The 224,182-nt window shown below is 63.9% G+C and carries 214 protein-coding genes, 3 tRNA genes and 4 pseudogenes (2 of these 221 running past the window's edge); 109 read left to right on the top strand and 112 right to left on the bottom strand.

Translation table 11 applies throughout. The annotated features are described in order from the left end of the window. Nucleotides 1–127: the 3' end of a VTT domain-containing protein gene (locus CO656_RS08650; RefSeq protein WP_097525655.1), read on the top strand. The gene continues 218 nt to the left of window position 1, outside the view; the window shows 127 of its 345 coding nt (coding positions 219–345); its start codon lies beyond the left edge, outside the window; its stop codon occupies nt 125–127. Nucleotides 128–419: 292 nt separating this feature from the next. On the opposite strand, the gene CO656_RS08655 is transcribed toward CO656_RS08650, so the two are convergent. Further along, nucleotides 420–1,046 (bottom strand): ribonuclease D, encoded by a 627-nt coding sequence (locus tag CO656_RS08655; RefSeq protein ID WP_097525656.1) that lies wholly within the window; start codon nt 1,044–1,046, stop codon nt 420–422. Nucleotides 1,047–1,250: 204 nt separating this feature from the next. Between CO656_RS08655 and CO656_RS08660 the strand changes: the two genes are divergently transcribed. The 3 genes and pseudogenes from CO656_RS08660 (at nt 1,251) to CO656_RS08670 (ending at nt 4,715) form a co-directional block, all read left to right on the top strand. Next, entirely contained in the window at nt 1,251–1,580 is a 330-nt protein-coding gene (locus CO656_RS08660) for a hypothetical protein (protein ID WP_037422339.1), read from the top strand. Nucleotides 1,581–1,618: 38 nt separating this feature from the next. Next, nucleotides 1,619–2,649, top strand: a pseudogene (locus tag CO656_RS08665) (hydroxyacid dehydrogenase). 107 nt (nt 2,650–2,756) lie between these two features. Beyond that, the gene (locus CO656_RS08670; RefSeq protein WP_097525466.1) at nt 2,757–4,715 is read left to right on the top strand and encodes an adenylate/guanylate cyclase domain-containing protein; all 1,959 of its coding nucleotides are present in this window, start codon (nt 2,757–2,759) and stop codon (nt 4,713–4,715) included. An 85-nt stretch (nt 4,716–4,800) separates the two neighbouring features. Here CO656_RS08670 and CO656_RS08675 read toward each other — a convergent pair. Continuing rightward, a tRNA-Leu gene (locus CO656_RS08675) sits at nt 4,801–4,885 on the bottom strand. A gap of 334 nt (nt 4,886–5,219) precedes the next feature. Between CO656_RS08675 and CO656_RS08680 the strand changes: the two genes are divergently transcribed. Beyond that, the gene (locus tag CO656_RS08680; protein ID WP_037422335.1) at nt 5,220–5,648 is read left to right on the top strand and encodes a hypothetical protein; all 429 of its coding nucleotides are present in this window, start codon (nt 5,220–5,222) and stop codon (nt 5,646–5,648) included. 104 nt (nt 5,649–5,752) lie between these two features. Here CO656_RS08680 and CO656_RS08685 read toward each other — a convergent pair whose 3' ends face one another. After that, entirely contained in the window at nt 5,753–6,082 is a 330-nt protein-coding gene (locus CO656_RS08685; RefSeq protein WP_097525657.1) for a DUF6665 family protein, read from the bottom strand. Nucleotides 6,083–6,392: 310 nt separating this feature from the next. On the opposite strand from CO656_RS08685, the gene CO656_RS08690 reads away from it, so the two are divergent. Next, the gene (locus CO656_RS08690) at nt 6,393–7,961 is read left to right on the top strand and encodes a hypothetical protein (protein ID WP_097525467.1); all 1,569 of its coding nucleotides are present in this window, start codon (nt 6,393–6,395) and stop codon (nt 7,959–7,961) included. Between the two features lie 84 nt (nt 7,962–8,045). Here CO656_RS08690 and rpsA read toward each other — a convergent pair whose 3' ends face one another. The 4 genes from rpsA to aroA form a co-directional block, all read right to left on the bottom strand. After that, nucleotides 8,046–9,752 (bottom strand): 30S ribosomal protein S1, encoded by a 1,707-nt coding sequence (gene rpsA, locus CO656_RS08695; protein WP_097525468.1) that lies wholly within the window; start codon nt 9,750–9,752, stop codon nt 8,046–8,048. A 167-nt stretch (nt 9,753–9,919) separates the two neighbouring features. Further along, complete coding sequence (gene cmk / locus CO656_RS08700; protein WP_064255020.1) at nt 9,920–10,555, bottom strand: (d)CMP kinase; 636 nt, start codon at nt 10,553–10,555, stop codon at nt 9,920–9,922. Between the two features lie 224 nt (nt 10,556–10,779). Then, the gene (locus tag CO656_RS30460) at nt 10,780–11,136 is read right to left on the bottom strand and encodes a hypothetical protein (protein ID WP_210421633.1); all 357 of its coding nucleotides are present in this window, start codon (nt 11,134–11,136) and stop codon (nt 10,780–10,782) included. A 239-nt stretch (nt 11,137–11,375) separates the two neighbouring features. Next, the gene (aroA, locus tag CO656_RS08710; protein WP_037377818.1) at nt 11,376–12,722 is read right to left on the bottom strand and encodes a 3-phosphoshikimate 1-carboxyvinyltransferase; all 1,347 of its coding nucleotides are present in this window, start codon (nt 12,720–12,722) and stop codon (nt 11,376–11,378) included. Nucleotides 12,723–13,006: 284 nt separating this feature from the next. Between aroA and CO656_RS08715 the strand changes: the two genes are divergently transcribed. Both CO656_RS08715 and CO656_RS08720 read left to right on the top strand, forming a co-directional pair. Next, nucleotides 13,007–13,396 carry a TIGR02300 family protein gene (locus CO656_RS08715; RefSeq protein ID WP_037422328.1) on the top strand — a complete coding sequence of 130 codons (390 nt, stop codon included), beginning with the start codon at nt 13,007–13,009 and terminating at the stop codon, nt 13,394–13,396. 198 nt (nt 13,397–13,594) lie between these two features. Next, a tRNA-Ala gene (locus tag CO656_RS08720) sits at nt 13,595–13,670 on the top strand. Between the two features lie 18 nt (nt 13,671–13,688). On the opposite strand, the gene CO656_RS08725 is transcribed toward CO656_RS08720, so the two are convergent. Further along, entirely contained in the window at nt 13,689–14,810 is a 1,122-nt protein-coding gene (locus CO656_RS08725; protein WP_144353211.1) for a PAN domain-containing protein, read from the bottom strand. A gap of 163 nt (nt 14,811–14,973) precedes the next feature. Here CO656_RS08725 and CO656_RS08730 point away from each other — a divergent pair, with 163 nt between their 5' ends. Together CO656_RS08730 and CO656_RS08735 are read left to right on the top strand one after the other, a co-directional pair. Then, the gene (locus tag CO656_RS08730; protein ID WP_097525470.1) at nt 14,974–15,762 is read left to right on the top strand and encodes a YdcF family protein; all 789 of its coding nucleotides are present in this window, start codon (nt 14,974–14,976) and stop codon (nt 15,760–15,762) included. A gap of 114 nt (nt 15,763–15,876) precedes the next feature. After that, complete coding sequence (locus CO656_RS08735) at nt 15,877–16,512, top strand: trimeric intracellular cation channel family protein (protein ID WP_037422322.1); 636 nt, start codon at nt 15,877–15,879, stop codon at nt 16,510–16,512. Between the two features lie 2 nt (nt 16,513–16,514). Here CO656_RS08735 and irrA read toward each other — a convergent pair whose 3' ends face one another. Continuing rightward, on the bottom strand, nt 16,515–16,937 hold the full coding sequence (irrA, locus tag CO656_RS08740) for an iron response transcriptional regulator IrrA (RefSeq protein WP_037422320.1): 423 nt from the start codon (nt 16,935–16,937) through the stop codon (nt 16,515–16,517). A 376-nt stretch (nt 16,938–17,313) separates the two neighbouring features. Between irrA and fabA the strand changes: the two genes are divergently transcribed. The 4 genes from fabA (at nt 17,314) to mbfA (ending at nt 21,053) form a co-directional block, all read left to right on the top strand. Beyond that, on the top strand, nt 17,314–17,829 hold the full coding sequence (gene fabA / locus CO656_RS08745; RefSeq protein ID WP_037422317.1) for a 3-hydroxyacyl-[acyl-carrier-protein] dehydratase FabA: 516 nt from the start codon (nt 17,314–17,316) through the stop codon (nt 17,827–17,829). 50 nt (nt 17,830–17,879) lie between these two features. Further along, nucleotides 17,880–19,100: a beta-ketoacyl-ACP synthase I gene (fabB, locus tag CO656_RS08750; RefSeq protein ID WP_037422315.1), complete on the top strand. Its 1,221-nt coding sequence runs from the start codon at nt 17,880–17,882 to the stop codon at nt 19,098–19,100. Nucleotides 19,101–19,104: 4 nt separating this feature from the next. Then, complete coding sequence (gene fabI / locus CO656_RS08755) at nt 19,105–19,911, top strand: enoyl-ACP reductase FabI (protein ID WP_037422312.1); 807 nt, start codon at nt 19,105–19,107, stop codon at nt 19,909–19,911. Between the two features lie 158 nt (nt 19,912–20,069). Further along, entirely contained in the window at nt 20,070–21,053 is a 984-nt protein-coding gene (gene mbfA, locus CO656_RS08760; protein ID WP_097525471.1) for an iron exporter MbfA, read from the top strand. Between the two features lie 87 nt (nt 21,054–21,140). On the opposite strand, the gene CO656_RS08765 is transcribed toward mbfA, so the two are convergent. Both CO656_RS08765 and CO656_RS08770 read right to left on the bottom strand, forming a co-directional pair. Then, nucleotides 21,141–21,761 (bottom strand): transglutaminase-like cysteine peptidase, encoded by a 621-nt coding sequence (locus CO656_RS08765; protein ID WP_037422307.1) that lies wholly within the window; start codon nt 21,759–21,761, stop codon nt 21,141–21,143. Nucleotides 21,762–22,014: 253 nt separating this feature from the next. Next, entirely contained in the window at nt 22,015–22,821 is an 807-nt protein-coding gene (locus CO656_RS08770; protein WP_037422304.1) for an alpha/beta hydrolase, read from the bottom strand. 218 nt (nt 22,822–23,039) lie between these two features. Between CO656_RS08770 and infC the strand changes: the two genes are divergently transcribed. From infC to pheT, 9 genes are all read left to right on the top strand, one after another. After that, entirely contained in the window at nt 23,040–23,576 is a 537-nt protein-coding gene (infC, locus tag CO656_RS08775; protein ID WP_083854172.1) for a translation initiation factor IF-3, read from the top strand. Between the two features lie 272 nt (nt 23,577–23,848). Beyond that, nucleotides 23,849–24,364 carry a hypothetical protein gene (locus tag CO656_RS08780; protein ID WP_097525472.1) on the top strand — a complete coding sequence of 172 codons (516 nt, stop codon included), beginning with the start codon at nt 23,849–23,851 and terminating at the stop codon, nt 24,362–24,364. A gap of 186 nt (nt 24,365–24,550) precedes the next feature. Further along, a complete protein-coding gene (locus CO656_RS08785; RefSeq protein ID WP_097525473.1) occupies nt 24,551–25,021 on the top strand; it encodes a hypothetical protein in 471 nt (156 codons plus the stop codon). 7 nt (nt 25,022–25,028) lie between these two features. After that, nucleotides 25,029–25,694 carry a response regulator transcription factor gene (locus tag CO656_RS08790; RefSeq protein ID WP_037421100.1) on the top strand — a complete coding sequence of 222 codons (666 nt, stop codon included), beginning with the start codon at nt 25,029–25,031 and terminating at the stop codon, nt 25,692–25,694. Next, nucleotides 25,691–27,061, top strand: a complete 1,371-nt coding sequence (locus tag CO656_RS08795) for a HAMP domain-containing sensor histidine kinase (RefSeq protein WP_095678036.1) — start codon at nt 25,691–25,693, stop codon at nt 27,059–27,061. Before CO656_RS08790 ends, CO656_RS08795 begins: the two co-directional genes overlap by 4 nt. Before the next feature lie 160 nt (nt 27,062–27,221). Continuing rightward, nucleotides 27,222–27,425, top strand: coding sequence for a 50S ribosomal protein L35 (gene rpmI, locus CO656_RS08800; protein ID WP_012710090.1), 204 nt, complete (start codon nt 27,222–27,224; stop codon nt 27,423–27,425). Nucleotides 27,426–27,463: 38 nt separating this feature from the next. Further along, the gene (rplT, locus tag CO656_RS08805) at nt 27,464–27,868 is read left to right on the top strand and encodes a 50S ribosomal protein L20 (RefSeq protein WP_012710091.1); all 405 of its coding nucleotides are present in this window, start codon (nt 27,464–27,466) and stop codon (nt 27,866–27,868) included. Nucleotides 27,869–28,022: 154 nt separating this feature from the next. Further along, the gene (gene pheS, locus CO656_RS08810) at nt 28,023–29,105 is read left to right on the top strand and encodes a phenylalanine--tRNA ligase subunit alpha (RefSeq protein ID WP_037421051.1); all 1,083 of its coding nucleotides are present in this window, start codon (nt 28,023–28,025) and stop codon (nt 29,103–29,105) included. A gap of 33 nt (nt 29,106–29,138) precedes the next feature. Then, nucleotides 29,139–31,565 (top strand): phenylalanine--tRNA ligase subunit beta, encoded by a 2,427-nt coding sequence (pheT, locus tag CO656_RS08815; protein WP_097525474.1) that lies wholly within the window; start codon nt 29,139–29,141, stop codon nt 31,563–31,565. A gap of 59 nt (nt 31,566–31,624) precedes the next feature. On the opposite strand, the gene CO656_RS08820 is transcribed toward pheT, so the two are convergent. Together CO656_RS08820 and CO656_RS08825 are read right to left on the bottom strand one after the other, a co-directional pair. Then, complete coding sequence (locus CO656_RS08820) at nt 31,625–31,984, bottom strand: nuclear transport factor 2 family protein (RefSeq protein ID WP_097525475.1); 360 nt, start codon at nt 31,982–31,984, stop codon at nt 31,625–31,627. 276 nt (nt 31,985–32,260) lie between these two features. Continuing rightward, entirely contained in the window at nt 32,261–32,752 is a 492-nt protein-coding gene (locus tag CO656_RS08825; protein ID WP_037377882.1) for a ferritin-like domain-containing protein, read from the bottom strand. Nucleotides 32,753–32,972: 220 nt separating this feature from the next. Here CO656_RS08825 and CO656_RS08830 point away from each other — a divergent pair, with 220 nt between their 5' ends. Together CO656_RS08830 and CO656_RS08835 are read left to right on the top strand one after the other, a co-directional pair. Next, on the top strand, nt 32,973–33,743 hold the full coding sequence (locus CO656_RS08830; RefSeq protein ID WP_097525476.1) for an SDR family oxidoreductase: 771 nt from the start codon (nt 32,973–32,975) through the stop codon (nt 33,741–33,743). A gap of 20 nt (nt 33,744–33,763) precedes the next feature. Continuing rightward, nucleotides 33,764–34,387, top strand: coding sequence for a hypothetical protein (locus CO656_RS08835; protein WP_037421040.1), 624 nt, complete (start codon nt 33,764–33,766; stop codon nt 34,385–34,387). 60 nt (nt 34,388–34,447) lie between these two features. Here the strand turns inward: CO656_RS08835 and CO656_RS08840 are convergent, their stop codons facing one another. Next, entirely contained in the window at nt 34,448–35,398 is a 951-nt protein-coding gene (locus tag CO656_RS08840; protein WP_097525477.1) for an aldo/keto reductase, read from the bottom strand. Between the two features lie 309 nt (nt 35,399–35,707). On the opposite strand from CO656_RS08840, the gene CO656_RS08845 reads away from it, so the two are divergent. After that, nucleotides 35,708–36,694: a Gfo/Idh/MocA family oxidoreductase gene (locus CO656_RS08845; RefSeq protein WP_097525478.1), complete on the top strand. Its 987-nt coding sequence runs from the start codon at nt 35,708–35,710 to the stop codon at nt 36,692–36,694. A gap of 56 nt (nt 36,695–36,750) precedes the next feature. Here CO656_RS08845 and CO656_RS08850 read toward each other — a convergent pair whose 3' ends face one another. Then, the gene (locus CO656_RS08850) at nt 36,751–37,161 is read right to left on the bottom strand and encodes a hypothetical protein (RefSeq protein WP_037421034.1); all 411 of its coding nucleotides are present in this window, start codon (nt 37,159–37,161) and stop codon (nt 36,751–36,753) included. Between the two features lie 125 nt (nt 37,162–37,286). On the opposite strand from CO656_RS08850, the gene CO656_RS08855 reads away from it, so the two are divergent. The 3 genes from CO656_RS08855 to CO656_RS08865 are packed head-to-tail and all read left to right on the top strand — an operon-like array spanning nt 37,287 to nt 40,318. Beyond that, entirely contained in the window at nt 37,287–38,081 is a 795-nt protein-coding gene (locus CO656_RS08855; RefSeq protein ID WP_037421031.1) for a helix-turn-helix domain-containing protein, read from the top strand. Nucleotides 38,082–38,133: 52 nt separating this feature from the next. Continuing rightward, nucleotides 38,134–39,717, top strand: coding sequence for an exodeoxyribonuclease VII large subunit (gene xseA / locus CO656_RS08860; RefSeq protein ID WP_097525479.1), 1,584 nt, complete (start codon nt 38,134–38,136; stop codon nt 39,715–39,717). A 10-nt stretch (nt 39,718–39,727) separates the two neighbouring features. Then, a complete protein-coding gene (locus CO656_RS08865) occupies nt 39,728–40,318 on the top strand; it encodes an NAD(P)H-dependent oxidoreductase (protein WP_097525480.1) in 591 nt (196 codons plus the stop codon). 5 nt (nt 40,319–40,323) lie between these two features. On the opposite strand, the gene CO656_RS08870 is transcribed toward CO656_RS08865, so the two are convergent. Beyond that, nucleotides 40,324–40,821: a MarR family transcriptional regulator gene (locus tag CO656_RS08870; RefSeq protein WP_097525658.1), complete on the bottom strand. Its 498-nt coding sequence runs from the start codon at nt 40,819–40,821 to the stop codon at nt 40,324–40,326. 124 nt (nt 40,822–40,945) lie between these two features. Here CO656_RS08870 and CO656_RS08875 point away from each other — a divergent pair, with 124 nt between their 5' ends. Next, complete coding sequence (locus CO656_RS08875; protein ID WP_179864738.1) at nt 40,946–41,821, top strand: EamA family transporter; 876 nt, start codon at nt 40,946–40,948, stop codon at nt 41,819–41,821. A 145-nt stretch (nt 41,822–41,966) separates the two neighbouring features. On the opposite strand, the gene CO656_RS08880 is transcribed toward CO656_RS08875, so the two are convergent. Together CO656_RS08880 and CO656_RS08885 are read right to left on the bottom strand one after the other, a co-directional pair. Beyond that, on the bottom strand, nt 41,967–43,223 hold the full coding sequence (locus tag CO656_RS08880) for an aminopeptidase (protein ID WP_097525482.1): 1,257 nt from the start codon (nt 43,221–43,223) through the stop codon (nt 41,967–41,969). An 82-nt stretch (nt 43,224–43,305) separates the two neighbouring features. Beyond that, nucleotides 43,306–43,992 (bottom strand): glutathione S-transferase family protein, encoded by a 687-nt coding sequence (locus CO656_RS08885; protein ID WP_097525483.1) that lies wholly within the window; start codon nt 43,990–43,992, stop codon nt 43,306–43,308. 84 nt (nt 43,993–44,076) lie between these two features. Here CO656_RS08885 and CO656_RS08890 point away from each other — a divergent pair, with 84 nt between their 5' ends. Then, on the top strand, nt 44,077–44,517 hold the full coding sequence (locus CO656_RS08890) for a helix-turn-helix domain-containing protein (RefSeq protein ID WP_179864732.1): 441 nt from the start codon (nt 44,077–44,079) through the stop codon (nt 44,515–44,517). Between the two features lie 5 nt (nt 44,518–44,522). Here CO656_RS08890 and ybaK read toward each other — a convergent pair whose 3' ends face one another. From ybaK to tatA, 4 genes are all read right to left on the bottom strand, one after another. Further along, nucleotides 44,523–44,996 (bottom strand): Cys-tRNA(Pro) deacylase, encoded by a 474-nt coding sequence (gene ybaK / locus CO656_RS08895; RefSeq protein ID WP_097525484.1) that lies wholly within the window; start codon nt 44,994–44,996, stop codon nt 44,523–44,525. Nucleotides 44,997–45,001: 5 nt separating this feature from the next. Beyond that, on the bottom strand, nt 45,002–45,352 hold the full coding sequence (locus tag CO656_RS08900) for an ArsC family reductase (protein WP_037421007.1): 351 nt from the start codon (nt 45,350–45,352) through the stop codon (nt 45,002–45,004). Between the two features lie 79 nt (nt 45,353–45,431). Next, entirely contained in the window at nt 45,432–46,061 is a 630-nt protein-coding gene (locus tag CO656_RS08905; RefSeq protein ID WP_097525485.1) for a YitT family protein, read from the bottom strand. Nucleotides 46,062–46,074: 13 nt separating this feature from the next. Then, nucleotides 46,075–47,244: a tyrosine aminotransferase gene (tatA, locus tag CO656_RS08910; protein ID WP_097525659.1), complete on the bottom strand. Its 1,170-nt coding sequence runs from the start codon at nt 47,242–47,244 to the stop codon at nt 46,075–46,077. A 204-nt stretch (nt 47,245–47,448) separates the two neighbouring features. Here tatA and CO656_RS08915 point away from each other — a divergent pair, with 204 nt between their 5' ends. Next, nucleotides 47,449–47,919, top strand: a complete 471-nt coding sequence (locus CO656_RS08915; protein WP_037421085.1) for an Lrp/AsnC family transcriptional regulator — start codon at nt 47,449–47,451, stop codon at nt 47,917–47,919. A gap of 42 nt (nt 47,920–47,961) precedes the next feature. Here the strand turns inward: CO656_RS08915 and CO656_RS08920 are convergent, their stop codons facing one another. From CO656_RS08920 to CO656_RS08940, 5 genes and pseudogenes are all read right to left on the bottom strand, one after another. Continuing rightward, nucleotides 47,962–49,023, bottom strand: coding sequence for a succinylglutamate desuccinylase/aspartoacylase family protein (locus tag CO656_RS08920; protein ID WP_097525660.1), 1,062 nt, complete (start codon nt 49,021–49,023; stop codon nt 47,962–47,964). An 85-nt stretch (nt 49,024–49,108) separates the two neighbouring features. Then, nucleotides 49,109–49,359 (bottom strand): annotated as a pseudogene (locus CO656_RS08925) (hypothetical protein); the annotation flags it as partial. A gap of 227 nt (nt 49,360–49,586) precedes the next feature. Then, complete coding sequence (guaA, locus tag CO656_RS08930) at nt 49,587–51,149, bottom strand: glutamine-hydrolyzing GMP synthase (RefSeq protein WP_037420999.1); 1,563 nt, start codon at nt 51,147–51,149, stop codon at nt 49,587–49,589. Between the two features lie 106 nt (nt 51,150–51,255). Continuing rightward, nucleotides 51,256–51,894, bottom strand: coding sequence for a 5'-methylthioadenosine/S-adenosylhomocysteine nucleosidase (locus tag CO656_RS08935; protein ID WP_097525486.1), 639 nt, complete (start codon nt 51,892–51,894; stop codon nt 51,256–51,258). After that, nucleotides 51,891–52,277, bottom strand: coding sequence for a PaaI family thioesterase (locus CO656_RS08940; protein WP_234819746.1), 387 nt, complete (start codon nt 52,275–52,277; stop codon nt 51,891–51,893). Before CO656_RS08940 ends, CO656_RS08935 begins: the two co-directional genes overlap by 4 nt. Nucleotides 52,278–52,497: 220 nt before the next feature. Between CO656_RS08940 and CO656_RS08945 the strand changes: the two genes are divergently transcribed. Continuing rightward, a complete protein-coding gene (locus CO656_RS08945) occupies nt 52,498–53,052 on the top strand; it encodes a GNAT family N-acetyltransferase (protein WP_037421078.1) in 555 nt (184 codons plus the stop codon). 12 nt (nt 53,053–53,064) lie between these two features. On the opposite strand, the gene CO656_RS08950 is transcribed toward CO656_RS08945, so the two are convergent. The 10 genes from CO656_RS08950 to CO656_RS09000 form a co-directional block, all read right to left on the bottom strand. Further along, nucleotides 53,065–54,153, bottom strand: a complete 1,089-nt coding sequence (locus CO656_RS08950; RefSeq protein WP_097525487.1) for a DUF1513 domain-containing protein — start codon at nt 54,151–54,153, stop codon at nt 53,065–53,067. 236 nt (nt 54,154–54,389) lie between these two features. Continuing rightward, complete coding sequence (locus CO656_RS08960; RefSeq protein ID WP_037420990.1) at nt 54,390–55,379, bottom strand: magnesium transporter CorA family protein; 990 nt, start codon at nt 55,377–55,379, stop codon at nt 54,390–54,392. A 307-nt stretch (nt 55,380–55,686) separates the two neighbouring features. Further along, nucleotides 55,687–56,811 (bottom strand): imelysin family protein, encoded by a 1,125-nt coding sequence (locus CO656_RS08965; protein ID WP_097525488.1) that lies wholly within the window; start codon nt 56,809–56,811, stop codon nt 55,687–55,689. Then, nucleotides 56,811–58,565 carry a di-heme oxidoredictase family protein gene (locus CO656_RS08970; protein ID WP_097525489.1) on the bottom strand — a complete coding sequence of 585 codons (1,755 nt, stop codon included), beginning with the start codon at nt 58,563–58,565 and terminating at the stop codon, nt 56,811–56,813. Before CO656_RS08970 ends, CO656_RS08965 begins: the two co-directional genes overlap by 1 nt. A 44-nt stretch (nt 58,566–58,609) precedes the next feature. Beyond that, the gene (locus CO656_RS08975) at nt 58,610–59,890 is read right to left on the bottom strand and encodes an imelysin family protein (RefSeq protein ID WP_097525490.1); all 1,281 of its coding nucleotides are present in this window, start codon (nt 59,888–59,890) and stop codon (nt 58,610–58,612) included. A 207-nt stretch (nt 59,891–60,097) separates the two neighbouring features. Continuing rightward, nucleotides 60,098–61,387 carry an RsmB/NOP family class I SAM-dependent RNA methyltransferase gene (locus tag CO656_RS08980; protein ID WP_097525491.1) on the bottom strand — a complete coding sequence of 430 codons (1,290 nt, stop codon included), beginning with the start codon at nt 61,385–61,387 and terminating at the stop codon, nt 60,098–60,100. Nucleotides 61,388–61,519: 132 nt separating this feature from the next. Next, the gene (locus CO656_RS08985; protein ID WP_037420980.1) at nt 61,520–61,894 is read right to left on the bottom strand and encodes a septal ring lytic transglycosylase RlpA family protein; all 375 of its coding nucleotides are present in this window, start codon (nt 61,892–61,894) and stop codon (nt 61,520–61,522) included. A gap of 462 nt (nt 61,895–62,356) precedes the next feature. Beyond that, on the bottom strand, nt 62,357–63,229 hold the full coding sequence (locus CO656_RS08990) for an SDR family oxidoreductase (protein ID WP_097525492.1): 873 nt from the start codon (nt 63,227–63,229) through the stop codon (nt 62,357–62,359). Then, nucleotides 63,217–64,389: a tRNA epoxyqueuosine(34) reductase QueG gene (gene queG, locus CO656_RS08995; protein ID WP_097525493.1), complete on the bottom strand. Its 1,173-nt coding sequence runs from the start codon at nt 64,387–64,389 to the stop codon at nt 63,217–63,219. Before queG ends, CO656_RS08990 begins: the two co-directional genes overlap by 13 nt. Before the next feature lie 10 nt (nt 64,390–64,399). After that, entirely contained in the window at nt 64,400–65,092 is a 693-nt protein-coding gene (locus CO656_RS09000; RefSeq protein ID WP_037420971.1) for a glutathione S-transferase family protein, read from the bottom strand. 257 nt (nt 65,093–65,349) lie between these two features. Here CO656_RS09000 and CO656_RS09005 point away from each other — a divergent pair, with 257 nt between their 5' ends. Then, the gene (locus tag CO656_RS09005; RefSeq protein ID WP_097525494.1) at nt 65,350–66,156 is read left to right on the top strand and encodes an undecaprenyl-diphosphate phosphatase; all 807 of its coding nucleotides are present in this window, start codon (nt 65,350–65,352) and stop codon (nt 66,154–66,156) included. Nucleotides 66,157–66,267: 111 nt separating this feature from the next. Here CO656_RS09005 and CO656_RS09010 read toward each other — a convergent pair whose 3' ends face one another. From CO656_RS09010 to dnaN, 7 genes are all read right to left on the bottom strand, one after another. After that, entirely contained in the window at nt 66,268–66,429 is a 162-nt protein-coding gene (locus CO656_RS09010; protein ID WP_012710132.1) for a hypothetical protein, read from the bottom strand. Between the two features lie 238 nt (nt 66,430–66,667). Then, complete coding sequence (locus tag CO656_RS09015; protein WP_097525495.1) at nt 66,668–67,648, bottom strand: complex I NDUFA9 subunit family protein; 981 nt, start codon at nt 67,646–67,648, stop codon at nt 66,668–66,670. A gap of 135 nt (nt 67,649–67,783) precedes the next feature. Then, entirely contained in the window at nt 67,784–68,071 is a 288-nt protein-coding gene (locus CO656_RS09020; RefSeq protein WP_037420963.1) for a DUF1330 domain-containing protein, read from the bottom strand. 127 nt (nt 68,072–68,198) lie between these two features. Then, nucleotides 68,199–68,903 carry an orotidine-5'-phosphate decarboxylase gene (gene pyrF, locus CO656_RS09025; protein ID WP_097525661.1) on the bottom strand — a complete coding sequence of 235 codons (705 nt, stop codon included), beginning with the start codon at nt 68,901–68,903 and terminating at the stop codon, nt 68,199–68,201. Between the two features lie 5 nt (nt 68,904–68,908). Continuing rightward, nucleotides 68,909–69,490, bottom strand: a complete 582-nt coding sequence (locus CO656_RS09030; protein ID WP_097525496.1) for a histidine phosphatase family protein — start codon at nt 69,488–69,490, stop codon at nt 68,909–68,911. A gap of 15 nt (nt 69,491–69,505) precedes the next feature. Further along, on the bottom strand, nt 69,506–70,108 hold the full coding sequence (gene pmtA / locus CO656_RS09035; RefSeq protein ID WP_097525497.1) for a phospholipid N-methyltransferase PmtA: 603 nt from the start codon (nt 70,106–70,108) through the stop codon (nt 69,506–69,508). Nucleotides 70,109–70,407: 299 nt separating this feature from the next. After that, entirely contained in the window at nt 70,408–71,526 is a 1,119-nt protein-coding gene (gene dnaN / locus CO656_RS09040) for a DNA polymerase III subunit beta (RefSeq protein WP_037377962.1), read from the bottom strand. Between the two features lie 254 nt (nt 71,527–71,780). Between dnaN and rsmI the strand changes: the two genes are divergently transcribed. The 10 genes from rsmI to CO656_RS09090 all read left to right on the top strand — a co-directional run bounded on the left by rsmI (nt 71,781) and on the right by CO656_RS09090 (nt 82,034). Next, the gene (gene rsmI, locus CO656_RS09045) at nt 71,781–72,710 is read left to right on the top strand and encodes a 16S rRNA (cytidine(1402)-2'-O)-methyltransferase (protein ID WP_234819745.1); all 930 of its coding nucleotides are present in this window, start codon (nt 71,781–71,783) and stop codon (nt 72,708–72,710) included. After that, complete coding sequence (locus CO656_RS09050) at nt 72,700–73,068, top strand: YraN family protein (protein ID WP_097525499.1); 369 nt, start codon at nt 72,700–72,702, stop codon at nt 73,066–73,068. Before rsmI ends, CO656_RS09050 begins: the two co-directional genes overlap by 11 nt. A 106-nt stretch (nt 73,069–73,174) precedes the next feature. Continuing rightward, on the top strand, nt 73,175–74,473 hold the full coding sequence (locus tag CO656_RS09055) for an extracellular solute-binding protein (RefSeq protein WP_097525500.1): 1,299 nt from the start codon (nt 73,175–73,177) through the stop codon (nt 74,471–74,473). Between the two features lie 125 nt (nt 74,474–74,598). Continuing rightward, nucleotides 74,599–75,519, top strand: a complete 921-nt coding sequence (locus tag CO656_RS09060) for an ABC transporter permease subunit (RefSeq protein ID WP_179864733.1) — start codon at nt 74,599–74,601, stop codon at nt 75,517–75,519. A 10-nt stretch (nt 75,520–75,529) separates the two neighbouring features. Beyond that, nucleotides 75,530–76,372, top strand: coding sequence for a sn-glycerol-3-phosphate ABC transporter permease UgpE (ugpE, locus tag CO656_RS09065; protein WP_037421067.1), 843 nt, complete (start codon nt 75,530–75,532; stop codon nt 76,370–76,372). Nucleotides 76,373–76,502: 130 nt separating this feature from the next. After that, nucleotides 76,503–77,630 (top strand): sn-glycerol-3-phosphate import ATP-binding protein UgpC, encoded by a 1,128-nt coding sequence (locus tag CO656_RS09070; RefSeq protein ID WP_097525502.1) that lies wholly within the window; start codon nt 76,503–76,505, stop codon nt 77,628–77,630. Next, nucleotides 77,627–78,619, top strand: coding sequence for an endonuclease/exonuclease/phosphatase family protein (locus CO656_RS09075; protein ID WP_179864734.1), 993 nt, complete (start codon nt 77,627–77,629; stop codon nt 78,617–78,619). The genes CO656_RS09070 and CO656_RS09075 overlap by 4 nt, the downstream gene beginning before the upstream one ends. Nucleotides 78,620–78,796: 177 nt before the next feature. Further along, on the top strand, nt 78,797–79,744 hold the full coding sequence (gene gshB, locus CO656_RS09080) for a glutathione synthase (RefSeq protein ID WP_097525504.1): 948 nt from the start codon (nt 78,797–78,799) through the stop codon (nt 79,742–79,744). 166 nt (nt 79,745–79,910) lie between these two features. Then, nucleotides 79,911–81,443 (top strand): YifB family Mg chelatase-like AAA ATPase, encoded by a 1,533-nt coding sequence (locus CO656_RS09085; RefSeq protein ID WP_097525505.1) that lies wholly within the window; start codon nt 79,911–79,913, stop codon nt 81,441–81,443. Nucleotides 81,444–81,497: 54 nt separating this feature from the next. Then, nucleotides 81,498–82,034 (top strand): hypothetical protein, encoded by a 537-nt coding sequence (locus CO656_RS09090; RefSeq protein WP_210421634.1) that lies wholly within the window; start codon nt 81,498–81,500, stop codon nt 82,032–82,034. 286 nt (nt 82,035–82,320) lie between these two features. Here CO656_RS09090 and cysK read toward each other — a convergent pair whose 3' ends face one another. Further along, nucleotides 82,321–83,289 carry a cysteine synthase A gene (cysK, locus tag CO656_RS09100; RefSeq protein WP_037420937.1) on the bottom strand — a complete coding sequence of 323 codons (969 nt, stop codon included), beginning with the start codon at nt 83,287–83,289 and terminating at the stop codon, nt 82,321–82,323. Nucleotides 83,290–83,571: 282 nt separating this feature from the next. Here cysK and CO656_RS09105 point away from each other — a divergent pair, with 282 nt between their 5' ends. Together CO656_RS09105 and CO656_RS09110 are read left to right on the top strand one after the other, a co-directional pair. Beyond that, complete coding sequence (locus tag CO656_RS09105; protein ID WP_097525508.1) at nt 83,572–84,204, top strand: LysE family translocator; 633 nt, start codon at nt 83,572–83,574, stop codon at nt 84,202–84,204. A 212-nt stretch (nt 84,205–84,416) separates the two neighbouring features. Further along, nucleotides 84,417–85,016 (top strand): gamma-glutamylcyclotransferase, encoded by a 600-nt coding sequence (locus CO656_RS09110; RefSeq protein ID WP_348627677.1) that lies wholly within the window; start codon nt 84,417–84,419, stop codon nt 85,014–85,016. On the opposite strand, the gene CO656_RS09115 is transcribed toward CO656_RS09110, so the two are convergent. After that, entirely contained in the window at nt 84,994–85,299 is a 306-nt protein-coding gene (locus CO656_RS09115; protein ID WP_097525510.1) for an NIPSNAP family protein, read from the bottom strand. The two genes, CO656_RS09110 and CO656_RS09115, sit on opposite strands and share 23 nt — an antisense overlap. Further along, a complete protein-coding gene (locus CO656_RS09120; protein ID WP_097525511.1) occupies nt 85,299–86,210 on the bottom strand; it encodes a DMT family transporter in 912 nt (303 codons plus the stop codon). Before CO656_RS09120 ends, CO656_RS09115 begins: the two co-directional genes overlap by 1 nt. 136 nt (nt 86,211–86,346) lie before the next feature. Between CO656_RS09120 and CO656_RS09125 the strand changes: the two genes are divergently transcribed. Further along, nucleotides 86,347–86,781, top strand: coding sequence for an Lrp/AsnC family transcriptional regulator (locus tag CO656_RS09125; RefSeq protein ID WP_097525512.1), 435 nt, complete (start codon nt 86,347–86,349; stop codon nt 86,779–86,781). Nucleotides 86,782–86,839: 58 nt separating this feature from the next. On the opposite strand, the gene dut is transcribed toward CO656_RS09125, so the two are convergent. Beyond that, nucleotides 86,840–87,316 (bottom strand): dUTP diphosphatase, encoded by a 477-nt coding sequence (gene dut / locus CO656_RS09130; protein ID WP_097525513.1) that lies wholly within the window; start codon nt 87,314–87,316, stop codon nt 86,840–86,842. Nucleotides 87,317–87,408: 92 nt separating this feature from the next. On the opposite strand from dut, the gene CO656_RS09135 reads away from it, so the two are divergent. Continuing rightward, nucleotides 87,409–88,992 carry a peptide chain release factor 3 gene (locus CO656_RS09135; protein ID WP_097525514.1) on the top strand — a complete coding sequence of 528 codons (1,584 nt, stop codon included), beginning with the start codon at nt 87,409–87,411 and terminating at the stop codon, nt 88,990–88,992. 171 nt (nt 88,993–89,163) lie between these two features. Here the strand turns inward: CO656_RS09135 and CO656_RS09140 are convergent, their stop codons facing one another. From CO656_RS09140 to CO656_RS09150, 3 genes and pseudogenes are all read right to left on the bottom strand, one after another. Further along, complete coding sequence (locus CO656_RS09140; RefSeq protein WP_097525515.1) at nt 89,164–89,856, bottom strand: phenylalanine--tRNA ligase beta subunit-related protein; 693 nt, start codon at nt 89,854–89,856, stop codon at nt 89,164–89,166. A gap of 14 nt (nt 89,857–89,870) precedes the next feature. After that, nucleotides 89,871–90,775, bottom strand: a pseudogene (locus CO656_RS09145) (DMT family transporter). A 179-nt stretch (nt 90,776–90,954) separates the two neighbouring features. Then, nucleotides 90,955–91,761: pseudogene (locus CO656_RS09150) on the bottom strand (AraC family transcriptional regulator); the annotation flags it as partial. A gap of 102 nt (nt 91,762–91,863) precedes the next feature. Between CO656_RS09150 and CO656_RS09155 the strand changes: the two are divergent. Further along, on the top strand, nt 91,864–92,388 hold the full coding sequence (locus CO656_RS09155) for a helix-turn-helix transcriptional regulator (protein WP_037420913.1): 525 nt from the start codon (nt 91,864–91,866) through the stop codon (nt 92,386–92,388). A gap of 75 nt (nt 92,389–92,463) precedes the next feature. Beyond that, nucleotides 92,464–93,447, top strand: coding sequence for an NAD(P)-dependent oxidoreductase (locus CO656_RS09160; RefSeq protein WP_097525516.1), 984 nt, complete (start codon nt 92,464–92,466; stop codon nt 93,445–93,447). Between the two features lie 261 nt (nt 93,448–93,708). Here CO656_RS09160 and CO656_RS09165 read toward each other — a convergent pair whose 3' ends face one another. The 7 genes from CO656_RS09165 to CO656_RS09195 all read right to left on the bottom strand — a co-directional run bounded on the left by CO656_RS09165 (nt 93,709) and on the right by CO656_RS09195 (nt 102,581). Then, nucleotides 93,709–94,113: a GFA family protein gene (locus tag CO656_RS09165; RefSeq protein ID WP_037420907.1), complete on the bottom strand. Its 405-nt coding sequence runs from the start codon at nt 94,111–94,113 to the stop codon at nt 93,709–93,711. 80 nt (nt 94,114–94,193) lie between these two features. Next, on the bottom strand, nt 94,194–94,994 hold the full coding sequence (gene iolB, locus CO656_RS09170; RefSeq protein WP_097525517.1) for a 5-deoxy-glucuronate isomerase: 801 nt from the start codon (nt 94,992–94,994) through the stop codon (nt 94,194–94,196). A gap of 191 nt (nt 94,995–95,185) precedes the next feature. Beyond that, complete coding sequence (gene iolE / locus CO656_RS09175) at nt 95,186–96,085, bottom strand: myo-inosose-2 dehydratase (RefSeq protein ID WP_097525518.1); 900 nt, start codon at nt 96,083–96,085, stop codon at nt 95,186–95,188. A 222-nt stretch (nt 96,086–96,307) separates the two neighbouring features. Further along, nucleotides 96,308–98,161, bottom strand: a complete 1,854-nt coding sequence (gene iolD, locus CO656_RS09180) for a 3D-(3,5/4)-trihydroxycyclohexane-1,2-dione acylhydrolase (decyclizing) (protein ID WP_097525663.1) — start codon at nt 98,159–98,161, stop codon at nt 96,308–96,310. A gap of 108 nt (nt 98,162–98,269) precedes the next feature. Then, the gene (gene iolC, locus CO656_RS09185; protein WP_097525519.1) at nt 98,270–100,213 is read right to left on the bottom strand and encodes a 5-dehydro-2-deoxygluconokinase; all 1,944 of its coding nucleotides are present in this window, start codon (nt 100,211–100,213) and stop codon (nt 98,270–98,272) included. A gap of 109 nt (nt 100,214–100,322) precedes the next feature. Beyond that, nucleotides 100,323–101,183, bottom strand: a complete 861-nt coding sequence (locus CO656_RS09190) for a MurR/RpiR family transcriptional regulator (RefSeq protein WP_037420896.1) — start codon at nt 101,181–101,183, stop codon at nt 100,323–100,325. 267 nt (nt 101,184–101,450) lie between these two features. Next, entirely contained in the window at nt 101,451–102,581 is a 1,131-nt protein-coding gene (locus CO656_RS09195) for a Gfo/Idh/MocA family oxidoreductase (protein WP_097525520.1), read from the bottom strand. A gap of 259 nt (nt 102,582–102,840) precedes the next feature. Here CO656_RS09195 and CO656_RS09200 point away from each other — a divergent pair, with 259 nt between their 5' ends. Next, complete coding sequence (locus CO656_RS09200; protein ID WP_097525521.1) at nt 102,841–103,683, top strand: class II glutamine amidotransferase; 843 nt, start codon at nt 102,841–102,843, stop codon at nt 103,681–103,683. A 15-nt stretch (nt 103,684–103,698) separates the two neighbouring features. On the opposite strand, the gene coaBC is transcribed toward CO656_RS09200, so the two are convergent. The 6 genes from coaBC to ubiE all read right to left on the bottom strand — a co-directional run bounded on the left by coaBC (nt 103,699) and on the right by ubiE (nt 109,941). After that, a complete protein-coding gene (gene coaBC, locus CO656_RS09205; RefSeq protein ID WP_097525522.1) occupies nt 103,699–104,904 on the bottom strand; it encodes a bifunctional phosphopantothenoylcysteine decarboxylase/phosphopantothenate--cysteine ligase CoaBC in 1,206 nt (401 codons plus the stop codon). A gap of 164 nt (nt 104,905–105,068) precedes the next feature. Continuing rightward, entirely contained in the window at nt 105,069–105,611 is a 543-nt protein-coding gene (locus tag CO656_RS09210; RefSeq protein ID WP_097525523.1) for a YbhB/YbcL family Raf kinase inhibitor-like protein, read from the bottom strand. 135 nt (nt 105,612–105,746) lie between these two features. Beyond that, nucleotides 105,747–106,607: a helix-turn-helix transcriptional regulator gene (locus CO656_RS09215; RefSeq protein ID WP_097525524.1), complete on the bottom strand. Its 861-nt coding sequence runs from the start codon at nt 106,605–106,607 to the stop codon at nt 105,747–105,749. Nucleotides 106,608–106,730: 123 nt separating this feature from the next. After that, nucleotides 106,731–107,234 carry a GNAT family N-acetyltransferase gene (locus tag CO656_RS09220; RefSeq protein ID WP_097525525.1) on the bottom strand — a complete coding sequence of 168 codons (504 nt, stop codon included), beginning with the start codon at nt 107,232–107,234 and terminating at the stop codon, nt 106,731–106,733. A 351-nt stretch (nt 107,235–107,585) separates the two neighbouring features. After that, nucleotides 107,586–109,160 (bottom strand): 2-polyprenylphenol 6-hydroxylase, encoded by a 1,575-nt coding sequence (gene ubiB / locus CO656_RS09225; RefSeq protein WP_037420880.1) that lies wholly within the window; start codon nt 109,158–109,160, stop codon nt 107,586–107,588. A 4-nt stretch (nt 109,161–109,164) separates the two neighbouring features. Continuing rightward, nucleotides 109,165–109,941, bottom strand: coding sequence for a bifunctional demethylmenaquinone methyltransferase/2-methoxy-6-polyprenyl-1,4-benzoquinol methylase UbiE (ubiE, locus tag CO656_RS09230; protein ID WP_097525526.1), 777 nt, complete (start codon nt 109,939–109,941; stop codon nt 109,165–109,167). Between the two features lie 181 nt (nt 109,942–110,122). Between ubiE and mutM the strand changes: the two genes are divergently transcribed. The 8 genes from mutM (at nt 110,123) to CO656_RS09270 (ending at nt 118,073) form a co-directional block, all read left to right on the top strand. Next, a complete protein-coding gene (mutM, locus tag CO656_RS09235) occupies nt 110,123–111,013 on the top strand; it encodes a bifunctional DNA-formamidopyrimidine glycosylase/DNA-(apurinic or apyrimidinic site) lyase (RefSeq protein WP_037420875.1) in 891 nt (296 codons plus the stop codon). A gap of 53 nt (nt 111,014–111,066) precedes the next feature. Beyond that, nucleotides 111,067–111,840: an enoyl-CoA hydratase gene (locus tag CO656_RS09240; protein WP_097525527.1), complete on the top strand. Its 774-nt coding sequence runs from the start codon at nt 111,067–111,069 to the stop codon at nt 111,838–111,840. 190 nt (nt 111,841–112,030) lie between these two features. Further along, the gene (gene rpsT, locus CO656_RS09245) at nt 112,031–112,297 is read left to right on the top strand and encodes a 30S ribosomal protein S20 (protein ID WP_018235071.1); all 267 of its coding nucleotides are present in this window, start codon (nt 112,031–112,033) and stop codon (nt 112,295–112,297) included. Between the two features lie 1,107 nt (nt 112,298–113,404). Continuing rightward, complete coding sequence (dnaA, locus tag CO656_RS09250; RefSeq protein ID WP_234819747.1) at nt 113,405–114,847, top strand: chromosomal replication initiator protein DnaA; 1,443 nt, start codon at nt 113,405–113,407, stop codon at nt 114,845–114,847. Nucleotides 114,848–115,011: 164 nt separating this feature from the next. Next, nucleotides 115,012–115,386 carry a YciI family protein gene (locus CO656_RS09255; RefSeq protein WP_097525528.1) on the top strand — a complete coding sequence of 125 codons (375 nt, stop codon included), beginning with the start codon at nt 115,012–115,014 and terminating at the stop codon, nt 115,384–115,386. After that, nucleotides 115,383–116,651 carry an RNA polymerase sigma factor gene (locus CO656_RS09260; RefSeq protein WP_097525529.1) on the top strand — a complete coding sequence of 423 codons (1,269 nt, stop codon included), beginning with the start codon at nt 115,383–115,385 and terminating at the stop codon, nt 116,649–116,651. The genes CO656_RS09255 and CO656_RS09260 overlap by 4 nt, the downstream gene beginning before the upstream one ends. 73 nt (nt 116,652–116,724) lie before the next feature. Next, nucleotides 116,725–117,201 carry an SRPBCC family protein gene (locus CO656_RS09265; protein ID WP_037420831.1) on the top strand — a complete coding sequence of 159 codons (477 nt, stop codon included), beginning with the start codon at nt 116,725–116,727 and terminating at the stop codon, nt 117,199–117,201. 14 nt (nt 117,202–117,215) lie between these two features. Next, entirely contained in the window at nt 117,216–118,073 is an 858-nt protein-coding gene (locus CO656_RS09270) for a nuclear transport factor 2 family protein (RefSeq protein WP_097525530.1), read from the top strand. A gap of 130 nt (nt 118,074–118,203) precedes the next feature. On the opposite strand, the gene hemW is transcribed toward CO656_RS09270, so the two are convergent. From hemW to rph, 4 genes are read right to left on the bottom strand one after another with little or no spacing between them, the layout of a single operon-like run. Beyond that, complete coding sequence (hemW, locus tag CO656_RS09275) at nt 118,204–119,385, bottom strand: radical SAM family heme chaperone HemW (RefSeq protein ID WP_179864740.1); 1,182 nt, start codon at nt 119,383–119,385, stop codon at nt 118,204–118,206. A gap of 11 nt (nt 119,386–119,396) precedes the next feature. Then, nucleotides 119,397–120,041: an RdgB/HAM1 family non-canonical purine NTP pyrophosphatase gene (rdgB, locus tag CO656_RS09280; protein WP_097525531.1), complete on the bottom strand. Its 645-nt coding sequence runs from the start codon at nt 120,039–120,041 to the stop codon at nt 119,397–119,399. Nucleotides 120,042–120,076: 35 nt separating this feature from the next. After that, nucleotides 120,077–120,493 (bottom strand): VOC family protein, encoded by a 417-nt coding sequence (locus CO656_RS09285; protein WP_037420825.1) that lies wholly within the window; start codon nt 120,491–120,493, stop codon nt 120,077–120,079. Between the two features lie 52 nt (nt 120,494–120,545). After that, entirely contained in the window at nt 120,546–121,265 is a 720-nt protein-coding gene (gene rph / locus CO656_RS09290; RefSeq protein ID WP_037420854.1) for a ribonuclease PH, read from the bottom strand. Nucleotides 121,266–121,421: 156 nt separating this feature from the next. On the opposite strand from rph, the gene hrcA reads away from it, so the two are divergent. The 3 genes from hrcA (at nt 121,422) to CO656_RS09305 (ending at nt 123,647) form a co-directional block, all read left to right on the top strand. Beyond that, nucleotides 121,422–122,492 carry a heat-inducible transcriptional repressor HrcA gene (gene hrcA, locus CO656_RS09295; RefSeq protein WP_097525532.1) on the top strand — a complete coding sequence of 357 codons (1,071 nt, stop codon included), beginning with the start codon at nt 121,422–121,424 and terminating at the stop codon, nt 122,490–122,492. A gap of 159 nt (nt 122,493–122,651) precedes the next feature. Beyond that, nucleotides 122,652–123,278, top strand: a complete 627-nt coding sequence (grpE, locus tag CO656_RS09300; RefSeq protein WP_097525665.1) for a nucleotide exchange factor GrpE — start codon at nt 122,652–122,654, stop codon at nt 123,276–123,278. A gap of 12 nt (nt 123,279–123,290) precedes the next feature. After that, nucleotides 123,291–123,647, top strand: coding sequence for a hypothetical protein (locus CO656_RS09305; protein WP_097525533.1), 357 nt, complete (start codon nt 123,291–123,293; stop codon nt 123,645–123,647). A gap of 124 nt (nt 123,648–123,771) precedes the next feature. Here the strand turns inward: CO656_RS09305 and CO656_RS09310 are convergent, their stop codons facing one another. The 8 genes from CO656_RS09310 to lptC all read right to left on the bottom strand — a co-directional run bounded on the left by CO656_RS09310 (nt 123,772) and on the right by lptC (nt 131,162). Further along, nucleotides 123,772–125,007: a D-arabinono-1,4-lactone oxidase gene (locus CO656_RS09310; protein ID WP_037420817.1), complete on the bottom strand. Its 1,236-nt coding sequence runs from the start codon at nt 125,005–125,007 to the stop codon at nt 123,772–123,774. Between the two features lie 10 nt (nt 125,008–125,017). Then, nucleotides 125,018–125,785, bottom strand: coding sequence for an SDR family NAD(P)-dependent oxidoreductase (locus tag CO656_RS09315; RefSeq protein ID WP_097525534.1), 768 nt, complete (start codon nt 125,783–125,785; stop codon nt 125,018–125,020). Nucleotides 125,786–125,985: 200 nt separating this feature from the next. Next, nucleotides 125,986–126,450, bottom strand: coding sequence for a PTS IIA-like nitrogen regulatory protein PtsN (gene ptsN, locus CO656_RS09320; protein WP_037420810.1), 465 nt, complete (start codon nt 126,448–126,450; stop codon nt 125,986–125,988). Between the two features lie 171 nt (nt 126,451–126,621). Then, the gene (gene raiA, locus CO656_RS09325; RefSeq protein WP_037378109.1) at nt 126,622–127,194 is read right to left on the bottom strand and encodes a ribosome-associated translation inhibitor RaiA; all 573 of its coding nucleotides are present in this window, start codon (nt 127,192–127,194) and stop codon (nt 126,622–126,624) included. A 189-nt stretch (nt 127,195–127,383) separates the two neighbouring features. Then, nucleotides 127,384–128,946: an RNA polymerase factor sigma-54 gene (gene rpoN, locus CO656_RS09330; protein ID WP_097525535.1), complete on the bottom strand. Its 1,563-nt coding sequence runs from the start codon at nt 128,944–128,946 to the stop codon at nt 127,384–127,386. Nucleotides 128,947–129,086: 140 nt separating this feature from the next. Beyond that, complete coding sequence (gene lptB, locus CO656_RS09335; protein ID WP_176536527.1) at nt 129,087–129,899, bottom strand: LPS export ABC transporter ATP-binding protein; 813 nt, start codon at nt 129,897–129,899, stop codon at nt 129,087–129,089. 14 nt (nt 129,900–129,913) lie between these two features. Beyond that, nucleotides 129,914–130,477, bottom strand: a complete 564-nt coding sequence (locus tag CO656_RS09340; protein ID WP_037420804.1) for an LptA/OstA family protein — start codon at nt 130,475–130,477, stop codon at nt 129,914–129,916. Between the two features lie 16 nt (nt 130,478–130,493). Then, complete coding sequence (gene lptC, locus CO656_RS09345) at nt 130,494–131,162, bottom strand: LPS export ABC transporter periplasmic protein LptC (RefSeq protein ID WP_037420801.1); 669 nt, start codon at nt 131,160–131,162, stop codon at nt 130,494–130,496. A gap of 260 nt (nt 131,163–131,422) precedes the next feature. Between lptC and sppA the strand changes: the two genes are divergently transcribed. The 3 genes from sppA (at nt 131,423) to CO656_RS09360 (ending at nt 133,264) form a co-directional block, all read left to right on the top strand. Next, on the top strand, nt 131,423–132,382 hold the full coding sequence (sppA, locus tag CO656_RS09350) for a signal peptide peptidase SppA (protein ID WP_037420798.1): 960 nt from the start codon (nt 131,423–131,425) through the stop codon (nt 132,380–132,382). A gap of 117 nt (nt 132,383–132,499) precedes the next feature. Beyond that, a complete protein-coding gene (locus tag CO656_RS09355) occupies nt 132,500–132,802 on the top strand; it encodes an integration host factor subunit beta (protein WP_037378120.1) in 303 nt (100 codons plus the stop codon). 120 nt (nt 132,803–132,922) lie between these two features. Continuing rightward, nucleotides 132,923–133,264: a LapA family protein gene (locus CO656_RS09360; protein WP_037420795.1), complete on the top strand. Its 342-nt coding sequence runs from the start codon at nt 132,923–132,925 to the stop codon at nt 133,262–133,264. A gap of 22 nt (nt 133,265–133,286) precedes the next feature. Here the strand turns inward: CO656_RS09360 and CO656_RS09365 are convergent, their stop codons facing one another. Then, entirely contained in the window at nt 133,287–133,739 is a 453-nt protein-coding gene (locus CO656_RS09365) for a carbon monoxide dehydrogenase subunit G (RefSeq protein ID WP_097525537.1), read from the bottom strand. 293 nt (nt 133,740–134,032) lie between these two features. Here CO656_RS09365 and CO656_RS09375 point away from each other — a divergent pair, with 293 nt between their 5' ends. From CO656_RS09375 to CO656_RS09395, 5 genes are all read left to right on the top strand, one after another. Continuing rightward, on the top strand, nt 134,033–135,175 hold the full coding sequence (locus tag CO656_RS09375) for a class I SAM-dependent rRNA methyltransferase (RefSeq protein ID WP_097525538.1): 1,143 nt from the start codon (nt 134,033–134,035) through the stop codon (nt 135,173–135,175). Further along, nucleotides 135,172–136,029 carry an RNA methyltransferase gene (locus CO656_RS09380; protein WP_097525539.1) on the top strand — a complete coding sequence of 286 codons (858 nt, stop codon included), beginning with the start codon at nt 135,172–135,174 and terminating at the stop codon, nt 136,027–136,029. The genes CO656_RS09375 and CO656_RS09380 overlap by 4 nt, the downstream gene beginning before the upstream one ends. Continuing rightward, nucleotides 136,029–136,529 carry a signal peptidase II gene (gene lspA, locus CO656_RS09385; protein ID WP_097525540.1) on the top strand — a complete coding sequence of 167 codons (501 nt, stop codon included), beginning with the start codon at nt 136,029–136,031 and terminating at the stop codon, nt 136,527–136,529. Before CO656_RS09380 ends, lspA begins: the two co-directional genes overlap by 1 nt. A 47-nt stretch (nt 136,530–136,576) precedes the next feature. Further along, a complete protein-coding gene (locus CO656_RS09390) occupies nt 136,577–138,829 on the top strand; it encodes an ATP-binding protein (RefSeq protein WP_097525541.1) in 2,253 nt (750 codons plus the stop codon). A gap of 112 nt (nt 138,830–138,941) precedes the next feature. Further along, nucleotides 138,942–139,832, top strand: a complete 891-nt coding sequence (locus CO656_RS09395; protein ID WP_097525542.1) for a GNAT family N-acetyltransferase — start codon at nt 138,942–138,944, stop codon at nt 139,830–139,832. A 394-nt stretch (nt 139,833–140,226) separates the two neighbouring features. Here the strand turns inward: CO656_RS09395 and CO656_RS09400 are convergent, their stop codons facing one another. Further along, entirely contained in the window at nt 140,227–142,512 is a 2,286-nt protein-coding gene (locus tag CO656_RS09400) for an NADP-dependent malic enzyme (protein WP_064252534.1), read from the bottom strand. Between the two features lie 102 nt (nt 142,513–142,614). Here CO656_RS09400 and mutS point away from each other — a divergent pair, with 102 nt between their 5' ends. From mutS to CO656_RS09470, 14 genes are all read left to right on the top strand, one after another. Next, nucleotides 142,615–145,362 carry a DNA mismatch repair protein MutS gene (gene mutS, locus CO656_RS09405; protein ID WP_097525543.1) on the top strand — a complete coding sequence of 916 codons (2,748 nt, stop codon included), beginning with the start codon at nt 142,615–142,617 and terminating at the stop codon, nt 145,360–145,362. 201 nt (nt 145,363–145,563) lie between these two features. Next, nucleotides 145,564–148,413: a [protein-PII] uridylyltransferase gene (locus tag CO656_RS09410; protein WP_037420770.1), complete on the top strand. Its 2,850-nt coding sequence runs from the start codon at nt 145,564–145,566 to the stop codon at nt 148,411–148,413. Further along, complete coding sequence (murJ, locus tag CO656_RS09415; protein ID WP_097525544.1) at nt 148,410–150,017, top strand: murein biosynthesis integral membrane protein MurJ; 1,608 nt, start codon at nt 148,410–148,412, stop codon at nt 150,015–150,017. Before CO656_RS09410 ends, murJ begins: the two co-directional genes overlap by 4 nt. Continuing rightward, entirely contained in the window at nt 150,014–150,406 is a 393-nt protein-coding gene (locus CO656_RS09420) for a VOC family protein (RefSeq protein ID WP_097525545.1), read from the top strand. Before murJ ends, CO656_RS09420 begins: the two co-directional genes overlap by 4 nt. Before the next feature lie 73 nt (nt 150,407–150,479). Next, nucleotides 150,480–151,544, top strand: a complete 1,065-nt coding sequence (gene trpS / locus CO656_RS09425) for a tryptophan--tRNA ligase (RefSeq protein ID WP_097525546.1) — start codon at nt 150,480–150,482, stop codon at nt 151,542–151,544. 52 nt (nt 151,545–151,596) lie between these two features. Further along, on the top strand, nt 151,597–152,088 hold the full coding sequence (locus CO656_RS09430; RefSeq protein ID WP_037378146.1) for a universal stress protein: 492 nt from the start codon (nt 151,597–151,599) through the stop codon (nt 152,086–152,088). A gap of 104 nt (nt 152,089–152,192) precedes the next feature. Next, a complete protein-coding gene (locus CO656_RS09435; RefSeq protein ID WP_037378149.1) occupies nt 152,193–152,759 on the top strand; it encodes a NifU family protein in 567 nt (188 codons plus the stop codon). A gap of 193 nt (nt 152,760–152,952) precedes the next feature. After that, nucleotides 152,953–153,633, top strand: a complete 681-nt coding sequence (gene tsaB, locus CO656_RS09440; RefSeq protein WP_097525547.1) for a tRNA (adenosine(37)-N6)-threonylcarbamoyltransferase complex dimerization subunit type 1 TsaB — start codon at nt 152,953–152,955, stop codon at nt 153,631–153,633. Nucleotides 153,634–153,716: 83 nt separating this feature from the next. Further along, a complete protein-coding gene (locus CO656_RS09445) occupies nt 153,717–154,214 on the top strand; it encodes an N-acetyltransferase (protein ID WP_097525548.1) in 498 nt (165 codons plus the stop codon). A gap of 135 nt (nt 154,215–154,349) precedes the next feature. After that, nucleotides 154,350–155,165: a 1-acyl-sn-glycerol-3-phosphate acyltransferase gene (locus tag CO656_RS09450; protein WP_097525549.1), complete on the top strand. Its 816-nt coding sequence runs from the start codon at nt 154,350–154,352 to the stop codon at nt 155,163–155,165. A 79-nt stretch (nt 155,166–155,244) separates the two neighbouring features. After that, on the top strand, nt 155,245–156,645 hold the full coding sequence (miaB, locus tag CO656_RS09455; protein ID WP_097525550.1) for a tRNA (N6-isopentenyl adenosine(37)-C2)-methylthiotransferase MiaB: 1,401 nt from the start codon (nt 155,245–155,247) through the stop codon (nt 156,643–156,645). Nucleotides 156,646–156,758: 113 nt separating this feature from the next. Then, nucleotides 156,759–157,814 (top strand): PhoH family protein, encoded by a 1,056-nt coding sequence (locus CO656_RS09460; protein ID WP_097525551.1) that lies wholly within the window; start codon nt 156,759–156,761, stop codon nt 157,812–157,814. A gap of 17 nt (nt 157,815–157,831) precedes the next feature. Continuing rightward, on the top strand, nt 157,832–158,338 hold the full coding sequence (gene ybeY, locus CO656_RS09465; protein WP_097525552.1) for an rRNA maturation RNase YbeY: 507 nt from the start codon (nt 157,832–157,834) through the stop codon (nt 158,336–158,338). 12 nt (nt 158,339–158,350) lie between these two features. Continuing rightward, on the top strand, nt 158,351–159,511 hold the full coding sequence (locus tag CO656_RS09470; RefSeq protein WP_097525553.1) for a hemolysin family protein: 1,161 nt from the start codon (nt 158,351–158,353) through the stop codon (nt 159,509–159,511). Nucleotides 159,512–159,517: 6 nt separating this feature from the next. Here CO656_RS09470 and CO656_RS09475 read toward each other — a convergent pair whose 3' ends face one another. Beyond that, on the bottom strand, nt 159,518–160,093 hold the full coding sequence (locus CO656_RS09475) for an NYN domain-containing protein (RefSeq protein WP_037420733.1): 576 nt from the start codon (nt 160,091–160,093) through the stop codon (nt 159,518–159,520). Between the two features lie 497 nt (nt 160,094–160,590). On the opposite strand from CO656_RS09475, the gene lnt reads away from it, so the two are divergent. The 4 genes from lnt to CO656_RS09495 all read left to right on the top strand — a co-directional run bounded on the left by lnt (nt 160,591) and on the right by CO656_RS09495 (nt 165,171). Beyond that, nucleotides 160,591–162,186: an apolipoprotein N-acyltransferase gene (gene lnt, locus CO656_RS09480; RefSeq protein WP_097525554.1), complete on the top strand. Its 1,596-nt coding sequence runs from the start codon at nt 160,591–160,593 to the stop codon at nt 162,184–162,186. Between the two features lie 145 nt (nt 162,187–162,331). Then, nucleotides 162,332–162,748: a helix-turn-helix domain-containing protein gene (locus CO656_RS09485; RefSeq protein ID WP_097525555.1), complete on the top strand. Its 417-nt coding sequence runs from the start codon at nt 162,332–162,334 to the stop codon at nt 162,746–162,748. A 223-nt stretch (nt 162,749–162,971) separates the two neighbouring features. Further along, nucleotides 162,972–164,240, top strand: a complete 1,269-nt coding sequence (gene metK, locus CO656_RS09490; RefSeq protein WP_097525556.1) for a methionine adenosyltransferase — start codon at nt 162,972–162,974, stop codon at nt 164,238–164,240. Nucleotides 164,241–164,472: 232 nt separating this feature from the next. Continuing rightward, nucleotides 164,473–165,171 carry a tRNA (guanosine(46)-N(7))-methyltransferase TrmB gene (locus CO656_RS09495; RefSeq protein ID WP_097525666.1) on the top strand — a complete coding sequence of 233 codons (699 nt, stop codon included), beginning with the start codon at nt 164,473–164,475 and terminating at the stop codon, nt 165,169–165,171. A 144-nt stretch (nt 165,172–165,315) separates the two neighbouring features. Here the strand turns inward: CO656_RS09495 and CO656_RS09500 are convergent, their stop codons facing one another. Both CO656_RS09500 and CO656_RS09505 read right to left on the bottom strand, forming a co-directional pair. Further along, nucleotides 165,316–165,573 carry a DUF1150 family protein gene (locus CO656_RS09500; protein WP_012706639.1) on the bottom strand — a complete coding sequence of 86 codons (258 nt, stop codon included), beginning with the start codon at nt 165,571–165,573 and terminating at the stop codon, nt 165,316–165,318. Between the two features lie 49 nt (nt 165,574–165,622). Continuing rightward, complete coding sequence (locus tag CO656_RS09505) at nt 165,623–166,054, bottom strand: Hsp20 family protein (RefSeq protein ID WP_097525557.1); 432 nt, start codon at nt 166,052–166,054, stop codon at nt 165,623–165,625. Between the two features lie 247 nt (nt 166,055–166,301). On the opposite strand from CO656_RS09505, the gene CO656_RS09510 reads away from it, so the two are divergent. Next, nucleotides 166,302–167,246: a nucleoside hydrolase gene (locus CO656_RS09510; protein WP_097525558.1), complete on the top strand. Its 945-nt coding sequence runs from the start codon at nt 166,302–166,304 to the stop codon at nt 167,244–167,246. 49 nt (nt 167,247–167,295) lie between these two features. Here CO656_RS09510 and CO656_RS09515 read toward each other — a convergent pair whose 3' ends face one another. The 3 genes from CO656_RS09515 to CO656_RS09525 all read right to left on the bottom strand — a co-directional run bounded on the left by CO656_RS09515 (nt 167,296) and on the right by CO656_RS09525 (nt 172,095). After that, nucleotides 167,296–169,656 (bottom strand): methyl-accepting chemotaxis protein, encoded by a 2,361-nt coding sequence (locus CO656_RS09515; RefSeq protein WP_097525667.1) that lies wholly within the window; start codon nt 169,654–169,656, stop codon nt 167,296–167,298. A 282-nt stretch (nt 169,657–169,938) separates the two neighbouring features. After that, a complete protein-coding gene (locus CO656_RS09520) occupies nt 169,939–170,838 on the bottom strand; it encodes a ribokinase (RefSeq protein WP_097525559.1) in 900 nt (299 codons plus the stop codon). Between the two features lie 51 nt (nt 170,839–170,889). Next, on the bottom strand, nt 170,890–172,095 hold the full coding sequence (locus CO656_RS09525) for a DNA recombination protein RmuC (protein ID WP_037420714.1): 1,206 nt from the start codon (nt 172,093–172,095) through the stop codon (nt 170,890–170,892). A gap of 116 nt (nt 172,096–172,211) precedes the next feature. Here CO656_RS09525 and def point away from each other — a divergent pair, with 116 nt between their 5' ends. From def to truA, 3 genes are all read left to right on the top strand, one after another. Continuing rightward, entirely contained in the window at nt 172,212–172,736 is a 525-nt protein-coding gene (gene def, locus CO656_RS09530) for a peptide deformylase (RefSeq protein WP_037420711.1), read from the top strand. 82 nt (nt 172,737–172,818) lie between these two features. Next, entirely contained in the window at nt 172,819–173,754 is a 936-nt protein-coding gene (gene fmt, locus CO656_RS09535; protein WP_097525560.1) for a methionyl-tRNA formyltransferase, read from the top strand. Further along, nucleotides 173,754–174,497: a tRNA pseudouridine(38-40) synthase TruA gene (gene truA, locus CO656_RS09540; RefSeq protein WP_097525561.1), complete on the top strand. Its 744-nt coding sequence runs from the start codon at nt 173,754–173,756 to the stop codon at nt 174,495–174,497. Before fmt ends, truA begins: the two co-directional genes overlap by 1 nt. 19 nt (nt 174,498–174,516) lie before the next feature. Here the strand turns inward: truA and CO656_RS09545 are convergent, their stop codons facing one another. The 5 genes from CO656_RS09545 to CO656_RS09565 all read right to left on the bottom strand — a co-directional run bounded on the left by CO656_RS09545 (nt 174,517) and on the right by CO656_RS09565 (nt 181,831). Beyond that, a complete protein-coding gene (locus tag CO656_RS09545) occupies nt 174,517–175,113 on the bottom strand; it encodes a hypothetical protein (protein ID WP_037420699.1) in 597 nt (198 codons plus the stop codon). Beyond that, nucleotides 175,100–176,293 carry a succinyl-diaminopimelate desuccinylase gene (gene dapE / locus CO656_RS09550; protein WP_097525562.1) on the bottom strand — a complete coding sequence of 398 codons (1,194 nt, stop codon included), beginning with the start codon at nt 176,291–176,293 and terminating at the stop codon, nt 175,100–175,102. Before dapE ends, CO656_RS09545 begins: the two co-directional genes overlap by 14 nt. A gap of 159 nt (nt 176,294–176,452) precedes the next feature. Then, nucleotides 176,453–179,638, bottom strand: coding sequence for a multidrug efflux RND transporter permease subunit (locus CO656_RS09555; protein WP_097525668.1), 3,186 nt, complete (start codon nt 179,636–179,638; stop codon nt 176,453–176,455). A gap of 127 nt (nt 179,639–179,765) precedes the next feature. Beyond that, complete coding sequence (locus tag CO656_RS09560) at nt 179,766–180,971, bottom strand: efflux RND transporter periplasmic adaptor subunit (protein WP_097525563.1); 1,206 nt, start codon at nt 180,969–180,971, stop codon at nt 179,766–179,768. Nucleotides 180,972–181,015: 44 nt separating this feature from the next. Next, nucleotides 181,016–181,831 carry an alpha/beta hydrolase gene (locus CO656_RS09565; protein WP_037420689.1) on the bottom strand — a complete coding sequence of 272 codons (816 nt, stop codon included), beginning with the start codon at nt 181,829–181,831 and terminating at the stop codon, nt 181,016–181,018. 136 nt (nt 181,832–181,967) lie between these two features. On the opposite strand from CO656_RS09565, the gene CO656_RS09570 reads away from it, so the two are divergent. Further along, entirely contained in the window at nt 181,968–182,879 is a 912-nt protein-coding gene (locus CO656_RS09570) for a LysR family transcriptional regulator (protein ID WP_097525564.1), read from the top strand. Nucleotides 182,880–182,894: 15 nt separating this feature from the next. On the opposite strand, the gene CO656_RS09575 is transcribed toward CO656_RS09570, so the two are convergent. The 3 genes from CO656_RS09575 to dapD all read right to left on the bottom strand — a co-directional run bounded on the left by CO656_RS09575 (nt 182,895) and on the right by dapD (nt 186,193). Next, entirely contained in the window at nt 182,895–184,796 is a 1,902-nt protein-coding gene (locus CO656_RS09575) for a DEAD/DEAH box helicase (protein WP_097525565.1), read from the bottom strand. A gap of 153 nt (nt 184,797–184,949) precedes the next feature. Beyond that, nucleotides 184,950–185,333, bottom strand: coding sequence for a DUF805 domain-containing protein (locus tag CO656_RS09580; protein WP_037420680.1), 384 nt, complete (start codon nt 185,331–185,333; stop codon nt 184,950–184,952). A gap of 2 nt (nt 185,334–185,335) precedes the next feature. Further along, complete coding sequence (gene dapD / locus CO656_RS09585) at nt 185,336–186,193, bottom strand: 2,3,4,5-tetrahydropyridine-2,6-dicarboxylate N-succinyltransferase (RefSeq protein ID WP_097525566.1); 858 nt, start codon at nt 186,191–186,193, stop codon at nt 185,336–185,338. A gap of 303 nt (nt 186,194–186,496) precedes the next feature. Between dapD and CO656_RS09590 the strand changes: the two genes are divergently transcribed. Next, entirely contained in the window at nt 186,497–187,396 is a 900-nt protein-coding gene (locus tag CO656_RS09590; RefSeq protein ID WP_037378215.1) for an LOG family protein, read from the top strand. Between the two features lie 15 nt (nt 187,397–187,411). On the opposite strand, the gene CO656_RS09595 is transcribed toward CO656_RS09590, so the two are convergent. Next, nucleotides 187,412–188,125 carry a pyrimidine 5'-nucleotidase gene (locus tag CO656_RS09595; protein ID WP_083854110.1) on the bottom strand — a complete coding sequence of 238 codons (714 nt, stop codon included), beginning with the start codon at nt 188,123–188,125 and terminating at the stop codon, nt 187,412–187,414. Between the two features lie 158 nt (nt 188,126–188,283). Here CO656_RS09595 and CO656_RS09600 point away from each other — a divergent pair, with 158 nt between their 5' ends. The 4 genes from CO656_RS09600 (at nt 188,284) to CO656_RS09615 (ending at nt 191,975) form a co-directional block, all read left to right on the top strand. Further along, nucleotides 188,284–189,084 (top strand): sterol desaturase family protein, encoded by an 801-nt coding sequence (locus CO656_RS09600; RefSeq protein WP_179864736.1) that lies wholly within the window; start codon nt 188,284–188,286, stop codon nt 189,082–189,084. Nucleotides 189,085–189,133: 49 nt separating this feature from the next. Beyond that, a complete protein-coding gene (locus CO656_RS09605; protein WP_097525568.1) occupies nt 189,134–190,048 on the top strand; it encodes a DMT family transporter in 915 nt (304 codons plus the stop codon). 74 nt (nt 190,049–190,122) lie between these two features. After that, nucleotides 190,123–191,202: a trifunctional transcriptional activator/DNA repair protein Ada/methylated-DNA--[protein]-cysteine S-methyltransferase gene (locus CO656_RS09610; RefSeq protein ID WP_097525569.1), complete on the top strand. Its 1,080-nt coding sequence runs from the start codon at nt 190,123–190,125 to the stop codon at nt 191,200–191,202. Further along, nucleotides 191,199–191,975 carry an isocitrate lyase/phosphoenolpyruvate mutase family protein gene (locus CO656_RS09615; RefSeq protein ID WP_097525570.1) on the top strand — a complete coding sequence of 259 codons (777 nt, stop codon included), beginning with the start codon at nt 191,199–191,201 and terminating at the stop codon, nt 191,973–191,975. Before CO656_RS09610 ends, CO656_RS09615 begins: the two co-directional genes overlap by 4 nt. A 164-nt stretch (nt 191,976–192,139) precedes the next feature. Here the strand turns inward: CO656_RS09615 and argB are convergent, their stop codons facing one another. Continuing rightward, complete coding sequence (gene argB, locus CO656_RS09620; protein ID WP_097525571.1) at nt 192,140–193,027, bottom strand: acetylglutamate kinase; 888 nt, start codon at nt 193,025–193,027, stop codon at nt 192,140–192,142. Nucleotides 193,028–193,219: 192 nt separating this feature from the next. Between argB and CO656_RS09625 the strand changes: the two genes are divergently transcribed. Then, nucleotides 193,220–193,933 (top strand): anti-sigma factor, encoded by a 714-nt coding sequence (locus tag CO656_RS09625; RefSeq protein ID WP_037420659.1) that lies wholly within the window; start codon nt 193,220–193,222, stop codon nt 193,931–193,933. Between the two features lie 129 nt (nt 193,934–194,062). Here the strand turns inward: CO656_RS09625 and CO656_RS09630 are convergent, their stop codons facing one another. From CO656_RS09630 to rpmH, 5 genes are all read right to left on the bottom strand, one after another. Further along, entirely contained in the window at nt 194,063–194,602 is a 540-nt protein-coding gene (locus tag CO656_RS09630; RefSeq protein ID WP_037420656.1) for a DUF1269 domain-containing protein, read from the bottom strand. 135 nt (nt 194,603–194,737) lie between these two features. Beyond that, a complete protein-coding gene (yihA, locus tag CO656_RS09635) occupies nt 194,738–195,391 on the bottom strand; it encodes a ribosome biogenesis GTP-binding protein YihA/YsxC (RefSeq protein ID WP_037420653.1) in 654 nt (217 codons plus the stop codon). Between the two features lie 164 nt (nt 195,392–195,555). Further along, nucleotides 195,556–197,334, bottom strand: coding sequence for a membrane protein insertase YidC (yidC, locus tag CO656_RS09640; protein WP_172900160.1), 1,779 nt, complete (start codon nt 197,332–197,334; stop codon nt 195,556–195,558). Next, complete coding sequence (rnpA, locus tag CO656_RS09645; RefSeq protein WP_037420648.1) at nt 197,334–197,732, bottom strand: ribonuclease P protein component; 399 nt, start codon at nt 197,730–197,732, stop codon at nt 197,334–197,336. Before rnpA ends, yidC begins: the two co-directional genes overlap by 1 nt. A 20-nt stretch (nt 197,733–197,752) precedes the next feature. Then, the gene (gene rpmH / locus CO656_RS09650; RefSeq protein WP_012706673.1) at nt 197,753–197,887 is read right to left on the bottom strand and encodes a 50S ribosomal protein L34; all 135 of its coding nucleotides are present in this window, start codon (nt 197,885–197,887) and stop codon (nt 197,753–197,755) included. A 326-nt stretch (nt 197,888–198,213) separates the two neighbouring features. Between rpmH and CO656_RS09655 the strand changes: the two genes are divergently transcribed. The 5 genes from CO656_RS09655 to CO656_RS09675 all read left to right on the top strand — a co-directional run bounded on the left by CO656_RS09655 (nt 198,214) and on the right by CO656_RS09675 (nt 204,459). After that, entirely contained in the window at nt 198,214–200,211 is a 1,998-nt protein-coding gene (locus CO656_RS09655; protein ID WP_097525572.1) for a methyl-accepting chemotaxis protein, read from the top strand. 275 nt (nt 200,212–200,486) lie between these two features. Further along, nucleotides 200,487–201,287, top strand: a complete 801-nt coding sequence (locus tag CO656_RS09660; RefSeq protein ID WP_097525573.1) for a TVP38/TMEM64 family protein — start codon at nt 200,487–200,489, stop codon at nt 201,285–201,287. Nucleotides 201,288–201,306: 19 nt separating this feature from the next. Then, nucleotides 201,307–202,731, top strand: coding sequence for an FAD-dependent oxidoreductase (locus tag CO656_RS09665; protein ID WP_097525574.1), 1,425 nt, complete (start codon nt 201,307–201,309; stop codon nt 202,729–202,731). Nucleotides 202,732–202,753: 22 nt separating this feature from the next. Continuing rightward, complete coding sequence (locus CO656_RS09670; RefSeq protein ID WP_097525575.1) at nt 202,754–204,235, top strand: HAMP domain-containing sensor histidine kinase; 1,482 nt, start codon at nt 202,754–202,756, stop codon at nt 204,233–204,235. A 147-nt stretch (nt 204,236–204,382) separates the two neighbouring features. Beyond that, nucleotides 204,383–204,459: transfer RNA gene (locus CO656_RS09675), tRNA-Arg, on the top strand. A 683-nt stretch (nt 204,460–205,142) separates the two neighbouring features. Here the strand turns inward: CO656_RS09675 and CO656_RS09680 are convergent. The 8 genes from CO656_RS09680 to CO656_RS09715 form a co-directional block, all read right to left on the bottom strand. Further along, nucleotides 205,143–205,613 (bottom strand): aminoacyl-tRNA deacylase, encoded by a 471-nt coding sequence (locus CO656_RS09680; protein WP_037420633.1) that lies wholly within the window; start codon nt 205,611–205,613, stop codon nt 205,143–205,145. A 96-nt stretch (nt 205,614–205,709) separates the two neighbouring features. After that, nucleotides 205,710–206,387 (bottom strand): isoprenylcysteine carboxylmethyltransferase family protein, encoded by a 678-nt coding sequence (locus tag CO656_RS09685; protein WP_037420629.1) that lies wholly within the window; start codon nt 206,385–206,387, stop codon nt 205,710–205,712. Between the two features lie 328 nt (nt 206,388–206,715). After that, complete coding sequence (locus CO656_RS09690; protein WP_097525669.1) at nt 206,716–207,144, bottom strand: DUF1810 domain-containing protein; 429 nt, start codon at nt 207,142–207,144, stop codon at nt 206,716–206,718. A 43-nt stretch (nt 207,145–207,187) separates the two neighbouring features. Next, nucleotides 207,188–208,174 (bottom strand): aldo/keto reductase, encoded by a 987-nt coding sequence (locus tag CO656_RS09695; RefSeq protein ID WP_097525576.1) that lies wholly within the window; start codon nt 208,172–208,174, stop codon nt 207,188–207,190. Between the two features lie 93 nt (nt 208,175–208,267). Continuing rightward, nucleotides 208,268–208,852, bottom strand: coding sequence for a YigZ family protein (locus CO656_RS09700; protein ID WP_037420624.1), 585 nt, complete (start codon nt 208,850–208,852; stop codon nt 208,268–208,270). A gap of 255 nt (nt 208,853–209,107) precedes the next feature. After that, nucleotides 209,108–212,815, bottom strand: a complete 3,708-nt coding sequence (gene putA / locus CO656_RS09705) for a trifunctional transcriptional regulator/proline dehydrogenase/L-glutamate gamma-semialdehyde dehydrogenase (protein WP_097525577.1) — start codon at nt 212,813–212,815, stop codon at nt 209,108–209,110. Between the two features lie 160 nt (nt 212,816–212,975). Then, entirely contained in the window at nt 212,976–213,305 is a 330-nt protein-coding gene (locus tag CO656_RS09710; RefSeq protein ID WP_097525578.1) for a YkgJ family cysteine cluster protein, read from the bottom strand. A 50-nt stretch (nt 213,306–213,355) separates the two neighbouring features. Next, nucleotides 213,356–214,162, bottom strand: a complete 807-nt coding sequence (locus CO656_RS09715) for a phosphodiesterase (protein WP_037420615.1) — start codon at nt 214,160–214,162, stop codon at nt 213,356–213,358. 188 nt (nt 214,163–214,350) lie between these two features. On the opposite strand from CO656_RS09715, the gene CO656_RS09720 reads away from it, so the two are divergent. After that, the gene (locus CO656_RS09720) at nt 214,351–215,385 is read left to right on the top strand and encodes a proline racemase family protein (RefSeq protein WP_097525579.1); all 1,035 of its coding nucleotides are present in this window, start codon (nt 214,351–214,353) and stop codon (nt 215,383–215,385) included. 51 nt (nt 215,386–215,436) lie between these two features. Here CO656_RS09720 and CO656_RS09725 read toward each other — a convergent pair whose 3' ends face one another. Further along, a complete protein-coding gene (locus tag CO656_RS09725; RefSeq protein ID WP_097525580.1) occupies nt 215,437–215,994 on the bottom strand; it encodes a sel1 repeat family protein in 558 nt (185 codons plus the stop codon). A gap of 179 nt (nt 215,995–216,173) precedes the next feature. On the opposite strand from CO656_RS09725, the gene CO656_RS09730 reads away from it, so the two are divergent. Beyond that, the gene (locus tag CO656_RS09730) at nt 216,174–216,794 is read left to right on the top strand and encodes a FecR domain-containing protein (RefSeq protein ID WP_097525581.1); all 621 of its coding nucleotides are present in this window, start codon (nt 216,174–216,176) and stop codon (nt 216,792–216,794) included. 3 nt (nt 216,795–216,797) lie between these two features. Here CO656_RS09730 and CO656_RS09735 read toward each other — a convergent pair whose 3' ends face one another. Further along, a complete protein-coding gene (locus CO656_RS09735) occupies nt 216,798–218,663 on the bottom strand; it encodes a CHASE2 domain-containing protein (RefSeq protein ID WP_097525582.1) in 1,866 nt (621 codons plus the stop codon). Between the two features lie 3 nt (nt 218,664–218,666). Further along, nucleotides 218,667–219,371: a Crp/Fnr family transcriptional regulator gene (locus CO656_RS09740; protein ID WP_037420586.1), complete on the bottom strand. Its 705-nt coding sequence runs from the start codon at nt 219,369–219,371 to the stop codon at nt 218,667–218,669. Nucleotides 219,372–219,591: 220 nt separating this feature from the next. On the opposite strand from CO656_RS09740, the gene CO656_RS09745 reads away from it, so the two are divergent. Then, complete coding sequence (locus CO656_RS09745; RefSeq protein WP_097525670.1) at nt 219,592–220,029, top strand: DoxX family protein; 438 nt, start codon at nt 219,592–219,594, stop codon at nt 220,027–220,029. A 63-nt stretch (nt 220,030–220,092) separates the two neighbouring features. Here the strand turns inward: CO656_RS09745 and CO656_RS09750 are convergent, their stop codons facing one another. Together CO656_RS09750 and CO656_RS09755 are read right to left on the bottom strand one after the other, a co-directional pair. Next, nucleotides 220,093–220,524: an RbsD/FucU family protein gene (locus CO656_RS09750; protein WP_037420585.1), complete on the bottom strand. Its 432-nt coding sequence runs from the start codon at nt 220,522–220,524 to the stop codon at nt 220,093–220,095. After that, on the bottom strand, nt 220,525–221,757 hold the full coding sequence (locus tag CO656_RS09755) for an ROK family transcriptional regulator (protein ID WP_097525583.1): 1,233 nt from the start codon (nt 221,755–221,757) through the stop codon (nt 220,525–220,527). Between the two features lie 263 nt (nt 221,758–222,020). Here CO656_RS09755 and CO656_RS09760 point away from each other — a divergent pair, with 263 nt between their 5' ends. Beyond that, complete coding sequence (locus CO656_RS09760) at nt 222,021–223,046, top strand: sugar ABC transporter substrate-binding protein (protein WP_037420581.1); 1,026 nt, start codon at nt 222,021–222,023, stop codon at nt 223,044–223,046. A 303-nt stretch (nt 223,047–223,349) separates the two neighbouring features. Next, nucleotides 223,350–224,182 carry the 5' portion of an ABC transporter permease gene (locus CO656_RS09765; RefSeq protein WP_037420580.1) on the top strand. Its footprint extends 253 nt past the window's final position, so the window shows 833 of its 1,086 coding nt (coding positions 1–833); its start codon is at nt 223,350–223,352; its stop codon lies beyond the right edge, outside the window.

A 224,182-nucleotide genomic window follows, 5' to 3' on the forward strand; every position in this document is an offset into this window, starting at 1 on the left:
ACCGATCGTCGGCGATCCGCTGACGCTCGCGGCGGGCTTGCTCCGCACGCCGCTCGCCGCCTTCCTCGCTTATGTGACGATCGGCAAGGCGGCCCGCTATGCCGCGCTGCTGTGGATGATGCCTTGAAGAGGTGACTGGGATCGGCCCCCACGTCGCCGCCCCGAATTGTGCGCGGGCTGTATGCCTCGTCTCACTGGCGCACCCCACCAATGGGTCATCCTCGGGCTTGAGCCGAGGATCTAAACACAAACACCGGTGCACGCGCTTTTCAGAACTGGCGTAACCAAGTTTCGACTGTTTGAGGCATGGGCATGGATCCTCCGGTCAAGCCCGAGGATGACGCTGGAGTGGAGAAAATCGGGATTTGGCAAAGGACCGCAGTGCCCGAGACTCACCCCGAGAACCGACAAGCCTGCCCTTAGCTATGGGCGAAAATATCCGTCTCTTCCCAGCCGAGCAGGTCGAGCTTGGCGCGGGTCGGCAGGAAGGCGAAGCAGGCTTCGGCGTGGTCGATGCGGCCGTCGCGCATGAGGCGCGCCGTCAGCTTGTCCTTGAGCGCATGCAGGTGGAGCACATCCGAGGCGGCGTATTCGAGCTGCGCCGGCGAGAGGATTTCGGCGGCCCAGTCGGAGGACTGCTGCTGCTTGGAGATATCGATGTCGAGCAGTTCCTTGAGATTGTCCTTGAGGCCGTGCCGGTCCGTATAGGTGCGGGTCAGACGCGAGGCGATCTTGGTGCAGAAGACCGGAGTGGCGGTAACGCCGAAAGTGTGGAACAGCACGGCGATGTCGAAGCGGCCGAAGTGGAAAATCTTCTGGCGGGCCGGATCGGCAAGCATGGCAACGAGGTTCGGCGCCTCTTTCTGTCCGGCGGCGATGCGGATCACGTCGGCGGTACCGTCGCCCGGCGAAAGCTGCACGACGCAGAGACGGTCGCGGCGGGGAACGAGGCCGAGCGTTTCCGTGTCGATGGCGATCGCGCCGGTGTAGCGGGCCGCGTCGGTTGCGGAAATATCACCTTCGTGGAACCGTATTGTATTCGCCATCGAGAATCCCCAGATCGTGAGCTGCATGGTTCCTTAAAGCGGATTCGATTTAAGGAACCATGCAGTGATTCAAAGTAGCAGCACTTCGCCGCGTCTGATGCGGCGGCGCTGTAGAGTGTAGCTGGCCTATAGCGCAAGTTTGTCGGCCGCGATACCGTGTCCCTGCGTCGGCGTTCCGCCGCCGTGCTCCGAGAGTCCGCCGGCATGAGTTCCTTCCGTTCCGCACTATCGCTTTTCCTGGCCGCCCTGGTGCTGAGCCTCTTCACCAGTGCCGCCCTGGCGGACGGGACGCGTCTCAATTTCGCCCAGAGCTTTCATGACCTTCCCGGCGTGCGGCCAGTGAACCCGTTGCAGGACGGCGAGAGCACCGTCTGCGAGCAGGTCTTCATCGACCGCTACGGGCCGTTCGAACCCTCTCATGGCCGCCCTCGTTTCGATACGATCTACCGATGCCGCAAGGGCGACGGGCCGGTCTTTCAAAGCGGCCGACTGCCGCCGTCGCTCGAACGGCAGAAGCGCGGCCTGAACTATTGAATGCGGCGGCTTTCTCGGCTGGAGAGGGAGGAAAGACAATGCCCGAGACGAAGCGACCGCTTGTCATCAGCGCGCCGGCGCCGCGCACGCTTGAGCTGATCTTCAGCCGGCAAACGCGAGGTGAACTCGATCGACGCTATCGCATCGTCGAGGCCGATCCGGAAAACATTGCCGGGCTCGATGACGCAACGCTTGGCGAGGTTCGCTACATCATCGGCCAGCCGCCGCTGGACGAGCGGACGCTCGAACGCATGCCGCAGCTGCGCGCCATCCTCAATGTCGAAAGCAACCTCCTCAACAACATGCCCTATGAGGTGCTTTTCCAGCGCGGCATTCACGTGGTGACGAGCGGGCAGGTGTTCGCCGAGCCGGTGGCGGAACTGGGGCTCGCCATGGCGCTCAATCTCGCCCGGGGCATCGTCGATGCCGATCTCGCCTTCCGCGAGGGACGCGAGCTCTGGGGCGGCGAAGTCAACGCTTCGGCGCGGCTCCTCTCCGGCTCCGAGATCGGCATCGTCGGCTTCGGCGATCTCGGAAGGGCGTTGAACCGGGTGCTTTCCGGTTTTCGCGCCAGGATCCGCGTCCATGATCCTGGCTGCCCGCCTCCATTCTCACCGACGCCGGGGTTGAGCCGGCCTCGCTCGAGACGGTGCTCTCGATCAGCGATTTCGTCTTCGTCGTCGCCGCCGTCACCAGCGAGAATGAAGGTTTTCTCGCTGCCGAAGCCTTCGCCAAGATGCGGCCCGGAGCGGCCTTCATTCTGCTCAGCCGCGCCGGCGTCGTCGACTTCGATGCGCTGATCGCCGCGGTCGAAAGCGGCCGGATCGTCGCGGCGAGCGACGTCTTCCCGGAAGAACCGCTTCCGCTCGACCATCCGGTCCGCCGGCTTCCCGGCTTCCTGCGCTCGGCGCATCGCGCCGGCGCGCTCGACCAGGCGTTCAAGAAGATGGGCGAGATGGTGCTCGAGGACATGGACTTGATGGACCGCAACCTGCCGCCGATGCGCTGCAAGCGGGCGGAACGGGAGACGGTGGCGCGGATGCGGTCCCGGCCGGTCAGCGTCAATTGACGCCGCCCTGCTGACAACGGCAACAAACGGCCCTATGCAAGCCCGCGCGATAGCGCCAAGATCAATTTTAGGTTCAGGACCTAGCCAATCCGCATAGGGGCACGGACATGCGCGGCTCTAAGGAGAACAAGCGTCTCGATACCTGGACGCTCCGGTCGCTGCTGAGCCTCGTCATGGTCGCCGTGCTCGTCGTCGTGTCCGCCACCCTCGTAGGGCTCGACTACCGCCGCGCCCGCAACGCCGCAATCGAGGATGCCGAGGCCAACATGGGCGCCTTCGTCGATCGCCTCGTGGATCGGCTCGGTATGCTTTCCGGGGACACGTCGGCGCTGGTCAGCCTCGTGGCATCTGTCGCCAACGCCTTTCTGGTACCGCCGCCGCAGCGCATGAACGACAAGGTGGCGCTGCTGCGCGAAGGCATCATCCGCTCGCCGCATATCGACGGCGTCTATGTCGGCTATCCGAGCGGCGCCTTCTTCCACGTGGTCGATCTTCGCTCGTCTGCCTGGCGGATGGCACTCGACGCGCCGCGCGGCGCGACGCTCGCGGTGCGTTCGATGGAGCGCGACGACCAGGGAAGGGGGCTTTATCGGATCCTCTTCCTCGACGAAAGCGGCCTGCAGTTTGCCGAACGCCGCGTGCCCTCGACCGCCTACGATCCGCGGACGCGCCCCTGGTACCGCGCGGCCGTCAATGGCAAGGCGCCGATGTCGGTCGGCCCCTACGAGATGGCAACGACGGGCAAGCTCGGCATGACCATTTCGCAGGCTCATCGCGGCAATCCGCAGATCGTCATCGGCGCCGACGTCGTCGTGGACACGATCACCGATTTCCTGTCTCGCGAACGGCTGACGGCCGACTCCGTGTCGCTGGTTCTCGATGCTGTCGGAAGGCCGATCATCCATTCGGATCCGATGGCGATGAAGCGCATTCTGGCTACGAAGGACAGCACCACTCCGGTCGCGGTGCCTGAGGCCGATCCGCTCGTCGAAAGCATCCGGCGCAATCCGCCGGCCCCGGGCAAGGCGGTCCTGGTCGATGTCGGCGATCGCACCTATCTCGTCGCGGTGACGCCGATCCAATCGGCGCAGCTTCTAGCGGGCCACCGGATCGTGGTCGCGGCGCCGCTCGACGAGTTGATGGCCGCCGCCAACGAGACTCTCGTCCAGGGCCTCGCCATCTCCGGTTCGGTGGTGGTGCTTGCCGTCCTCTTCTCGCTAGTCCTCGCGCATCTGATCACCAAGTCGCTCAACCAGCTGACCGCCAGTGCCAATCGGCTGCAGGATCTCGATTTCGCAACGCCGATCAAGGTCTCCTCGCACGTGGCGGAAATCTCGACCCTCAACAGCGCGATGAACAGGGCCCGCGATGCGATCTCCACCTTTGCGCTTTACGTGCCGCGCGAACTGGTGCGCAAGGGCATCGAATCCGGGCAGTTCGCCGGTCGCGCCGGCTGGCGCCAGGAGGTGACGGCGCTGTTCACCGACATCTACGATTTCACGACGATCAGCGAACACCACTCGCCGGAGGCGGTGGTGGCGATGCTGTCGGAATATTTCGACATCTTCAGCGAGGTGGTCGCCGCCCATGAAGGCACAATCATCCAGTTTCTCGGCGATTCGGTCTTTGCCATGTGGAACGCGCCAGTCGCCGATCCGCACCATGCCGAACACGCCTGCCGCTGCGCGTTGGCGGTCGAAGAGCGGCTCGCCGCCTTCAACGCCAGCCAGCGGGAGAGGGGGCTGCCGGAGTTCCGTACCCGCTTCGGCCTCCATACCGGTCCGGCCGTCGTCGGCAGCGTCGGCGCCAAGGAGCGCCTGCAATATACCGCCATGGGCGACACGGTGAACGTCGCCTCGCGGCTCGAGGGCATGAACAAGGACTACGGCACCACGATTCTCGCGAGCGGCGCCGTGGTGGCGCAGTGCAGCGAGGTGATCGCCTTCCGCCCGCTCGGCCTTGCCCAGGCGAAGGGGCGAGCCACTGCTCTGGAAATCTACGAGGTGCTGCCGACCGCCGCGAACGCCGGACAGCCACCCGGCGAAGAGGCGGGCACGGCGGCGTAGGGCGTCAGCATGCCCGCTTTTGCCTTGATCGCAAAAATGCAAAAAGCCCGGGAATCCGGGCTTTTTCTGCATTTCTAAAGGGAAATGGTGCCCAGAAGAGGACTCGAACCTCCACGCCTCGCGGCACAGGTACCTGAAACCTGCGCGTCTACCAATTCCGCCATCTGGGCGACGGACCGGCATGTAAAAGGCCGGGGGCGAAGTGTCAACAGGCATTTTGAAGTTTTCGCGTCAGGATGCGAAAAAGCGCCGGCAAGCGGCCGCTTCGGCGTAATCCGCTTTCCGCCGATCCCGACGAGCGTTCCAACGCGCCACGACAGGCAAGAATTCCAGTGACATGAGCGCCGGAGAGGCGCATGCTTCTGCGGACGACTGGACCGCGCGGAGATCCGGGCCTGAGTACGCGTGTGCGCGCCGAGAGTCATGAAATAGAACCAACCAAACAAATGTCTTCGGAGAAGGGGCAGGAACCAGAAAGCACGTCTTTCGGAAAGTGAGGAGAAAATGACGGGATTTCGGAATTTCGTTATGAGCTGCGCTTTGGCGGCCGCCTCCATGATCCCCCCCGCAGCGCCCGTCCAGGCCATGCCGCGTCCGGCGCTCGACATAGAGATCAAGGCGCCCGCAGGCGTCCAAACTGTCACCCACCGCGGATACTATGGTCGGGGCTATTACCCGCGCTGGCGCGGCGGCTATTACGGCGGCTGGCCGGGCTACCATCACGGCTATCGGCGAGCCGGAATCACCTTCTATTTCGGGACGGGCGGATACTATCCGCGTCACCATTACTATGGGAACCGCTATTATTACGGCACCCGCTATTACGGCCCAGGCTACTACCCCGGCTATTATCCATACCGGTATTACGGCGCTCCGTACCGCTATTATCGTCCCGGTTACTACGGCCATCGGTACTACAGATACGGCTGGTAACGGCTCGCTCAAATGAGGCTCGGCGGCGGCTTTCGCCGGGCCTGCCTGATGCCTGAAGCTGCGACGCGAGCAGACTGCCGCGTCCCGCCCCTGGGACGTGCGGCCTATCTTCTCCTGACGATCCCGAGCCGCGCCATGACTTCCCCCGGAATGCCGTAGCGGCGCACCGCGTCGCGGCTGTCGCGCAATCCGCAGATTTCCCGCTGGATGAGAAAGGCCCAGACGGCGTCAGCCGCCTCGTCGAGCAGCCGCTGGCGTTCCTCCGGCCGGCCCCGATCCCGGTCGAAGCCGGTAAGGGCGGCGAGCGCTTTCTCGACCTTGAGGCCATGGCGCCCCAGGGCGTCGGCGCGCTCGGCCATCAATTCGTATTCGAGGACGTTCACGCCGCTTCCGGCATCGAAACGGCTGAGCGCTTGCGGCGGACGGAATGTCATCGGCAGCTCCATCGGGACTGGCCCTCATAGGATGGACCGGCGGGAGCCCTCCGGCAAGAGCGAAGCCTTGGACGCATGATCCGGTTGGCGAGGCCATCGGAAAAAGCGCCCCCTGCCGCAGCCATGGTTAACACTTCCTAAACTTCTTCGCTCTTTATTCAGTCATCATGCCAAGTCCCATGCCAGCGGCTAGCCCGCCGCGGGGCCGGCCCATCGGCCGATATGCGCATGAGGCGCCCTCTAGCAGCAAGGACGTTCGATGGCGAGCGCGGCTCCGCGATGGCGCCGCCGCACGCAATTGGAGATGAGGATGCCGATACCTATTGGCACGATCAGGAACGCAACCACGCTCGGCGACGATCTCGTCCAGGCCGTCCGGCGGGTCCTGCCGCCTGCCGGCCAGCGCGCCGAGGCGATCCAGAAGTTGCTCGACATCCTTGGACGTCACCTCTCGGGCAAGGAGATTCTTCCCCGCGAGGCGCTGGTGCGACTCGTTGAGGACCTCGCCCGTGTTCTGAAGTTTCCGCCGCTGCCGCAGGAAGGCGGCCGCGGCTTTGTCCGGCGTCTCGTCGAGGTAGTGGAATCCTTGCCGCTGCCGGAGCGTCAGGCGATAGAGAGGCAGCTTGGCGGCGGCAGCCTTGCGCGACGCCTAGCTGCCCTGACGCAAAGCGGGCCATCGACAGGATTTGCGAACCCCACGACGCCGTTGCCGGCCGGCCACACGGGAATCAGGAATCTGCCGCTGCCGCTGTCGGCAGCCCTGCACCTTGCCTCCGCACCGACGCCGCAGCCACACGACCTGGCGCTGCTGCAGGCGATGTTGCGGAAGACCTACGGTGCCGATGACGGTGCATCTGCCGAGCCGGTTCTGGAAGAAATGCCGCAAGCGGCAGAGACCGGCGCACCGGCCCGGGCAGAGGAACCGCCGGCCCCGGCCCCAACGCCGCGATCGACGAGCAATGGCGATAGTGCTGCGCCTGCGCCTTCTGCCGTGGCCACGGAGGACGGCCGCGAGCCGGCCGAGGCGATAGAGCCGGCTTTGGCTGAGGCTTCGGAAAATGCCGCGGCTTCGACGGACGACGTCTTGCCGGCTCGTTCTGAAGGCGATGACGTGGCCGCCCAGCATCGGGCCGCCGAGTTGGCGGACGGCGGGGCGGAGCAGATTTTTGGCGAAGCGGAACCGGCCGGCGCGCAAGCGCCGACCAGGGAGTCGGAAGGATTCGAGGCGGACGGAACCTATGGGCCGACGCGCGCCAAAGGAAGCGACGCACGGGCACCGGTCCAGGCCGCGGCGCCTCGGAAAATCGTGCCGGAGTCCGCACTCGCCGACGCCGCCGATGCGCTGCTGCAAGTGAGTCTCGGTCTGCCGGAAGGCGTGGCGGAGGACCGGCGGGCGCCGGCATCGGGGGAAGGCGAACGACAAGCTGTGCGGACGCGGCCGGCGCCTGATTTGCCCGAGCGGCTGCCGGAGGCTCCGCCCCCCGGCAGCGCCGCCGAGGACGGGCAGCCCATCTCCGAACCGGTCGCTGCGGAAAAGCCGGACGCCGCCCTGCGCGGTTCGGCTGCCGTTCAAGGGCAAGCGCCGGCGGGCGAAGACGTCGCCATGCAACAGGCCGTCGCTCTCCTCGTCGAGAGCGGTCTGCCGGAGATCATCCCCTTCGCAATGGTGCCCTATCTGCCGGCAAAGGAGGAGGCGGAAGACGAAGCCGACCGGACCGACCGCCATCCAGCCGATGAGGGCGAGGACGACGGCACCGGCAAAGACGACCGGGAAGAGGCGAGGCGAGGGCAAGATCCCGAAGGCGACGGCGACGATGCGGTCGATGCAGAGGCAAGCGACGCCTATGACCTCTACAGGAAACTCGGCGATCTCGGTTGAACGCCGAACCAAGAGCAATCGCAGCCTAAAAAAAGCCCGCGGAGATCGCTCTCCGCGGGCTTATCATTTCCAGCCTGACAACGATTACTCGTTGCTCTGACGGTTCTTCAGAGCAGCACCCAGGATGTCGCCGAGCGAGGCGCCCGAGTCGGAGGAACCGAACTGGGCGACGGCTTCCTTCTCTTCCGCGATTTCCAGAGCCTTGATCGACAGCTGGATCTTGCGGTCCTTCTTGGAGAAGTTGGTGACGCGGGCGTCGACAACCTGACCAACCGAGAAGCGCTCCGGACGCTGTTCGTCGCGGTCGCGCGACAGGTCGGCGCGACGGATGAACGAGGTGATGTCTTCGTGGTTGACGAGCTTCACTTCGATGCCGCCATCGTTGACGCCGATGACTTCTGCCGAAACGACGGCGTTCTTGCGCAGTTCGCCGGAAGCAGCCGCTTCACCGACGGCGTCCTTGCCGAGCTGCTTGATGCCGAGCGAGATCCGCTCCTTTTCGACGTCGACATCGAGAACGACAGCACGGACGACATCGCCCTTGTTGAATTCCTCGATGACCTGCTCGCCCGGACGGTTCCAGTCGAGGTCGGAAAGGTGGACCATGCCGTCGACATCGCCGTCGAGGCCGATGAACAGGCCGAATTCGGTCTTGTTCTTGACTTCGCCTTCGACTTCGGTGCCGGCCGGATGGCTATGCGCGAAGGCCTGCCACGGGTTCTCGAGCGTCTGCTTGAGGCCGAGCGAGATACGGCGCTTGGTCGGATCGACTTCGAGAACGACCACGTCGACTTCCTGGCTGGTGGACAGGATCTTGCCGGGGTGAACGTTCTTCTTGGTCCAGGACATTTCGGAGATGTGGATCAGGCCTTCGATGCCCGGCTCCAGCTCGACGAACGCACCGTAGTCGGTGATGTTCGTGACCGTACCGGTGATCTTCTTGCCGACCGGGTACTTCGCACCGATACCATCCCACGGATCGGACTCGAGCTGCTTCATGCCGAGCGAGATGCGGTGGGTTTCCTGGTTGATGCGGATGATCTGAACCTTGACCTGCTGGCCGATGCTCAGGATCTCCGACGGATGGTTGACGCGGCGCCATGCCATGTCGGTGACGTGCAGCAGGCCGTCGATGCCGCCGAGGTCGACGAACGCACCGTAATCGGTGATGTTCTTGACGACGCCTTCGACAACCTGGCCTTCCTCGAGGTTCTGAACGATTTCAGAACGCTGCTCGGCGCGCGACTCTTCGAGAACCGTGCGGCGCGAAACGACGATGTTGCCGCGGCGCTTGTCCATCTTGAGGATTTCGAAGGGCTGCGGGTTGTGCATCAGCGGCGTGACGTCGCGGATCGGACGGATGTCGACCTGCGAACGCGGCAGGAAGGCTACGGCGCCGTCGAGATCGACGGTGAAGCCGCCCTTGACCTGGTTGAAGATGATGCCTTCGACGCGTTCGCCGGCTTCGAACTTCACTTCCAGGCGCATCCAGCTCTCTTCGCGGCGAGCCTTTTCGCGCGACAGAACGGCTTCGCCGAGCGCGTTTTCGATACGCTCGACATAGACTTCGACTTCGTCGCCGACCTTGAGCGAGCCGTCCTTGGCCTTGGCGCCGAATTCCTTCAACGGAACGCGGCCTTCGACCTTCAGACCGACGTCGACGATGGCGACGTCCTTTTCGATGGCCGTGATGACGCCCTTGGCGACATAGCCTTCGGCGAGGTCCGTCTTGGCGAAGGACTCTTCGAGAAGTGCGGCGAAATCATCACGGGTGGGGGTGGTTGCAGACATGTAATCTCCTGCTGCATCTCCTGCCGGAGACGCATGTGCGCCGGGGGGCTAGCGTTAAAAGGGCCTGAACCCAGTCCGCCCTTCTTAAAGGGCAATCCGGCGCATGGACGGAATTTCAGGCTTTTCGAGAAAGACGGTTCCGGCCGGGACCGGAAACAGGGCTTTCTTCAAATCTTCTCTTTCAGGGCAGCGTCGATCAGCGTCTTCGCCGCCTGGAATGCGGCCTCTATACCCATTTCGGACGTGTCGAGCAAGTGCGCATCCTCGGCGGGCTTCAGCGGGCTGTCGGCCCGGCCCATGTCGCGCTCGTCGCGCTTCTTGACGTCCTCGAAGATCGCCCCGTAATCGGCCGTGCCGCCGCCGGCAATGATCTCGTCATAGCGCCGCTTGGCCCGCACTTCCGGCGAGGCGGTGACATAGAGCTTTACCGCCGCATCCGGGCAGACGACGGTGCCGATGTCGCGCCCGTCGAGCACCGTGCCCGGCTCTTTCCGCGAAAAGCCCCGCTGCGCCTCGACCAACGCCCGGCGCACCGCCGGCATGACGGCGATTTTCGATGCCGCCTCGCCGATCGCATGCGCCGATAGCACGGAACGATCGAGCCCGCCAAGCTCGACCTCGCGCGCCATCGTCTCGGCAACCGCCTCGTCATCGAGTGACAGCCCAGCATCGAGGAGCGCCTTGGCCGTGGCACGATAGGTGAGCCCCGTGTCGAGGTGGTGGAAGCCGTATTCCTCGGCGATGCGGCGCGAAAGCGTGCCCTTGCCGGAGGCAGCGGGTCCGTCGATGGCGATGGTGATCATATTTGGTCCTGCGGTCGTTTCTGCGGGGCCTGTTAGATCAAAATCGTCGGAGAATCCACGATCATTCGATAAATTACGGTTCGCCGGCCTTGTTGCGTATGGGGCCGGGTAGGGCGCTGGTCAGCGGTGGCACTATTCAGAGCGACATCCAACCTGCATGCCGGGCAAACAATAGGGGAATTCTTTCGTCCGACTGATGAAAACCACGATTATTTCGCGTCAAACTATTTAAACGTGATTTCAAATCCGTCCACAGGCTCATTTCGCCCCGCTTTATCGCCCTTCTTCTTGGTGGAACCTAAATCACTCCTGTGAGTTTTGCCACAGCGTGAAGAATAAGGAGAAGTTAAATGGCTGATAGAGGTCCAACAGTTGTGAATACTGGTAGTGGCGGCGGCTGGGCCGTGGCTATAGTGTTGGTTCTGCTTGTCGTCGGTGCCTTGTTCCTCTTTGGCGGCGACCTGTTCGATGGAGCTGGCGGCGGAGGTGACACGGATGTCAATGTCAACGCCCCGACCATCGAAACACCGGCTGGCGGGCAGGGAACGCAACAGGCGCCTGAAGGCGGGCAAACCACGCAACCCGCTCCCACAGGAGGACAGGGTACTCAGCAAGCCCCATCGGGTGGCACGCAGTAACGTATGAGCCGTCGCTTTCGGGCGACGGCTCATAAAGCGAGGCTGCGGGGAAGGTCGGCTACACGGGTGCTCATGACACCACACGGGTGCTCAGGACACCACGTCAGCCGTCCGGTCGCTGCCGATTTCGCTTTGCAGAGATTTGGCTCCACGCGAGCCCGACCGATGTCCTGTTATATCGATCACTCGATCTTCGCACCCAACCCCGTCATCAGATCCATGAATTCCGGGAAGCTGGTGGCAATCATCGTCCCGTCGTCGATGGTCACCGGATGCTCGGAGGCCAATCCCATGACAAGGAAGCTCATGGCGATGCGGTGGTCGAGATGGGTCTTCACCTTCTCGCCCGCTGCATTGCCGAGGCCCTTGCCGTCCGGCCTGCCGCGCACGACCAGCGAGGCTTCGCCCTCGTCGCAGTCGACGCCGTTTAGCTTCAGGCCATCGGCGACGGCCGAAAGGCGGTCGGATTCCTTGACGCGCAGCTCGTCGAGCCCGTTCATCACCGTCGCACCCTCGGCAAAGGCGGCGGCGACCGCGAGCACCGGATATTCGTCGATCATCGACGGGGCGCGCTCTTCCGGAACGGTGACGCCCTTAAGTTCCGAATAGCGGACGCGCAGATCGGCGACGTCCTCGCCGCCGGCGAGGCGCTGGTTCATGACCTCGATATTGGCGCCCATTTCCTGGAGCGTCAGGATCAGGCCGGTGCGGGTCGGGTTCATCAGCACGTTGAGGATCGTGACGTCCGAGCCCGGGACGAGAAGCGCCGCCACCAGCGGGAAGGCGGTGGAGGACGGGTCGCCGGGCACGTCGATCACCTGGCCGGTGAGCTTGCCGCGGCCTTCGAGGCGGATGGTGCGCACGCCTTGCGTATCGGTCTCGACCGTCAGGTTGGCGCCGAAGCCCTGCAGCATCTTTTCCGTATGGTCGCGGGTCATTACCGGTTCGATGACGGTGGTGATGCCGGGCGTGTTGAGGCCGGCAAGCAGCACGGCGGATTTCACCTGGGCAGAGGCCATCGGCACGCGGTAGGTGATCGGGTTCGGCGTCTGCGGCCCGCGCAGCGTCACCGGCAGCCGGTCGCCCTCGGCCGACTTCACCTGCACGCCCATCTGACGCAGCGGGTCGAGCACGCGGCCCATCGGCCGCTTGGTCAGCGAAGCGTCGCCGATGAAGGTGGAATCGAAATCATAGACGCCGACCAAGCCCATGGTCAGCCGGCAGCCGGTGCCGGCATTGCCGAAGTCGAGCGGCGCCTCCGGCGCGAGCAGCGCGCCATTGCCGACGCCGTTGATGATCCAGGTGTCGCCCTCCTTGCGGATATTGGCACCCATCGCCTGCATCGCCTTGCCGGTGTTGATGACGTCCTCGCCCTCGAGCAGGCCGGTGATGCGCGTCTCGCCCGAGGCCAGGCCGCCGAACATGAAGGAGCGGTGCGAGATCGACTTGTCGCCGGGTATGCGGACCGTGCCCTTGAGATCGGCAGACTTCTTGGCGGTGGCGGGCCGCGGGCTCAGGCCATGGGACATGATATTTACCTCTGACAATCCGGCTCGTCGGCGGTCCAGGGATCAAGCGCTGCTTGGGGTTGAACGAGGAACCGCCGGTGTTGCGCGCTCCCTAACATAAAGAGCAATAGGGGTCATCCTCCCCCAAGAAGAAAATCCGGTGCAGCAGGCCCCGGAAGTTTGCCTTTGACAGACGACACCAAGACGATTATGGGGACCGGCTAATCATCATCAGCTTGATACCTTTCTAACCGCCGGCTTTACCGGCAAGAGCCGGCTCGCCGGCCATTCAAGAGGCTTTGACTGTGGCAAAACCGGAACTTGGAACAAAGCGCATCGACCCGGAAACGGGGCGCAAATTCTACGATCTGAACCGTGATCCGATCGTCTCCCCCTATACCGGCAAGTCCTATCCGCTGTCCTTCTTCGAGGAAACCTCTGTCGCCAAGGTGCTCGAGAAGGAAGAAGAGGAAGACGTCACGGAAGTCGATGCAGAGAACACCGAAGTCGAACTCGTTTCGCTCGAGGATGCCGACGACGAGGCATCGGGCGGCGACGACCTGCCGGATCTCGGCGATGACGACGTCGAGATCGACGGCGATGACGACGACACCTTCCTCGAGGCCGACGACGAAGACGATGACGACGACATGAGCGACCTTATCGGCGTCTCCGACGAGGACGAGGACGTCTAAGGCGTTCAAAAGTCGGATAAAAGCTGCTCCGGCCGCGCGATCATGCAGCGGCCGGGCGGCCGGCCGGAAAGGAAGATAAAATTTCTCCGGCCTTTAATTTTCGGCTTGCCATCTGCCAAAAGCAGAAGTAATAAGCCGCCACTCGCCGGGCACGACGCCCGACGAACTTCCCGGAACCGGCACTGCCGGACCCTTGATGGGGCTATAGCTCAGCTGGGAGAGCGCTTGCATGGCATGCAAGAGGTCAGCGGTTCGATCCCGCTTAGCTCCACCAAAATTTCCCAAGCAGCCCTCAGTCCGCATGAACCCCGGCTACTGACGTAAGATTTGCCTTCGTGGGGTTGCGCGCCTCGAACATCAGGCACATTCCGTTTCGATAGAACGAAAAGCCTTGGCAAGATGGAGTGAGGACGCACTGATCCTGACAGGCGGCCAGACTGAAGTTCTTGATCCTGGCGAACGGTTTGCCCACGATTTCGACGTTTCTGCTCGTCCGAAATGCGACCGAAGGGCCAAAATCGTGGCCGACCCTGCTGATGTCCCTCGTCTGACCATAGTAGCCGGAAACGGCGCCCGAAAACTGTAGCGCTTCGGTGGCCATTCCTTTCAGGAAGCAAGCGCTGTGAATTTGATTGAAGGTGAAGGCAGAGCAGCGGTCGGTGGCTTGGCAGGCCGACTGGCACTGCGCGGCGGTCTCGAGCTTCAGCGGCATGCCGGGTAGGTCGTAGCCCGGAAGATCGGTGTAGTCGAAATAGAGCCAGCTTCGCTGCGGGACAGTGGATTCCGGCACGGAGAGATTGGCTTGTTCTTCTGCGGCTCCGCCAAAGGGCACTGGTGCACCTGCGGCGGTGTCACCTAGATGCAAGACCTTCACATCCAGGCCGATCCGCTCCGCATCATCCGCCGTCAGCCACTGCATGGAGGAGGGGCCGGTCGCGGTGACATAGACGATGATATTCGGATTAAGGTTGAGCTGCTGGAGGTATGAGCCGACCAGGGCATTGCCCGCACTGCTTACATCTTGCCGACCCGCCTCGTTGACGAAGGCTGCATGAAATCCGATCTTGGATGTAGGAGAAAGCAGCCGTTTGTGGCCAGCCAGCCAAGCCAACCCACATGACGATGCACACACATGTTGATCCGCAACGGCCGTATAGAAGCCTTTGATCGCAATCGTTCGGCCGATCTCAATACCGACTTGTACAAGGCCACCGGGGCTGTTGAACGCAACGACGGCTCGTTCGGCCGTGATCGCCATATTCTTGAAACGGGTGTCGTCGCCTTCGATAAATTCGCCGTCGACAAGGATCAGATGAATGCTCTCCGAGAGCTTCTCCATTTGAAGCTGTGCGGCGCCGGCATTGAGCGGCATCATCCACAGGAAGCCAAGTACTAAAGCTAAGCGTTTGAACACGAACGCCCCTCAACGCGATCCCAAGGTTGAGTGAAGTCCGCTTTGCATCCGGAGTCAAAACGGACAAATTGATGAGAGACTTAGTCGAGAGTGGCATGTCTGGACGGTGAAGCCGCCTAAGGACTTTGCGAAATCTTAACCGACCGGAACAAGAACGATCATCATGTTCCTCGCCTCCAAAATCTTCTGGCTCATTGCCCAGCCGCTCTCCGTTGCTTTCTTCAGCATCCTCTTCGGCGTGCTGCTGATCTTCTCCCGCTTCCGCCGGAGCGGCGGCATCTTCGCTTCGCTCGGTCTCTTGGTGCTGTTCCTCAGCCTGTTCACCACCGCCGGCCCCTATTTCCTGCAGATCCTCGAAGACCGGTTTCCCCGACCCTTGGCCCCGCCGGCGGAGATCTCCTGCATCATCGTGCTCGGCGGCGCCTTTGAGAATGTGGTGATCGCAAGCCGCGGCGGTATCGAGTTCAACCAGGCGGCCGATCGCTTCATCGAGGCGGTCCGGCTCGCCAAGGCCTATCCGGCGGCGCGCGTTCTGGTTTCGGGCGGCGACGGCTCGATCACAGGCGCCTATGAAGGCGATGCGCGGGCCTCGCAAGGCTTTTTCGGCGCCTTCGGGATCGCGGCCGATCGGGTGATCCGCGAGGAAGCCTCGCGCACGACTTTCGAGAACGCCCGCTATACGAGGGATCTCCTCGGGACGAACGGGCTCGAACGCTGTGCTTTGGTCACTTCGGCCTATCATATGCCACGCTCGATCGGCCTCTTCCGCGCCAACGGCATCGAGGTCGTTCCTTGGCCGGCGGACTACCGGACGAGCGGCAAGGTGCGGCTCGGCTTTGATTTCACTCAGCCCTCGCTCAATGCGCAGCTGGCGACGACGGCCGCCAAGGAATGGACGGGGCTTCTCGCCTATTATCTGCTCGGCCGCACGCAGACGCTGCTGCCAGAGTGATACAGGCGTGGACGGCAATACGGCAGCGAGAGCGCGCGTGCCTCCTGACTTGTCGGCGACGCCGCGTTAATGATCGTGAATTGCCAATTCGGGCGTCGTCCAAGCGGAGCATCCATGCCGATCCTCGAAATTCTCGACTATGCCGGCATCGCCGTGTTCGCCGCGACCGGCGCGCTTTCTGCCTCGCGCAAGCAACTCGACATCGTCGGTTACCTGTTCCTCGCCTCCGTCACCGGCATCGGCGGCGGCACGATGCGTGACGTGATCCTCGGCGCGACGCCGGTTTTCTGGGTGATGAACCCCGCCTATGTCTTGGTCTGCGTCGCGGTCGGGTTCCTGGTGTTCCTGACATCGCACCGTTTCGAGTCGCGTTACCGGCTGCTCGTCTGGCTCGATGCGGTCGGGCTTTCCGCCTATTGCGTCATGGGCGCGGCGAAGGGATTGGCGGCGACCGGCTCGCCGACGGTTGCGATTGTCACCGGCATGCTGACGGCGACCTTCGGCGGCATCCTGCGTGATCTCTTGGCCGGTGAGCCGTCAGTGCTGTTGAGGCCGGAAATCTATGTCACCGCCGCACTCGTCGGCGCCGGCGCCTTCGTGGTGGCGACGCTGATCGGCCTGCCACTTGCCGCGAGTTCAGCGCTCGGCGTTGCGGCTGCCTTTGCGGTCCGCGGGGGGGCACTTCGCTATGGCTGGACGCTGCCGGCCGGCAAGGCCGGGCCAGGCCGTGATCCAGACGAGGTCATGTAGACTCAGCGGTGGGTCTTGCGGCGCAGACGGACGACCACGTCGACATGGGAGATCTCCATGCCTTCCGGCGGCTCCGGGAGGTTGCCGATCTGGATGTTGCTCACCGGAATGTCGAGGACCTCGTTCTGGCCCTCGATAAAGAAATGGTGGTGATCCGAAACATTCGTGTCGAAATAGGTCTTGGCGCTCTCGACGGCGAGAACACGGATCATGCCGGCTTCGGTGAACTGGTGCAGGGTGTTGTAGACGGTTGCGAGCGATACGGGCACGCCCGCCTCGACCGCCTCCTCATGCAGTTCCTCGACGGTCAGGTGACGGTCGCCCTTGGCGAAAATCAGATCCGCGAGCGCGATGCGCTGGCGCGTCGGGCGCAGGCCCGAATTGCGCAGCCTCTCCTGCGAAGAGATTTCCGTTGCTTTCGTCATGCGCAGCCGTTCCGATATTCCTGCCAAGATTATGGAGTATCAGCTTGCGATATAACTTCTGCCGCCGAGGCTTTCAATAGATTCCGCCCCTGGAAGGACCTGCAAAGGCCTGAAAAACGGCCTAAAGGGGGGGAAGGCTGGCATTTAACTCTGGCAGAGGCCACATACATACTGTAAGCGACGGCGGAACGCCATCGCCTAGGGAGCGGCGCTTAGGACAATGCGAGACGGGTTTTTCCACCCGCATGTCGCTCTGCTTGGACGACGGTGACAGACTGCAACCGGCAGCGACCATAACGGGCCGCGCTTCAATTCAGGCCGAACTTGCTCTAAAGCAGGTCGGAGAACTTTTGAGAACTCGGGGAAGCAACCATTCATGACCACCAGGCAATCCAGCTTCAGCTATGAGGAAATCCTTGCCTGCGGCCGAGGCGAACTGTTTGGCCCCGGCAATGCGCAGCTGCCGCTGCCGCCGATGCTGATGGTCCATCGCATCACGGAGATTTCCGAAACGGGCGGCGACTTCGACAAGGGATTTATCCGCGCCGAATACGACGTCAGTCCGGACGACTGGTATTTCCCATGCCATTTCCGGGGCAACCCGATCATGCCCGGCTGCTTGGGCCTCGACGGCATGTGGCAATTGACCGGCTTCTTCCTGGGCTGGCTCGGCGAACCGGGCCGCGGCATGGCGCTGTCGACCGGCGAAGTGAAGTTCAAGGGCATGGTTCGTCCCCATACCAAGCTGCTTCAATACGGAATCGACTTCAAGCGGGTCATGCGCGGGCGCCTCGTCCTCGGCACCGCCGACGGTTGGCTGAAGGCCGATGGCGAGACTATCTATCAGGCGACCGATCTGCGTGTCGGTCTGTCCAAGGACAAGGCCGACTAAGCCGCGGGACGTCTCCCGCATCCAGCGAGATAAAGAAAAGGTCATCTACCATGAGACGGGTTGTTGTAACGGGCCTCGGCATCGTTTCCTCGATCGGTAACAATGCCGACGAAGTCACCGCGTCGCTGCGCGAAGCGAAGTCGGGCATCACCTTTTCCCCGGATTTCGCCGAGCACGGCTTCAAGTGCCAGGTCTGGGGCCAGCCGACGCTCGACCCGGCCGAACTCGTCGACCGGCGTGCCATGCGATTCCTGTCGCAGGCGGGTGCCTGGAACCATGTGGCGATGAAGCAGGCGATTGCCGATGCGGGCCTCGATGCCGCCGACATCACCAATGAGCGCACCGGCATCATCATGGGTTCCGGCGGCGCCTCGACGCGCACCATCGTCGAGGCCGCAGAGATCACCCGCAAGAATGTCAGCCCCAAGCGCATCGGCCCCTTCGCGGTGCCGAAGGCGATGTCCTCGACCGCTTCCGCGACGCTTGCCACCTGGTTCCAGATCCACGGCGTCAACTACTCGATCTCGTCGGCCTGCTCGACCTCGGCGCATTGCATCGGCAATGCCGCGGAAATGATCCAGTGGGGCAAGCAGGACGTGATGTTCGCCGGCGGCCACGAAGATCTCGACTGGACCATGTCGAACCTCTTCGACGCCATGGGCGCCATGTCCTCCAAGTACAACGACACGCCGGCCTCGGCCTCGCGCGCCTATGACGTCGACCGCGACGGTTTCGTGATCGCCGGCGGCGCCGGCGTCCTCGTGCTCGAGGAGCTGGAGCGCGCCAAGGCCCGCGGCGCCAAGATCTATGCCGAGATCGTCGGCTATGGCGCGACCTCGGACGGCTACGACATGGTGGCCCCCTCCGGCGAGGGCGCGGTGCGCTGCATGCGCCAGGCGCTCGCGACCGTGAAGGGCGAGGTCGACTATATCAACACGCACGGAACCTCGACGCCGGTCGGCGACCAGAAGGAGATCGGCGCCATCCGCGAGGTGTTCGGCGAGAAGATGCCGCACATCCAGTCGACAAAATCGTTGACCGGCCATTCGCTCGGGGCTGCCGGCGTGCAGGAATCGATCTACGGCCTGTTGATGATGCAGGCCGGCTTCATCGGCGAAAGCGCCCATATCGACACGCTCGATCCCGAATTCGAGGGCGTGCCGATCGTCCGCAAGCGCATCGACAACGCCAAGATCGACACGGTTCTCTCGAACTCCTTCGGTTTCGGCGGCACCAATGCCACGCTCGTCTTCCAGCGCTATAACGGATAACCAGATGAACGGACTGATGAACGGAAAGCGCGGCCTCATCATGGGGGTGGCCAACAACCATTCTATTGCCTGGGGAATTGCCAAGGCCCTCGCAAGCCAGGGCGCCGAACTCGCCTTCACCTATCAGGGCGAGGCGCTCGGCAAGCGCGTCAAGCCGCTTGCCGCGGAGCTGAATTCCGACTTCCTTCTCCCCTGCGACGTCGAGGACATCGCCTCGGTCGACGCCGTCATAGACGCGATCAAGGAGCGCTGGGGCAAGCTCGACTTCGTCGTCCATGCCATCGGCTTCTCCGACAAGAGCGAGTTGAAAGGTCTCTACGCGGATACGTCGCGGGAGAATTTCAGCCGCACCATGGTGATCTCCTGCTTCTCCTTCACCGAGATCGCCAGGCGCGCCGCCGACCTCATGAGCGATGGCGGCACGATGCTGACGCTGACCTATGGCGGCTCGGTGCGGGTGATGCCGAACTACAATGTCATGGGGGTCGCCAAGGCGGCGCTCGAAGCCTCGGTGCGCTACCTTGCGGCCGACTACGGAACCCGCAGCATCCGCGTCAACGCCATCTCCGCCGGCCCGATCCGCACGCTCGCCGGCGCCGGCATTTCCGACGCCCGCGCCATGCTCTCCTGGCAGCAGAAGAATTCGCCGCTGCGCCGCACGGTCACCATCGAGGACGTCGGCAGTTCGGCGCTCTACTTGCTTTCCGATCTTTCCCGGGGCGTCACCGGTGAAATCCATTACGTGGATTCCGGCTATAACATCACCTCGATGCCGACGCTCGAGACGCTCCGCGTCGCCGACGCGGAATGAAGCGAGGCTCACCGCGCCAAGCCTGAATTGGGAGAAACCTTGCCGGTGGGTCGGAGAATGGCGGCGGCGCTGCGTCGGCTGCCTACCGGCCCACGGCCTTGACGCCTGAGGATGAGCCGCCTATTTCTTTAGAATAATTCTAAAGAAGGCTGCTATCGATGTTTTCCCGTCTCTTCTCCCGCTCGAAGCGTCCGTTTCTGTCGCTGGGCGAACAGGATATTCTGGCACTCGCCATTTCTTCCGAAGAAGACGACGGACGCATTTACCTCGCCTATGCGGATGCGCTGCGCGAAAAATACCCGCATTCCGCCCGCGTGTTCGAAGGCATGGCCGAGGAAGAGAGCCACCACCGACAGGCGCTGATCGACCTGCACGTGGCACGCTTCGGCAGCCGGATTCCGCTCATCCGGCGCGAGCATGTGCGCGATTTCCCGGAGCGGAAGCCCGATTGGCTCATTGCCGAGATGCCGATCGAGAAAGCGCGCGCAGAGGCGGAAGCCATGGAGGAGGCTGCCCACCGCTTCTATCTCGAGGCGGCAGCACGCACGCGGGACGCGGCGACGCGCAAGCTGTTGGGGGATCTGGCGATTGCCGAGAAGGCACATGAGTCTCTCGCCCGCCGGCTCGGCGAAAGTCATGCGCCGGCGCAAGTGCGGGCCGAGGAAGACCGAACGTCGCACCGACAGTTCATCCTTACCTATGTGCAGCCGGGTCTCGCAGGTTTGATGGACGGTTCGGTCTCGACCCTGGCGCCGATCTTCGCTGCCGCTTTTGCAACCCAGGATACTTGGCAGACCTTCTTGGTCGGGCTGTCGGCCTCGGTCGGTGCCGGCATCTCCATGGGTTTTACCGAAGCCGCCCACGACGACGGCAAGCTTTCCGGCCGCGGCTCACCGGTCAAGCGCGGTCTCGCCTCCGGCGTGATGACCGCGCTCGGCGGCCTTGGCCATGCGCTTCCCTATCTGATCCCGCATTTCTGGACGGCGACGGTGACCGCGGTGGCGATCGTCTTCTTCGAGCTCTGGGCCATTGCCTTCATCCAGAACCGGTTTATGGAAACGCCGTTCCTCAGGGCGGCCTTTCAGGTCGTGCTCGGCGGCGGCCTGGTGCTCGCGGCGGGCATCGTCATCGGCAATGCGTGATGCGACGACGGCGCAGCGGAATTGGGAAGAGACGCCATGAAAAAAGGGCCGCTGACCGGCCCTTTCTTGATCGAATTGTCCGGCGGTTCAGTTGCCGACCGAACCGACCAGCACCTCGGCGCTGTTGTCGATCGTCACCCAGCGGCCGCTATTGCTCGAAGCCTGGCGCTTCAGGAAGCGGTAGTGCGTGTTGGTCCAGAGCTTCACGCCGTTGTCGAGATTGTCGAGGATAAAATCGCCCTGGGCGGTGCGCACCGTCAGAACGGCATGACCCTCGCCGTCGGGCTTGCGCACTACCGTCAACAGCAGATTGCCGGCCGCGAAGCCGCGCTGCATCAGGCGCCGGCGCTTTTCAAGCGCGAAATCCTCGCAGTCGCCCCGGCCCTTCGGATAGGACCAGACCTCGTCGCGGCCGAGAAGCTCCTGGTCGGTGACCGGCGAGATCTCGCGGTTGACGGCTGCGTTCACCTGCCGGATGACCGCCCAGCCGCTCGCCGTGACGCGCGGCGGCGCGCCCGCCCGAGACCGGACGCCGCATTCGCTTCTGTTCTTCTGACAGAATTCGAAATGCCCGATTGGCTGCGAGGTTGCAGAGCCGGTCTGCATCCAGGGAGTGGATCCCGACTGAGCGGGAACCGCCATGCTTGCCGAAATGAAAAATGCGCAGAATCCCGCGACGCCTGCCTTTACCCCGGTCCAAAATGCCATACAAATCCCCTGCAGCGCGTGCGTGCACGCGCAATCTCAAGTTGATGACAGCTTTTGTAGGCTTCCCCTAGCGCTGCTCTAATCGTTAATAAAGTGTTAATATGGCGGGGCGGTTTGAGTCAATCTACCGATTCGTCTGATTGACCTTTATGGTTAAGATCATCCACTATAAGTCAGCGGAAGCCTTGCATCCCGGGCTGTCCGGGATGGTTCCGAAAACGGGGCGGTTTGTTGACGAGTGCCGGCCCGGAAGTTAGGCCTTGGCGAGCATGGCGCTGATCGCCTGTTTCAGTTTGAAGACGTCTTCCTCGCGCGACAACCGGTGGTCGCCGTCGCGAATGAGGGTCATGACGACATCGTCCGCCGGCATGTGCTCCATGAGCTTCAGCGCATGCGTATAGGGCACATCGGGATCGCGCATCCCCTGGAGAATATGCACCGGGCAGCCGGTCGCGATCGGCCCTTTAAGGACTCGATTTTCCCGCCCGTCCTCGATCAGGGCGCGGGTGAAGACATTCGGCTCCGGGCTATATTCCGACGGCTCCTCGAAATAGCCGCGTTCGGCGAGCGAAGCCCGTTCGGCCGGCGACAGGTTGGGCTCGATCAGCTCGGCGGTGAAGTCGGGGGCAGGGGCGATCAGCACCAGGCCGGCGATGCGCTTCCCCTCACCGCGTGCTCTCAGCTCTTCGATGAGGCGCAGTGCCACCCATGCGCCCATGGAGGAGCCGATCAGGATCATGCGCCCGGCGACCGCGTGATCGACGACGGCAAGGCTTTCCTCGAGCCAGCGCGAGATCGTGCCTTCCTTGAAGTCGCCGCCGGAAGCGCCGTGGCCGGAATAGTCGAAGCGGACGCAGTCCGTTCCGATCGCTTGCGCATGGCGTTCGACTTCGAGCGCCTTCGTGCCGGTCATGTCGGACCGGTAGCCGCCGAGCCAGACGAGCGCCGGGCGGTTTGAGGGGAGTTCGGCGCGGAAAATCCGCACGGCGATGTTGCGCGCCGAGGCTTCCGCGCCCACCTTTACATGCGTGACTTCGGTTTCGGCCGGCATGGCTGGCATCGCTTAATTCCTCGCAAGCACCCGTTTCGTTCAGATATCCCGCTAAAAACAGATTCGCCAGAGCCTGGAAGAGGTGATTTTCCTTGCGACCCATGCTATTGACTCTGGAGCCGCAATTCACACATTGCCGTCAGTGACTGTTTCAAGCGCTAGTTTGAGATGACGCTGATCGTTTGATCGACCACTATTACCGAAAACAGCTCGAGGAGAGTACGACCATTCGCAGACCGTTCAAAGCGGACGCCCCAGTCAAGGAAGGCCCGCGCGCAAACAAGGAAATCCGGGTTCCCCGGGTTCAGCTCATCGACGCCGAAGGCCAGAACATGGGCAACGTGCCGATCGACCAGGCGCTCCGCATGGCGGAAGAGGCCGGTCTTGATCTGGTGGAGATCGCACCGAATTCCGAACCGCCGGTGTGCAAGATTCTCGATCTTGGCAAGTTGAAATACGCCAACCAGAAGAAGGCGGCCGAGGCGCGCAAGAAGCAGAAGATCGTCGAGATCAAGGAAATCAAGATGCGCCCGAACATCGACACCCATGATTACGAGGTGAAGATGAAGGCGATGAACCGCTTCTTCGAAGAGGGCGACAAGGTCAAGGTGACGCTGAAGTTCCGCGGCCGCGAAATGGCCCACCAGGAGCTCGGCATGAAGCTTCTGCTGCAGGTCAAGGACGATACGCAGGCGATCGCCAAGGTCGAAGCCGAGCCGAAGCTCGAGGGCCGCCAGATGATGATGGTGCTCGCGCCGAAGTAAGCACGAAGGCGTGGGCCGCACGCGAAATCCCAAGTAAAAGCCGCCGTGAGGCGGCTTTTTGCGTTCTACAGCGCCGCGCGTCTTATCAGACGCGCAAAGGTCGCTGTAGCACTTTGAATTGCTGCATGTCTCCTTAAATCGAGGTCGATTTAAGGAGACATGCAGTGGCGCATCGTTGGCGGGCCTGACAGAATGCTGACAACCGCGCTCAGCCGCCTGTCAGTTGCCGGATGCCAGTCTCTGCCCGTTCCAAAACAAGGAAGGGTATAGATATGCACAGCGCATTCAAAAAAGTGCTGCTCGTTTCCACAGTGAGCTTGATCGGCGTCGTTGGAGGACCCGTGACGATGGCTCTTGCGGATACCGGCGCGGCCAGCAGCTTCGAAGCCGGACCTAATGGCGGCTTCGACACGAGCAGCCCCACTACAGGTGGCGAAGGTGGATCCGGCGGCGGACAGGACACCGGCACAGGCGGTGGACAGGATACCGGTACCGGCGGTGGACAAGACACTGGCGGCGGCACTGGCGGTGAAGGCGGCGGCACCGGCGGCGAAGGTGGCGGCACCGGCGGCGAAGGCGGCGGCACCGGCGGCGAAGGTGGCGGCACCGGCGGCGAAGGTGGCGGCAGCGGCGGCGAAGGCGGCGGCGAAGGCGGCGGCAGCGGCGGCGAAGGCGGCGGCAGCGGCGGCGAAGGTGGCGGCACCGGCGGCGAAGGTGGTTCCGGTGGCGGACAGGATACTGGTACCGGCGGTGGACAAGACAGTGGCGGAACGCCGACGGCGAACTGATCCGATTCCGGGCTGAGCCCTGAACTGCGGCGGTGGCTGTCGCCATCGCCGCAGACTTATCATATTCGTGCCTCTTGCATCATCCTGCTGCGAGGGGCACGCCCGTTTCAGCAAGAAAATCGAAGTTCCACCCCTGTTTCCGTCACTTTTCTGGCGGATGCTGCGGCGACCTGTGTTGAGGGGATAATGAGAGACCATATCTGCCTGGAGCGCGCTGCGCCGCCCCGTCCCGCTTCGCTCATGCGCCGGAGTCTGGCCGCATTCGTTTGCTGGTCGGTCGCCTCCTGTGTCCTGCCGTTGTCCGCGAGCGGTGCCGCTTTGGCCGAGGACGGAAAGGACAGCCGCGACACCTCGGATACCGGCGGCAGCGGCGATACCGGCACCCGAGGCGACCGCAGCACGGCGGCCCCGGAGAACGACAGGACCCGGGAAACCAGAAGCCAGGAGGATGCGCGGGACGCGGTCGCCAGGGGAGAGATCCTGCCGCTCAGCAAGCTGCTCGCCCTGGTCGATCGCGATCTTTACGGCATGGTCATCGCAGTCGAGCTGGTCCGATACATGGGCAGCGACGTCTACCGGCTGAGGACGCGCGATGGCACAGGCGTCATCCGCGATCTCGGGATCGATGCGCGCACCGGCAGATTCGTGAATTTCTGAGGCAGACATGCGCATACTTCTGGCAGAAGACGATCCCAATATCGCGGGCCATGTCCGCGGCAAGCTCGAGGCCGAAGGCTACGCGGTCGATACGCTGGCGCACGGTCCCGACATCTGGGAGCGCGGTGAAGACGGCGGCTATGCCGCCATCATCCTCGACCTCGGTCTGCCCGGTCTCGACGGATTGTCGATCCTCAAGCGGTGGCGCCACGACGGTGTGGAAACGCCCGTCGTGGTCCTGACCGCCCGCGGATCCTGGATGGAGCGCGTCGACGGCTTCGAGGCCGGCGCCGACGACTATATTCCCAAGCCGTTTCGGGCCGAGGAATTGCTGGCGCGGCTGAGGGCGCTTCTGCGGCGCGCCGGCCCGCGATTCCAGATCACCAAATCGGCGGGCCGTTTTACGCTCGACGAGGCGACCCGCCGGGTGACGTTCGACGGAGAGGCGCTCGAACTCAGCCCGCTCGAATTCCGCATGGTCGCCTACTTCATCGAGCGCAAGGGCGAAGTGCTGACCTCGCTCGAACTGGCAAGCCATGTCCAGGGACGCGACGACGATTCGGCCAAGAACGCGGTCGAGGCGATGATCGCCCGCCTGCGCCGCAAGACCGAAAGCGGCGCCATCGAGACGCGTCGCGGCTTCGGCTATCTGCTGCGTGACGATCCCTCATGATGCGCTCGCTGCGGCTGCGACTGGCGGTCGGAGCGGTGATCGCGATCGGCCTCGTGCTGCTCGTTGCATGGCTTTCCCTGACGCGACTGTTCACCGACCACGTGGTCGGGCGCTACCGCAGCGAGATGATGACGACCGTCGACACGCTCGCCGCCGAACTCGCCGTGCGGGACGGCAAGCTGATGCTCACCGGAGAGCCGGCCGATCCGCGTTTCGACCTGCCGAACGGCGGCCGCTATTGGCAGATCTCGCCCATCGACGGCAGCGACATCTTGCGGTCGCGCTCGCTTTGGGACGTATCGATCGATGCCGACGCGCCGCCCAGCCCGCACTATGAGGGGTTTACCACCAGCGAGGGTCCCGACGGTCGTCTGATGCTGGTGCACAGCCAAACGCTGTCGCTCGGCGAGGATGCCCGGCCGGTCCGCTTCGTCGCGTCGGCGGCGTTTCCGCAGCGGGAACTGGACGAGGCGCTGGGGGATTTCCAGGCGCCGCTGCGGCTGATGCTGCTTGCCACCGCCGGGGTCCTTGCCGCCGCCGCCTTTTTCCAGAATGCCATAGGGCTCGTACCGCTCCGCCGCCTCAGCGAGCGGGCGGCCGCAGTGCGCGCCGGCCGCGAACGGGATTTCGGGACCTCCGGCCCGAGCGAAGTGCAGCCGCTGGTCAGCGAGATCAATCTCCTCCTCAAGGAACGCGAAGTGGCGGTCGAGCGCGCGCGTGCCCGGGCCAGCGATCTCGCCCATGGCCTTAAGACGCCGCTGACGGTGCTCGCGCAGCTTGCCGACCGGCTTCCGCCCGAGGATCGCGCCCTCGCGCTCAGACAGGTGGAACTCGCCCGTCAGCGGGCCGACCGGCAGCTGCAGGCCGCGCGCATGGGCGTCGAGCGGATGGCGACGACGTCGGTCATGGGCCTTGGCGGCAAGCTCGTCAGCGTCCTTCGTCCGGTCACCGCCGAGCGGAATGTCGCCTGGGAGGTCTCGATCGACAGCTCGCTTTCTCTCGACGTCGATCCGGCCGACCTCGCCGAGTGCCTCGGCAATCTCCTCGATAACGCCGCCAAATGGGCCCGTTCCTTCATCCGCTTCTCGGCACGCCGGGCGAACGACGCGATTACCATCGTGATTGAGGACGACGGGCCCGGCATTGCCGAGCAGGACCGCGAGGCGATCCTCAAACGCGGCGCGCGAATCGACAGCAGCGACGAACGAGAGCCGGAAGGCACCGGGCTGGGTCTGGCGATCAGTGCGGATATCGCCGACGCCTACGGCGCCTCCTTGACCATCGATCAATCTGATCTAGGAGGGCTGAGAGCGCGGCTGACCTTTCCTGTCAGGGTCGTGCGGCGTCCGTGGCGCGATCCCGTCTGACGTCGTGGGCGCAGGATCGACGCGCGGCTTGCGCTTTTGCAGGACTTCGGCTACAAGCCCCCGGTCCGAACGGTCCGGCAGGGCATGCCGTGGCCGTTCTTAACGCTGGAAACCAGCCTCGTCAGCCGGTTTCAGATATCAAGAACAATGGAGTAGCAAAATGCCCAAGATGAAGACGAAGTCGTCTGCCAAGAAGCGGTTCAAGGTAACCGCGACCGGCAAGGTGCGCGCTGCCGCTGCCGGCAAGCGCCACGGCATGATCAAGCGTACCAACAAGTTCATTCGCGACGCGCGCGGGACCATGGTTCTCGCCGAGCCTGATGGCAAGAAGGTCGTCAAGAACTACCTGCCGAACGGTCTCTGAGACTTCAGGCATATTGGACACGTTAAGGAGATCATGACATGGCACGTGTAAAACGCGGCGTTACCGCCCACGCCAAGCACAAGAAGACGCTGAAGGCCGCCAAGGGTTTCTACGGCCGCCGTAAGAACACGATCCGCGCCGCCAAGGCAGCGGTCGACCGTTCCAAGCAGTACGCCTATCGCGACCGCAAGGTTAACAAGCGCAACTTCCGCGCCCTCTGGATCCAGCGCATCAACGCTGCTGTCCGTGAATTCGGTTTGACCTACGGCCGCTTCATCGACGGCCTGAACAAGGCTGGCATCGAAGTAGACCGCAAGGTTCTGTCCGACATGGCGATTCATGAGCCGGCAGCATTCGGCGCGCTCGTCGAGGCTTCCAAGAAGGCGCTCGCCTATCTCAAGGAAGCCGGCACGGCAAACGAGTTTGAGAGCGCTGTCCGTTAAGCCAGCGTTTTCCCAAGACCGTTTCTGAAATTGTTGGGAAACCCGCGCTGGCAGGGCTGGCGCGGGTTTTTCTTGTTCGGCTCGATCGCCGGCGATCACATCGCTGCAGTGTTGAACCGATAAAACAAACCATTTCCGCATCGAGGCAGACAGAATGAGCGAACTGGAAACATTGGAACGGACATTGCTGGCGGAAATCGATGCCGCCGCCGACGAGGGGGCGATCGAGGCGTTGCGCGTCGGTGCCCTCGGCAAGAAGGGTTCGATCTCGGAGCTTCTGAAGACGCTCGGCACGATGAGCCCGGAGGAGCGGCAGACCCGCGGCGCCCGCATCAACGCGCTGAAAAACATCGTCACAGAGGCGATTTCGGCCCGTAAGTCAGCGCTGAAGGATGCGGCGATCGCCGAGCGGCTGGCGCGCGAGACGGTCGATATCAGCCTGCCGGTTCGCTCCTCGCCGGCCGAGCGCGGCCGCATCCATCCGATCAGCCAGATCGTCGACGAGATCACCGCGATTTTCGGCGACATGGGCTTCTCGATCGCCGAGGGGCCCGACATCGAGACGGACTATTACAATTTCACCGCGCTCAATTTCCCCGAGGGCCATCCGGCCCGCGAGATGCACGACACGTTCTTCTTTCAGCCGGACGAGAAGGGAGAACGCAAGGTGCTGCGGACGCACACATCGCCGGTGCAAATTCGCACGATGGAGGCTCAGAAGCCGCCGATCCGCATCATCATTCCGGGCAAGACCTATCGCCAGGATTCCGACGCCACCCATTCGCCGATGTTCCATCAGGTCGAAGGCCTGGTGATCGACAAGGCGGCGAACGTCGCAAACATGCGCTGGGTGCTGGAGGAATTCTGCAAGGCGTTCTTCGAGGTCGATCAGGTGACGATGCGCTTCCGGCCGTCCTTCTTCCCCTTCACCGAGCCGTCCTTCGAGGTCGATATCCAGTGCGATCGCTCCGGCCCGATCGTCAAGTTCGGCGAAGGCAAGGACTGGATGGAGATCCTCGGCTGCGGCATGGTGCACCCGAACGTGCTGCGCGCCGGCGGCCTCGATCCGGACGAGTACCAGGGTTTTGCCTGGGGTATGGGCCTCGATCGTATCGCCATGCTGAAATACGGCATGCCGGACCTGCGCGACTTCTTCAACGCCGATGTCCGCTGGATGACCCATTACGGCTTCCGGCCGCTCGACATGCCGACGCTGTTCGGCGGTCTCTCTGCTTAATTTGGCGTGAAAACTTAGGACACAGGTGAAATCATGAAGTTCACGCTTTCCTGGCTGAAGGACCATCTCGAAACCGACGCCTCGCTCGAGGACATCTGCGCCCGCCTGACGATGATCGGGCTGGAGGTCGAGGACGTCGACGACAAGGCGGCCTTCAAGCCCTTCGTCATCGCCAAGGTCGTCTCCGCCGAGCAGCACCCGAATGCCGACAAGCTCAAGGTATTGAAGGTCGATACCGGCTCCGGCGAGCCGGTGCAGGTCGTCTGCGGCGCGCCGAACGCGCGCACCGGCCTCGTCGGCGCCTTTGCCGGCCCCGGCACCTACGTGCCCGGCATCGACACGACGCTTTCCGTCGGCAATATCCGCGGCGTCGAAAGCCGCGGCATGATGTGCTCGGAAAAGGAGCTGGAGATTTCCGACGACCACACCGGCATCATCGACCTGCCCGAGGATGCGCCGGTCGGCACGAGCTACGCGGCCTATGCGGGCCTCGCCGATCCGGTCATCGAGATCAATCTGACGCCGAACCGGCCGGATTGCACCAGCGTTCACGGCATTGCCCGCGATCTCGCCGCCTCCGGCCTTGGAACTCTCAAGACGCGGCCGGCGCCGTCCTTCCCGGTCGAAGGCTCAACGCCGGTCAAGGTAACACTCGATCTTGGCGAAGACAGGCATCTCTGCCCCGGTTTCGCGCTGCGCCTTGTGCGCGGCGTCAAGAACGGCCCGAGCCCGGCCTGGATGCGCCAGCGGCTGGCGGCGATCGGGCTTCGGCCGATCAACGCGCTCGTCGACATCACCAATTACTTGACCTTCGATCAGGGCCGGCCGCTGCACGTTTTCGACGCGGCCAAGGTCACCGGCAGCCTGACGATCCGCCGCGCCACGGAAGGCGAGAAGGTGCTGGCCCTCGATACGCGCGAATACACGCTGTCGCCGGCCAACGTGGTGATCGCCGACGAGGACGGGATCGAATCGATCGGCGGCATCATGGGCGGCGAGCATTCCGGCTGCGATGAGGCGACCACCGAAGTGCTGATCGAATCGGCGCTCTGGGATCCGATGAACATCGCCAAAAGCGGCCGCACCCTCGGCATCATCACCGATGCGCGCTACCGCTTCGAGCGCGGCGTCGATCCGGAATACATGGTGCCGGGCATCGAACGGGCGACCGAACTGGTGCTGGAGCTCTGCGGCGGCACGGCCGCCAGGCTGGATGTCGTCGGCTATGAGGGCCACGCGCCTAAGGTCGTCGAATTCCCGGTCTCGGAAGTGAAGCGGCTCACCGGCCTCGAGGTCTCTCCCGAGGAGAGCGTGTCGATCCTGCAAAAACTCGGCTTCGGCGTCGAGGGCTCCGGCGAGCGCTTCCGCGTCACCGTGCCCTCCTGGCGGCCGGACGTCGACGGCAAGGCGGACCTCGTCGAGGAAGTGATGCGCATCCATGGCGTCGACAAAATCGTCGCCGCGGCCTTGCCGAGCCACAACGCCGTCAACGGCAAGATCCTCACGACGCTGCAGATCCGCACCCGCCAGGCGAGACGTGCGCTTGCAAGCCGCGGCATGCTCGAAGCCGTCACCTGGTCGTTCATCTCGGAAGAGCAGGCGAAGCTCTTCGGCGGCGGCCGGCCGGCGCTGAAGCTCGCCAATCCGATCGCCGCCGATATGTCCGACATGCGGCCGTCGCTGCTGCCGGGTCTTCTGACCGCGGCGCAGCGCAATGCCGACAAGGGCTATAGCGACGTGGCAATCTTCGAGGTCTCGGGCATCTATGAGGGCGACACGCCCGAGGCGCAGCGCCGCGTCGCCGGCGGCGTCCGCCGTGGCACCGCGTCGCTCAACGGCGCCGGCCGGCTATGGTCGAATGCCGCCAAGGGCGGCGGCAAGCCGGTCGACGTCTTCGACGCCAAGGCCGATGCGATCGCCGTGCTCGAAGCCTGCGGCGTGCCGATGGCCAATGTCCAGCTCGAGGCCGGCGGCCCGGCCTGGTATCATCCGGGCCGTTCCGGCACGATCAAGCTTGGGCCGAAGATCGTGCTCGGCGCCTTCGGCGAGTTCCACCCGAAGACGCTCGACACGCTCGACGTTTCCGGTCCGATCGCCGGCTTCGAGATCTATGTCGACGCCATGCCGGAGCCGAAGAAGAAGGCGACGCGCACCAAGCCGGCGCTCGAGCTCTCGCCCTTCCAGGCGGTCAAGCGCGACTTCGCCTTCGTCGTCGACAAGGCGGTGGAGGCCGCTGCAATCGCGCGGGCGGCATCCGGCGCCGACCGAAAGCTGGTGACAGCGGTCAACGTCTTCGACGTCTTCGAGGGGGCCTCGCTCGGCGAGGGCAAGAAGTCGGTCGCCATCGAGGTGACGATCCAGCCGGTCGAGCGGACGCTCACCGACGAGGATTTCGAGGCGCTGACCTCGCGCATCGTCGCCAACGTCGCCAAGAGTACGGGCGGCGTGCTGCGCGCCTGAGGAATTCGAAGGCCGCCGTTTCACCGCGGCGGCCTTTTCGCTCCGAAGGCATTGCCGGATTATGCGTGGCGATGCCAGACCTTGTTGACGATCAGCCAGCGGCCGTCGACCTTCAGCAGCGACAGGTAGTCCGTATAGCGCGCGCCGCCGAATTCATCGATGACCTTCACGCTCGCGGCGTCGCCGGTGATGTGGATCAACTCCACCTCCATCAGGGGCTGCGTTTCCGGCGGTGCCGAGCCTTCCTTGGAAACGGCGGCAATGAAGGCATCGCGTGTGAGCCATTCGACCGAGTCTTGGTAATTGCCGACGATCGAGGCGCTCGGGTGAAATGCCTTACGCAGCGCCGCCTCATTGGCGAAAGCCATGCCGTCGACATAGAGATGGATGACCGCGCTGATGGCCTGCTCATCGGACATGCCTGATTCCTCCATTCCCGAAGCGGCCAAGACCCGACGCTCTGCGCATGGTCGACATTCTCCCGCCTCCGATGCCGCTCCAACCATTCGAGGCGAACACCTGATAGTTAGGGTATCGCAACGGAATTGCGATACCTCGGGGGCCGGGAGCGGCCTCAGCGGTTGGGTGGGAGATGGAAATAGGTGAACCGCGCGGGGATTGTGCGTCCGGCGCTCAAAGCGCTCATCGACTTCATTGACCGGCGACCGGCCTCTTCGCCGGTCGCCGGTAGCAAGTCAGGCGGCCTTCCTGTTCGCTTTCGCCGTCGCAAGCTTCGTCAGGTCCTGGTCGGTGACGACTTCTTCCTTCAGCGTTGCGTCGAGAAGCGGGACCGCATCCTTGAGGCCGATGGTCTGCGCCCATGTCTTCAGGGTGCCGTAGCGAGCGATCTCGTAGTGCTCGACGGATTGCGCGGCGGAGATCAGGCCGGCGTCAAGTGCCTGCGTGCCCTTGAACTCGTCCATGATTTCCTCGCCCTCGGCAATGATACCTTCGATCGCTTCGCAGGTCTTGCCTGTCGCGCGCTTGCCGATCAGCTCAAAAACCTGCTGCAGCCGCTCGACATGGGTTTCCGTCTGTTCGCGGTGCTTTTCGAAGGCTGCCTTGAGCTCCTGTGCTTGCGCGGCACGCGCCATCTTCGGCAGAGCCTTCAGGATCTTGCGCTCGGCATAGTAGATGTCCTTGAGCGCGTCGTAGAACAGATCGTCCATTGTCTTTTCCTTGGGCATTGTCGAATTCCTTCCTTGTCCGGTGGGGAGCTTGGCTGTGACGCCCAATCAACATCAGACAGAGGCATTTGTTCCTTTCTTCGGGGAAAATGCGTGGACGCCCTTGTCTCCCGTCGATCTCCAATGAGCGCGTCCGCTTCCGCTGCGCTGAAATCGGGTGGCCGCGACCGCTGCCAGCTGGAATCTTCCATGCGTCGATAACAATGGTGAGGAAGATCAAATGCTGAGACTTGCAGGAAAGGTGGCGATCGTGACGGGTGCGAGTTCGGGAATAGGCCGTGCGGCCGCCTCTCTCTTTGCGCGGGAAGGCGCAAAGGTCGTGATCGCCGCAAGGCGCGCCGAGGCCCTCGAGCAGCTCGTTTGCGAGATCGCGCAAGCGGGCGGTGAAGCGGCAATGCTTTCCGGCGACCTGCGCGACGAAGGTTTGAACGAGGCGCTTGTCGATCTGGCGCTGACCCGCTTCGGCGGGTTGGACGTCGCCTTCAACAATGCCGGCGCACTTGGCACTGTGGGTGAGGCCGTGTCGCTCTCGATCGAGGGATGGCGCGAAACGCTCGACACCAACCTGACCAGCGCCTTTCTCGCCGCCAAGCACCAGGCTCCGGCCATGATTGCGCGTGGCGGCGGTTCGCTCGTCTTCACCTCGAGCTTCGTCGGTCACACGGCAGGTTTCCCGGGGATGGCCGCCTACGCGGCCAGCAAGGCGGGGCTGATCGGCCTGGTGCAGTCCTTGGCGGTCGAGTTTGGAGCGCGTGGGGTGCGGGTCAATGCGCTGCTGCCGGGCGGCACCGACACGCCGTCCAATGCCGCGAACCTGCCGGGTGCTCCGCCCGAGACGCGCGGCTTCGTTGAAGGTCTGCATGCGCTGAAGCGCATGGCGCAGCCGGCGGAAATTGCCGAGGCCGCGCTTTACCTCGCCTCCGACGGTGCTAGCTTCGTCACCGGTACCGCGTTGCTGGTGGATGGCGGCGTTTCGATCAGCAGGACATGAACGGGCGGAAGGAAGGAAGAATGAGGAAGCCTGGGTCGATGAAGTCGCTGGAGGATCTCGGCCGGGTGCGCCTGTCCAAAAACTTCTTCCTGCGCGATTTCCTGCATTCTGAGATCGCCGAATTCTATCGCCTCCCGAACATCCCGGACGACCCGGAGCTCGCCATCGCAGCGGGTCGCAGGCTCTGCGAGGAACTTCTCGAGCCTCTGCAGGCGACGTTCGGGCGGCTTCACATTCGCTCCGCCTATCGCAACCGCGTTGTCAACGACTTCGGCAACAGGAACAAGCTCAACTGCTCGACCAATGCGGCGACGGCGGCCGACCATATCTGGGATATGCGCGACGCAGACGGTTGCATGGGGGCGACCGCCTGCATCGTCATTCCCTGGGTATGGGACCGGGAGCGCGGCGAGGGCGGTTGGCAGAGTCTGGCCTGGTGGATCCATGACCACCTGCCCTATGCCTCGCTCTGCTTCTTCCCGAAGCTTTGGGCCTTCAACATCCAATGGCATGAGCGGCCGCAGCGGCGAATCCGGAGCTTCGCCGAGCCGCGCGGCCTCTTGACGAAGCCGGGCATGGCCAACCACGAGGGCAGCCACCAGCATTTCTACGCCGGGTTTCCTACGCTCGTGAGGGCGTCGTAACGATGTCTCCTCCCCAAACCGTGCCACCTTGGATGGGTTGGGGAGGGGCGTTGTTGGACATTACTGGCTCACATCGTTCAGCCGCTGGATCGCCTCCTCCGAGAGCTTGAGATGCGCCGATCTCACGAGGCTTACCAGCTGATCGAGATTCGTGGCGCTGGCGATCGGCGCGGTGACGCCGTCGCGGGCGATGATCCAGGCAAGGGCGATCTCCGCCTGTTTCGCGCCGGTCTCCTCGGCGATCTCGTCGAGCACGCCGAGAATGCGCATGCCGCGCCCGTCCAGATATTTTTCGACCCCGCCACCGCGCGCAGTCCCTTCAAGATCCTTGTGCGAGCGGTACTTGCCGGAAAGAAAGCCCCGGGCGAGGCTGAAATAGGTGATGACGCCGATCTCCTCGGCGATGCAGAGGTCGCGCAGCGGTCCGTCATAGGCGGCCCGATCGTAGAGATTGTATTCCGGCTGCAGAACGTCATAGCGCGGCAGGTCCTTCGCCTTCGCGACGGCGAGAGCGTCGCCGAGTTGCCCTGCATCGAGGTTCGAGGCGCCGATCGCCCGCACCTTGCCCTGGGTGAGGAGCGCGTCATAGGCGGCGAGCGTCTCCTCATTGGGCACTTCCGGATCGGGCCAGTGCGACAAGTAAAGGTCGATATGGTCGGTCTGCAGGCGCTTCAGCGACTCTTCGACCGCCTGCAGGATCCAGCGGCGCGAGAGTCCCTTGCGTCCGGGTCCGAGGTCGGAGCCGACCTTGGTGACGATGACGGCCCGGTCGCGCGGGCGTCTGGATTGCTTCAGCCACTTGCCGATGATCGTCTCGGACTCGCCGCCCCGGTTTCCGGGCACCCAGGAGGAATAGGCATCCGCCGTATCGACGGCATTGAAGCCCGAATCGAAAAAGGTATCGAGGAGGGCGAAGGAGGTTTTCTCGTCCGCCGTCCAGCCGAACACATTGCCGCCGAAGACCAGCGGGGCAATGGAAAGACCGGTACGGCCAAGTCTGCGCATTACCATGGTTTCGCTCCATGTGGTTGGATGAAAACGAGCTGCGATCGGGAGGATTGCTGGGGAAACATAGGACAGCTTCCGGTCCAAGGACACCTGCTGCCGCCGATTTTCCGGTCCGCGCACGGCTTGCTAGGCACGTACCTCGGCGATAGTGTCGGTTCGCTTGATCGCGCGATTTGGAATCGTACCGCGATCGGTCCTCGCCAGGTGCGAGCCGTTTTCCGCCCGCGTCCCGCTCCGACCTGCAGCAATCGAACAGGATGCGGGCTCGTCAACAGCCTCACTCACGTTCCGCTCGAAAAAGGAGACTGCCCCATGTTGCGCTTCGGAATTCTGTCGACGGCCAGGATCGGCCGCGAACTCGTCGTGCCCGCCATTCAGGATGCCGAGAATTGCGTGGTCACGGCAATCGCCAGCCGCGACCAGGCGAAAGCACGGGCGATGGCCGACCGCTTTTCGGTGCCGCATGCCTTCGGCTCCTATGAGGAGATGCTTGCCTGCGACGTGATCGACGCGGTCTACATTCCGCTCCCGACCTCGCAGCACGTCGAGTGGGCGATTAAGGCGGCCGACGCCGGCAAGCATGTGCTTTGCGAAAAGCCGCTGGCGCTCAAGGCCGAGGAGATTGACGCGGTGATCGCGGCGCGTGACCGCAACAAGGTGCTGGTTTCGGAAGCCTATATGGTCACCTACAGCCCCGTCTGGCGGAAGGTGCGCTCGCTCATCGCCGAGGGAGCGGTCGGCAAGCTCCGGCACGTTCAGGGTGCTTTCACCTATTACAACCGCGATCCCGGCAACATGCGCAATGTCCCGGCGCTCGGCGGCGGCGGCCTGCCGGATATCGGCGTCTATCCGGCGATCACCACGCGCTTCACGACCGGCAAGGAGCCGCTGCGCGTCCAGGCCAATACCGACCGCGATCCTGAATTCGGCACCGACATCTATTCGAGCGTGCGTGCCGATTTCGGCGATTTCGAGCTGAGCTTCTACATCTCCACCCAGCTCGCCGCCCGCCAGGTCATGGTGTTCCACGGCGACCAGGGGTTCATCGAGGTGAAATCCCCCTTCAATGCGGATCGCTACGGCCGCGAGGAAGTGGAACTCACCAACCAGAACCACGCCCAATCGCAGCTTTTCCGCTTCCAGGATGCGCGCCAGTACAAGCTCGAGGCGGAAGCCTTCGCGCGTGCGGCGAAGGGAGAGGCGGAAGAGGTGGTGACGCTCGAGAGCTCGCGCCTCAATCAAAAGTTCATCGACGCGATCTACCGCGCCAGCGAGAAAGACGGTTGGGAAACGGTCTGAGGTAAATTGAAAGACGGTCCGCCAAATGGCGAGCCGTCGCATTCGTTGCCTGGACGCTAAGTGGCCGGTCGTATGCCCACCTGGGCGGCACCTTTGAGTTTCAGGAAGAGAAAGTCGGCGACGCCGACCATCGCCGCCACGATCAATCCAACGCCGATTGCCGTCAGCGACGCATAGGCAAGCGCGAGAATGGCGAGACTGGCAACCTGCCAGAGGATGTCGCCGGCGATGCTGATGCGGGCCGCCGGCGCGCTCGGGCCCCCTTTTCTTGCCGAGACAAGATGGAAGGCGCCCCAGAGCAACAGCCCGGTACCGAGAAGCCCGATGACCCCCGGGGCAATGACGGGGCTGACGAGCGATGCCAGCGGTGCGGCGTCGACGATCAAAACCGTGCCGGCGACGAGCGAGACGATGCCGTCGGCAAGGAATGCCTTGTTGAGAAGCGAGCGGTGGGAAAGGGCGAGCATGTCGGTCTCCTTCGGTTGTCGATGGAGCAATGCTGGCCTGATGCGGTCATCAAACCAATTACCTCTGAGGTAATGGATTTCCCGCTGTGTTCGGCCCATTCTTGCCGCGCAACGAGGAGGGCGCCATGGGATTCGGCAGTCAGTTGAAGGAATGGCGTGGTCACCGCCGCATGAGCCAGCTGGATCTTGCGACCGCGGCGGGTATTTCCACCCGGCATCTTTCCTTTCTCGAAACCGGGCGTTCGCGGCCGACCGAGGGCATGATCCTCCGGCTTGCGTCGGTGCTCGATATTCCGGCGCGCGACCAAGGCTCGCTCTTTTCCGCGGCCGGCTATCGGCCGCGCATGGCGACGCGTCCGGCCTCCGGCCTGGACGCGATGCCGGCCGCCATCGCCGGCGCGATCCGTTTGATGCTGGACCGGCACGACCCTTATCCGGGCCTCGTCCTCGATCATCAGTACAGCGTACTAATGGCCAATCCGGCCTTTGCAGCGCTTGCCGCGGTCGCCGATGCGCCGTTCGGGCCGGGGGAGAATTTCCTCGACGCCTTCCTGGGCGCCGAGAGCGTCCGTACCCTCGTCGTGAATTGGGAGGCGGCAGCCGCGGACCTTGTCCAGCGGGTTCGGACGGAGGCCTGGCTGCAGGGGCCGCGCAGTCCGCTGCAGCGCCGGCTCGACCGGCTCACTGCCGATCCGGCGGTCGTCAAGGCGCTCGACAGCTATCCCGCGACGGATCGTTTGCCCGTGCTGCCGATCGAACTGCGTGTCGGCGATACGGAACTGCGCTTCATCACGACGCTGTCGACCTTCGGTTCGACCCAGGATGCGCTGGTGGAGGGCGTGCTGATCGAATCCTTCTTCCCGGCGGACGACGCGACGCGACGCTTTTTCGAGAAGGTCACCTCGCCGGAAAAACAGTAGAAAGGCGCCACGGAGTGCTGATCTTCGTCGCCCGGTCGGCTACAAAGGGCTCATGACGTCGTTCTTCGAATCCGATTCTTCATCCAACGTCGCCGAATATTCGGTGTCGGAACTGTCCGGCTCGATCAAGCGCACGCTCGAGCAGGCCTTCGAGCATGTGCGGGTGCGCGGGGAGATTTCCGGCTATCGCGGGCCGCATTCCTCCGGCCACGCCTATTTCGCGCTGAAGGACGATCGCGCCCGGATGGAGGCGGTGATCTGGAAGGGCACCTTCGCGCGGCTGAAATTCCGGCCGGAGGAGGGGATGGAAGTGATCGCGACCGGCCGGGTCACGACCTTCCCCGGCTCGTCGAAATACCAGATCGTCATCGACTCGCTAGAACCCGCCGGTGCCGGCGCGCTCATGGCGATGATCGAGGAGCGCAAGCGCAAGCTCGCGGCAGAGGGACTGTTCGATGCGGCAAGGAAGCGGCCGCTGCCCTTCATGCCAAAGGTGATCGGCGTCGTCACCTCGCCGACAGGCGCCGTCATCCGCGACATCCTGCACCGGATTGCCGATCGCTTCCCGGTCCATGTCGTCGTCTGGCCGGTGCGCGTCCAGGGTGACGGGGCGTGCGACGAGATCGAGGCGGCGATCCGCGGCTTCAACGCGCTCGAGATTGGCGGCGCCATTCCGCGACCGGACGTGCTGATCGTCGCGCGCGGCGGCGGCAGCCTCGAGGATCTCTGGTGCTTCAACGACGAGGCGGTGGTGCGCGCGGCGGCGGCCTCCGCCATTCCGCTGATCTCAGCCGTCGGTCACGAAACCGATTGGACGCTGATCGACTACGCGGCCGACCAGCGGGCGCCGACGCCGACCGGTGCGGCCGAGATGGCGGTTCCGGTGAAGGCAGATCTCGAGGCGCAGACCGCCAATCTTTCGGCTCGCCTGCAGGCGGCCGCCACACGGCAGATGGATCACCGCCGCCACGCGCTGCGGGCGGTCGCCCGGGCGCTGCCGTCGCTCGATCAGTTGCTCGCCCTGCCAAGGAGACGCTTCGACGAGGCGGCCGCCGGGCTTGGCCGCGGTCTGCAGATGAACACCGCCAACAAGCGCCGCAGCTTCGAGCGCATCGCGGCCCATTTGCGACCCGAACTCCTGACGACGAAGATCCGCGAGCAACGCCGGCATCTTCTGGAGGCAATGAACAAGGCCGAGCGCTGCGTGGAGCGCCAGCTCGACCGTCGGCAGGCGCGCGTTTCCGCCGCCGATGCGTCGCTTCGTGCGCTGCCGTCGCGGCTCGTCAGCCAGATCCACCGCGCGTCGGACCGTGTCTCGGGCTTGAGCGCGCGCGCCGATGGAGCCATGGCCGCGGAAATGCGCCGGCTGAAGGGCGCGCTCGCGGCGCAGGACCGGGTGCTGCAATCGCTGTCCTATCGCAACGTCCTGCAGCGCGGTTTTGCATTGGTGCGTGATGCGGCGGGCGAACCGGTGAAGCAGGCGGCGGCAGTGACGGAGGGCATGACGCTGTCGCTCGAATTCGCCGACGGCCGGGTCTCGGCCGTAGCGGGCGAGGGCGGCTCGCCGGCGGCGCCGGCGCCGAAGAAACGATCGGCCCGGACGGCCGAGCCGACAAAGCAGGGCAGCCTGTTCTGAGAGGGGGGCGATGCGAATTCTGATGGTGCTCGCCCACCCGCTCGAGGACAGCTTTGCGGCGAGCGTCGCGCGCGCCGCCAAGGAGACCCTGGAAAGCCGCGGCAACACCGTCGATCTGCTCGATCTCTATCGCGAAGGTTTCGATCCGTGCCTGAGCGCTGCCGAGCGCGCCAGCTATTTCTCCCAGCGATATGATGCCTCCGAAGTTGCCGGCTGGATCGGGCGGCTGCAGGCGGCCGACGGGCTGATGCTCGTCTTTCCACAATGGTGGTTCAATTTTCCGGCGATCCTGAAAGGCTTCTTCGACCGGGTCTTCGCTCCAGGTGTCGCCTTCGACCATGATCTAGCGGGCGGATGCATCATCCCGCGGCTCACCAACATTAAGCTCTTTTGCGCTCTGACGACCACCGGCTCGCCCTGGTGGGTCGTCCATCTCTATATGGGCAACCCGGTTCGCCGCCTGCTGAAGCGCGGCATCGCCGCCTTCTGCAGCAAGGATGTCAGGTTCCGCATGGTCAGCCTTCACGATATGGATCGGGCGACTGAGGCGAAGCGCAAGCGCCATATCGAGCGCGTCCGCGCCCTGATGAGCCGGATCTGATCAGCTCATTCGAAGGTCGCGAGGAATTTCCGGAGCAGCGCGTCGAGCGCCTCCCGTTCCTCGGGCTCAAGGCCCGCGATCAGGCGCTGCTGGTTGGCGACGTGCGCCGCCGCCGCTGCATCGATGCGCTTCAAGCCGTTCGGCGTCAACGCGATGATCACGCCGCGTCGGTCTTCGGGATTGTCCAGGCGCTCGACGAGGCCTGCTCTTTCGAGTTGGTCGATGCGGTTGGTCATGGTGCCGGAGGTCACCATTGTTGCCGCAAGCAGTTCGCCGGGCGAAAGTTGAAACGGCGGACCGGAACGGCGGAGCGTCGCCAGCACGTCGAAGCTTGCCGAAGTGAGATCGTATTCGGCAAAGACTGCCTCCTGCTCCCGGGCGATATGGGCCCTGAGCCTCCCCAAGCGTCCGAGGAGACCCATGGCGGCGACGTCCAGTTCCGGCCGCTCCCGGCGCCACTGGGCCAGGATCCGATCCACGTGGTCCTTGTCGCTGTGTTTCATATGCACCCCCGGCATGACAGGCGGAGCCGCTCCGCGCCTTCACCATGGCACTACTAAGTGGGTGTCTTGACGTCAAGATAAACTCCGCTACAGTTATCTTGATGTCAAGTTACTTTAGGCAAAGATAATGAAGCAGAACCTCGACCTTGCCTTTACCGCCATAGCCCCGGCGATCTGGGGAAGCACCTATCTGGTTACCACCGAATTTCTGCCGGCCGGCTACCCGCTGACGGTGGCTATGCTGAGAGCGCTGCCGGCCGGCCTGCTGTTGCTGCTCGTCGTTCGGCAGATACCGAAGGGCATCTGGTGGCCGCGCAGCTTTCTGCTCGGCGCGCTGAACTTCTCGTTCTTCTGGGCGATGCTGTTCGTCTCGGCCTACCGCCTTCCGGGCGGCGTCGCCGCGACCGTCGGTGCCATCCAGCCGCTGATCGTCGTCATGCTGTCGCGTGTCGTGCTTGGTTCGCCGGTCAAGGCGCTGAGCGTCATTGCCGGCATCGCCGGCATTGCCGGGGTGGCGCTGCTGGTGCTGACGCCCGGGGCTGCACTCGATCCGCTGGGCGTCGCGGCCGGTCTTGCCGGCGCGGTCTCCATGGCCTTCGGGACGGTGCTGAGCCGGCATTGGGCGCCGCCGGTCTCGCCGCTGACCTTCACCGCCTGGCAACTGGCGGCCGGCGGGCTTCTCCTCGTGCCCGTGGCATTGTTCTTCGAACCCTCGCTGCCACCGCTCACCGCCTCCCATTTGATGGGATTCGCCTATCTCGGCCTGATCGGCGCCGCCTTCACCTATCTTCTATGGTTCCGCGGATTGTCACGACTGGAGCCGTCCCAGGTCTCGCCGCTCGGCTTCCTGAGCCCCGTGGTGGCGATCCTGCTTGGCTGGGGCGTGCTTGGGCAGCAGGTGACGGCGGTGCAAGCGATCGGGATCGCCGTCGTGTTCGCCAGTGTATGGATGAGTCAGCAGGCGCAGATGGCGCGGCGTGCCGAGTCCCTTAGGACATAGCAATCGAATTATGCAGGGGCATCGCCGCGCTCAAATCCATCCTTCGATGGCTGGACATGTGAGCTGAGGCACCCGGCTACACCCCCCTCTGCACGGCAGGGCAGAGGGGGGTGTAGCCGGGTGCCAGCGCAAGACTTACATAGACTCAAGCCCACTCGCCCTGGCGCATGACGGGCACGCGGCCGCCATCGGCGCGCACGCCTTCGATGTCGACCTTGCCGGAGCCGATCATCCAGTCGATATGGATCAGGCTCGAATTGCCGCCTTGGGCGCGGATCTGTTCCTCGCTGAGGCTGGCGCCGCCGAGGAAGCACTTCGAGTAGCACTGGCCGAGCGCGATGTGGCAGGAGGCGTTCTCGTCGAAGAGCGTGTTGTAGAAGAGGATGCCGGAAGCCGAGATCGGCGAGGAATGCGGCACCAGCGCCACTTCGCCGAGCCGGCGGGCGCCGTCATCGGTGTCGAGCACCTTCTTCAGCACTTCCTCGCCCCGGGATGCCTTGGCCTCGACGATGCGGCCGCCCTCGAAGCGGACCTGGATGTTGTCGATCAGCGTGCCCTGATGCGACAGAGGCTTTGTGCTCGACACATGCCCCTCGACGCGCAAGGCATGCGGCGTCGTGAAGACCTCCTCGGTCGGAATGTTCGGGTTGCAGGTGATGCCGTTCTTCGCGCTGGAAGCGCCGCCGTGCCATTCGTGGCCGTCGGCGAGGCCGACCGTCAGGTCGGTGCCTGGGCCGGTGAAATGCAGCGCGGAGAAGCGCTCCTCGTTCAGCCAGGCCGAACGCCGGCGGAGATTGGCGTTGTGCTCCGCCCAGGCGGCGATCGGGTCGTCGGCGTCGACGCGGGAGGCGGCGAAGATGGCGCTTGCCAGCTTCTCGACGGCGATCGCCTCCGGATCGTCCGGAAACACCTGCTTCGCCCAGGAGGGATTCGGATAGGAGACGATATTCCAGTTGATGTCGAAATTGGAAATCTTTTCGAGCGCCGGCTTGTAGGCGATCGAGTTCGCCCTGTTGGCGCGGGCGACCTTTTGCGGGTCCTCGGACGCAAGCAGCATCGGATTGTCGCCGGCGATCGCCAGACGCGCCGCGCCGCCGGCAAAGGCCTTCGCCATGCCCTCGTAGAGCCAGTCGCTGGCCCGGTCGAAGCTCTCGTCCGGCGCATGGGCGTAGCGGGCGAGCGTCGCCTCCTCGTCGGCATAAAAGGTCGTTACCAGCCCGGCGCCGGCCATATAGGCATGCCTGGTGATGAGACGCACCAGCGGCAGCGCGGCGATCGGCGCGGTCATCACCAGGTCCTGCCCGCGCTGCAATTGCAGGCCGACCTTGATGGCGACCTCGGCAAGCTTGTCGAGCTTGGCAGGGTCGACGGGATTTCTGGCCGACTGGAGGGGGGCGTTCATGGCAGCTCCTTCTCGGATGTTATGCGGATACGCCCGTTTTAGACCGCTTCCCGCAAAAACAGAAGGGTCCGTGTTTCACCAATCAGGCGGCGATCCTTGCCGTTTTCAGCAATGCCGCGTCGTGCTTCTCGAGGAACGCCATCAGCCGCTCGGCGTAATCGGCGGTCACTGCCGCCCTGACGCTCGGCCGCTCGGCCAGTGCCTTGCGCCAGGCGCCGACGCGCGGCAGACCATCGAAGATGCCATGCTCCGCAACCAAGTCGAACAGGTCGAAATAGCGGAAAATCGGCGCGAAGACGGCATCGACAAGGCTGAAATCGGCGCCCGCGAAATAGGGGCCGTGGCCGAGCTCCGCTTCGACCGTCTCGAACTTGGCCTTGAGGGCATTGCCCTTTGCGCCGAGCGTGTCGGCGTCCTGCGTGGTCTCGTAGACCCAGAGATCGGAAAGGATGGAGGAGCCGAACTCCATCCAGCCGCGGTGCCGTGCCCTCGCCAGAGGATCTGCCAGGTGGAGTTTCGCGCCCGGCTGAGTTTCTTCGAGATATTCGCAGATGACCGTGCTTTCGAAGAGGACCGCCCCGCCCCTGTCTTGCGGAATGCGCAGCAGAGGCACTTTGCCGAGCGGCGAGATCTTCAGGAACCAATCTGGCTTGTTCGCGAGGTCGATATAGACGCGCTCGAACGGCACGCCTTTTTCGGCAAGCGCAATCGCGGCGCGCTGCACATAGGGGCAGAGATGATGGCTGATCAGGGTCAGTGACGCGGTCATGGGAGCCTCCGCTGGTGAGAGAAGTATATGCAGTTGCATATATCTCGACTTGCCAACTGCGTCAAGATAGATGTAATTGCATGTATGAAAGGAATAGCCGGGCCGACATCAGCGACCACCGACGCATGGATAGGGCTCATGCGGGCGCAGCAGCGCGTTCTTGCGGCCATCGAAAAGGAGTTTAAGGCGGCAGGGCTCCCTCCGCTTTCCTGGTACGACGTGCTTTGGGAACTGGTGAAGGTCGAAGCAGGCAGACTACGCCCATTCGAGATCGAGGCCCGGACGCTGCTTGCCCAATATAATCTTTCCCGTCTGATCGATCGGCTGGAAAAGGAAGGATTGGTGCGCCGCGAATCCTATGACGAGGATGCGCGCGGTTGCTGGGTCACCGTCACCGAAGCGGGGAGGGCGATGCGGGCTCGCATGTGGGAGACCTATTCGCAGTCGATCGAGACGCATGTCGGCACGAAGCTCAGTGAGCCGGAGGCCAAGGCGCTCGCCGCGCTGCTTTCAAGACTCTCCTGACCTCGTCAGGCGATCAGCGGAGCGCCGATCGCCTTGAGCACCGCCTGCGCGTCCTTGGGCGCAAGCCGCACCTGCAGCCCGCGCTGGCCGCCGTTGATATAGACCAGCGCCTCGCCGAATGCCGCTTCCTCGATCGCCGTCGGCACGAGCTTCTTCTGGCCGAAGGGGCTGATGCCGCCGACATGGTAGCCGGTGAACCGCTCGGCGTCGGCCGGTTTCATCATGTTCGCCGACTTGCCGCCGAAGGCGGCGGCGAGCTTTTTCATGCTGACTTCCCGGTCGGAGGGCACGATGCAGCAGACCGGCTTGCCGTCCACCTCCGCCATCAGCGTCTTCAACACGCGCGACGGCTCCTCGCCGAGCGCCTCCGCCGCCTGCAGCCCGACGCGCTCGGCGCCCGGATCGTACTCGTAGCTGTGCACCGTGAAGGAGACGCCGGCCATAGTGAGCGTCTGAGTGGCGCGGGTCGTTTTGGACATCGCTCTTATGCGCCGAATTCCGCTTCGTAGAGCTCGGCCTTGAAGCCGACGACGAGCTTGCCGTCGGCTTCCAGCACCGGCCGCTTGATCATCGACGGCTGCTTGAGCATCAGCGCGATCGCCTTTTCGGCGGTGAGATCCTGCCTCTCCGCCTCAGGCAAATTGCGAAAGGTCATGCCCTGGCGATTGAGAACCGTTTCCCAGCCGAGCTCCGCGCACCAGCGCTCGAGGTGAGCGCGGTCGATGCCCTCGGCCTTGTAGTCGTGGAACCGGTAGGTCGTGCCGCGGCCGTCGAGCCAGCCGCGCGCCTTCTTCATCGTGTCGCAGTTCTTGATGCCGTAGATCGTGACCGTCATTGCTCGAACCTTCTTCCGCCGCATTCGGGATCACACATAGCCGCGCGCGGCGGCGGAGAAAAGTCCGGAAGCGGCGATCTCAGGTCACGCCGACATAGCGCCCGGGCCTGTGATTGATCGCCAGCATCATATTGACGACGGTTGCACCGAGGACCGACAGCATCAGATTGGCGGGCGGCAGCACGAAATAAGCGGCGGCCAGGATCGCGAGGTCGACCGCCAGCTGGAAGTAGCCGGCCCGGATGCCGCTCTTTTCCTGCAGGTAGATCGCCAGGATGTTGATGCCGCCGAGGCCGGTTCGATGGCGGAAGAGCACCAGCAGCCCCATCCCCATCAGCCCGCCGCCGACGACCGCCGCATAGATCGGGTCGAGCCGGGCGAACTCGATCCATTGCGTCGTAAGCCTGGAGAAGAGCGAGACGAGGCTGACCGCGAGGAAAGTCCGCAGCATGAAAAACCAGCCGAGACGTTTCACCGCCAGGATGTAGAAGGGCAGGTTGACGAGCGAGAACACCAGCCAAAAGCTGGTGCCGGTCGCATATTGCAGGAGCAGCGCCAGCCCGGCAGTGCTGCCGGTCAAGAGCACCGCCTTGCTGTAGATCACCACCCCAAGGGAGACGATGAGCGTGCCGGTCAGGATGGCGAGCACGTCCTCGTATAGTTTGTGGCGTTCGACCGGGGCGTCGACCGCTTCGCTGTCGGCTGTCATTCCGGCGATCCGATCAGAGGCTGGTGAATTTCTGGATGACACCGGCGACCTCCGCCGTCTTCAGCCCGGCAATATTGATGCGCCCCGAGCCCGGCATGTAGATGCCGTGCTCGGTCCTGAGCCGCATCACCTCCGCTTCGGTGAGCGGCAGCATCGAGAACATCCCTTCCTGGCCGGCGATCGCGCCCAAGCTCTGCCAGCGGCTCCTGAGGCCTTCCGCGAGCATTCTGCGGATACCGGTCATGCGCAGCCGCATGCCTTCCAATTCCTCGGCCCAGTCGCGGGCAAGTTCGGGATCGGCAAGAATCGTGCGGACGACCGCCGCGCCGTGGTCCGGCGGCATGGAATAGCTGGTGCGGGCAAGGCCGGCGAGATTGGAACGCACCGTATCGGCGGACGAGGACGAGGGGGTGATGGCGAAGATCGCGCCGGTGCGCTCGCGATAGAGTCCGAAGGACTTCGAGCAGGAAACCGCGACGAGCGCTTCCGGAACGACGGTCAAGAGGTGCCTGAGCCCGGCCACGTCCTGTTCAAGGCCGCGCCCAAAACCCTGATAGGCGAGATCGACGAGCGGCAGCAGGCCGCGCTCGGCAACGAGCGCCGCGATCTCCATCCATTGGGGTTCGGTCACGACGCCGCCTGTCGGGTTGTGGCAGCTCGCATGCAAGAGCACCGCGTCGCCGGCGGCAGCACCTTCGAGCGTGCTGACGAGATTGTCGAAGGTCACCGATTGCGCCGGAATATCGAAGAAGTCGTAGGTGGCGATCTCGAGGCCTGCTGCCTTGAAGATCGGCGCGTGGTTCGGCCAGCTCGGCAGGCCGAGCCAGATCTTCCGGCCGCCCATGCGGTAGATCAGGTCAGCCGCAAGCCGCAACGCGCCGGAGCCGCCGGGCGTCTGCACGCCGGCCACATGGCTGCGCTCGACCGTCTCGCCGCCGACGAGGGCCCAGAGGTGGTCGAGGAACACCAGATCTCCCTCGGGGCCGACATAAGCTTTCGTCTCCTGCGTCTCGAGCAGCCGCCTTTCCGCCGCCTTGACGGCGCGGAAGATCGGCGTGCGGCCGGTCTCGTCGCGATAGACGCCGACGCCAAGATCCACCTTACCGGGGCGTTCGTCCTTGCGGAACAGGCCGATCAGGGCCAGCAACGGATCGTCGGGTTGGCGGGCGAGGGCGTCGAACATGCTGGAGATCCTTGGAGCTGTGACCGGTCGATAGTCGTCTTGGGTTTGTTCAAAGGCAAGCCGCATCAGGGCTTTGACGGATCCTCTGTAAGATAAGCATGGCGCAAAATCGACGACATATTTGTCTGATTTCGCTAATGCTGGCGCGTGCTTTTGCGGTATACTGGGCATCAACTGCATCCCATTTGCGAAAACTCGGGAATGATGGAAATCGAACGAACGGAGCTGGATGCGACCGACCGGCGGATCATCAGGCTGCTGATCGAAGATGCGTCGCAGAGCAACAACGAACTCGCCGCCAAGGTGGGGCTGTCGCCGGCGCCGCTGTCGCGGCGGCTGGCGCGTCTCTACGCGACCGGCGTCATCCGCCAGACGGTCGTCGTCGACCCGAAGGCACTCGGCATCGGCTTCCACGCCTTTGTCGAGGTGACGCTGGAACGGACCGCCAGCAAGGTCGGGCAGCGCTTCATCGAGCTGGTGTCACGCATTCCGGAGGTGGTCGAGTGCCATACGGTCGCCGGCGATTTCGATTTCCTGCTGAAGATAGCGGTGCGCGATGTTGCGGATTACAAGCGCCTGCTCTGGAGCGAGTTCGAGCAGATCGCCGAAATCAAGACGCTGCGCTCGACGATCCTGCTCGACAGCCCGAAGCTGCAGGGTGGTTCGACGCCTTAGGAGCGGCCGGATCGTCAGGCTGAGGAAATGCCTGCGTGTGGGTCACGCCTCCAGCGTCCCCGGCCTGCGCCGAGCCCGCGACGGCCCGGGGCAGGCAATCTTCATCAGGTCAGATCGGCAGCGGGCGAAGCGGGTGGAGACGCGGGTGACGATCAAGCCGTCCTGCGGCGCCCGAACCTCGATCGCTCCATCAGCCACGCCGGGCCTGGCGAGGATCGTCGCCAGCAGGTCCCCGGCTTTGACCTGTTCGCCGGGGTCCCGGTGAAAGAGGATCGCCCCGGCTGCTGGCGCGCGAATCATCTCGATATTGTCGAGCGGCGCCACCACGCCGCCAAAGCTCGGGCGAGGATCGTCGTCCGCCGCGACGCCGCCGCGTCCGGCGAGAAACCGATAGACGCCCTCGGCATCCTTGCCGGCCAGGTCAGGATAGACATCGCGCGTGCCGCGCAGTTCCACGGTCACCGAAAGCCGGCCGGGCAGCGAGGTCTTCCTTTCGCCGGCGCTCCCGTATTTCCAGGCATAGGCAACGGCCTCCTCGAAGGCGGAGCTTTCCCCGTCGGAGAGGAGCACCGCCCGCATGTCGAGTGCGGCGGCGAGGTCCGCGGCCTCCGGCCAGAAGGCCTCGTCGATATAGGCGTATTGCAGTCCTTCGTCGTCGCAATGGAGGTCGAGCACTAGGTCGCAGCCGAGTGCCATGTGCAGCAGATGTCGCTTCAGCCGGTCGACCGCCGAATACTGTTCGAGATTCTCGATGAGGCCGCCGCGATCGCCAAGCCGGATCAGCGGAAAGTCGCGGTTGAAATTGGCGCGGGTGCCGAGATCGAAGCGGCCCTGCAGCTCGCCGAAATGCGCTTGCGCAGCGCCGATCGGGTTTGCCTGGGGAAGGACGGTGATGTCGCCGAGGATCATGCCTTCCCTCTCGGCCTGGCGCAGTCGGTCCAGGAGAAAATGAAGCAGTGCCGTGCCCGGCAGTTCGTTGGCGTGGAGGGCGGCCTGAATATAGCTCCGCGGTGCCCCGGCTCTGGTTCCAGTGAACCGGAACACCGGCAGACGCCACTCGACGCCCGGCGTATCACCGGCGATGATGATCTCGGAAACTTCCACTTTGCCGTCCTCAATGGTTCGGGCCATACCCGCGCAAGTCGTTATTTGCATGAGCCTCGCCATGCAAGCCGATTGACTGGCCGGATCAATCCTGATCGACCGTGGGCAGGTCGAGCGCGGAGCGCAGCACTCCCTTTCCCCGCTCATAGAGCATCGCATAGCGTGCCGGCTTCAACAGGTCGGCACGCGGCGTAAATCCCGCGACGACCTTGTTGAAGGGGATTGCGCCGCAGCCTGGCGCAAGGCATCGAATTTGCCTTTGGGACACTGGCTGAACTTGCGGAGGCGCCCGAGATAACGGTTGCTTCCCGGTTCGAACAGGAAGCCATCGACTTTCCATGTCCATCCTTGCCTTGGCATGGTGCTCCCATCGCTGAAGTTTGATGGTGCAAGTAGCCTATATCGGAGTTGCTCTGAAGCAACCGCCGCACCGCCTTATCCTCAGCGAACATTCCTGGTGTTGTCGATTTGAGGACGTGAACATCAGCGCCATGCATCTGAAGAGACGGATGGCGCTGCAGACCCCACAAAACCTTTGCTGGGCGAAGCTGGAGGACTGAGCCTCACTCCCACTCGATCGTGCCCGGCGGCTTCGAGGTCACATCGTAGACGACGCGGTTGATGCCGCGCACCTCGTTGATGATGCGGGTCGCGGCGCGGCCCAAGAATTCCATGTCGTAGTGGTAGAAGTCGGCGGTCATGCCGTCGACCGAGGTGACGGCGCGCAGCGCGCAGACGAATTCGTAGGTGCGCCCGTCGCCCATGACGCCGACCGTCTGCACCGGCAGCAGCACGGCGAAGGCCTGCCAGATGGCATCGTAAAGGCCCGCCTTGCGGATCTCGTCGAGATAGATTGCGTCCGCCTCGCGCAGGATTTCGAGCTTTTCGCGGGTGATGCCGCCCGGGCAGCGGATGGCAAGGCCGGGGCCGGGGAAGGGATGGCGGCCGATGAAGCTGTCGGGCAGTCCGAGTTCGCGGCCGAGCACGCGCACCTCGTCCTTGAAGAGTTCGCGCAGCGGCTCGACGAGCTGCATGTTCATGCGCTCCGGCAGGCCGCCGACATTGTGGTGCGACTTGATCGTCACCGATGGGCCGCCGGTGAAGGAAACGCTTTCGATCACGTCAGGATAAAGCGTGCCCTGGGCGAGGAAATCGGCGCCGCCGAGCTTCTTCGCCTCTTCCTCGAAGACCTCGATGAACAGCCGCCCGATGATCTTGCGCTTGGTTTCCGGATCGCTGACGCCCGTAAGTTCGCCGATGAAGCGGTCGGAGGCATCGATATGGAGGAGGTGCAGGTTGTAATGCTCTTGGAACATGGCGACGACGTTGGCCGCCTCGTCCTTGCGCATCAGACCGTGGTCGACGAGGATGCAGGTGAGCTGGTCGCCGACCGCCTCATGGATGAGGAGGGCCGCAACGGAGGAATCGACGCCGCCCGAAAGCGCGCAGATCACCTTCTTGTCGCCGACCTGCTCACGGATCGCCTCGACCGCCTTGGCGCGATAGGCCGACATCGTCCAGTCGCCCTTGATGCCGGCGATCTTGTGGACGAAGTTGGAGATGAGCTTGGCGCCGTCGGGCGTATGCACCACTTCCGGATGGAATTGCACGGCGTAATATTTGCGCTTCTCGTCGGCGATGAAGGCGAAGGGGGCGTTGGACGAGGTCGCCACCACCTCGAAGCCCTCGGGCAGTGCTGTCACCCGGTCGCCATGCGACATCCATACCTGGTGGCGCGAGCCGAGCGACCAGAGTCCGTCAAAGAGGGCGCAATCCTTCTCGACTTCGAGGAAGGCGCGGCCGAATTCGCGGTGATGGCCGCTTTCCACCTTGCCGCCGAGCTGGGCGCACATGGTCTGCTGGCCGTAGCAGATGCCGAAGACCGGCAGGCCGCTTTCGAAGATCACCGACGGCGCGCGCGGCGAGCCGATCTCGAGCGTCGAGGCCGGGCTGCCGGACAGGATCACCGCCTTCGGGTTCAGGCGCCTGAAGCCCTCTTCGGCCGACTGGAACGGCACGATTTCGCAATAGACGCCGGCCTCGCGTACGCGCCGGGCGATGAGCTGCGTCACCTGGCTGCCGAAATCGACGATCAGGACGGTGTCGGGATGGGCTGTCTGGGTCATGGCGGGCCTTCAGGCAAGCTTGAACATGGCGAGCCTTTAATGAAAGGCCGCCCTTGGCGCAACGATTTCATTGCACCCCGACAATTTAGGACCTGCTGCAGAACCGTCAGAGCCGGATTTGGCCCGTGTCGAGCGCCTTTTCCAGCCGGTCCACCGCGTCTGCCAGCTTCTCGTCGATGACGTGCAGATATTCCGTCCAGTCGTCGACATGCTTCAGCTCCGCCTTGCCGTCCGATATGCCGCGCAGCCCTATCAGCGGCACGTCGAAGGCCTGGCAGGCGCGCAGGACGGCATAGGTCTCCATCTCGACCATGTCGGCGTCGATCTCGTCATAGGCCTTGCCGGAGACGATACCGGCGCCGGTCGAAAGCCGCGCCTCCTTCACGCCCGGGACCCGATGCGGCAGCTTGACGACGGCGGGCAGATCGAGAAAGGGCGTCGCGCCCTTCTCGAAGCCGAGCGGCGAGGCGTCCATGTCGCGATAGCCGACCGAGGCCGCCTGGTAGATTTCCGTCTGTTCGAGCGTGGCGGCACCGGCGGAGCCGAGCGAGACGACGAGATCCGGCAGCCTGCCTGCGGCCTTGAGCTCGCAAAGCGCCTTGGTCAGGCCGACGGCCGCTTCGACCGGGCCGACGCCGGTCATCAGCGGCCTGATCCGGTGCTTGAGGCAGGGGCCGTATTCCAGGTCGACGGCCATCACGTAGAGGATGTTCTTGCCGGCGACCGGCTTCAACTCGAAACTCATCCCTCGATCCCCTCGCGGCCGCGCACCACCATCATCGTTCCGGTCATCGAGGCGATGAGCTTTGCCGGTCCGTCGGATCGGACGGCATAGGCCTTGCCGTCCGAGACAATGATCGTCGTGCCGGGCTTCGTCACCTCGCCGCGGAAGAGAAAACGCTCGCCGCGGCCGGGCGAAAGGAGATTGACCTTGAACTCGATGGTCAGCAGCGATGCGTCGGGATCGATGAGCGAATAGCCCGCATAGGTGCCGGCGGCATCGAGCGCTGCCGAGATCACCCCGGCATGCAGCAGCCCGTGCTGCTGCGTCAGCTTGAGATCGAACGGCAATTCGATCTCCACCGTGCCCTGCTCGACGCGGGTAAGTTCCGCGCCGATCGTGCGCATGGCGGCCTGGCGGTCGAAACTCTCCCGGATGCGGGCGCGGAAATCGTGCGGCTCGCTGTCGTGCCTCAATTCAAAAAGCCCCTTGCTGAAACGGACCGGGATGCCCGATCGCGCCGACAGTTGCATGCGTCGCGACCGAGGACAAGCGCAATCGTCCGCACGGCGCGAACCCGGTGCCGACGGACTTTCGGGACGCAGGCCGCATCCATATATCATCCTGATGAGGAACTTCAGGCGCATAGAGATCCGCCCTGCCGTACCGGACGACGTGATGATGATCGCGTCGGTGCTGGTGAGCACCTGGCGCGCGACCTTCCGCGGGATCATTTCCGATGCCTATCTCGACGCCATGAAGGTCGAGGACCAGGCGATCGGCCATGCGCGGCGAATGCGAATACCGGGCGCCTTCCTCCTGGTCGCCGTCGATCTCTCGGAAGATCGAGTGGTCGGTTTTGCGAATTACGGTCGGGCGCGGTCCATGCCGCCGGCCTTCGACCGGGAACTCTACGAGCTTTATCTTCTGCCGGAGTTCCATGGCGCGGGCATTGGTGCGGCGCTGGTGCGCACGGTCGCGGCCCACTGCCGGGAGCTGCAGGCCTCGTCGCTCTTCGCCTGGGTGCTGAAGGGCAATCCGAACCGGGCCTTCTACGAGCGGCTCGGCGCGCGGGCGGTGGGAGAGGGCCGGGTCAGCGTCGGCCGCGAGAGCCTCGAGCAGATCGCCTATCGCTGGGATGACCTGGTCAAGCTTTCCGGTGCGGGAAATGTCGCGACCTGATTTAGAAGCGTCCTAATCCTTGCCGAGCCCGACGATGTGCTGGTCCCAGGCGACGGCACTCTTCTGACCCTTGAACCGGCCATCATAAGACGAGACGGCGAAGCCGGGTCTCGCAGCGGCAACGCCCGCCGCATCCACGACCCGTTCCTCCTTCAAGACCGCGCCCGTTTTCGCATCGAGCGTCACGGCGACATTGCCCTTCGGCGACGTGAGCGCGACAAGGTCCTCGCGGCGGTTGATGGCAATGGCGCCGACATAATTGGCGAGGGCGGCGGTCGTGCGCTCGGGGAGTGGGATAAAACTCAGCTCCTCCCCCTTTTTGAAATGCCCGACCAGCGGCGGCAGGTCGTCGCGCGCGCCCTCGTACTGGCAGGCAAACCAGATCCTGCCGTCGGCGCCGATGTCGACGTGGCGGGTGGAAAGCTGCTTGAGCTCCGGCGGCAGGCCGTGTTTCTCGATGAGCGCGCCGGTCGCCGTATCGACCAGGGCGAGGCTCGGTTCCATGTGATCGAGATTGAGCTTGGTGCGGCCGAAATCCGGATGGGTCTCGATCCCGCCATTGGCGATTGCGAGCGTCCGGCCGTCGGCGGTCAGCATCATGTCGTGCGGACCGATGCCATAGGTGGGGAATTCGCCTGTGCGGATGAAGCCGCGCGTCCCGTCGTAAACGCCGATCATGCCGCGATTGGCGGAGAAATCGTTCTCCGTGGCGTAGAGCAGCCGCCCGTCGGCGGAGAAGCAGCCGTGGCCGAAGAAGTGGCGGCCTTCGGCGGCGGAGATGACGACCGGCTCGGCGGTGCCGTCGGTCGCGAGGATCATGGCATAGGTTCCGGGCCGGCGCGCAAAGGCGACGGCGCGGCGGGTCGCCGGCGAGAAGGCCATGCCATGCGCCCGCGCCGGCAGTAGCGTCCGTTCGACGATCTCTCCCTCCTCCGTCAGCGTCGCCACGCCATAGCTGCCGTCCGGCGCCATGAAGGCCGAGGCGAAGACGGCATCCGCCCGCTCGAGCGCGAAGGCCCCGCTTGGGGCGAGCGTCGCCATCCAGGCAACGCCGGCCATTTTGGCGAAGCTGCGTCGATCGATGAGGGTTTTGGTGCTCATGCGTTTTTCCGCGTGGCCGACGACAGTGAACGTCTCTCGGCGGAGAGGCGATCCTGCAGCGCAACCCCTCCCCAACCCCTCCCCACAAGGGGGAGGGATTTACAATGCCGCGACCGATTCGGCCGCTTAGAGCGGATCCGCGAGTTCGGATGTCGCAGATGGCGCTCGGCGGGCCGCGGCGGGCAAGCCCCTCCCCCTTGTGGGGAGGGGTTGGGGAGGGGTCTCGACTGCGTCATCTACAACCAGCCCCTGCGCTTGAAATAGAGATACGGCAACAGCGCGGACATGACCATCAGCACCAGTGCATAGGGATAACCCAAGTGCCAGTGCAGTTCCGGTATCGCGTCGAAGTTCATGCCATAGACCGAGGCGACCAGTGTCGGCGGCAGGAACACGACGGAGGCGACCGAGAAGATCTTGATGATCTGGTTCTGCTCAAGATTGATCAGCCCCAGCGTCGCGTCGAGCAGGAAGTTGATCTTGTTCGACAGGAACAGCGCGTGGTCGCCGAGCGAGGCGGCGTCGCGCTGGATCAGCTTGATCCGCTGCCGACTCTCCTTGGCGGCCTTGCGTGCCGCGCTCCCTTCCACCGCGACGTGATAGGCGACGAGCCTGCCGATGCTGACAAGGCTTTCGCGGATGGTCGTCAGCAGGTCGCCCTTCTGGCCGATCTGCTCGATCAGCGACTGCAGGTCGCGCGTCTTCTTGGTGGCGCTGGCATGCGACTTGCGGAAGACCTCGCGAGAAATCGCGTCGACCTCGTTGCCGGCCCGCTCCAGCGCGTCGGCAATCCGGTCGATCATCGCCTCGAGCAGACCCAGCATGACCAGTTCGCCCGTCTCGCAGACGGCACCATTCGGCTTCTGGATGCGCGTTGCATAGAGCTGGAACGGCTTCGGGTCGGCGTGGCGCACCGAGACGAGCGTCGCGCCCTTCAGCACGAAGGTCACCGGCACCTTGGCGGGGTAGTCGCTGTCGAGCTTGGCGGTTGCGGTCATGGTCATGAATTCCGCGCCGTCCTCCTGGTAGAGCCGGTCGGACAGCTCGATTTCCTGCATCTCGTCGCGGGTCGGAATGGCGATGCCGAGATGCTCCTCGACGAAACGCGTCTCATCTGCGGAGGGGTTGAAGAGGTCGAACCAGGTCACCGGCTCCTGGAAGGCAGGACCGGCGGCACGATCGACGAGCACGAGATGGCCGTTCTGGCTTGTGTAGATGCGCAGCATTCTGGGCTCCATGGGCGAGGTCATCGGACCGCCCGGAGCCCTGATCAATCAGGTCCGCACGGCCGCAAGGAAGACTCGACTTCGACTGTCGGGGTTCATCTTGGGTTAGTCCTTCGTGGGTGAAGCATGCCCGCGAGACGGGCATGGAATGCGCTTTGCTCCCATATTCGCGGCTTGTCAACCGGAGGCTTTTTCACGCTACTGCATGTTTCCTTGAAGCGTAGCCCATTCAAGGACAAAAACATGCAGTAATTGAAAGCGCTACCGCGTCCTTTGTGCGTCTGAAAGGACGCACGGCGCTGTAGTGTCAATCGCCGTCCGCGAAGGAAAACCCGGCCCCAAGCCCGATCGCGCCGCCGAAGTCGCGGTTCAGCCGGTCGAGGAGGTCGGCCGTGTTGAGAGTGATGAAGTCGAGCCGGGAACGCTGTTTCTGATCGGCAAGCACCGCGTCGAGCGGGCCGTCGACGCGTTCGGTCATGCCGATCAATGCTTTGAAAAGGAAATTTACCGACCCGGCGATAGAGCGGCTGTCGGCGGGAAGCAGGCTCTCCATTCCCGCAGCATTGAACAGCGTCTGCAGGCCGCTGAGGTTGCCGGCGATCGACCTCATCGTATTGCCCGATCGCCAGTAGATGGCGAGCTTGGGGCGGCCCTCGTCAGCCTTGCCGTCGATCGCGCCGGCATAGAAGGGGCGCAGCCGCTGGTCCTTGATCATTTCGACGCTGTGCACGAGAACGCCGAGCAGTTCGGTTGCCGCTTCCCTGTTGTCGCGGAAGAGGGGATTGTCAGCGCTCGGCGACTTCCAGGCGGACTGGAGGCCCTCGGGCTTCTCCCAGGCGGCGAGCAACTCGTCGGCAATCGTCGTCAGGTTCTGCGCGATCGTCGTTCCGTAAAGGCAGCGAAAGTCACCTTCCGCGCCGGTCAGCGTCTCGGCTCCCGTGCCGTAGAGAACATATTCAAGCGCGCCGAGGCCCTGCACGGCGACGCTTTTCGTTTTCAGGCTTTCCGCCTGCGTCGCGCTCTCGTCGCGCTTGGCGAGAATAGCCTGTACCTGTTTCAGGCCGGTGCTCTTGCGATCCGGATAGAACAGGAAGCGCTCGAACCTGTTCTGTTCGAGGGCCGGTCCGAGGCGGATGATCTCGATCGTCGACCATCTTTGCACGACATCCGAAAAGGCCGCTCGCGTTTCCTCAAGTGCAGCGTCAGACGGCGTCGCACAAAGCGCGGCGCTTTTCTCGCCAAGTTCGCCCGTCGCCCGCCTCAGGTCGCGATAGCCGGGAATGATGAAGCCATCGACCGCCTTCGCCATCACGCCCGGCAGGGCGGCTTCGTCGAGAACGCGCGGCAAAAGCGCGTTGCCCTCCTGGGCCGCCGCGGGTGCGATCGCTGCAAGAAGCAGCAAGCCGAGGATCAGGGGAAGGCGCAGGCGCATCAGAGCGACTCCAGAAAGGAAAGCAGGGCGTTTCGGTCGTCCTTCGACATGGCGGCGAAGGCATCGCGGGCCTTTTCCGCCTCGCCGCCGTGCCAGAGGATGGCCTCGGTGAAATTCCGGGCACGCCCGTCATGCAGCAGGAACGTGTGGCCGCTGACGGTCTTCGTCAAGCCCAGCCCCCAAAGCGGCGGCGTGCGCCATTCGCGTCCGCTGGCAATTCCGACCTGCTGGCCGTCGGCGAGCCCGTCGCCCATGTCGTGCAGCAGGAAGTCGGAATAGGGCCAGATCAGCTGGAAGGCCAGCTCCTTGTGAGGCGCATCGCGCCGGGTCACGTATTTCGGCGTGTGGCAGACCGGACAGCCCGCTTCATAGAAAAGCCGTTTGCCCTCTAGCGTTTGCGGAAAGCTCGCCTTGCGCCGGGCCGGCACCGCGAGATTGGCGGAATAGAAGGTGACGAGGCCGAGCACCGGGTCGGGGGCCTCGACCGGACCGAGCCGCGCCTGGACACCGATCGGAAGCGTCAGGCAAGCGCCCTGCGCCTTGGTGCAGTCGCCATGGCCGCTGTCGAAGGCCGGCGTGGAAATGCCGATATCGACCGCAAAGGCGTCTGCTGCCTGTTGGCGAATGGTCGGATTCTGAGCCTTCCAGCCGAAGCGGCCGAGCGCGATCGTGCCACTGTCCCGATCCCGGGCGATTGCCGCCCGTCCGCTGACGCCGTCACCGTCCCGGTCGTCCGGGTCGGCTTTCGCAAGAATGTCTGCCTCGTGGATCATCTCGATGAGGCCGAGCCCGATCATCGCCGGGGCGACGCGCGGCGACAGGGTCGTCATCGGGTCCATCGGGCCATAGCCGAGATCGGTGACTCTGTAATGCGGCTTTCGGAGATGGACGATCTCGCCATCCGCAAGCGGCACCGCTTCTTCCCGGTAGCTGACCTTGAGACGGCCTTCGGCGGCAAGCCCGGGCACGGCGCTGTCCTGCAGCTGGGCGCCATAGACGGGGTCCGGGAAATTCAGTGCCTGGTGGTCAGCGATGAAGCGCCGTTCGGCTTCGTCGCGCGGCGGACGGGCGAGACGGTAGACCGTCGATGTCGAATCCACCCCCTCCGGCGGGCGGCCCCGCCCATCGCGCGGATGGCAGCTTTCGCAGGCGCGGGCGTTATAGAGAGGGCCGAGTCCATCGGAGGCTTGGGTCGAGGAGGGGGCGGAGACCCAGAGCTTTTCGAACAGCGCCTTGCCGAGCTTGAAATTCTCTTCGTCTTCGAAGGGTAGGTTGGCCGAGAACTGCTGGAAGACCCTCTGGTCGATTGGCGCGATCGTCGTTGTGGCGCCCGCCGACATCGCCTCGAACTGTTCGGCCTTGGAAAAGTCCTGGGTGGGCCGGGTGACGGTTTCGACGCGTTCGAGATCCTGTCCGGAAAGGTCGTCGCGGGCCGGGAGGCACCCCCCTCTGCCCTGCCGGGCATCTCCCCCACAAGGGGGGAGATCGGTAAGCGCCGATGTTCCGCTCAACGAATTAGGCTGCGCGTGTTCGGTTGAATTCGACAGGTTCAGTATTTGCGCGTTGATGGGGCAGGGCTTTGCTTCCGGCCAATCTCCCCCCTTGTGGGGGAGATGCCCGGCAGGGCAGAGGGGGGTATCACCCTTCATTCCGGCGGCAGCGCCGAGGCCATCGCCTGTAGCCCAAGCCGCGGCGGCAACGCCGATAAGCGCGGCGAGCGGCAGCGCGAGGAAGCGGGCGGTCAGGACTTTCATCGGGCAAGAGCCGGGCCGCTGTCGGAACGGCCCGCCTTTTCAGCTTATTGGAAAACCGCGTTAGGATTATCCAGGCTATCCGAACCTTCAAGCTCGATCGTGCCGAGGTCGAGCGCCGCGATGACCCGTTCGACGGTCTTGGCCTGGGCAATCACCCCGTCGATCGCGGCCTGGACGGTAGCGTTACCTTCCGCATTGTTTTCGCCGATCATCTGGTCGTAGGCCTCGACGGTCTCGGCCCGCTTTGCCATCGCCTGCATCTTCTCGACCGTCGTCGCGAGATTGGCCGTCATCTCCTTGTCGAGCGCGGCGTCCTTGGCGGCGACGAGCTTGGAAAGCGACGGGCCGGTGAGCTTCGTGCCGTCGATCCGGGTGTATTCGCCCGTATAGGCGGACTGGATGCCGATCGCGTCATGCAGGTGCGAATTGTGGGTGTTGTCCGAGAAGCAATCATGTTCCTCTTCCGGATCGTGCAGCAGCAGGCCGAGCTTCATGCGCTCGCCCGCAAGTTCGCCATAGGAGAGCGAGCCCATGCCGGTGAGGATCGCCGCGAGGCCGGCCTCGGGTTCGGCTTCCACCGCCTTGGCCGCGGCACCTTCCGGTGCCCAGTTGGCGACCATTTCCTTGAGATCGGAGACGAGCAGGTCGGTCGCCGCCTTCAGGTAGGCAGCGCGGCGGTCGCAATTGCCGTTGGTGCAGGCCTTGGTGTCGAAATCGGTATAGGCGCGCTTGCCAGCGCCCGGGCCGGTGCCGTTCAGGTCCTGGCCCCAGAGCAGGAATTCGATGGCGTGGTAGCCGGTCGCGACATTCGCCTCGATGCCGCCGGCTTCCTGCAGGGTGCCGGCCAGGAATTCCGGCGTGATGTTCGTCGCGTCGACGTCCTTGCCGTCGATCTTGATCGTCTTGTTGGCGATGACATTGGCGGTGAACAGCGCGTTCTCGTCGCTCTCAGTGCCGTAGCTCGGGTCGACATAGTCGATCAGGCCCTCGTCGAGCGGCCAGGCGTTCACCTTGCCTTCCCATTCATCGACAATCGCATTGCCGAAGCGGTAGACCTCTGTCTCCTGGTAGGGGTTGCGCGCCCTGAGCCAGGCCTCGCGCGCCGCCTTCAGCGTCTCCTCGTTGGGGCTGACGATCAGCGCATCGACGGCCTTGTCGAGGGCTTCGGCGGTCGTCAGCGCGTCCTCGTATTTGGCATGCGCGATCGCCGCATAATGCTTTACGACGGCGGCTGCGTCGGTCGCGGCGCTGGCCGGCTGCAGGGCCAGCACGGACGTGGCCGTCATAAGTGCCAGCGCGGCGGCGCGGGTGAAATTCTTGGTCATGACCCTCTCCTTCGCTTCTTGCAGACCGGCCGAGCAAAGCGGCTCGAGGCCGGTAAAGCGCTCATGTCATGACCCAAAAGCAAACTGGTGTCAAAGCGTATAGTTTAGAAGACTTTCAAACTTGCGACTTCCCCTTGCGGCGTTCGTCTCGGTATCTGTCGTTGCCCCAAAACCGCTGCACGCTTGTGGGCGACATGCACTGGGCCGCTAGCTTTTCCTGCCCATCAGGCAAAAGAAAAACCCATCGGTTCCGGTTGAAGCGGGCGTCAGCGTGACGGTCTTCATATCGGCCGACCAGGGCTGTGGCTTGTCGGTACCGAACAGCGTCGCCCATGTTGCGGCGGCCGAGAGGATCTCGAACTCCGGATTGTCCTCACAGAAGCCGTAGACCTGCGCTTCGTTTTCTTCCGGAAGCACGGAGCAGGTCACATAGATCAGGTGCCCGCCGGGGCGCACGAACTGGGCGGCGCCGGCAAGCGCCTCCTCCTGCTGGGCCAGTCGCTCCTCAAGGTTCTTCTGGGTCAGGCGCCACTTCGTGTCGGGCCGGCGCCGCCAGGTTCCGGTCCCCGTGCAGGGCGCGTCGACGAGCACCCGGTCGCAGCGGCCTGCAAGCGGGGTGAGCGCCTCCGCCGACTCGTGCACCTGGACATTGCGGGTGCCGGCGCGCTTCAGTCGCTCGATGATCGGCGCGAGACGCTTGCGGTCGGCGTCATAGGCATGCACCTGACCCTTGTTGTTCATCGCGGCGGAGATGGCGAGCGTCTTGCCGCCGCCGCCGGCGCAATAGTCGAGCACCTGCTCACCCTCGCGCGCAAAGACCAGGTCGGCGACGATCTGCGAGCCCTCGTCCTGAACCTCGAACCAGCCCTTCTGAAACGAGATTTCGGCGGTGACGTGCGGCAGGCGCGCGGCGCCCTCGCCGGCGGGGATGCGTATGCCGTGGCGGGCGATCGCCGACGGTTCGGCACCGCTGCGCTCCAATGCCTTCAAGACCTTGGCGCGGCTTGCCTTCAGCGTGTTGACGCGAAGGTCGAGGGTTGGCCGGCCGGCGAGCGCCCTGGCTTCGTCGAGCCAGTCGTCCGAGAAGTTTTCTTCGAAAGAGGCTTGCGTCCACTCAGGGACATCGCCCTGCACATGGAGCGGCGCGTCTTCGATACGGCGCTCGCGGAACGCCCTCATCATCTCTGCCGAGGGTGCCTGCGGGGCGAACTTGTCGTCGGAGAGTTCCGCCGCCAGCCTATCGGGCGTGAAGCCCCATTGGCGGTACATGACCGCGTGGCCGAGGGCGGCCGGGCTTTCGCTATCCATCAGATAGGCGTGGGAGAGCTTCATCCGGAGCGCGTCATAGACGATGTTGCCGATGGCGGCACGGTCGCCCGAGCCGGCAAAACGATGCGACAGGCCCCAGTCCTTGAGCGCGTCGGCAACCGGGCGCTTGCGCTTCTCGATATCGTCAAGAACGTCTATGGCTCCGGCGAGCCGTCCGCCCAATCGCATCTTCGATCAACTCCTTTTTCGCCGTGGTAGCGGCGATGGCACCGAAGAGCAAGTGAGCGGTCGCATTATGTGCGGGAGCGATCGCCCCGCGGAAGAGAACCGTCCAGCCTCAAGCCGGCGGCCTTCGAACGATCAGGAATTGACGACCTGGTAGCAGATGCTGGCGGTGCCCGAGCGGACCATGCCGATCTGCGAGGCGGCCGCCTTGGAAAGATCGATGACCCGGCCGCGAATGAAGGGACCGCGGTCATTGATGCGCACGACGACGGACTTGCCGTTTCGCTTGTTGGTGACCTGGACCTTGGTGCCGAATTTCAAGCTTCGGTGCGCGGCCGTCAGGCGCGCGGCGTTCATGCGCTCGCCGGAGGCGGTTTTCGAGGTGAGGGCATACCAGGAGGCGCCACCGCAACCCGTTCCCTTTGCCTGGCTGTCGGATGCCGAGACGAGACCCATCCCGACGGCGAATAGCGCTGCGGCGGCAGCAGTCTTGATTTTCGCGGGCTTCAAGCGGTGATCCCTTCGGATTGAATGTTCGACTAGTTCCCTTTGCAGTTCGAGCTAATTAGGGCAAAACATGGCAAAAACGTGCTTCAACCGTTAACCATTCATTAGGATTTATTGAAAAATGCTGTTAATTTAAAACGAGATGCCGTTTTAATTGCTTTAGAAGACCCAAGAAGTTCTTTTGAATCAGCGCCTAAACGTTTCCTGCGGGTTTTGGTTCCTCCCAACTCCCAGGCTGACGTAAAAAATCATTTAAAATTTCGATGCGCGTGAATTTCTACGAATTTCCCTCATCAAAATCCCCGTCTATCGCCCAGGTTGTATCGAGTGGCGAAGTATAGGTCGAAATAGGGCAGTATGAGGCAGTCAAGGTGAGTCGTCCGAATCTATTACTTTCGGATGATCTCGCAACATGCTTTCGGCGGTGGGGGATATTCTGATAAAAGTATCGGAGAGGTGGTTTTACTATCCACGCCAGGTCCCGCTTGCCCATAGCTGTGCAAGCGAAACGCGATAATTCGGATAGGCTAAGTCGAATCCGGTCTCGCGCAGACGCGCATTGGAAACGCGCTTGTTCTCACCATAGAAGGAGCGCGCCATCGGCGACATCTCCGCGCTCTCGAAGGGAATTTCCGGGGGCGGTTCGACGCCCATCAGCCGGGCGGCCTCGGCCACTACGTCCTGCGGCGGTCCCGGCTCGTCGTCGGTCGCGTTGAAGATCCCGCCCACGCCGCGGTCGGCAAGGAACGCGGCCGCCGCGCCGATATCCTCGACGCGGATGCGGTTGAAGACCTGGCTCGCCTTGACGACCCGTCGGGCCGTGCCTTCGGAAAGATTGCGGAAAGCGTTGCGGCCCGGGCCGTAGATGCCGGCAAGTCGAAGCACGGCGACGGGAACGCCTCGCCTGGCGCCATAGTCCAACCAGGCGTTTTCCGCCTCGACCCGTTCCTTCGAGCGCTGCGAAACCGGCTTTATCGGCGTTTCCTCGCTGACCCAGCCGCCGCCATGGTCGCCATAGACGCCGACGGTCGAGAGATAGCCGACCCAACGGAGTCGCGGCATGAGGTCGTCGAGTGGCGGCGTCGCCGAGCGGAACATCGGGTCGCCTTCGCGTCCCGGCGCGATCGATTGGATGAGGTGCGTCGTCTTGCCCATCGCCTCGGCGAGTCCCGGGGAAATGTCGTCGCCGTCGAACAGCAGCGGCTCGATGCCGGCCGCCTGGAGCGCCGTCAGCTTTTCCGGCGAGCGGGTCGTTCCCGCGACCGACTGTGCGGCTGGCGCCAGCGCCTTCGCGATCGCCGTGCCGGAATAGCCGGCACCAAGTATCAGGACATGCATCGGCTCACTCCCGCCATTTGCCATTCCGAAAGCACCTCGTCATCCGTTTCCTGCCCGCACTCCATAGCGAAGGCGGCGAGCTCGTCAGCTGCCATCAGCCGCGAAAGCGCCCAGACGGCCATCGCCCGGACCGTTGGGGAGGCATCACGCGCCAATGCCTTGCAGGCGGGTAGCAACTTCTCTTCACCGGAATTGCCGGCGGCGATCAACACATTTCTGACGAAACGGTCGCGGCCGATGCGTTTCACCGGAGAGCCGGAAAACAGGTTGCGGAAGGCGGCGTCGTCGAGCGTCAGCAGGGCGGCGAGCTCCGGTTCCCTGAGGTCCTCCCTGGCTTTGAGCTTCATCTCCGCGGCCGAGTGCGCGAATTTGTTCCAGGGACAGACGGCCAGGCAATCGTCGCAGCCATAGATGCGATTGCCGATCAGCGGTCTGAGTTCGGGGTCGATCGGCCCCTTGTGCTCGATCGTCAGGTAGGAGATGCAGCGCCGCGCATCGATCTGGTAGGGCGCCGGGAAAGCGCCGGTCGGACAGGCGTCGAGGCAGGCCCGGCAGGAGCCGCAATGGTCCCGCTCGGGATCATCGATGTCGAGATCGGCGGTCGTGAACAGGCTGCCGAGAAACAGCCAGGAGCCGAATTCGCGGCTGACGAGATTGGTGTGCTTGCCCTGCCAGCCGAGTCCGGCCCTTTCCGCCAGTGGCTTCTCCATGACCGGCGCGGTGTCGACGAAGACCTTCACATCCTCGCCGGCGCGCGCCGCAAAGCGCGTGGCGATCTCCTTGAGCCGTCCCTTGACGACGTCGTGATAGTCGCGGTTCCGGGCATAGACGGAGATCGCGCCGCGATCTTGCTTGGCGAGGATCTCCAGCGGATCGGTGTCGGGCCCGTAGTTCATGCCGAAGAGGGCGATCGAGCGGACCTCGCTCCACAGCACACGCGGATCGGCGCGCCGCTCCGCCGTCTCGGACAGCCACTCCATCGTGCCGTGACAGCCGGCGGTCAGGAATTGCCGGAGCCGCTCCGGCGCCTGCGGTATGGCATCCGCCCGGGTGATCCGACAGAGCTCGAAGCCCTTGGCCGCGGCTTCCTCCTTCAGAAAGGCGGTGAGCGTCCGGCGTTTCCTGCCCTGGTTCTCCGCCTTTGCAGCGTCGCCGGGCATTGTCGTGTCCTTAGAAATCGAGGTCCGCATAATGGGAAACGGGGGTAACGCCGCGCACCCGCTCGGCGAGCAGCGGGCGGAAGGACGGCCGGGATTTGAGCCGCTGGTACCATTCCTTGGCGGTCGGGGCGTCGGACCAGTCGATTTCGCCGAGATAGTCGAGGACGGAGACCGCCGCGGCCGCCGCGAGATCGGCGTAGGAAATCCGATCGCCTGCAAGCCAGGGACGCGAGCCGGCGAGCCAGGAGAGATACTTCATATGCTGGCGGATATTGTTGCGCGAGGTCCGGAGGATCTTCGAATCCGGCGCGCCGCCGCCCTGGTCCGGCGTCATCTGCAGCTTGTAGATGCGCTCGCGCACCAGCGGCCGGGTGACGTCGGCCTCCATCTTCTGCAGGAACCATTCGCTGAGCCGGCGGATTTCGGCGCGCTGAAAGGGATCCTCCGCCAAGAGCCGGCGATCACGCTTCATGATGCCGCTGGTCTCGTCGAGATACTCGGAGATGATCGTCGCGCCGCAAAGCGCCCGCATGCTGTCGTCGACATAGACCGGCAGGGTGCCGGCCGGGTTGAGCGCCAGGAAGTCGCGCCGGTTCTCCCAGGGCTGCTCTTCGCTCAATTCCGTCTGATAGCCATATTCTGAGAGAATAAGGCGTACGAACCGCGAGGCGGAGGACATGGGGTGATGATACAGTGTCGGCATCGATATCAGGGTGCAGCTGTTTTCGGGGATCTACAGCGCCGTGCGTCTTTTCAGACGCACAAAGGACGCTGCAGCACTTTGAATCGCTGCATGTTTTGATCCTTAAATCGGCTCGATTTAAGGAAACATGCAGTAGGCATCGCGGCATATGCAACTGGCCACGGCTTCATACAACGAGCTATAGGTAGTTGCGGTGGCAAACACAAGAGAATCGACTTTCTCCTCCCAAATCCAAGAATATCAGGAACCGTTCATATATGGCCGATCAATCGATCATCAGCGCGCTCGTGCTCGGGCTCATCGAAGGCCTGACGGAGTTCGTCCCCGTCTCGTCGACGGCGCATGTGCTCCTTGCCGGACACTTCCTCGGCTTCAAGTCGCCGGGAAATACCTTCGCCGTGCTCATCCAACTCGGCGCCATCCTTGCGATCCTGCTCGTCTATTTCAAGAAGCTGCTGTCGATCGCGCTGGCGCTCCCGACAAGCGTCAAGGCGCGGCGCTTCGTCTTCTCGGTGCTCGTCGCCTTCCTGCCGGCGGCCCTGATCGGCGCCGCGGCGCATGACTTCATCAAGACGGTGCTGTTCGAGACGCCGATGCTGATCTGCGTCGTGCTGATCGTCGGCGGCGTCATCCTCTATGTGATCGATCAGCTGCCCTTGAAACCGCGCTACACTGACGTCTTCGATTACCCGCCTTCGCTGGCGCTGAAGATCGGCCTCTTCCAGTGCCTGGCGATGATCCCGGGGACGTCACGCTCCGGCGCCACGATCGCCGGCGCTTTGCTGATGGGAACCGACAAGCGTTCGGCCGCCGAGTTCTCCTTCTTCCTCGCTATGCCCACCATGGTCGGCGCCTTCACCATCGATCTCTACAAGAACCGCAACGCGCTCTCCTTCGACGACATCAGCCTGATCGCTATCGGTTTCATCGCCGCCTTCGTCGCGGGCATCTTCGTGGTGCGCTCGCTGCTCGATTTCGTCTCGCAGCGCGGCTTCACGCCTTTCGCGATCTGGCGCATTGTTGTCGGCACCGCAGGCCTGATCGGCCTCTGGCTACTGGGGTAGGCGCAGCCCGAAAAACTAAAGCCGCATGCGTCTCTTGCGAAACGCATGCGGCCCCTGGCCCCCGCCAATAAACTCAAAATGTCTGCCTCACGGCCGAGGCAGTTGCCCGGCTTACCAGCCGGATGCGCCGATCGACGCGGTCGTGCACGGATCGACGCCATAGGCAGGCGTGCAGCCCTTGCTGCTGCTCGCCACAGTGCCCGGTGCGATGAATGAGCCAGCCAGAATGATCAGTGCCGCAGACGCAAAAAAGATTGCGATCGACTTGCCCATGGGACGTTGTGCCTTTCGAGTATGAAGTTGTCACCGCCTGCGCTCGCCGCGCCGTGGGTGCGAGCGGTGTTTATTCGCCGGGCGTGTCATGATCAATATCAGGACATGCTGAATCTGCGGTAAACACCATTCCGGTTTTCGACTGCGGCAGAACTGCAACGCTGTTGCGCCAGCGCCACAAGCAAAAGCCGCCGGCGGGACCGGCGGCTGGATCAGACGACAACCCCCGCGGGGATGATCAGGCGGCGCGACCGCCGCGCGTGTACTGCCCCTGCGGGCGAAAACGCACCAGATAGGTCGGCAGGATCGAGTCCAACAACGTCGGCTCGATGCCGATGCCGGGGAGCGTCCGGCCTTCCGCTTCGGCGGCCGGGGAAACGACATTGTCGGATTTCAGCAACACGACCTGGTCGGCGGTGATCGGCGGCGCGATGAAGGGCACGAGCGATGCGACACTGCCGAGAAGCGACGCGATGCCGAAGGGGATCGAGACGAAGGAACGCTTGCGATCGATCGTTTCGAGCATGATCTCGAGACATTCGCGGAACGAAAGGACCTGGGCGCCGCCGAGTTCATAGATCGTCCCGCCCTTGAGCTTGCCGTCGACGGAGCGGGCGACGGCTTCGGCGACATCCGTCACATAGACCGGCTGGAACTTCGTGTGGCCGCCGCCGATCAGCGGCAGGGCCGGCGCGAAACGCGCCATGCTGGCGAATTTGTTGAAGAAATCGTCCTCGGGTCCGAAGATGATCGACGGCCGCAGGATGACCGCCTCTGGCACCGTTTCGAGGATGGCGATCTCGGCCCGGCCCTTGGTGCGGGCATATTGGGATTCGGAATTCGTGTTGGCGCCGATCGCCGAAATATGCGTCAGCTGTGCACCGGCCGCGCGGGCGGCTTCGGCGACGGCCCGGGCGCCGAAGTCCTGGACCGCGTCGAAGGTGTTTCGGCCGCGCTCGAAGAGCACGCCGACGCAATTGATCACGTGATCGGCCCCCTCGACGGCGCGGTCGACGGACCGGCGATAGCGCAGGTTGGCCTGGACGAAGGAAATCTGGCCCATGGTGCCGAGCGGCTGGAGATGGCCCGCGAGGTCCGGCCGCCGCACCGCGACGCGGATGCGATAGCCTCGCTTTGCAAGCGCGCGAACCACATGACGGCCGACAAATCCGGATCCGCCGAAAATCGTCACCAGCGGCGGAAGGTTGGACAAGGTCATGGGAAGCGCACTCCTGAGGTCGTTGGCAAGAATGGATTGCTACATAGCCGAAGCAGCGGGCAAGGTGAAGGCCATTCCACGGCACGGCTTGTTAGCCTTCCGTCCGCTGCCCGCGGCAGGGCTCCCAGCTAATCCTCAGACGCCCTCAACCACCACCATCTCGGCGTCGGCGACCTCCTGGCGGATCGCCGCGGCGATCTGATATTCGGGGGAATTGTAGCAGTCGATCGCGGCCTGCACCGAGGGGAATTCGATCACCACGTTGCGGGCGCGCACGGCCCCCTCCAGCCGGTGGAACTCGCCGCCGCGCGCCAGGAAGGTGGCACCATATTTCACGAAGGCGGGTTTTGCGGCCGCCACATAGTCCTTGTAGCGTTCGGGGTCTCTGATATCGACCCGAGCAATCCAGTATCCCTTGGCCATGATGAGCTCCTCGTCTTTCCGAAAAGTGCAGACGGGATCGTTACTTCCGGCAATTCCTGGTCGAGGTCAAGCGTGCCGGCAGACGAGAAGTCGAAAAGCCGAGTCTGGTTGCTTCCTGGCGACGGAATCAACCGGGGAGGGCGCTTTTCATCTCCGCGAGGATGGCGCGGCTCGCAGCCAGCGGATCGGTCGCCTTGACGATCGGCCGGCCGACGACGAGATGGCTCGAGCCGGCGCGGATCGCCTCGGCCGGCGTCATCACCCGCTTCTGGTCGCCTTTCTCCGCACCGGCGGGACGGATTCCCGGCGTCACCACCGCCATCTCCGCCCCGATGACACGGCGGACGGCTGCGGCTTCTTCCGCCGAGCAGACGATGCCGCCCATGCCGGCGGCGCGCGCCTGTTTGGCACGGCGCAGCACCAGTGTATGCGGATCGGTTACGTAGCCGGCATCGGCGACATCCTGGGCGTCCATTGAGGTCAGCACCGTGACGCCGAGCAGGCAGAGGTCGGATCCCTTCGCGGCGTCGACGGCCGCCTTCATCGCTTTCGGATAGGCGTGCAGCGTCAGCATCGACATGCCCATCCTGGCGATGTTCTCGACGCCCTTCGCCACCGTGTTGTCGATGTCGAGCAGCTTCATGTCGAGAAAGACTTTCTTGCCGCCCGCGGCGAGATCACGGGCGAAATCCAAGCCGCCGGCGAAGACGAGCTGATAACCGATCTTGTAGAAGAGGACCTCGTCGCCAAGCGTCGAAACGATTTTCTCCGCCTCGGCGGTCGTCGGAATATCGAGGCCGACGATCAGCCGGTCACGCGCGCTTGTGCTCATGTCGATCACCCCTGCCAGATTTCCATCGGCGTCCAGTCGCATGTGACGCCGCGATCCGCAAGACGGAAGGCAAAGAGATTGCCGCCGCCCGGCAACTGGTCGGCGCTGCGGGCGATCGCCGTCCCGGTCATCCGGCATTTGAGCAGCGTGCCGACGCCGCCATGGCCGACAAAGGCGATCGGGACGGCCGGATCGTGGCGGTCGAGGATGTAGAATACCGCCTTCACAATCCGCGCCTGCGCGTCGATGGCGCGCTCCCAGCCCCTGAAACTTTTCTCCGGATGGGCGAAGAATCGGTCCGCGGCCTTCTCGAAATCCTCTGGCGGCAGAAATCCGGTCGCGGAGCGGTCGTTCTCGCCGGTTTCCTCATCCGTTTCGACCGGAACGCCCGCGGCCTCGGCGAGGATCGCTGCGGTTTCCAGCGCCTTCCGTTCTCCGCTTGAGATGACGCGGCCAAGCAGCCGGACCCACGGCTGATTGGAGGTCAGGCGCGCCCGTTCCCGCCCGAGATCGGACAGGCCCCACTCCGGCACCGGGACAGCAGGATCGATCTGGATCTGCGGGTGCGTGATATAGACGCCGAACACGGGCGAGCCGTCCGTCTAATGGGCTTTGCTGTAAATCCAGAGCTGTGCCGGCGGGATGTTGCGCACGACGAAATCATAATGCTGGATGCGATAGCGATCCGGCATGGCGACGACCGGCGACATCGGCCCATAGGAGATCTGAACGACCGGGCGGCCGAAGGGGATGCGCGAGAGCAGATCGTCGATCAGCTCGACACGACGGTGCATCGGAAAATTAAGGAGCGGTACGGCGGAGACGACGCTGTCGAACTGCTGACAGTTCAGCGCGCCGAGCGTGCTCGAAAGGTCGAAGGCGTCGCCGTTGATGAAGTTCACACCGGCGAAATCCTGCTTCAACTGGTTGAAGAATTCGGTGGAGTATTCGATCGATACCAGCTTTTCAGGGGAGATGCCGCGCTCGAGGATCGCCTTGGTGATCACGCCCGTCCCCGGTCCGAGCTCAAGCACCGGCAAGCCGGAACGCGGATTGACGACGCTCGCCATCCGCCGCGCCGTCACCGCGGAGGTCGGCAGGATCGCGCCGACCGCGCGGGTGTTGCTCATCCAGCCCTTAAAGAAGCGAATCTCTTCGTCGAACTTCTGACCGAACTTTTCCTTCACCTTCAGGCGCAGACTCATCGAATCCCCTCGGCTTCATTGTTCCCATGGCTTTGCGCGCGGTACCGCGATTCGGCGGCCGCGCGTAAGCGTCTGCTCATAATGTGCTCCCATCTGCGGCGAAAACAAGTCGGCCTGCGTCTGAAAGCGACACTTTATCAACAACCAGCGACAGTCCCGCCAATGAAAAACCCGCCAGGCGGCAGCATGGCGGGTTCTATCCGATTTCGCGCCGCTGCCCGCCTCTTTAAATCGCAGTCGATTTCGGACCGGAAACGTGCTGCAGCGACCTCTGTGCGTCTGATCGAGACGTATTGTCCTCAGACGCGCATCGGCATCAGCACGTAGAGCGCGTCGTCCGCGGCAAGATCGCGCACCAAGGTCGGCGAGCCGGGATCCGCCAGCATGAAGACCGCCTCATTGCCGGTAAGCTGGGCAGTGATGTCGAGAAGATATTTGGCGTTGAAGCCGATTTCGAGCGGATCGCTCTCATAACCGACCGGCAATTCTTCCGTTGCGCTGCCGGAATCCGGATTGTTGACGGTCAGCGTCATCTGGCCGTCGGAGAGCGCCAGTTTGACGGCCCGGCCGCGTTCGGAGGAGATCGTCGAAACGCGGTCGACGGCCTGTGCGAAGGACTGGCAGTCGACGCGCAGTTCCTTGTCATTGCCGGCCGGAATCACCCGCTGATAGTCCGGGAACGTCCCGTCGATCAGCTTCGACGTCATGACGATCGAGCCGATCGTCAGGCGGATCTTCGCGTCCGAGACCTCGACCGTGACCACCACGTCAGGAGTGTCGAGCAGTTTTTGCAATTCGCTGACGGTCTTGCGCGGAATGATGATGCCGGGCATGCCCTCGGAGCCGGCCGGCGCCTCGATGTCGGCGCGGGCGAGGCGATGGCCGTCGGTAGCCACCGCCCGCAGCTTGAGCTCGCCCTTGTTCTCAACCGTGTGGAAGAAGATGCCGTTGAGGTAGTAGCGCGTTTCCTCCGTCGAGATCGCGAACTGCGTCCTGTCGATCAGCATCTTCAGATCCGTCGCCTTGGCGCGGAAGGAATGCGAGAAGCTGCCGGCCGTGAGGTCCGGGAAGTCCGATTGCGGCAGGCATTGCAACGAGAACTTGGAGCGGCCCGAGGCGACGGTCATCGCCGTGCCCTCGGCATTGGTGGCGAGCAGCACCTCGGAACCGTCCGGCAGCTTGCGAACGATGTCATAGAGCAGATGCGCCGGAACGGTGGTTGCGCCCGCCTGTTCCACCTGCGCCGGTGTTGCCTCGGTGATCTCCAGGTCGAGGTCGGTCGCCTTCATTTCGAGGCTGGCGCCGTCGGAGCGCAGCAGCACGTTCGAGAGGATCGGGATCGTGTTGCGCCGTTCGACCACGCGGTGGACATGGTTCAGCGATTTCAAAAGATTGGACCGCTCGAGAGTAATGCGCATGGGATGCTACCGCTTTCAACCATTGCCGGACGGGCGGGGCGCGCCTGCCGCGGCGTCAAACTGCGTGTGTCCCGGCCGGCCGGCCGGAGCGATGTGGACGGGCAAAATGGCAGAAAAATCGCCGCGAAAGCAAGCGGTTTCGCGGGCTTTTCCCAAATGCAGCAGCCTGCCGTCCCGGCCGGCCTTGCCCTGCGCTGGCCGCTCACTCATAAAGGGCGCGAATCGGCAAGCCGGGCATCAGCGGGAACAGGGCGTTGGAAAAGCAGCAATCGGCCGAGGCGGCGGAGAAGGAAAGACAGCGCAGCTTTCGGCTGCACAATGCAAGCGTACCGGCGCGCCCCCTGGAACCGGCGCTCTATCTGGTGGCGACGCCGATCGGCAACCTCGCCGATATCACCTTGAGGGCGCTGGAGACGATTGCCGGCGCCGATCTGCTCGCCTGCGAGGATACGCGCGTGACGAGGGTGCTGCTCGATCGCTACGGCATCGTCAATCGGCCGGTCGCCTACCACGAACACAATGCCGCCGAGGCCGGGCCGCGGCTGATTGCGGGGCTCGCCGAGGGGAAATCGGTGGCGCTCGTTTCCGATGCCGGTACGCCGCTCGTCTCCGATCCCGGCTATCGCCTGGCGCAACTCGCGATCGACGCCGGCCACAAGGTCGTTCCCGTCCCCGGCCCGTCGGCGCCGCTTGCCGCCCTCGTCGCGTCGGGACTTCCGAGCGACGCCTTCCTGTTTGCCGGGTTTCTGCCGACCAAGGACAAGGCGAAGCGTGACCGGCTCAGGGAATTCGCCGCTGTGCCAGCGACGCTCCTCTTCTTCGAGTCGCCGCACCGCATCGCCGCCACCGTCGCCGCCGCCGCCGCGGTTTTCGGCGAGGAGAGGAGAGCCGCTGTCTGCCGCGAGCTGACCAAGGCCTTCGAGGAGTTCCGCCGCGGCACGCTCGGCGAGCTCAAAGCCTTTTATGACCAAGGCGCGAGCGTCAAGGGCGAGATCGTGCTGGTGATCGGTCCGCCGGACGCAAAGCCCGTCGCGGAGGCCGCGGACGTGGACGCGCTGCTGAAGGAGCTCGTCCGCGACATGCCGATGGGCAAGGCGGCGACGGAGGCGGCGCGCCGGACCGGACTGCCGCGCAAGGAGCTTTACGATCGACTCCTCAGCCTGAGGGACAGTCATGAAGGCTGAGCGCCCGGCTGCCCGCAAGCTCATGGCGCTGAAGCGCGGCCATCTCGCCGAATACCGAGCCGCGCTCTGCCTGATGCTCAAGGGCTACCGGATCGTCGCGATGCGCTATCGCACCAAGCTCGGCGAGATCGACATCATTGCCCGCCGCGGCGACCTGATCGCCTGCGTCGAAGTCAAGGCCCGGGCGAGTTTCGACGGAGCCGTCTTCGCCGTCTCCGATACGGCGCAGCGGCGGATCAGGGCGGCGAGCGATATCTGGCTGTCGCGCCAGACGGATTTTCACCGCCTCTCGGTCAGCTACGACATCGTCGCCGTCATGCCCTGGCGCTGGCCGCGGCACCTGCCGGACGCGTTTTGATCAAACGATCAAAAATGTAATCGATCCGACACAAAAGCATTACCGGCCTGTCATCGAATGTCACTAGTCCACTGCCCACCGCAACCACGGTGGAGAGGGACCAGCCATGTTGAAAACCATTTCGCTCGCAGCCATTGCTCTTGCATTTTCCACGACGACGTCGCTCGCCGCGACCAACATCACCTGGTGGCACGGCATGGCCGGTCGCAACGGCGAGGTGATCAACGAGGTCGCCCAGAAATTCAACGTCTCCCAGAGCGCCTGCGCCCTGACGCCGGTCAGCAAGGGCACCTATGAGGAAGCGCTTGCCTCCGGCATCGCCGCTTTCCGCTCCGGCGAACAGCCGAACATCCTGCAGGTCTTCGACGCCGGTGCCGCAACCATCATCAACGCCAAGGGCGCCGTCATTCCGGCCGAGGACCTGATCACCAAGGCGGGCTACAGTTTCGACCGTGGCGCTTTCATCGACGGCGTGCGCTATTTCTACGCCGATAGCGAAGGCAAGTTCGTCGGCATGCCGTTCAATTCCTCGGCGCCGATCATGTATATCAACGACGAGGCCCTGAAGAAGGCCGGCGTCGAGGCCCCGAAGACCTGGGAAGAGTTCGAGGCTATCGCACCGAAGCTGAAGGAGGCTGGCTTCATTCCGCTCGTCCAGTCGCAGCTCACCTGGCAGTTCACCGAGAACTTCTTCTCACGCAACAACATCCAGTTCGCCACCAACAACAACGGCTACGACAGCGTCGTCGATACCAAGCTCAAGGTCACCGACCCGAACCTGGAGATGATGTTCGAGAAGCTGAAGGCCTGGAAGGACCAGGGCTACTTCGCTTTCTACGGTGCCGGCTGGAACGACAACCAGAAAGTCTTCGAAGAAGGCAAGGCAGCCCTTTGGATCGGCTCCTCCGGCTCCTTCGGCGGTCTGCAAAAGACTGCGACCATGCCCTTCTCGGCGACCTTCCTGCCCTATTGGAACGCGATCAAGGGCGCCGGCACCAACTCCTTCATCGGCGGCGCCGCACTCTTTGCCATGTCCGGAAAGTCGGACGAGGAAAACAAGTGCGTGGCCGATTTCTTCCAGTTCCTGACCTCGCCGGAAGTCCAGTACTTCTATCACAAGGACACCGGCTATGTTGCGATCACCAAGGCGGCCTATGAGCTCGCCCAGAAGGACGGCTACTACAAGGAAAAGCCGGTCGCCGAAGTCGGCATCAAGCAGCTCCTGCTGCCGGCCGGCGATTGGTCCAGGGGCTACCGCCTTGGCTTCTATCCGCAGATCCGCGAGATCATGGAGCGCGAATACGGCCGCATCTTCTCCGGCGAAGCGACCGTGAAGGATGCCCTAGAAGCGATCGAGAAGGAAGGCAACGAACTGCTCGCCCGTTTCGCCAAGACCGCCGGCTGATTGCGATGAGCGAGGCGAGCCCCTCACCATTCCCCTTTCCCCGCGCGCGGGGAAAGGGGAATGCCGCCGACAATGGAGCGTCCCTTCTCCCCGCCAGTGCGGGGAGAAGGTGGCCGGCAGGCCGGATGAGGGGCCGCTCCAAAGATCAAGGACAGCAGGCAGCCGCCAAGCGCGTGCAATTCGCCTCGCCTTTCCTGCCCTATCTCTTTCTCGCGCCGCAGCTCGCGATCATCTTCGTGTTCTTCTACTGGCCGTCTGCCCAGGCGATCCAGTCCTCCTTCTATCTCGAGGATCCGTTCGGTTTCGGCTCCACCTTCGTCGGCCTCACGAACTATGCCGACGTCCTGAAGTCGACCGAGTATTTCGGCATAGCGCGGTTCACGGCCATCTTCACCGCCCTCGTCACCTTCTTCGCGCTGGCGATCGGGCTCCTGCTCGCCGTCAAGGCGGACGGCGTCATTCGCGGCAACGCGACCTACAAGACGCTGCTCATCTGGGTCTATGCGATCGCCCCGCCTGCCGCCGGCCTGATCGGCATGATGTTCTTCAACCAGCATATCGGCCCGCTCGTCGAATTCGCCCGCTGGTTCGGTTGGGACATCAAAGTCGGGCTCGATTATTTCGACACGGCCTTCGCGATGATCGTCGTCGCGGTCTGGAAGCAAATCCCCTACAACTTCATCTTCTTCCTTTCGGGACTTCAGGGCATTCCGGTGTCGGTGCGCGAGGCGGCGGCGATCGATTGCCGCTCGGAACTGCGCCGCTTCTGGACGGTCATCCTGCCGCTGCTGGCGCCGACTGCCTTCTTCCTGCTGATCATCAACGTCACCTATGCGCTTTTCGATACGTTCGGCATCATCGACGTGATGGTGAAGGACAAGGCCGCCAACAACCCGATCACGCTCGTCTACAAAGTCTACATGGACGGCTTCCGCGGCAACGATCTCGGCGGCTCCTCGGCGCAATCGGTGATCCTCATGCTGATCGTCCTGGTGCTCACCGTCTTCCAGTTCCGCTTCATCGAGCGGCGCGTGCACTATAATTGAGGTGATGCCGATGCATCGCACCCGTTTGCTCGACCACGTCATTCTTCTGATCGGCGTCTTCATCATGGTGATGCCCGTCGTCGTCGCCTTCATGACCTCGACCCACGAGGCGGCAGACATCCACCGCAATGGCCTCAGTCTCACCTGGGGCGGCCATTTCGCCGAGACTTATGAGACGGTTCTGGCCCGCGAGGGCGGTTTCACCGGCAAGGTCACCGGCTTCAACATGATGCTGAACTCCATGATCCTCGGCCTCGGCTTTGCCGTCGGCAAGATCGTGCTCTCGATGCTGGCGGCCTATGCGATCGTCTATTTCCGCTTTCCGCTGGCGAGCTTGTTCTTCTGGGTGATCTTCACGACGCTGCTCCTGCCGCTCGAGGTCCGCATCCTGCCCTCCTACGAGGTGATGAATGCCCTGAGGCTGACGAACACCTATACCGGGCTGATCGTGCCGCTTCTCGCCTCTGCGACCGGCACCTTCTATTTCCGCCAATTCTTCAAGTCGGTACCGGACGAACTCCTGGAGGCGGCGCGGATCGACGGCGCGGGGCCGTTCAAGTTCTTCATCGACGTGCTGGTGCCGCTGTCGCGCACCATGATGGCGGCGATCTTCATCATCATGTTCGTCTACGGCTGGAACCAGTATCTCTGGCCGACGCTGATGACGACGGACGAGGGCTTCTTCACGCTGGTGCGCGGCATCAAGCAGATCCTGCTCGTCTGGGTCGGCTCCAACATTCCCGATTACAACGAGGCCTTTGCGCTGGCCATCCTCGCCATGCTGCCGCCGGTTATAATCGTCGTCATGTTCCAGCGCTGGTTCATCAAGGGACTTACTGAGAGCGACAAATAGAGCATTTCCCGGCGAAGTGTGCGGCGGTTCGCCGTCGGAAATGCGCAGACACAAAGTGGAACGACCGGAGGCGCGGCGGGTTTTAGATCCGTTCCCGCTCCGCATTCCTCATTGACCAACGGAGCTAGCCATGGCGGCGATCGATATCGCAGAGGTCTCTAAAATCTACTCGGGCAATGTCGAGGCCGTAAAGTCGGTCTCGATCGACATTGCCGACGGCGAGTTCATCGTGCTCGTAGGCCCCTCCGGCTGCGGCAAGTCCACGCTTCTGCGCATGGTCGCCGGGCTGGAGACGATCTCGAAAGGCAGCGTGACGATCGGCACGCGCCTCGTCAACGATGTCGATCCGGCCGAACGCGACATCGCCATGGTCTTCCAGAATTATGCGCTCTATCCGCACATGACGGTTTACCAGAACCTGGCCTATGGCCTCAGGAACCGGAAGACGCCGAAGGCGGAGATCGACGCGCGCGTCGCGGAAGCCGCGCGGATGCTGGAGATCGAGCCCTATCTCGACCGCAAACCGCGGGCGCTTTCGGGCGGCCAGCGCCAGCGCGTCGCCATGGGCCGGGCGATCGTCCGCAAGCCGGCCGCTTTTCTCTTCGACGAGCCGCTTTCGAACCTCGATGCGAAGCTGCGGGCCTCGATGCGCGGCGAGATCAAGCGGTTGCAGAAGCGGCTCGGTACCACCTCGCTCTACGTGACCCACGACCAGCTTGAGGCGATGACGCTCGCCGATCGGCTGGTGGTGCTGAACGGCGGCCGCATCGAGCAGATCGGCCGGCCGCTCGAGGTCTATCACGCACCGGCCTCGACCTTCGTCGCGAGCTTCATCGGCTCGCCGGCGATGAACCTCCTCAAGGGCATGCTCGAAGGCGGCCGCCTGCATATCGGCACGCATGCGATCGACCTCGACTATCCGGCGCCGACCCGGGGGCCGGTGACCGTCGGGCTCAGGGCGGAAGACTTGCGCCCGGCATCTGCCGGCGAGCAGGCCTTGCTCTTCCGCGTCGACTATGTCGAGGAACTCGGAGCACAACGCCTGGTGCACGGCGCGGTCGAGGATCAGCCGCTGACCGTCGCGTTGCCGCCGGAAACGCCGCTTTCCAGCGAGCTTGCCATCGCCATCCCGATGGATCGCCTGCATTTCTTCTCGGCGGAGAACGGCAAGCGGCTTCATCGTCAAGAGCGGACGGATGGCATGGCCGGTGCCGCGCCGGCCCGTCCGCACGCCGTGAATTTGGAGCCTGTGTCGTGATTGAGAAAGCCGTATCGACCCTTGCTGTTCCTTCGCGAGAGCACCGCGAGGGCATTGCCCGGACGGAACGCAGCATCCCTACCCATGACGCGATCATGGCCGGGATCGAGGCGATGAACACGATCGAGGTCGGCGGCGCCGCCACGACGCCAGCGCCGCTTGCCTTTCCCTTCACTGTTGCTGCCTGGAACCTCGAGCGCTGCCTGTTTCCCGAAGAAAGCGCCGAGCATCTCCGCGCGACCGGGGCGCGGCTCGTGCTGCTTTCGGAGATGGACAACGGCATGGCCCGCACCGGCCAGCGCCACACGACGGCCGAGATTGCGAGCGCGTTGGAAATGCAATACGCCTACGGCGTCGAGTTCATCGAGCTCGGCCTCGGCTCCGATACCGAGCGCGAATTCTGCAAGGACGACTTCAACGACAAGGGCTTCCACGGCAATGCCTTGCTGACCGCCGTGCCCCTCCGGCGTCCCTTCCTGTTGCGGCTTTGCGGGGAGCGCCTGTGGTTCAGGGACGACACCGATCAGCCGCGTCTCGGCGAGCGCTGCGCCGTCGGTGCCGTCATCGACACCGAAGCGGGTCCCTTCGTCGCCGTTTCCACGCATTTGGAAAGCGCCACGACCGCCGCCTATCGCGAGCGGCAGATGAAGGAACTGATCGATCAGCTGGACACCGCCTTTCCCGAACTTCCGATCCTGATCGGCGGCGATCTCAATACGGGAAACCATATCGGCGGCGATTTCGAGGCGGAGGGCCTCTTTGCGGCGAGCGCTGCACGCGGCTTCACCCGCCACGGCGGACCGCTCGATCAAATGACCACCCGTCCGAGCCTGATCACCCGTTGGCCGAAACGGGCGATGAAGCTCGACTGGTTCTTAGCGCGGGGGCTGAAGATCGGCGAGAGCCGCATCGTTCCCTCGCTCGACACCTCAGGGCGGCCGCTCTCCGATCACGACCTCATCACCTGCCTCGTCGAGGGTTTCCAATAGGCGCCGGTCTCCTTGCCTAAGCGCCTTGCGCATTCTACATGTGGCGGGCCTCCTGTGGCGGTGTCCGCCGTTGCGGGTGCATGATCGTCGCGGTAGCGCTTTGAATTGCTGTATGATTTCGCCGAAGCGATTTCCGCCTTGGGCGAATGCGGCAGGGGAACCAACGGGAACGGGAAAATGGCAGGAATCGTCAATGTCGGGGTCCAAATGGACCATGTCTCGGGCATCACCATTGCGGGCGATTCCACCTTTGCCATGAGCCTCGAGGCACAGGCGCGCGGGTACCGGCTGTTCCACTACACGCCCGACAAGCTGTCGCTGCGTGACGGCAAGGTCTATGCGACCGCGCAGCAGATGACGCTGCGCGACGTCAAGGGCGACCATTTCACGCTGGACGAGCCCGAGCGGATCGATCTTTCGACCATGGACGTCATCCTGCTTCGCCAGGATCCGCCCTTCGACATGGCCTATATCACCTCGACGCATCTTCTGGAGCGGCTTCACCCGAAGACGCTCGTCGTCAACGACCCGGCCTGGGTGCGCAATTCGCCGGAGAAAATCTTCGTCACCGAATTTCCCGACCTGATGCCGCGGACGCTGATCACGCGGGATGCGAGCGAGATCGCCCGCTTCCGCGAGGAGATGGGCGACATCATCCTGAAGCCGCTCTACGGCAATGGCGGCGCCGGGGTCTTCCATTCGGCGCGCGACGATCGCAATCTCTCGTCGCTGCTTGAAATGTTCGGCCAGATGTTTCGCGAGCCCTTCATTGCCCAGGAATATCTGCCGGCGGTCCGAAAGGGCGACAAACGCATCCTGCTCGTCAATGGCGAGCCGGTTGGCGCCATCAACCGCGTCCCGGCCGAACACGACGCCCGCTCCAACATGCATGTCGGCGGCCGCGCCGAGGCGACCGAGCTCACCGCTCGCGAGAAGGAAATCTGCGCCCGCATCGGACCGGCGCTGAAAGAACGCGGCTTCCTCTTCGTCGGCATCGATGTCATCGGGGATTACATGACCGAAATCAACGTCACTTCGCCGACTGGCATCCGCGAGGTCAAGAAGTTCGGCGGCGCCGATGTCGCCAGCATGCTCTGGGATGCAATCGAAAAGAAACGCGGCTGACCTCCGCAATCGTTTAGGAACGTTCGACCTGCCCGGTCGGCACACGCCGATTTCACCTCACGCGCGTTTGTTCTATTATTGTTCTTGTTTTTGAGCGCGTACCGTGCAAGATTTGGCTTGCTACCGGCGGCGGTTGTGCGGTGCAGGCTGGAGCAATGGGGGCATCATGGTCGCGCGCGTCAGCACGGTTGCGTTTCAGGGTATCGAGGGCGTTCCGGTCGACGTCCAGGTAATGGTGGCTCCTGGCAAGGTCGGCATGCAGATCGTCGGGCTGCCGGACAAGGCCGTTGCCGAAAGCCGCGAACGCGTCCAGGCGGCGCTGCACGCCTCGGGCCTGGCGCTGCCGGCCAAGCGGGTCACCGTCAATCTGGCGCCGGCCGACCTGCCCAAGGAAGGCAGCCATTTCGACCTCGCCATCGCGCTCGGCCTGATGGCGGCGCTCGGCGCCATCCCAGCGGATGCACTTTCCGGCTTTGTGGTCATCGGCGAGCTTAATCTCGACGGCACGATCGCTCCAGTTGCCGGCGCGCTGCCGGCGGCGATCGGGGCCAATGGACTCGGCAAGGGGCTGATCTGCCCAGCCCAAAGCGGCGCTGAAGCGGCCTGGGCCGGCGCCGAGATCAATATCCTGGCGCCGCGCAGCCTGATTGCCATCGCCAATCATTTCCGCGGCACGCAGGTGCTCTCCCGCCCCGAACCGGCGGTCCGGGCGGCCGCCGCCGATCTTCCCGATCTCGCCGACATCAAGGGCCAGGAAAGCGCCAAACGGGCGCTGGAGGTCGCGGCCGCCGGCAATCACAATCTCCTGATGGTAGGCCCTCCCGGTTCCGGCAAGTCGATGCTGGCGTCGCGTCTGCCGTCCATCCTGCCGCCGCTCTCCCCAGCCGAGCTGCTCGAAGTGTCGATGATCCATTCGATCGCCGGGCAATTGGCGGGCGGCAAGCTCTCCGACCGCCGGCCGTTCCGTGCGCCGCACCATTCCGCCACCATGGCGGCGCTGATCGGCGGCGGTTTGCGGGCAAAACCCGGGGAGGCGTCGCTCGCCCATCATGGCGTCCTGTTTCTCGACGAGTTTCCGGAGTTTCCCCCGCAGGTGCTCGATGCGCTGCGCCAGCCGCTCGAAACCGCCGAATGCGTCATTGCGCGCGCCAATCACCGTGTGAGCTACCCGGCGGCGATCCAGCTCGTCGCCGCGATGAACCCCTGCCGCTGCGGCATGGCCGGCGAGCCGGGCCGCAGCTGCGCCCGCGGCCCGCGCTGCATGGCCGATTACCAGGCGCGGATTTCCGGTCCGCTGATGGACCGCATCGATATCCGCATCGACGTGCCCGCCGTCAGTGCCGCCGACCTCATCCGCCCCGGCACGGCGGAGGCAAGCGCCGTCGTCGCGCGCCGCGTCGCCCGCGCCCGCGAGCTGCAGCGGGGTCGCCTCGCCGCCCTCGGCCATCCGGAATTGACGAGCAATGCCCGGGCATCGACGGCGATGATCGAGAGAATCGCCGAACCCGACTCGGCGGGGCTGCAGCTCCTCAGGGACGCCGCGGAAAAGATGAAGTTCTCGGCGCGCGGCTATCACCGTGTACTGAAGGTGGCCCGCACGCTCGCCGATCTCGACGAAGCACCGACCGTCGGACGGATCCATCTCGCCGAAGCGATCTCCTATCGCGTCGCCGGCGAGCGCCTGCCGGTAGCGGCGTAGCGCTCGCCTGGCCCAGTTGCACAAATCCAAGTCCATCTCTTAAGGCCCGCTATCGTGTTCCCCTTCAACGGCACCTTCCAACCAAACGGTTTCGTTATGCCGCTCGCCCTTGTGGCAGGCATTCTCCTTGGACCGGCCGTGGGGTCGGCAGTGTCCGAGAACCCAAGCAAGCTCTCCTATGGGGCGAGAATCGGCATGACGATGACGATCGTTTCGAAGGAGGGAATTGGAACGGCAAACGCTGTGATCCGCCTGAAGCACACGCCGCAGGACGCGAAAGTCTTCTGCGTCGAATATCTCCGCGATGACTCGTTGCGCTGCATTGGAGACGTGATCGCGACGACGAAGCTCGCTGACCGCGTCACCGGCAATTGCGTCGAGCGCACCTGGACGGACATGCATGGCTCCAGCTATTCCTTTCACGGCTCCGCCAGGCAGTCTCCTGAAATGATCAAGAAAGGGCTGCTGTCGGAGACGGACTATCTCATCCGCCGCGACGGTGACGAGGCTTTTCTCCCAAACCTTTCGCTTGCCTCCTACGCCGAGAGGCTCGAAATTTTTCAAAGCCTTTGCCCCGGAATTGCGAAATAGCGCCACGAAACGGCGAAGCGTGCTGCACTACAGCGTCCGCGCCCCCTTTCAGGCGATCGCGATCAGGGACGGCGGGATGAACCTTTCATCGCCGAGTTCGCCTCGAAGATGAGATCGATGAGGGAGGTGCGGAGAATGCGAAAGCGGCTTCGACCAAGGCCGACCTCATGAACAAGCCCAGCGATTGGCACGAGATCGTCGTGTCGCTGAACAGCGAAGGGATCGAGCGCGGTATGGGCGGAAAACCGAGCACCTCCTCTCATCCCGCTCCGCAGTGCCCGCGCCTCTACCCGCCCAGCCCCTCGAAAAGCACCGTCGAAAGATAACGCTCCGCAAAGGACGGAATGATCACCACGATCATCTTGCCGGCATTCTCCTCGCGCCGGCCGACTTCGATCGCCGCCTGGAGCGCGGCGCCGGAGGAGATACCGACCGGCACGCCTTCGAGCGTGGCGACGAGCCGTGCCACTTCGACCGCTTCGCCCGCATTCACGGTGACGACCTCGTCATAGATCGAGGTGTCGAGGATCGGCGGCGCGAAGCCAGCGCCGATGCCCTGGATCTTGTGCGGTCCCGGCGTGCCGCCCGAGAGAACCGGCGACTCCTCGGGCTCGACGGCAATCACCTTGACCGACGGCTTGCGCGCCTTCAGCACTTGACCGGCGCCGGTGATCGTGCCGCCGGTGCCGATGCCGGAAACAAGGATATCGACGCTGCCTTCGGTGTCGTTCCAGATTTCCTCGGCGGTCGTCCTGCGATGGATTTCCGGATTGGCCGGGTTTTCGAACTGTTGCGGGATGATGGCGTCGGGCAGCGTCTCGGTGAGTTCCTGCGCCTTGGCGATGGCGCCCTTCATGCCCTTTGCCCCTTCGGTCAGCACCAATTCGGCGCCGAGCAGCGACAGCATCTTGCGCCGCTCGACCGACATCGTTTCGGGCATGGTGAGGATCAGCCTGTAGCCTTTAGCGGCGGCCACGAAGGCAAGCGCTATGCCGGTATTGCCCGATGTCGGCTCGATCAGCGTCGTCCGGCCGGGCTCGATCTTGCCCTCCGCCTCAAGCGCTTCGATCATCGCGACGCCGATGCGGTCCTTGACCGAGGCGATCGGATTGAAGAACTCGAGCTTGGCAAGCAGGTTCGCCTTCACGCCCTTTTCGCTGGCGAGCCTGTCCAGCCGCACGATGGGAGTGTCGCCGATCGTTTCGGTGATTGATGAAAAGACGCGGCCGCGGCCGGGCTTGCGCGCTTCTGGCATTGTGCTTCTCCCGTTGCTCAAGATGGTTGTCATGAGAATAGGAACAATCAACGGTCCATTCCAGAGCGGGAAAGCGCCGGATGCGGGCAGGCGAAGGAAAAAGCGATAGCAAACCCGCCGGTTGGAGCATGTTTTTCCGGTCGGTGGATAGCACGGCGTGGAAAGTTCCGCTTGAGAACGCCGCACCATCGCTCGCAAAAATTGACCCGGTGACAAGAACGGCGTTGCTAGCGACTCGTTGAGCCGTGCACGTTCCGGAAAAATTGCGGAAGGGGAACGGCCTTGCCCGAAACTCACAATCTCATCGGCTTCGCGCTGATTGCGCTCGGCATGGTACTGACGCCGGGACCGAACATGATCTACCTGATCTCCCGTTCGATCTGCCAAGGCCCGGGCGCCGGCCTTGTCTCGCTCGGCGGCGTGGCACTCGGCTTCGTCTTCTACATGGTCTTCGCCGCGCTCGGCATCACCGCCCTGTTGCTCGCGGTTCCCTTCGCCCACAACGTGCTGTGCTTCGCCGGCGCACTCTATCTCCTCTTCCTCGCCTGGCAGGCCGTGAAGCCCGGCGGTCGCTCGCCGTTCCAGGTCCGCGACCTGCCGCAGGACGGACCGCGCAAGCTCTTCGTCAGGGGCCTCGTCACCAGCCTGCTCAATCCGAAGGTGGCGGCGCTCTACCTTTCGCTGCTGCCGCAGTTCATCCGACCGGAATCCGGAAGCGTGCTCCTGCAGTCGCTCGTTTTCGGCAGCCTGCAGATCGCAATCAGCGTCAGCGTCAATGTGCTGATCGCGGTGACCGCCGGGTCGATCGCCGCCTTCCTCGCAGGCCGGCCCCTCTTCATGCTGGTGCAGCGCTGGATGATGAGCACCGTGCTCGCCAGCCTCGCCGTCAGCATGGCTGCCGAGGCGCGCCGGTAGGCGAGGTCACCCGTGAAAGGCCAGCTTGCACCCGGGGGACCGTTGCGCGATCCTCTTCGGCGGAGATTTTGACCATGTCCGGCAGATCAACATCCTTCAGCTTGACCGCGGCCCATGTTGCGCAGGTCCACAGAGCGATTGCGGACGGCGGTCCGGGATCCGGAGCGCAACTGCACACAGATGCGGACTATGACCACTGGGTGGCGCGGATAATGAAGTGCCATCCGGCTCCGGGCTTGCCAACCTTGCTCTTCGCCTATGGATCACTGATCTGGAGGCCGGAGATCGAGCATGTCAGGGAAGAGATCGGCATCGCCCGGGGCTGGCATCGTTCGTTCTGCTTGCGGATGCTTCGCTTTCGGGGCACACCCGATGAGCCGGGTCTGATGATGGCCCTCGACCGCGGCGGGCAGTGCCGCGGCGTTCTCTACGAACTGCCGAACGACGACCTCGAAGGCCAGCTCGGAAGGCTGTTCCGGCGTGAGTTCACCTATAAGCCGCCCAACAGCATGCCCCGCTGGATCAAGGTCGAGACGGGGCAGGGATCCGTTCCCGCTCTGGGTTTCGTCATGAACCGCGCTTCGTCATTCTATACCGGAAGCCTTCCTCTCGAGGCCGTCGCCGAAGTCCTGGCGCGCGCCTGCGGCCATGTCGGCTCGGGCGCGGAGTATCTCCTCAACACGGTAACGCATCTTGAAGCCAGGGGCATTCGAGATCGCAATTTGTGGCGCCTACAAGCGCTCGTAGCGGAGTGCATCGAGCGCGATGGAGCCGCGGCGTCAAGCGAGCTCATTCAAACACTGGACGCATGAAGCTGCGCTCGTAGCTTAGAATGCAGCGCGTCTCCTCGGCATAGGCGAAGGCCGCTTGGCATTCAGGATCGGCGGCCATCTGCTCGCGATAGGTCTCGTAGGCTGCGAGCGAGGGAAAGCTGAAGAGCGCGAGCGCAATATTGTTGGCGCCCTCATGCGGCATGAAATAGCCGTGATGGCTGCCGCCGAGCCGGTTCACCAGCGGAATCCAGAGCTTGGCGTAATGCTCGAATTCCTTGAGCTTGTAAGGATCGATGACGTATTTCAAATAGCAGGTGATCATCAGGCGCTCCGTTCGGCGTGCTGCTTGATACGTGGGGCCGAACGAAGCGTCCAGCCGAGATTGGTGCCGGCCGCTGCCAGCAGGATCGCGGCCGATCCCAGGATCTGCACGGGCTGCAATTGGTGCCCGAAGGCAATGCGGTCGACCAGGATTGCGGCGATCGGGTAGATGAAAGAAAGCGCGCCCGTCACATGGGTCGGCAGCCGCTGGATCGCGCCATAGAGCAGGATGTACATGATGCCGGTGTGGACGACGCCGATGGTGATCAGCAAGGTCCACTGGATTGCGCTCTGCGGCAGCGGCGCCGTCATGGCAAAGGGGGCGAGCATCGCCGCGCCGGTCAAGACCTGGATCAGCGCGATAAGCTGCGGCGGCGTGCCCTTGAGCAGCTTGGTGACGATCGCCGCAATGGCGTAGAAGAAGGCGGCGCCGAGCGAGAGGGCGATCCCTGCGAGATAATGACCGGTTCCGGCTCCGCCCGCCGGCTTTGCGGAGACGATCGCCAGCATGCCGATGAAGGCGACCGAGAGCCAGAACAGCTTGGTTGGGGTGATCTTCTCGCCGAGGAAAAGCGCCCCGAGCCCGAGCAGCATGAAGGGCTGCGTGTTGTAGACCATCGTCGCAATCGAGATCGAGGCGTGCGAATAGGCTTCGAAAAGCAGCAGCCAGTTGACGACGATCGCCACACCGCCGAGCACGGAAAGCCCGACGACCTTCGGACGCAAGTGCCTGAGATCGATGAGGCCGAGGGCTGCGGCAAGGATTGCGAGCGTCACGGCCCCGAAGACGCAGCGCCAAAAGACGACGCCGGCGACCGGCTGTCCCGACATCAGTACGAACCAGCCGATCGTTCCCGATATCAGCATTGCCGCCGTCATTTCCGCGCTTCCGCGCCGCAAATCCTTGTTCATCGCTCTCGCTCCACTGATGACTTGACCGCCAGAGTAATGAGTCTGCTGATGCGAATATATGGATTGGCGAAGGAGATTGTGAGAGAATGCCTAATTGTGTAAGGGGAACTTCCCAAGTTGACTTACGGAGTTGCCGATGCTGGACGAACTTGACCGTCGTATCCTGGAAATTCTCGCCGCGAACGCCCGCGTGTCGCTGAAGGAACTCGCGCTGGAAGCGGGGCTCTCCTCGCCGAGCGCTGCCGAGAGGCTGCGCAAGCTAGACGAGCGTGGCGTGATCAACGGCTTTACCGTCTCCGTCAACCCGGCGCGGCTCGGCTATCCGCTGCAGGCGGTGGTCCGCGTCCGGCCGATGCCGGGCATGCTGCACATCGTCGAAAAACTGATCCAGGAGACACCGGAAATCGTCGAATGCGACAAGATCACCGGTGACGATTGCTTCATCGCCAAGATGCTCGTCCGTGACATGGGCGAGCTCGACACGATCCTCGATCGCATCGCCGAAAAGGCGCAGACCAACACCTCGATCGTTAAGTCGACGCCGGTCAAGCGGCGCCTGCCGCCGCTATAGATTCTTGTTTATGCATGTCGTTATCCCAAAACCGCTGCACACTTTTGGCGGACATGCATCAGTTAGCTCCCGTCGAGCCGAAACCGCCGGCGCCGCGCTCGGTCGGCGCGGCGCCGTCTGCCTCGCGGATCGCCACCTGGATCACCGGGGCGATCACCATCTGGGCGATGCGGATGCCGCGCTCGACGATGAAATCCGTCTCGCCGAGATTGATGAGCAGCACCTTCACTTCGCCGCGATAGTCGCTGTCGATCGTGCCCGGCGTGTTGAGGCAAGTGATGCCGTGCTTGAAGGCAAGTCCGGAGCGCGGTCGCACCTGGCCCTCGTGGCCGGCGGGGATCTCGAAGATGAAGCCCGTGGGCACCAGCGCGCGAGCGCCGGGCGCAATCGTCATCGGCTGATCAGCGGGCACGGCGGCTCGCAGGTCCATGCCCGCGGCCCCGGCCGTCTCATAGGCAGGCAGGTCGAGGTCTCGCGCGTGCGGCAGACGGACGAGAGCGAGAGCAGGGTGGTCTATGGAATTGTGCATGGCCATTCCGCCATAAGCAGGATCGGTCTCCCGGCAGTCAATTGCATATTGCCGTCCGAGCCTGTAAAGGACGCGGCAACTCACAGGATACTCAGATCATGGCCGAAAGCATTGCCGAGGCGGTTTCCCGCCGCCGCACATTTGCGATCATTTCGCACCCGGACGCCGGTAAGACGACCCTCACCGAAAAGCTGCTGCTCTTCGGCGGCGCGATCCAGCTCGCCGGCGAGGTGAAGGCCAAGAAGGACCGCATCCAGACCCGTTCCGACTGGATGAAGATCGAGCGCGAGCGCGGCATCTCGGTCGTCACCTCGGTGATGACCTTCGAATACGACGACACGGTCTTCAACCTGCTCGACACGCCCGGTCACGAGGACTTTGCCGACGATACCTATCGCACGCTGACGGCGGTCGACGCGGCCGTCATGGTGATCGACGCCGCCAAGGGCATCGAGCCGCGCACGCTCAAGCTCTTCGAGGTGTGCCGCCTGCGCGACATTCCGATCATTACCTTCGTCAACAAGATGGACCGCGAGAGCCGCGACCCCTTCGAGATCCTCGACGAGGTCGAGCAAAAGCTGGCACTCGACTGTGCGCCGGTCACTTGGCCGATCGGCCGTTCGAAAACCTTCTGCGGCACGTATCATCTTGCCACCAACGAGGTGCGCGGCGCCGACACGCAGGAGCGGCTGACCAAGGTCAACGATCCGGAAATGGCCTCGCATCGCCTGCCGGAGAACGAGCGCGACGCCTTCATCGAGGAGACGATGCTGGCGATCGAGGCCTGCAAGCCCTTCGACCGCAAAGCCTTCCTCGAGGGCCATCTGACGCCGGTCTTCTTCGGCTCGGCGCTCCGCAATTTCGGCGTTCGCGACCTGATCAATGCGCTCAGCGACTTCGCGCCGCCGCCGCGCGCCCAGGTCGCCGACATCCGCACCGTCGAGGCGACCGACGACCGGATGACCGCCTTCGTCTTCAAAATCCAGGCGAACATGGACCCGAACCACCGCGATCGCATCGCCTTCGTCCGTGTCTGCTCGGGCAAGCTCGAGCGCGGCATGAAGGCGCGCCTGTCGCGCACCGGCAAGCAGATGGGGCTTACCGCCCCGCAGTTCTTCTTTGCCTCGCAGCGCCAGCTCGCCGATACGGCCTTTGCCGGCGACGTGGTGGGCATCCCGAACCACGGCACGCTTCGGATCGGCGATACGCTGACGGAAGGCGAGCCGCTCGTTTTCCAAGGCGTGCCGAACTTCGCGCCGGAAATCCTCCGCCGCGTGCGGCTCGAGGACGCGATGAAGGCGAAGAAGCTGAAGGAGGCGCTGCAGCAGATGGCGGAGGAGGGCGTCGTGCAGCTCTTCTCCCCCGATGACGGTGCGCCTGCCATCGTCGGCGTTGTCGGCGCGCTGCAGCTCGACGTGCTGAAGGAGCGCCTGCAGGCGGAATACGGCCTGCCCGTCTCCTTCGAAATGTCGCGTTTCTCCGTCTGCCGCTGGGTCTCCGCCGACAATCCCGCCGAACTCGAAAAGTTTATCGCGGCGCGGCGCGGCGACATCGCCCGCGACCTCGATGGCGACCCGGTGTTCATGGCCCAGGACGGCTTCTCGCTGCGCTACGAGTCGGAACGCTACCCGGCGATCAAAATGGTGGCGATCAAGGAATATCACGTCGCCAAGGCGGCGTGATCGACCCCCACGAGAATGACATTCGCAGCGCGAGAATCAGTTGGGCGCAGCAAGTGATGGAACGCCTCCATCAAGCATGGATTTGATCCTCGCTGTCGCGGTTGGAACGCGCCTTAGCCGTTCAAAGCTTTTTGGCAGCAGTGAGGCGATGACCAAGCGAATGGTGGCCGTTCAGCAATCAAGACGCGGCGCCGTCCGGCCCAATATCGCGCATCGAGGCTCGACGGACCAGACGGCGCGGATGGCGGCGCCGAGTTCGTCGGTCAGCCGTTTCACGTCGGCCGCCGCGCCGGCATGCAGCGCCTCGGCGACGACCAGCACGCGCTTTGTCTCGTCGCGCACGGCCGAATAACCGCTCTGGCGGTTGGTCCAGCGTCGCGCATGGGCACGTTTCTCGGCGTCGGTGAAGATGACCTCCCGCGGCTCAGGATGTTCGATGTCGCCGGCAAATGTCATGTAGATCTCGTCGCCGTCAGCGTGCCGCACCTCGAGATGGGCCGCCACCTTGTCGAGATCGAAGACTGCGATCGGAATGGCAAAGGCGAGCGAAGCCGCATTGCAAAGATCGATCAGCGGATGGATTTTGGGTAGTGTTCCCTCCTTCCTGAACCGCCTGAGCAGCGCCTCGGAGGCTGAGCGATATTGCGTCGGCTTCATCCCCATGCGCGAAAAGGCGCGGCGCCAGGCCTGTATTTCGGGAAGATCACCCTCTGCGGCTTCTGCAAGTCGGGCTTTCGCGACGGCCTCGAACTCAGTGGCATGGGCTGCGACGGGCACGTCCCGATGGATGCCCTCGACATGGAGGACGCCCGCCGCAAGTTCGGGGAACTCTGTCCAGATATCGGTCGAGTGACGGAAATGCATGAGACTGCTCCTGTTCAATGAGGTTCGGGTCGTATCCGTAGGCTGCCCGGAGTCGTCGGTCTGGAACGGCCGAGGCAGAGCACCGCGGCAAGGACGCAGCCGATGCCGAGCAGCTGATGACGAGTCAGCGGCTCGCCGAGCACCGCAAAGGCGAAAAGCACGGCGGAAACGGGCGCAAGCGCTGTGAAGACCGACGCTTCGGTACCGCTCACCTTGGCCAGCCCCGCATACCAGAGCAGGAAGCCGCCGACGGTCGGCACCAGTGCATAATACGCGACGGCGTGGCCGTGGTTGTCGATCCGGCCCAGGGAACCTCCGCAAGCGCAATCGGCGCGGCGATCACGCCGCCGAGGCCGGCCATCAGACTGGATAGGGTCAGCGGTGGGATTGCGCGCTTCAAACGCTTGTTGAGGAGGATGAACAGCCCTTCGCAGATGACGGCGCAGAAGATCAGCACGCTACCGGTGAGCGAATGCATGCCGCCGGTCTCCGATCGAAAAACGATCGTCAGCACGCCTGCGGCGGCAAGAGCGATCGCGAGAAGCGTCGAGGGATGCGGTCTTTCACCAAGAATGACGATGGCGATCGCCGCCGAGACGACGGGAAGCGTACCGATGATCACGCCGGCATCTGCCGCGGGGGTGAGCTTCAAGCCGGAAATGAGCAGGGTCGTATAGCCGACGCTGCCGGCGCCGGCCTGCAGAAAAAGGATGAGCCAGTCGCCCCTTGGGAGCCGCGGCCACGGCGTTCGGGTTCGCCGCATCAGCAGCAGCAAGAGCGGGAAGGCGATGGCGAAACGCAGCGCCGTTGCGGTGAAAGGCGGCAGGCCGGCCGCGATGATCTTGCTCGCAGCAACCGTGCTCCCCACAAGAACCATCGCGAGAGAAAGATAGAAGTATCCCTGAGCTTGCTTCGACATGCTGCCCGCCATCCGTGATTGCTGACGGCAGAAAATCGGATAGGGGGGCGGAGGTCTTGAACGGAATTGCAGGTCCTAAAGCGCGTCGCATTCAACCATATTCATGCCACGCGCTTTGGGTCTTTGTTTTTGTGCATGTCGATGTCCCAAAACCGCTGCGCACTTTTGGGCGACATGCCGACAGCCCGCGCATAGGCGCCTGGCGAAAACCCATATTTGCGGACGAATAGCCGCGTCATATGGCTCTGGTCGGCAAAACCGCCGGCAATCGCCGCCTCCGCAAGCGGCGTGCTCTCGCCGATCAGCCGACGGACGATATCGATGCGCCGTTGCATGAGATAGGCATGCGGCGTCAGGCCGGTCGCCTTGGCAAAGCCGCGCACGACCTGGAAGCGGCTCAAGCCGCTTTCGCGGGCGAGGTCCGCCAAGGTGAGCGGCGTCAGCGGATCGTCGTCGATCAGACTGATCGCCGCTGCGATCGAAGCGGGCACTTTTTGCCCGGTGGCGGATCTGGGGACAAGATGCATCGCCTCGGCAAGCAACGTCACCGCCAGTTCTTCCCAGCGAAGCGTCGCCTCGGCGCCGACTGCGGTCGCTGCAGCCGCGAAGAGGGCGCGAAAGCGGGCCGCGAGGACAACGTTGCGGATGACCGGAACGGCGAACTCGCAGGTCCGCATTCGTCCTTCGCTGATGTCGCTGACGACAGCCTCGATCAGCGACGGCGCGAGATAGAGCATCCGCCAGGAGCGACCGGCGTCGCCGACCGGCGCGCCGTCGTGGACCTCGCCCGGATTGACGGTGATCACGTCGCCGGCTTCCGCCTCGACGGTGCCGCGCCCACTCAGCGAACTCTGCGCGCCTTGGTGAATGAGGCCGATGCCGAATTGCTCATGGGTGTGGCGCGCGAAGCGATGGCGTGTCGCGGCTTCGACCACGTCGACCCCGTCAATGCGGCGCGGCATCACCCTGAATTGGCCTTTCATCACGATCCGATCGCCGTCTGTGTTCTTCGTTGGGCCCGATGCTGGTATAGCCTTTCCGTTGTCCTGCGGCAAAGCGGCACGCGGTTCGGCTTCGAGGAGGTGGCAATGCTTTACACAGGACGCGCGTTGAAGCGCTTGCGCCTCATGCGCGGCATCAAGCAGAGCCACGTGGCGGAGCTCCTGGGCGTCACGCAGGCGACGGTATCGCGCTGGGAGACCGGCGTCCTGATGCCCGCCGAGGATCAGCGAGCCGCTCTCGAACGCCTCTTCGCACCTCAGGCATCCGCCGCCGATGCGGCCATCAGGCGGCTCGTCGAAACCTCGACAGCGCGCGTCCATCTGATTTGCGACCACTCGCATCGGCTGCTGGCGGCGTCGCCGGCCCGGCGGAAGGAATGGCGACGAGATATGCTCGGAACGCCGATGTTCCGTTATGCGTCGGAGGGCATTCAGCAGGCTGAGGCGACGCTTCAAGACCTTGGCTGGTATCACGGCCAGACGTCGTCGCTTGTCGTCGCGACGGGGCCGAACGGCCGCGACGACGTGCCGATCCTCGCGGGCAGCGTGCTGTGGGAACGCATTCCACTTTCGGACGGAGCGATCGGCCGCCTGGTGACGACGCTGACGTGATCGCGGGGGTATAATTTATGCCTTGTCGCTCCTCGCCGGCCGCGTTTAGCCTTCCAGGAAACGAGGAGCGAACGGATGACAATTCTGGTGACGGGAAGCGCTGGCCATCTCGGCGAGGCGCTGATGCGAGTATTGCGCCGGGCGGGGCGCCCGGTGCGCGGTGTCGACATCAAGCCCTCGGAATTCAGCGACCATCTCGGCTCGATCGCCGATCCCGTCTTCGTCCGGCACGCCGTCAAGGGCGTGCGAGCCGTCATCCATGCGGCGACACTGCACAAACCGCATGTGGCGACGCACGGCTATTCGGAATTCGTCGATACCAATATCACCGGGACGCTCAACCTGCTCGAGGCCGCAGCCGATGCGGGCGTCGGCGCCTTCGTCTTTACCAGCACCACCAGCGCTTTCGGTTCCGCGCTGACGCCGGCGCCTGGCGCGCCGGCCGCCTGGATCACCGAGGATGTCACGCCGATTCCACGCAATATCTACGGCACAAGCAAGCTTGCGGCGGAAGGACTCTGCGAACTCTTCGCCCGGCGGCACCGGCTGCCCACCCTCATTCTGCGCACCTCCCGATTTTTTCCCGAGGCCGACGACGATGCGGAAATCCGGGGCCGCTATGAAACGGAGAATGCTCAGGCGAACGAACTCCTCTACCGCCGGGCCGATGTCGAAGACGTGGTGAGCGCGCATCTGGCGGCGCTGGAGCGGGCAGAGGAGATTGGCTTCGGGCGCTATATCGTCTCGGCGCCGACGCCCTTTTCGCCTAACGACCTGGCCGAGCTCAGGACGGACGCCGCGCGCGTCGTCCTGCGCCGATTCCCGGAATGCGAAGCGTTCTATGCAGAGCGGGGCTGGAAGCTCTTTCCGTCGATCGACCGGGTTTATGTGAGTGCCCGGGCAATCTCGTCTCTCGGCTGGCGGCCCAAATATGATTTCCGGCACGCGCTTTCTTGCCTTCGCCGGGATGAGGATTTCCGAAGTCCCTTGGCGCGTGAGATCGGCTCGAAGGGCTACCATGATACGGTGTTCGCCGAGGGGCCCTATCCGGTGGCGTAGTGGTACGCGGAGATTGCGCGGGGTCGGATCTGCGGAGTACCCCTGGGTCGCACCCCCCTCTGCCCTGCCGGGCATCTACCCCGCATGGGGGGAGATCGGCAAGCGGCGATGTCCTGCTCAATCAACTACACTGAGACATGCCGTTGCCTCGGCGACCTCGGCATTGTCGGATTTAAGGTCGGCCAAGGCATTGCTTCTGGCCAATCTCCACCCTTGTGAGGGAGATGCCCGGCAGGGCAGAGGGGGTATCAACACCCTCTCTTATTCCCGCGGCCGCCCCGGCAGCGCGCTTATGTCGCCGACCCAAGGCAGGGCGGAGGAGCACCAGATCTGCGAACGCGGCGTGAGTTCGGCCCGCTGGTTGATCGTGCCGACACGGATGCCGATCTCCTCCGCGTCCTCATCCGTGCCCGTGGTATAGACCGGCGAGCCGCATTGCGGGCAGAAGAATTGCAGCCTTTTGCGCCCGTTCTCGGCGATCTTGACGTAGAGCTTCGGTTCGCCGCCGGTGAGCCGGAAGGAGGCGCGCGGCGCGCTCGCGGTCACGCGATAGGCGGAACCGGTGAGTTTCTGGCAATCGGTGCAGTGACAGATCGAGACGTCCTCGGGATCGATTTCCGCCTCATAGGTGACGAAGCCGCAATGGCACTGGCCGTCGATGTGCATGGGAGGGCTCCTCGTCGCTTTGCCTCAGCAAGATACGATAGGGCGCCCGCCCGTTTCGTCGAGTGTATTGCCGCCCCGGCTCAGATGCCGGTGAACAGCCACTCGTGTTCCTTGGCATTGTGGAACTTCCAGATCCGCTTCGGCCCGGCCATGACGTTGAGATAATACGAGTCGTAGCCGTGAATGGCGGCGACCGGATGGTAGCCCTTCGGGACGAGCGCCACGTCGCCGTCTTCCACCGCCATGGTCTCGTCGAGCGATCGGTCGTCCGTGTAGACGCGCTGCATGGCAAAGCCCTGCGGCGGGTTGAGGCGGTGGTAATAGGTTTCCTCGAGATAGCTTTCGGCCGGCAGGTTGTCCTGGTCGTGCTTGTGCGGCGGGTAGGAGGAGGTGTGGCCGCCCGGCGTGATCACCTCGACGACCAGCAGCGACTGAGCCGAGCCGTCGTCCTCCGGCATGATATTGGTGACGTAGCGGGTATTGGTGCCCTTGCCGCGCGTCATCTGCGGATGCGTGCCGGGGTGGATCACCTTCGCCTCGAAGCCTTCGCCACCGGGTGCGGAGCAGACGGCGAGCTCGAGGTCGGTCGTGGCTTCGGCCTGCCATGCGCTGCCCTTCGGCACATAGACGGCATATGGCTGACCCTCGAAGGGCGTCATGCGCTCGCCGAGTTCCCCGAAATCCTCGCCGTCGACGGAGATCTTCGCCCTGCCGCTGACAAGCACCAGGCAGAATTCCTTCTCGCCCGCTTCGCCGCCGGTCTTTTCCCCTGGCTTCAGCCGGTTAAGCGCGAAACCGACATAGGTCCAGCCGGCGCTCTCCGGCGTGATGTCCTGGACCAGACCGGTTTGCGCCTTCGGTTTGACGAGCAGTTTGGACATGTGACGGTCTCCTGATTTTCTTCCTTGTAGCCGCGTCTCGGCCCGCCCCTTTCCTCGGGTTTAACCCGAAGACTAACCCTCTCCCTGCAGGGGGAGAGGGGACTTTAAGCGGCGCTGCATATCCCTTCTCCCCGCGAGCGGGGAGAAGGTGGCGGCAGCCGGATGAGGGGGCGCTGCCAACGAATAAGAGCTTACTTGTCCAGCCCCGCTTCCTTCGCAAACGCCTTCAACGATTTCAGGCCCAAGGACTGGTATTCGAACGGATTGCGCACCGCCGAATCCTGCTCGGCCTCGATCACCAGCCAGCCATCATAGCCGTGTTCGGCGGCGATTTTCAGCACCGGCAGGAAGTCGACACCGCCTTCGGCATCGCCGGGTACCGTGAAGACGCCGCGGCGCACGCCTTCGAGGAATGAGAGTCCTTCGCCTTCAACCACTTTGCGGACCGTCGGACGGACGTTCTTGCAATGAATGTGACGGACGCGGTCCATGTATTTCTTCGCCACTTCCACCGGATCGGAGCCGCCGAACCAGGCGTGCCCGGTGTCGAGCAGCAGCTTCGTCGCCGGCCCTGTGTTTTCCATCAACAGGTCGATCTCCTCGCCGCTCTGGACGATCGTGCCCATGTGGTGGTGATAGACGAGGTCGATGCCCTGGTCGGCGCAATACTCAGCGATCACCTCGAGATCCGCGCCGAAATTCTTCCACTGATCGGCCGGCAGCACCGGCTTGTCCCTGACGAGCGACCTGGAATCGTCGCCATGGATGGCGTTCGAGGTCTCGCAGACGATCGCCACCTTGCAGCCATTGTGCTTCAAAAGATCGAGATGCGGCTGGATGGCCTTTTTCTCGGCCTCGACGTCATGGGTCAAGAGATTGGTCGAGTGCCAGCCGGAGACGAAGACGAGGTCGTAGGATCCGAGCTTCTGCTTCAGCGCCTCCGGATCGGACGGCATCTTGTGGCCCTTCTCGATGCCGTCGAAGCCGATCTTCTGGCAATCGGAGAGGCAGTCCTCGAGCGTCAGATGCGCGCCGATCGAATGGTCGTCGTCGTTGCTCCAGGCGATCGGGTTGGTTCCGTAGCGGATCATGGTCTCACTTTCTGGTTTGTCTGCTCGAAGCGGTTGCTTCGTTATCTTTTGGCGCAATGCCCCTCAACCGGCTGCCGCCACCTTCTCCCCGTAAGGACGAGGAGAAGGGATATGCCGCGGCCTCCGAAGTCCCCTCTCCCCGCCTGCGGGAGAGGGCTAGTCCTCGGGTTAAACCCGAGGAGAGGGGCCCCTGAATGTACTGGAACCCGTGGTTTATTGAGATCAACCGAAGCGCTGCGACTGCAGTGCCTTCTCGTAACCGTCGCGGGCCACCTTCACCTGCTCGCGCTCCGAGACTTCCGGAACGGCGACGTCCCACCAATGGCCGCCGGCCTCGGTCGTGATCAGCGGATGGGTGTCGATGACGATCACCGTGGTGCGGGCCTCGTTGGCGGTTTCGGCAAGCGCCGCTTCGAGTTCGGGTATCGAGCCGACCTTGCGGGTGACGGCTCCCATGGCGGCGGCGTGCGCGGCGAAGTCGATCTGCGGCAGTTCTACGTGATGCGTGTCCTGAAGCAGATTGTTGAAGTTGGCGCCGCCGGTCTCCATCTGCAGCCGGTTGATGCAGCCGTAGCCGGCATTGTCGAGGAGAACGATGGTGAACTTGGCGCCGAGCATGATCGACGAGGCGATCTCCGAGTTCAGCATCATGTAGCTGCCGTCGCCGACCATGACGATCACGTCGCGCTCGGGCCTGGCAAGCTTGACGCCGAGGCCGCCGGCAACCTCGTAGCCCATTGTCGAGAAGCCGTATTCCATGTGGTAGCCGCCGGGCTCTTCCGCCTGCCAGAGCTTGTGCAGCTCGCCGGGCAGACCGCCGGCGGCGCAGACGAGCGTCGTCTTGTTGCCGCCGCGGGCGCGCTGGACGGCACCGATCACCTGGGCGTCGGAGGGCAGCGCCGCATTGGTCGTGGCCGTCGCCTTGTCGGCCGCGGCCATCCATTCGGCCTTGCCGGCCTTCGCCTTTTCCGTCCAGCTCCGGTCGACCGTGTAGCCACCGAGCCCGCCGGACAGGCGGTTGAGGCCGACCCGCGCGTCGCAGATCAGCGGCAGGCCGTTGTGCTTACCGGCGTCGAAGGGCTGGACATTGAGGCCGATGATTTTCATCTCGTCGTTCTTGAAGAGCGCCCAGGAACCGGTGGTGAAGTCCTGGAGGCGCGAGCCGACGGCGAGCACCAGGTCGGTCTCCTCGGCAAGCCGGTTGGACGCGGAGGTCCCGGTGACGCCGACCGAGCCCATGTTGAACGGATGCGAATGCGGCAATGCGGACTTGCCGGCCTGCGTCTCGACGACTGGGATGCCGTGCCTTTCTGCAAAGTTAGCGAGGTCTGCGGTCGCTTCGGAATAGAGCACGCCGCCGCCGGCGATAATGATCGGCTTCTTCGCGGACTTGAGCAATTCGATCGCCGATGCCAACTCGTCGAGGTCCGGTTCGATGCGGCGCGGCACCCAGATCTTCTCTTCGAAGAAGGATTCCGGATAGTCATAGGCTTCCGCCTGCACGTCCTGGCAGAGCGACAGCGTCACGGGACCGCAATCGGCCGGATCGGTCAGCACCTGCATGGCGCGGCGAAGCGCCGGGATGATCTGTTCCGGCCGGGTGATACGGTCGAAATAGCGCGACACCGGACGGAAGCAGTCATTGGCCGAGATGGTGGCATCGCCGAAGTTTTCCACCTGCTGCAGCACCGGATCGGGCCGGCGGTTGGCGAAGACGTCGCCGGGCAGGAACAGGACAGGCAGGCGGTTGACATGGGCGAGGGCCGCCGAGGTGACCATGTTGAGGGCGCCGGGGCCGATCGAGCTCGTGCAGGCCATGAAGCGGCGGCGGAAGCTCGCCTTGGCAAAGGCGATCGCAGCGTTCGCCATGCCCTGCTCGTTTTGGGCGCGGTAGGTCGGCAGGGTTTCGCGGATGGCGTAGAGCGCCTCGCCGACGCCGGCGACGTTGCCATGGCCGAAGATCGCGAAGACGCCGCCGAAGATCGGCACGCGCTTGCCATCGATGATCGTCATCTGCCGGGTCATGAACCGCGCCACGGCCTGTGCCATGGTCAGGCGCACGGTTTTCTGGCTCATCTTGAATTTCCTCCAGGTGGCGAAGTCCGCTTCGCCCATTGTCGTTTTTAATGCCGCAGGCCGGCTATAAGTACAGCAGGCTTCGGGTGCTTCCCACGTCCTTCCTGCTTAGGCAGCCTTTGTTTCACCCAAGCGCAGCCAGAGATCCACCAGCGCCTTGAACTTCGCCGCCATGTCGGCGACGGCCTCGTCGTCGCTCATCGACCCGGTGAGCCAGCTCTTGGCGGCGTCGGCAAAGATCGTCCGGCCGACGGCAAATCCTTTCACCGACGTCGACGTCCTCGCCGCCGCGAACCCGTCCTTCAGGACCTCGTAAGGGGCCTCGAGGCCGAGCAGGACGACGCCCCGGCAGAGCGGGTCGCGGTTTTCGATGACGGCGTCGATGGCGGCCCAGGCGCCGCGGCTCGCCTGCGGCTCGAGCTTCCACCAGTCGGGCTTCAGGCCGGCATCGTAAAGCTCGTTGAGCGCCCGCGGTATCGTGTCGTCCTCAAGCGGACCGTGCTTGCCGGCGATGATCTCGATCAGGATCTCGCGGCCGACCTTGCGGGCCGCCTCGAAGGCCGAACGAAGCTTGGCGACCTGCGTCGCCTTCATTTCGGCCGGATCGTCCGGGTGATAGAAGGAGAGCACCTTGATGCAATGGTCGACGGGCCAGTCTATGAGCCGGCTGCCGAGATCCTGGCTGAATTCGAACTGCAGCGGCCGCGAGCCCGGCAGCTCGATCGGCTTGCCGATCCAGAAATCGCGGTAGGCACCGGCGGCATAAAGGGCGTCTCGGCCGTATTTGTCGTCGATCAGCATGCCGAAGCCGGACCGGCCGGCGGCCACTTCAGCAGCGGCCTTGACGGCGAGCGCCTTGAAGGCCGGGATGCGCGCCAGCAGCTCCGGCTTGCCCTCGGCGATATCCTCCAGCTGGCTGCGGTGGTCGATGGCGAACGCCATCAGCAGCGGGATGTCGCGGCGGCGCGTCGTCGCCCAGTGCACGTGGTTGATCGCCTCGTCCTTGCGCAGCGCCTTTTCTTTGCTGCCGTGCTCCAGGAAGAACTGCAATTCAGTCCAGGTCGGGATCTCCGGCGCGCAGAGCAGCCGCGATACCGCGAAGGCGCCGCAGGCATTGGCCCAGGTGGCCGAGGTCGCATGCGGCTCGCCCTTCAACCAGCCGCGCAGGAAGCCGGACATGAAGGCGTCGCCGGCGCCGAGCACGTTATAGACCTCGATCGGGAAGCCCTTGCCGACAATGCCGTCCTCGAGATCGTCGGAGATCGGCCCGTCATAGACGATGCAGCCCATCGGTCCGCGCTTCAAGACGATCGTCGCGTTCGACAGCGACCGGATGGTCTTCAAGGCTTGCAGCAGGTCGCTCTCGCCAGACGCGATGAGCACCTCTTCCTCGGTGCCGACGATCAGGTCGCAATCGCCGAGCACGGTCTTCAGGTGCGCCGAGACGCGGTCGGAAGCGATATAGCGGCTTTCGCCCGCATCGTGGCCCGCGAGGCCCCAGAGGTTCGGGCGATAGTCGATGTCGAAGACGATCTTCGCGCCGCTTTCCTTGGCGATCCGGATCGCCTTGCGCTGCGCGGCATCGGTGTTGGGCTTCGAGAAATGCGTGCCGGTGACGAGGACCGCGCGGGCGGAGCGGATGAAGTCCTCCGCGATGTCATCTTTATTGAGCGCGTTGTCGGCGCAATTGTCACGATAGAAGAGCAGCGGAAACGACTTTTCATTCTCGACGGAGAGGATCGCGAGGGCGGTCAGCCGTTCCGGATCGGTGACGATGCCGCGCGTCTCCACGCCCTCGCGTTGCAACTGTTCGCGGATGAAGCGGCCCATCTGCTCGTTGCCGACGCGCGTCAGCAGCGCCGATTTGAGCCCGAGGCGCGCGGTGCCAACCGAAATATTGCAGGGGCAGCCGCCGACCGACTTGGCAAAGCTCGCCACGTCCTCAAGCCGCGTGCCGATCTGCTGACCGTAAAGGTCGACCGAGGCTCTGCCGATGGTGATGATGTCGAGGGGCTTGGCGCCCTTTGCCGATGCCGATGGAATCTGGCTCACTGCTTCCTCCCCGCGGACGCCGCGCCGGCGCCGACAGATTTCGTTAGGTGCTGGGCGATGAGTGTATGAAACATAAATTCCGTCCTCTCGTCAATATGGAATTTTCGTTCTATATTGACGCGGCATCTTCGGCGCGACGGCGTTTTTCGGCGATCGCCACGGTCAGCGCCATGGCGAAGGCCATGCTGGCCGAAAGCGAACGGAAGCCGGCATGATCGGCTTCGACGAGCTCGAACCAGACCTTCGACGACTCGGCCAGCGGCGAGAAAGCGGAGTCTGTCAGCGACACGACCGGAACCCTTCGATTCGCTAAAAGCCGAGCCTGGGCCGCACTCTCGGACGCATAGGGCGAGAAGCTGACGGCGAAGGCGGCATCCTCTTTCGTCGCCATCGCCAGCATGTCGTCGTCGATGCCGGCGGCCGTGCCGACATGCTGGTATTTCACTTTCAGCTTGCCGAAGGCGTAGGCCATGTAGCTGGAAATCGGATAGGAGCGGCGCTTGGCGATGAGATAAATCGTCTCCGCCTTGGCGAGGATGTCGACGGCCTGCTCGAAGGCTTCCGGGTCGACCGATGTTGCGATGTTGTCGAGCGAGCGATGCGCGGCCGCCACGAAGCCGTTGAAGATCGAGCCGCTCTCGAGCTTGCTGTGCTCGTTGCCGCGCAGCGCCTTCAACCGGTCCTCGTAGCCCGGTGTTCGCTCACGCAGGCGCGCCCGAAAAATCTGCTGCAGACTCGAAAAGCCTTCGAAGCCGAAATGCTGGGCGAAGCGCACCAGAGTGGACGGCTGGACATCGGCCGAGGTGGCGATGCTCGCCGCCGTGCCGAAGGCGATTTCGTCCGGATTGTCGAGCGAATAGGCGGCGACCTGTTTCAGCCGCTTCGGCAATTGCGCCTTGCGTTCGAGGATGACGGCCTTCAGCGCCTCGAAATCCTGCGGGGCATCCGTGGTCGTCTCCGATGTCGACATCGTTCAGCGTCTCCAGGCTCGCTTGTTCTATTTGCCTCACTTTAATCGATTAGGCGATACGGGCATAGAACGGACGTTCTATTTTTGTGGATTTTCCGTAGCGGTGAAAAGCCGTTTGGCCCCTCATCCCGCTGCCGCGACCTTCTCCCCGCGCGCGGGGAGAAGGGATATGCCGCGCCCTCCAAGTCCCCTCTCCCCGCTTGCGGGGAGAGGGTTAGGGTGAGGGGCGATTCCCGGGCGTCGTTTCCTCTCGAGAAGAAAACGCCGTCAGCCGATCTCTACCCATTCGTTGCTCCTGGCCGAGCGGTAGGTGGCCGAAAGCACCTTCTGGACCTCGTAGCCCTCGCGGAAATCGGTAGTCGGTCTCCCTCCCTTGGCGATCGCCTCCAGGAACTCGTGAACTTCGATCGCCTTCAGGTCGTTGAAGCCGATCTGGTGTCCCGGTGCCACGCAGAAGGCGCCGTAGGGCGGGTGTTCCGGTCCGGCCCAGATGGTGCGGAAGCCGCGGCTCTTGATGTCGCCGTCGGTCGAATAGACCTTGATTTCGTTCAGTCGCTCCTGGGTGAAGACGATGCTGCCCTTGGAGCCGTAGATTTCGAAGTCATGCTGCATCTTGCGGCCGGTGGCGATCCAGTTCGCCTCGAAGCTGCCGCTCGCGCCGCTCTCGAAGCGGATGAAGGCGCGGGCGATGTCGTCGACTTCTACCGCGCGGGTCTCGGTTGCGCCGCGTGCGACCGGACGCTCCGGTATGTGGATGACCGTCTCCGCAAGCACGGATTTGATCGGGCCGACGAGGTGACGCATGCAGGCGATGATATGGCTGCCGATGTCGGCGAGCGCGCCGCCGCCGCTCCTCGGATCGAGCCGCCAGGCCCACGGCATCGTGGCGTCGGCCATGAAGTCTTCGGCATGGACGCCGCGGAACGAGCGGATTTCGCCGATCTCGCCGCTGTCGATGATCTCCTTGGCGAGGAAGATCAGCGGGTTCTTCAGATAGTTGAAGCCCACCTGGGTGACGAGACCGGCCTTTTCGGCGGCCCCGACCATCTCGGCGCAGTCGGCGACGGTCGGTGCCAGCGGCTTTTCGCAATAGACGTGCTTGCCATGGGCGATGGCTGCAAGCGCCATTTCCTTGTGCAGGAGGTTCGGCGTGGTGATGTCGATGATGTCGATGTCCGGGTCTGTCAGGAGCTCGCGCCAGTCGGCGGTCGCCTTGCGGAAGCCGAGGCGTGCGCGGGCAGCCTCGGCACTCTCTGCGGTGACGTCCGCGACCGAAACCAAATCCAGGTCGAAGGGCAGGTCGAAAACCCGCGAAGCGATCGTGAAGCCGAGCGCATGGGCCTTGCCCATGAATCCCGTACCGATCAGGCCGACACCCAGTTTGCGTTTGCCGCTCATGCCATTCCTCCCGGCCGAACCTTCGTATCCGGGTGGAAATGAAATGAAATGTACGAAGCTTGTCAATATGGAATGTTTGTTCGAAATCGCTTTCCGATATCAAGCGAGACAGCGCATGTGACGGCAGGCCCGCTGTCGTTGAAAAGCACGCCATGCGAAAAGTGTTAACGCATTTTTACCATGTTCCGTTGGAACATCGCCGTGACGATCGTCGGCGAATCGCCTTTTATCAAAGAACCCGAACCGGAGTGATCGACGCATGTGCCGCTGGGCAGCCTATCGTGGAGAGCCGCTTTATCTCGAGGAACTGGTGACGTCGCCGGCGCATTCGCTGATTGAGCAATCCCATTGCGCGACACGGGCGAAGACCGCCACCAATGGCGACGGCTTCGGCATCGCCTGGTATGGCGACCGCCCGGAACCTGGCCGCTATCGCGACATCCTGCCCGCCTGGTCCGACTGCAACCTGAAGAGCATTGCGCGGCAGATACGCTCCCGCCTGTTCCTGGCGCATGTCCGTGCGGCGACCGGCGGCGGCACCCGGCGCGACAATTGTCACCCCTTCGTGCATGGCCGCTGGGCCTTCATGCACAACGGCCAGATCGGCCATTTCGAGCACCTGCGGCGGCCGATGGAAAACATGCTCGCCGACGATCTTTATGCGGCCCGCACCGGCACGACGGATTCGGAGCTGCTTTTCCTGCTCGCCCTGCAGTTCGGCCTCGACCGCGACCCGCTCGGCGCCGTTGCCGAGGCGCTCGGCTTCGTGGAGCGCCTCGCCGAACAACTCAGCCTGAAGGTGCTCGTCCGCTTCACCGCGGCATTTTCCGACGGTGAGGATCTCTATGCGGTTCGCTACGCCTCCGACCGCAAGGCGCCGACCCTCTATGCCGCCCCGATGGGAGCGCAGGGCGGCTACTGCCTAGTCTCGGAACCGCTCAACGACGACGACAATGCCTGGGCCGAGATACCGGACGGCTCGGCCGTCATCGTCGGCGAAAACGGCGTCGACGTTCGCCTTTTCAGCGCGTCAGACGGTTCGGCGCGGGAGTCCGTTGCCGGGGCGTCTCCCTCCGTAAAGATCGCAAGCCCTGTTGCCTGATCGAAGCGGCGCTTCTTATGACAACAGTTTCGCGGCGATCAGGCTTGCGAGCTTGTCGGCCACTTCGTCCTTGCCCATTTCCGGCCACTCCTCGGTGCCGTCGCGGGCGATGAGCTTCACCCGGTTCCTGTCGCCGCCCATGATCCCAGTTGCCGGCGAGACGTCGTTTGCGACGATGTAATCGGCGCCTTTCCTTTCAAGCTTTGCCCGGCCGTTCTCCGCGACGTTTTCCGTCTCCGCGGCAAAGCCGATCACCAATTTCGGGCGCGATGCATGATGGCCGATGGTCTTCAGGATGTCGGGATTTTCGGCAAGTTGCAGCGGCGGCGGTGCCTCGCCCGGCCGCTTCTTGATCTTGTTGCCGGCGGCGGAAGCGACGCGCCAGTCGGCGACCGCCGCCACCATCACCGCTACATCGGCCGGCAGCGCGGCGACGACCGCGTCGCGCATCTCATCGGCGCGCTCGACCCGAACGACCCGCACGCCCGCGGGGTCGGGGATCGTTACAGGACCGGAGACGAGAGTGACGTCGGCCCCGAGCCGCGCCAGCGCCGCGGCGATGGCATGACCCTGCTTGCCGGATGAGCGGTTGGCGATATAGCGGACCGGGTCGATCGGCTCGTGCGTCGGCCCGGAGGAGACGATTGCCTTGCGCCCGGCAAGCGGCTTTGCGCCGGCGAGTAAGTCCTCGCTCGCCGCGACGATCTCCAAGGGTTCGGCCATCCGGCCTTCGCCGGCCTCGCGGCTTTCCGCCATCTCGCCAGAGGCCGGCCCGACGAAGCGGATGCCGTCGGCGGCAAGCGTCGCGCGGTTGCGGCGGGTCGCTGGATGCGCCCACATCTTCGGGTTCATCGCCGGGGCGACGAGCACGGTGCGATCGGTTGCGAGCAGGATCGTCGAGGCAAGGTCGTCGGCATGGCCGCTCGCCATCTTGGCCATCAGGTCGGCGGTCGCCGGCGCCACCACGACGAGGTCGCACTCGCGCGCCAGCCGGATATGCCCCACATCCTGCTCGTCCTCGCGTGAAAAGAGCTCCGTATAGACGTGTGAGGCCGAAAGCGCACCGACCGCGAGCGGCGTCACGAACTGCTGCGCCCCGGCAGTCATTACCGGCCGGACCGTGGCGCCGCGTTCGCGCAGCCTGCGGATGAGGTCCAGGCTCTTATAGGCCGCGATGCCACCGGAAATGATGAGGAGAATACGCTTGCCCGACAGTGTCATCCCGCTTCGGCTTTTCGCCGCTCCTTGCTGTATGACGCGAGCCTATCCGAGGCGACTGACCCGCGCAATCGGAGGCTCAAGGCTGCGCCCGCCGGAATGACGCTGCACCCTGCGGCTGAAATCCGCCGCAGGGAACAAAGCGCTGTGCTGCCGCTGATGCCGGATCAGCGCTCGTAGGTGACCTCGATCGTCGCCTGGTCCAGCGCGTTCGCTCGGGTAAAGAAACCGACCATGGCGGCGGGGGCGTCCTTGTCGAGAGGAAGCTTGTCGACGGACAGCGCGTAGACCGTGAACTGGTAGCGGTGTGGTCCATGACCTTCCGGCGGGCATGCACCGCCATAGCCGGACGAACCGAAATCGGTGCGGCCCTCGATCGCGCCGATCGGAAGCTTTCCGCCTCCGCTCGCCCCATTCGCGAGCTCCGTCGCATCTGCCGGAAGGTTGAATACCGTCCAATGCCACCAGCCGGAGCCGGTCGGGGCGTCAGGATCATAGGCCATGATCGCGAAGCTCTTGGTGCCCGCGGGCGCGCCCGACCATTGCAATTGCGGCGAGATGTTCTTGCCGCTGCAGCCGAAGCCGTTGAAGACCTGGGCGTCGGCCATGGTCGTTCCGGCCGCCAAGTCGTTCGAGGTCAGTTTCATTTCGGCGTGCGCGGCGGTAGCGCCGAGGAAGCTCAGGGCCAGAAGTGTGGTGATGAAGCGCATGGATCTTTCCTGCAGTTGCTGGAGCAATTCCAGGAAAAGTGTGCAACGGTCTCTCCGTATGGAATTGCGTAGTTTCAGAGGGTTAGGTCAGTTCAGTGTTTCAGGGAAACAATGAGGTGATCTGACAAAGAAACCCTATCCCCAGACGGACACAGCGTCTCTCCTGATCTGCTCAACTTCTGTCCCGATCCGCTCAAAAATTCCGAGATCGCCGCGTACCTCGCGCGGATTGATGCCGAATCTCTCCTTGAACCTTGCCGAGAACTGCGATGGCGAGTCGTAGCCGACCTCCTGGGCGACATGGGCGATCGGCAGGGTGGTCGTTTGCAGCAGCGCCAGCGCCCGCGTCATGCGCGTATCGCTCAATGTTTCGGTGAAACTGGTGTTTTCCGCCGCCAGCTTACGCCGAAGCGTGGCCTCGCTCATGTTGAAGCTGCGTGCGGCCTGGCCGAGGGTCCAGTTGCGGGCAGGCTCGGCTTCGATCATCTGGCGCAGGCGATGCTGCAAAAGGGGATTTCCCTGGACGCCCAATACGGCGCCGCTCAGAGCAAACCAGGTGATGAGTTCCATCAAGCGGACCGTCGCCACGGGGGCGGGGAGCCTCGAGAAATTTTCCGGGGAGCAGCAGAAGTCAAACAGAGCCACGGCCTCGGCGGGCAGGTCCAAAGCCTTCACGGGAAGGGCGGTTCGAGGTGGCGTGATGAAAGCCAGGCGGGCATATGTTTCCTCGAACAACGGACGCGGTACGGGTAGGATGCGCGCTTCGTAGTTCTGCGGTGCCTTGGGAATGTTCTCCATCGTCATGGGTTGGTGGTCGGGCAACAGGCCAAACTCGCCGGCTGTGAGCAGCAAAGGCGTGTCGCGGATGACCACGACCTTGTTTCCCGAACGCACATGGATAAGCACCGGGGTGGTGTTCGTCAGGCGATGAAGGCAGGTTCTTCCGCCCTGGCGGATGACGGCGCCGGCCACAACAGGAGGAGTTTCGTGCTTCATGTGCTGGTCTCCCGATTTGGCGAACGGCAATGACAGTTCCGCCGGTCGATCGCAAGACGCGGGACCCGTGAATCGGTCAGAGCTACTCCGCGCCGGTGGGGGCCGCAGGCACGCTTCCTCCGATCACGGCCGCAGACGCGCCATCGCGAAGACGTCGGCATATGCTCCGTCGCGCAGCGCATAGGATTTCAACACGCCTTCGGTGACGAAACCGGCATTGCGGTAGAGGCCGATCGCCGCCTCGTTGTCGGTGAAGACCGTCAGTTCGATGCGTAAAATGCCGAGCCAGCGGTCCGCGGCCTCGGTCAGCGCCTCGAGCAGTGCCTTGCCGATGCCGCGCCGGCGGTAATCGTCGTGGACCGACATGCCGATGTCGGCCGCATGCCGCCGCCTTCCTTTGTGCCGGTGCAAACCGGCAAGCCCGACAATCTGCCCCTCGAGTTCGGCGACGATAACCATGTCGTTTTCCGTAAGGCTTTCGAGCCAGCGTCGCGTCTGCTCCGGCGGCGCAAAGGGCAGGCGTAGCGTTCCGGAGCGAATGCCGGGCAGATCGCGCAAAGCGGCGAGGACTTCCCAGTCGGAGATGGACGCGGCGCGGATATGAAGTGCGGGTGAACCAGCGGTCATTGTTTCCTCTCTCTTCTCGCCGAGGAAACAGAGCCGAACCCTGCTTGCCTCGGCAGGGTTGGCATGAAGACGGCTCGCTTAGTGCAACAGGTCTCCCGCACACCCTGAGGTCTGCGTGGTCACCGGCATCACGAGCGAAAAACGACTGTCCATGGACGGATACTATTCCAGGATGCGGGATGTAGGAAGGGTGTTCGTGAGCACTTTGCCCCTCACCCTAACCCTCTCCCCGCAAGCGGGGCGAGGGGAATGAAGCGGCGCGGCTTTGTCCCTTCTCCCCGTGAGCGGGGAGAAGGTCGCGGCAGCGGGATGAGGGGCTCAAATGCAAAGCAGCCTGCTTCACTCCACCGGTCAAACAAGCTGCCATGCAATGAAAATGAGCGTTGCCGCGATCACCCAGAGCGCCAGCCGACCCGACCGGGTGTGCCTTGCCTCCGCCCGGCCGATCGCTTCTGCCGTCTCCGGATCGAAGCGCAGGCCATTCTCGGTCATCGCCATGATTTCGGCCGAGAAACGTTCGGTGCGCGCGGCGATTTCCGGAACGGCTTCGGCGACCCGGAGTGCCGCGTGCAGCCCGTCGCGCAGATCCGTGACGATCCTTTTCGGGCCGAGATTGTCGCGGATCCATTTCCCGACGACCGGTTCCGACGCCTTCCACATGTTGAACCGCGGGTTGAGCGTGCGGGCGACGCCCTCGACGACGACCATGGTCTTCTGCAGCATCACGAGCTCGGGGCGCGTCTGCATGTCGAAGAGCTCGGTCACCTCGAAGAGCAGTGTCAAAAGCTTGGCCATCGAGATCGTTTCGGCCGGCTGGCCGTGGATCGGTTCGCCGATGGCACGGATCGCCTGGGCAAAGCTCGCCGCGTCATGGTGCGAGGGCACGTAGCCCGCCTCGAAATGCACGTCGGCGACGCGCTGGTAGTCGCGGGTGATGAAGCCGAAGAGGATCTCGGCGAGGAAGCGGCGCTCCTTCTTACCGAGCCGGCCGACGATGCCCATGTCGACCGCAACGATATGGCCTGCCTCGTCGACGAACAGATTTCCCTGATGCATGTCGGCGTGGAAGAAGCCGTCGCGCAGCGTGTGGCGCAGGAAGGACTGGATCAGCGTTTCGGCGAGCGTATTGAGGTCGTGGCCGGCGGCCTTCAGGCCCTCGATATCCGACATCTTCACGCCGTCGATCCATTCCATCGTCACGACGTCGCGGCCGGTGCGCTCCCAGTCGACCTTGGGGACGCGAAAACCGGAATCCTCCTTGGTGTTCTCGCCGAGTTCGGAAAGGGCGGCGGCCTCGAGCCTGAGGTCCATTTCGACCTTGGTCGTCTGTTCGAGCGTCTTCGTCACCTCGACCGGCCTCAGCCGGCGCGTATAGGGCAGGAACCGTTCCTGCATGCGCGAAACGAGATACATCGCCTCGATATCGGCGGCGAAACGCTGGCGCACGCCCGGGCGGATGACCTTGACGGCCACCCTTTCGCGCCTGCCGTCGCGCAGGACGACTGCCGGATGGACCTGGGCGATTGAGGCGGCCGCCATCGCTTCGGAAAACTCGACGAAAAGCGTATCGACGGAGCGGCCGAGCGAGCCTTCAATGGCGGCCCGCGCCTCGCTCTCGGGAAATGTCGCCATCCGGTCCTGCAGGAGGGAGAGGTCGGCGGCAAGCTCGGCGCCCACGACGTCGGGACGCGTGGCGAGAAACTGGCCGATCTTGACATAGGAGGGGCCAAGCCGTTCGACGGCCCGGGCGAGCCGGCCGCTGCGCACCTCAAAGCGGGCCCTGCGGCGGGCAAGCAGCCCGGCGAGCCGCTGTACGAAACGCGCCAGCGGCGGAAGGTGTTCGGACGGGACCGCTGCAAATGCGTCCTCGCGCGCGAGCACCCAGCCTATCCGCACGAGACGGAAATATGCTCCAGGCGTGCTCATGCGGTCAGATCTTCCAGCCGGAATGCAGGGCTGCGATGCCGCCGGTGTAGTTGGTGAAGGAGACGCGGCCAAAGCCAGCAGTGCGGATCATCGCGGCGAAATCGCGCTGGTCCGGGAACTTGCGGATCGATTCGACCAGATACTGGTAGGGCGCGTCGTCGCCGGTGATGAGCTTGCCGAATTTCGGGATCGCGTTGAACGACCAGGCGTCATAGAAGCGGTCAAGCAGCGGCATCTCGACCTCGGAGAATTCGAGCACCAGCAGCTGGCCGCCGCGCTTCAGCACGCGATAGGCCTCCTTGAGCGCCACGTCGATGCGCGGCACGTTGCGAATGCCGAAGGCGATCGTATAGGCATCGAACGAATTTGCCGCAAAGGGCAGGTCCTCGGCATTCGCCTCGACGAATTCGAGATTGCCGAGAAGCCCCTTTTTCCTGGCGCGCTCGGCGCCGACGGCAAGCATCGAGCCGTTGATGTCGAGCACCGTCGCATGCGCCTTGCGGCCGGAGGCCTCGACGATGCGGAATGCGATGTCGCCCGTGCCGCCGGCAACGTCGAGGACGCGATAGTCCTCACGGCGCGGCGGGTTGAGCGCGGCGATCATCGCATCCTTCCAGACGCGGTGGAGGCCGGCCGACATGACGTCGTTCATGATGTCGTAGCGCTTGGCGACCTTGTGGAAGACGTCGTTGACCAGCGGTTGCTTTTCGCCCGTGCCGACCTCGCGGAAACCGAAGGAGGTCTCCATTCCGCCATCCGTCGATACGCGCTCATCCGTCATACGAAACTCCACTTCACGAATTTTGCCGGCACCATAGCGAAATCGCCCCGCACGCGCTATCTCAGCGCGCGGGACATGGCTGCGACATAGCGCATCCGTATAGGCCATCGATGCTGCCATGGGAATGGTGCGCTCGCCCTGCGGGCGGATGGAATGAACAAAGAGTGAAGGAAGACGGCCGATGCCGGAATTGCCTGAGGTCGAGACGGTCAAACGCGGGTTGGCGCCGACGATGGAGGGGGCGCTGCTGGTGCGCGCCGAATTGCGCCGGCCGGACTTGCGCTTTCCCTTTCCTGACAATTTCGCCGCCGCCGTGTCGGGCCGGCGCATCGTTGCGCTCTCGCGCCGCGCCAAATATCTGATGATCGATCTCGAGGGCGGCGATGTCATCGTCGCGCATCTCGGCATGTCCGGATCGTTCCGGATCGAAACCGGGGCGGCACCAGCCACGCCCGGCGCGTTCCATCATCCGCGTGGCAAGGACCAGAAGCACGACCATGTGGTCTTCCATCTCGACGGACACTCCGGCCGGGCGCGGGTGATCTACAATGATCCGCGCCGCTTCGGCTTCATGGATCTGGCACGCCGCGACACGATCGCCGAGCATGCCTTCTTCCGCGGCCTCGGGGAGGAGCCGACGGGAAATGCCCTCGACGCCACTTATCTGGCCCAGCGCTTCGTCGGCAGGGCGCAGCCACTGAAAGCGGCGCTCCTCGATCAGAAGACCATTGCCGGGCTTGGCAATATCTATGTGTGCGAGGCGCTGTGGCGCTCGGGCCTGTCGCCGAAACGCGCGGCGGGCACGCTCGTCGACAAGCGCGGTCGTCCGAGAAAGACCTTGTCCGCACTTGTCGAGGCGATCCGGGCGGTGATCGCCGATGCGATCGCGGCCGGCGGTTCTTCGCTCAAGGATCATATCCAGGCGGATGGCAGCCTCGGCTATTTCCAGCACGCCTTCTCCGTCTATGACCGGGAGGGCGAGGCTTGCCGCAAGCCGGGCTGTGGCGGTACGGTCGCTCGCATCGTTCAGGCGGGGCGTTCGACCTTCCATTGCCCGCGCTGCCAGAAATAAGCGGGGAGGGCCTCAGCGCCTACCCATCGAGTTCGAAATTGGAGGAGACGACAATGAGTTACGAGACGCTGCTGGTCGAAACGCGCGGGCGTGTCGGCCTGATCACTCTCAATCGGCCGCAGGCGCTGAACGCACTGAACTCGACCCTGATGCGCGAGCTTGACGCGGCGTTGAGGGCCTTCGACGCGGACAAGGGGGTCGGCGCGATCGTCATCACCGGCTCGGAAAAGGCCTTCGCGGCCGGCGCCGATATCAAGGAAATGCAGTCGCTCGATTTCGTCGACAGCTATCTCGGCGACTTTCTCGGCGGATGGGAACACGTCGCCGGCGCCCGCAAGCCGATGATTGCCGCCGTGTCGGGCTTTGCGCTTGGCGGCGGCTGCGAGCTTGCGATGATGTGCGACTTCATCATCGCCTCGGAGACGGCGAAATTCGGCCAGCCGGAGATCACCCTCGGCGTCATTCCCGGCATGGGCGGATCGCAGCGCCTGACGCGCGCGGTCGGCAAGGCGAAGGCGATGGACCTGATTCTGACCGGCCGCATGATGGACGCGGCAGAGGCGGAGCGGGCCGGCCTCGTTGCGCGCATCGTTGCGCCCGACAAATTGATGGAAGAGGCGCTCGGCGCCGCCGAGAAGATCGCCTCCTTCGCGCTTCCGGCGGTGATGATGGCCAAGGAAGCGGTCAACCGCTCGCTGGAAGTAACGCTCGCCGAGGGCCTGCGTTTCGAGCGGCGGCTGTTCCAGGCGCTTTTCGCCACCGAGGATCAGAAGGAGGGGATGGCCGCCTTCGTGGCGAAGCGCAAGGCGGAATTCAAGCACAGGTGAATCGGCAAGGTGCGGGATTTCGCAAAATGCGCGTTGACGCGCGGGCGCTTTCCCGCTATACGCCGCCTTCAGTTTGAAACGCCATCTCGCATGGCTTTCCGATACTGCTCCCGAATTGCTTGGATGACAGGTCGCAGTGACCCGGCACGGCGAAGGCGGAGTTCATGTCAGTTTTCGAAGAGAGGCATCAATGGCCAATACAACTTCGGCGAAAAAGGCGACCCGCAAGATCGCACGCCGTACCGCAGTGAACAAGGCTCGTCGTTCGCGCGTCCGCACCTTCGTCCGCCAGGTTGAAGAGGCGATCGCTTCCGGCGATCAGGCAGCCGCCGCCGCTGCCCTGAAGGCAGCTCAGCCGGAACTGATGCGCGCCGCCACCAAGGGCGTGCTGCACGCCAACACGGCGTCGCGCAAAGTGTCCCGTCTGGCCCAGCGCGTGAAGTCGCTTTCGGCCTAACCCGGCTAAATAATAAGCAGTTGATGAAAAGCCCGGCGCGTGCGCCGGGCTTTTCGGATTCATAATTCTGCCATGGTCGTGACTAGCCTGCCAGAAGGGTGGTTGTGTCAGTGGCGTGACAAAATTATTGAAACGATTTCAAGCGGTTGCGCGAGGTTGTCACAAGGAATAGGTGTCGGCGGCTTGCCCTCTTCGAGGCGAAGTGAGTCAAGCAGATTTTTATTTTTTTTCTTTTTCGCCAGCTAAACACGGCAGCAAAAATTAAAACCCTTGATTCAACAGGGATTCTTTCGGGACTCGCAAACCCGCATGCAAAACGCGGCACGAGAGTCAACTGCCAGCGCTTAAGAAGCGGTAAAAATCGCCATTGATCTTACCCATCGATCCTGCCTAAATGGCTTCCACAGGGGACACGGATCACATCTGTATCAAGGAGGTTTGGAGTCATTTCAACGAGATGGCTTTGGGCTTTCTGTTCCCTGTGGCGGGGGAAATCCACGTCGCTCAATCAGACAAGTCGAGATGGTGAACCGGGCGATCCGTCGCCGCGGGGCGAGGACATTTCGTCTTAAGGTTGTGTCGTGCGCGGCCCCGATCGGTACTGTGTCGGTGTTCGTTCAAGAGGAAGGAGACCGGGTTACCCGCTTCGTACGAGGGTGCGGCGTAGTCGCAATGAATAGGACCGGATGGCTTGAAAACGGCCACACGGAATCGATAGGACTACAGCGCCACGCACCTTGTCTCGGTGCGCAAAGGTCGCTGTAGAGTTTTGAGTGCTGCATGGTTCCGTCCTTGAATCGAAGCCGGTTCAGGGAAGCATGCAGGAGGCGCGAGGGGACATTCGCTTGTTCGAGGCGAGCGGGTGCGCGCAGCGCGCAGCGGGGCGGGATTATGAGGAGCCCGATTCACTGCGACAGGGCGTCCGTCGGACGCGGCATGGCTTCGGAAGGCGGCCGTGTCCGATGGATAAAAGAATGACGCCGGCAGCAATGACGGCATCGGACAATGATATTGGAAGGCGGCAACATGCAGATGAATTTGGCGACGGCGTCTGAAGGATTTCAGGCCGGAAGCAATCAGTCTCAGGCGGCGGGGGAAAAGCACGACATGCGGCATGACGCACTTTTCGAGCGGGTAAGTGCGCGTCTAAAGGCCCAGGTCGGTCCGGATGTCTTCGCCAGCTGGTTCGGGCGTCTCAAGCTCCATTCGGTATCGAAAAGCGTCGTGCGCCTGTCGGTGCCGACGACATTCCTGAAGTCGTGGATCAACAATCGCTATCTCGATCTGATCACCAATATTTTCCAGCAGGAAGACGGTGAGATCCTGAAAGTGGAGATCCTCGTCCGCACCGCGACCCGGGGCCAGCGTCCGGCGGTTCACGAGGAGGCAGCGACTGCGGCAGCCGAACCTGCGCCCGCTGCCCCGGTCCGCCGCACGGCCTCGCCGCAGCCGGTCGCCGCTGCCGCCGCCACGGTCGCCGCCGCCGCAAAGCCGGCCCAGGCGCCCCTTTTCGGCTCGCCGCTCGACCAGCGCTACAATTTCGAGAGCTTCGTCGAAGGCTCCTCCAACCGCGTTGCGCTCGCTGCCGCTCGCACCATCGCGGAGGCCGGCGCCGGCGCCGTGCGCTTCAATCCGCTGTTCATTCACTCGAGCGTCGGCCTCGGCAAGACGCATCTCCTGCAGGCGATCGCACTTGCGGCTCTGCAGAGCGCCCGGGCGCCGCGCGTCGTCTATCTGACGGCCGAATATTTCATGTGGCGTTTCGCCACCGCGATCCGTGACAACGACGCGCTGTCGCTGAAGGAATCGCTGCGCAACATCGATCTTCTCGTCATCGACGACATGCAGTTCCTGCAGGGCAAGTCGATCCAGCACGAATTCTGCCATCTCCTGAACATGCTGCTCGACTCGGCCAAGCAGGTGGTCGTGGCGGCGGACCGGGCGCCCTGGGAACTGGAATCGCTCGATAGCCGCGTTCGCTCGCGCCTGCAGGGCGGCGTGGCGATCGAGATGGAGGGCCCGGACTACGAGATGCGCCTCGAAATGCTGAAGCGCCGCCTCGAAGCGGCCCGTCAGGACGATGGGTCGCTCGATATTCCGCAGGAAATCCTGTCCCATGTGGCGCGCAACGTCACCGCCAGCGGCCGCGAACTGGAAGGGGCCTTCAACCAACTCCTCTTCCGCCGCTCCTTCGAGCCGCAGCTGTCGATCGAGCGCGTCGACGAGCTCCTCGGCCATCTCGTCAATGCCGGTGAGCCGCGCCGCGTTCGCATCGAGGACATCCAACGCATCGTCGCCAAGCATTATAACGTCTCGCGCCAGGAACTGGTCTCGAACCGCCGCACCCGCGTCATCGTCAAGCCGCGCCAGATCGCCATGTATCTTTCGAAGACGCTGACGCCGCGCTCCTTCCCGGAAATCGGCCGCCGCTTCGGGGGCCGCGATCACACGACCGTCTTGCACGCGGTGCGCAAGATCGAGGAACTGATCGCGGGCGACACGAAGCTCAGCCACGAGATCGAGCTGCTCAAGCGCCTGATCAATGAATAGGGATAGGTAAGCTTGTAGTTACGAAAAGCCCGGTTCGACCGGGCTTTTCGTTGGCCGGCACCCGCGGGTGTGCGTGGCATGCGGCTTGCCCCGTGTTTTTTTCGCCGCGCTTGTCGGCTATCTCTTTCGTCATTCGTCTATTCAATCGAAGCGGGAGAGTCTCGATGCTTTACGCGGTGCTTTGCTACAATACGGAAGACGTCACCAGTGCCTGGACCAAAGAGGAGGACGACCAGGTCATGCGCGACCTGACGGCGGTCCAGCGCAAATATGCCGAAGCCGGCAAACTCGGCCCGGTTGCACGGCTTCTCCCGACGACCGCGGCCACCACATTGCGCCACCGGCCGGGCGAGACCGTTGTCATGGACGGACCCTTCGCCGAGACCAAGGAGCAACTGCTCGGCTTCTACCTGATCGATTGCGCATCGCTCGACGAGGCGCTGGATTTTGCCCGCGAGCTGAGTGCCGCCAATCCGGCCGACGGCTCATACGAGATCCGCCCGCTTTCTCTCTACAAACCGGGCGAGCTTGCCCCATGACCGACACGGCCTGGATCGACCTTGCCCTTGTTTCCGCGCGGCCGCAGGCCATGGGCGCGCTGCTGCGCTATTTCCGCAATCTCGATCTGGCGGAGGAAGCCTTCCAGGAGGCCTGTATCCGGGCATTGAAGACCTGGCCGACGAACGGACCGCCGCGCGATCCCGCCGCCTGGCTGATTTTCGTCGGCCGCAACAGCGGTATCGACAAGGTCCGGCGGCAAGCGCGCGAGACGCCCCTGCCGCCGGAGGACATTTTCTCCGACCTCGGGGACCGGGAAAGCGAGCTTGCCGACCGTCTCGACGGCGCGCATTATCGCGACGACATCCTGCGGCTGCTCTTTGTCTGCAGCAATCCGGCCCTGCCGGCGACACAGCAGATCGCGCTGGCGCTCCGCATCGTTTCCGGCCTTACCGTCAAGCAGATCGCCCGCGCCTTTCTCGTCAGCGAGGCAGCGATGGAACAGCGCATCACCCGTGCCAAGGCGCGGGTCGCTGCGGCCGGCATCCCGTTCGAAACGCCGGACGCCGCGGACCGCGCTGAGCGGCTCGCGGCCGTCGCGACGATGATCTACCTCGTCTTCAACGAGGGCTATTCGGGCATGAACGGCCCCGAGGGCGTGTCCGCGGATCTCTGCGACGAAGCGATCCGGCTCTCCCGACTGCTCTTGCGCCTGTTTCCGGCGGAGCCCGAAATCATGGGGCTGACGGCGCTCCTGCTTCTCCAGCATTCGCGCGCTCGTGCCCGCTTCGACGCGCATGGCGCCATCGTCCTCCTCGACGATCAGGATCGCTCGCTGTGGAGCCGGCCGATGATCACCGAGGCGCTGGCGATGATCGACAAGGCGATGCGCCATCGCCGCCCCGGTCCCTACCAGATCCAGGCGGCAATTGCGGCCCTGCACGCGCGCGCCGAGCGGCCGGAAGGGACGGATTGGGAGGAGATCGACCTGCTCTACCAGGCGCTCGAGCGTCTGCAGCCGTCCCCGGTCGTCACCCTTAACCGCGCGGTGGCCGTCTCGAAGCGACAGGGGCCGGAGGCGGCGCTGGCACTGGTCGAGCCGCTCGCCGACAGGCTCTCCGGCTACTTCTATTTCCACGGCCTGCGCGGCGGCCTGCTCAAGCAGATGGGCCGGGCGCGCGAGGCGCGGATTGCCTTCGACCAGGCGATCGCGCTTGCGACCAACGCGGCGGAGGCAGCCTATATCCGCAAGCAGCTCGACCATCTTGCAGGAGAGGCGGGCACCTCGCGCGGAGGCCAGCAATAAAAATCTTCTGCCGCTGTCGGGACTCGATCTCCCCCATCGTCCTAGGTTCGAACCCAGCAAGGAGGAATTGCAAATGACCGCAGCAGCCGACGTCGCCAACGAACGCGAACTGATTTTGATCCGCCTGATCGACGCGCCGCGTGAGAAAGTCTATCGCGCCTTCACGGATCCGGAGCTGCTGAAGCAATGGTTCGCGCCCTTGCCGTGGACGATCACGGAAGCGGAGCTCGATGTCCGGCCGGGCGGCACCAACCGTTTCGTCATGCGCTCGCCGGAGGGCGAGCTTTATCCCAACCAGGGCGTCTATCTCGAAGTCGTGCCGAACGAGAAGCTGGTCATGACCGACGCCTATACGGAAGCTTGGAAGCCCTCCGAAAAGCCCTTCATGACGGCGATCCTGACCTTCGAGGAGGAGGGCGGCAAGACCCGTTACACCGCCCGCGCCTGCCACTGGAGCGTCGCCGATCGCGAGGCCCACGAGAAGATGGGCTTTCACGAGGGCTGGGGCCAGTGTGCCGACCAGCTCGCGGCCCTTGTCGCAAAACTCTGAGCGGAGGACGGAATATGTCCAGCACCGAGAGCAGCAGCACCGCGGAGATTCGGGCGGTGATCGAAGACTGGGCGGAGGCATTGCGCCAGAAGGATGCCGATCGCGTCCTCTCGCATGGCACCAAGGATTGTCTCGTCTTTTCGCTGGCGCCGCCGCTGAAGGGCTCGGACGCCGACGCCGATGGACTTGAGCAATGGTTCTCGACCTGGAGAGGACCGCTCGGCTACCGGCTACAGGAGCTCGACATTTCCGCAAGCGGCGACGTCGCCTTCGCCACGTCCTTGGCCCATCTTTCCGGCGAGAAGCAGGACGGATCGAAAGTCGCGCTCTGGTATCGCCAGACACTCGGCCTGAAACGCACCGACAAGGGCTGGAAGATCGCCCACCAGCACGAATCCGTCCCCTTCTACATGGACGGCAGCCTCAAGGCGGCGGTCGATCTCGAGCCCACATCAAAGATCGACTGGAACGCGCCCCCGCATCCGCCGATGGCGGGCGTTATCGCCTATCTCAACGTCGAGAATGCGGACGCGACCGCCAAATTCTATGCCCGCGCCTTTGCCGCCAAGGAGGAGGACCGAAAATATGCCGAGGACGGCAAGCGCCTCATCCATTGCCATTTGACGATCAACGGCGGCGCGCTGATGCTGAACGACCCCTTCCCGGAGTTCGGCATTCCCTGGAAGGCGCCAGAGGGGTTTGTGCTGCACCTCCTCGTCGACGACGCCCATTTCTGGTGGGAGCGGGCCGTCGCGGCGGGGGCGGAGGTGACGATGCCGCTGGAGATCGCCTTCTGGGGCGACTATTACGGTCAGCTGCGCGATCCCTTTGGAGTCACCTGGGGAATAGTCGCGCCGGTGAAGAAGAGCTGACGAGCCTCATCCGCCTGCCGGCTCCCCGCAGGCGGGGCGAAGGGCTATGCCGCGTCGCCATCAGTCCCCTCTCCCCGCCTGCGCCGCATGCGAGGAGAGGGGCAATCCGCGCTCCGCTTCCTCCCAGCCGTCAGCAGGCGAGGTCGGCGACCACCGCATCGAGGATCAGCATGCCGGCCGGCGTGCAGCGCAGGCGTGAATTGCCGAGCCGCTCGACGAAGCCGTGATCGATCAGGAACTGTTCGCGCTCCGGATCCGGATCCCGGCCGGAGAGGCTCTGCCAGCGGGCAAGATCGACGCCTTCCCGAAGCCTCAAGCCCATCAGCAGCAATTCGTCGGCCTGGGCTTCCAGGTCGAGCGGCTCCTGTTCGGTGATGCCTTCGCCGCGTTCTTCGACGAGGCGCAGCCACGCCTCCGGGTTCCGTTCCGTTGCGGTCGCGATCTTGCTGCCGCCAACCGTAAGCCGCCCGTGGGCGCCGGGTCCGATCCCCGCATAGTCGCCATAGCGCCAATAGGTGAGGTTGTGCCGGCTTTCCGCCCCCGGCCGGGCATGGTTGGAGACCTCGTAGGCCGGCATGCCGATCGCCGCCGTGATCTCCTGGGTCGCCTCGTAAAGCACCGCCGATTGTTCGCCATCCGGAACGATCAGCTTGCCGGCCTTGTGCAGCCCGAAGAAGGGCGTGCCTTCTTCGATGGTGAGCTGGTAGAGCGACAGATGATCGACGGCGTAGGAAACCGCCTCCTTCAGCTCGCGCTCCCATTCGTCGACTGTCTGGTCCGGCCGCGCATAGATCAGGTCGAAGGACATGCGCGGGAAGATTTCGCGCGCCAGCCGCACCGCTTTCAACGCATCCTCGACATCATGCAGCCGGCCTAGGAATTTCAGGTCGCGGTCGTTCAGCGCCTGGACGCCGAGGGAGACACGGTTGACGCCGGCAGAACGATAGCCGTGGAAACGTGTCGCCTCGACGCTCGAGGGGTTGGCCTCCATGGTGATCTCTATGCCATCCGGCACATGCCAGTGCTTCGCTGTGCCGTCGAGGATCGCGGCGACGGTCGCCGGGTCCATCAGCGACGGCGTGCCGCCGCCCATGAAAATGCTGGTCAGCGTTCTCGGGCCTGACAGCGCCCGCATCGCCGCCATCTCCTGGAGAAAGGCGGCGACGAAGCGCGGCTGGTCCACCGGCTGGTGGCGGACATGGCTGTTGAAGTCGCAATAGGGGCATTTGGCGGCACAGAACGGCCAGTGTACATAGACGCCGAAGCCCGGGTCCATGCCGTCACCGATTGCCGAAAGCGGGGCCGTCTGGATCATTCTCGTTCTCAGGCGCCGAGGCAGGTCTCGGCAAACAGCTTGAAGGCGCGGGCGCGATGCGAGAGCGCGTCCGCGTCGCCCGGCTTCCAGCCGTGCTTCTCTTCGGCGCTCATTTCTCCGAACGTGGTGGCGTAGCCCTTGGGCTGGAAGACCGGATCGTAGCCGAAGCCGCTCGTGCCGCGCGGCGGCCAGACGACGTAGCCTTCGACTTCGCCGCGAAAGAGCTCGACATGCCCGTCCGGCCAAGCAAGGCAGAGCACCGAGACGAAGCGGGCGGTACGCTCGCCCGGCTCCGTCGCACCTTTCTCCCTGAGCTCTTTTTCGACCTTTTCCATGGCCATCGCGAAGTCGCGGCTGCCGTCGTCGCGTTCCGCCCAATTGGCGGTGTAGACGCCGGGAGCGCCGCCGAGCGCATCGATGGCAAGGCCCGAATCGTCCGAAAGTGCCGGCAGGCCGGAGGCTTTGGCAGAGGCGAGCGCCTTGATCGTCGCGTTCTCCTCGAAGGTCGTGCCGGTCTCGTCCGGCTCGATGAAATTGAGATCGGCGGCCGATCTTGCCTCGAAGCCGAGCGGTCCGATCAGGTCACGGATTTCGCGGATCTTGCCGGCATTGTGGCTTGCCACCACGAGTGTCTTGTCAACCAGTTTGCGCATTCGAGTTTCGTTCCGTCCAAACGTTCAAAGCGTCATCAATCGATGGCCCAGAGGCCGGGTTCCGCGCATTCAAGGCTGTTTCCGGCCGGATCGCGGAAGTAGAAGGAGCGGGTGCCGTTCGGCCAGCGGACATCCGCCTCGACTGCAACTCCCGCCGCCTCCAGCTTCGCCTTCCAGGCATCGAGCGCCTGCGCCGCGACACGGAAGCACATGTGCCCGTTGCCTTGCGTGCCATGCGGCGGCACCGGCAGCGCGCCGGCCGCGGGTGGCTTCACCGTTTCCGCCGGATTGAAGATCAACAGCACGCCGTCGCCGCAACGGAAGAAGACGTGGCGGTTGCCGGCCCGCGTGATTCGCGTCAGTCCGAGCACGTTGCCGTAGAATGCCTCGGCCGCATCCAGATCGTGCGCATAGAGTGCGGTTTCGAGGATGCCTTCAAGAGCCGGAGCCAATGCCAATCCTCTCTTCTGTCAGCCAAAGCGGGCGCGCGCGCCCCGCCTACCGCTAGCCGGCGATCGCCTGCTTCTGCAGCGCCACGAGCTCGGCGATGCCGTCCTTGGCGAGTTGCATCAGGCTTGCGAACTCTTCCTCGCTGAAGGGTTTTCCTTCCGCCGTTCCCTGGATCTCGACGAGACCGCCGCTGCCCGTCATGACGAAATTGGCGTCGGTTTCAGCGGCCGAGTCTTCCAGATAGTCGAGATCGACCACCGCCTGGTTGGCGAAGATGCCGCAGGAAATGGCGGCGACATGGTCCTTGAGCACCCTCTCGACCTTGATCATGTTGCGCGCTTCCATCCATTTCAGGCAGTCGTGCAGGGCAATCCAGGCGCCGGTGATCGAGGCGGTTCGGGTGCCGCCATCCGCCTGGAGCACGTCGCAGTCGATCGAAATCTGCCGCTCGCCGAGCGCCGGCAGATCGACGACGGCCCGGAGCGAACGGCCGATCAGCCGCTGGATCTCCTGTGTGCGGCCGCTCTGTCTGCCGGCGGCGGCCTCGCGTTTCATCCGCTCGCCGGTCGCCCGCGGCAGCATCCCGTATTCCGCCGTGATCCAGCCCTTGCCGCCGTTGCGCAGCCAGGCGGGGACCTTCTCTTCGAGACTCGCGGTACAGAGCACGTGCGTGTCGCCGAAGCGCACCAGACAGGACCCTTCCGCATGCTTGGAGAAATTGCGCTCGAAGGAAACCTTGCGCATTTGGTCGGTTTTTCTGCCGGATGGCCGCATCTTCAACTCCTGTGTTCTCAGCAGCCTTCTAGATCATGGCGCCCCCAAAGGGAACCGCCTGATATCGGGCCGGGACGGTGATTTTTCCCTTTTGCCATTGCCCCGGCGGATCACTATATTCTTCGGCGACACGAACGGTTGTTTGCATGGAGTGACATGGTACTGCGCAACCCTCAAAAGCAGGGGATCGCATCGACGCTGGACGAGCGCTCCGGCGAGATCTTCCGCCGCATCGTGGAAACCTATCTGGAAAGCGGCGAGCCGCTCGGTTCACGCAATCTCTCCCGCCTCCTGCCGATGTCGCTGTCGCCCGCCTCGGTGCGCAACGTGATGAGCGATCTCGAGGATCTAGGGCTCATTTATTCGCCGCATGTCAGTGCGGGCCGCTTGCCGACCCAGACAGGCCTGCGCTTCTTCGTCGATGCTTTCATGCAGGTCGGCAAGCTTTCCACCGAGGAGCGGACCTCGATCGAGCGGCAGGTGCGGCGGGACCAACCGGTCGAAAGTCTTCTCACTGAGGCAAGCCAGATGCTTTCCGGCATGTCCCGCGGCGCCGGCCTCGTCATCACCACCAAAAGCGATCCGGTGCTGAAACACGTCGAATTCATCCGGCTCGCGCCAACCAAGGCGCTTGCGGTCCTCGTCGGCGATCACGACCAGGTGGAGAACCGCATCATCGAGCTGCCGGCTGGCGTCACCAGCGCGCAGCTCACCGAGGCGGCGAACTTCGTCAATGCCCATCTTGCCGGGCAGACCATTCCGGAACTGCGCGCCCAGCTCGAAAAGGTCAAGAAGACCGTGCGCGGCGAACTCGACGCGCTGTCGCAGGACCTGGTCGAGCGCGGCCTTGCGATCTGGTCGGGCAGCGAGGGCGACGAGAAGCCGGCGCGCCTGATCGTGCGCGGACGTGCCAACCTGCTCGAGGGCCTGGAAGGAAGCGAGGACATCGAGCGGCTGCGCATGCTGTTCGACGATCTCGAAAAGAAGGACAGCCTGATCGAGCTTCTCAATCTTGCCGAAAGCGGTCCGGGCGTGCGCATCTTCATCGGCTCGGAAAACAAGCTGTTTTCGCTCTCCGGATCGTCGCTGATCGTCGCACCCTATCGCGACAGCGACGACCGGATCGTCGGCGCCGTCGGCGTCATCGGCCCGACGCGGCTCAATTACTCCCGGATCGTGCCCATGGTCGATTACACCGCCCAGCTCATGTCGCGACTGTCGCGCTGAGCGAATCCTTTTGGACGAATAGACCGATTGGACCCTTGATTTTTCGGGCTCAAACCTCGATATCGGCTTCAAATCCAGGCAACAGAACGTTCAAGCAAAGCGACTTCCGCTGGTTTGATGATGCCGAACACGCCAAAGACAAGACATTCGGAGACCGTCATGACCGACGAAACGAACAAGAACGGAGCTGAGGCCGCAGCGCCGGAAGAGGTTGCAAAGGCCGCCGCGCCGGACGCGGTGGAGAAGCCGGAGGCCGAGACTTCTGCCGCTGCGCCGGACCCGCTGGAGCTCGCCAAGGCCGAAAGTGCGGAGCTGCGCGATAAATATCTTCGCCTCGCCGCCGAGATGGACAATCTGCGCCGGCGCACCGAGCGCGAGGTGAAGGACGCCAAGTCTTATTCCGTCGCCGGCTTTGCGCGCGACATGCTGGCCGTCTCCGACAATCTGCGCCGCGCGCTGGAAGCCATTCCGGCCGAAGCAAGGGAATCCGCCGATGCCGGCCTCGCCGCGCTGATCGAAGGCGTCGAGATGACCGAGCGCTCCATGCTGGCGGCGCTCGAGCGCCACGGCGTCAAGCAGCTGGACCCGACCGGCCAGAAATTCGATCCGAACTTCCACCAGGCGATGTTCGAGGTTCCGAACGCCGAGGTTCCGAACAACACGGTCGTCCAGGTGGTCCAGGCCGGCTACACGATCGGCGAGCGCGTGTTGCGCCCGGCCATGGTCGGCGTCGCCAAGGGTGGCCCGAAGGTCGCCGCCGCGGAAAGCGAGACGCCTGCCGCCTGAGGGCGGAGGAGGTTGGACCTGACCGACGCAGTCGAAAATGCGCAGAAAGAAATCTGCGCGAAATACGGCACGGCTTACTACCTTTCACCACCAGGGATGAAGGTAGGGATCGCTCTGAACGGCTGGGATGGTAAAACGCCCATAAATGGCTTGCGTCATCCGCCCGAAGGCGACACCACCGGCTGGTATATATGGGCCGGTGAAATGCTATCTGCGGACACGGATTTCTTTAAACCACTGCATGTGCGGCATTTGGCTGGTTGGTATCCTGAGATTCAGAAGTATCTTGCTTTGCCGCCCGGATGGCGATTTCTGATTAGCGGGAATTATGAGGATGTTTGGTACGACGGGTCGTTATTGAGCGTCTGATATTTTGGTGTGCTGCTTGCCCGGGCTCAGTGCCGCAGCTATTCCTCCGACCCGCGTTTGGAGCGACCGCGTAAGGTGAAGCGGCGTTTGACGTTGCTTGCTTGCAAACGACCTCGCAGGGGTCCTACCCAAAAAGCTGCCGGAGATGGTCGTTCAGGAAGCGGCCCTCCGGATCGACCTTCGCCCGTAGCGCCCGGAAATCGCCGGAGCGCGGATAGAGCGCCGTCACGTCTTCGGCGCCCAAGAAGTGCAGCTTGCCCCAATGCGGGCGCGAGCCATATTGGCGCAGGATTGTGTCGACGTCCTTCAGATAGTCCCAATAGTCGGTGCCCGGTTCGCCGGAGACCGAAAGCGTGATCGAATCCTGCTCGAAGAATGGGCTGATCCAGCCGGAATCGCCAGCGGTGAAGCGGTATTCGATCGGGTAGATGCAGGTCGGGTGCTTCTCGAGCATCAGCTGGCGCACAGCGCGGACGGCCTCCTTGCCGTGTGCGACGGGCACCGCATATTCGAGTTCGTGGAAGTTCGGGACATATTCGATCGGGTAGATTTCCGAGGAATAGGCGATCCGCTCGAAGGCCCCGTCCATCGGCGGGCGCTCGGTGATGTCGATCACCTTCATTTCGCAGACATCGGCGGTCTTTTCCGTCGTCGATACGGATGATGTATCCGGCAGACAGTAGCAATGGCGGCTTTCCGGAACCGGGCACCAGAAGAAGCCGAAATGGCGATGCTTCGCGGCGAGCTCGTCATGCTGCTCCATGCATTCGTCGAAGTCGCAGCGCCACAGCTTTTCATGAAGGTTGTAGCTGTCCATCACCTGAAGGGTAATTTCCGAGATGACGCCGAGCATGCCGACGGAGACGCGGGAGGCCTCCAGGAGATCCGGCGTCGTCTCGTCGACGACGAGGATCGAGCCGTCCGGCTGCACCAGGCGCATGCCGACGATCTGCGACGCCATGTTGCCGAGCGCCGCGCCGGTGCCGTGCGTGCCGGTGGTGAGCGCGCCGGCGAGCGCCTGGCTGTCGATGTCACCCTGGTTGATGAGCGACAGGCCGTTCGGTTTCAGCGCCTTGCCGAGCTGGTTGATCGTCGTTCCGGCGCTGACCGATATCCGTTTGCGTGCTTGGTCGATTTGGGTGACGCCCTGCATGCCGGACAGCGTCAGATGCAGGCCGCTCGTCAGCGCGACCGGTGTGAAGGAATGGCCGGAGCCGGCGCAGCGAACGTTGAGACCGGCGGACGTCGCTTCCCGCACCATCTCGGCAAGTTCCGCTTCGCTCTCCGGCACGCCCCTGTGACGGACGATGCAGGACTGATTTCCGACCCAGTTGCGCCAATGACCACCCGCTTGCAGCATGCTTGTCTCCTCAGACGGCCGTGAAACAATTGTCGACGAAGAGATGCGTGCCGTTGACGAAGCTCGCCTCGTCGCTCGCCAGGAACAGCGCGGCATTGGCGACCTCCATCGGATCGCACATCCTCCCCTGCTGGGCGGCGATTGCCGCTTCGGACACATCGACGCCGTGTTTGGTGAGGCCGGCGAGCTCGCGCTTGCCGTGATCGGTGGCGATGAAGCCCGGGCAGACGGCGTTGCAGCGAATGCCGCGGTCGCGAAACTCGACGGCGATCGCCCGGGCGAACATGTGGCAGGCGCCCTTTGTCGTGTCGTAGAGCACCTCCATCGGCGTCGCCGCGACTGCCGAGATCGACGAGGTGCAGACGATGCTGCCGCCGCCGGCGCCGATCATGCCCGGTAGCACCGCCTTGGTCATCAGGAACATGCTCTTCACGTTCACCGCCATCAGCCGGTCCCACTCCGCCTCTTCGGTTTCGAGGAAGGGTCCGACGGCGAGAATGCCGGCATGATTGAAGAGGACGGTGATCGGGCCGAAGGCATCCTCGACGGGGCGGACCGCCGCACTCACGTCGGCCGAGACCGAGACGTCGGCGGCCGCGAACACGGCCTCACCGCCCCGGGCGCGAATGGCGGCTGCAACCTCCTCGCCTTTGCTCTTCGGCAGGTCGACGATGCCGACCTTGGCGCCCTCGCGCGCGAAAAGCTCGGAGGCCGCCAGCCCGCAGCCGCCGGCGCCGCCACTGATCAACGCGACCTTGCCCGAAAGCCTGCCCGTCATGATGTCGTCCTCCCCGCATCGCCGATCGAATGCCGGAGTGGATTATTGTTGACGACGGGGAAGCTGTCGATAGCCCTTTTCGGGTGGGCGAGAGCAGCGGAACGCTTGAATTGTTTGATCAATCCGGACGCGGACGGAAACACGATCGGTCTCGGTCAGCGAAGCGCAAGTGAATCCGGCCCGCTCCACTACGGCCGCTTTTACGCGGCGTGCGAGGTCGTGTCCTCATTGAGGAGCATATAGATGGCGCTGGCGGAATCGGTCGCCCGGATGCGCGTCACCATGTCATGGTCGCGCAGCACCCGCGCAATGCGCGACAGCGCCTTGAGGTGATCGGCGCCGGCGCCTTCCGGGGCGAGCAGAAGGAAGACGAGGTCCACCGGCTGGTCGTCAAGGGCTTCGAAATCGACCGGCGTTTCAAGCCGTGCGAAGATGCCGACGAGCGAAGAAAGATTGCTGAGCTTTCCGTGCGGGATGGCAATGCCGTTGCCGACGCCGGTCGAGCCGAGGCGTTCGCGCTGCAGGATGACGTCGAAAATCTCCCGTTCCGGCAGACCGGTGAGCTTCGATGCTTTTGCTGCCAATTCCAGAAGGAGTTGCTTTTTCGAGTTGGCCCTCATAGCCGGGATGATCGCATTTTGGTGCAGCAAGCCTGCCAATGCCATTCTTTTATCCTCGTTTGCCGGTCAGAGCCTGACAACTTCAACACAAATTTGCCGCAATGGCTCCAACCATCTTTAGGCTGGTGGGTCGCATTCACAGAAAAGACGAATTTTCCTGGCCCGCCGATCGGAGCGGCGGGGAAGGCCGACCGCGCCGGCATTCCCCGAACCCACTCATCCTTTGATATTGGCGGCGTCGATCCAGCCAATGTTTCCATCATTGCGCCGATAGACGATGTTCAGATCTTCCTTGCCGGGGGTGCGAAACATCAGCACCGGCTCGTCCGTCATGTCGAGCGCCATGACGGCGTTGGCGACGGACATTGTCCTCAATTGCTTCGTGCTTTCGGCGACGATGGTCGGTGCGTAATCATCGGGAACTTCCTCGTCCTCGAAGGGAACCGAGTCCATTACCCTGTAGGCCACCTCGGTAGCATTCTGACCATTGCCGTTGTGATGGTCCTTGAGCTTACGCTTGTAGCGCCGGAGCCTCTTTTCGATGCGCTCCGAAGCCGCGTCGAAGGCCAGCTGTGGTTCATTCGCCTGACCGTTTGCCTGCAAGACCACGCCCGTGTCGAGATGAAGCTTGCAGTCGGCGCTGAAGCGTGAGCCGGATTTTTCCACAGTGACCTGGCTTGAATATCCTCCGTCGAAATATTTGGTTACGGCCTCGCGGACCTGCTCGCCTATGCGCGAGCGAAACGATTCGCCGATTTCCATATGTTTACCGGATACACGCACACTCATGGAGTTTCCTCTCTCGTTCGTGACTTGCGTATCCAGTCTATTCCAAGCGCCTTCGTCATCCAAGCGTTTCAACGAGGGGCGGACGGGGCGCGTGGAGCCGCCGAAGTGGAGTGACTGGCTCGGCATTTCGCGGCGGCCTCATATCGCCTGCGTCGCAGCGAGTCAATTGCAGCCGCAAAAAAACCCCAATCAGAACCCGGCTGCCTTGGCAAGCGCGCGCTTCTCGCGGCGCCGCTGGACCGAGGAGGGGATGTTCATCGCTTCGCGATATTTGGCGACGGTGCGCCGTGCGATGTCGACCCCGGCTTGCTTGAGGACATCGACGATATCGTCGTCAGACAGCACCGCATCGGCGCTTTCCTGATTGATCAACGTGCGGATGCGGTGCCTGACGGATTCCGCCGAATGGGCGTCGCCGTTTTCCGCCGAGCCGATCGACACGGTGAAGAAATATTTCAGCTCGAAAAGACCCCGCGGGGTCAGCATGTATTTGTTCGAGGTGACGCGGCTCACCGTCGATTCATGCATCTTGATCGCGTCGGCGACGATCCTGAGGTTCAGCGGCCGCAGGTAGTCGACGCCATGGATGAGGAAAGCGTCCTGCTGCCGCACGATCTCGCTCGCGACCTTCATGATCGTCCTGGCGCGCTGGTCGAGACTGCGCGTCAGCCAATTGGCGTTTTGCATGCAATCGCTGAGGAAAGCCTGCTCGGCGCTGTTTTTCCGGCTGTGGCGTGAAACCTCGGCGAAATAGTCGTGATTGACGAGGACCCGCGGCAGCGCGTCAGGGTTAAGCTCGACCAGCCAGCCGCCATCGGGTGCCGAGCGGACGACGACATCGGGTATGATCGCCTCGGTGATGCTGGTCTCGAAGCTTGTCCCCGGCTTCGGATCGAGCTTGCGAATCTCCGCGAGCATGTCGACGAGATCCTCCTCGTCCACCCCGCAGATCTTCTTGAGGTTCGCGAAGTCGCGGCGCGCCAGAAGCTCGAGATTGGCGACAAGCGCCTCCATGGCCGGGTCGAGGCGGTTGCGCAAGCGCAGCTGAATGGCAAGGCATTCGCTGAGCGAGCGCGCGAAGACGCCGGGCGGATCGAACTGCTGCAGGACGAAAAGGACGCGCGTCACGTCCTGCGCGGCCACGCCAAGCCTTGCCGCCGTTTCCCCGATCTCCGCATGCAGATAGCCCGCTTCGTCGAGTTGGTCGATGAGATGCTGGGCAATCAGCCGGTCGCGCGCGGCGGCAAGCGCAAAGGGGATCTGCTCGAGCAGCGTCTCGCGGAGCGTTTTCCGGCCGGCGACGAAATCGTCGAGATCGTATCCTTCGCCATCATCGCCGCCGCCGGCGCCCGGCATCGATTTCCATTGGCCGAGCAGCTCCGGCGCATCCGCGCGCTGCGGAGCCGTATCGTCCTGGAAGACGTTGGCGAAGTCGGCGTCGAGTTCTTCGCTGAGCCTCTCGCCGGTGCTCGACATGGTGCTGTCATAGAGGTCGCTTTGGCTGCCACTCTCCTCCGCCCCGCCGCCCGTCTCGCTGGCAAGGCCTGCCTCGTCGCGTTCGGACCGGTCTGGGCCGGAGCCTGCCTCCTCGGCCGATTGAAACTCCAGCAGCGGGTTCTTTTCGACTTCCTGGGCGATGAATTGGCCGAGTTCGAGATGCGTCATCTGAAGCAGCTGGATCGACTGCATCAGTTGCGGGGTCATGACCAGCGACTGTGACTGTCGCAAATGAAGGCTGGCGGACAAAGCCATGCAGACGCGAAACTCCCGTCAATTCTTCGGGCCGGTCTAGCGTGGACGGGCCATTTCTTAGTTGGCCCAAAAATTGCTTATTACTGGGATTTGGTCAAGCGCCGAGGCGTTGTGAAGCGGTAATTCGCCTGCACGCACGGTTACAGGCTGAAATTGTCGCCGAGATAAAGTCTGCGCACATCCGGATTGGTGACGATGTCATTGGCGCGCCCGTGGGTCAGCACTTCACCGGCATGGATGATATAGGCGCGGTCGATCAGCCCCAGCGTTTCGCGGACGTTGTGATCCGTGATCAGGACGCCGATGCCGCGCGAGGTCAGGTGCCGGACCAGCGCCTGGATATCGGCGACCGAGATCGGATCGACGCCCGCAAAGGGTTCGTCGAGCAGCATGAAGGTCGGGTCGGTTGCAAGGGCGCGGGCGATCTCGAGGCGGCGGCGTTCGCCGCCGGAAAGGGCGATGGCCGGTGATTTGCGCAAATGCGTGATCGAAAATTCGCCAAGCAGGTCGTTGAGCTTGCTTTCGCGCCGCTCGACATTCTTGTCGTGGATTTCGAGCACGGCGCGGATGTTTTCCTCCACCGTCAGCCCACGGAAGATCGAGGCTTCCTGCGGCAGGTAACCGACGCCGAGCCGCGCCCGGCGGTACATGGGCATGGTGGTGACGTCGTTGCCGTTGATCTCGATCGCTCCCTCGTCGACGGGGACCAATCCGGTGATCATGTAGAAGCAGGTCGTCTTGCCGGCGCCGTTCGGCCCAAGCAGACCGACCGCCTCGCCGCGGCGCACGACAAGCGAGACGCCGTTGACGACGCGCCGCGAGCGGTAGGATTTCGTCAGGCCGCGGGCGATCAGCGTGCCGTCATAGCGCGCCTTGTCGACCGTGCGCGCAGCAACGGCTGCCGCCGACGGTTTCTTGACCCGTTTGCGTTTGGGAAGAAAGGGGATCTGCACGTCCGAATCTTGCATCAATTCTGCTTGCGGGACTGCGGATCGAGCTGAATCTGCACGCGGCCGCCGCAGGCCTCGAGCTGGGCTTCGCCCGTATCCATTTGCACATTCAACTGGCAGCCGACGAAGACGTTCTTGCCCTCCGACAGCACGACCTTCTCGCCCTTGAGCACGATCGTCTGGTTGGTCAGGTTGACGAGGCCGGTATCGCCCGTGGCCTGTTGGGCGCCGGAGCTCAAGAACACCTTGTTGCTGACCTCGATCCGGTCGATATCGGCGTTGCCGCTGGTGATCGTCGCGCCTTCGGTCGCCTTGTAGAAGACGGTCATGTTGCCGGCCTGCAGCGTCGTCGTGCCCTGCACGACCTTCACATTGCCGGTGAAGATCGCCTTGCTTTCCGGATCCTTGATCTCGAGCTTGTCGCTCTCGATCTGGATCGGCTGGTCGTTGGAAAGCTGCATGCCCTTCATGCGGCTGGATGTGGCCTGCGCCAAGGCGCCGGAAGCAATGATCAAAGCGCCGAGCCCGGCGGCAGCCAGGGTGGCGGATACCTTAAAAGAAACGGTAGATGTGACCGACATGGGGGTGCACCAGGTCCTATTTGGCGTTCTTGCGGATGGCGCTGGGTTCGACATTGACCCGGACCATGCCTTCGAATGTTACAATACGTCCCTTATCTGTCATTCGCAGCGACTGCGCAATGATCGATCCGCCGTTCATGCTGATGGCAATCGGATGCTTGGTCTCCATTTCGCCGGCGTCGATATCCAGATATGCCGACTGGAAATCGGCATTGACGCCATTATTCATCGAAATAGTGAACGGCGCGTTCATATCGAGCGTATTTCCGCCGCGATCGTAAATGCCGCTCGTCGCGTCGACCGTCGCCACCAAAGTCTCGTTGACCGGCATCTCGGCGTGGATCTTCTCGAGCGTGATGATGTCCGGATTGGCAATGTCCTGCAGCGCCCGCTGGGCTTTCATGGAATAGCTGATATCCTGCCGGTTGCGGCCGGAAATCGCCGGATTCTGCATGACGATCTTGCCGTTTTCGATCGTCGCGGTTTCGAGCTGCAGTTCCTCCGGCAGAAAGGCGCGGATGAAGGAAATGGCCGCGAAGACGAGAGCGATGACGCCGGCCGCGAGCGGCAGGACGATCTTCAGGCGCTTCACCCGCGCGGAGTGTCGCGCCGCCGATGCATAGGCATCCACGGAGCTCGTGCCCGTATCGGCGACGATATCGGGAAAACGCGCTTGGTTCAGCATCAAGAGCCTGTTGGTTCCGTTCGGATCTTGCGATAGCCGCAAGATCCGCATTTACATGCAATGGCGTAGGTCACGGCGAATATGGTTATTTTGTTATCGTCCGGCAATGGAGCGGCAAAAAGTTTGAAGGGACTGCGAAAAACGCGGGCTTTCGACTTTCCTCCGTCGCCAGCCGCGCCTATCTAGCCTGCCACCGCGGGCGCAGATAGCATGTTCCTGAGGAAACTGACAGGACCCGCGCCAAGATTTGGGAGATGCCCATGGACGAACTCGCCGTTGCCGATCGCCGCAGCCTGCGCCGGAAGCTGAGCTTCTGGCGCTGGGCGGCGGCTGCCATCCTCGTTCTGGGCGGTTTCGCGCTCGTTGCCCTTTCGGGCTGGACGGAGGTCAGCGGACGGGCCCGCGAGCACGTTGCCCGCGTGACCGTGACGGGCGTCATCCAGGACGATCGGGAGCTGGTCGAGAGGCTGGAGAGCATTGCCGACAACAATTCCGCCAAGGCTCTGATCGTGACCATATCGTCGCCGGGTGGCACCACCTATGGCGGAGAGGTGCTCTACAAGGCGATCCGCAAAGTCGCAGCCAAGAAGCCGGTGGTCTCCGATGTCAGGACGCTTGCCGCCTCCGCCGGCTACATGATCGCGCTTGCCGGCGACCGCATCGTCGCCGGCGAAACCTCGATCACGGGCTCGATCGGCGTCATCTTCCAGTATCCGCAGGTCAAGGAACTGATGGACAAGGTCGGCGTGTCGCTGGAGTCGATAAAGTCGCGGCCGCTGAAGGCCGAGCCCTCGCCGTTCCACCCGCCCAGCCCCGAGGCAAGGGCGATGATCCAGACGATGATCGACGACAGTTACAACTGGTTCGTCGATCTCGTGGCCGAGCGGCGCAAGCTGCCGCGGCCGGAGGCGCTGGCGCTGGCAGACGGCCGGATCTTCACCGGGCGGCAGGCTCTCAGGGACAAACTCGTCGACACGATCGGTGGCGACGACGAGATCAGGGCATTTCTGGCCGAGCGCAAGGTGTCGAAGGACCTGCCCGTCGTCGATTGGAAGGATCCGGGCGGCTCCTTCCCCTTCGGGCTTTCGACGGTCGTATCCAATTGGCTCAAGCTGTTGGGATATGATGCTTTTCCGGCGATGAACGGGATCGAAAAGATTGGCGGCGACAAGTTGTTTCTTGACGGTCTTGTTTCGGTTTGGCAGGTTGATGCTCAATAAGGAAGGCTAGAAATGCCGCCCTGAGGCGAGATGGGGCCTCACCCATGCTCCGGGCGTCCGGTGAGGCCTTCCAAGCGTCACAAACATTCACAAAAAGCAAAAGACCAGGGGGCGAAAGTGATCAAGTCAGAACTGGTGCAGATTGTGGCCGCGCGCAATCCGCATCTCTATCACCGCGACGTTGAAAATATCGTCAATGCGGTCCTCGATGAGATCACTGACGCACTCGCGGCCGGAAACCGGGTCGAACTGCGCGGTTTCGGTGCCTTCTCGGTGAAGAACCGGCCATCGCGCTCGGGCCGCAATCCGCGCACTGGCGATTCCGTCTTCGTCGAGGAGAAATGGGTGCCGTTCTTCAAGACCGGCAAGGAGCTGCGCGAACGGCTCAATCCAGGTATGAACGGTCAGGATGAAGACTGAGCGAGAGGCGCAGCGACGACAGCGCCGTACGTTTTGAAAGCGGCGGTCGCCCTCTCATTCCAACAGCGCACCGTGCCTGCCGCAGAGCATTCCGAGCCGGTGCCATAGCCGGAGCGGTGCATGTTCAAGAAAATCGTCAACATCGTCGTGCTCGTACCGCTCGGGGTGATCCTTGTCGCCTTGAGCGTCGCCAACCGACAGACCGTTACATTGTCGCTCAATCCCTTCGATCCGGCCGACAACGTGCTTTCCGTATCCGCGCCGTTTTTCCTCTTCCTATTTCTGGCGGTCGTCCTCGGCCTGTTCCTTGGGGCCGCCGTGGTTTGGTTCAGCCAGGGCAAGTACCGCCGCCGGGCGCGCAACGAGGCCCATGAGGCGCTGAAATGGCATCGCGAGGCTGAAAAGCACCGCAGCGAGGCCGAAAGGTTGGCGCAATCGAGCCTGCCGGCGCCGCAGAACTGACTGGCCGAGATGCGGGCGCGCTTCAGCCCGCCGGCTCGCCGCTGACGGCGAGGTTCAGATTGGCGAAGAACTGCTGCGCGAGCTTCTTGGCCGTCGAATCGATCAGGCGGGAGCCAAGCTGAGCGAGCTTGCCGCCGACTTCGGCCTTGACGTCGTAACGCAGCACCGTTTCGTCACTCGCTTCGGCAAGCATGACATCCGCGCCCCCCTTGGCAAAACCGGCGATGCCGCCCTTTCCCTCACCCGATATCCGGTAGCTTTCGGGCGGATTCAGGTTGGAGAGCATGACCGTGCCGTTGAAGGTCGCCGAAACCGGACCGATCTTGACCTTCACGACGGCCGTGAGTTCCGTCGGCGAGACCGCCTCGATCGCCTGGCAACCGGGAATGCACCGCTTCAAGATCTCGGGGTCGTTCAGGCATTGCCAAACCGCTTCCCGCCGTGCCGCGATCCGCTCCTCTCCGGTAATGTCCATAGAGCTTCCTCCCTTCTACTGTATGTGTCCCTAAATCGACCTCGATTTTAAGGACAAAGACATGCAGCAATTCAAAGTGCTACAGCGACCTTTGCGCGCCTGAGGCGCGCGACGCTGTAGTGAAGTCACCGATCTTCGCAGACCGGAAACGGCTTTGCCAAGAGCATCCGCGATGCTATTGCACGCACTGAGCAAGTCGCGCATCCGTCCGGGCGCGCGGCCAGGGCACATTCCCTTTGCTGGCCGGGCAAAAGGGATGTGCCGGTGATCGAGCGAAATCCAAGGATCAGCGCGTGAAGGAAAAAGATCGGCGATCGAAGAACGCCTCGGTCACGGCGGCCAAGGGACGCGGCGCAGAGGCGCGTGGCGGTCGTCACGAGCAAAGGCATTCTTCGGCAAAGGGCGGTCCTCAGAAGGGCAAGGCCGGCGGGCTGCCGTCGCCAAAGGCGGCGCCGCAGAAATTGCCGCGTTCGGCCGCACAGGAGAGCACGCCGCCGCGCCGCGTGGAGCCGCGGAGCGGCGCGAAGCCGGCCGAGACGGTGCCGCTCATCCTCGAGACGCGGCCGACCGCCGGCTACCACCTGATCGACAGCGGCGACGGCGAGAAGCTGGAACAGTACGGGCCCTATCGCATCGTCCGGCCCGAAGCCCAGGCGCTGTGGCCGAAGGCGCTGCCCTCTGGCGTCTGGGAAAAGGCGGATGCGATCTTCACCGGCGACACCGACGAGGATGGCATGGGCCGTTGGCGTTTGCCGCAGGAAGCGCTCGGGGAAACCTGGCCGATGCAGCTTCTCGACACGGATTTTCTCGGCCGATTCACCTCGTTCCGGCATGTCGGGGTTTTCCCCGAACAGCTTGCCCACTGGTCGTGGATGAAAGACCAGGTCGCGTCGGCCGGCCGGCCGCTGAAGGTGCTCAACCTCTTCGGCTATACCGGCGTCGCCTCGCTGATCGCGGCGAAGGCGGGCGCGGAGGTGACCCATGTCGATGCTTCCAAGAAGGCAATCGGCTGGGCACGCGAGAACCAAGCCATGGCGCGCGCCGAGAAACTGCCGATCCGCTGGATCTGCGACGACGCCATGAAGTTTATCCAGCGCGAGGAGCGACGCGGCAGTCGCTACGACATCATTCTGACCGACCCGCCCAAGTTCGGCCGCGGTCCGAACGGCGAGGTCTGGCAGCTCTTCGACCATCTGGCGGCGATGCTCGACATCTGCCGCGAAATCCTGTCTGAGGATGCTCGCGGCCTGGTGCTCACCGCCTATTCGATCCGCGCCAGCTTCTATTCGATCCACGAGCTCATGCGCGAGACGATGCGCGGGCGCGGCGGCCGGGTGGAATCGGGCGAGCTCATCATCCGCGAGGGCGGTCTCGACGGCACGGCGCCCGGTCGGGCGCTGTCCACCTCCCTCTTCAGCCGCTGGGTACCCAAATGAATTCTGACAGAAGCGATCACGGCACGCCGCGCGTCGGCCAGGTCAAGGAGGTCACCAGCCTCACCAATCCGATCATCAAGGATATCCGCGCGCTCTCCCAGAAGAAGCATCGCGACGAGACGCGCTCCTTCATGGCCGAAGGGCTGAAGCTGGTGATCGATGCGCTCGATCTCGGCTGGAAGATCAAGACGCTCGTCTATGCCAAGGCGGCCAAAGGCAAACCGCAGGTCGAGCAGATAGCGGCAAAGGCGGTGGCAAAGGGCGGGCTCGTCCTCGAGGTCAGCGAGAAGGTGATCTCGACGATCACCCGCCGCGACAACCCGCAGATGGTGGTCGGCATCTTCGAGCAACGCTACCGGCCGCTGAAGGATATCCGCCCTCAGGAGGGCGAGACCTACGTGGCGCTCGACCGGGTGCGCGATCCCGGCAATCTCGGCACGATCATCCGAACCGCCGACGCCGCCGGAGCGTCCGGCATCATCCTGGTCGGCGAGACCACCGATCCCTTCTCGCTCGAAACGGTGCGCGCAACGATGGGCTCGGTCTTCGCCTTGCCGATCGCGCGGGCCAGTGCCGAGGAGTTCGTCCGCTGGCAGAAGTCGGCCGGCGTCCAGGTGGTGGCGACGCATCTGGCGGGCTCCGTCGACTATCGCACCATAGACTACCGGTCGAAGCCGGTCGTCCTGCTGATGGGCAACGAGCAAGCAGGCCTGCCCGTCGAGCTCGCTCGCGAAGCCGGCGCACTGGCGCGCATTCCGCAAGCGGGCCGGGCCGACTCGCTCAATCTGGCGATTGCCACCGGCATCATGCTGTTCGAGGCGCGCCGCCATCTTCTTTCATTGGATGAGCGCTGATGAGTGAACGCAACACCCTTTTTTCCCGGCCGCTGCCGATCGCGCTTTTCATTCTCGTCGCGCTCGTTGCCGACCAGGCGATCAAGTATCTGGTGGAAGCCTTCCTGCCCTTCCAGGAGGCGGTGTCGGTCATCCCGATGCTCGCGCTCTACCGCACCTATAATTACGGCGTCGCCTTCTCGATGCTCTCCGGCATGGAAGGCTGGTTCATCGTCGGCATTCGTCTCGCCGTCGTCACTTTCGTGCTCTGGCTGTGGCGCCGCACTCCGAAGGACCGCTTCTTCGCCCATCTCGGCTATGCGATGATCATTGCCGGCGCGCTCGGCAACCTCGTCGACCGGCTGCTCTTCGGCTATGTCATCGACTACATCCTGTTCCACACCGCCACCTGGTCCTTCGCCGTCTTCAATCTCGCCGACAGTTTCATCACCGTCGGTGCCGGTGCGATCATTCTGGACGAGCTGTTGCAGGCCAAAAAACCGCGGTCGCTAAAACTTTAGACGTCCGTTGAAGCCATTCGGAAGGCTTGCCATGCCAGGTTGAAGGCATGAGCGAGCTTCCATCGGTCAAGCATCGGAACCAAGCCGGCTCGGGCGCGCGATCCGGAGCGGCTGGAATCACGTTCTCGAAGGCGACTACGCTCGGTGGTGGCTTGCGGCCGGCGATCGGCGGCGAAGCATCCGTCGGGCGACTTCTCCTTGCGCTCGCCGGCCTTGCTGCTGCGGGCGTTCTGCTGGTCGTCGGCGCGCGCGCCGATCTTTATCTGCTGCCGGTCCTTGCGGCCCTCAGTGCCCTTGTTGGCGGCTTTCTGCTGCTCTCCAGCCATGGCACGGCCTCCGGGCAGGTTCCGGAGGCGGGCAGGGCCGCAGCCGATGCGCTGTGTTCCGAGACGGCGAAGCTGCTTTCGACGATCCATGACGCGCTGGGCGACATTGCTCTCGTCCGCGGCATGGACGGCAGGATCGTCCAGGCGAACCGGGTGTTCACGCGAATGTGCGGGCGAGCCGACGTGCGGGGGCTGACCTGCTCCTCGCTGGGCCTCGAGTTCGAAACGCGGCCGGATCCCGACCGTTTCGTCGTCCGCTTGGCGACGCCGGCGGGCTTGCGCCTTTTCGATTGGCACGATGTCGTGATCCGCGCCCCGGCAACCGGCCGGCTGATGCGCCACAGCATCGCCCGCGACATAACGGAGGAAGCGCAGGCGGCACGCCGGCGGGAGGAGGCGCGGCAGCGCGCCGAAGAGGCGAGCCAGGCGAAATCGCGGCTGCTTGCGACCGTCACGCATGAGATCCGCACGCCGCTTTCCGGCATTCTCGGCATGAGCCATCTGCTCGCCCAGACGAACCTGTCGGCCGAGCAGCGGAACTATCTTGCCGACATGCAGCAGTCGGGCCACGCCCTGGTGCAACTGGTCGAGGACCTGATCGACTTCTCCTCGCTCTCGGCTGGGCGCTTTCAATTGCATCCGTCCGGGCAAGACCTGCGCCTCGTCATCGAGAACGTCGTGGAGATGCTCTCGCATCGTGCCCATGAGAAAGGCATCGAAATCGGCGCCGCGATCGATGCGAGTGTGCCGCGCTGCGTGGCCTTCGATGCGGCGCGGCTGCGGCAGGTGCTGTTCAACGTTATCGGCAATGCCGTGAAATTCACCGAGACCGGCGGCGTCCTCGTCACGGCCGGCTTCGAAGCGGGGATCGTCCGCATCCGCGTCGACGACAGCGGCCTCGGCATGTCGGCCGACGAACTGGCGCGTGTCTTCGATGAGTTCGAACAGGCCGGCGACGACGCCCAGCGCTCCAAGGGAACGGGTCTCGGTTTGGCGATATCCCGCCGCATCATGGAGGCTTTCGGCGGCAGCCTGACCGCGTCGAGCATCGCGGGAGAGGGAAGCCGCTTCGAAATTCGCTTCCCGGTCGCTGGAGCCGGTTCGGCGGCTCAGCCCCGCCGCGGTGTCCTTGCCGACACCCATGTACTCTTGCTCGCTCCCGACGGTCCTGCTTCGACGGCGCTTGCGGCGACGATCGAGACGCTCGGCGGCAAGTGCCACCGTGCCGGATCCCTCTCGGCCGCCCGCGCTGTCGCAGCCGACGCGCTCGCCGATCGCTTGCCGCTGACGGATATTATCGTCGATCACCGCCATGCGGCGCAGTTGCGCGAACTCCTCTCCCTGGAGCCGGCGCTCGGGCGGCAGCGATTGCGCAAGACCTGCCTGATCAGCCCCGAAGAGCGCAGCAGCCATCCGCTCAGCAGGATGGACGGCTACGAGGCCTGGCTGATACGCCCCTTGCGGGAGAAATCGCTGGTCGAGGTGTTGCTCGGCCGCATGACGGGCATCGAAAGGCGCGACGGGATCAACGACAACAGGCCGATCCTGAGGGCGGAGCCGCCGAAGGCGGCAACGGTCCGAGATCACGGCCGCCCGGTGCTGCTCGCCGAGGACGATCCGGTGAACGCCCTGATCCTGCGGAAAATGCTCGAAGGAGCCGGGCACGCCGTCCACCCTGTTGGCGATTTCGCCGCGCTCGAGGCCGTGTTGCGAGAGAAGGGTGCCCCGGCGCTCATCGTGACGGACGTCAACATGCCGGGCGGCGACGGTCTTGCCCTGCTGCGGCGCCTTCGCGCGGAGGAAGCGCCCGGAACGGGACGTCGCCTGCCGGTGATCGTTCTGACCTCCGACGTCCGCAGCGATCTTCATCGGCTGTTGCTTGCGGCCGGCGTCGACGCCGTTCTCACAAAGCCGGTCGAACCGCAGCAGTTCCTCAATGAAGTCGCTCGGCTGCTTGGGGTCGGGCAAGCCTAGCCGCCGCGCGGCATTGTCCCGCCTCGGGGTTGTCTTGCGTTTTCGTGTCACTATGTTGTTGCAGAAACGTGGTCTAAGCCCGACGGACACTGACGATTCGGGATGACACGGCATGACGATCGACCTTCTGGATTCGACGAGCGTGGTTGACACTTCACAGGCTTGCGTCCGCAAGACGATTGCGGCACCGGCAACCGATGTTCTCGGCCGTATCGCCAATCTCGAAACGCGCCTTGCCCGTACGGCCGCGGAGATCGATGCGGCGCAGGCGGTACGCTACCGGGTTTTCGTCGAGGAGATGAAGGCGCAGGTGGCGCCCGAAGCAGAACGGCGCAAACGCGATGTCGACGGCTGGGATGCGATCTGCGACCACCTGCTCGTCCTCGACACGTCGATCGAAGGCGATGCCGAGGAGCAGATCGTCGGCACCTATCGCCTGCTGCGCCAGGAGGTTGCCGTGCGCGCGGCCGGCTTCTATTCGGCCTCCGAGTTCGCGATCGGCGATCTTCTCGCCCGGCATCCGGACAAGCGCTTCATGGAACTCGGCCGATCCTGCGTGTTGCCGGAGTACCGGACCAAGCGCACGGTGGAACTGCTCTGGCAGGGCAATTGGGCCTATGCGCTGAGGCACGGCATCGACGCCATGTTCGGCTGCGGTTCGCTTCCGGGCGTGGTTCCGGCGGAGCACGCGTTGGCGCTCTCCTTCCTGCACCACAATATTCTGGCTCGCGACGAATGGGCGGTCGCCGCCCGGCCGGAGCTCTATCGCACGATGGATCTGATGCCGTCCGAGGCGGTCAATCCGAAAAAGGCGCTTGCGGCCCTGCCGCCGCTGATCAAGGGCTATATGCGGCTTGGTGCCATGGTCGGCGACGGTGCCGTGGTCGATCACGCTTTCCGCACGACAGACGTGCTGATCGTTCTGCCGATCAGCAATATTTCCGGTCGCTATCTCAACTACTACGGTGCCGACGCGGGACGTTTTTCTTCATCCGTCTCCTGATCTCCCCATCACGCCGATCGTTCAAGAAGATCATGCTCGGCGAAGCCATGCCTTTTACGTCGCAGTTTAACCGTTAACCACTTATTAAGTGTATGTTTGACTTCTAACATAATGAGACGGAAATATATCCTCGTGGTTGGATCTCAATTTCATTACGAAGCGGTGTAAAAAAGAAGGGGGCAACCGCCGCTGCGGCTGGAGGGAGCCGCGATCGCGGAAAGTTCCGTATTTTTGATGACGTAAGCTGTAGGTTGGCCACAATGTATTGAGCCCACTTCCTTCTCAAGAAGTGGGCTCTTGTTTTATTTGGAGACTTTGTACCGTTACTGTACAGATTCACAAATGCGCTTGACTACGACAAGGTGGGCCGTGCCGAAACGGCGCATCCGCCCCGTCAGGTCCCGGCATTGTAGGCGGCGATTGCGGCCAGGTTAACGATGTCGGAGTCCTTGGCCGACATGGAGACGATCTGCACCGACTTGTCGAAGCCGACGAGCAGCGGGCCGATGACCGTCGAACCGCCCAGCTCCTGGAGCATCTTGGTGGAGATCGAGGCCGAGTGGAAGGCGGGCATCACCAGCACGTTGGCGGTGCCGGAAAGCCGGCAGAACGGATATTGCTCCATCACCCGGTGATTGAGCGCCACGTCGGCGGCCATTTCGCCGTCATATTCGAAGTCGACACGGCGGCGGTCGAGTATCTTCACGGCCTCGCGCACCCGCTCGGAGCGCTCGCCCGACGGATGGCCGAAGGTCGAATAGGCCAGCATCGCGACGCGCGGCACGTAGCCGAGCCGCTTGGCGAGGCCGGCGGCCTCCTCGGCAATATCGGCCAGTTCCTCGGCCGACGGCATGTCGTGCACGGCGGTGTCGGCGACGAGCACGGTGCGGCCGCGGCAGAGCGCGATCGAGACGCCGATCACCCGGTGGCCGGGCTTTGCGTCGATGCAGCGGCGGACGTCCTCGAGCGCCGTCGAATAATTGCGCGTAAGACCGGTGACCATGCCGTCGGCATCGCCAAGCGCGACCATCGAGGCGGCGAAGTGGTTGCGGTCGTTGTTGATCAGCCGCTGCACGTCGCGGAAGAGATATCCCTTGCGCTGCAGGCGGGCATAGAGGAAGTCGGTATAGGCGCCGACACGTTTCGACAGGCGGGCATTGACGATCTGGATGCCCGGTCGGTCGAGGTCAATGCCTTCCCGCTCGGCGGTTTCGCGCATCTGCTCCTCGCGTCCGAGCAGGATGGCCGTGCCGAGCTGCTGGTTCGCATAGGCAATGGCCGAGCGCATCATCTGCACTTCCTCGCCCTCGGCGAAGACGATGCGTTTCGGCTGGCGGCGGACGCGCTCGTAGATGCGCTGCAGCGTCGATGCGATCGGATCGCGCCGGGCCGAAAGCTGCTGCCCGTAGGCATTGAGATCGGTGATCGGCTTGCGCGCGACGCCCGTCTCCATGGCTGCCTTCGCGACCGCCATCGGGATCGCCGAGATCAGGCGCGGATCGAAGGGCACCGGAATTATGTACTGCGCTCCGAAGCGCGGCCGGTTGCCCTGGTAGGCGGCGGCGACGTCGTCCGGCACGTCTTCCTTGGCGAGGCTGGCAAGCGCTTCCGCCGCGGCGATCTTCATCGCGTCGTTGATCGTCGAGGCGCGCACGTCGAGCGCGCCGCGGAAGATATAGGGGAAGCCGAGGACATTGTTGACCTGGTTCGGATAATCGGAGCGGCCGGTCGCGACGATTGCATCGTCGCGAATCTGGGCGACCTCTTCCGGGGTGATTTCCGGATCCGGATTGGCCATGGCGAAGATGATCGGCTTCGGAGCGAGCGAGCGCACCATATCGGGTGACAGCGCGCCCTTTGCAGAGAGTCCGAAGAACACGTCGGCGCCCTCGACCGCCTCGGCCAGCGTCCGGCGATCGGTCTCGACCGCATGCGCCGACTTCCACTGGTTCATGCCTTCGGTGCGGCCCTTGAAGATCACGCCCTTGGTGTCGCAGAGGATGATGTTTTGCGGATTGAAGCCCATCGCCTTGATCAGCTCGATGCAAGCGATGGCGGCCGCACCGGCGCCGTTGCAGACGAGCTTGGTCGTCTTGAAGTCGCGCCCGGTCAGCGTCAGCGCATTGATGAGACCGGCGGCGGCGATGATCGCCGTGCCGTGCTGGTCGTCATGGAACACCGGAATGTCCATGACCTCGCGCAGTCGTTGCTCGATGATGAAACAGTCCGGTGCCTTGATGTCCTCGAGATTGATGCCGCCGAAGGAGGGACCGAGGAAGCGCACGCAGTTGATGAATTCGTCGACATTCTCGGTATCGACCTCGAGGTCGATCGAATCGACATCGGCGAAACGCTTGAAGAGCACCGACTTGCCCTCCATCACCGGCTTCGAGGCAAGCGCCCCCAAATTGCCGAGGCCGAGGATCGCCGTGCCATTCGAAATAACCGCCACCATGTTGCCGCGCGCCGTGTAGTCATAGGCCGTCGCCGGATCCTCGGCGATTGCCTTGACGGGAACGGCGACACCCGGCGAATAGGCGAGCGACAGGTCGCGCTGCGTCGCCATCGGTTTCGTCGGCGAGATCTCCAGCTTGCCGGGACGACCCTGGGAATGGAAGTCGAGTGCTTCCTGTTCAGTCACGCTCGTCCTCGTGCGGTCGGACTTGTCGGTAGCCGGCATGTTTCCTCAACCTCCTGTGGGCGACCCTTTCGATCAGCCTCTTTGTTGTTGTCGTCTATAAATGCTTGCGGATAGTGTGACATCTCTTTTTTTGGAACAATCATGAATTTCATGCCTGACGCATCGAGCCGCACGGGCGACGTCCTTTCCGTGTCCGATCTGGCGAGCGAGGAGAGCCGCTCCACTGCCACGCCGATGATGGAGCAGTTCATCGAGATCAAGGCGAACAATCCGGATTCGCTGTTGTTCTACCGGATGGGCGATTTCTACGAGCTGTTCTTCCAGGATGCGGCGGAAGCCTCGCGCGCGCTTGGCATTACGCTTACCAAACGCGGCCAGCATCTGGGCCAGGACATCCCGATGTGCGGGGTGCCGGTGCACGCCGCCGACGACTACCTGCAGAAGCTCATCGCGCTCGGCTTCCGGGTCGCCGTCTGCGAGCAGGTGGAGGACCCCGCCGAAGCCAAGAAGCGCGGCGGCAAATCGGTGGTGCGCCGCGACGTCGTGCGGCTGGTGACGCCGGGGACGATCACCGAGGACAAGCTGCTCTCGCCCTCGGAAACCAATTATTTAATGGCGCTCGCCCGCATCCGCAGCGGCTCGGATCCGGCCTACGCGCTCGCCTGGATCGACATTTCCACCGGCATTTTCCGTCTTGCCGAGACGGCCGAGAGCCGGCTGCTCGCCGACATCCTGCGCGTCGAGCCGCGCGAGCTGATCCTGCCGGATACCGTCTTCCACGATCCGGAACTGCGCCCGGTCTTCGACGTGCTCGGCCGGGTGGCGGTGCCGCAGCCGGCGGTCCTCTTCGACAGTGCCACGGCGGAAGGCCGGATCGGCCGGTACTACGGCGTAAAGACCCTGGACGGCTTCGGCACCTTCTCGCGCGCCGAACTTGCCGCCGCTTCCGCCGCGATCTCCTATGTCGAGAAGACGCAGCTCGCAGAACGACCGGCGCTCGGCATCCCGGAGCGGGAGAGCGCCGCCTCGACCCTCTTCATCGACCCGGCAACCCGCGCCAATCTGGAACTCGTCAAGACGCTGTCCGGCTCCCGCGACGGTAGCCTGTTGAGAGCCCTCGACCGCACAGTCACCAGCGGCGGCGCGCGGTTGCTCGCCGAGCGGCTGATGTCGCCGCTCACCGACCCGGAGCGGATCAATCACCGTCTCGATTCGATCGAGGTCCTTATCGACCAGCCAAGCTTCGCCATGGACGTCCGCGACGCCTTGCGGCGCGCGCCGGACATGCCGCGGGCCCTTTCTAGGCTCGCGCTCGGCCGCGGCGGCCCGCGCGACCTCGGCGCCATTCAGGCGGGACTTCGGGCCGCGGCGGCGACCTCGGCGCTGCTTGCGGAGGCGCGGCTTTCGTCGGAGCTTACCGAAGCGCAAGCCGCGCTCGCCGCCTTGCCGGCAGCCCTGCTGGAGCGCCTCGATTCAATGCTTGCCGAAGACTTGCCGCTTCTGAAGCGGGACGGCGGCTTCCTGCGCGAAGGGGCAAGCGGCGAACTCGACGAGATGCGGGCGCTGCGCGACCAGTCGCGTCGCGTCATTGCCGGCTTGCAGCTCCAATACTGCGAAGAGACCGGCATCAAGTCGCTGAAGATCAAGCACAACAATGTGCTCGGCTATTTCATCGAGGTGACGGCCGGCAATGCCGGCGCCATGACCGACACCGATGCCGGCCGCGCCCGTTTCATCCATCGCCAGACCATGGCGAATGCGATGCGCTTCACCACCACGGAACTTGCCGAGCTCGAAACGAAGATCGCCAATGCCGCCGATCGGGCGCTGGCGATCGAGCTCGCGGCCTTCGAGGCGATGGCCCGCGAGGTCGTCGCCGAGGCCGACGCGATCAAGGCGGCGGCGCTGGCGCTCGCGACGCTCGACGTCTCGGCCGGGCTTGCCGTGCTTGCCGAGGAACAGAACTATGCACGGCCGCTCGTCGATCACTCGCGGATGTTTTCGATCGACGGCGGACGCCACCCGGTCGTCGAGCAGGCGCTCAGGCGCCAGGCGGCCAATCCTTTCGTCGCCAATGGCTGCGACCTGTCGCCTCCGGACGGTCCGGAGGCCGGCGCCATCTGGCTGCTCACCGGTCCGAACATGGGCGGCAAGTCGACCTTCCTGCGCCAGAACGCGCTGATCGCCATCATAGCGCAGATGGGCTCCTTCGTGCCCGCCAACGCTGCCCATATCGGCATTGTCGACCGGCTGTTCTCACGGGTCGGCGCCTCGGACGATCTCGCCCGCGGCCGCTCGACCTTCATGGTCGAGATGGTCGAAACGGCGGCGATCCTCAACCAGGCGACCGACCGCTCGCTCGTCATCCTCGACGAGATCGGCCGCGGCACCGCGACTTTCGACGGCCTGTCGATCGCCTGGGCGGCGGTCGAGCATCTGCACGAGGTCAATCGCTGCCGCGGGCTCTTCGCCACCCATTTCCATGAACTGACGGTGCTGTCGGAAAAGCTCGGGCGGCTCTCCAATGCGACGATGCGGGTCAAGGAATGGGATGGCGACGTGATCTTCCTGCACGAGGTCGGCCCGGGCGCGGCCGACCGATCCTACGGCATTCAGGTCGCCCGCCTTGCCGGGCTTCCCGCCTCCGTCGTCGCGCGGGCGAGGGACGTGCTTGCCAAGCTTGAGGATGCCGACCGCAAGAATCCGGCGAGCCAGTTGATCGACGACCTGCCGCTCTTCCAGGTGGCGGTCAGGCGCGAAGAGGCGGCGAGGGCCTCCGGCCCCTCCAGGGTCGAAGAGGCGGTAAGGGCGCTCAATCCCGACGACATGACGCCGCGCGACGCATTGGATGCGCTCTACGCCTTGAAAAAGGACCTCGCCGGCCGCTGACTTGAGAGGCGCGTCTCGACGCGCCCGGGCCGTTGCGCAGCGCCCCGATTTTCCCTGTCAATCGACCGGCAAAAAGGCTATACAGCGCCGCGTGCCTTTTCACGAGGGCATGCGGTAGTGCTTGAAATGCTGCATGATTCCGGCGCTTGCACATGCAGCGAACCATTACGATCAGTCGGACAGGACGCCTCCCGGCACTAAATGGCCAAACACGAAACTTCCTTCCCTGAAATTCTCGACGTCGCCGCACTTCGGGCCAAGTGCGGCTTCATCGCCTCGGCCCATGCCGAGCAGCGCGAGCCGATGCGCCGCGCGCTTCTCGCCGCCTTCAAGGAGGCGAACAATGCAGGCCGAGCCAAGGCGCGCGAACTGCTTGCCGTCGACGGGGCCGGCATCAAATGCGCCGAGCGCATATCCTGGCTGCAGGATCAACTGATCACCGTGCTGCACGATTTCGTGCTGAACGAGGTGTTCGACGCCGCCCATGCGCCGGCGGCTTCCCGGCTCGCCGTGACCGCGGTCGGCGGCTATGGCCGCGGCACCCTGGCGCCGGGCTCGGACATAGACCTGCTCTTCCTGTTGCCGCCCAAAAAGGCGGTCTGGGCGGAGCCTGCCATCGAATTCACACTCTACGTCCTGTGGGACCTCGGCTTCAAGGTCGGCCATGCGACGCGCACCATCGACGAATGCATCCGACTGTCGCGCGCCGACATGACGATCCGCACGGCGATCCTCGAATGCCGCTATATTTGCGGTTCCGAGGCGCTGGCTGGCGAACTCGAGCAGCGCTTCGATCACGAGATCGTCCGCAACACTGGCCCCGAATTCATCGCTGCCAAGCTCGCCGAACGCGACGGGCGCCACCGCAAGGCGGGCGACACCCGCTATCTCGTCGAGCCGAACGTCAAGGAGGGCAAGGGGGGCTTACGCGATCTGCACACGCTGTTCTGGATCGCCAAGTATTTCTACCGGGTTAAGGATCCGGCCGACCTCGTCAAGCTCGGCGTCCTGTCGCGGCAGGAATACAAGCTTTTCCAGAAATCGGACGATTTCCTCTGGGCAGTTCGCTGCCACATGCACTTCCTGACCGGAAAGGCGGAGGAACGCCTGTCCTTCGACATCCAGCGCGAGATTGCCGAAGCGCTCGGCTATCACGACCATCCGGGCCTCTCGGCCGTCGAACGCTTCATGAAGCATTACTTCCTCGTCGCCAAGGACGTCGGCGATCTCACCCGCATCTTCTGCGCCGCGCTCGAGGACCAGCAGGCCAAGGATACGCCGGGGATCTCGGGCGTCTTCAGCCGCTTCCGGCACCGCACGCGCAAGATTGCCGGTACGCTCGATTTCGTCGACGATGGCGGCCGCATCGCGCTCGCAAGCCCGGACGTCTTCAAACGGGATCCGATCAACCTGCTGCGCCTGTTCCATATTGCCGATATCCACGGGCTGGAGTTCCATCCGAACGCGCTGAAGCAGGTGACCCGTTCGCTCGGCCTGATCACCCCGCATTTGCGCGAAAGCGACGAGGCCAACCGGCTGTTCCTGTCGATCCTCACCTCGCGCCGCAATCCGGAACTGATCCTGAGGCGCATGAACGAGTCGGGCGTGCTCGGCCGGTTCATCCCGGATTTCGGCAAGATCGTCTCGATGATGCAGTTCAACATGTATCATCACTACACGGTGGACGAGCACCTCTTGCGCACGGTCGACGTGCTGTCGCGGATCGATCGCGGCCTCGAGGAGGAAGCGCACCCGCTGACGGCCATGCTGATGCCCGGCATCGAGGATCGCGAGGCGCTCTACGTCGCCGTGCTGCTGCACGACATCGCCAAGGGCCGGCCCGAGGACCATTCGGTCGCCGGCGCCAAGGTTGCCCGCAAGCTCTGCCCGCGTCTCGGCCTGTCGCCGAAGCAGACCGAGACGGTGGTCTGGCTGGTCGAGGAACATCTGACCATGTCGATGGTCGCGCAGACCCGCGACCTCAATGACCGCAAGACCATCCTCGACTTCGCCGAGCGCGTGCAATCGCTCGAGCGCCTGAAGATGCTGCTCATCCTGACCGTCTGCGACATCCGGGCGGTCGGCCCCGGCGTCTGGAACGGCTGGAAGGGGCAGTTGCTGCGCACGCTCTATTACGAAACCGAGCTTCTTCTCTCCGGCGGCTTCTCGGAACTGTCGCGCAAGGAGCGGGCAAAGCACGCCGCCCATATGCTTGCAGACGCGCTCAAGGACTGGTCGAAGAAGGAGCGGGACGCCTATGTCCGGCTTCACTACCAGCCCTATCTCCTGACCGTGGCGCTCGAGGATCAGGTGCGGCACGCCGAATTCATCCGCGAGGCGGATAAGGCCGGCAAGACCCTGGCGACGATGGTGCGCACCCATCATTTCCATGCCATCACCGAGATCACCGTGCTTTCGCCGGACCATCCGCGGCTGCTGACGGTCATCGCCGGCGCCTGCGCCGCCGCGGGCGCCAACATCGTAGACGCGCAGATCCATACGACCTCGGATGGCCGGGCGCTGGATACGATCCTCGTCAACCGGGAGTTCTCGGTCGACGAGGACGAGATGCGGCGCGCGGCGAGCATCGGCAAGCTGATCGAGGACGTGCTCTCCGGCCGCAAGCGGCTGCCGGAGGTGATCGCCAGCCGCACCCGGGCGAAGAGGCGCAGCAAGGCCTTCACGGTGACGCCGGAGGTGACGATCAGCAATACGCTGTCGAACAAGTTCACCGTCATCGAGGTCGAGGGCCTCGACCGGACCGGCCTGCTTTCCGAGATCACCGCGGTGCTTTCCGACCTCTCGCTCGATATCGCCTCGGCCCATATCACCACTTTCGGCGAGAAGGTCATCGACACCTTCTATGTGACCGACCTGGTCGGCGCGAAGATCATCAATGAGAACCGGCAGAGTAACATTGCCGCGCGCCTCAAGGCAGTGCTGGCCGGCGAGGTCGACGAGGCGCGCGAGCGCATGCCCTCCGGCATCATCGCTCCCGCCCATCCGCCGCGGACGTCGCAGGCTTCCAGAACGACAAAAGCCGAAACATGAGCCTCGTCAAGAAATTCGCAACCGTCGGCGGCGCGACGCTCGGAAGCCGCGTCTTCGGCTTCGTGCGCGAGACCTTCATGGCGGCCGCCCTCGGCACCGGACCGGTCGCCGACGCTTTCAACACGGCCTTCCGGCTCCCCAACACCTTTCGCCGGCTTTTCGCCGAGGGTGCGTTCAACTCGGCTTTCGTGCCGCTCTTCGCCAAGGAGATCGAGGCGCGCGGCATGGACGGCGCCCGCCGCTTCTCCGAAGAAGTCTTCGGCGTGCTCTTCACCGTCCTTTTGTTTCTGACGATCGCCATGGAACTGGCGATGCCGTTTATCGTGCGCGAACTGATCGCTCCCGGTTTCGCCGACGATCCGGCGAAATTCGCAAGCACCGTCACCTTCGCGACGATCATGTTCCCGTATCTCGCCTGCATGTCGCTGGCGGCGATGATGGCGGGCATGCTCAATTCGCTGCACCGCTATTTCGCCGCGGCGATCGCGCCGGTGTTCCTCAACTTCATCCTGATCGGCGCGCTTGCCTATGCCTGGTATAGCGGCCAGGACGCGGTTGCCGTCGGCTACAGCCTCTCCTGGGGCGTCATGGCGGCCGGCCTCGTCCAGCTGGCGATCGTCTGGATCGCCGTCCGCAACGCCGGCATCCGGATCGGCTTCCGCCGTCCGCGCCTGACCGCCAATGTCCGGCGCCTGCTGGTGCTGGCGCTGCCGGCGGCGATCACCGGCGGCATCACCCAGATCAACCTGCTGATCAACACCAATATCGCCTCGGCGCAGGAAGGGGCGGTTTCGTCGCTCGTCTATGCGGACCGCATCTACCAGCTTCCGCTCGGCGTCGTGGGCATCGCCGTCGCAACCGTGCTCCTGCCGGAACTGTCGCGGGCGCTGCGCGCCGGCAATCTCAACGAGGCGTCGAACCTCCAGAACCGCTCCGTCGAGTTCACCCTGTTCCTGACGCTGCCGGCGGCCGCGGCGCTGCTCGTCATGTCGGAGCCGATCGTCCGGCTGCTCTTCGAACGCGGCAAGTTCTCGCCCGAATCGACCGTCGTCGTCGGGCATATCCTGGCGATCTACGGTCTCGGCCTGCCGGCCTTCGTGCTGATCAAGGCCTTCATCCCGGGCTTCTTCGCGCGCGAGGACACGCGCACGCCGATGATCTTCGCTGCGATCTCGGTGGCGGTGAACGTGTCCTTGGCGCTGACGCTGTTTCCCTCGCTCGGCGCCAGCGGCATCGCCACCGCCGAGATCGTCGCCGGCTGGGTGAACGCCCTCCTGCTCTTTGCGACGCTCGCCTGGCGCGGCCACTGGGGCCGCGACATTCCGCTACTCACCCGCATTCCGCGCCTTGTGATCGCCGCCGCGATCATGGCGGCGGCGCTCCACTACGCCATCCAGTGGCTGGCCTTCCCGCTTTCCTCCGCCGCGCCACTGGCGATCCGCGCCGCAACCGTCTGCGGCCTGGTGGCGGTTGCGATGTCGATCTATTTCGCCGCCGCCTTTGGGCTTGGCGGCGCCAGCCTGGGGATGATACGCCGCAGCTTGAAGCGCAAAGCTGTTCCGGCGGCTGCCTCGAGGGCGGGTGAGGAGAACGGCGAGCCATGAGGCAGACCATTGCCCGGGTCGCCATTCTCGTCCCGGACTATGTCGAGGGCATCGCCTTCTATTGCGGTCGCTTGGGCTTCGATCTGATCGAGGACACCGATCTAGGCGGCGGCAAGCGCTGGGTGCTGGTGCGGCCGAAAGGCGCGACCGAAACGGCGCTGCTCATCGCCAAGGCCGAGGGCGATCGGCAGAAGGCGGCGATCGGCAATCAGACCGGCGGCCGCGTCGGCTTCTTCCTCTTCACCGACGACTTTGCCCGCGACCATGCGACGATGCTTGCCGCCGGCGTCGAATTCCTCGAGACGCCGCGCCATGAGGCCTACGGCATTGTCGCCGTCTTCACCGATCCGTTCGGCAATCGTTGGGACCTCCTGCAACCCGCCTCTTGATTGCATTTGGCGCGCCGTGCATAAGCGCGGCGATATCAATTGGTGGGCCCTCCACAAGCCCGATGAGGACGACATGAACGAATTCAGGCCGCTCGTATTTTCCGGCGTTCAACCGACCGGCAATCTGCATCTCGGCAATTATCTCGGCGCGATCCGAAAATTCGTCGCCCTGCAGGAGAACAACGACTGCATCTATTGCGTCGTCGACCTGCACTCCATCACCGCGCAGCTGGTGCATGACGACCTGCCGGGTCAGATCCGCTCGATCGCGGCCGCCTTCGTCGCCTCGGGCATCGATCCCGAGAAGCATATCGTCTTCAACCAGTCGGCGGTGCCGCAGCATGCGGAGCTTGCCTGGATCTTCAACTGCGTCGCCCGCATCGGCTGGATGAACCGGATGACGCAATTCAAGGACAAGGCCGGCAAGGACCGCGAGAACGCCTCGCTCGGCCTGCTCGCTTACCCGAGCCTGATGGCGGCCGACATTCTCGTCTACCGCGCCACCCATGTTCCGGTCGGTGACGACCAGAAGCAGCATCTGGAGCTCACCCGCGATATTGCCCAGAAGTTCAACATCGACTTCATGGAGCACATCCGGACGCGCGGCTACGGCGTCGAAATTGTCGTCGGCGAAGAACCGATCCATGCCTATTTCCCGCCGGTGGAGCCGCTGATCGGCGGACCGGCGCCCCGCGTCATGTCGCTGCGCGACGGCACGAAGAAGATGTCGAAGTCCGATCCGTCGGACCTGTCGCGCATCAATCTGCTGGATGATCCGGAGACGATTGCCAAGAAAATCCGCAAGGCCAAGACCGATCCGGATGCGCTGCCGAGCGAAGCCGAGGGGCTGAAGGGCCGCCCGGAAGCGGAAAACCTCGTCGGCATCTATGCGGCCCTTGCCGACCGGACGAAGGATGAGGTTCTCGCCGAGTTCGGCGGTCAGCAATTCTCGGTCTTCAAACCGGCCCTCATCGATCTCGCCGTCAAAGTGCTGTCGCCGATCACCGGCGAGATGCGTCGTCTGATGGACGACACGGCGCATATCGACTCGATCCTCAGGAATGGCAGCGAGCGGGCGCGGGCGCGGGCGGAAAAGACCATGCGCGAGGTTCGCGAGATCATCGGCTTTTTGCAGTAGTCCGCCGAAATGAGAGCTTGCGGGACGCATGCGGCGATGTAATGTTCGCCGCATGGTTTCCACCCGACTCTCACGACTGGAAGGTCATCGCCGCAAGTTCATGGCGGTGATCGACGACACGCCCGAATGCGGCCGTGCCGTGCACTATGCAGGCATGCGCGCCAAGAACTCCAATGGCGGTCTCGTGCTGCTCTATGTGATCTCCGACGCCGACTTCCAGCAATGGCTGGGGGTGGAGGAAATCATGCGGGCGGAGGCGCGCGAGGAGGCCGAGGCGACGCTGGCCAAGGTCGCGCAGACGGTACGCGAGAGGATCGGCATCGAGCCTGAAATCGTCATTCGCGAGGGGATCGCCACGGAGCAGATATACGCGCTGATCGAGGAAGATCGGGATATCGCCATCCTCGTGCTTGCCGCGGGATCGGCGAAAGAAGGGCCCGGGCCGCTCGTATCTTCGATCGCAGGCAAGGCGGCGGCCTTTCCGATTCCAGTCACGGTCATTCCCGATCTTCTGACCGACGAGGAGATCGACGCGCTGACCTGACAGTGCGGCAGAACGCGCCCTTGCGGCGCCGGAGCGATGCCCCTATATTTTTGAACAATTCTAAAGAGCCGGTTGAGAGTGCTCCCGGCGCAACGGAGAGAACCATGTTCATCCAGACCGAAGCCACGCCGAATCCGGCCACGTTGAAGTTCCTGCCGGGCAAGGTGGTGATGGAGAACGGAACCGCCGAATTCCGAAGCGAGGAAGAGGCGCGCGCCGGTTCGCCGCTGGCGGCACGGCTTTTCTCGATTCCCGGCGTCAGCGGCGTCTATTTCGGCTACGACTTCATCACCGTCAGCAAGGAAGGGCAGGAGTGGCAGCACCTGAAGCCCGCGGTCCTCGGCTCGATTATGGAGCATTTCATGTCCGGCCAGCCGATCATGTCGGGCGCCGGCCGAGCCGAAGAGACCGATCAGGAAGGCGAATTCTATGACGAGGGCGACGAGGCGATCGTCGCGACGATCAAGGAACTGCTCGACACGCGGGTGCGCCCGGCCGTCGCCCAGGATGGCGGCGACATCACCTTCCGGGGTTTCAAGGACGGCACCGTGTTCCTGAACATGAAGGGAGCCTGCTCCGGTTGCCCGTCCTCGACCGCGACGCTCAGGCACGGCGTGCAGAACTTGCTGCGCCATTTCGTGCCCGAGGTCGAATCGGTCGAATCGGTCTGAAGCCGGCCGAGCGGGATAGGCGGAGCGGCGCTTGCGTGCCGCTCTTGCGGATACGGTTCGTACCGACTTAGGCTTGTTGCAGCCCCAAGATTTTCGGACACCGACGACAGGCGACGGCTGCGGTCGCGCCTTGCAGCGGAAGAGCCTCTTCGCGGGCCGGCGAAGCAGCGCAGGGAGGTCATGGCGTCTCACAATGTTGGTCCTTGCCATCGATACCTCGGGCAGCGGTTGCGCGGCTGCAGTCTATGACGGCGCGGCGGGCGAAGTGCTGGCCCATGCCGGCGCCGACATCGGCCGCGGTCATGCCGAGCGCCTGATGGAGTTCGTCGATGAGGCGCTCTTCGCCTCCGGCAGGGAACTTGCGGACATAGACCGGATCGCCGTCACCGTAGGGCCGGGGTCGTTCACCGGCATTCGCGTCGGCGTCGCAGCGGCGCGCGGCCTGGCGCTTGCCCTCGGCAAGCCGGCCCTCGGTATCACCACGCTCCAGCTTGTTGCCGAGAGCGCCAGGGAGAAGCAGCCGGGGCAGCCGGTGCTGGCGGTCATCGACGCGAAACGGGACGAGCTCTATGTCCAGGCCTTTAGCGCGTGCGGCGAGGCGCAAGGCGAGCCCGAAATCCTGCCGCTCGCCACAGCGCGCGACCGCTTTTACGGTTTCGTCGGCGTTATTTGCGGCTCCGGCGCACCGCTCGTTGCCTCGGCCGATACGGTCGGCAAGCCGGACGAGATCGATATCGCCATCGATATCGGCCTCGTCGGCCGGCTAGGCGCTACGGCCGATCCAGCCTCGGCCAAGCCGAAACCGCTCTACTTGCGGGGCCCGGATGCAAAGCCTCAGGCGGGCTTCGCCGTCAGGAGGGCGACGGCAGGATAGACCCGTTCAGCCAATCGAGACAGCCGGCCGGCGCCCTGGATGAGGAGGGCGCGGTACCGTCGAGCCGGATGCGCAGGACAGAGATGAGCTTCACCGACTATTTCACGCGCCGAACTGAATTCGACATCTTCCCGCTGGAGGAGGCGGACCTGATCGCGGCGGCAACTCTGCACAGCCAGCGTTTCGCCAAGCCCTGGAGCGACGGCGAAATTCATGCGCTCCTGCTGCAGGAAACGGTCTTCGGCTTCGCTGCCCGCCAGACGAATGGCACGTTTCGACCTGCATTCGGAGGCTTCGTGCTGTCGCGTGCCGCCGCGGGTGAGGCCGAGGTCCTGTCGATCGGCGTCGATCCGCGTTTTGCCCGCTCCGGTCTCGGCTGGCGGCTGATGCAGGCGGTGATGCGCGAGGCGATCGTCAAGGGCGCTGAGACGCTATTCCTCGAAGTCGATGAGGCGAACCTGGCAGCGATCGGACTCTACGGCAAGCTCGGCTTCGCGAAGGTCGGCGAGCGCAAGGCCTATTATCAGGGAGCGGGCGGGTCGCGCACGGCCGCCCTTGTCATGCGGCTCGATCTTCGCTAGAGCATTTTGCAGGCAGGTGGACTCACCTGCCGTCGCATAAATGCGGCAAATCAATCCGATAGAGCGGCGGCGCGGACGCATTGAGCGCACCCGCTCCAGTCCCGTCGAAGTGGTCGGATCAGAAAGTCTTTCCGGATGATCAACTGGATACGGGTCGCGCTCTACGCCATCCTGCTGGCGATCGTCTCTTTGCTGCTGATGCCGGTCCAACTTGTCTGCCTCTGGCTGGATATGAAGCCGCGCCGCTTCCTGCCGCGGTTCTGGCATCGCATCGCCTGCCGTCTGCTCGGCCTTCGCGTTCGGGTCCACGGGGAATTGGATCGGCGGCGGCCGCTGCTGATAAGCGCCAATCACGTCTCCTGGAAGGACATAATGGTCCTGTCGTCCATTGCCGATGTCGTTTTCGTAGCCAAGTCGGACGTCAGGGACTGGCCCGTCTTCGGTATCCTTGCCCGCCTGCAGGCCTCGGTTTTTATTGAACGCGAGCAGAAACGCACAACCGGCCACCAGGTAAGCGAGATCGGCCGCCGGCTCGCAGACGGCGAGGTCGTCGTGCTCTTTCCGGAGGGGACGACTTCGGACGGCAACCGCCTTCTCGAGATCAAGACCTCGCTGTTCGGCGCAGCCGCCTCGGCCGTGCCGCAGTCGCCGACCGGCGTCGTGCATGTCCAGCCGGTGGCGATTTCCTATACGGGCATCCATGGCATGCCCATGGGCCGCTACTACCGGCCGGTCGCGGCCTGGCCGGGCGACATCGGGCTGCTGCCGCACCTCGTCGGGGTCCTTCGGGAAGGGGCGATCGACGTGGAAGTGGATTTCGGCGAGGCGGTGGATTACGACCGGCACTCCAGCCGCAAGACCATCAGCCGCCTCGTCGAGCAGCGGATCCGCAACATGTTGTCGGACCGGCTGAGAGGCCGGGCGCCGGCCCGGGAGAGGACCGCGGCCTAGCGATAACGAGCCGCCCCGCCGCCTTGGGTGCCGGCCGAAAATGCTTCAACTTTGGGCCGCTTTGCACTAAAGAACCCGCATGACCCAGGAAACCGCTCTTCTGCCGAAATCGCCCGTGGCGGGCGAGGAACACGCTCCGACGCGCAAGGTCTTCGTCAAGACCTATGGCTGCCAAATGAATGTCTACGATTCCGACCGTATGTCCGACGCGCTCACGCGGGACGGCTTTATTGCGACGGACGTGCTGGAAGATGCCGATTTCGTGCTGCTCAACACCTGTCATATCCGCGAGAAGGCCGCCGAAAAGGTCTATTCCGAACTGGGCCGGCTGCGCGAACTGAAGAAGGCGAAGGCGATCGCGGGCCGCGAAATGGTGATCGGCGTCGCCGGCTGCGTCGCCCAGGCCGAGGGCAACGAGATACTACGGCGTGCGCCGGCGGTCGACCTCGTCATCGGCCCGCAAACCTACCACCGGCTGCCCGAGGCGTTGAAGCGGGCGAGGAGCGGCGAGCGCGTCGTCGAGACGGACTACGCCATCGAGGACAAGTTCGAGCATCTGCCGGCGCCGGACAGGGCCAAGACCCGTGCCCGCGGCGTCACCGCCTTTCTCACCGTGCAAGAAGGATGCGACAAATTCTGCACCTTCTGTGTGGTGCCCTACACACGCGGCTCGGAAGTCTCGCGCCCGGTGGCGCAGATCGTCGCTGAGGCGGAAAAGCTGGTCGACGGCGGCGTGCGTGAGATCACGCTGCTCGGCCAGAACGTCAATGCCTGGCATGCAACGGGGCCTGACGGACGCGACTGGGGCCTCGGCGACCTTCTGAGGCGCCTCGCCGAGATCGACGGCCTCGCGCGGCTGCGCTACACGACCAGCCACCCGCGCGACATGGACGAGAGCCTGATCGAGGCGCACCGATCGATGGCCAAGCTGATGCCCTATCTGCATCTGCCGGTCCAATCCGGTTCCGATCGCATCCTGAAAGTGATGAACCGGCGCCATACGGCGGCCGAATATCTTGCCCTTGTCGAGCGGATTCGCACCGTTCAACCCGATCTGGCGCTCTCCGGCGATTTCATCGTCGGCTTCCCGGGCGAGACCGATCAGGATTTCGAGGACACGATGCGTCTCGTCGAGGCGGTGGGTTATGCACAGGCCTTCTCTTTCAAATATTCAAGCCGCCCGGGTACGCCGGGGGCCGATCTCAAGGACCAGGTTCCCGAAGACGTAAAGGCCAAGCGGCTGGAAAGATTGCAGACTTTGCTCTTCAAACAGCAGCGCGACTTTGCCGCCGCCTGCGTCGGCAGAGAGATAGACCTGCTTCTGGAAAAGCCCGGCCGCATGCCGGGTCAGCTAGTCGGCCGCTCGCCCTGGCTGCAGCCCGTGAATGTTGATGCAAAACGATCGCAAATCGGTGACATTATCAAGGTACGAATCACCAAGGCCGGCCCGAACAGCCTGTTTGCCGAGATGATCGAATAGAGCAGGGGCACGAGAGCCTTCTCGGGAGCTTTTGCTGAGTTAAGGCGTTAGAACATTCTCTGCGCGTCATTTCACGCGCGGTGCCGAGATCGAGAGTGAGGAGCCAGAACCGCTTGAACGGACACGAAATGATTTCAACCTCATCGCGCCATTCCAAGACAACCGCGACAGACGCCAATCACTTCGTGCTCACGTTCGAGAACAATCGGTTCGCCAGCGAGCTCTTCGGCCAGTTCGACCAGAATTTGAAATTGCTTGAGGAACGGCTGCGCGTCGATGCCAGGCCGCGCGGCAATTCCGTTGCGATCTCCGGCGACATCGTGGCGACCAACCAGGCGCGGCGCGCGCTCGACTATCTCTATGGAAGACTGCAAAGTGGGGCTTCGATCGATACGTCCGACGTCGAAGGGGCGATCCGCATGGCGGTCGCGGCCGACGACCAGCTGCAGTTGCCGACCATGGAGCGCAAAGCCAAGTTGACGATGGCGCAGATTTCGACGCGCAAGAAGACGATTGCTGCGCGCACGCCAATGCAGGACGCCTATATCCGGGCCATGGAGCGGGCGGAGCTCGTCTTCGGCGTCGGCCCGGCCGGCACCGGCAAGACCTATCTCGCCGTCGCCCATGCGGCCCAGCTGCTGGAGCGCGGCGCCGTCGACCGCATCATCCTGTCGCGGCCGGCGGTCGAAGCGGGCGAGCGGCTCGGCTTCCTGCCCGGCGACATGAAAGAGAAGGTCGATCCCTATCTCAGGCCGCTCTACGATGCGCTTTACGACATGATGCCGGGCGACAAGGTGGAACGGGCGATTTCGGCCGGCGTGATCGAGATCGCGCCGCTCGCCTTCATGCGCGGCCGGACGCTCGCCAATGCCGCCGTCATCCTCGACGAGGCGCAGAACACGACGTCGATGCAGATGAAAATGTTCCTGACGCGCCTCGGCGAAAACGGCCGGATGATCGTCACCGGCGATCCGAGCCAGGTCGACCTGCCGCGCGGCGTGAAATCCGGTCTCGTCGAGGCGCTGCAGATCCTCAAGGGCGTCGAAGGCGTGTCGGTGATCCGCTTCAAGGATGCCGACGTGGTGCGCCATCCGATGGTGGCGCGGATCGTCAGGGCCTATGAAAGCCATACGGCCGTTCACGACGAAAGCGGACAGAGCGACCGCTGAGGCAGTCGCGACCAGTCATGACGGCTTTGGATATTCAGATCAGCGTCGATGAAGGAGACTGGCCGCCGGAGGACCGGTTGCAGGCCCTTTCTGCGCGCATTCTCGGCGCGGCCGCGGATTTTCTCGCCACCGAGGAGAAGCAGCCGTTCCCGGCCGAACCGCCGGAACTGTCGCTGGTCTTCACCAACGATCGGTCTATGCGGGAGATCAACGCCGAATGGCGCAACCAGGACAAGCCGACCAACGTGTTGTCCTTCCCCGCCTTCCCCGTGACGCCCGGCAGGATGCCGGGGCCGATGCTCGGCGACATTATCGTCGCCTACGAGACGCTGAAGCGCGAAGCCGATGAATTGGAGAAATCTTTCGACGAGCATCTGACGCATCTTCTCGTCCATGGATTCCTCCATCTTTTCGGCTATGATCATATTGAAGACGACGAAGCGGAAAGAATGGAAGGGTTGGAGACTCGCATTTTGGCGCGTCTTGGCCTATCTGATCCCTACGGGGACCGGACCCCGGATTGACAGTTTGGAACAATGAGCGACTTCAAGACACAGCCGGCAACGGTTGCCAGCGAGGAGGCCGATGCCTCCGGCGACGCCGACGCGGGCAGTAGTAGTACCACCGCCCGACCAGAGGGCAACAAATCCACCTCATCCTTCTGGAGCCGTGCGGCCCGCCTGTGGCGCGGTGCGGGCGCGTCAAGCCTGCGCGAGGATCTCGCCGACGCGCTGATGACGGATGCCGACAGCAACACCGCCTTTTCGCCCGAAGAGCGGGCGATGCTCAACAACATCCTCCGCTTCCGCGAGGTCCGCGTTGAGGACGTGATGGTGCCGCGTGCCGATATCGAAGCGGTCGATCAGAGCATCACGATCGGCGAACTCATGGTTCTCTTCGAAGAATCCGGCCGTTCGCGCATGCCGGTCTATAGCGAGGGCCTCGACGACCCGCGCGGCATGGTCCATATCCGCGACCTGCTCGCCTATGTGACCCGGCAGGCCCGCAACCGCCGCCGCAACGGGAAGGCAGCGCATCCGGTCGTCGCCGACAAGGTGGAGAAGACGCCGCGCCCGCCGAGGCCGGGCTTCGATCTATCGCGCGTCGACCTGAACAAATCGGTCGAGGAGGCGGGCATCATTCGCCAGGTCCTCTTCGTGCCCCCTTCGATGCTCGCTTCCGACCTGATGCAACGCATGCAGGCCGCACGCATTCAGATGGCGCTCGTCATCGACGAGTATGGCGGCACCGACGGGCTGGTCTCGCTCGAAGACATTGTCGAGATGGTGGTCGGCGACATCGAGGACGAGCATGACGACGACGAGGTGATGTTCGCCCGCTCGTCGGACGACGTTTTCGTGGCGGACGCGCGTGTCGAGCTCGAGGAGATTGCCGAGGCGATCGGTCCGGATTTCGACGTGCGCGAGCAGCTCGAGGACGTCGACACGCTGGGCGGCCTGGTCTTCGCATCGCTCGGCCGCATTCCGGTCCGCGGCGAGGTGGTGCAGGCCATTCCCGGCTTCGAGTTCCAAATCCTCGACGCCGATCCGCGTCGCGTAAAGCGGGTGCGCATCATGCGCAAGCGGCCGCCGGCACGCCGGCGAGTGGTCAAGCCCGAAAAGGAAATCTTGCCCGATGCGCTGCCGGCGAATGGCGGCGCTCAGGCAAACGCCCCGCCTCCGAGCTCGGCGGAATGATATGTTTTAGGTGGTGAGCGTTTCGTCGACCGGCTTGGCGGTCTGGGGCGACGCCTGTGGATGGCGGTCGATCTCGCTGCGCAATGTGATGAGATCGATGAAATGATCAGCTTGGCGGCGCAGTTCGTCGGCGATCATCGGCGGCTGGGTCGTGAGCGTCGAAACGACGGAAACCTTGCGTCCCCTGCGCTGCAACGCGTCCACCAGGGTGGTGAAATTGCCGTCGCCGGAGAAGAGGACGAAATGGTCGACGACGCGGCACTGTTCCATCGCGTCGATCGCGAGTTCTACATCCATGCTCCCCTTGATCTTGCGCCGGCCCTGGGCGTCAGTGAATTCCTTGGCCGGTTTGGTCACGACCGTGTAGCCATTGTAGTCCAGCCAGTCGATCAAGGGCCGGATCGAGGAAAATTCGAGGTCTTCGATGAGCGCCGTGTAGTAGTAGGCGCGCAGCAGATAGGCGCGTTTGTGGAATGCGGTCAACAACTTCCGGTAATCGATGTCGAAGCCGAGGCTCTTCGATGTCGCGTAGAGATTGGCGCCGTCAATGAAAAGCGCGATCTTTTCGCGGGTATCGAACATGGGGACCCCTTTTTTGTCCGAGATGCTGTTCTGGATCGCCTGTCCTACAACGCCGCGCGGTCAAGAGACGTGCAAAGGTCGCTGTAGCACTTTGAATTGCTGCATGATTTCCTCCTCAAATCAATTCTCGAATTTTAGGAGTGATGCAGTAGACGCGTCACATGGGCCCAGTGCCGAGTAGTTGGACCAGACTAACGGCATCGTCCCCAGGAGGGAACAACCAGCGGTGGCCGGAGCGTGAATTCTGCCGGCTGTGGTTAATCCGGCTTCTATCTCAACCAGTCGGGGGGTGATCCGGGTAATTGCCCTCTCTCTTCATCTCGCCACGATCTGCTGCATGATTTCGTGAAGCGGAACCGACCCAAGGCCAAACCATGCAGCAGCGGCGCGGCGCCGCCACGGCCACGGGACAAGCAAGCGGTTTTTTGGAAAACTGCCGGCACTGATTCGATTGATCTTACGCGCGAGGCCTTTCGCCGGCGCGACTTGGAGGCTGCATGGAAAAACTGGCAGGCAGGATCATATTGCTCTCCGGGGCGTCTCGCGCATTGGTCGGCTTCCTCGCGGGCGTGCTGGCGATGCTCGCCCAGCCGCCTTTCGGCATCTTCGCGGCGGCCTTCATTTCCTTTCCGATGCTCGTCTGGCTGATCGACGGGGTACCGACCCATCCCGACGACGGCGTCGTCCGGCGGCTCCTGCCGGCGGCTGCGATCGGCTGGAGTTTCGGCTTCGGCTATTTCCTCGGCGGTCTTTGGTGGCTCGGCAACGCGCTCCTGGTGGAGGCGGATCTCTTCGCCTGGGCCTTGCCGCTGGCCGTCATCGGCCTTCCCGCCGCGCTCGCCCTGTTCTATGCGCTCGCCGTGATCATCGCCCGCTGCCTCTGGTCAGACGGCGTCGGACGTATTGCTGCGCTTGCGGTCGGCTTCGGCCTCTCTGAATGGCTGCGCAGCTTCCTCTTTACCGGCTTCCCCTGGAATGCGATCGGCTATGCGGCAATGCCGATGCCGCTGATGATGCAATCGGCGAGCGTCCTGAATGTGGCGACGATCAATATGCTTGCGGTCTTCGTGTTTGCCGCTCCGGCCCTCGTCGGCACCGGCAGGGGCGCGCGGATCGGCCTTGCCGCCGCTGCACTGCTCTTCGCTGCGCATATCGGCTACGGCTATCACCGGCTTTCCCTGCCGGCGCCGCAGCCGATGATGCCGGAACGCACCGTTCGTCTTGTGCAGCCGGTGATCGACCAGGCGAAGAAGATGGACGACCGCGAGCGCGCGGCGATCTTCGAGGAGCATCTGTCCTTGACCGCCGCGCCGCCGCAGGCGGGCGGCAAGCGCCCGGATATCATCGTCTGGCCGGAAACCTCGATCCCCTTCATCCTGACGGACAATCCCGACGCGCTGACCCGGATCGCGGAGGTTCTCCAGGAGGGGCAAATCCTCGTGGCGGGCGCCGTGCGGGCCGAGGACGCGGGGGCGGGCCTGCCGCCGCGCTACTACAATTCGATCTACGTGATCGACGACCGCGGCCAGATCGTCGGCGCGGCGGACAAGGTGCATCTCGTTCCATTCGGCGAGTATCTGCCGTTCGAGGACGTCCTCAATTCCTGGGGCTTGAGTTCGATTGCCGCGAATATGCCTGGTGGCTTCTCGGCGGCGCCGAACCGTTCGGTCCTGACGCTGCCCGGCGGCAGGACATTCTATCCGCTGATCTGTTACGAGGCGATCTTTGCCGACGAAATCGACGGCAATGCGCAGCTCTCCGACGCTCTCCTGAACGTCACCAATGACGCCTGGTTCGGCGACACGCCCGGCCCGCGCCAGCATCTCCATCAGGCTCGGCTGCGCACAATCGAGACCGGCACGCCAATGATCCGAGCCGCCAACACCGGTATATCAGCGATTGTTGATGCACGTGGTGTTTTAGTGGTAGGATTAGGATACAATTACAAGGGAGTGACGGACACAATTCTGCCGGGCAAGATGCCCACCATGACCGACAGCACGATGCGTGGCAGGATCTTCTGGTTCACGGCGGCGTTTCTATTGTTGATTGCGGTAATCTCGCGCAGGGGTTTTAATTTTTGGACGAATTGACCTAAAACCCCTAAAATTGCATAGTGTATTTCACCATCAACCCATGCCTGCCACTGGAGCCCTGCTTTCGCTGGCAGGCTGTTCATCAATTGCTGCGTCAATGATGGGTTGTGGCCATCGAAACAGCGTGTTCAGGAACGCGACTATGGTTGAAAACAAGAAGAAGCCGAACCCGATCGACATTCATGTCGGTAGCAGGATTCGCCTTCGCCGGACGATGCTTGGCATGAGCCAGGAGAAGCTCGGCGAGAGTCTGGGGATCACATTCCAGCAAATCCAAAAATACGAAAAGGGAACGAACCGCGTCGGTGCGAGCCGGCTGCAGAACATCTCCTCCATCCTCAACGTCCCGGTCTCGTTCTTTTTCGAGGATGCTCCGGGCGAGGGCGGCGCCGGATCAGGCATGGCGGAAGCGCCGAGCTCCAATTATGTGGTGGACTTCCTCTCCTCTTCCGAAGGCCTGCAGCTCAACCGGGCATTCGTGAAGATTTCCGATCCGAAGGTCCGCCGCAAGCTGGTGGATCTGGTGAAGGCACTGGCGGCCGAAGCCGAGAGCGAATAGCAGAACTTTCCGACCTTACGAAAAAGCGGCCCAGGGCCGCTTTTTTCGTAGGTGCCGGGGGCTCCTGAGACTGTTTTTGTCGGTCGGCGCGGCTTGGAGAAATGCCGTTCCAATCGTCGTTGCGATATCGATATAAAGATATATTTATGTCCTTGTGCGCTTGTTTTTCGGTGGCAAAACCACTAACAGTGAACATGCTTCTTTCATTGAGGGGACTTCCCGTATGCGCGCAAATTACCTGTTCACCAGCGAATCCGTTGCCGAAGGTCATCCGGACAAAGTGTGCGACCGCATCTCCGACGAGATCGTCGACCTGGTCTACCGCGAAGCGGCGAAATGCGGAGTCGACCCGTGGACCGTGCGCATTGCTTGCGAAACGCTGGCGACCACCAACCGCGTCGTCATCGCCGGTGAAGTACGCCTGCCGCCGAGCCTTCTGAAAAAGGACAAGAACGGCAACGACGTCATCAACCCCTCGAAGTTCAAGGCGGCCGCCCGCAAGGCGATCCGCGACATCGGCTACGAGCAGGACGGCTTCCACTGGAAGACGGCGAAGATTGACGTGCTGCTGCACTTCCAGTCGGCGCACATCGCCCAGGGCGTTGACAATGCCGCCGACAAGCAGGGCGAAGAGGGGGCCGGCGACCAGGGGATCATGTTCGGCTATGCCTGCCGCGAGACCGCCGAGCTCATGCCGGCGCCCATCTACTATTCGCACCGCATCCTCAATCTGCTCGCCGCCGCCCGCAAGAAGGGCGAGGGCGACGTTGCCAAGCTTGGCCCGGACGCCAAGAGCCAGGTGACGGTACGCTATGTCGACGGCAAGCCGAGCGAAGTCACCTCCATCGTCCTGTCGACCCAGCACCTCGACGACAGCTGGGATTCCGCCAAGGTCCGCAATGTCGTGGAGCCCTATATCCGCGAGGCCCTCGACGACCTGAAGATCGCCGACGACTGCACCTGGTACATCAACCCGACCGGCAAGTTCGTCATCGGCGGACCGGACGGCGACGCGGGTCTCACCGGCCGCAAGATCATCGTCGACACCTATGGCGGCGCCGCACCGCATGGCGGCGGTGCCTTCTCCGGCAAGGACACGACCAAGGTCGACCGCTCGGCCGCCTATGCCGCCCGCTATCTCGCGAAGAACGTCGTGGCGGCCAACCTCGCGGAACGTTGCACGATCCAGCTTTCCTATGCGATCGGCGTCGCCCAGCCGCTGTCGATCTATGTCGACCTGCACGGTACTGGCAAGGTTTCGGAAGACCAGGTCGAGAAGGCCATCCGCAAGACGATGGACCTTTCGCCGACCGGCATCCGCCGCCACCTCGACCTCAACAAGCCGATCTATGCCAAGACCTCCGCCTATGGCCACTTCGGCCGCAAGGCTGGCCGCGACGGCTCCTTCTCCTGGGAGAAGCTCGACCTCGTCAAGCCGCTCAAGGAAGCGATCTCGCTCGATTCTGCGCCGATCAGCAGCCGCGCCGCTTGATATTCACACACGGGTGGGCCGAAGAGGCTGGCGTCAGCGCCACGGTGTTGCCGCGGTTGAACGCAAGTGAAAAGCAGATCGGGGCGGATGCTCGAAGGAGCCTCCGCCCCTCTGCTTGCGCGGGAAGATGTGAGCGGTCAGGCGCCGGCGTCTGGACATAATGAAGTCGATCATGCTTGTGATCTTCGGTCGAATGAGACCGAAAATCGTCATGATCCAAGGAAGAACAAATATGACCGAACCGCGTGGTGCCAGATCGACGGAGGCCTTCTTCGGGCGCCGCAAGGGCAAGCCGTTGCGGGAACGCCAGGCAGCGCAGCTCGAGACGCTGCTGCCGGTCCTGAGGCTCGATCTCAAGCAACCGTCGCCGGACGATCTGTCGGCGCTGTTTCCCGCGGAGGTCAAGCGGATTCGCCTGGAAATCGGCTTCGGCGGCGGCGAGCATCTCATTCATCGGGCGGCGGAGGATCCGTCCACCGGCTTCATCGGCGTCGAACCCTTCGTTAATTCCATGGCAAAGCTGCTCGGCCAGATCGAAGCGAGGGAGATCGACAATGTCCGCCTCTATGACGACGATGCCACGCAGGTGCTGGACTGGCTGCCGCAGGCTTCCGTCGATCAGATCGATCTGCTCTATCCCGATCCCTGGCCGAAGCGGAAGCATTGGAAGCGGCGGTTCGTCTCAAAGGTCAATCTCGACCGCTTCGCGCGCGTCCTGAAACCCGGCGGCCTCTTCTGCTTCGCCTCGGACATCGACAACTATGTCAATTGGACGCTCATCCATTGCCGCGACCACGCCGCCTTCGACTGGACGGCGGAAAGATCGGCCGATTGGCTGACCCCGTTTGCCGGCTGGCCGAGCACGCGCTACGAGGCCAAGGCCCGACGGGAAGGCAGAAGTTCGGCCTATCTGACGTTTCGGCGCGTTTAGGACTCTTTGCGCTTTGGCCTTACCCCAGCTAGTGCGGAAAATGGGCGGTGGGACATAGCCCCTTGTTCCTTCTCCCCGTCGCTGCGGGGAGAAGGTGGCGGCAGCTGGATGAGGCGCCAAATTCAGCTGGAATGCCTCAGCCGCTCAATGCAGGCTGACGGTGCGAAGGTCGTCCTCGGCGGCCTTGAAGAAGGTGCTCGAGCGGTTGTCGGTCAACAGGATCGGCGTGCCGTCCGCCGCAAACAGGGCCCAGAGATCGATGCCCGGTCCCATCTCGGGCGCTTCCGGAAAGCAGCGGGAGACCTCCTCCGACCGCATCTTGCGGATATAGCCGACTTCGCCGGCGCCGAGATGCGCAAGGTCGTTTTTCGACAGCGATGAGGTGATGGTTTTCAGTCCCATGGTCATGCTCCGTGGTCGCCGGCGCGGGAGGAAAATCCCGCCGGTTATCCTATTCTGGGACCGAAATGTTAATTTTCTTTACCATACGGACCGGCTCGGGGCGCACCAGATCGACCGACAGAAGACCGTTGCGGAGTTCGGCGCCGAGCACCCGCATGCCGTCGGCAAGCACGAAGGTCCGCTGGAATTGCCGGGCGGCGATGCCGCGATGCAGGTAATCCCGTTCGCCGGTTTCGACCTGGCGGCCACGGACGACGAGCTGGTTTTCCTCCGTCGTGACCTCCAGATCCTCTTCGGAGAATCCGGCGACGGCAAGCGTGATCCGCAGCCGTTCCGGCGTACCGGCGGCGCTATCGCCGCGAATGCGCTCGATATTGTAGGGAGGGTATCCGTCGTTCGCCTTGGCGATCCGCTCGAGGGTCTTTTCCATGCTGTCGAAGCCCACCAGCAGCGGGCTCGTAAAGGGCGTAATCCTGCTCATTCCAAGTCCTTGTGAGCTCAAGCGACCATCTTTCGGACCTGCCAGGCAGCATCCTTCGACAGCAATATGGTAGCTGTGCGCAACGAGTGCAAGCGGCTTGCCTCGGCCGCTGACGCAAATCATAGTCCGCTGCGGAGGTCCAATTCCCCGGCGCACGCGCAGGCTGCTCAAGTCTCCCCGTGACCGGCTCACCTCACCAGGTCATGGCCTGGCGATCCGATACCATCCGACTCGCAGGAGGAAGACAGTGACAAGCGCGAGAAAGATCATCATCGACACGGATCCGGGACAGGACGATGCGGCCGCCATCATGCTGGCCTTCGGCAGTCCGGAGGAAATCGACGTGCTCGGCATCACCACGGTTGCCGGCAACGTGCCGTTGACGCTGACGTCGCGCAATGCGCGGATCGTCTGCGAACTTTGCAACAGGACCGACATCAAGGTCTTTGCCGGGGCCGAGCGGCCCGTGGCGCGGCCGCTGGTGACGGCCGAACATGTGCACGGCAAGACCGGCCTCGACGGTCCTGAACTCAGCGAGCCGACCCTGCCGCTGCAGGAGCAGCACGCCGTCGACTTCATCATCGAGACGCTGCTTGCCGAAGCGCCGGACACAGTGACGCTCTGCACGCTGGGTCCGTTGACCAATATCGCCCTGGCGCTCACGAGGACGCCGGAAATCGCGCCGCGGGTGCGGGAGCTGGTGATGATGGGCGGCGGCTTCTTTGAAGGCGGCAACATCACGCCGGCGGCCGAATTCAACGTCTATGTCGATCCGGAAGCCGCCGAGATCGTCTTCCGCTCCGGCATTCCCATCGTCATGATGCCGCTCGACGTGACGCATCGCGTCCTCACCCATAAGGTCCGGGTCGAGAAAATCCGCGCCATCGGCCGCCCGGCGGCGGTCGCGCTCGCTGAAATGCTGGAATTCTTCGAACGCTTCGACATCGAGAAATACGGCACCGATGGCGGGCCTTTGCACGATCCGACGGTGATCGCCTATCTCTTGCGGCCGGAGCTCTTCACCGGCCGCGACTGCAATGTCGAGATCGAGACGGCGTCGGCGCTGACCACCGGCATGACCGTCGTCGACTGGTGGCAGGTCACCGGCCGAAAGCACAATGCCAAGGTGATGCGCCATATCGACGACGAGGGATTCTTCGAGCTCCTGACCGATCGCCTGGCGCGCCTCTGAAAATGAAAGCGGCGCCCGTCGGGCGCCGCTTTAGTCTTGTCTGGTTCGATCAGAACTCTTCCCAATTGCCTTGAGCGAGGGCGTTTGCGCCGGAGGTCTGGACGAGAACCCGCTGCGTCGAGCTCGAATAGCCGCGTGCCGCCGTCGGTTCCGCTGCCGGGCGGGGAGCTTCTGCGGTTCGCATCCTGGCGGCGGCGCCACGCAGCTTTTCGGCGGAAGACTGTACCGGCTCCCGCTGGACCACGCGGAACCGCGCAACCAGCCCGCTCAGTGTCCGGGCCTCCTCGTTCAGCGTCATGCTGGCCGCCGTCGTCTCTTCGACCATGGCCGCATTCTGCTGCGTCACCTGATCCATCTGGTTGACCGCAGCGTTGATTTCCTTGAGGCCGACGGCTTGCTCCGAGGCTGAGCTGGAGATCTGCCGGATCAAGCCGTTGATCTGCACCACCTGCTCGGCGATCTTCTTGAGTGCGCCGCCCGTCTTGCCGACGAGATCGACGCCCTCGCGCACCTGTCCGGCCGAGGTGTTGATCAAGGTCTTGATCTCCTTGGCGGCATTGGCCGAGCGCTGCGCAAGCTCGCGGACCTCCTGCGCGACGACCGCAAAGCCCTTGCCGGCCTCGCCGGCGCGTGCGGCCTCGACGCCCGCATTGAGTGCGAGCAGGTTGGTCTGGAAGGCGATCTCGTCGATGACACCGATAATGCGGCTGACCTCGTGCGAGGACTGCTCGATGCCCTGCATTGCCGCAATCGCCTTCTGCACGACCGCGCCGGACTGCTCCGCATCGCTGCTCGCCAGTTCGACGGATTTTGCCGCGACCTTGGCGTTTTCGGCGCTGGCATCCACCTGCGACGTCAGCTGGTCGAGGGCGGCTGCGGTTTCCTCCAGGCTTGCGGCCTGCTGCTCGGTCCGATGCGACAGGTCGTTGGCGGCGTTGGAAATCTCGCTGGTGCCGCTGCCGATATTGACAACCGAGTGGTTGACGGTGCGGATGGTCTCTTCAAGGCTCTCCATCGCCGCATTGAAGTCGCGCTTCAGCTGGGCGTATTCGCCCGGGAACTCGTCCGCAATCCGGTAGGCGAGGTCGCCGGAGGCGAGATGCGAGAGACCCTTGCCGAGACGTGCGACGATGTCGCGTTGCAGCGCCCCGGTCTCGGCGCGCTCGCTCTCCGAGCGGCTGCGTTCCAGCTCGGCCTGTTCGCGCTCGTGGCGGGCTTCGCCTTCTAGGCGTTTGGCGTCGGCCAACCGATGACGGAAACCTTCGAGGGCCTTGGCGACCGAGCCGGTCTCGTCGGAGCGGTCTTGCCCGGAGATCGGCTGTGCATAGTCGCCATTGCTGAGCGTTTCGACGTCGCGGACGAGGCCCGCGAGCGGCTTCTGGACGAAGCGGCGAACGGCGAGATGGAGGCCGGCGAGCACGGCGGCGAGAACGACGATGCCCCCGATGATCATCATATAGGTCTGATCGTTGACCGGTGCATTGATGGCGGTGCGCGGCACGTCGACGAGGACGAGCCAGTTCGCAGCCACATTGGGCAGTTTGAAGGGATAGACGACCCGGTCGAAGGGCGCGTTTCCGTCATAGGTCAGGTTCCTGATCATGCCTGACGCGTCGGACGAGAGCGCCTTCTGGATGATATCCTCACCCTCGCCCTCGTAATCCTTCATCAGGAGATCGGGAATTGGCGCCGCGAGCCACTTGCCGCTCTGCGACAGCAGGTAGACGCGGCCCGAACCGAAGGGCTTCAACGTCGCGAGCCGGTCGGCAAGCGAAGCGAGCGAGATGTCGACGCCCGAGACGCCGATCATCTTGCCGTCGGACAGCACCGGATAGGCGATCGACGTCATCGTCGTCGGAACGTCGGTGCCTTCGGCCATGTAGGGCTGGGTGATGGCACCCTTGCCGCTCTTCGCGGCTAGCGCGTACCATTCGGCCGCGTAGTCGGCGCGGAAGGTCGAAAGCTGTGCCTTGCCGTTGCGGTCCTTCGACCAATAGGGCGTGAAGGCGCCTTCCGCATTGCCGCCAAGCTCGGTGTTGTTGACGACGTCCTTGCCGTCGAATGCCTTCGGCGCCTCGGCGAACCAGCTGCCGAAGGCGAAGTCATGCTGATCGAGGTTGGCCTTCAATAGGTTGATGGCGCCGGCGCGGTCGACGGATTTTCCGCCATGGCCGCGGCCGAGCACGCCCGACATCGTGTTGGCGGCGGCCGCCAGCTCTCCGACGCTGCCGGCGATTTCGGCGGCAATCGCGCGGGCCTCCGTCTTGGCGCCGTCGAAGACGAGCGTTTCGACACGATCCTGGGTCTGTGAAATGAGAACGAAATTCGATGCGAGCAACACGAGAGCGATCGTGCCGCCCGTGACGGCGATCAGCTTGGTGGCCAGCGATTTTGCATGGAAGTTGAACATGAAATCCTCACGCACTGAGAGGTCCGCAGGTTTCTTGCCTGCGGCATGACATTCCAAATGTGGGTGAAGCTCCATCATGGAGCGCGTGATGCCGACCGGCATACAGGAGCCGGACCGATGCGAGCGGGCTGCCTCGCAATCTGGATAGATCATCAAAGATTAATTTAAGGCCAACATCCGGGCCAATTCCTGGCCGTCCAAAGTGGATTCTACGCGGCGAGCATCGTTGCCGCGCCAAATCCTATCCAGATCGCGAAACGGACCAAAAATAGACTGCGGCAGTCAAAGGCGCGCGGCGACCTCGGAGGCGAGCGGTATGGACGGCTGTGCTCCCGCTTTCAGGCAGGCGAGCGATCCGGCGGCGGCGGCACGGCGCAGCGCATCGGGGAAGGCGAGGCCCGCGTCGAGGCTTGCCGCGAGATAGCCGCAGAACGTATCTCCAGCTCCGACCGTATCGACGGGTTCGATCGCCAGCCCCTTGGCGCTGTGAATATCGCCCTGATGGACGGCGGCGACACCCTCGGCACCGAGGGTGACGATGACGATCTGTCCGGTTTCGTCGTGGAGGTCCTTCATTGCCGCTTCACGCTCAGCGCCTGCAATACCGCTTTTGCCCGCCAAAAGCTCGAACTCGGTCTCGTTTGCAATGACGATGTCGGCCATGCGGCCAAGGCGGGCCGCCTCCGGCGTCAACGGCGCGATGTTGATGATCGAGCGGATGCCACGGCGCCTGGCCTCCACCAGCGCCTTCTCCACCGAGGCCGCCGGAATTTCGAGCTGCAGCATCAGCGTGTCGCCGGCCGCCATTTGCTCGAGGGCCGTGACCGCGTCGCTCTCGCTCACCGTCGCATTGGCGCTGGCGACGACGACGATGACGTTCTCGCCGTCACCGCCGACGAGGATATGGGCGGTCCCGGTCGGCTCGCTCACGGTCTTGGTGAGGCCAAGGTCCGTGCCCGCCTCCTTGAGCAGGGTAAGCGCGCCTTCCGCAAAGCTGTCCGAGCCGACGGCGCCGGCCATCCGCACGGAAGCGCCGGCGCGCCGGGCTGCCAGCGCCTGGTTCGCCCCCTTGCCGCCGGCGGCGGTGGAAAAGCCCGTTCCGGCAACGGTTTCGCCCGGCTTCGGAAGGCGTGCGGTCGTGGCGATCAGGTCCATGTTGATGGACCCAAGAACAGTGATCATGTGGAGATGTCCCGTCGGGTTGCTGATTGTGCCGGAGAGTGCCCGAGGCCGTCAGTCTTCGTCAACCACCCGCAGCTTCAATTGCCCGATGCGGTTGTCGACTGCCCGCTCACTCTTGTCGGCCGGCTCCCTGGCGCCGTGGTTCGCCGGTGCGGCCTCCAGTTCCAGCGCCTCGATCTTGGCGCCGCGACGCGTCAGCTTGTCGGAGGAGATCAGAATGTCCTCGACATCCTTCTGGGTCATCGCGAAGTGGCCCTGCAGCTTCCGGACCCGTTCGTCGAGCCGCGAGAGATCCTCCATCAGGCGCACCACCTCGCCCTGGATCAGATGCGCCTGCTCGCGCATGCGGGCGTCCTTCAGGATCGACTGGATCACCTGGATGGAAAGGAGCAGCAGCGACGGCGAGACGATGACGATGCGCTGGCGGTGCGCCTTCTGGACGGTCGCTTCGAAATGCTCGTGGATTTCCGCAAAGATCGATTCGGACGGAACGAACAGGAAGGCGGTTTCCTGCGTCTCGCCGGCGAGCAGATATTTGCTGGCGATATCGCGGATATGGACCTCCATGTCGCGTCGGAAGGCTTGCGCCGCCTGCTGGCGCCGCTCGGCACTTTCCGCATCACGCATGGCATTCCAGGCTTCGAGGGGGAATTTTGCGTCGATGACGAGCGGCGGCTGGGCATTCGGCATGCGGATGATGCAGTCCGGCCTCGCCCCGTTCGAAAGCGTCGCCTGGAAGGTGAAGGCGCCCATCGGCAGGCCGTCGGCAACGATCGCCTCCATCCGCGACTGGCCGAAGGCGCCGCGCGTCTGCTTGTTGGCAAGAATGCTCTGCAGCCCGGCCATGTCCCTGGCGAGAGACTGGATATTATTCTGGGCGCTGTCGATGACCGCCAGCCGCTCCTGCAGCCGCCTTAAATTCTCGTGGGTCGCCTTCGTCTGTTCGCTGATCGACGCGCCGATCCGGTGCGTCATGCCGTCGATGCGCTGGCTGAGCGATTGGTTGAGTTCCGCCTGCCGTGTGCCAAAGACATCGGCCATCGCGGCGATGCGTCCCTGCATTTCGGTCTGTGCCGCGAGCAGCGCCGATAGCTGCTGGTCCCGGTCGTCGGCGCGAAGCGCCCGCGCCCTGCGGGCCGACGCAATTGCCAGCAAAACGAACAGGAGAGCGGCGAGGCTGAGCAGATGGCCAGCCGTTAGGGGAAAGGTGCCGATGAGGAACAGCGGCTGGTCGATGGCGAAGGCAGTGGGCTCCATGGCCGCAGCCTAAACAGATTCGCATCCGAAAACTAGATCAAAACAAGAACAAACGGCTCAACTCATCACACGGCAATTTTCTTGCGCAGCGACGGAAAGATCGGCTATGGGGGAGCATGACGATCAAGCCGCTCATCATCCTTCCCGATCCGCTTCTGCGCCAGGTTTCGACGCCCGTTGAGACGATCGACGCCGACATTCGCCGGCTTGCCGACGATATGCTCGAGACCATGTATGACGCTCCCGGCATCGGACTGGCGGCGATCCAGATCGGCGTTCCGAAGCGCCTTCTGGTTCTCGACGTTTCGAAGGAGGGCGAGGAGAAGAAACCGCTGGTCTTCCTCAATCCGAAGATCGTGAAATCCTCCGAGGAGCGCTCCGTCTACGAGGAAGGCTGCCTGTCGATCCCTGACTATTATGCCGAAGTCGAGCGACCGGCGGCGATCACCGTCGAATATCTCGACCGCGGCGGCAAGGAGCAGGTAGTTGAGGCCAACGGCTTGCTCGCCACCTGCCTGCAGCACGAGATCGACCATCTGAACGGCGTCCTGTTCATCGATTACATCTCCAAGCTCAAGCGCGACATGGTGATCCGCAAGTTCGCCAAGGCGGCCAAGACGCGCGGCGCCAAGGCCATCTGACCGTCGCGCCCCGCGCCTAGAGGCGTTTGACTCGGAGCCGCTGCCCTGCTTGGGGCATTTGAGAAAGACGGAGTTCACCGCCTTGCCGCTTCGCATCATCTTCATGGGCACACCGGAATTCTCCGTGCCGACGCTCTCTGCTCTCGTCGAGGCGCGTCACGAGATCGTCGCCGTCTACACGCAGCCGCCGCGTCCCGGCGGCCGGCGCGGCCTCGATCTGCAAAAGTCGCCGGTGCATCAGGCGGCCGAACTTCTCGGTGTTCCGGTGTTGACACCCGTCAACCTCAGGCAAACCGCGGATCGGCAGATCTTTCGCGATTTCGGTGCCGATGTGGCAGTCGTCGTCGCCTATGGCCTGCTGCTGCCGGAAGAGATCCTCTCGGGCACTCGCCACGGCTGCTATAACGGCCATGCCTCGCTCCTGCCGCGCTGGCGGGGTGCCGCACCGATTCAGAGGGCGATCATGGCCGGGGACCGTGAGACCGGCATGATGGTGATGAAAATGGATAAGGGGCTCGACACCGGGCCCGTGGCGCTCGTCAAGTCTGTTCCGATCGGCGAGACGATGACGGCCGGCGAGCTGCACGACAAGCTGATGCATGTCGGAGCGGCGCTCATGAAAGAGGCGATGGTGCGGCTCGAGATGGGCGAACTGACGCTGACACCGCAGCCCGAGGAAGGCGTCGCCTACGCCGCCAAGATTACGAAGGACGAGACGCGGATCGTTTTCACGCGGCCGGCGGCCGACGTTCACAATCATATCCGCGGCCTCGCGCCCTTTCCGGGCGCCTGGTTCGAACTTCAGGTCGCCGGGCGGATGGAGCGGATCAAGGTACTGGGGTCGGAGCTTGCCGCAGGGGCCGGCACGCCGGGCACGATCCTGGACGACGGCTTGACGATCGCCTGCGGCGAAGGGGCGGTGCGGCCGACGCGCCTGCAGCGGGCAGGCGGCAAGGCGCTTGCTGCGCCTGACTTTCTGCGCGGCACGCCGATCGCCGCCGGCACGAGGATTTCCTGATGCCGCGCTACCGGCTGACCGTCGAATATGACGGCTCCGATTATGTCGGTTGGCAGCGGCAGGAGAACGGTCCCTCCGTGCAAGGGGCGATCGAGAAGGCGGTGCTGTCCCTGACCGGCGAGACCGTCTCGATCCGCGGCGCGGGACGCACCGATTCCGGCGTCCACGCCAGGGGCCAGGTGGCGCATATCGACCTGGCCCGCGAATGGAAGACGCACACGCTGCGCAATGCGCTCAATGCCCACCTGACGCTCGCCGCCGAGCGGGTGTCGATCCTCGACGCGGCCGAAGTTCCGCCGGAATTCGACGCGCGCTTTTCGGCCGTCCGCAGGCATTATCTCTACCGCATCATCTCCCGCCGTTCGCCGCTGGCGCTCGAGGCACGGCGCGCCTGGTGGGTGCCGAAGACGCTCGACCATGAGGCGATGCATGCGGCCGCACAACATCTCGTCGGCCATCACGATTTCACGACGTTCCGGTCCGCCCATTGCCAGGCGACCAGTCCGCTGCGCACCATCGATCGGCTGGATGTCACCCGCAGCGGCGAATTGATCGAAATTCGCGCAACGGCGCAAAGTTTTCTGCACAACCAGATACGCTCCTTCGCCGGCTCACTGAAGCTCGTCGGCGAGGGCAAGTGGACGCCAGACGACCTCAAGGCCGCACTCGAGGCGCGCGACCGCAAGGCCTGCGGACCCGTTGCCCCGCCGGATGGCCTGTTCTTCATGCAGGTCGATTACTGACCGCTCGCGCTCACCCCGCTCAGCCGGGGATCAGTCCGAAGAAGTGCTGAAGATATTGGGCGAGCATCATCGGCGGCAGCAGGTAAAGGGCCGTCAGGGCGGAAGCGAGCAGGTTCTGATTGCCGGTTATCGAGCGCAGCAGCCGGAAGAGCAGGACGACGCCCGCAATGAGGACGATCAGCGACAGGAGAGCAGTGAGCTGATGGCCTCCACGCGCGAGAAGGAGGAGCGCGGCCGGGATCGCCATCGCATAGGAAAGCGGCACCGAGAGCCAATTGGTGGTGACGATCACAGGCACGACCAATCCGGCAAATCCGAGGGGCCGCGAAAGGCCAGCAACGAGCATGACCGGCAGCAGCCAACTGACGAGATCGACGACGAGCAGCTTTAGGAAAAAGCCGATGCCGACGGTCGAGCCGCTCGGCATCGCCGAAAGATAATAGAGGCGCCAGGACGCCCAGGAAACGGCCATGGCCGGCAGCGACCAGAGGATCGCCGAAAAGGAGCGCCACAAGCCGCTTTCGCTGATGTCCAGCCAGTTATAGCCTTCGCGGTTGCCCTGGATCAGCAGCCAGAGCCCCTTGATATAGGCGAGAACCTCGTCAAGCAGCGGCATGGCCGAACCAGCGGGCGATGAAGGTTTCATAGATCTCGGTCAGGGTCTCGAGATCGGCGACCGCGACGCGCTCGTCGACCATGTGCATTGTCTGGCCGACGAGACCGAATTCGACCACCGGGCAATAGTCCTTGATAAAGCGGGCGTCCGACGTGCCGCCGGTGGTGGAGAGCTTCGGCCGGCGGCCGGTCACGGCCTCGACCGCGCCGGAAAGCGAATCGATCAGCGCGTTGTTGCGCGTCAGGAAGACGTGGCTCGGGCGCTCGTTCCAGACGATGTCGTATCTGACCGGATCGCGGCCGGGCCGAAGCGCACCGTCCTTTGCGGCACGGCCGAGGCGGGCAACGATCTCCGCCTTCAGGCTTTCGGCCGTCCAGCGGTCGTTGAAGCGGATGTTGAAGGCGGCACTGGCCTTGGCCGGAATGACGTTGACGGCGGCATTGCCGACATCGATCGTCGTCACCTCCAGGTTGGACGGCTGGAAATTCTCGGTGCCGGTGTCGAAGGGCGGGTCCATCAGCGCTTGCGTCAGCTGCAGAATGCCGCGCACCGGATTGTCGGCAAGGTGCGGATAGGCGGCATGCCCCTGGACGCCGTGGACGGTGATCCGGCCGGAGAGGGATCCGCGCCGGCCGATCTTGATCATGTCGCCGAGGTTATCCGGATTGGTCGGCTCTCCGACGAGGCAGGCGTCCCAGCGCTCGCCTTTTTGGGCAGCCCATTCGAGAAGCTTGATCGTGCCGTTGATCGCCGGTCCTTCCTCGTCGCCGGTGATGAGGAAGGAAATCGATCCCTTGGGTCGGCCATGCTTTTCGATGTGGCGGGCAACCGCCGCGACGAAGCAGGCAATGCCGCCCTTCATGTCGACAGCGCCGCGCCCGTACATTTCGCCGCCGGCGATCACGGCCGAAAAGGGCGGATGGGTCCAGGCGGCTTCGTCGCCGACCGGCACCACGTCCGTATGGCCGGCGAACATTAGATGCGGGCCTTCGGTGCCGAGGCGGGCATAGAGGTTCTCGATATCCGGCGTTCCCGCCTCCCTGGCCATTACCCGATCGAGCGTGAAGCCGAGGGGCGCCAGCATGCCTTCGAGCGCCGACAAGGCACCGCCTTCGGCCGGGGTGACCGAGGGGCAACGGATAAGGGCGGAGAGATTGGAGATCGGATCGGTCGGGAACATCGAACGGAATGCCTGCGGAGCCGGTGGGCCAAGGAACTGAGTTTGCTGGTTTATCCGATCGCTCCCCGGCTGTCACGCCCGATGAGACGGCGACGCGCTTGGAGACCGCAACGGGCCGGACGATCGTCCGGCCCGTCGGATGTGTGTTCCGGGAGAAGGCTATTCGCCCGGGGCGAGATGCGGCGCCTCGATATGCGCCCCCGCGTGCTTCAGCGGCCGCTCGCCGGAGAGCTTGCGGATCAGCACGTAGAAGACCGGCGTCATGAAGATGCCGAAGGCGGTGACGCCGATCATGCCGGCAAAGACCGCCACGCCCATGGCCGAGCGCATTTCAGCACCGGCGCCGGTCGAAGTGACGAGCGGCACGACGCCCATGATGAAGGCCATCGACGTCATCAGGATTGGCCGGAGCCGCAGCCGGCTCGCCTCGATCGCGGCGCTGACGGCGCTCTTTCCGGACAACTCGAGCTCGCGGGCGAACTCGACGATCAGGATCGCGTTCTTCGCCGAGAGGCCGACGAGCACGATCAGGCCGATCTGCGTGAAGACGTTGTTGTCGCCGCCGGTCAGCCAGACGCCGGTGAGCGCCGCCATGATGCCCATAGGCACGATCAGGATGATCGAGATCGGCAGCAACAGGCTCTCATATTGCGCCGCGAGCACCAGATAGACGAGCAGCAGCGCCAGCGGGAAAATCAGGATGCCCGAATTGCCGGCGAGGATCTGCTGGTAGGTCAGATCAGTCCACTCGTAGGAGATTCCGGGCGGCAGCGTCTCGGCGGCGATTCGCTCGATGGCGGCCTGCGCCTGGCCGGAGGAGAAGCCCGGTGCCGGGCCGCCATTGATGTCGGCGGCGAGGAAGCCGTTGTAGCGGATCGCCCGCTCGGCACCGACCGTCTGCTCCACCTTCAAGAACGCCGACAGCGGGATCATCTCGCCCGACTGCGAACGGACCTTCAGCTTGCCGATGTCGTCGGCGTGGCTGCGATAGTTCGCGTCGGCCTGGATGCGCACGCTGTAAGTGCGGCCGAAGGCGTTGAAGTCGTTGACGTAGAGCGAACCTAGATAGATCTGCAGCGTCTCGAACACGTCGGTGACCGCGACGCCGAGCTGGCGCGCCTTGGTGCGGTCCAAATCGGCATAGAGCTGCGGCACGTTGATCTGGTAGCTCGAATAGAGCCCGGCCAGTTCCGGTGTCTGTGCAGCCTGCGCCAGGAAGGCCTTGGCCGCGTCGTCCAGCGCCCGATAGCCGAGGCCATTCTTGTCCTCGATCTGCAGCTTGAAGCCGCCGGTCGTGCCGAGCCCCTGAACTGGCGGCGGCGGGAACATGGCGATGAAGGCGTCCTGGATCGCGCCGAACTCCTGGTTCAGCTGCATGGCGATCGCGCCGCCCGAGAGTTCCGGCGTCGTCCGCTCCTCGAATGGCTTCAGCGACACGAAGACGATGCCGGAGTTCGAGGAATTGGTGAAGCCGTTGATCGACAGGCCCGGGAAGGCGATGGCATGTTCGACGCCGGGGTGCTTCAGCGCGATGTCGCTCATCCGCCGGATGACGTCCTCCGAGCGGTCCAGCGTCGCCCCGTCCGGCAATTGCGCAAAACCTATCAGATATTGCTTGTCCTGCGCCGGCACGAAACCGCCAGGAACGGAGCGGAACAGCGCGAAGGTGACGCCGAGGAGGACGACGTAAAGGCCCATGATCAGCGACTTGCGCGTCAGAATGCCGCCGACGCCGCGGCCATAGGCTTCCGAGCTCGCCCCGAAGAAGCGGTTGAAGCCGCGGAAGAACCAGCCGAACAGCGCGTCCATGATGCGCGTCAGGCGGTCCTTCGGCGCGTGATGGTCCTTCAGGAGAAGGGCGGCGAGCGCCGGCGACAGCGTCAGCGAGTTGAAGGCGGAGATCACCGTCGAAATCGCGATCGTCAGCGCAAACTGGCGGTAGAACTGGCCGGTCAGCCCGGTGATGAAGGCGAGCGGCACGAAGACGGCGACGAGCACCAGCGCGATCGCGATGATGGGCCCGGACACCTCCTGCATGGCGCGATATGTCGCCTGCACCGGCGAGAGACCCTGGGAGATGTTGCGCTCGACGTTTTCGACGACGACGATCGCATCGTCGACGACGATGCCAATCGCCAGCACCAGGCCGAAGAGGCTGAGCGCATTGATCGAGAAGCCGAAGACATACATCACCGCGAAGGTGCCGACGATCGAGACGGGCACCGCGACCAGCGGAATGATCGAGGCGCGCCACGTCTGGAGGAAGACGATGACGACGAGCACGACGAGCGCGATCGCTTCGAGCAGCGTATGGACGACCGATTCGATCGACGCCCGGACGAACTGCGTCGTGTCGTAGACGATCTCGTAGTCGACGCCTTCCGGCATGGTCTGCTTCAGCTCGGCCATTGCCTTGTGGACGTTTTCGGAAATCTGGATGGCATTCGAGCCCGGCGCCTGGAAGACGCCCATGCCGACGGCCGCCTTGTTGTCGAGTAGCGAGCGCAGCGAGTAGTCCGCCGCGCCCATTTCGACGCGGGCGACGTCGCCGAGGCGGGTGATCTCGCCATTGGCGCCCGACTTAAGCACGATATCGGCAAAGTCCTCAGGCGTCCTCAAACGCCCCTGGGCGTTCACGGAGAGCTGCAGGTCGAGGCCGGCAACGGAGGGCGAGGCGCCGATCACGCCGGCGGCCGCCTGGACGTTCTGTCCGCGGATTGCATTGGCGATGTCGCTCGCGGCAAGGCCTCGCTCGGCGGCCTTTTCCGGGTCGATCCAGACGCGCATCGAATAGTCGCCGCCGCCGAAGATCTGGACCTGGCCGACGCCTTCGACGCGGGCCAGCCGGTCCTTGACGTTCAGGACGCCGTAGTTGCGCAGGTAGTTGATGTCGTACTGGCCGTTCGGCGAGATCAGGTGCACGACGAGCGTCAGGTCGGGCGAGCTCTTGACGGTGGTGACGCCGAGCCGGCGCACCTCCTCCGGCAGCCGCGGCTCGGCCTGCGAGACGCGGTTCTGCACCAGCTGCTGGGCCTGGTCCGGATCGGTGCCGAGCTCGAAGGTGACGGTAAGGGTCATCAGCCCGTCGGCGGTCGCCTGGCTTTGCATGTAGAGCATGCCTTCGACGCCGTTGATCTGCTCTTCGAGCGGTGTGGCGACAGTTTCGGCGATGACGGCCGGGTTGGCGCCCGGATACTGGGCGCGAACGACGATCTGCGGCGGCACCACCTCCGGATATTCGGAGATCGGCAGGCCGGTCATGCCGATCAGGCCGGCGACGAAGATGAGCACGGAGAGAACGCCCGCGAAGACCGGGCGGTCGACGAAAAAGCGTGAGAAGTTCATAACGATCCCCCTTGGGAACTTCAGGCAAACAAAGAGCTTCTGCGGCGGAAAAGCGTCCGCCGCGCGCCGATGCATGCCGTTGGATGTCTAAGCGCTTCCCTGCCTCTCAGCGGCAGGGCGCGCCTAACTATGGTTTCGCGATCGACGCGGTTGCCTGCTCGGCCGGCTGCGGCGCGACGACGACGCCCGGACGGACGCGCTGCAGACCGTTGACGACGATGCTCTCGCCGGGCTTCAGGCCGGTCTCGATGATCCGCAGGCCGTCCGCCGTCGGTCCGAGGGTGACCTGCCGGTATTCGACCTTGTTGTCGGAGCCGACGACCAGCACGAATTTCTTGTCCTGGTCGGAGCCGATGGCGCGGTCGCTGATCACCAGCTTCTCTGCCGGCGCCGGATCGCCGATGCGGATGCGGACGAACTGGCCCGAGATCAGCCGGCCGTCGGCATTTTGGAGCGCCGCCCGCACGCGGATCGTGCCGGTTGCCGCATCCACCTCGTTGTTGATCAACTGGATATGGCCGCTGATCGGCGTGCCCTCGTCGGCGGCGGTGCCGATCTGTACGGGTATTTGCTCGATCGACTCGGCACCGGCGGAAGCGGAGAGCTTGGCGAGCGCTGCCGCGACCACTTCCTCGCTGACATTGAAGCTCGCATAGATCGGGTCGACCGAGACGAGCGTGGTCAGCACCGGCGAGGCGGAGCCCGCCGCGACAAGGTTGCCGGCCGTAACCTCGAGCCTGCCGACACGGCCGCTGATCGGGGCGCGCACCTCGGAATATTGCAGGTCGAGCCGCGCGGAGCGCAGCGCCGCCTTGGCCGACCGGACATTCGCCTGCGCCTCGTCATAGGCGCTGAGCCGCTGGTCGACGCCGCTCTGCGGAATGGCGCTGGTGGAAACCAGCTTGCGGCCGCGCTCGAGCTCGGTCTTGGCGAGTGCCACCCGGGCTTCCGCGGCCGCCACCTCCGCTTCCGCGCGCTCGACCGCTGCCGCATAGGGTTCGGGGTCGATGGTCACGAGCAGGTCGCCCTTCTCGACGAGCGCACCCTCCCGGAAATGGGCGCTGAGGATCGCCCCGCCGACGCGCGGGCGAACCTCGACCCGCTCGATCGCCTCGAGCCGGCCGGAGAAGCTCTCCCAAGTGGTGATCCGGCGCGTTTCCGCCTGGGCGACGGAAACCGGCACGGCCGGCGGCGCGGCGGGCGCCGCTTCAGTTGTGGCATCCGCCTGCAGGCGGGCAGGCAGGCCGAGAAGGACGGCACCGCCGCCGGCGACGGACAATAGAATGCTGAGGCCGGCACCCCACAGGGCGCGGCGAGTAACGCTCGACGTCATGATCTCTCCTTGCCGGTTGGGAGCCGGCTCTAAAAAATGTCTGCTTACTTCTGTGTGGCCTTCGCTCCCGCCTTCTCGAAGAAGCGGGAGAAAATGCCGGATATGATTTCTTCCTGTTCGGGCCAGCTTTTCTGGGCCGAGACATTGGCCGGGACCCAGGCGGCACGGCCGGGCAGGACGTGCATCTCCACCGGAACGCCGGCTGCGCGCAGGCGCTCGGCATAGGCCTTTGCCTCGTCGCGCATCGGACACTCCTCGCTGGTGACCACGAGGGCCGGAACGAGACCGCCGAGCCGGGTGCAATGGCCGGGCGCCGCGTAAGGGTGGGTCAGGCCGCTGCCTTCACCGAGATATTGCTGCCAGCCGTCGGCGATCGATTGGACAGAGCTCTGCGGACAGAACTTGCGGAACGACGGCGTCGCCAGGCAGGGGTCGAGCAGCGGTGACAGCAGGATCTGGCCCTTGAGGTCGGTCAGAAACTGGTCCCGCGCCATCAGCGCCAAGCCGGCGGCGAGGTTGCCGCCTGCCTCCTCGCCCGCGACGAACAGCAGCGACTTCTTGTGCGCGAACTGCGGGCAGCGGCTGCGCATGGAAGCCAGCATGGCATAGGCGGTGTCGAGAGCCGCCGGAAACGGGTTGAGGCAGGCCGACGGATATTCCGGCGAGACGACGACCGCACCGGCAGCGGCGAGGGCCCCGGCAACCTTCTCTCCGGCCGCGACCGAATCTCCCGTGAAGCTTCCGCCGTGCAGATGCAGGACGACCGGCGGCGGCGCGAGCAACGACGCACCCTTGTAGACGCGTGCGCGGCACGAGCCCTGGCCCGTCTGCATCGTCTCTTCGGTAAAATGCGTGTCCATCTCTTGCCTCGACAATGGGTGAATCCCTAGATGAGGGACAACCCGCGACGGTCACATCCTAACATTGTCTTTCTTCTGGAATAGTCAGTGGGTTCTGATTACACTATTCGGTATTTCGAACAATTGGCTATTGAAAATGGACCAGCTTACGGCCATGCGCGTGTTCCTTCGAGTGGTGGAGACCGGCAATTTCACCCGGGCCTCCGCCTCGCTCAACATGCCGAAGGCGACCGTCACCAATCTCATTCAAGGCCTGGAGGCGCATCTTCGCACCAAGCTTCTCAATCGCACGACCCGGCGGGTTCTGGTAACGCCGGACGGTGCGCTCTACTACGAACGCGCCGCGCGCCTGCTCTCCGACATCGACGAACTGGATGGCAGCCTGTCGAGCGCCCAGAGCCTGCCGAAGGGCCGGCTGCGCGTCGAAACCGCGAGCGCCTTCGCCAACCTGATCATCATTCCGGCGCTCCCTGAGTTTCACCGCAAGTACCCCGATATCCAGATCGATCTCGGCGTGTCCGACCGCAACGTCGATTATCTGGCCGAGAACGTCGATTGTGCGATCCGTGGCGGTGCGCTGACGGACCAGTCGCTGATCGCCCGACGCATCACGGAGATGAAGTTCACCACCTGCGCCACGCCGGATTTCCTCGAAAGGCACCCGGCGCCGCAGCATCCCTCCGACCTCGAGAAGAACTGCTATGCCGTCGGCTATTTCCGGCCGACCACCGGTCAGCAGATGCCCTTCCACTTCCGGCGCGGCAGCGAGGAAATCGAGGTCAATTGCCGCTATACAGTCGCAGCGAACGAGGCGACGACCTATGTCGCGGCCGCGCGGGCGGGGATGGGCGTCATCCAGGCGCCGCAGTTCATGGTGCGCGACGATCTCCGCGCCGGCACCATGGTCCCGGTGCTCGCCGATTGGCAGGTCGACCCGATGCCGGTCTATCTGGTCTATCCGCCGAACCGGCATTTGAGCAGCCGGCTGCGCGTCTTCGCCGACTGGGTGGTGAAAGTGGTCGCGCAATCGCAGCTCGACGGCGCGTAACCCGAGAATGCGAAGTCAGGCTTGCCGGTTCTTGGCGTTGTTGCGCTTGGCTTTCGGCTTGAAGTCGCCGGCCGCCTTTCTCGCGTCAGGCTTCCCCTTCTTCTTGCTCCAGGCCTTTTCGTCGCGCCTCTCCGGATGCGCGTCCTCGCTGACGGGCGGCTTCTTCTCGTACTTGCGTTTCGGCTGAAAGTCGTTGTGGCCACGCTCCGGCTGAGCCTCTGCCGGCCGCGGCCGCTTTTTCGCGAATTCTTGCTTGTCGTCGCGCCGCCGCGAGCCGTCCGGGGCGCCCGGCAGCGACTTGACGCGAATGCCCTTTTCCAGTGTCCGGTTTGGGCCGATTGCGGAGAGGAAGCGCTCGGCGCCCTCGGCAGTCAGCTCGACATGGGTTTCCTCCGGCTGCATGCGGATTGCGCCGATGTCACGCTTGCTGAGCTTGCCATGGCGGCAGAGCATCGGGATGAGCCAGCGCGGTTCGGCGTTCTGCTTGCGCCCGACGGAGAGCGAGAACCACTGGCCGTCTGTGAAGTCCGCGCGCGGCGCGGGGCCCTCGTCGCCGGTGAAAGCCGGTCCGTCGCGGCGGCTTTTCTTCCGATCGTCCGCAAGCGAGACCTCGGAGAGCTCCTCGGGGGCGGAGTGCCGCGAGCGGAACTGCCGCACGAAGGCGGCGGCCAGCTTCTCGGCGCCATGGCGCGCGATCAGCGCCTCGACGATCGCTTGCTCGTCGTCGCCCAGCGCCTCGTCGAAGGCCGCGTCGGCAATCAGACGCTCGTCGTCGCGGCTTGTCACGTCTTCTGCCGACGGCGGCTTCGCCCAGGCGGCGGTGATGCGGGCGCCATCCAGGAGCCGCTCCGCTTTCCGCCGCTGATTGACCGGTACGATCAATGCGCTGACGCCCTTCTGGCCCGCCCGACCGGTGCGGCCGCTGCGGTGCAGAAGCGTCTCGGAATTGGTCGGCAGATCCGCATGGATGACGAGCTCGAGGCCCGGCAGGTCGATGCCACGGGCGGCGACGTCGGTGGCGATGCAGACCCGGGCACGGCCGTCGCGCATCGCCTGAAGCGCGTGGGTGCGCTCGTTCTGGCTGAGTTCGCCCGAGAGCGCGACCACCGAGAAGCCGCGATTGTTGAAGCGGGCCGTCAGGTGGTTGACCGCAGCGCGGGTCGAGCAGAAGACGATCGCGTTGCGGGCTTCGTAGTAGCGCAGCACGTTTATGATGGCGTTCTCCCGATCGCTCGGAGCGACGAGAAGCGACCGGTATTCGATATCGCCGTGCTGCTTTTGCTCGGATGCAACCCCGATCCGCACCGCGTCGCGCTGGTAGTTCTTGGCAAGCGTGGCGATCGAGCGCGGCACGGTCGCCGAGAACATCAGCGTGCGGCGTTCGGGCGGCGACGCCTCGAGAATGAATTCCAGATCCTCGCGGAAGCCGAGATCGAGCATCTCGTCCGCCTCGTCGAGCACCACGGCGCGCAGCGCCGAGATGTCGAGCGAGTCGCGGCGGATATGGTCGCAGAGCCGGCCCGGCGTGCCGACGACGATGTGGGCGCCGCGTTCGAGCGCGCGTCGTTCGCTGCGGATGTCCATGCCGCCGACACAGGACGCGATCGTCGCCCCGGCAATCTCGTAGAGCCATTCAAGCTCGCGCTTGACCTGCAGGGCCAGCTCGCGCGTCGGCGCGATGACAAGCGCCAGCGGCGCCTCCGGAGTGCCGAATTGCCTTGTCGTTCCGAGCAGCGTCGGCGCCAGCGCCAAGCCGAAGGCAACGGTCTTGCCGGAGCCGGTCTGAGCGGAAACCAGCGCGTCGGCGCCGTCGAGCGCCGGGTCGCGCATCGCCTCCTGAACCGGTGTCAGCGTGTTGTAGCCGCGTTTCGCCAATGCCGCGGCGATCGAGGGCGCGATCCCTTCGAACTCTGTCATGTCCTGTCTTTCGGATTTCGGTCGTCGCGCCGAAGACGAGCGGACCATAAGTCGGGTCGTCCTCAGGCGTCGATAGCCGCGGCCAACGTCGCGGCCCTGTTCATTTGCGGGGCTACATACGCGTTGGGAGAGGGAATGTACAGGGCCGGATGGTCAACGCGCGGGGCCGTTGCGGCGCCCGCCGAACTCGTTGGCGCCTGGCGCGCCGGGCCAGAGACAGAGTGCGATGAAGACGATGGGGCTCAATACCGGGATGAACAGGCAGAGCGCGAGCGGGCCCGGATAGCCGATATCGTGCAGCCGCTTGATCGCCAGCATGGCGATCGAAATGGTCGAGGCGATGCCGGAGCCGATCACAGCCAGCGTCCAGAGCGCCAGCGCCGCGTCCTGGTCCTCGTATTTCAGCATCTGCATCAGGATGATGCCGCCGACGACGAACCAGAAAAGCCAGGAGAGAAAGAAGGGCAGGCGGCCGATCCGACCGGAGGGGCTGAAGAACAGCCAGGTCATGCTCGGCTGCCGCCCCTCCTCGGCCATGATCAATCCCGGAGCAGTTCGTTGATGCCGGTCTTCGACCGGGTCTTCTCGTCGACCCGCTTGACGATGACGGCGCAGTAGAGGTTCGGCGCCGGCTGGCCGTTGGCCATGGTCGAGCCGGACGGCATCGAGCCGGCGACGACGACGGAATAAGGCGGCACTTCGCCATACATGACTTCGCCGGTGGCGCGGTCGACGATCTTCGTCGACTTGCCGATAAAGACGCCCATGCCGAGGACCGAGCCCTCGCGGACGATGCAGCCTTCGACGACCTCGGAGCGCGCGCCGATGAAGCAATTGTCCTCGATGATCGTCGGCCCGGCCTGCATCGGTTCGAGCACGCCGCCGATACCGACGCCGCCGGAAAGATGCACGTTCTTGCCGATCTGTGCGCAGGAGCCGACGGTTGCCCAGGTGTCGACCATCGTTCCCTCGCCGACATAGGCGCCGAGATTGACGAAGGAGGGCATCAGGACTGCATTGGGGGCGATATAGGCGGAACGCCGCACGACGCAGTTCGGCACGGCTCGGAAGCCGGCCTTCTCGAACTCGTTGACGCTCCAGCCGTCGAATTTGGACGGCACCTTGTCCCACCAGACCGACTCGCCCGGTCCGCCCTTGACGAGCTCCATGGGGTTCAGCCGGAAGGAGAGCAGCACGGCCTTCTTGAGCCACTGGTTGACGGTCCAGATCCCGTCGGCGCCGCGTTCGGCGACGCGCACCTTGCCGCCGTCGAGCAGGTTCAGTGCCGCCTCTACGGCGTCGCGTATCGGCCCGCGCGTGCTTGTGCTGACGGCCTCGCGATTATCGAAGGCGGTCTCGATCGTCTGCGACAGGGAGGCGAGGTCGTGGTTCGTCATCGGATTTCCTTATGTTCGCGTTGTCCAGCAAGCTCTACTGCATAATCCCTCGAATCGGAACCGATTAAAGGAGGGATTTGGCGGGCAATTCAGAGGGCGGCAGCCCCCATTCACGCCCGAAAAAAGTGCATCCTTGCGGCGCTCGGGTCCGAAAAGTTGAAGGGCTTTTCGGCCCGCTCTCCGAACGAGGGACTTGGCAAGCCTGCCCGTTTCCGGCAGAGAGACGCACTTATGGCTGAAAAGCATGAAAGAACATGTCCGGACGAGGTGCCGGCTGTTCGGAACACGACGGGACGAGGACATATGGGACGCATGAAGAAGCGCAGTTTGCGCGGCAAGGGCGGGGTTTGGGATCCGCTGGCAGACAGCTCGCAAAGCAGGCAGCGCGCCTCGACCGTTCCGCTGACGCCCCAATCGGCCTCTCCGACCTATCGGCTAGCCTATATCGACGACGATTTCCTGTGCCGCGAGGAACTGAGGCCCGTGCGCCTGCAGCTCGAGCTTCTGAAGACGGAGATGATGCTCGAGGAACGCGGCATCAACTCGACCGTCGTCATGTTCGGCGGCGCGCGCATTCCGGAACCGGGCGGCGAAGCCTGGGCGGCCAAGAACGAGACGCAGCGCAAGAACCTGGAAGCCGCTTCGGTCTATTACGACGAGGCGCGCAAGTTCGCGCGGCTTTGTTCCGAGCAGTCCGCCAAGCTCGGCCACAAGGAATACGTGATCGTGACCGGCGGGGGTCCCGGCGTCATGGAGGCCGGAAACCGCGGTGCCGCGGATGTCGGCGCACCGTCGATCGGCCTCAATATCGTCCTGCCGCACGAGCAGGCGCCGAACAGCTACGTCACGCCGGAGCTGTCCTTCAACTTTCACTATTTCGCCATTCGCAAGATGCATTTCCTGCTCCGCGCCAAGGCGGTGGCGGTCTTCCCGGGCGGCTTCGGCACGCTCGACGAGCTGTTCGAGACCATGACGCTGATGCAGACCGGTCGCCTGGCACTCGTGCCGCTCGTTCTGTTCGGCGAGAAGTTCTGGCGCTCGATCATCAATTTCGAGGCGCTCGCCGAATTCGGCACGATCGCCCCAAACGATATCGACCTCTTGCATTTCGTGGAAACCGCCGAAGAGGCGTGGCAGATCATTGCCCGCTTCTACGAGTCGGTGGATCCCCACGCCGTGCCTATGGCGTCGGGCAGGCGGTAGGGTTCGGGCGGGCGTTTAGTCCGCCGCCACCACGCGGCGCAGGAAGCCGGCGAGATCCTCGGTGACGTAATCGATCTGCTCGTCGGCGTCGCTGGAGGTCTCCCAGGCTTCCGCGAACTCATATTCGAGATTGCGCGGCACCAGCAGGATGGTCGTCATGCCGAGGGCCTTCGGGACCAGCAGGTTGCGCGGCAGGTCCTCGAACATTGCTGCATGCTGCGTGTCGACGCGGTGCAGGCTCATGAACTTGTCGTAGGTATCGCCGGCCGGCTTCGGCAGGTAGCCGGCGGCGACGATGTCGAAAATGTCGTCGAAATGGTCGAGAATGCCGAGCGCGCGGGCCGTCATCTGCGCATGGGCGACGCTGCCATTGGTGAAGATGAACTTGCGGCCGGGGAGTGCCTTGATCGCCTCGCCAAGATCGGGATTTGCCGGCACCACGCTGTAGTCGATCGCATGCGCCCGTTCGAGAAAATCGTTCGGATCGATGCCGTGATGGAGCATCAGGCCCTGCAGGGTCGTGCCGTGATCGCGGTAATATTCCTTCTGCAGCTTCTTTGCCTCCGAGGGCTCGAGCGACAGGAGTTCGGCCACATAGGCCGTCATGTTGCGGTCGATCTGCGCGAAGAGATTGACGTGATGCGGGTAGAGCGTGTTGTCGAGATCGAAGACCCACTCGGTGACATGGGCGAATTCGGCGTGGGTCGGCAGGCGGTCGAGCTTTTTCATGAGCGGGTTATGACATGGGTATGGGCGGCGGCAAACGAGAAAATGCGTCCCCCGCCTCGGAGGCCCGCCTGCTGCCGTGAACATTTCTACTTTGAATTGTCAAAGAGGCATGGCATCTTCCGCCCGGCGCAGCTTTCGCTCGGGGGATGCAGGTGCTGATGTCGGACGAACTGTTCTATCTCATGTTTCTGTTCGGATTCTACGCCACGACGGTCGTTACCTATTTCGCCCTCGGCTACGGCCTGACCTGGGTCAACGACCGCAATCCTCAGCGGAAGATTCAGAAGGGGCGCGGTTCCGACAAGCGCCGCAAGGCGGAAATCCGCCAGAGCCTGGCGTCGATGTTCAGCGCCTGCCTGCCGCTGACGATCGGCCTCTACGCCCAGCAAAAGGGCTGCGCGCCGGCGCCCTGGGCCTTCAGTTGGTGGACGGCGGTGCCGCTCTTTGTCCTGTGCATGTTCCTCTACGATACCTGGTTCTATTTCATGCACCGGCTGCTGCACACCAAGTGGCTCTATCCCCTGCACGCACTCCATCACAAAAGTGTCGCACCAACGATCTGGAGCACCTATTCGGAGGATGTCTTAGACAATTTTCTATTGCAGGGCTTTTCAGCCGTCATCGTTTTCGTCGTTCCGTTTCCGCCGGCGATTCTCATCGGGCAAAGACTGTTCGAGCATTTCAACGGCATGTTCGGGCACTGTGGCTTCGAGTATTTCGCCTCATCGACGACGCGTTATCCGTCCCCTCTGTTGTCCACGACGTTCCATGACCAGCATCATTCGGGGTTCCGGTACAACTACGGCAACTATTTCTCGTTCTGGGATCGTGTGCTGGGCACGATCTCGCCGAGCTACGACCAGCGCGTGAAGACATTCGAGGAGGACGGGCCGCCGCTCGTATTCGGTCACGCCATCGATCTGGCGGAGGTTCAGGAAAAGCGGACCGAAACACCGTAGCTCCACGGAGTTCTTGGCAATGTCCTGACCTGCGTGCTAGCTCGCAGCCATGGAAACCTGGGTTCTCATCACCATCGGCGCGGCCTTTCTGCAGAATATCCGCTCCTCCATGCAGAAGCACCTGAAGGGCGCCATGGGCACGACCGGCGCCACCTTCGTGCGCTTCGGCTTCGGACTGCCCTTCGCGCTCCTCTATCTCCTCCTGCTTTGGCGCGTTTCGGGCCACCCTCTGCCGGTGCCGAACGGCTCCTTCTTTCTCTGGGCAATCATCGGCGGTTTGGCGCAGATCGCCGCGACATTCCTGCTCGTTCACCTCTTCTCCTTCCGCAACTTCGCGGTCGGCACCGCCTATTCCCGCACCGAGCCGGCCCAGGCGGCGCTCTTTGGGCTGATCTTTCTCGGCGAAAGGGCAAGCCAGGGGACGCTGGTGGCGATCGCCATCTCGGTGGTCGGGGTCATGCTGATCTCCGTTGCCCGCACGACGCTCAGCGCCCGGTCGCTGCTGACCTCTGTCTTCAGCCCGACCGCGGCGATCGGCCTGCTCTCCGGCACCTTCTTCGGGCTCTCGGCGGTGTCCTATCGTTCGGCCTCGCTGGCGCTCGCGCCCAGCCTGCCGGCGCCGGACTATATGATGCAGGCGAGCTTCACGCTCGGTTTCGTCATCCTGCTGCAGACCGTCGTCATGCTCCTTTGGATCGTCGCCCGCGAGCCTGGCGAGTTGACGCGGATCGGCGCGGCCTGGAAGCCCGCCTTCATCGTCGGCTTCGTCGGCGCCTCGGCGTCCTTCGGCTGGTTCATGGCGATGACGCTGCAGCAGGCGGCGATCGTCAAGGTGGTGGCGCAGGTCGAGATGCTGTTCACCTTCGCCTCGTCCTTCTTCGTCTTCCGCGAATGGATCAACCGGCTCGAACTCGTCGGTTGCCTGCTGATCGTGCTCGGCGTCGTGATGCTGCTCGTGCTCTAGTCGGTGCATTCCGATGTAGAATAAGCGCCCGAATTTCGGCGGAAGATTCAATCATAGGGTGCTACAACGCGGGCATGCTTTTCGATTTGCCGAACGACGACATCCTTTACGACGCGCTGCTGGCCCGCAGTTCCGACTATGAGGGCCAGGCCTTCGCCTGCGTGAAGAGCACTGGCATCTTCTGCCGGCTTTCCTGCCCGGCCCGCAAGCCGAAGCGGGAGAACACCCTGTTTTTCGACAGCATCGCGGCCTGCGTCAATTCGGGTTTCAGGCCCTGCGAGCGATGCCGGCCGCTGGAGCAGGCTGCCGGCAAGGAGCCGCTCGTCGAACAACTGCTGAAGCTCCTCGATCGGCATCCGGACCGTCGCTGGACCGAGGACGACCTCGTGCGGCGCGGTCTCGATCCGTCGACCGTCCGCCGCACGTTCAAGCGAAGCCTCGGCGTGACCTTTCTCGACCTCGCCCGCCAGCGGCGCATGGGGGAGGCTGCGCGGCAGCTTTCCGCCGGGGCGAGCGTCATCGCGGCGCAGGTCGATGCGGGCTACGAGTCGCCAAGCGGTTTTCGCGCTGCCTTCGCGCGGCTGATCGGCGAAGCGCCGGCGAAGGCGCAGGGCCGCGAACTGCTCTTTGCCGATTGGATCGACACGCCGCTCGGGCCGATGGTAGCGGTCGCCGACCAGACGCACCTGCACTTGCTCGAGTTCCACGATCGCAAGGCTTTGCCCGCCGAGATGGAGAGGCTGAAGCGAACGGCGCGGTCGGCCGTCGTGCCGGGCAGGACGCCGCCCATCGAGCAGATCGAGACGGAACTCAAGGCCTATTTCGCCGGACTGTCCGGTGAGTTTCTGACGCCGCTCGCTCTCGACGGCAGCGCCTTCGAGCGGCAGGTATGGGCGAGGCTCATGCAAATCCCGATCGGCGAGACGCGATCCTATAGCGACATTGCCCGGGAAGTCGCTACCATTGAGACTGTGCGGGCCGTGGCGAGAGCCAACGGCGCCAACTGCATCGCGATCGTTGTCCCATGCCATCGCTGCGTCGGCGCGGACGGATCGCTGACGGGATACGGTGGCGGCCTCGAGCGAAAGCAGTGGCTGCTTCGGCATGAAGGAAAGATGAGACCTGTCGGACTGTTTACGGAGGAGATGCGATGAACCAGGAGGAAAGGGCGCGTGCCTTTCAGGCGCTGCACCGCAAGGGCGATCCGATCGTTCTTTACAATATCTGGGATGCGGGCAGTGCCCATTGCGTGGCCGAGGCCGGCGCCAAGGCGCTGGCCACGGGGAGCTGGTCGGTGGCGGCCGCGCATGGTTTCGGCGACGGGCAGAAGATCCCGCTGCAATTGCTGGTCGAGATCGCGCGCGAGATCGTCGCGGCGACCGACCTGCCGCTGTCGGTCGATTTCGAAGGCGCCTATTCGGAAGACCCGGCCCAGGGTGCCGCCAATGTGGCGCAACTGATCGATGCCGGTGCAATCGGCATCAATTTCGAGGATCAGGTCGTCGGCAAGGGCGGGGTTCATCCGATCGACAAGCAGGCGGCCCGCATCCGGGCGATCCGCGACATGGCGGAGCGCCAGAACGTGCCGCTCTTCATCAACGCCCGCACCGACCTGTTCCTGCAGGAAAACGATACAACGCGCCATGCAGGTTTGCTGGAGGGTGCGATCACCCGAGCCAAGACCTATGCCGAAGCGGGGGCGAGCGGCTTCTTCGCGCCGTGGCTCGTCGATGTCGACCTGATCGGCAAGCTTTGCGCTGCGTCGCCGCTGCCGGTGAACGTGATGATGCGGCCCGGCGCGCCGGACCTCGCCACGCTTGCCGCCGCGGGCGTCGCTCGGGTCAGCTACGGACCGTTTCCCTATCGGGCGATGATCGCCTGGCTGCGCGGCGAGGCGGAGAAGGTATATGGGGGGGGTGGGAAATAGGTTGGCAAGAGTTTGCCCCTCATCCGCCTGCCGGCACCTTCTCCCCGCAGGCGGGGCGAAGGAGACGCGCGGCGCCCTCCTAAGTCCCCTCGCCCCGCGCGCGGGGAGAGGGCTAGTCCTCGGTTAAACCCGAGGAGAGGGGCAATTCTCGCGGGGCGGTTACCTCACGGCACGATCAGCGTGCCGGCGCCGCGTTCGGTGAAGATCTCCAAGAGCACGGAATGAGCGGTCTTGCCGTTGAGGATGACGACGCCCTGGACGCCGGCCTTGATCGCCTCCATGCAGGTCTCGACCTTGGGGATCATGCCGCCAGAAATCGTGCCGTCGGCGATCAGCGCGTGCGCCTGGGCGACCGAAAGCTCCTTGATGAGATTGCCCTGCTTGTCGAGAACCCCCGGAACGTCGGTCAGGAACAGGAGGCGCGTCGCGTTGAGCGCGCCGGCAATCGCGCCTGCGAAGGTGTCGGCGTTGATGTTGTAGGTATGGCCGTCACGGCCGGGGGCCACCGGCGCGATCACCGGGATCATTTCCGAGCGCGCCAGCAGATCGAGGAGCGTGCGGTCCACTTCGACCACTTCGCCGACGAAGCCGAGATCGAGGACGCGTTCGATATTGGAATCCGGGTCCTTGATGGTCTTGCGCGCCTTTTCCGCAAAGACCATGTTGCCGTCCTTGCCGCAAAGGCCGATCGCCCATTCGCCGGTCTGGTTGATGAGCGCGACGATCTCCTTGTTGATCGAACCGGCGAGCACCATTTCGACGATCTCGACGGTTTTCTCGTCGGTGACGCGCAGGCCGCCCTCGAACTTCGATTCGATGCCCATCTTGTTGAGCATGGCGCCGATCTGCGGGCCGCCACCGTGGACGACGATCGGGTTGACGCCGGACTGCTTCAGAAGCGCGATGTCGCTGGCGAAGGCGCGCCCGAGCTCGGGATTGCCCATGGCATGGCCGCCATATTTAACGACGATCGTCTTGTTCTCGTAGCGCTGCATGTAGGGCAGGGCCTGAGCCAGCAGGCGTGCCTGGATTTCACTTTCTGATGCGGACATGGCGACCCTCGAAATATACCGGCTGCTATCTAGCGCATGTTGCCCGCTGATGGAATGATCCAGGCAACACAAGTCGCCGAAGATTGGCGCCGGTCCATGGCGAAAAACCGGCCGCCTGCACGATTGACGAGATTTGTGATTTGACCGATCCTGCTACGGTGCAATCTCTCGAATGTGAGAGAACATGGAACGATGACCACGCAGAAGCCCGAGAGCGGGGATTCTCGCCGCGATGAGGTGATCGCCGGGGAATACGTGTTGGGCGTCCTGTCCGCCGAGGACCGCCGCAAGGTCGAAGCGCGCATGGCGACGGACAGGGATTTTGCGGCAATGGTTCTCCGCTGGCGCAACAATCTCGCCACTTTCGATACGGCCTATGAAACGATCGCGCAGGCGCGCGCCTTGCCTACCGCCGAGCACCGGGCGTTCGAGGCTCAGGCGGGGGCCGACGATTCCATCGGATTGTGGGATTCCTTATCGTTCTGGCGCAGCCTCGCCTTTGCCTCGCTGGCCGCCGTCGCGGTCCTGATGGTCTCTTTGGCGGGGCTGTTCGGCGGCGGATCGGGCGGTCGGCCGTTGCTGGCCGAGCTTTCGGGCGAGGGCAATGCGATCGGTTTCGTCGCAACCTTCGATGTCGGCTCCGGGCGATTGCGCCTGACGCCGGTCGCGGCAGGCGGTGACGGCGAAAGATCCCTCGAGTTCTGGCTGCTGCGGGGCAGCGACCCGGCGATCTCCCTCGGAGTGTTGCCGCAGTCCGGCGAAGGCGAGTTCCGGGTTCCTCCTGCCATGCGGACGAAGATAACCGAAGGCTCGACGCTTGCCGTCAGCCTCGAGCCGCGCGGCGGTTCACCGACCGGCTTGCCGAGCGGCCCATTCCTCGCCCGCGGCACTGCCGGCTATCGCTGACCTCGCGAGACATGCCGGCAATGCTTTTAGACCTTCATCCGGCTGCCGCAACCTTCTCCAGCGCCGCGCGTCCAATTGGACGCGCACACGCCGCGGCTGGGAGTGGGGGTTTCTTCATCAACTGAAGAGTTAAAAGCTCCCCGCCTGCGGCGACGGCGTCTGTGCCTCGGAGAGGGCGGCCTGCAGTTTCTGCTCCTGCTCCGGCGAGAGCGAAGTCTTCAATACGCGGCCGCGAAGCCCCGAGAGTTCGGCCAGAACCTTCTCGGGCTGCACCTTGCGCACTAGGATGAAAAGGGCCGACGAATTGTTCGGGATCGTGCTGCCGAGCGACTTGATGAATTCGTCGTCGATGCCGTAGTCGGCAAGTGAACCGGAGAGGGCTCCGGCGCCTGCGCCGAGCGCGCCGCCGATGGCAAAGCCGGCGAGCGGGTTCAGGAAAAGCAAGCCGACAAGTCCACCCCAGAGCGAGCCTGACAGAAGACCCGAGGCGGCACCGACGGTGGTGAGATTGAGGCTCTGCTTCAAATGCACCTTGCCTTCGGCGTCGCGCACCACGACGACCGCGTCTTCGAGATCGATCAGATATTCCTTCTTCAGGCTGTGGAGCTTCAGGAGGACCCGGTCGGCCTCCTCCGGCGTGTCGAAACCAATGACAATCAAGTCGGACATCTCTCTCTCCTCTGACCGTGAGGCGACGAGCACCTGTCGTCGCCAGCGAGGAGATAGAGCGGCCGAAGTCGTCGGGTAGTGAGTTGCGGCAGATGTCTTTGGCGGCACCGGCGACCGGTGCCGCGCATGACGGTTTTAGCGCAGGACGGCCTGCTCGATCGCCGTGCGCAGATCTTCGATCCCGGCGCCCTTCTCCGACGAGGTCGACAACACCTCGGGATAGGCGGCCGGCCGCTTCTTGATTTTCTCGAGCGTTTCGGCGACCAGCCGCGGTACGCCGGCGGCCTTGATCTTGTCGGCCTTGGTCAGCACGATCTGGTAGGAGACCGCCGCCTTGTCGAGGAGCGACAGCACTTCCTCGTCGTTCTTCTTGATGCCGTGGCGTGCGTCGATCAGCAGGTAGACGCGTTTCAGCGTCGAGCGGCCGCGCAGATAGTCGAAGACGAGTTTCGTCCAGGCATCGACCTGCTCCTTCGGCGCCTGGGCGTAGCCGTAGCCGGGCATGTCGACGAGCGCCATCGGCGGCAGATCATCGGCCTCGCCGGAATAGCCATCGGGCACGAAATAGTTGAGTTCCTGGGTGCGGCCTGGCGTGTTGGAGGTGCGGGCGAGCCCTTTGTGTCCGACGAGCGCATTGATCAGAGAGGACTTGCCGACATTGGAACGTCCGGCAAAGGCGATCTCGACCGGGCCCTCGGGCGGCAGGAATTTCATCGCCGGCACGCCGCGGATGAAGATCCATGGCCGGCCGAAGACACTCGAGGCGTTCTGATTGTTCTTCCCGGACATGTCCTGACCTTCCTCTTTGCCGGGCCGGCATCGGGCTTTTGGCCCCGCTTGTCAAGCGCAGCCGCACCTTCGGCCGCCGCGGCGGTTCCTCTCACGGGAAATGAGAAAGCCCCGGATCTTTGTGATCCGGGGCCGCAAACTGGCGCAGGGGAGCGAAGTGCCGGCTATTCCGCCGGCTTGGGTTTCTTGGCGAACATCCCCTTCAGGTTGTCGAAGAGCTCGATCTTCACGCCCTGGCGCTTCATGATGATTCCCTGCTGAAGGATCGACAGGGTGTTGTTCCAGGCCCAGTAGATCACCAGACCCGCCGGGAAGGACGCCAGCATGAAGGTGAAGACCAGCGGCATCCAGGTGAACAGCATCGCCTGGGTCGGATCCGGCGGCGTCGGGTTCATGCGCATCTGCAGGAACATCGTGATGCCCATGACGATCGGCCAGATGCCGAGATGCAGGAAGGCCGGCCCGTCGAAGGGAAGCAGGCCGAAGAGATTGACGATCGTCGTCGGATCGGGGGCGGAGAGATCCCTGATCCAGCCGAAGAACGGCGCGTGACGCATCTCGATGGTGACGTAGATCACCTTGTAGAGCGCGAAGAACACCGGGATCTGGATGAGGATCGGCCAGCAGCCCGCCAGCGGGTTGATCTTCTCGTCCTTGTAGAGCTGCATCATCGCCTGCTGCAGCCCCATGCGGTCGTCGCCGAACTTCTTCTTCAGTTCCTCCATCTTCGGCTGGACCTTCTTCATGTTTGCCATTGAGGCATATTGCTTGTTGGCGAGCGGGAAGAAGATCAGCTTGACGACGATCGTGGTGATCAGGATCGCGATGCCGAAATTGCCGAACAGACGGAAAAAGAAGTCCATCATTTTGAACATCGGCTTGGTGATGAAGTAGAACCAGCCCCAGTCGATCAGCTTGTCGAAATTGGGAATAGCGTAGGCCACTTCATAATTGTCGACGACCGGTACTTCCTTGGCGCCGGCGAAGACAAGGTTCTTGACCTCCGCGGCCTGCCCCGGGGCGACGGTGATCGCATCGCTCTTGTAATCGCTCTGGTAACGCGGGCGGCCATCGGCGAAGTGAGAGAAGCGGATGTCGAAGGGCGTCTGCTGCGGCGGCACGATCGTCGCAGCCCAGTACTTGTCGGTGATGCCGAGCCAGCCGCCGGTCGATTTGCCCGGTTCGACCGGCTGGTCGTCCTCGACCTTCGAATAGCCGACTTCCTGCAGGCCGTTTTCGCCGGCGACCCCGATGAAGCCCTCGTGCAGCACGTAGATGCTCGGAGTCGTCGGCTTGTTGAAGCGCGTCACCCGGCCGTAGGAGGAAAGCGAGGCCGGCGCGGAGCCCGCGTTCTTGATGCTGTCGACGACCTGGAACATATAGCGATCGTCGACCGAGATGGTCCTCGCGAAGGTGATGCCCTTGTCGTTGGTGTAGGTGAGCGTGACGGGCGTTGCCGGCGTCAGCTTGTCGCCGCCCGAGAGCGTCCACACTGTCTGCGGGCCCGGCACCGAGCCGGTCGCGTCGCTGCCGATATAGCCGATCTCGGTGAAATAGCCGTCGGCGGTTTCTGCCGGACTGAAAAGGGTGATGACCGGGCTCTTCGGGTCGACTGTCTCGCGGTACCCCTTGAGCTTCAGGTCGTCGAAACGGGCGCCGGTCAGGTTGATGGAGCCGGAAAGCGCCGGCGTGTCGATCGCCACGCGTGCAGACTTGGCGACCGCCTGATCGCGGCTTTCGCCGGGGACCGCGCCGCCGGGCAGTGCCTGGCCGGGCGCGGCGGGCTCGCCGCCCTGCTGGGGCTGCGCGTGCTGCGTCTGCTGGGCATTTTCCGCAGCGATCCGCTCCTTTTCCATCCGTGGATTGACATAGAAGAACTGCCAAGCGACGAGGATCAGCACCGAGAGCGCTATCGCCACGAAATAATTGCGGTTGTTTTCCATCATGGTTTCCTGGAACCGGCCGGCGGCCGTTTCGGTTTCGGCTTGTTTTCGATGCGATCCTTGAGCGCCCGGGTCAATGCGTCAAAAGGTGCATTCAGGAGATCGCGTCGGGCGACAATCACATAGTCGTGTCCGGGTTTCATTGCAAACCCGGCGGACAGCCGCACGGCTTCTTTAAGGCGTCGGCGCATGCGGTTTCGCTCGACGGCATTGCCGTGTTTTTTGGTGACGGTGAAGCCGACGCGGGCCTCGCCTTCCGGATCGTCCCGGTCAAGCACTTCAAGGAGGAAGTGCGGCCCTTTTCGGGCTTCTCCCGCCCTGACCGCCAAAAACTGCGGACGGCTTTTCAGCCGTCCGACAGTGGTCTTGTCTTTTTCTGACGTCATGTGCCCAAACAATGCTTTCGGGCAGCTTCGGCTCAGGCCGAAAGACGCTTGCGGCCTCGAGCCCGGCGGGCTGCGAGGACCTTCTGGCCACCCTTGGTGGACATGCGTGCACGGAAGCCGTGACGGCGCTTGCGAACAAGCTTGGACGGTTGGTAGGTACGCTTCATTTATTTAATACCGCGGTGTGCGGCCCTTCTTGGGTTTGCAATTTGCAAGAGCGTTTACGTTACCGGGCATGGCTCCGCTTTCGCGCGGCTTGACCGGACGTGCGCGGCTTATAAGGACAAATGTCCGGTAAAGTCAATTCCCGCCACTTTTCCCCCGCGCAAAGCCGAGCAGAAGGCGATATCGATCAGGGAGACGCCTCGTTCCGGCACATTTCATGAAATGCTGAGGTCTTTGTTAACCTCCGGTATTTTAGAATTTACTGAAACGTGTATACCGCGTGCCCATGCTCGCTTGGCGTGAGTGGCGGCGGCGAGGAGAGCAGGAAATGAGAATTCGCGGAAAGATCTACCTGATCGTCGGCATCATGGGCCTGCTGGCGATCGCCATCACCGGCATGTCGTTGATGATCGTATCCAGATACAACGACGAGCTTCAGCAACTCCAGAACGCGTCCGAACGGAGCTTCAAGGGCGAGCGGCTCAATCGCCTGGTCACGGCCGTGGTGATGGAGTCGCGCGGCGTCTACGCCGCACCGACGATCGAGAAGGCAACCCCTTTCGCCGAAGGCATCCTCAAGAACCTCGACAAGATCGACGCGCTGCTGAAGGATTGGCGGCCGCTGGTTCCGGCCGACAGGCTGCCGGCCTTCGATGCGGTCGCCAAGCGGGCCGAGGAATTCAAGACGTTCCGCACCGAAACCGCGCGGCTCGGCCGGGAGGTCTCGCCGCAGGCCGCCAACGAGCAGGGTAACAACGAGGCGAACCGCGCCAACCGCAAGGCTTTCCAGGCGGAGATCGACGTCGTCGTCGACGCCGACCGTGAGTCGCTTCAAGCCATCAACGATGAGATCGCCGCCTTCGAAGACGCCGTCGTTCTCGTCCTCCTCGGCATGGCCGGCCTCGGCATGGCTGCCGGCATAGGTGCGGCCTTCTATATCGGCACCAATCATCTCAGCCGGCCGATCGTCGACCTGACCGGCCGGATGAAGCTGCTGGCCAGCGGCGACCTCTTGGTCGATGTGCCCTTTGCCGGGCGCAAGGACGAGATCGGCGACATGGCGGCGGCCGTCGAAGTCTTCAAGCAGAACGGGCTCGCCGTGCGCGAGTTGAATGCCCAGGAAGCGGCGCTGCGCGAAAAGAGCGCCGACCTCCAGTCGAGCATCGGCATCGTCGTTGCGGCCGCGGCCGCCGGCGACTTCGCCCAGCGCATCGGCAAGGATTACGACAACGACGATCTGAACCGCTTCGCCGCCAGCGTCAACGAGCTCGTCGGCAGCGTCGACAGCGGCATCGCCGAAACGCGTCGGGTGATCGCGAGCCTTGCCGCCGGCGACCTGACGCAAAGCATGGACGGCCGCTTCCAGGGTGCCTTCGCCGAACTGCAGAAGAATGTCAACGAGACGTTCTCGACCCTGCAGAAGACCATGCGCGAGGTGCGTTCGGCGACGGATTCGATCAACGGCAACGCGTCCGAGTTGCGCTCGGCAGCCGACGACCTGTCGAAGCGGACCGAGCAGCAGGCGGCCGCGCTGGAGGAGACCTCCGCCGCCCTCGACGAGATCACCGCGGCGGTGAAGAGTTCCACCGAGCGGGCGCATGAGGCCACCGTCATGGTGACCGAGGCGAAGGAAAACGCCGCCGAATCCGCCTCGGTTGTCCGCAATGCCATCGAGGCGATGGGGCGCATCGAGCAGGCTTCGAGTGAGATCGGCCAGATCACCAACGTCATCGACGAGATCGCCTTCCAGACGAACCTGCTGGCGCTGAATGCGGGCGTCGAGGCGGCCCGGGCGGGGGACGCCGGCAAGGGTTTCGCGGTCGTCGCGCAGGAGGTCCGCGAACTCGCCCAACGCGCCGCCAGCGCCGCCAAGGACATCAAGGCGCTCATTTCGAAATCCGGCAGCGAGGTGGCGACCGGCGTCAAGCTGGTGCAGGCGACCGGCGCCGCGCTCGGTGAGATCGAGACGCGGGTGCTGAAGATCAACGATCACATCCATTCGATCGCCACCGCCGCACGCGAGCAGTCGACAGGGCTCGGCGAGGTGAGTACCGCCGTCAACCAGATGGATCAGGTGACGCAACGCAACGCCGCAATGGTCGAGGAGGCGAATGCGGCGACGCACAAGCTTTCCGCCGAAGCGAACGCTCTCGCCACGCTCATCACCTATTTCAAGGTCGAGCGCGAGCCGGCGCGTGCAGCCAGCCCGGCCAGGGAGACGAGCCGCCCGGTCGCTTCGCCCGCGCGCCGCATGATCGGAACGGTCGCCCGCGCCTTCGGCGGCGGCTCGGCCGCCGCCGCCCGCAGCGAATGGGAAGAGTTCTAGCGCATCGGCCCGAAAATCGGAGGCGATTTTCGGAAAGCACGATGTTCAAGTGTTACAGCGTCTAAAGACGCGCGGCGCTGTAAGCGTCGGCTCGGCAGACCCGAGCGATCTCAAGGAGCCGCCGGCCGCCGGTCGCGGGCTCTTTTCGTCTCACGGCAAAGTGAGTTGTCATCGCCGCCCTTTCACAGTGACGTTTGAGGGCGCGACCATTCTTTACTGGTCCGCGGCTCGGAGTCCTTTTAAGTCAGGAGCAAGTCTCGTCGAAAGCAAAGTCCATGAGCCAGGATGTCAGCAACAGGGCGGAAGAAGGAGCGGCCCTGAGAGTGTCGCCGGGCCGGAAGGACGATGTTTTTGGAGGGGGCCGGTCGTCGCGCTGGCGGGTCCTGCCGCTGGCGCTGTTGTTTGCGGGCGGAGTGGCCGCCTACGCCCTCGGGCTGCAGAACTATGTTTCGCTGTCGGCGCTCGTCCGTCATCAGGAGGCGCTGAGCCTCCATGTCGACGCCTATCCGCTTCGCTCGGGCCTCGCCTTCTTCGTCCTCTATGTCGCGGCGGTGGTCTTCTCAATCCCCGCGGCGTCGGTGCTGACGATTGCCGCCGGCTTTCTGTTCGGCCCCTTCCTCGGCGGCGCGATCACTGTTCTTGCCGCTACCTTGGGCTCAAGCCTCCTGTTCCTCGCGGCGCGCGGCGTCCTCGCCAATCTCTTGCGCCGGCGTGCCGGACGCTTTCTGGAGCGCCTCGCGGTAGGATTCCGGCGCAATGCATTCCTCTACCTGCTGGTCTTGCGGCTGGCGCCGATCTTTCCCTTCTTCATCGTCAATATCGCGCCGGCCTTCTTCGACGTGAAGCTGCGCACCTTCGTTTCCGCCACCCTCATCGGCATCGTTCCGGCTACCTTTGCCTATGCGTGGCTGGGCTGCGAACTCGATGACGTGATCGCCCGCGCCGGCGAGAGCGGCCACGCGCTGTCGCTTTCGGATTTCGCCACCAAGGAAATTTCGCTCGCCCTTCTCGCGCTGGCCCTTTTTGCGGCATTGCCTCTGGCCTACAGGCTAATAAAGTCACGTCGACAAGGCTGATGGCGGGAAGGCGGGCGGCGTGGGGAAGCTTCTTAATCCGGACATCTGCGTGATCGGGGGCGGGGCGGCCGGCCTGTCGCTCGCCGCCGGTGCGGCCGCCTTCGGCGTTCCGGTCGTTCTCGTCGAACAGGGCAAGATGGGTGGCGACTGCCTGAACTACGGCTGCGTGCCCTCGAAGGCGCTGATCGCGGCGGCAAGACGGGCGCAGGCGATGCGCCAGGCCGGCGAATTCGGCCTCCTGTCGGCGGAGCCCTTCATCGACGGCGAAAGGCTGCAGGCGCGCATCCGCTCGGTGATCGAGGGCATCGCGCCGCATGATTCGGTCGAGCGCTTCTCCGGCCTTGGCGTAGAGGTCATCCAGGAGCCGGCCCGCTTCGTCGACGGCCGAACCGTCGCCGCCGGCGATCATCTCATCCGCGCCCGGCGCTTCGTCATCGCCACGGGCTCCTCGCCCGCCATTCCGCCGATCGCCGGCCTGGCGGAGACGCCGTTCCTGACCAACGAATCGCTGTTCGACTTCACCCCTCTGCCGCGCCATCTCGTCATCATCGGCGCCGGGCCGTTCGGTCTCGAGATGGCGCAGGCCCATTGCCGATTGGGAGCCAGCATCACGGTCGTCGAGAGGGCGGACGCCTTGTCGAGGGAGGACCCGGAACTGAAGGCGATCGTGCTCGATGCCGTCCGCGCTGAAGGCGCAGTGCTGCACGAGAGGACCGACATTCGCTCGGTCGAGCGCGATGGCAAGGGGATCCGGCTGCATTGCGTGGGCGAAAATGCCGCCTTCGACATCGATGGCAGCGATCTGCTGCTCGCCGCGGGCCGCACCGCGAATCATGCGGCCCTGAACCTTGGTGCGGCCGGGATCCGCCACGATGCGCAGCGGATTTTCGTCGGCGCTGACCTGCGCACCAGCAACCGCCGCGTCTATGTGATCGGCGACGCGGCCGGCGGCCTGCAATTCACACATGCCGCGAACTATCATGCCCGGCTCGTCCTGCAGCAAATCCTCTTTCGACTGCCGGCGCGCGAAATCCGGGACATCGTTCCCCGGGTCACCTTCACGGACCCGGAAATTGCCCAGGTTGGACCGACTGAGGAGGAGGCGCGCGCAAGCTTTAGCGCGATTGACGTGGTCCGTTGGGACCTGGCAGGAAACGACCGGGCCCGAACGGACGGCCTGGGCCGGGGGATGGTCAAGGTCGTGGCCGGCCGCGGCGGGCGCATTCTCGGCGCCGGGATCGCTGGCGCCGGTGCGGGCGAGATGATCAACCTTTGGGCCTTCGCCATTGCCAACCGGCTGACACTCAAGAATTTTCGCGACTATGTCGCGCCCTATCCCACCGTTTCCGAGATTGGAAAACAGGCGGCGATCTCCTATTATTCTCCACTGGCGCGAAATCGCTTCGTTCGCTCCGCGATCCGCATCCTGCGGCGTTTCGGCTGAGGGCAGGGAATAGTCACTGGTGATGGTAGAAGACGCACGTCCGGCCAAAGAGAGTGCGCCGCCGCGAGCGGCCGTCGGATTTCTGCGCGGACTCTCCGGCAAGCTCCTCCTGCTGACGATCGCCTTCGTCATGTTGGCGGAGGTGCTGATCTTCGTGCCCTCCGTCGCCAACATGCGCATCCGCTGGCTCGAGGACCGGCTGAACACCGTGGCCGCCGCCGCCGTCGTCGTCGACGGGCTGCAGAACATCGAGCTGCCGCGCGCCGTACAGCGCGAGACCCTGATGGCCACCGGCACCAAGGCGATCGTCATCCGCCGCAAGGATGCCTCGCGGATGATCGCGACCGTCGACATGCCGCCGGCGATCGACCGCGAATACGACATCGCCAATTTCACGGCCCTCGGGGCGATCCGCGACGCGTTCGACACGCTGCTTTTTGGCGGCAGCCGCATCATGCGCGTCTACGGGCCGCTCGGCGAGAGCGATGCGACGATCGAGCTGGTGATGAAGGATGCGAGCCTGCGCAAGGCCATGCTCGTCTATTCGCGCAACGTCTTCCTGCTGTCGATCGTCATTTCGCTGATTACCGCGGCGCTGATCTTCCTCGCCATCAACCGCATGCTGATCGTGCCGATAAAACGCCTGACGGCAAGCATGCAGGAGTTCTCCGACGAGCCTTCGAGCCCCGAACGCGTCCTCGTGCCGCCCGACGGCGGCGACGAGCTGGCGATCGCCGGTCAGCACCTCGCTAGCATGCAGCGCGAGTTGCAGAAGACCTTGAAGCAGCAGAAGAGCCTCGCCGAGCTCGGCCTTGCGGTGTCGAAGATCAACCACGACATGCGCAACATCCTGTCCTCGGCGCAGCTCATCTCGGACCGGCTTGCCGATGTTGACGATCCCGTCGTCAAGCGCTTTGCGCCGACGCTGCTCAGAACCATCGACCGCGCCGTCGGCTATACGCAGGAGGTTCTCTCCTACGGGCGGACTGCGGAGGCCGAACCGCATCGCCGCTTCGTGGCGCTTCGCCCGCTCGTCCAGGATGTCGGCGAGCTCCTGGCCGTTGACCGCCAGAGCGGCATCGAATTCGACGTCCAGATCCGCGACGACATCTTAGTCGATGCGGACAGCGAGCAGCTTTTCCGCGTCGTCCACAATATCTGCCGCAATGCCGTCCAGGCACTGACGAACCACCAGCCGGAGAACGGCCGCCCGAGGGTGGTCTCCGTCTCGGCGGTGCGGACCGGCAGCGTCGTGACGATCTCCATCGAGGATACCGGCCCGGGCATGCCGGCCAAGGCACGCGAGAACCTCTTCGCGGCCTTCCGCGGCTCGGCGCGCTCCGGCGGCACCGGGCTCGGCCTGGCGATCGCCCGTGAGCTTGTTCTCGCCCATGGCGGCACGATCGCGCTCGTCGAGAAGCCGACGCCCGGCACGCTGTTCCGCATCGAGCTTCCGGACCGCCCGGTGCGCCTCGATGCTTTCCGCGCCAAGGGACGCTCCTGACGCCTCTCCTGCGACCGGGATGTTAGCGCAACGCCGGCTTGTCCACCGCTGTCGCAAAAATGAAGTTTTTTGCCGAAAGGCGCTTGCAATCCCCGAAAGGACGCTTTAGAGGATCGCCACGCAAGCGGTGGTCACCGCTTCAGCCACGCACCCGTAGCTCAGCTGGATAGAGCACCAGACTACGAATCTGGGGGTCAGGAGTTCGAATCTCTTCGGGTGCGCCATTCTCTCTGTGTCCCTCCTGGACACGTGGGGGATGACGGAATGTCCCTGCCACATGGGTCACAATCCGTACGGCACGAGATTGTCACCCCACCCACGTCTTCGGTACGAAACGTCACCTACCTCTCAGGCCCGGGGATCCAAAGCAAGCCGCATTCTGGTTTTTGCAAGCGGCTCAACGAGGTCATGCTGGCGCGCAAGCGATGATCGGTGCACCTTGGCGCCGGTGTGGAGCTCGGTCGACTGCGTGCTACACGTTGGCTTAGGGCGAGCGCCGAGTAAGGTAATCCGCTCGCGCAAGCATTTTTGCCAAGAGTAGAAGCTGAACTTACCCCTGATGAACGAATGCTTTTGCAGAAGGAAATTGTCGATTCAGCCGGGGCAGGCCAAAGTGAGTGCGGTTGGCGTGAGCGTTGTTTCTTCGATGAAGAATTAAATTGTGAAAACAATCATATAGCAGTTCCTTCCTCCTCGTCGGCACGGTCCTGAGCCTTCGCGGCACGAAGGCGACGGCAGATGCTCCAGTAGGCTGTGCTGACCGCGTCTCGCCAGCCATCCGCCAAGCTCAAGCTCTCGGGTTCAAGCGCCCTTTTTCACATCGTCAGAAGTCCACTCCGGAATTAGTTGCTTAGCTTGCGCGTAGACAACAGCGTAGCCCTGCGACGACACGGGCCTGCTGCGCCGTTCAACCGGGATGGCTGAAACGGGCTACCTGAGCATCCCTCGTCAGGTTGCGGAAGCTGGTGCCGCTCATATGCACCAGGGTTCGGTGGTCGCCGCCCTCGAAATAGACGTCATTGGCCTTGTCGAGACTCTCGTCGAGGATGACCGGTACGCCATAGGCCGATCCGATGGGCGGCACGGCGCCGATCTCGCAATCGTTGAAGAGCGTGCTGACTTCTTCCTCCGAGGCGAGGCCGAGACGCCGGTTCATCACATCCTGCAACGTCGAGAGCTCGACCCGGTGCGTGGCCGGCACGACGGCAAGCACGTAGCCCATCTCGTGGTGTACGACCACGGATTTGGCCAGCCTGTTGCCCGGAACATGGGCGGCCTCGGCGGTTTGGCTGGTCGTTGCGGTCCGGTGGTGAGGGACAGTGTCGTAGTCGACACCCTCGGTCTCGATATAGTGCTGGAGTTTCCTGGCGATGGTCATCGTAGGCGTCCCTTCTGTTGAGCAGTGACGCAGGAATGATTTTATTCTGCTCTGATCGTCTGCGGAGTCAACGGCGAATGGACGCGGCGACGACCGTCACCACACCAACGGAACGAGCCGATAGCGCACCCGTTCCGCATAGGCGTCGTAGTCCGCAAGGCCGGCGCGCAGCGCCTTTTCCTCGATGCCGATGCGGATGGCGAGGAGAGCCGCGAGTCCCAATGCGGCAAGCAGTCCCCACCAGGAGCCGAGCAGCAGCGACGTCCCGGCGACGAAAAGCAGGCTGCCGCTGTAGAGGGGATGGCGGACATAGCGATAGGGTCCGGTGGTGACGACCCGTTGTCCCCGCTCGCTCTGCACCTTGACTACCGGCGCCGCAAAACTGTTTTCGCGCATGACCCGGTAGCTGAAGCCGACCGACAGAACGACCAGCAGTGCGCCCGCCGCCTGCACCCAGGGCGGCACTGCCGACCATTCGAACCGGGCGGCATCGAGCGCCATGAAGGCGAAGGCGCCGAACAGGAACAGGACAAGCACGCAGATGAGCACCTTGTCGGCCCTCGGCTGGTCCTTCTGGATGGGTGCGGCCAATCGCTCCTTGAGCAGCGCCGGATCGTGCCAGGCAAGCAGGAACCCGGTGCCGAGCGAGAGTGCCAGCATGAGGGCGAGGTAGATCCATGCCGCCGTCCAGTCGAAGGTTCCGGCAGATACGAAGAGAACGACTCCCATGATGCCGAACCAGACGACGGTCTGAGTGATCAACCTGGCGACCATCGGTGAACTCCCTTGCAACATCCATGCTGCCCCGCCCGGTGTCCTCGAACTTAGCGGCGCAGTGGGGCACGTTTGCGGCAAGCGCGGGCGGCATTTTCGGCGCGTTCACGCGGTTGTGCACGGAACCGGCCTCAAAACGGCTCCGGCGGATTCCTACATGATTTCCGTCTGCAAACCGATTGTGAGGCCATGATGAGAAAGGAGGGCCGCGAGTGCATGGCTATATGATGAAGGAGCCGATGCTGATCATCGCCGGTGGGCGCCTGTGCCCTTCTGATCCTTCTCGTCACCCAGATCCCGGGCGCGTCGCCTTGATGTTGGCCGGTCTTCAGATACTTTCGAGAATTTCCATCGTTCGAGGGTCTCGGACGCCGCTGTAGTAGCGATCGAGCGCCCTTGCGAAGGCGCCGCCGGCCGGGTCGGCGGCCTCGAAGAGCGTCATCGACGAGCGGAACTTGAGATCGTCCGGCCGGCCGAAAATCTCCAGCGCGCTGCGCCCTGCTACCAGGTTCACCGCCTCCGTGCATTCGATGAGGCGCCGGCCCAGCAGCGGGTGCTTGAGATAGGCTCGCGCCTCATCGATATCCGCTATCGCGTAGCGCTGCGCCATCGAGGAATGGCCGAGGCCCTGAACCTGTGGAAAGATGAACCACATCCAATGGCTGCGCTTGGCGCCGACGCGGAGCTCCGCCAGCGCCGTTTCATAGACGCCTTGCTGTGCCGTGACGAAACGTTCGAGATCGAAGGCGTTGCTCATCGGCTTGCCTTGTGCCGCCGTCAGGCAGGCGCTGTCGCGGCCCCTACCATCGCTGATGAACATGGACCTTGATCAGCCGCTCGTAAAGTGCGGCGATTGCCTCCATGGCCGCTCCGTCGATCGGCGGAAGGGCGCTCGCCGCCGCGTTCGATTGCGCCTGGCCGGCATTGCGAGCGCCGGGGATGACGACGGAAACCGCTTCCTGCTCGAGGATCCAGCGGAGCGCGAACTGCGCCATCGGCACGCCGGCCGGCACGAAAGCACGCAGTTCCTCCACCGCCTCCAGCGCCGCCTCGAACGGCACGCCGGCAAAGGTCTCGCCGACATCGAAGGCTTCGCCATGGCGGTTGAAGTTGCGGTGGTCGTCCGCGGCGAACGCCGTGTCCCTGCCGATTTTGCCGGAAAGCAGCCCGGAGGCGAGAGGTACGCGCACGATGATGCCGACATTCTTCTTTCTTGCCTCGGCAAAGAACAGACCGTGTGGCCGCTGGCGGAAGATGTTGTAGATGATCTGCACCGTGGCGACGCCCGGATACTCGATCGCCTTCAGCGCCTCTTCGACCCTTTCGACCGAAACGCCGTAGTGGCGGATCTTGCCCTTGGCTTTGAGCTGGTCGAGTGCTTCAAAAAACTGCGGCCGGTAGTAGACGTCGGTCGGCGGGCAGTGGAGTTGCACGAGATCGAGCGTCTCGACGCCGAGATTCTCGAGGCTGCGGTCGATGAAGGCCTCGATATTGGCGCCCGTATAGCCGTCGGCGACATGCGGATTGAGCCGGCGGCCGGCCTTGGTGGCGACGAAGGGCTTCTCACCGCCGCGTTCCTTCAGCACCGCCGCGATGATCTTTTCCGAGCGCCCGTCGCCATAGACGTCGGCCGTGTCGATGAAGGTCACGCCACTATCGAGCGCCGCGTGCAGGGCGCGCTTGCCGTCCTCCTCGCTGACATCGCCCCAGGAGCCGCCGATCTGCCAGGCGCCGAAGCCAAGCTCCGAAATCGCCGCGCCCGTCCGTCCCAAAATTCTCGTCTTCATCTGCAGGTCTCCTCCATTATCCTGAAATCGCAGCGGCGCCGTGCGTGCTTATCGATCATTTGTATGATGATTGTGAGGCCGAGGAAAAGGCGTTCAGTCCTCGCTCGACAGGATAGCCCTGCCGCGGCTGAGATCGCTCACGAGTGCGCGTGTTGCGTCTGCCGCGTCCTTCGGCAGCCCGATCGCCAGCACCGCGCCCGTGTCGGTGAAGCTCTCGCTGGCGATCGAGACGCCGCGAGCGGCAAGCCGCGCCTTGATGAGGGCGAGATCGGCAAAATCGCAGGCGACCGTGGCCCGCAGCGTCTCGACCAACTCGACCTTTTCCGCGGTCCTGAGGCAGAGCGCGGCAGTGCCGCCATAGGCCCGGACCAGTCCGCCGCTGCCGAGGAGGATGCCGCCGAACCAGCGCGTGACGACGACTGCGACCCGGTCGAGCGACTGTCCGTCGATCGCCGCGAGAATTGGCTTACCTGCGGTGCCGCTCGGCTCGCCGTCATCATTGAAGCGATAGGTCTGGCCGATGCGCCAGGCCCAGCAATTGTGATTGGCGGTGGGGTCGGAATGGGCAGAGAGAAAGGCCTTTGCGGCCTGCTCGTCGTCGATCGGACCGGCGATCGCCAGAAAGCGGCTCTTCTTGATTTCCTGTGTCGAGGTCTCGATGCGCTGGAGGGTGAACATCCGCTGTTTCCGGTTTGGGAGCGGTCATAGCGGAATGGGGGCACTTCGTCATCTGTGATGAATTGCCTGCCGAGGCGCACCTCGCCCCTCCCCAACCCCTCCTCACAAGGGGGAGGGGCTTGAGCCTCCGCTGCGGCCGACTACCATGCCGGAACACTCTCGCCTGCTGCAACGACCAAACGCGGGCCTAAAGGGTGCGGCAGCTCAAGCCCCTCCGCCTTGTGGGCCCTTGTGGGGAGGGGTATGTCCAGAGTCTCAGCCGATCGCCATCAGGCTGGCATTGCCGCCGGCGGCGGCCGTGTTGATCGAGGTGGAAACCTCCTCGACCAGCCAGTTCAGGCAATAGGCGTCCGGATTGCGGCCGATTTCCTCGCCGGAAGCCGCCTGGACGAGCACGAGCGGACCGGGAAGCGCCGCAATTGCCTTGTTAACGTCGCGGATGCGTTCGGCGTCGCCCTCGACCAGCGCGCCGGCAAAGGGGCCGTCGGCGGCCCAGTCCTCGGACCAGGAGACGCGCAGCGCGACGCTGTGCGGCAGGTTCTTGAGCGAGGATTGCAGGCCGGAGGCGGCGTTGACGACGACGCTGTTGCCGGTCGCGAGCGCCGCGGCGAGCTGGTGATAGAGGCCGCTCTCGGTCGCGGGCACAAGGAGAACGCGGCCGCGCGGATGCAGCGCATAGAGATTGCGCTCGCCGACCGGGCCGGGGAGTTCCACATCGAGCCCCAAAGCCGAGTTGCTGCCGGCGTTGCGCGCTGCTTCCGCTTCCGCTGTGGCGCTCTTGCCGTCGAGCCACTTGGCGAAATCGAGCAGAACGGGATCGGTATGCACGGAGCTGTGCTGCGGCGGCACCGGGGCCGTCGTCACCAGCCGGCCGAGATAGAGCGGCCCGCCGGCCTTGGGGCCGGTGCCGGAAAGGCCGCGGCCGCCGAAGGGCTGCACGCCCACCACCGCGCCGATGATGTTGCGGTTGACATAGAGATTGCCGGCCTTGATGCGGCTCGTCACATGAGCGATCGTCTCGTCGAGGCGGGTGTGCAGGCCGAAGGTCAATCCGTAGCCAGTGGCATTGATGTCGTCGATCAGCCGGTCGAGGTTGTCGCGGCGGTAGCGGATGACGTGCAGCACCGGCCCGAAAACCTCGCGCTGGAGATCGGAGAGCTTCTCCAGCTCGATGATCGTCGGCGGCACGAAGGTGCCCTTTTGCGTCTCGGCGGCGAGGCCGATCTGCTCCACCTTGCGGCCGAGCCCGCGCATCCGCTCGATGTGCTTGTCGATCGTCTCCTTCGCATCTGCCGTGATGACCGGACCGACATCGACGGAAAAGCGATCGGTGCGGCCGATGTTCAATTCGTGCAGCGCTCCCCTCAGCATGTTGAGGGTCCGGTCGGCGATATCCTCCTGCAGGCAGAGCACGCGCAGCGCCGAGCAGCGCTGTCCGGCGCTGTCGAAGGCGGAGGCGATGACGTCGCCGACGACCTGTTCGGCAAGCGCCGAGGAATCGACGATCATCGCGTTCTGGCCGCCGGTCTCGGCAATCAGCGGGATTGGCCGGCCGGAGGGCGAAAGCCGATCGGCGAGCTCAGCCTGGATGAGCCGCGCGACCTCCGTCGAACCGGTGAACATCACGCCCGCAGTCTCGGGCGCTGCGACCAGCGCGGCGCCGACTCGGCCGTCGCCCGGAAGGAACTGCAGCGCGCTTGCCGGCACGCCGGCCTCATGCAGAAGGCGCACGCCCTCGGCGGCGATCAGGGGCGTTTCCTCCGCCGGCTTGGCGAGCACCGGGTTGCCGGCGACAAGGGCTGCAGCAACCTGGCCGGTGAAGATGGCCAGCGGGAAGTTCCACGGGCTGATGCAGACGACGGGGCCGAGCGCCCTATGGCCGCGACCGAGGGTGCGGCGCGTCTGCTCGGCGTAATAGCGCAGGAAATCGATCGCCTCGCGCACCTCGGCAATGGCATTCAGCACCGACTTGCCCGCCTCGCGCATGATCAGCCCGAGAAGCGTCGGCATGCGTGCCTGCATCAGGTCGGCGGCGCGCTCGAGGCAGGCGGCCCGTTCCGCCGGCGGAACGGCAGCCCAATTCGAGGCCGCATCGGCGGCTAGGCGAGCGGCCCGTCTTGCATCCTCCTCCGACGTCTCTGTGACCGAGCCGACGCGGTCGCGATGGTCGCCCGGATTGACGACCGGCCGGGTTTCGCCGCCCGCCGCGCCGGTCGCGAGTTGCGGCACCGCCGTCCAGGCGATCGCGGCGCTCGCCTTCAGCGTCTCCGTCAGGGAGGCGAGCGTCGCTTCGTTGGAAAGATCGAGGCCGGCCGAATTGGGGCGTGCAGCGCCGAAGAGCTCGGCCGGCAGCGCGATCTTCTCGTGCTTTGCGCCGACCACCGGCATGGCGCGGACGATCTCCACGGGATCGGCGACCAACTCGTCGATCGAGACCATCGGATCGGCGATGCGATGCACGAAGGAGGAGTTGGCACCGTTCTCGAGCAGGCGGCGCACGAGATAGGCAAGCAGCGTTTCGTGCGTGCCGACCGGCGCATAGATGCGGCAGGGCCGGCCGAGATTCTCCCGGCCCACCACTTCCTCATAGAGCGGCTCGCCCATGCCGTGCAGGCACTGGAATTCGTATCTGCCGACGTGAAAGTCCTTGCCGGCCATGTGGTAGATGGCGGCGAGCGTCTGGGCGTTGTGGGTGGCGAACTGCGGGAATACCAGCTCGGTCGCCGAAAGCAGCTTGCGGGCGCAGGCAATGTAGGAGACGTCGGTGTGAATTTTGCGGGTGAAGACCGGGAAATCTTCGAGCCCGTCGAGTTGCGCCCGCTTGATCTCGGCGTCCCAATAGGCGCCCTTGACGAGTCTGACCATGATGCGCCGGCCGGCGCGCCGCGCCAGGTCGATGATGAAGTCGAGCACGAAGGGGCAACGCTTGCCATAGGCCTGCACGACGAAGCCCATGCCGTTCCAGTCGGCGAGATCGGCGTCGAGGCAGAGCTCTTCCAGAAGGTCGAGCGAGAGTTCCAGCCGGTCGGCCTCTTCGGCGTCGATGTTGAGGCCGATATCGTATCTCTTGGCGAGGATCGCGAGCGACTTCACCTTCGGCAGCAATTCTTCCATCACCCTCAACGCCTGCGCCCGCGTATAGCGCGGATGGAGCGCGGAGAGCTTGATCGAGATGCCGGGACCTTCATAGATGCCCCGTCCGGCCGAAGCCTTGCCGATCGCGTGGATGGCGTTCTCATAGTCCTTGTAGTAGCGCTTCGCGTCCGCGGCGGTCGTCGCCGCTTCGCCAAGCATGTCGTAGGAATAGCGGAAGCCCTTCTGTTCTAGCGCGCGGGAGCGTCGCAGCGCCTCGTCGATCGTCTCGCCGGTGACGAATTGCTCGCCCATCATTCGCATCGCCATGTCGACGCCACGGCGGATCACCGGTTCGCCGCAGCGGGAGATCAGCCGCGTCAGCGCCGCGGCAAGGCTGCGGTCGTTGACCGTCGACGTCAGCTTGCCGGTGACGACCAGGCCCCAGGTGGCGGCGTTGACGAAGAGCGATCGGCCGCCGCCGAGATGCGATTTCCAGTCGCCATCGGAAATTTTGTCGCGGATCAGCGCATCGCGCGTCGCCGTGTCGGGAATGCGGAGAAGCGCCTCGGCAAGGCACATCAGCGCCACACCCTCCTGGCTCGAAAGCGAGTATTCCTGCACCAGCCCCTCGACCCCCGAACCCTTGTGCTTGGCGCGCAGTGCCTCGACCAGCTTGCGAGCGGTCCGTGCGGCGGCGTCCCGCATTTCCCGAGGCAGTGTTGCGGCCTCGACGAGCGGCGGCAGGCACTCCGTCTCAGGCCGGCGATAGGCGGCCGTGATCGCCTGACGCAGCGTGCTCTGGGTCCGGATCGGCGGCGCGAAGTCCGCAAACGGCGCCGGGTCGGCGTCGGTCGTAACGGTTGGTTTCTGAAGTCGGGTCTGGCTCATCGAACGCGATCCTCCACGCGGGAATTCGTGGCCGAACAATACGCTTTATGGTGCCGAACCTCCATCCGGCAAATTCGGCATCTCCCAGGATGTTTCGCTACACATATCACCCAGGCAGTGAAATGTACGGATCAGGAAGAATGATCCAGACGATTCCACATCAAGCCGCGGCGCCGAAAAGCCGTTGTCGGGCCATCAGGCATTCGTCGTCTCCGGGCATGCAGGTCCGGCAGACGATCGGTCGCACCGCATAGACCTTGCAGGCGACAGATTTGCCGAGCGTGCCCTCGAGCGCCGTGCAGCGCTCGTTCTCGCAGCGCATGCCGCCAAGGTCGGCGGCGACGTGGTCCGCCGGTATTCGTTCCAGTTCCTCGTCCGTCTCCAGCGAGAAACGCGGCCATTCGGCCGAATAGGCGCAACAGGCGCCGCAGCTCTGGCAATCGAAATCGTGACTGGCGAAGTCGCGGCTGGCGGAAAGGGAGAGGGTCATGGCGCCAGCCTATCACGAAGCCGGTGGCGTCGGAACTGGCCAAGCGGGTCTCACGCCACCGCCGCGTCGCGCTTTGCGATCTCGTAGTCTTCGGTATGCACCAGCACGCCATCGGCGGTGACCACCGCGATGCCGTAGGCCGCCGGCTCATCGACGGAAAGCGATGCATCCGCGATGTCGAAGGGCATCGGCTGCTGGTGGACCGGGCTCTTGAAGATCGAGAAGGGAATGCCGCGGCTGGAGCCGCTGATGGTGCGATGCACATGTCCGGCAAAGATGTGGCGTACATTGCCGTGCCGTTTCACGAGCCCGTAGAATTGCTCCTCGTTGATCAGCCGGATCATGTCGATGCCCGCAAATCCGCTGGCATGCGGCGGGTGGTGCATGAAGATGAGGACCGGCCGGTCGTCGGCGCTGCCGAGCTGCCGGTCGAGCCAGTTGAGGCGCCTCTCGCAGAGTTGGCCGGCATGGCTCATCGGATAGTCGTAAGGCGGTGCAAACAGCGTGTCGAGCAACACAGCCCGGCAATCGGGAAAATCGATCACCTGCTGCACGAAGCCGTTCTCGTCTCTCGCGGCCTCCCGGAACACTTCCAGGAAAACTTCGCGCCGATCATGATTGCCGAGCATCACGGCCGCGGGCGGGATCAACTCGAAAAGCAGATCCTTCAACCGTTCATAGGAGGCACGGTCCGCCTGGTGCGTGAGGTCGCCGGCAAAAATCACCCGGTCGGCATCGGCATGGTAGCGATTGACATGGTCGATGCCGTTTGCGAGCCGCCGATAGGGGTCGATCCCAATGATCGTCGTGCCGTCGGGAACCATGTGAAGATCGGTGAAGATGATGAACTTTGTCATGAGGGGGCGTCGCAATACTGATCTGACGGCACGCTCCTCCCCTTGGCTCCGCCGGTCAAGCGGCATCTTTGGGTGGATCGATCAGGCACGCTTGCGACTGGGCCGGCAGGCAGTCTCTTGCGGCTCGATGGCGAACGCGCTATGGGTTGCTGACGCTGATATATCAGTCGATATCCGGAGAGACGGTCATGAGATGGAAGCGCACGATCCAGTTGCTGGACGTCCATTGCGAGGGTGAGATCGGCAAGGTGGCGATCGGCGGCGTGCCGAAGATCCCAGGCAATTCTATCGCCGAGCAGCTGAACCACATCAACACGGTGGATGACAGCCTGCGCCGGTTCCTCTGCCTCGAGCCGCGCTCCGGATCGATTGGCTCGGTCAACCTGCTGCTGCCGCCGACGCGGCCGGGGGCCGATGCCGGCTTCATCATCCTGCAGGCCGACCAGGCGCATGCGATGTCCGGCTCCAATTCGATCTGCGTGACGACGGCGCTGCTCGAATCCGGCATGATCGAGATGAAGGAGCCGGAAACCGTGGTGATGCTCGACACCGCCGCGGGTCTCGTGAAGGCGACGGCCAGCTGCCGCGACGGCCGTTGTGAGCGGGTGAAGCTCACCATGGTTCCGTCGTTCGTCCAGGAGCTGGATGTCGAGCTGGACACGCCGGAATGGGGCCGCATCAAGCTCGATCTCTGCTTCGGCGGCGTGTTTTACGCTCTGGTTGACGTCCGCCAGATCGGCACGACGATCGAAAAGGCGAATGCCCGCCGGATCGTCGAGGCAGGCATGGCACTGAAGGACATCATCAATCGCACCATACCGGTGGTGCACCCGGTAATCCCCGAGATCAGCGGCGTTGCCTATGTGATGTTCCGCGACACGGAGGAAGACGGCGCCGTCAGAACCTGCACCACCATGTGGCCCGGCCGTGTCGATCGCTCGCCCTGCGGCACCGGCAGCTCGGCAAATCTTGCGACGCTCCATGCGCGCGGCAGGGTCAAGCCGGGCGACGTCCTGAAATCCCGCTCGATCATAGGCTCGGAATTCGAGGTCGGCCTCGAAGCCGAGACGACGGTCGCCGGGCGGAAGGCGATCATTCCGACCATATCCGGCCGCGGCTGGACCTTCGGCTTGCATCAGCTGGCGCTCGATCCGTTCGATCCGCTCGCCGATGGTTTTGCGCTGACCGATACCTGGGGGCCCCAGGCGGGCGAGATCCGCTAGCTCTAAGCACACGAGGTGCCGGCTTCGGTGGATTTCGCGTAGCCAGCGTCCTCACTGGAGATCGTTCGTCTTCGCCCGCTCCAGCCATTGCGCCGCAAGGACGCCGTCGACCCGCGTGCCGACACCATCCCGATAGGCGGCGGCGAGATACTGGGCGGCGGCGCGATTGCCCTCGGAGGCGGCGCGCTGATAGAGCTCGAAGGCCGCTTCCGGCTCGCCGCGCTCCGCCAGCCGGGTGCCGTAGACAGCCATCGCCAGCGCATGGCCGTTTTGCGCCGCCTCGCCGAGAATACGAAGCGACTTTAGCCTTTCGCCGGCGCGTTCGAGCACGCGGGCAAGCTGAAACTGCGTCCGCGCGCCGCCATTCTGGTTATAGGCTTCGCGGCAGGCCGACAGTGCGACGCCGATGCGGATATCCTGCGTCGCGACAGCCGGAAAGGCCCTGTTGCGCTCGAGATCGAGTTCGCTGCCGGCCTCCCGATCGCATTGCTCGGCGGCAGTGAGCTCGGCGGCGCGAGCCGCGGGCGTGGCGGCGATGGACAGAAGCATCGCCGTTGCAATGAGCGGGCCGCTCGCGATGCGAATGGTCGGTTTGATCAGGGTCTTCATGATACTCTCCGTTCTCCGGCCATAATCGTAGAACGGTTGTGACCCGGTGCCTGTTCCGAGCGAAACAGCCAGGGTCTTGGCACGCCTTCGAAGCGAGACGTCTTGCATCCTCCATGCCTCGGTCTATCCTCGAACGAAGGCTCGAACAGGGAGGGCTGCAAACGCAGCGGGAGAAGCCGATGCCTGAGCCACGGATAAGAAGAAGGGCGGTGCTTGGCGGCTTGCTCGCGGCGGTTATCGGCGGCCGCAGGGCTGCGGCGGCGAACGGTGCAGTCGTTGGCAAGGCGCAGAAAATCCGCGGCAATGTTCGCCGCCGGCAGGGTGAGGCGGATGAGCGGCTTGCCGCAGGCGGCGCCGTTCTCGACCGTGACTATGTCACGACCAGCACCAACAGCTTTGCCGATCTCGCGCTGAGCGAGACCCGAATCTTACTGGGACCCCAAACGGAGCTGCTGATCGACAGCTTCATTGCCGGCGAAGGTGGCACGCTCGAGCTCGGCGTCGGCCGCATGGTTTTTGACCGGCCACAAGGGCTGCCGAAGGCCGACGTCGCGGTCCGCACCGCCTTCGGAATGATCGGCGTTCGCGGCACGAAGTTCTTCTGCGGGCCCAGCCGGGCGGCTGCCTTCGCTGTTTTTGTCGAGCACGGTGCCGTCAGCGTCGAAGGCGCCGGCGTCGCGCGGACGCTGACTGCCGGCGAGGGCGTGGATTTCGACCGGCCGGGCGCAGCGCCAGGTGCGGTGACGCGATGGGGGCAGGCGCGCATCCGCGAGGCCTATGCGAGCGTGGGTTTAAGGTAGCGGCTACTGCCATTCGGCGTCCACGACGGTGAACAATTCCATCGATCCGAAACTGCGGATTTCGTGCCTGCCGAGCGGCCGAAGCGCAACGTTGCACTCGGCGGCGGCTGCCGGACCGATGCAGATCGCCGTCCCGAGGAACTTGTTCGCCTCCTGGAGACGCGCCGCGAGGCTCACCGCGTCGCCGTGGGCGGTATAATCGAGCTTGCCGCCGGCACCGACCTCTCCAAGCACCGCCGGTCCGGTCTCGATGCCGATCCGGGTCCTGCCGAAACCATGCTTGGCAAATTGCGGTCGCTGCCGCATTTCTTCCGTCAAGGCGTGAACGGCGATGGCGCATTGGATGGCCTTGTCGACATGGTCGGCGAGATCCTCCGGCGCGTTGAAAAGCGAATGGACCGCATCGCCGACCACCTTGTCGACCATGCCGCCATGGCGGGCAACGAGCGCGTTCACCTCCGCGAAATAGACGTCGAGCAAGGCCACCAGCTCGCGTGGCCCTAGCTTTTGGGACAGCGTCGAGAAGCCTTCGATATCGGTGAAGAGAGCGGTCACCGGTCGCTCTTCGCCCGTCGCACCGCTGCGGTCCGGATCGTCTATGTAGCGCGCCACCACCGACTGCGGCAGATATTGCGAGAATTTCTGCCGGGCGATCGCTTCGGCTCGGCGCACCCGGGCGAGCTGCAGCGCGCTCGTCACGATGAGGATTGCCACCAGCGCGATCGAGATGCCGACGGCGTCGAAGAGCCAGCCGGTCGTGCCATAGATCGCGCCGGCAAAGGCACTGACGGAAAGCACGGCCGCGGCGCCGAGTGTCATGGTCGTCAAAGGACGGAGCTTCGTTGCGCCATAGGCGGCAACGACACCGGCGGCGAGACCGAACAGCGCTTCGATCAGCGGCAGGTCGCCACCGCGGTAGGGCACGAAGCCCGTCACCACCGCATTGGCGATGTCGGCATGGATCTGCACGGAGGGCTCAAGCGGCGTCGAGGCGGTCGGCCTCAGTCCGCCGAGGCTCGGCATGCTGCTGCCGAGAAAGACGAGCTTGCCGGCGATACGGCCCGTGTCGAACCTGCCTGCGATGATGTCGGCGGCCGAGACCGTCCGGGCAGCGATCTCCGCCTGCGAACTCGCCACAAAACGAAGGTTGCCGTCCGCATCGAGGGGAATGATGGCATGGTCGAGTCTCAGCCAGGCGGGTTCTCCGCCGAGCACCGGCGTGCTGCTTGCCGCGCCGAGCCGGCCCGCTTCGATGCCGAGCGCCGGAAAGGCTTGGTTGTCGAGAATGGCGTAGGCCTGCGCGCGCCGGACCCGGGCATCCTTGTCTCCCACCAGGAAGGCCGCCGTCGCCCCCTTCGACCGGTCCATGAACATCGCGCAGGCGGTCTCTGCGCCCGGTATGAACCACGCATCGGGGACCGCGAGCTGGCGCCGCAAGGCGAGCGGTGGAACGGGCCGGGGGTGCTCAAGGGTGCGGTCGGCTGCGAGAAAACCAAGGACGACCGGCGCTTCGCCGATCGCCGAGGCGAGCGCGACGTTGGCCGGCGAGGCCGGATCGCAGTCGGAACTGAAGACGAAGTCGACGGCGATCGCCTTGGCGCCGGCGGCTGCCAGGCGCGATATCAGTTCGGCGGTCGCACCTCTGTCCCAGCTTTCCGACCGCGCCTCGAAGGTCGTCTGATCGATGTCGACCACGGTGATATCTGCCGAGCGCGGCGAGGGGACCCACTGGGTGAGATTGTCGAAGAAGAGTTCACGCGGCGTGCGGAACGCCGCCTCGGCATGGAGGTAGAGAACAAGCGCCGCGACCAGACTCGCAACGACCCCGCCGGCAAACGGGCTGAAGCGGCGATGCGGCCATGGCGTCAGTGCCTAGTCCTCCGGTGGATCTGCTATCATCAGCAGGCGCCCCACATTACACGAGACGATGCCGTCCGTCCGCTTGAGAGCGCCGTTTTCCTCGAGCGAGAGAATGGCACGGTTCACCTTCGGCCGGCTCGCACCGAGAATGGCGGCGATGTCGGTCTGGCTCAGCGTCAGGCGCAGATTTGCACTTTCCGGCAGTTCGTTGCCGTGGATCTGCCGAAGCGTCGCCAGGAAGAAGCGCGCGACCCGGGCGTGGAGATCGTAGAGCGCGATCGTCTCCAGCCGGTCGGTCGTGTCGCGCAGCTGCGCGCAAAGGAAGCGGATGACCGCCTCGGCGATCCTCGGCTTCTGGGTGATCAGATCGAGAAAGGCCTTCTTGCCGATCACATAGCCTTCGGCGGCGGTGACCGCGGTCGCATCGGCCGAGCGCGGCTGATCGTCGAGCACCGCCATTTCGCCGAACAGCGCTCCCGCCTCGTGCTGGCGCAGCATCAGCTCGCGGCCTTGCGGGGTGAACAGCGAAAGCTTGATGCGCCCGGAAACCACGACAATCATGTAGTTGCCTTCGTCGCCGCGCTGGAAGATGACTGTGCCCGCGGGCCACCTGCGGTAACTGGCGATGTCGGCGAGTTCGCAGAGCGTTTCCTTGTCGAACTCTTCGAAAATCGGAAAGGACCGCCAGAAGGCGGGACTCCGGTTAATTTCGGTCATGAGACTTCCCCTGCGTGCCCTACGCGCCGGAGATTCTTCACACAGTCGCGGCCGTTGCAACATAAAAAGCATTGGGGGGACAGTGCATCGGGAGAAATGTTGACGAAATCACGCGATCGTCTCGAAATTGTGAACGATGTGTTTCTGCCATGGCGGCTGGTCGATTCGCAAAATGCTGATATTCCTGCTGCAAATCAGTTTTGAACAGGAGCCTTTGCGCATGCCTCAGAATGTCATCGTCCTCGTCGGGCGCGTTCTTCTCTCGATCATCTTCCTCGTCTCCGGCTTCGGCAAGCTCGCCGATCCGGCAGGCACCGCCGGCATGATCACCAATGCCGGATGGCCGGCGGCAACGGTGCTTGCCTATCTCGCCGGTCTTTTCGAACTGGTCGCGGGTCTTGCCGTTCTGGTTGGCTTCCAGACGCGCATCGCTTCCTATCTGCTCGCCGCCTTCTGCCTCGTGACGGCCTTCGTCTTCCACAGCGGCCCGATCAACGTTCCGGATTTCCCGGAAGCGGCAAACGGGCTTCTCTCCATGTTCAACCAGATCATGATGATGAAGAACATCACCATTGCCGGCGCCTTCCTGGTGCTTGCCGGCTTCGGCCCTGGAGCGCTCTCCGTTGACGCCCGCGTCGGCAAGGTGGTCGCCGCTTAGGCCTCCGGTTCCTCGCCTGGAAAAGAAGAACCCGCCGGCTGCGTCGGCGGGTTCTTTGCATTATCACGCGGGATAGATCACGCCCTTGCGCAGAATGACATTGCCGTAGAGGCGCGGTTCGCTGGTCTGCACGACCGTGTGGGCGGCTTTGACTCGCGGATAGAATTCCGGGCCGAGAAGCGGAACGACTGGCTGCGACGGCTCGTGCCTGCGGCAGCATTCGATGATGTCCCGGTGCACCGGATCGAGCGCATCCCTGTCCTGCTTGACCGTCGCGCGAAAGATCGCCTCCGGCACGAAGTCGTCGATCGGCAGCACGCTGAGGATGGCATCGAGGATCGGGATCAGATGATGGCCGTCGAGCCGCACCAGCCGGCGGGCATGCTCCTGGCCCGGATAGTTCCCGTCGACGAGCGCGATCTCGTCGCCATGCCCCATCGCCCTGAGCGCGGCAAGCAGTTCCGGGCTCAGGATGGGGTCGATTCCCTTTAGCATCTAGGTAAGCTCCTTGAAGAGGACATTGGTGTCGAGCAGATAGCGGGAGAAGAGCGGCAGGCTCGCACCGCCGATCGCCCGGGCGTGGCTCCCGACCGCACCCTCGACGAGGTCCGGAACCGTGACGCCCTGAAGGTCGAGCGCCTGCAGCGCCTTGCGGGTCGCGGCCAGCAGGCGCGCCCGCACCCAGGGCGGGAAGCCGCCGTCGATCACTGCGGCGGAAAAATCGACTATGGAAACGGCCGAGACTATGGCCTGGGCAAGGGCTGCCGCCGAATCTTGGATCCAGATTTCGAGCGGCTCGCCGAAATCGATCCAGTCGTCGGCCGAATACCAGAGCGGCTTCGGATCCATGCCGCGCTCGCGCAACAGTTTTTCCAGTACGAAGACCGAGGCGATCTTCAGCAATTGCGTCGTCTTGCCGTCCTTGGCCGAGACAGGCAGCGGACCGACGGCGCCGGCCGTGCCGGTGCGGCCTGAGAACAGCGCGGAATTGATGACGACGCCGCCGCCGATGAACGAGCCGATGTAAAAATAGACGAAGTCCGGATAGTTGGCGCCGACGCCGAAGGCGAGTTCCGCCCCGCAGGCGCTGGTGCCGTCGTTCTGGAGGAAGACGGGGTGCGGCGTGCGCGCGGCGACCGCAGCCTGCAGGTCGAAATTGCGCCACCGGTCCATCTCGTGGTGGGGCGCGCCCACTTCCTCGGCCCAGTTCCACAGTTCGAACGGCGTCGCAATGCCGACGCCGGCGATGCGCTTGCGATCTGCGGGGCTGAGCTGCCTTTCGAGCTTCTCGATGCCCTCGACGATGAAGGTGACGAGGTCGTCGGGCAGCGGATAAGTGTGGATTTGGTGTAGATGCAGGCGGATGGTGCCGAGAAAATCCATCAGCACCAGGTCGGCGCTGCGGCGGCCGATCTTGACCCCGAAGGAATAGACCGCATCCGGGTTGAGGCGCATCGGGATCGAGGGCTGACCGACGCGGCCACGCACGGGTTCGCCGCGGATGAGCATCCCGTCGGCTTCGAGCGACCGCATGATGACGGAAACGGTTTGGGCGGAAAGTCCGGACCGGCGAGCGATCTCCGCCTTGGACAGGCTGCCGTGGCGACGCACCAGCGACATCACCAGCCGCTCGTTATAGGCGCGCACGCGCGTCTGGTTCGCCCCGCCGCTCGGGTCGATCACATCCGGCTGTCCGGATCCCCGGTGGGGGTCCCCTATCAATGACATGCCACCGTCTCCTCCCGTTGGCACTTTTCGCGCAGAATGTCTCGTCATTCCGTACGCTCACCTGGCCGCCGCCCCGCCCCACAGGACCGCCTGCTGCACGGAGAATGCCACATCCAGATAATAATTCAATTTGATTTATTTATTGACACCCCGAGAAATTGGTGTTTGATTGACGCTCGGAAGCGCCGCCCGCAGGAGGAGAATGCTGCGGCGGCGAAGCCTGAAGGCCGGTACCGGCACTATTTGAACCTTGGGAGGGTTTGATGAAGAAAACTGTTCTTTCCACCGCACTCGGCGCGCTCGCTCTCGGCGTTGCCTTCGCGTCGCCGTCGCAGGCGGCGGACGTCTCTGCCTGCCTCATCACCAAGACCGATACCAACCCCTTTTTCGTGAAGATGAAGGAAGGTGCGACCGCCAAGGCCCAGGAACTCGGCGTCACGCTGAAGTCCTATGCCGGCAAGGTCGACGGTGATCACGACAGCCAGGTTGCCGCTATCGAATCCTGCATCGCCGATGGCGCGAAGGGCATTCTCATCGCCGCCTCCGACACCAAGGCAATCGTCGACCAGGTCAAGAAGGCGCAGGACGCAGGCGTTCTGGTGATCGCGCTCGACACGCCTCTCGATCCGGCGACGGCCGCAGACGCGACATTCGCCACCGACAACCTGCTGGCGGGCAAGCTGATCGGCCAGTGGGCGGCCGCAACCATGGGCGAGGGCGCGAAGACCGCAAAAATCGGCTTTCTCGACCTCACCCCGTCGCAGCCGACGGTCGACGTCTTGCGCGACCAGGGCTTCATGATCGGCTTCGGCATCGATCCCAAGGATCCGAACAAGATCGGAGACGAGGACGATCCGCGTATCGTCGGCCATGACGTGACGAACGGCAACGAGGAAGGTGGCCGCACGGCGATGGAAAACCTTCTGCAGAAGGATCCGGACATCAACGTCATCCACACCATCAACGAGCCGGCCGCTGTCGGCGCCTACCAGGCGCTGAAGGCCGTCGGCAAGGAGAAGGACGTGCTGATCGTATCGGTCGACGGCGGTTGCCCGGGCGTCAAGTCTGTTGCCGAAGGCGTCATCGGCGCCACCTCGCAGCAATATCCGCTGATGATGGCGGCGCTCGGCATCGAGGCGATCAAGAAATTCGCCGAGACCGGCGAGAAGCCGAAGCCGACCGAAGGCAAGGACTTCTTCGATACGGGCGTAGCGCTCGTCACCGACAAGCCGGCCGCCGGCGTCGAATCGATCGACACCAAGGTCGGCACGGAGAAGTGCTGGGGCTGATCGCCCGCTTGGTCCAGAAGCAACCGACAGGGAAGGGCGGCCCCGGCCGCCCTTCGCTTAAGCGCCGATCTCTTTGACAAGGCGCAAAACCTGCGCAAATTTGAGAGCGGGATAGACGAAAGTCGCGAGGCGCTTTCGCGCGCGTACCGCTCTGGCTTCTCGGAACCGCCACGGTTGATCTGGATGGATAGCCCGGACCTGCCGTGACCGAAAAAGGTTCTGAACCCTGCCGCGACGACCGGCGGGCCGCGCATCCGGCAATAATGCGCCCCCTTGAGAGTGGGGGTTATGGGAGGAGTCTCCATGGCCGAGCCAAACACAGCCGCACAGCCATCCCAGGAATTCGAAAAGGTCCTGGTCAACAGTTCGACGGATGTGGCGTCCTTCGACACGCACGACAAGACGCCGCTCCAAAGAATCCAGCATTTCCTGCATTCGACGCCGGCCGCGGTGCCGTTCGTCGTGCTTGTCGCATCGATCCTCGTTTTCGGGCTGGCGATCGGCGGCAGGTTCTTCTCGTCCTACACGCTGACGCTGATCCTCCAGCAGATTGCCATCGTCGGCATGTTGGGCGCGGCGCAGACGCTGGTGATCCTGACGGCCGGCATCGATCTTTCGATCGGCGTCGTCATGGTCATCTCGGCCGTCGTCATGGGCAATTGCGCCGTGACCTACGGCCTGCCGGCGCCGCTTGCCGTGGCGGCCGGCTTCCTGGTGGGCGGCGCCTGCGGCTTTCTGAACGGCCTTCTGGTTTCCCGGCTGAAGCTGCCTCCCTTCATCGTCACGCTCGGCACGTGGTACGTGATCATGTCGACGAACTTCATCTATTCTGAGAACGCCACGATCCGCGAGGCGGACGTGACGGCGGTGACGCAGTGGCTGCATGTCTTCGGTGTAAGCTTCAAGATAGGCACTGCCGTCCTGACCCTTGGCGTGATCAGCATGGTGCTTCTGGTCTTCGGTCTCTGGTACGCGCTGAACCACACCGCCTGGGGACGCCATCTCTATGCGGTCGGCGACGATCCTGAGGCCGCCAAGCTCTCCGGTATCCGTGTCGGCAAGGTGCTTCTGAGCGCTTACACGATCGCCGGCCTGATCGCCGCTCTCGCCGCCTGGGTCTCGATCGGCCGCAACGG

The organism is Sinorhizobium sp. FG01 (assembly GCF_002531875.1).
Taxonomy (GTDB): domain Bacteria; phylum Pseudomonadota; class Alphaproteobacteria; order Rhizobiales; family Rhizobiaceae; genus Sinorhizobium; species Sinorhizobium fredii_C.

What these genes read in the sequence shown, in the direction of transcription:
- CO656_RS09545 (WP_037420699.1), bottom strand. Translation starts at nt 175,113, where the DNA reads ATGCCGCTGCTTGACGAGGTTCTCGCCTATATCAAGGGGCTCTGGCTG.
- CO656_RS08870 (WP_097525658.1), bottom strand. Translation starts at nt 40,821, where the DNA reads ATGAAACACAGCGACAAGGACCACGTGGATCGGATCCTGGCCCAGTGG.
- raiA (WP_037378109.1), bottom strand. Translation starts at nt 127,194, where the DNA reads ATGAGTGTGCGTGTATCCGGTAAACATATGGAAATCGGCGAATCGTTT.
- metK (WP_097525556.1), top strand. Translation starts at nt 162,972, where the DNA reads ATGCGCGCAAATTACCTGTTCACCAGCGAATCCGTTGCCGAAGGTCAT.
- CO656_RS08900 (WP_037421007.1), bottom strand. Translation starts at nt 45,352, where the DNA reads ATGACGGTCACGATCTACGGCATCAAGAACTGCGACACGATGAAGAAG.
- CO656_RS08865 (WP_097525480.1), top strand. Translation starts at nt 39,728, where the DNA reads ATGCGAATTCTGATGGTGCTCGCCCACCCGCTCGAGGACAGCTTTGCG.
- CO656_RS08970 (WP_097525489.1), bottom strand. Translation starts at nt 58,565, where the DNA reads ATGAAAGTCCTGACCGCCCGCTTCCTCGCGCTGCCGCTCGCCGCGCTT.
- CO656_RS08770 (WP_037422304.1), bottom strand. Translation starts at nt 22,821, where the DNA reads ATGCCAGCCATGCCGGCCGAAACCGAAGTCACGCATGTAAAGGTGGGC.
- CO656_RS08795 (WP_095678036.1), top strand. Translation starts at nt 25,691, where the DNA reads ATGATGCGCTCGCTGCGGCTGCGACTGGCGGTCGGAGCGGTGATCGCG.
- CO656_RS09560 (WP_097525563.1), bottom strand. Translation starts at nt 180,971, where the DNA reads ATGACGTCGAGCGTTACTCGCCGCGCCCTGTGGGGTGCCGGCCTCAGC.
- rpsT (WP_018235071.1), top strand. Translation starts at nt 112,031, where the DNA reads ATGGCCAATACAACTTCGGCGAAAAAGGCGACCCGCAAGATCGCACGC.
- cysK (WP_037420937.1), bottom strand. Translation starts at nt 83,289, where the DNA reads ATGCCAGAAGCGCGCAAGCCCGGCCGCGGCCGCGTCTTTTCATCAATC.
- dut (WP_097525513.1), bottom strand. Translation starts at nt 87,316, where the DNA reads ATGGCCATGCACAATTCCATAGACCACCCTGCTCTCGCTCTCGTCCGT.
- CO656_RS09680 (WP_037420633.1), bottom strand. Translation starts at nt 205,613, where the DNA reads ATGACCATCGCCAGGAAACTCCAGCACTATATCGAGACCGAGGGTGTC.
- CO656_RS09670 (WP_097525575.1), top strand. Translation starts at nt 202,754, where the DNA reads ATGGTAGAAGACGCACGTCCGGCCAAAGAGAGTGCGCCGCCGCGAGCG.
- CO656_RS08830 (WP_097525476.1), top strand. Translation starts at nt 32,973, where the DNA reads ATGCTGAGACTTGCAGGAAAGGTGGCGATCGTGACGGGTGCGAGTTCG.
- fabI (WP_037422312.1), top strand. Translation starts at nt 19,105, where the DNA reads ATGAACGGACTGATGAACGGAAAGCGCGGCCTCATCATGGGGGTGGCC.
- ubiE (WP_097525526.1), bottom strand. Translation starts at nt 109,941, where the DNA reads ATGACGGATGAGCGCGTATCGACGGATGGCGGAATGGAGACCTCCTTC.
- CO656_RS09200 (WP_097525521.1), top strand. Translation starts at nt 102,841, where the DNA reads ATGTGCCGCTGGGCAGCCTATCGTGGAGAGCCGCTTTATCTCGAGGAA.
- CO656_RS08950 (WP_097525487.1), bottom strand. Translation starts at nt 54,153, where the DNA reads ATGAGCACCAAAACCCTCATCGATCGACGCAGCTTCGCCAAAATGGCC.
- CO656_RS09505 (WP_097525557.1), bottom strand. Translation starts at nt 166,054, where the DNA reads ATGAGCAGGATTACGCCCTTTACGAGCCCGCTGCTGGTGGGCTTCGAC.
- CO656_RS08840 (WP_097525477.1), bottom strand. Translation starts at nt 35,398, where the DNA reads ATGGTAATGCGCAGACTTGGCCGTACCGGTCTTTCCATTGCCCCGCTG.
- CO656_RS09050 (WP_097525499.1), top strand. Translation starts at nt 72,700, where the DNA reads ATGAAGGCTGAGCGCCCGGCTGCCCGCAAGCTCATGGCGCTGAAGCGC.
- ubiB (WP_037420880.1), bottom strand. Translation starts at nt 109,160, where the DNA reads ATGAGCACGCCTGGAGCATATTTCCGTCTCGTGCGGATAGGCTGGGTG.
- CO656_RS09215 (WP_097525524.1), bottom strand. Translation starts at nt 106,607, where the DNA reads ATGAAGCACGAAACTCCTCCTGTTGTGGCCGGCGCCGTCATCCGCCAG.
- CO656_RS09165 (WP_037420907.1), bottom strand. Translation starts at nt 94,113, where the DNA reads ATGCACATCGACGGCCAGTGCCATTGCGGCTTCGTCACCTATGAGGCG.
- CO656_RS09365 (WP_097525537.1), bottom strand. Translation starts at nt 133,739, where the DNA reads ATGGACATTACCGGAGAGGAGCGGATCGCGGCACGGCGGGAAGCGGTT.
- CO656_RS09430 (WP_037378146.1), top strand. Translation starts at nt 151,597, where the DNA reads ATGGTTTCCACCCGACTCTCACGACTGGAAGGTCATCGCCGCAAGTTC.
- lspA (WP_097525540.1), top strand. Translation starts at nt 136,029, where the DNA reads ATGAGTGAACGCAACACCCTTTTTTCCCGGCCGCTGCCGATCGCGCTT.
- iolD (WP_097525663.1), bottom strand. Translation starts at nt 98,161, where the DNA reads ATGAGCCAGAAAACCGTGCGCCTGACCATGGCACAGGCCGTGGCGCGG.
- CO656_RS09590 (WP_037378215.1), top strand. Translation starts at nt 186,497, where the DNA reads ATGGGACGCATGAAGAAGCGCAGTTTGCGCGGCAAGGGCGGGGTTTGG.
- yidC (WP_172900160.1), bottom strand. Translation starts at nt 197,334, where the DNA reads ATGGAAAACAACCGCAATTATTTCGTGGCGATAGCGCTCTCGGTGCTG.
- yihA (WP_037420653.1), bottom strand. Translation starts at nt 195,391, where the DNA reads ATGTCCGGGAAGAACAATCAGAACGCCTCGAGTGTCTTCGGCCGGCCA.
- CO656_RS08890 (WP_179864732.1), top strand. Translation starts at nt 44,077, where the DNA reads ATGAAAGGAATAGCCGGGCCGACATCAGCGACCACCGACGCATGGATA.
- CO656_RS08990 (WP_097525492.1), bottom strand. Translation starts at nt 63,229, where the DNA reads ATGCATGTCCTGATACTTGGTGCCGGCTATTCCGGCACGGCGATCGCG.
- CO656_RS09020 (WP_037420963.1), bottom strand. Translation starts at nt 68,071, where the DNA reads ATGGCCAAGGGATACTGGATTGCTCGGGTCGATATCAGAGACCCCGAA.
- CO656_RS09520 (WP_097525559.1), bottom strand. Translation starts at nt 170,838, where the DNA reads ATGATCACTGTTCTTGGGTCCATCAACATGGACCTGATCGCCACGACC.
- CO656_RS09255 (WP_097525528.1), top strand. Translation starts at nt 115,012, where the DNA reads ATGCTTTACGCGGTGCTTTGCTACAATACGGAAGACGTCACCAGTGCC.
- lnt (WP_097525554.1), top strand. Translation starts at nt 160,591, where the DNA reads ATGGAAAAACTGGCAGGCAGGATCATATTGCTCTCCGGGGCGTCTCGC.
- ybaK (WP_097525484.1), bottom strand. Translation starts at nt 44,996, where the DNA reads ATGTCCAAAACGACCCGCGCCACTCAGACGCTCACTATGGCCGGCGTC.
- CO656_RS08785 (WP_097525473.1), top strand. Translation starts at nt 24,551, where the DNA reads ATGAGAGACCATATCTGCCTGGAGCGCGCTGCGCCGCCCCGTCCCGCT.
- CO656_RS09005 (WP_097525494.1), top strand. Translation starts at nt 65,350, where the DNA reads ATGGCCGATCAATCGATCATCAGCGCGCTCGTGCTCGGGCTCATCGAA.
- CO656_RS09720 (WP_097525579.1), top strand. Translation starts at nt 214,351, where the DNA reads ATGAGATGGAAGCGCACGATCCAGTTGCTGGACGTCCATTGCGAGGGT.
- putA (WP_097525577.1), bottom strand. Translation starts at nt 212,815, where the DNA reads ATGAGCCAGACCCGACTTCAGAAACCAACCGTTACGACCGACGCCGAC.
- iolE (WP_097525518.1), bottom strand. Translation starts at nt 96,085, where the DNA reads ATGATCCGCTACGGAACCAACCCGATCGCCTGGAGCAACGACGACGAC.
- CO656_RS08980 (WP_097525491.1), bottom strand. Translation starts at nt 61,387, where the DNA reads ATGCGATTGGGCGGACGGCTCGCCGGAGCCATAGACGTTCTTGACGAT.
- pmtA (WP_097525497.1), bottom strand. Translation starts at nt 70,108, where the DNA reads ATGAGTCTGCGCCTGAAGGTGAAGGAAAAGTTCGGTCAGAAGTTCGAC.
- iolB (WP_097525517.1), bottom strand. Translation starts at nt 94,994, where the DNA reads ATGTCCAAACTGCTCGTCAAACCGAAGGCGCAAACCGGTCTGGTCCAG.
- irrA (WP_037422320.1), bottom strand. Translation starts at nt 16,937, where the DNA reads ATGACGAAAGCAACGGAAATCTCTTCGCAGGAGAGGCTGCGCAATTCG.
- CO656_RS09500 (WP_012706639.1), bottom strand. Translation starts at nt 165,573, where the DNA reads ATGGGACTGAAAACCATCACCTCATCGCTGTCGAAAAACGACCTTGCG.
- mbfA (WP_097525471.1), top strand. Translation starts at nt 20,070, where the DNA reads ATGTTTTCCCGTCTCTTCTCCCGCTCGAAGCGTCCGTTTCTGTCGCTG.
- CO656_RS08850 (WP_037421034.1), bottom strand. Translation starts at nt 37,161, where the DNA reads ATGCTCGCCCTTTCCCACCGCTCGCTTCTCAACAAGGCATTCCTTGCC.
- CO656_RS09195 (WP_097525520.1), bottom strand. Translation starts at nt 102,581, where the DNA reads ATGAGCGGCAAACGCAAACTGGGTGTCGGCCTGATCGGTACGGGATTC.
- CO656_RS09315 (WP_097525534.1), bottom strand. Translation starts at nt 125,785, where the DNA reads ATGACGGGCAGGCTTTCGGGCAAGGTCGCGTTGATCAGTGGCGGCGCC.
- ugpE (WP_037421067.1), top strand. Translation starts at nt 75,530, where the DNA reads ATGCATCGCACCCGTTTGCTCGACCACGTCATTCTTCTGATCGGCGTC.
- CO656_RS08765 (WP_037422307.1), bottom strand. Translation starts at nt 21,761, where the DNA reads ATGGCATTTTGGACCGGGGTAAAGGCAGGCGTCGCGGGATTCTGCGCA.
- CO656_RS09575 (WP_097525565.1), bottom strand. Translation starts at nt 184,796, where the DNA reads ATGACAGAGTTCGAAGGGATCGCGCCCTCGATCGCCGCGGCATTGGCG.
- CO656_RS09660 (WP_097525573.1), top strand. Translation starts at nt 200,487, where the DNA reads ATGAGCCAGGATGTCAGCAACAGGGCGGAAGAAGGAGCGGCCCTGAGA.
- CO656_RS09420 (WP_097525545.1), top strand. Translation starts at nt 150,014, where the DNA reads ATGAGGCAGACCATTGCCCGGGTCGCCATTCTCGTCCCGGACTATGTC.
- CO656_RS09155 (WP_037420913.1), top strand. Translation starts at nt 91,864, where the DNA reads ATGCTTTACACAGGACGCGCGTTGAAGCGCTTGCGCCTCATGCGCGGC.
- rpmI (WP_012710090.1), top strand. Translation starts at nt 27,222, where the DNA reads ATGCCCAAGATGAAGACGAAGTCGTCTGCCAAGAAGCGGTTCAAGGTA.
- CO656_RS08690 (WP_097525467.1), top strand. Translation starts at nt 6,393, where the DNA reads ATGCCGATACCTATTGGCACGATCAGGAACGCAACCACGCTCGGCGAC.
- dapE (WP_097525562.1), bottom strand. Translation starts at nt 176,293, where the DNA reads ATGTTCCCGACCGATCCGATCTCCAATCTCTCCGCCCTTATCCGTTGC.
- CO656_RS08855 (WP_037421031.1), top strand. Translation starts at nt 37,287, where the DNA reads ATGGGATTCGGCAGTCAGTTGAAGGAATGGCGTGGTCACCGCCGCATG.
- CO656_RS09000 (WP_037420971.1), bottom strand. Translation starts at nt 65,092, where the DNA reads ATGCCGACACTGTATCATCACCCCATGTCCTCCGCCTCGCGGTTCGTA.
- CO656_RS09730 (WP_097525581.1), top strand. Translation starts at nt 216,174, where the DNA reads ATGCCTGAGCCACGGATAAGAAGAAGGGCGGTGCTTGGCGGCTTGCTC.
- CO656_RS08835 (WP_037421040.1), top strand. Translation starts at nt 33,764, where the DNA reads ATGAGGAAGCCTGGGTCGATGAAGTCGCTGGAGGATCTCGGCCGGGTG.
- CO656_RS09740 (WP_037420586.1), bottom strand. Translation starts at nt 219,371, where the DNA reads ATGACCGAAATTAACCGGAGTCCCGCCTTCTGGCGGTCCTTTCCGATT.
- CO656_RS09015 (WP_097525495.1), bottom strand. Translation starts at nt 67,648, where the DNA reads ATGACCTTGTCCAACCTTCCGCCGCTGGTGACGATTTTCGGCGGATCC.
- CO656_RS08790 (WP_037421100.1), top strand. Translation starts at nt 25,029, where the DNA reads ATGCGCATACTTCTGGCAGAAGACGATCCCAATATCGCGGGCCATGTC.
- gshB (WP_097525504.1), top strand. Translation starts at nt 78,797, where the DNA reads ATGGCAGGAATCGTCAATGTCGGGGTCCAAATGGACCATGTCTCGGGC.
- CO656_RS09110 (WP_348627677.1), top strand. Translation starts at nt 84,417, where the DNA reads ATGAAGTGCCATCCGGCTCCGGGCTTGCCAACCTTGCTCTTCGCCTAT.
- CO656_RS09725 (WP_097525580.1), bottom strand. Translation starts at nt 215,994, where the DNA reads ATGAAGACCCTGATCAAACCGACCATTCGCATCGCGAGCGGCCCGCTC.
- ybeY (WP_097525552.1), top strand. Translation starts at nt 157,832, where the DNA reads ATGACGGCTTTGGATATTCAGATCAGCGTCGATGAAGGAGACTGGCCG.
- CO656_RS09115 (WP_097525510.1), bottom strand. Translation starts at nt 85,299, where the DNA reads ATGATCACCTGCTATTTGAAATACGTCATCGATCCTTACAAGCTCAAG.
- CO656_RS09380 (WP_097525539.1), top strand. Translation starts at nt 135,172, where the DNA reads ATGAATTCTGACAGAAGCGATCACGGCACGCCGCGCGTCGGCCAGGTC.
- CO656_RS08935 (WP_097525486.1), bottom strand. Translation starts at nt 51,894, where the DNA reads ATGAGTTTCGAGTTGAAGCCGGTCGCCGGCAAGAACATCCTCTACGTG.
- CO656_RS08940 (WP_234819746.1), bottom strand. Translation starts at nt 52,277, where the DNA reads ATGCGCACGATCGGCGCGGAACTTACCCGCGTCGAGCAGGGCACGGTG.
- CO656_RS09695 (WP_097525576.1), bottom strand. Translation starts at nt 208,174, where the DNA reads ATGAAGACGAGAATTTTGGGACGGACGGGCGCGGCGATTTCGGAGCTT.
- CO656_RS09745 (WP_097525670.1), top strand. Translation starts at nt 219,592, where the DNA reads ATGCCTCAGAATGTCATCGTCCTCGTCGGGCGCGTTCTTCTCTCGATC.
- CO656_RS08975 (WP_097525490.1), bottom strand. Translation starts at nt 59,890, where the DNA reads ATGACCAAGAATTTCACCCGCGCCGCCGCGCTGGCACTTATGACGGCC.
- CO656_RS09190 (WP_037420896.1), bottom strand. Translation starts at nt 101,183, where the DNA reads ATGTCGACATCGGAGACGACCACGGATGCCCCGCAGGATTTCGAGGCG.
- CO656_RS09710 (WP_097525578.1), bottom strand. Translation starts at nt 213,305, where the DNA reads ATGACCCTCTCCCTTTCCGCCAGCCGCGACTTCGCCAGTCACGATTTC.
- CO656_RS09060 (WP_179864733.1), top strand. Translation starts at nt 74,599, where the DNA reads ATGAGGGGCCGCTCCAAAGATCAAGGACAGCAGGCAGCCGCCAAGCGC.
- CO656_RS09600 (WP_179864736.1), top strand. Translation starts at nt 188,284, where the DNA reads ATGTCGGACGAACTGTTCTATCTCATGTTTCTGTTCGGATTCTACGCC.
- guaA (WP_037420999.1), bottom strand. Translation starts at nt 51,149, where the DNA reads ATGACCCAGACAGCCCATCCCGACACCGTCCTGATCGTCGATTTCGGC.
- tatA (WP_097525659.1), bottom strand. Translation starts at nt 47,244, where the DNA reads ATGTTCGACGCCCTCGCCCGCCAACCCGACGATCCGTTGCTGGCCCTG.
- CO656_RS09435 (WP_037378149.1), top strand. Translation starts at nt 152,193, where the DNA reads ATGTTCATCCAGACCGAAGCCACGCCGAATCCGGCCACGTTGAAGTTC.
- CO656_RS09085 (WP_097525505.1), top strand. Translation starts at nt 79,911, where the DNA reads ATGGTCGCGCGCGTCAGCACGGTTGCGTTTCAGGGTATCGAGGGCGTT.
- CO656_RS08680 (WP_037422335.1), top strand. Translation starts at nt 5,220, where the DNA reads ATGACGGGATTTCGGAATTTCGTTATGAGCTGCGCTTTGGCGGCCGCC.
- CO656_RS09220 (WP_097525525.1), bottom strand. Translation starts at nt 107,234, where the DNA reads ATGACCGCTGGTTCACCCGCACTTCATATCCGCGCCGCGTCCATCTCC.
- CO656_RS09700 (WP_037420624.1), bottom strand. Translation starts at nt 208,852, where the DNA reads ATGTTCACCCTCCAGCGCATCGAGACCTCGACACAGGAAATCAAGAAG.
- rph (WP_037420854.1), bottom strand. Translation starts at nt 121,265, where the DNA reads ATGCGGCCATCCGGCAGAAAAACCGACCAAATGCGCAAGGTTTCCTTC.
- CO656_RS08825 (WP_037377882.1), bottom strand. Translation starts at nt 32,752, where the DNA reads ATGCCCAAGGAAAAGACAATGGACGATCTGTTCTACGACGCGCTCAAG.
- rplT (WP_012710091.1), top strand. Translation starts at nt 27,464, where the DNA reads ATGGCACGTGTAAAACGCGGCGTTACCGCCCACGCCAAGCACAAGAAG.
- CO656_RS09070 (WP_097525502.1), top strand. Translation starts at nt 76,503, where the DNA reads ATGGCGGCGATCGATATCGCAGAGGTCTCTAAAATCTACTCGGGCAAT.
- dapD (WP_097525566.1), bottom strand. Translation starts at nt 186,193, where the DNA reads ATGACGAACCACGACCTCGCCTCCCTGTCGCAGACGATCGAGACCGCC.
- CO656_RS09055 (WP_097525500.1), top strand. Translation starts at nt 73,175, where the DNA reads ATGTTGAAAACCATTTCGCTCGCAGCCATTGCTCTTGCATTTTCCACG.
- CO656_RS09755 (WP_097525583.1), bottom strand. Translation starts at nt 221,757, where the DNA reads ATGTCATTGATAGGGGACCCCCACCGGGGATCCGGACAGCCGGATGTG.
- CO656_RS09210 (WP_097525523.1), bottom strand. Translation starts at nt 105,611, where the DNA reads ATGCGCTTCATCACCACACTTCTGGCCCTGAGCTTCCTCGGCGCTACC.
- CO656_RS09445 (WP_097525548.1), top strand. Translation starts at nt 153,717, where the DNA reads ATGAGCTTCACCGACTATTTCACGCGCCGAACTGAATTCGACATCTTC.
- CO656_RS09410 (WP_037420770.1), top strand. Translation starts at nt 145,564, where the DNA reads ATGGCCAAACACGAAACTTCCTTCCCTGAAATTCTCGACGTCGCCGCA.
- CO656_RS09615 (WP_097525570.1), top strand. Translation starts at nt 191,199, where the DNA reads ATGAACCAGGAGGAAAGGGCGCGTGCCTTTCAGGCGCTGCACCGCAAG.
- CO656_RS09470 (WP_097525553.1), top strand. Translation starts at nt 158,351, where the DNA reads ATGAGCGACTTCAAGACACAGCCGGCAACGGTTGCCAGCGAGGAGGCC.
- CO656_RS08905 (WP_097525485.1), bottom strand. Translation starts at nt 46,061, where the DNA reads ATGACAGCCGACAGCGAAGCGGTCGACGCCCCGGTCGAACGCCACAAA.
- CO656_RS09140 (WP_097525515.1), bottom strand. Translation starts at nt 89,856, where the DNA reads ATGCATTTCCGTCACTCGACCGATATCTGGACAGAGTTCCCCGAACTT.
- CO656_RS09655 (WP_097525572.1), top strand. Translation starts at nt 198,214, where the DNA reads ATGAGAATTCGCGGAAAGATCTACCTGATCGTCGGCATCATGGGCCTG.
- CO656_RS09565 (WP_037420689.1), bottom strand. Translation starts at nt 181,831, where the DNA reads ATGGACACGCATTTTACCGAAGAGACGATGCAGACGGGCCAGGGCTCG.
- CO656_RS09135 (WP_097525514.1), top strand. Translation starts at nt 87,409, where the DNA reads ATGGCCGAAAGCATTGCCGAGGCGGTTTCCCGCCGCCGCACATTTGCG.
- CO656_RS08780 (WP_097525472.1), top strand. Translation starts at nt 23,849, where the DNA reads ATGCACAGCGCATTCAAAAAAGTGCTGCTCGTTTCCACAGTGAGCTTG.
- CO656_RS08660 (WP_037422339.1), top strand. Translation starts at nt 1,251, where the DNA reads ATGAGTTCCTTCCGTTCCGCACTATCGCTTTTCCTGGCCGCCCTGGTG.
- fabB (WP_037422315.1), top strand. Translation starts at nt 17,880, where the DNA reads ATGAGACGGGTTGTTGTAACGGGCCTCGGCATCGTTTCCTCGATCGGT.
- mutM (WP_037420875.1), top strand. Translation starts at nt 110,123, where the DNA reads ATGCCGGAATTGCCTGAGGTCGAGACGGTCAAACGCGGGTTGGCGCCG.
- CO656_RS09395 (WP_097525542.1), top strand. Translation starts at nt 138,942, where the DNA reads ATGACGATCGACCTTCTGGATTCGACGAGCGTGGTTGACACTTCACAG.
- coaBC (WP_097525522.1), bottom strand. Translation starts at nt 104,904, where the DNA reads ATGACACTGTCGGGCAAGCGTATTCTCCTCATCATTTCCGGTGGCATC.
- dnaN (WP_037377962.1), bottom strand. Translation starts at nt 71,526, where the DNA reads ATGCGCATTACTCTCGAGCGGTCCAATCTTTTGAAATCGCTGAACCAT.
- CO656_RS09595 (WP_083854110.1), bottom strand. Translation starts at nt 188,125, where the DNA reads ATGAAAAAGCTCGACCGCCTGCCGACCCACGCCGAATTCGCCCATGTC.
- sppA (WP_037420798.1), top strand. Translation starts at nt 131,423, where the DNA reads ATGGACGAACTCGCCGTTGCCGATCGCCGCAGCCTGCGCCGGAAGCTG.
- CO656_RS09525 (WP_037420714.1), bottom strand. Translation starts at nt 172,095, where the DNA reads ATGGAGCCCACTGCCTTCGCCATCGACCAGCCGCTGTTCCTCATCGGC.
- miaB (WP_097525550.1), top strand. Translation starts at nt 155,245, where the DNA reads ATGACCCAGGAAACCGCTCTTCTGCCGAAATCGCCCGTGGCGGGCGAG.
- truA (WP_097525561.1), top strand. Translation starts at nt 173,754, where the DNA reads ATGCCGCGCTACCGGCTGACCGTCGAATATGACGGCTCCGATTATGTC.
- CO656_RS08670 (WP_097525466.1), top strand. Translation starts at nt 2,757, where the DNA reads ATGCGCGGCTCTAAGGAGAACAAGCGTCTCGATACCTGGACGCTCCGG.
- grpE (WP_097525665.1), top strand. Translation starts at nt 122,652, where the DNA reads ATGACCGACGAAACGAACAAGAACGGAGCTGAGGCCGCAGCGCCGGAA.
- CO656_RS09610 (WP_097525569.1), top strand. Translation starts at nt 190,123, where the DNA reads ATGCTTTTCGATTTGCCGAACGACGACATCCTTTACGACGCGCTGCTG.
- CO656_RS09475 (WP_037420733.1), bottom strand. Translation starts at nt 160,093, where the DNA reads ATGTTCGATACCCGCGAAAAGATCGCGCTTTTCATTGACGGCGCCAAT.
- CO656_RS09515 (WP_097525667.1), bottom strand. Translation starts at nt 169,656, where the DNA reads ATGTTCAACTTCCATGCAAAATCGCTGGCCACCAAGCTGATCGCCGTC.
- CO656_RS09715 (WP_037420615.1), bottom strand. Translation starts at nt 214,162, where the DNA reads ATGACAAAGTTCATCATCTTCACCGATCTTCACATGGTTCCCGACGGC.
- pheT (WP_097525474.1), top strand. Translation starts at nt 29,139, where the DNA reads ATGAAGTTCACGCTTTCCTGGCTGAAGGACCATCTCGAAACCGACGCC.
- CO656_RS09630 (WP_037420656.1), bottom strand. Translation starts at nt 194,602, where the DNA reads ATGTCCGACTTGATTGTCATTGGTTTCGACACGCCGGAGGAGGCCGAC.
- CO656_RS08735 (WP_037422322.1), top strand. Translation starts at nt 15,877, where the DNA reads ATGCCGATCCTCGAAATTCTCGACTATGCCGGCATCGCCGTGTTCGCC.
- CO656_RS09485 (WP_097525555.1), top strand. Translation starts at nt 162,332, where the DNA reads ATGGTTGAAAACAAGAAGAAGCCGAACCCGATCGACATTCATGTCGGT.
- def (WP_037420711.1), top strand. Translation starts at nt 172,212, where the DNA reads ATGACGATCAAGCCGCTCATCATCCTTCCCGATCCGCTTCTGCGCCAG.
- CO656_RS09625 (WP_037420659.1), top strand. Translation starts at nt 193,220, where the DNA reads ATGACCACGCAGAAGCCCGAGAGCGGGGATTCTCGCCGCGATGAGGTG.
- CO656_RS08685 (WP_097525657.1), bottom strand. Translation starts at nt 6,082, where the DNA reads ATGACATTCCGTCCGCCGCAAGCGCTCAGCCGTTTCGATGCCGGAAGC.
- pyrF (WP_097525661.1), bottom strand. Translation starts at nt 68,903, where the DNA reads ATGAGCACAAGCGCGCGTGACCGGCTGATCGTCGGCCTCGATATTCCG.
- CO656_RS09390 (WP_097525541.1), top strand. Translation starts at nt 136,577, where the DNA reads ATGAGCGAGCTTCCATCGGTCAAGCATCGGAACCAAGCCGGCTCGGGC.
- CO656_RS09685 (WP_037420629.1), bottom strand. Translation starts at nt 206,387, where the DNA reads ATGGTCGCCAGGTTGATCACTCAGACCGTCGTCTGGTTCGGCATCATG.
- CO656_RS09265 (WP_037420831.1), top strand. Translation starts at nt 116,725, where the DNA reads ATGACCGCAGCAGCCGACGTCGCCAACGAACGCGAACTGATTTTGATC.
- aroA (WP_037377818.1), bottom strand. Translation starts at nt 12,722, where the DNA reads ATGTCCCATGGCCTGAGCCCGCGGCCCGCCACCGCCAAGAAGTCTGCC.
- CO656_RS09125 (WP_097525512.1), top strand. Translation starts at nt 86,347, where the DNA reads ATGCTGGACGAACTTGACCGTCGTATCCTGGAAATTCTCGCCGCGAAC.
- CO656_RS08885 (WP_097525483.1), bottom strand. Translation starts at nt 43,992, where the DNA reads ATGACCGCGTCACTGACCCTGATCAGCCATCATCTCTGCCCCTATGTG.
- murJ (WP_097525544.1), top strand. Translation starts at nt 148,410, where the DNA reads ATGAGCCTCGTCAAGAAATTCGCAACCGTCGGCGGCGCGACGCTCGGA.
- CO656_RS09360 (WP_037420795.1), top strand. Translation starts at nt 132,923, where the DNA reads ATGTTCAAGAAAATCGTCAACATCGTCGTGCTCGTACCGCTCGGGGTG.
- CO656_RS08965 (WP_097525488.1), bottom strand. Translation starts at nt 56,811, where the DNA reads ATGCGCCTGCGCCTTCCCCTGATCCTCGGCTTGCTGCTTCTTGCAGCG.
- CO656_RS09400 (WP_064252534.1), bottom strand. Translation starts at nt 142,512, where the DNA reads ATGCCGGCTACCGACAAGTCCGACCGCACGAGGACGAGCGTGACTGAA.
- dnaA (WP_234819747.1), top strand. Translation starts at nt 113,405, where the DNA reads ATGCGGCATGACGCACTTTTCGAGCGGGTAAGTGCGCGTCTAAAGGCC.
- CO656_RS09310 (WP_037420817.1), bottom strand. Translation starts at nt 125,007, where the DNA reads ATGCTGCAAGCGGGTGGTCATTGGCGCAACTGGGTCGGAAATCAGTCC.
- CO656_RS09750 (WP_037420585.1), bottom strand. Translation starts at nt 220,524, where the DNA reads ATGCTAAAGGGAATCGACCCCATCCTGAGCCCGGAACTGCTTGCCGCG.
- CO656_RS08880 (WP_097525482.1), bottom strand. Translation starts at nt 43,223, where the DNA reads ATGAACGCCCCCCTCCAGTCGGCCAGAAATCCCGTCGACCCTGCCAAG.
- CO656_RS08915 (WP_037421085.1), top strand. Translation starts at nt 47,449, where the DNA reads ATGGAAATCGAACGAACGGAGCTGGATGCGACCGACCGGCGGATCATC.
- ptsN (WP_037420810.1), bottom strand. Translation starts at nt 126,450, where the DNA reads ATGGCATTGGCAGGCTTGCTGCACCAAAATGCGATCATCCCGGCTATG.
- pheS (WP_037421051.1), top strand. Translation starts at nt 28,023, where the DNA reads ATGAGCGAACTGGAAACATTGGAACGGACATTGCTGGCGGAAATCGAT.
- rpsA (WP_097525468.1), bottom strand. Translation starts at nt 9,752, where the DNA reads ATGTCTGCAACCACCCCCACCCGTGATGATTTCGCCGCACTTCTCGAA.
- lptC (WP_037420801.1), bottom strand. Translation starts at nt 131,162, where the DNA reads ATGCTGAACCAAGCGCGTTTTCCCGATATCGTCGCCGATACGGGCACG.
- CO656_RS09240 (WP_097525527.1), top strand. Translation starts at nt 111,067, where the DNA reads ATGAGTTACGAGACGCTGCTGGTCGAAACGCGCGGGCGTGTCGGCCTG.
- CO656_RS09555 (WP_097525668.1), bottom strand. Translation starts at nt 179,638, where the DNA reads ATGAACTTCTCACGCTTTTTCGTCGACCGCCCGGTCTTCGCGGGCGTT.
- argB (WP_097525571.1), bottom strand. Translation starts at nt 193,027, where the DNA reads ATGTCCGCATCAGAAAGTGAAATCCAGGCACGCCTGCTGGCTCAGGCC.
- CO656_RS09160 (WP_097525516.1), top strand. Translation starts at nt 92,464, where the DNA reads ATGACAATTCTGGTGACGGGAAGCGCTGGCCATCTCGGCGAGGCGCTG.
- CO656_RS09120 (WP_097525511.1), bottom strand. Translation starts at nt 86,210, where the DNA reads ATGAACAAGGATTTGCGGCGCGGAAGCGCGGAAATGACGGCGGCAATG.
- rpmH (WP_012706673.1), bottom strand. Translation starts at nt 197,887, where the DNA reads ATGAAGCGTACCTACCAACCGTCCAAGCTTGTTCGCAAGCGCCGTCAC.
- hrcA (WP_097525532.1), top strand. Translation starts at nt 121,422, where the DNA reads ATGGTACTGCGCAACCCTCAAAAGCAGGGGATCGCATCGACGCTGGAC.
- rpoN (WP_097525535.1), bottom strand. Translation starts at nt 128,946, where the DNA reads ATGGCTTTGTCCGCCAGCCTTCATTTGCGACAGTCACAGTCGCTGGTC.
- CO656_RS08820 (WP_097525475.1), bottom strand. Translation starts at nt 31,984, where the DNA reads ATGTCCGATGAGCAGGCCATCAGCGCGGTCATCCATCTCTATGTCGAC.
- xseA (WP_097525479.1), top strand. Translation starts at nt 38,134, where the DNA reads ATGACGTCGTTCTTCGAATCCGATTCTTCATCCAACGTCGCCGAATAT.
- CO656_RS09570 (WP_097525564.1), top strand. Translation starts at nt 181,968, where the DNA reads ATGGACCAGCTTACGGCCATGCGCGTGTTCCTTCGAGTGGTGGAGACC.
- CO656_RS09760 (WP_037420581.1), top strand. Translation starts at nt 222,021, where the DNA reads ATGAAGAAAACTGTTCTTTCCACCGCACTCGGCGCGCTCGCTCTCGGC.
- CO656_RS09010 (WP_012710132.1), bottom strand. Translation starts at nt 66,429, where the DNA reads ATGGGCAAGTCGATCGCAATCTTTTTTGCGTCTGCGGCACTGATCATT.
- queG (WP_097525493.1), bottom strand. Translation starts at nt 64,389, where the DNA reads ATGCCCGGCGACGCTGCAAAGGCGGAGAACCAGGGCAGGAAACGCCGG.
- rdgB (WP_097525531.1), bottom strand. Translation starts at nt 120,041, where the DNA reads ATGCGCAAACTGGTTGACAAGACACTCGTGGTGGCAAGCCACAATGCC.
- tsaB (WP_097525547.1), top strand. Translation starts at nt 152,953, where the DNA reads ATGTTGGTCCTTGCCATCGATACCTCGGGCAGCGGTTGCGCGGCTGCA.
- CO656_RS09690 (WP_097525669.1), bottom strand. Translation starts at nt 207,144, where the DNA reads ATGAGCAACGCCTTCGATCTCGAACGTTTCGTCACGGCACAGCAAGGC.
- CO656_RS08730 (WP_097525470.1), top strand. Translation starts at nt 14,974, where the DNA reads ATGTTCCTCGCCTCCAAAATCTTCTGGCTCATTGCCCAGCCGCTCTCC.
- CO656_RS09605 (WP_097525568.1), top strand. Translation starts at nt 189,134, where the DNA reads ATGGAAACCTGGGTTCTCATCACCATCGGCGCGGCCTTTCTGCAGAAT.
- CO656_RS08655 (WP_097525656.1), bottom strand. Translation starts at nt 1,046, where the DNA reads ATGGCGAATACAATACGGTTCCACGAAGGTGATATTTCCGCAACCGAC.
- CO656_RS09495 (WP_097525666.1), top strand. Translation starts at nt 164,473, where the DNA reads ATGACCGAACCGCGTGGTGCCAGATCGACGGAGGCCTTCTTCGGGCGC.
- trpS (WP_097525546.1), top strand. Translation starts at nt 150,480, where the DNA reads ATGAACGAATTCAGGCCGCTCGTATTTTCCGGCGTTCAACCGACCGGC.
- CO656_RS08845 (WP_097525478.1), top strand. Translation starts at nt 35,708, where the DNA reads ATGTTGCGCTTCGGAATTCTGTCGACGGCCAGGATCGGCCGCGAACTC.
- fabA (WP_037422317.1), top strand. Translation starts at nt 17,314, where the DNA reads ATGACCACCAGGCAATCCAGCTTCAGCTATGAGGAAATCCTTGCCTGC.
- mutS (WP_097525543.1), top strand. Translation starts at nt 142,615, where the DNA reads ATGAATTTCATGCCTGACGCATCGAGCCGCACGGGCGACGTCCTTTCC.
- CO656_RS09580 (WP_037420680.1), bottom strand. Translation starts at nt 185,333, where the DNA reads ATGGCCGAGGAGGGGCGGCAGCCGAGCATGACCTGGCTGTTCTTCAGC.
- CO656_RS08945 (WP_037421078.1), top strand. Translation starts at nt 52,498, where the DNA reads ATGAGGAACTTCAGGCGCATAGAGATCCGCCCTGCCGTACCGGACGAC.
- CO656_RS09450 (WP_097525549.1), top strand. Translation starts at nt 154,350, where the DNA reads ATGATCAACTGGATACGGGTCGCGCTCTACGCCATCCTGCTGGCGATC.
- cmk (WP_064255020.1), bottom strand. Translation starts at nt 10,555, where the DNA reads ATGATCACCATCGCCATCGACGGACCCGCTGCCTCCGGCAAGGGCACG.
- CO656_RS08960 (WP_037420990.1), bottom strand. Translation starts at nt 55,379, where the DNA reads ATGCTGCGCATCTACACAAGCCAGAACGGCCATCTCGTGCTCGTCGAT.
- CO656_RS09270 (WP_097525530.1), top strand. Translation starts at nt 117,216, where the DNA reads ATGTCCAGCACCGAGAGCAGCAGCACCGCGGAGATTCGGGCGGTGATC.
- CO656_RS09340 (WP_037420804.1), bottom strand. Translation starts at nt 130,477, where the DNA reads ATGTCGGTCACATCTACCGTTTCTTTTAAGGTATCCGCCACCCTGGCT.
- CO656_RS09260 (WP_097525529.1), top strand. Translation starts at nt 115,383, where the DNA reads ATGACCGACACGGCCTGGATCGACCTTGCCCTTGTTTCCGCGCGGCCG.